The organism is Paenibacillus sp. VMFN-D1 (assembly GCF_003386155.1).
GTDB lineage: Bacteria > Bacillota > Bacilli > Paenibacillales > Paenibacillaceae > Paenibacillus_AQ > Paenibacillus_AQ favisporus.
Genome location: NZ_QRDU01000002.1, coordinates 510,731 through 741,416, shown reverse-complemented (window position 1 = coordinate 741,416; position 230,686 = coordinate 510,731). Strand labels below are relative to the sequence as shown.

General features: G+C 53.8%; 211 protein-coding genes, 1 tRNA gene, 1 riboswitch and 1 other annotated feature (2 of these 214 cut by a window edge). Of the genes, 56 read left to right on the top strand and 156 right to left on the bottom strand.

Annotated elements, in window-relative coordinates; genetic code table 11:
* A protein-coding gene (locus tag C7820_RS18895; RefSeq protein ID WP_397334203.1) for a glycerophosphodiester phosphodiesterase family protein crosses the window boundary here: on the top strand, positions 1-238 show its 3' portion. Its footprint begins 731 nt before the window's first position; 238 of the gene's 969 nt are visible here — the last part of the coding sequence; its start codon lies beyond the left edge, outside the window; it ends in the stop codon at positions 236-238.
* 7 nt (positions 239-245) lie between these two features.
* On the opposite strand, the gene C7820_RS18890 is transcribed toward C7820_RS18895, so the two are convergent.
* Positions 246-1,025, bottom strand: coding sequence for a DeoR/GlpR family DNA-binding transcription regulator (locus C7820_RS18890; RefSeq protein WP_116232333.1), 780 nt, complete (start codon positions 1,023-1,025; stop codon positions 246-248).
* 250 nt (positions 1,026-1,275) lie between these two features.
* Here C7820_RS18890 and C7820_RS18885 point away from each other — a divergent pair, with 250 nt between their 5' ends.
* A complete protein-coding gene (locus C7820_RS18885) occupies positions 1,276-2,238 on the top strand; it encodes a metallophosphoesterase family protein (protein ID WP_116232332.1) in 963 nt (320 codons plus the stop codon).
* 22 nt (positions 2,239-2,260) lie between these two features.
* The gene (locus C7820_RS18880) at positions 2,261-3,121 is read left to right on the top strand and encodes a DMT family transporter (RefSeq protein WP_309545763.1); all 861 of its coding nucleotides are present in this window, start codon (positions 2,261-2,263) and stop codon (positions 3,119-3,121) included.
* Positions 3,122-3,205: 84 nt separating this feature from the next.
* On the opposite strand, the gene C7820_RS18875 is transcribed toward C7820_RS18880, so the two are convergent.
* On the bottom strand, positions 3,206-3,649 hold the full coding sequence (locus C7820_RS18875) for a MerR family transcriptional regulator (protein ID WP_240913246.1): 444 nt from the start codon (positions 3,647-3,649) through the stop codon (positions 3,206-3,208).
* A gap of 94 nt (positions 3,650-3,743) precedes the next feature.
* Between C7820_RS18875 and C7820_RS18870 the strand changes: the two genes are divergently transcribed.
* Positions 3,744-4,604 carry an SDR family oxidoreductase gene (locus C7820_RS18870; RefSeq protein ID WP_116232330.1) on the top strand — a complete coding sequence of 287 codons (861 nt, stop codon included), beginning with the start codon at positions 3,744-3,746 and terminating at the stop codon, positions 4,602-4,604.
* Between the two features lie 156 nt (positions 4,605-4,760).
* On the opposite strand, the gene C7820_RS18865 is transcribed toward C7820_RS18870, so the two are convergent.
* Complete coding sequence (locus C7820_RS18865) at positions 4,761-5,897, bottom strand: NADH-dependent flavin oxidoreductase (RefSeq protein ID WP_116232329.1); 1,137 nt, start codon at positions 5,895-5,897, stop codon at positions 4,761-4,763.
* A gap of 159 nt (positions 5,898-6,056) precedes the next feature.
* On the opposite strand from C7820_RS18865, the gene C7820_RS18860 reads away from it, so the two are divergent.
* A complete protein-coding gene (locus tag C7820_RS18860) occupies positions 6,057-6,530 on the top strand; it encodes a MerR family transcriptional regulator (RefSeq protein ID WP_116232328.1) in 474 nt (157 codons plus the stop codon).
* A gap of 136 nt (positions 6,531-6,666) precedes the next feature.
* Here the strand turns inward: C7820_RS18860 and C7820_RS18855 are convergent, their stop codons facing one another.
* Positions 6,667-7,788: a Gfo/Idh/MocA family protein gene (locus C7820_RS18855; protein ID WP_116232327.1), complete on the bottom strand. Its 1,122-nt coding sequence runs from the start codon at positions 7,786-7,788 to the stop codon at positions 6,667-6,669.
* A gap of 118 nt (positions 7,789-7,906) precedes the next feature.
* On the opposite strand from C7820_RS18855, the gene C7820_RS18850 reads away from it, so the two are divergent.
* Positions 7,907-8,752, top strand: a complete 846-nt coding sequence (locus C7820_RS18850; protein ID WP_116232326.1) for a LysR family transcriptional regulator — start codon at positions 7,907-7,909, stop codon at positions 8,750-8,752.
* Between the two features lie 139 nt (positions 8,753-8,891).
* On the opposite strand, the gene C7820_RS18845 is transcribed toward C7820_RS18850, so the two are convergent.
* The 4 genes from C7820_RS18845 to C7820_RS18830 form a co-directional block, all read right to left on the bottom strand.
* Positions 8,892-9,962, bottom strand: coding sequence for a bifunctional 3-deoxy-7-phosphoheptulonate synthase/chorismate mutase (locus C7820_RS18845; RefSeq protein ID WP_116232325.1), 1,071 nt, complete (start codon positions 9,960-9,962; stop codon positions 8,892-8,894).
* Positions 9,963-10,389: 427 nt separating this feature from the next.
* On the bottom strand, positions 10,390-11,289 hold the full coding sequence (locus C7820_RS18840; RefSeq protein WP_116232324.1) for an NAD-dependent epimerase/dehydratase family protein: 900 nt from the start codon (positions 11,287-11,289) through the stop codon (positions 10,390-10,392).
* A gap of 221 nt (positions 11,290-11,510) precedes the next feature.
* Complete coding sequence (locus C7820_RS18835; RefSeq protein WP_309545762.1) at positions 11,511-12,380, bottom strand: LysR family transcriptional regulator; 870 nt, start codon at positions 12,378-12,380, stop codon at positions 11,511-11,513.
* Between the two features lie 113 nt (positions 12,381-12,493).
* Positions 12,494-13,366: a LysR family transcriptional regulator gene (locus C7820_RS18830; protein WP_116232322.1), complete on the bottom strand. Its 873-nt coding sequence runs from the start codon at positions 13,364-13,366 to the stop codon at positions 12,494-12,496.
* A 143-nt stretch (positions 13,367-13,509) separates the two neighbouring features.
* Between C7820_RS18830 and C7820_RS18825 the strand changes: the two genes are divergently transcribed.
* The gene (locus tag C7820_RS18825) at positions 13,510-14,427 is read left to right on the top strand and encodes an NADP-dependent oxidoreductase (RefSeq protein ID WP_116232321.1); all 918 of its coding nucleotides are present in this window, start codon (positions 13,510-13,512) and stop codon (positions 14,425-14,427) included.
* Positions 14,428-14,539: 112 nt separating this feature from the next.
* Here the strand turns inward: C7820_RS18825 and C7820_RS18820 are convergent, their stop codons facing one another.
* From C7820_RS18820 to C7820_RS18770, 11 genes are all read right to left on the bottom strand, one after another.
* Entirely contained in the window at positions 14,540-15,745 is a 1,206-nt protein-coding gene (locus C7820_RS18820) for an acyltransferase (protein WP_116232320.1), read from the bottom strand.
* A gap of 255 nt (positions 15,746-16,000) precedes the next feature.
* On the bottom strand, positions 16,001-17,491 hold the full coding sequence (locus tag C7820_RS18815; protein WP_116232319.1) for a sodium:solute symporter family protein: 1,491 nt from the start codon (positions 17,489-17,491) through the stop codon (positions 16,001-16,003).
* On the bottom strand, positions 17,491-17,721 hold the full coding sequence (locus C7820_RS18810) for a DUF3311 domain-containing protein (RefSeq protein ID WP_116232318.1): 231 nt from the start codon (positions 17,719-17,721) through the stop codon (positions 17,491-17,493). The genes C7820_RS18815 and C7820_RS18810 overlap by 1 nt, the downstream gene beginning before the upstream one ends.
* A gap of 146 nt (positions 17,722-17,867) precedes the next feature.
* Positions 17,868-18,329: a RidA family protein gene (locus tag C7820_RS18805; protein ID WP_076170412.1), complete on the bottom strand. Its 462-nt coding sequence runs from the start codon at positions 18,327-18,329 to the stop codon at positions 17,868-17,870.
* Positions 18,329-19,540 (bottom strand): M20 family metallopeptidase, encoded by a 1,212-nt coding sequence (locus tag C7820_RS18800; RefSeq protein ID WP_116232317.1) that lies wholly within the window; start codon positions 19,538-19,540, stop codon positions 18,329-18,331. Before C7820_RS18800 ends, C7820_RS18805 begins: the two co-directional genes overlap by 1 nt.
* Positions 19,541-19,566: 26 nt before the next feature.
* The gene (locus tag C7820_RS18795; protein WP_116232316.1) at positions 19,567-20,658 is read right to left on the bottom strand and encodes an alanine racemase; all 1,092 of its coding nucleotides are present in this window, start codon (positions 20,656-20,658) and stop codon (positions 19,567-19,569) included.
* 354 nt (positions 20,659-21,012) lie between these two features.
* Complete coding sequence (locus tag C7820_RS18790; RefSeq protein ID WP_116232315.1) at positions 21,013-21,681, bottom strand: helix-turn-helix transcriptional regulator; 669 nt, start codon at positions 21,679-21,681, stop codon at positions 21,013-21,015.
* A gap of 270 nt (positions 21,682-21,951) precedes the next feature.
* A complete protein-coding gene (locus C7820_RS18785; protein ID WP_116232314.1) occupies positions 21,952-22,425 on the bottom strand; it encodes a YbaK/EbsC family protein in 474 nt (157 codons plus the stop codon).
* Positions 22,426-22,500: 75 nt separating this feature from the next.
* Positions 22,501-24,063: a 2-isopropylmalate synthase gene (locus C7820_RS18780; RefSeq protein WP_076170417.1), complete on the bottom strand. Its 1,563-nt coding sequence runs from the start codon at positions 24,061-24,063 to the stop codon at positions 22,501-22,503.
* Positions 24,064-24,155: 92 nt separating this feature from the next.
* Positions 24,156-24,391: a binding site (T-box leader), on the bottom strand.
* Between the two features lie 82 nt (positions 24,392-24,473).
* Complete coding sequence (locus C7820_RS18775) at positions 24,474-25,001, bottom strand: PadR family transcriptional regulator (protein ID WP_116232313.1); 528 nt, start codon at positions 24,999-25,001, stop codon at positions 24,474-24,476.
* A 69-nt stretch (positions 25,002-25,070) separates the two neighbouring features.
* Entirely contained in the window at positions 25,071-26,228 is a 1,158-nt protein-coding gene (locus C7820_RS18770; protein ID WP_116232312.1) for a YhgE/Pip domain-containing protein, read from the bottom strand.
* A gap of 188 nt (positions 26,229-26,416) precedes the next feature.
* Between C7820_RS18770 and C7820_RS18765 the strand changes: the two genes are divergently transcribed.
* A complete protein-coding gene (locus tag C7820_RS18765; protein ID WP_116232674.1) occupies positions 26,417-26,854 on the top strand; it encodes a GNAT family N-acetyltransferase in 438 nt (145 codons plus the stop codon).
* Between the two features lie 76 nt (positions 26,855-26,930).
* On the opposite strand, the gene C7820_RS18760 is transcribed toward C7820_RS18765, so the two are convergent.
* The gene (locus C7820_RS18760; protein WP_089545849.1) at positions 26,931-27,137 is read right to left on the bottom strand and encodes a zinc ribbon domain-containing protein; all 207 of its coding nucleotides are present in this window, start codon (positions 27,135-27,137) and stop codon (positions 26,931-26,933) included.
* 269 nt (positions 27,138-27,406) lie between these two features.
* Between C7820_RS18760 and C7820_RS18755 the strand changes: the two genes are divergently transcribed.
* The 3 genes from C7820_RS18755 to C7820_RS18745 all read left to right on the top strand — a co-directional run bounded on the left by C7820_RS18755 (position 27,407) and on the right by C7820_RS18745 (position 30,245).
* A complete protein-coding gene (locus C7820_RS18755) occupies positions 27,407-27,982 on the top strand; it encodes a sigma-70 family RNA polymerase sigma factor (protein ID WP_089545848.1) in 576 nt (191 codons plus the stop codon).
* Positions 27,972-29,042, top strand: a complete 1,071-nt coding sequence (locus C7820_RS18750) for a hypothetical protein (protein ID WP_116232311.1) — start codon at positions 27,972-27,974, stop codon at positions 29,040-29,042. The genes C7820_RS18755 and C7820_RS18750 overlap by 11 nt, the downstream gene beginning before the upstream one ends.
* Before the next feature lie 219 nt (positions 29,043-29,261).
* Positions 29,262-30,245 carry a glycoside hydrolase family 43 protein gene (locus C7820_RS18745; protein ID WP_116232310.1) on the top strand — a complete coding sequence of 328 codons (984 nt, stop codon included), beginning with the start codon at positions 29,262-29,264 and terminating at the stop codon, positions 30,243-30,245.
* 517 nt (positions 30,246-30,762) lie between these two features.
* On the opposite strand, the gene C7820_RS18735 is transcribed toward C7820_RS18745, so the two are convergent.
* The 5 genes from C7820_RS18735 to C7820_RS18715 form a co-directional block, all read right to left on the bottom strand.
* The gene (locus tag C7820_RS18735; protein ID WP_076170422.1) at positions 30,763-30,996 is read right to left on the bottom strand and encodes a hypothetical protein; all 234 of its coding nucleotides are present in this window, start codon (positions 30,994-30,996) and stop codon (positions 30,763-30,765) included.
* Between the two features lie 405 nt (positions 30,997-31,401).
* Positions 31,402-31,857, bottom strand: a complete 456-nt coding sequence (locus C7820_RS18730) for an SRPBCC domain-containing protein (protein ID WP_116232308.1) — start codon at positions 31,855-31,857, stop codon at positions 31,402-31,404.
* A 120-nt stretch (positions 31,858-31,977) separates the two neighbouring features.
* Positions 31,978-32,970 carry a quinone oxidoreductase family protein gene (locus C7820_RS18725; RefSeq protein ID WP_116232307.1) on the bottom strand — a complete coding sequence of 331 codons (993 nt, stop codon included), beginning with the start codon at positions 32,968-32,970 and terminating at the stop codon, positions 31,978-31,980.
* A gap of 19 nt (positions 32,971-32,989) precedes the next feature.
* The gene (locus C7820_RS18720) at positions 32,990-34,219 is read right to left on the bottom strand and encodes an MFS transporter (RefSeq protein WP_116232306.1); all 1,230 of its coding nucleotides are present in this window, start codon (positions 34,217-34,219) and stop codon (positions 32,990-32,992) included.
* 133 nt (positions 34,220-34,352) lie between these two features.
* The gene (locus C7820_RS18715; RefSeq protein WP_116232305.1) at positions 34,353-35,204 is read right to left on the bottom strand and encodes a helix-turn-helix transcriptional regulator; all 852 of its coding nucleotides are present in this window, start codon (positions 35,202-35,204) and stop codon (positions 34,353-34,355) included.
* Positions 35,205-35,341: 137 nt separating this feature from the next.
* On the opposite strand from C7820_RS18715, the gene C7820_RS18710 reads away from it, so the two are divergent.
* Positions 35,342-36,253 carry an alpha/beta hydrolase gene (locus tag C7820_RS18710; protein WP_116232304.1) on the top strand — a complete coding sequence of 304 codons (912 nt, stop codon included), beginning with the start codon at positions 35,342-35,344 and terminating at the stop codon, positions 36,251-36,253.
* Between the two features lie 77 nt (positions 36,254-36,330).
* Positions 36,331-38,259, top strand: a complete 1,929-nt coding sequence (shc, locus tag C7820_RS18705) for a squalene--hopene cyclase (protein ID WP_116232303.1) — start codon at positions 36,331-36,333, stop codon at positions 38,257-38,259.
* Between the two features lie 57 nt (positions 38,260-38,316).
* On the opposite strand, the gene C7820_RS18700 is transcribed toward shc, so the two are convergent.
* The 3 genes from C7820_RS18700 to C7820_RS18690 form a co-directional block, all read right to left on the bottom strand.
* On the bottom strand, positions 38,317-38,790 hold the full coding sequence (locus tag C7820_RS18700) for a PAS domain S-box protein (RefSeq protein WP_116232302.1): 474 nt from the start codon (positions 38,788-38,790) through the stop codon (positions 38,317-38,319).
* Position 38,791: 1 nt separating this feature from the next.
* Positions 38,792-39,631 carry an alpha/beta fold hydrolase gene (locus C7820_RS18695; RefSeq protein ID WP_116232301.1) on the bottom strand — a complete coding sequence of 280 codons (840 nt, stop codon included), beginning with the start codon at positions 39,629-39,631 and terminating at the stop codon, positions 38,792-38,794.
* A gap of 160 nt (positions 39,632-39,791) precedes the next feature.
* The gene (locus C7820_RS18690; RefSeq protein WP_116232300.1) at positions 39,792-41,240 is read right to left on the bottom strand and encodes an aminotransferase-like domain-containing protein; all 1,449 of its coding nucleotides are present in this window, start codon (positions 41,238-41,240) and stop codon (positions 39,792-39,794) included.
* A 126-nt stretch (positions 41,241-41,366) separates the two neighbouring features.
* Here C7820_RS18690 and C7820_RS18685 point away from each other — a divergent pair, with 126 nt between their 5' ends.
* Both C7820_RS18685 and C7820_RS18680 read left to right on the top strand, forming a co-directional pair.
* Positions 41,367-41,984, top strand: coding sequence for a LysE/ArgO family amino acid transporter (locus C7820_RS18685; RefSeq protein WP_116232299.1), 618 nt, complete (start codon positions 41,367-41,369; stop codon positions 41,982-41,984).
* A 179-nt stretch (positions 41,985-42,163) separates the two neighbouring features.
* On the top strand, positions 42,164-43,141 hold the full coding sequence (locus C7820_RS18680; RefSeq protein WP_076170434.1) for an aldo/keto reductase: 978 nt from the start codon (positions 42,164-42,166) through the stop codon (positions 43,139-43,141).
* A 154-nt stretch (positions 43,142-43,295) separates the two neighbouring features.
* Here the strand turns inward: C7820_RS18680 and C7820_RS18675 are convergent, their stop codons facing one another.
* On the bottom strand, positions 43,296-44,468 hold the full coding sequence (locus C7820_RS18675; protein ID WP_116232298.1) for an epoxide hydrolase family protein: 1,173 nt from the start codon (positions 44,466-44,468) through the stop codon (positions 43,296-43,298).
* Between the two features lie 266 nt (positions 44,469-44,734).
* A complete protein-coding gene (locus C7820_RS18670; protein WP_116232297.1) occupies positions 44,735-45,352 on the bottom strand; it encodes a TetR family transcriptional regulator in 618 nt (205 codons plus the stop codon).
* A 241-nt stretch (positions 45,353-45,593) separates the two neighbouring features.
* Here C7820_RS18670 and C7820_RS18665 point away from each other — a divergent pair, with 241 nt between their 5' ends.
* The 6 genes from C7820_RS18665 (at position 45,594) to C7820_RS18640 (ending at position 51,335) form a co-directional block, all read left to right on the top strand.
* Entirely contained in the window at positions 45,594-46,850 is a 1,257-nt protein-coding gene (locus C7820_RS18665) for a cytochrome P450 family protein (protein WP_116232296.1), read from the top strand.
* A gap of 205 nt (positions 46,851-47,055) precedes the next feature.
* On the top strand, positions 47,056-47,979 hold the full coding sequence (locus C7820_RS18660) for an ABC transporter ATP-binding protein (protein ID WP_116232295.1): 924 nt from the start codon (positions 47,056-47,058) through the stop codon (positions 47,977-47,979).
* Complete coding sequence (locus C7820_RS18655) at positions 47,976-48,749, top strand: ABC transporter permease (RefSeq protein ID WP_116232294.1); 774 nt, start codon at positions 47,976-47,978, stop codon at positions 48,747-48,749. The genes C7820_RS18660 and C7820_RS18655 overlap by 4 nt, the downstream gene beginning before the upstream one ends.
* Positions 48,750-48,761: 12 nt before the next feature.
* Positions 48,762-49,535 (top strand): ABC transporter permease, encoded by a 774-nt coding sequence (locus C7820_RS18650; RefSeq protein WP_116232293.1) that lies wholly within the window; start codon positions 48,762-48,764, stop codon positions 49,533-49,535.
* A gap of 13 nt (positions 49,536-49,548) precedes the next feature.
* Positions 49,549-50,247, top strand: a complete 699-nt coding sequence (locus C7820_RS18645; RefSeq protein WP_116232292.1) for a response regulator transcription factor — start codon at positions 49,549-49,551, stop codon at positions 50,245-50,247.
* Positions 50,244-51,335 carry a sensor histidine kinase gene (locus C7820_RS18640; protein ID WP_181909112.1) on the top strand — a complete coding sequence of 364 codons (1,092 nt, stop codon included), beginning with the start codon at positions 50,244-50,246 and terminating at the stop codon, positions 51,333-51,335. Before C7820_RS18645 ends, C7820_RS18640 begins: the two co-directional genes overlap by 4 nt.
* A gap of 117 nt (positions 51,336-51,452) precedes the next feature.
* On the opposite strand, the gene gdhA is transcribed toward C7820_RS18640, so the two are convergent.
* The 5 genes from gdhA to C7820_RS18615 all read right to left on the bottom strand — a co-directional run bounded on the left by gdhA (position 51,453) and on the right by C7820_RS18615 (position 56,110).
* Positions 51,453-52,817 carry an NADP-specific glutamate dehydrogenase gene (gene gdhA / locus C7820_RS18635; RefSeq protein WP_397334202.1) on the bottom strand — a complete coding sequence of 455 codons (1,365 nt, stop codon included), beginning with the start codon at positions 52,815-52,817 and terminating at the stop codon, positions 51,453-51,455.
* 150 nt (positions 52,818-52,967) lie between these two features.
* Positions 52,968-53,951, bottom strand: a complete 984-nt coding sequence (locus tag C7820_RS18630; protein ID WP_116232289.1) for a diaminopimelate dehydrogenase — start codon at positions 53,949-53,951, stop codon at positions 52,968-52,970.
* A gap of 132 nt (positions 53,952-54,083) precedes the next feature.
* Positions 54,084-54,797, bottom strand: a complete 714-nt coding sequence (locus C7820_RS18625; protein ID WP_116232288.1) for an SDR family oxidoreductase — start codon at positions 54,795-54,797, stop codon at positions 54,084-54,086.
* Positions 54,798-54,851: 54 nt separating this feature from the next.
* A complete protein-coding gene (locus C7820_RS18620; protein ID WP_116232287.1) occupies positions 54,852-55,406 on the bottom strand; it encodes an NAD(P)H-dependent oxidoreductase in 555 nt (184 codons plus the stop codon).
* Positions 55,407-55,531: 125 nt separating this feature from the next.
* Positions 55,532-56,110, bottom strand: a complete 579-nt coding sequence (locus C7820_RS18615) for a TetR/AcrR family transcriptional regulator (protein ID WP_116232286.1) — start codon at positions 56,108-56,110, stop codon at positions 55,532-55,534.
* Positions 56,111-56,359: 249 nt separating this feature from the next.
* Between C7820_RS18615 and C7820_RS18610 the strand changes: the two genes are divergently transcribed.
* Together C7820_RS18610 and C7820_RS18605 are read left to right on the top strand one after the other, a co-directional pair.
* Positions 56,360-57,502: a family 8 glycosyl hydrolase gene (locus C7820_RS18610; RefSeq protein WP_116232285.1), complete on the top strand. Its 1,143-nt coding sequence runs from the start codon at positions 56,360-56,362 to the stop codon at positions 57,500-57,502.
* Between the two features lie 246 nt (positions 57,503-57,748).
* Complete coding sequence (locus C7820_RS18605; protein WP_116232284.1) at positions 57,749-58,246, top strand: MarR family winged helix-turn-helix transcriptional regulator; 498 nt, start codon at positions 57,749-57,751, stop codon at positions 58,244-58,246.
* An 86-nt stretch (positions 58,247-58,332) separates the two neighbouring features.
* Here C7820_RS18605 and lpdA read toward each other — a convergent pair whose 3' ends face one another.
* Entirely contained in the window at positions 58,333-59,721 is a 1,389-nt protein-coding gene (gene lpdA, locus C7820_RS18600; protein WP_116232283.1) for a dihydrolipoyl dehydrogenase, read from the bottom strand.
* Positions 59,722-59,905: 184 nt separating this feature from the next.
* Between lpdA and C7820_RS18595 the strand changes: the two genes are divergently transcribed.
* Both C7820_RS18595 and C7820_RS18590 read left to right on the top strand, forming a co-directional pair.
* Entirely contained in the window at positions 59,906-60,490 is a 585-nt protein-coding gene (locus tag C7820_RS18595) for a TetR/AcrR family transcriptional regulator (protein ID WP_116232282.1), read from the top strand.
* A gap of 186 nt (positions 60,491-60,676) precedes the next feature.
* Positions 60,677-61,123: a GNAT family N-acetyltransferase gene (locus C7820_RS18590; protein ID WP_116232281.1), complete on the top strand. Its 447-nt coding sequence runs from the start codon at positions 60,677-60,679 to the stop codon at positions 61,121-61,123.
* A gap of 106 nt (positions 61,124-61,229) precedes the next feature.
* Here C7820_RS18590 and C7820_RS18585 read toward each other — a convergent pair whose 3' ends face one another.
* Positions 61,230-62,315 (bottom strand): Gfo/Idh/MocA family protein, encoded by a 1,086-nt coding sequence (locus C7820_RS18585; RefSeq protein WP_116232673.1) that lies wholly within the window; start codon positions 62,313-62,315, stop codon positions 61,230-61,232.
* Positions 62,316-62,363: 48 nt separating this feature from the next.
* Positions 62,364-63,548 (bottom strand): Gfo/Idh/MocA family protein, encoded by a 1,185-nt coding sequence (locus tag C7820_RS18580; protein WP_116232280.1) that lies wholly within the window; start codon positions 63,546-63,548, stop codon positions 62,364-62,366.
* Positions 63,549-63,712: 164 nt separating this feature from the next.
* On the opposite strand from C7820_RS18580, the gene C7820_RS18575 reads away from it, so the two are divergent.
* Entirely contained in the window at positions 63,713-64,591 is an 879-nt protein-coding gene (locus C7820_RS18575) for an AraC family transcriptional regulator (RefSeq protein WP_116232279.1), read from the top strand.
* Between the two features lie 318 nt (positions 64,592-64,909).
* On the opposite strand, the gene C7820_RS18570 is transcribed toward C7820_RS18575, so the two are convergent.
* From C7820_RS18570 to nrdR, 5 genes are all read right to left on the bottom strand, one after another.
* Positions 64,910-65,485 (bottom strand): PadR family transcriptional regulator, encoded by a 576-nt coding sequence (locus tag C7820_RS18570; protein ID WP_116232278.1) that lies wholly within the window; start codon positions 65,483-65,485, stop codon positions 64,910-64,912.
* A 151-nt stretch (positions 65,486-65,636) separates the two neighbouring features.
* Complete coding sequence (locus C7820_RS18565; RefSeq protein WP_116232277.1) at positions 65,637-67,031, bottom strand: MDR family MFS transporter; 1,395 nt, start codon at positions 67,029-67,031, stop codon at positions 65,637-65,639.
* Between the two features lie 42 nt (positions 67,032-67,073).
* On the bottom strand, positions 67,074-67,424 hold the full coding sequence (locus tag C7820_RS18560) for a VOC family protein (RefSeq protein ID WP_116232276.1): 351 nt from the start codon (positions 67,422-67,424) through the stop codon (positions 67,074-67,076).
* A gap of 642 nt (positions 67,425-68,066) precedes the next feature.
* A tRNA-Ala gene (locus C7820_RS18555) sits at positions 68,067-68,139 on the bottom strand.
* A 236-nt stretch (positions 68,140-68,375) separates the two neighbouring features.
* Positions 68,376-68,843 (bottom strand): transcriptional regulator NrdR, encoded by a 468-nt coding sequence (gene nrdR, locus C7820_RS18550; protein WP_076170449.1) that lies wholly within the window; start codon positions 68,841-68,843, stop codon positions 68,376-68,378.
* A 214-nt stretch (positions 68,844-69,057) separates the two neighbouring features.
* Here nrdR and C7820_RS18545 point away from each other — a divergent pair, with 214 nt between their 5' ends.
* The gene (locus tag C7820_RS18545; protein WP_076170450.1) at positions 69,058-69,276 is read left to right on the top strand and encodes an alpha/beta-type small acid-soluble spore protein; all 219 of its coding nucleotides are present in this window, start codon (positions 69,058-69,060) and stop codon (positions 69,274-69,276) included.
* Between the two features lie 91 nt (positions 69,277-69,367).
* On the opposite strand, the gene C7820_RS18540 is transcribed toward C7820_RS18545, so the two are convergent.
* The 10 genes from C7820_RS18540 to pnpS all read right to left on the bottom strand — a co-directional run bounded on the left by C7820_RS18540 (position 69,368) and on the right by pnpS (position 80,916).
* Positions 69,368-69,931, bottom strand: coding sequence for a lytic transglycosylase domain-containing protein (locus tag C7820_RS18540; protein ID WP_076170451.1), 564 nt, complete (start codon positions 69,929-69,931; stop codon positions 69,368-69,370).
* Positions 69,928-70,524, bottom strand: coding sequence for a dephospho-CoA kinase (gene coaE / locus C7820_RS18535; protein WP_116232275.1), 597 nt, complete (start codon positions 70,522-70,524; stop codon positions 69,928-69,930). The genes C7820_RS18540 and coaE overlap by 4 nt, the downstream gene beginning before the upstream one ends.
* Before the next feature lie 14 nt (positions 70,525-70,538).
* Positions 70,539-71,309: a manganese efflux pump gene (locus C7820_RS18530; RefSeq protein WP_116232274.1), complete on the bottom strand. Its 771-nt coding sequence runs from the start codon at positions 71,307-71,309 to the stop codon at positions 70,539-70,541.
* 141 nt (positions 71,310-71,450) lie between these two features.
* Positions 71,451-72,284 (bottom strand): DNA-formamidopyrimidine glycosylase, encoded by an 834-nt coding sequence (gene mutM / locus C7820_RS18525; protein WP_116232273.1) that lies wholly within the window; start codon positions 72,282-72,284, stop codon positions 71,451-71,453.
* Positions 72,285-72,410: 126 nt separating this feature from the next.
* Positions 72,411-75,077, bottom strand: coding sequence for a DNA polymerase I (gene polA, locus C7820_RS18520; RefSeq protein ID WP_116232272.1), 2,667 nt, complete (start codon positions 75,075-75,077; stop codon positions 72,411-72,413).
* A gap of 179 nt (positions 75,078-75,256) precedes the next feature.
* Positions 75,257-75,916 (bottom strand): phosphate signaling complex protein PhoU, encoded by a 660-nt coding sequence (gene phoU / locus C7820_RS18515; protein ID WP_116232271.1) that lies wholly within the window; start codon positions 75,914-75,916, stop codon positions 75,257-75,259.
* A gap of 49 nt (positions 75,917-75,965) precedes the next feature.
* A complete protein-coding gene (gene pstB, locus C7820_RS18510; RefSeq protein ID WP_076170457.1) occupies positions 75,966-76,721 on the bottom strand; it encodes a phosphate ABC transporter ATP-binding protein PstB in 756 nt (251 codons plus the stop codon).
* Between the two features lie 145 nt (positions 76,722-76,866).
* Positions 76,867-78,057 carry a methyl-accepting chemotaxis protein gene (locus C7820_RS18505; RefSeq protein WP_181909111.1) on the bottom strand — a complete coding sequence of 397 codons (1,191 nt, stop codon included), beginning with the start codon at positions 78,055-78,057 and terminating at the stop codon, positions 76,867-76,869.
* A 153-nt stretch (positions 78,058-78,210) separates the two neighbouring features.
* Positions 78,211-78,945 (bottom strand): response regulator transcription factor, encoded by a 735-nt coding sequence (locus C7820_RS18500; RefSeq protein WP_076170458.1) that lies wholly within the window; start codon positions 78,943-78,945, stop codon positions 78,211-78,213.
* Between the two features lie 165 nt (positions 78,946-79,110).
* Positions 79,111-80,916: a two-component system histidine kinase PnpS gene (gene pnpS, locus C7820_RS18495; protein ID WP_116232269.1), complete on the bottom strand. Its 1,806-nt coding sequence runs from the start codon at positions 80,914-80,916 to the stop codon at positions 79,111-79,113.
* 243 nt (positions 80,917-81,159) lie between these two features.
* Here pnpS and yfbR point away from each other — a divergent pair, with 243 nt between their 5' ends.
* On the top strand, positions 81,160-81,819 hold the full coding sequence (gene yfbR / locus C7820_RS18490) for a 5'-deoxynucleotidase (protein WP_116232268.1): 660 nt from the start codon (positions 81,160-81,162) through the stop codon (positions 81,817-81,819).
* A 168-nt stretch (positions 81,820-81,987) separates the two neighbouring features.
* Here yfbR and C7820_RS18485 read toward each other — a convergent pair whose 3' ends face one another.
* The 13 genes from C7820_RS18485 to C7820_RS18425 form a co-directional block, all read right to left on the bottom strand.
* On the bottom strand, positions 81,988-82,863 hold the full coding sequence (locus tag C7820_RS18485) for an SDR family oxidoreductase (RefSeq protein WP_076170461.1): 876 nt from the start codon (positions 82,861-82,863) through the stop codon (positions 81,988-81,990).
* A 235-nt stretch (positions 82,864-83,098) separates the two neighbouring features.
* Positions 83,099-83,524: a hypothetical protein gene (locus tag C7820_RS18480; protein ID WP_076170462.1), complete on the bottom strand. Its 426-nt coding sequence runs from the start codon at positions 83,522-83,524 to the stop codon at positions 83,099-83,101.
* Positions 83,525-83,659: 135 nt separating this feature from the next.
* Positions 83,660-84,601, bottom strand: a complete 942-nt coding sequence (gene mdh, locus C7820_RS18475) for a malate dehydrogenase (RefSeq protein ID WP_116232267.1) — start codon at positions 84,599-84,601, stop codon at positions 83,660-83,662.
* Between the two features lie 15 nt (positions 84,602-84,616).
* A complete protein-coding gene (gene icd / locus C7820_RS18470; protein WP_076170464.1) occupies positions 84,617-85,909 on the bottom strand; it encodes an NADP-dependent isocitrate dehydrogenase in 1,293 nt (430 codons plus the stop codon).
* Between the two features lie 124 nt (positions 85,910-86,033).
* Positions 86,034-87,149, bottom strand: a complete 1,116-nt coding sequence (citZ, locus tag C7820_RS18465) for a citrate synthase (RefSeq protein ID WP_089545820.1) — start codon at positions 87,147-87,149, stop codon at positions 86,034-86,036.
* Between the two features lie 339 nt (positions 87,150-87,488).
* Complete coding sequence (locus C7820_RS18460; protein ID WP_076170466.1) at positions 87,489-87,890, bottom strand: FxsA family protein; 402 nt, start codon at positions 87,888-87,890, stop codon at positions 87,489-87,491.
* Positions 87,887-88,396 (bottom strand): acyl-CoA thioesterase, encoded by a 510-nt coding sequence (locus C7820_RS18455; RefSeq protein ID WP_116232266.1) that lies wholly within the window; start codon positions 88,394-88,396, stop codon positions 87,887-87,889. The genes C7820_RS18460 and C7820_RS18455 overlap by 4 nt, the downstream gene beginning before the upstream one ends.
* 180 nt (positions 88,397-88,576) lie before the next feature.
* Positions 88,577-90,001, bottom strand: coding sequence for a pyruvate kinase (gene pyk, locus C7820_RS18450; RefSeq protein ID WP_116232265.1), 1,425 nt, complete (start codon positions 89,999-90,001; stop codon positions 88,577-88,579).
* 136 nt (positions 90,002-90,137) lie between these two features.
* Positions 90,138-91,121, bottom strand: a complete 984-nt coding sequence (locus tag C7820_RS18445) for an acetyl-CoA carboxylase carboxyltransferase subunit alpha (protein WP_116232264.1) — start codon at positions 91,119-91,121, stop codon at positions 90,138-90,140.
* Positions 91,122-92,012, bottom strand: a complete 891-nt coding sequence (accD, locus tag C7820_RS18440; protein ID WP_116232263.1) for an acetyl-CoA carboxylase, carboxyltransferase subunit beta — start codon at positions 92,010-92,012, stop codon at positions 91,122-91,124.
* Positions 92,013-92,089: 77 nt separating this feature from the next.
* Positions 92,090-92,278, bottom strand: coding sequence for a glutamate decarboxylase (locus C7820_RS18435; protein WP_076170471.1), 189 nt, complete (start codon positions 92,276-92,278; stop codon positions 92,090-92,092).
* Positions 92,279-92,413: 135 nt separating this feature from the next.
* The gene (locus C7820_RS18430; RefSeq protein ID WP_116232262.1) at positions 92,414-92,920 is read right to left on the bottom strand and encodes a phosphatidylglycerophosphatase A family protein; all 507 of its coding nucleotides are present in this window, start codon (positions 92,918-92,920) and stop codon (positions 92,414-92,416) included.
* A 227-nt stretch (positions 92,921-93,147) separates the two neighbouring features.
* The gene (locus tag C7820_RS18425) at positions 93,148-96,816 is read right to left on the bottom strand and encodes a DNA polymerase III subunit alpha (RefSeq protein ID WP_116232261.1); all 3,669 of its coding nucleotides are present in this window, start codon (positions 96,814-96,816) and stop codon (positions 93,148-93,150) included.
* 155 nt (positions 96,817-96,971) lie between these two features.
* On the opposite strand from C7820_RS18425, the gene C7820_RS18420 reads away from it, so the two are divergent.
* Genes C7820_RS18420 through C7820_RS18410 form a run of 3 tightly spaced genes read left to right on the top strand, consistent with a single transcriptional unit; the run spans position 96,972 to position 98,167 of the window.
* Entirely contained in the window at positions 96,972-97,298 is a 327-nt protein-coding gene (locus C7820_RS18420; protein WP_076170474.1) for a YtrH family sporulation protein, read from the top strand.
* Positions 97,299-97,301: 3 nt separating this feature from the next.
* Positions 97,302-97,805: a sporulation membrane protein YtrI gene (locus C7820_RS18415; RefSeq protein ID WP_116232260.1), complete on the top strand. Its 504-nt coding sequence runs from the start codon at positions 97,302-97,304 to the stop codon at positions 97,803-97,805.
* A gap of 14 nt (positions 97,806-97,819) precedes the next feature.
* Positions 97,820-98,167: a YtpI family protein gene (locus tag C7820_RS18410; protein ID WP_306433629.1), complete on the top strand. Its 348-nt coding sequence runs from the start codon at positions 97,820-97,822 to the stop codon at positions 98,165-98,167.
* 188 nt (positions 98,168-98,355) lie between these two features.
* On the opposite strand, the gene C7820_RS18405 is transcribed toward C7820_RS18410, so the two are convergent.
* The 3 genes from C7820_RS18405 to C7820_RS18395 all read right to left on the bottom strand — a co-directional run bounded on the left by C7820_RS18405 (position 98,356) and on the right by C7820_RS18395 (position 100,537).
* Positions 98,356-99,690, bottom strand: coding sequence for a DRTGG domain-containing protein (locus tag C7820_RS18405; protein ID WP_089545815.1), 1,335 nt, complete (start codon positions 99,688-99,690; stop codon positions 98,356-98,358).
* 127 nt (positions 99,691-99,817) lie between these two features.
* The gene (locus tag C7820_RS18400) at positions 99,818-100,105 is read right to left on the bottom strand and encodes a hypothetical protein (RefSeq protein ID WP_076170477.1); all 288 of its coding nucleotides are present in this window, start codon (positions 100,103-100,105) and stop codon (positions 99,818-99,820) included.
* Between the two features lie 84 nt (positions 100,106-100,189).
* The gene (locus tag C7820_RS18395) at positions 100,190-100,537 is read right to left on the bottom strand and encodes a YlbF/YmcA family competence regulator (RefSeq protein WP_089545814.1); all 348 of its coding nucleotides are present in this window, start codon (positions 100,535-100,537) and stop codon (positions 100,190-100,192) included.
* A 290-nt stretch (positions 100,538-100,827) separates the two neighbouring features.
* On the opposite strand from C7820_RS18395, the gene C7820_RS18390 reads away from it, so the two are divergent.
* From C7820_RS18390 to C7820_RS18365, 6 genes are read left to right on the top strand one after another with little or no spacing between them, the layout of a single operon-like run.
* Complete coding sequence (locus C7820_RS18390) at positions 100,828-102,195, top strand: YheC/YheD family endospore coat-associated protein (protein WP_116232259.1); 1,368 nt, start codon at positions 100,828-100,830, stop codon at positions 102,193-102,195.
* A gap of 11 nt (positions 102,196-102,206) precedes the next feature.
* Positions 102,207-103,328: a YheC/YheD family endospore coat-associated protein gene (locus C7820_RS18385; RefSeq protein WP_116232258.1), complete on the top strand. Its 1,122-nt coding sequence runs from the start codon at positions 102,207-102,209 to the stop codon at positions 103,326-103,328.
* Positions 103,328-104,704: a YheC/YheD family endospore coat-associated protein gene (locus C7820_RS18380; protein ID WP_116232257.1), complete on the top strand. Its 1,377-nt coding sequence runs from the start codon at positions 103,328-103,330 to the stop codon at positions 104,702-104,704. Before C7820_RS18385 ends, C7820_RS18380 begins: the two co-directional genes overlap by 1 nt.
* Before the next feature lie 2 nt (positions 104,705-104,706).
* Positions 104,707-105,813, top strand: coding sequence for a YheC/YheD family endospore coat-associated protein (locus C7820_RS18375; RefSeq protein ID WP_116232672.1), 1,107 nt, complete (start codon positions 104,707-104,709; stop codon positions 105,811-105,813).
* 22 nt (positions 105,814-105,835) lie between these two features.
* Positions 105,836-106,357, top strand: coding sequence for a GNAT family N-acetyltransferase (locus C7820_RS18370; protein ID WP_116232256.1), 522 nt, complete (start codon positions 105,836-105,838; stop codon positions 106,355-106,357).
* Complete coding sequence (locus tag C7820_RS18365) at positions 106,339-107,472, top strand: YheC/YheD family endospore coat-associated protein (protein WP_116232255.1); 1,134 nt, start codon at positions 106,339-106,341, stop codon at positions 107,470-107,472. Before C7820_RS18370 ends, C7820_RS18365 begins: the two co-directional genes overlap by 19 nt.
* A 62-nt stretch (positions 107,473-107,534) precedes the next feature.
* Here C7820_RS18365 and C7820_RS18360 read toward each other — a convergent pair whose 3' ends face one another.
* From C7820_RS18360 to C7820_RS18315, 10 genes are all read right to left on the bottom strand, one after another.
* Complete coding sequence (locus tag C7820_RS18360) at positions 107,535-108,221, bottom strand: HAD family hydrolase (RefSeq protein WP_116232254.1); 687 nt, start codon at positions 108,219-108,221, stop codon at positions 107,535-107,537.
* Between the two features lie 122 nt (positions 108,222-108,343).
* Positions 108,344-108,913, bottom strand: coding sequence for a manganese catalase family protein (locus C7820_RS18355; RefSeq protein WP_116232253.1), 570 nt, complete (start codon positions 108,911-108,913; stop codon positions 108,344-108,346).
* 35 nt (positions 108,914-108,948) lie between these two features.
* Entirely contained in the window at positions 108,949-109,224 is a 276-nt protein-coding gene (locus tag C7820_RS18350; RefSeq protein WP_076170486.1) for a spore coat protein CotJB, read from the bottom strand.
* Positions 109,208-109,450: a spore coat associated protein CotJA gene (locus tag C7820_RS18345; protein ID WP_145136083.1), complete on the bottom strand. Its 243-nt coding sequence runs from the start codon at positions 109,448-109,450 to the stop codon at positions 109,208-109,210. Before C7820_RS18345 ends, C7820_RS18350 begins: the two co-directional genes overlap by 17 nt.
* Before the next feature lie 241 nt (positions 109,451-109,691).
* Entirely contained in the window at positions 109,692-110,723 is a 1,032-nt protein-coding gene (gene ytvI, locus C7820_RS18340; RefSeq protein WP_076170488.1) for a sporulation integral membrane protein YtvI, read from the bottom strand.
* A gap of 10 nt (positions 110,724-110,733) precedes the next feature.
* A complete protein-coding gene (locus C7820_RS18335; protein ID WP_373319036.1) occupies positions 110,734-112,077 on the bottom strand; it encodes a hemolysin family protein in 1,344 nt (447 codons plus the stop codon).
* Between the two features lie 34 nt (positions 112,078-112,111).
* Entirely contained in the window at positions 112,112-113,245 is a 1,134-nt protein-coding gene (gene yfkAB, locus C7820_RS18330; protein ID WP_116232251.1) for a radical SAM/CxCxxxxC motif protein YfkAB, read from the bottom strand.
* A 297-nt stretch (positions 113,246-113,542) separates the two neighbouring features.
* A complete protein-coding gene (locus C7820_RS18325) occupies positions 113,543-114,625 on the bottom strand; it encodes an HD-GYP domain-containing protein (RefSeq protein ID WP_251677467.1) in 1,083 nt (360 codons plus the stop codon).
* A gap of 134 nt (positions 114,626-114,759) precedes the next feature.
* Positions 114,760-115,587, bottom strand: a complete 828-nt coding sequence (locus C7820_RS18320) for an undecaprenyl-diphosphate phosphatase (RefSeq protein WP_076170492.1) — start codon at positions 115,585-115,587, stop codon at positions 114,760-114,762.
* Between the two features lie 21 nt (positions 115,588-115,608).
* On the bottom strand, positions 115,609-117,045 hold the full coding sequence (locus tag C7820_RS18315; RefSeq protein WP_397334201.1) for a bifunctional metallophosphatase/5'-nucleotidase: 1,437 nt from the start codon (positions 117,043-117,045) through the stop codon (positions 115,609-115,611).
* Between the two features lie 130 nt (positions 117,046-117,175).
* On the opposite strand from C7820_RS18315, the gene moaD reads away from it, so the two are divergent.
* Together moaD and C7820_RS18305 are read left to right on the top strand one after the other, a co-directional pair.
* The gene (gene moaD / locus C7820_RS18310; protein WP_116232249.1) at positions 117,176-117,904 is read left to right on the top strand and encodes a molybdopterin converting factor subunit 1; all 729 of its coding nucleotides are present in this window, start codon (positions 117,176-117,178) and stop codon (positions 117,902-117,904) included.
* An 89-nt stretch (positions 117,905-117,993) separates the two neighbouring features.
* Positions 117,994-119,043: an HD-GYP domain-containing protein gene (locus C7820_RS18305; RefSeq protein WP_116232248.1), complete on the top strand. Its 1,050-nt coding sequence runs from the start codon at positions 117,994-117,996 to the stop codon at positions 119,041-119,043.
* 229 nt (positions 119,044-119,272) lie between these two features.
* Here C7820_RS18305 and sufB read toward each other — a convergent pair whose 3' ends face one another.
* The 6 genes from sufB to C7820_RS18270 form a co-directional block, all read right to left on the bottom strand.
* Positions 119,273-120,670 (bottom strand): Fe-S cluster assembly protein SufB, encoded by a 1,398-nt coding sequence (sufB, locus tag C7820_RS18300; protein ID WP_076170496.1) that lies wholly within the window; start codon positions 120,668-120,670, stop codon positions 119,273-119,275.
* Between the two features lie 21 nt (positions 120,671-120,691).
* Positions 120,692-121,123 (bottom strand): Fe-S cluster assembly sulfur transfer protein SufU, encoded by a 432-nt coding sequence (gene sufU / locus C7820_RS18295; RefSeq protein ID WP_116232670.1) that lies wholly within the window; start codon positions 121,121-121,123, stop codon positions 120,692-120,694.
* Positions 121,123-122,334 carry a cysteine desulfurase gene (locus C7820_RS18290; RefSeq protein ID WP_076170497.1) on the bottom strand — a complete coding sequence of 404 codons (1,212 nt, stop codon included), beginning with the start codon at positions 122,332-122,334 and terminating at the stop codon, positions 121,123-121,125. Before C7820_RS18290 ends, sufU begins: the two co-directional genes overlap by 1 nt.
* Complete coding sequence (sufD, locus tag C7820_RS18285; protein ID WP_076170498.1) at positions 122,331-123,635, bottom strand: Fe-S cluster assembly protein SufD; 1,305 nt, start codon at positions 123,633-123,635, stop codon at positions 122,331-122,333. Before sufD ends, C7820_RS18290 begins: the two co-directional genes overlap by 4 nt.
* Positions 123,636-123,660: 25 nt before the next feature.
* Positions 123,661-124,443, bottom strand: a complete 783-nt coding sequence (sufC, locus tag C7820_RS18280; RefSeq protein WP_076170499.1) for a Fe-S cluster assembly ATPase SufC — start codon at positions 124,441-124,443, stop codon at positions 123,661-123,663.
* A gap of 616 nt (positions 124,444-125,059) precedes the next feature.
* Entirely contained in the window at positions 125,060-125,521 is a 462-nt protein-coding gene (locus C7820_RS18270; protein ID WP_076170500.1) for a Dps family protein, read from the bottom strand.
* A 321-nt stretch (positions 125,522-125,842) separates the two neighbouring features.
* Between C7820_RS18270 and mtnK the strand changes: the two genes are divergently transcribed.
* Together mtnK and mtnA are read left to right on the top strand one after the other, a co-directional pair.
* The gene (gene mtnK / locus C7820_RS18265; protein ID WP_116232246.1) at positions 125,843-127,066 is read left to right on the top strand and encodes an S-methyl-5-thioribose kinase; all 1,224 of its coding nucleotides are present in this window, start codon (positions 125,843-125,845) and stop codon (positions 127,064-127,066) included.
* A complete protein-coding gene (gene mtnA, locus C7820_RS18260) occupies positions 127,063-128,148 on the top strand; it encodes an S-methyl-5-thioribose-1-phosphate isomerase (RefSeq protein ID WP_116232245.1) in 1,086 nt (361 codons plus the stop codon). The genes mtnK and mtnA overlap by 4 nt, the downstream gene beginning before the upstream one ends.
* Positions 128,149-128,269: 121 nt before the next feature.
* Here the strand turns inward: mtnA and C7820_RS18255 are convergent, their stop codons facing one another.
* Positions 128,270-128,572: a YunC family protein gene (locus tag C7820_RS18255; RefSeq protein WP_076170502.1), complete on the bottom strand. Its 303-nt coding sequence runs from the start codon at positions 128,570-128,572 to the stop codon at positions 128,270-128,272.
* 216 nt (positions 128,573-128,788) lie between these two features.
* Between C7820_RS18255 and C7820_RS18250 the strand changes: the two genes are divergently transcribed.
* Positions 128,789-129,319, top strand: coding sequence for a hypothetical protein (locus tag C7820_RS18250; RefSeq protein ID WP_116232244.1), 531 nt, complete (start codon positions 128,789-128,791; stop codon positions 129,317-129,319).
* A 106-nt stretch (positions 129,320-129,425) separates the two neighbouring features.
* Here C7820_RS18250 and C7820_RS18245 read toward each other — a convergent pair whose 3' ends face one another.
* Positions 129,426-129,806 carry a DUF423 domain-containing protein gene (locus tag C7820_RS18245; protein ID WP_116232243.1) on the bottom strand — a complete coding sequence of 127 codons (381 nt, stop codon included), beginning with the start codon at positions 129,804-129,806 and terminating at the stop codon, positions 129,426-129,428.
* A gap of 176 nt (positions 129,807-129,982) precedes the next feature.
* On the opposite strand from C7820_RS18245, the gene C7820_RS18240 reads away from it, so the two are divergent.
* Positions 129,983-130,420, top strand: coding sequence for a hypothetical protein (locus C7820_RS18240; protein ID WP_116232242.1), 438 nt, complete (start codon positions 129,983-129,985; stop codon positions 130,418-130,420).
* Between the two features lie 49 nt (positions 130,421-130,469).
* Complete coding sequence (locus C7820_RS18235; protein WP_116232241.1) at positions 130,470-131,321, top strand: DegV family protein; 852 nt, start codon at positions 130,470-130,472, stop codon at positions 131,319-131,321.
* A 36-nt stretch (positions 131,322-131,357) separates the two neighbouring features.
* Here the strand turns inward: C7820_RS18235 and C7820_RS18230 are convergent, their stop codons facing one another.
* The 6 genes from C7820_RS18230 to C7820_RS18205 form a co-directional block, all read right to left on the bottom strand.
* Positions 131,358-132,515, bottom strand: coding sequence for a phosphodiester glycosidase family protein (locus C7820_RS18230; RefSeq protein WP_116232240.1), 1,158 nt, complete (start codon positions 132,513-132,515; stop codon positions 131,358-131,360).
* Positions 132,516-132,698: 183 nt separating this feature from the next.
* Positions 132,699-133,475 (bottom strand): delta-lactam-biosynthetic de-N-acetylase, encoded by a 777-nt coding sequence (gene pdaA / locus C7820_RS18225; protein ID WP_076170508.1) that lies wholly within the window; start codon positions 133,473-133,475, stop codon positions 132,699-132,701.
* Between the two features lie 85 nt (positions 133,476-133,560).
* The gene (locus C7820_RS18220) at positions 133,561-133,947 is read right to left on the bottom strand and encodes a response regulator (protein ID WP_181909110.1); all 387 of its coding nucleotides are present in this window, start codon (positions 133,945-133,947) and stop codon (positions 133,561-133,563) included.
* Between the two features lie 114 nt (positions 133,948-134,061).
* Positions 134,062-134,742, bottom strand: a complete 681-nt coding sequence (locus C7820_RS18215; protein ID WP_116232238.1) for a Na-translocating system protein MpsC family protein — start codon at positions 134,740-134,742, stop codon at positions 134,062-134,064.
* Positions 134,743-134,888: 146 nt separating this feature from the next.
* Positions 134,889-136,064: a DUF4349 domain-containing protein gene (locus C7820_RS18210; RefSeq protein WP_116232237.1), complete on the bottom strand. Its 1,176-nt coding sequence runs from the start codon at positions 136,062-136,064 to the stop codon at positions 134,889-134,891.
* A 156-nt stretch (positions 136,065-136,220) separates the two neighbouring features.
* The gene (locus C7820_RS18205; RefSeq protein WP_116232236.1) at positions 136,221-136,973 is read right to left on the bottom strand and encodes an SDR family NAD(P)-dependent oxidoreductase; all 753 of its coding nucleotides are present in this window, start codon (positions 136,971-136,973) and stop codon (positions 136,221-136,223) included.
* Positions 136,974-137,257: 284 nt separating this feature from the next.
* On the opposite strand from C7820_RS18205, the gene C7820_RS18200 reads away from it, so the two are divergent.
* Positions 137,258-137,932, top strand: a complete 675-nt coding sequence (locus C7820_RS18200; RefSeq protein WP_116232235.1) for a TetR/AcrR family transcriptional regulator — start codon at positions 137,258-137,260, stop codon at positions 137,930-137,932.
* 87 nt (positions 137,933-138,019) lie between these two features.
* Here C7820_RS18200 and fba read toward each other — a convergent pair whose 3' ends face one another.
* The 15 genes from fba to C7820_RS18125 form a co-directional block, all read right to left on the bottom strand.
* Positions 138,020-138,883, bottom strand: a complete 864-nt coding sequence (gene fba, locus C7820_RS18195; RefSeq protein ID WP_076170514.1) for a class II fructose-1,6-bisphosphate aldolase — start codon at positions 138,881-138,883, stop codon at positions 138,020-138,022.
* A 22-nt stretch (positions 138,884-138,905) separates the two neighbouring features.
* Complete coding sequence (locus C7820_RS18190; protein ID WP_116232234.1) at positions 138,906-139,910, bottom strand: ROK family protein; 1,005 nt, start codon at positions 139,908-139,910, stop codon at positions 138,906-138,908.
* Between the two features lie 30 nt (positions 139,911-139,940).
* A complete protein-coding gene (locus tag C7820_RS18185; protein WP_105441783.1) occupies positions 139,941-140,726 on the bottom strand; it encodes a DeoR/GlpR family DNA-binding transcription regulator in 786 nt (261 codons plus the stop codon).
* 20 nt (positions 140,727-140,746) lie between these two features.
* Complete coding sequence (locus C7820_RS18180) at positions 140,747-141,808, bottom strand: SIS domain-containing protein (protein ID WP_116232233.1); 1,062 nt, start codon at positions 141,806-141,808, stop codon at positions 140,747-140,749.
* A 397-nt stretch (positions 141,809-142,205) separates the two neighbouring features.
* Positions 142,206-143,162, bottom strand: coding sequence for an ROK family protein (locus tag C7820_RS18175; RefSeq protein ID WP_397334180.1), 957 nt, complete (start codon positions 143,160-143,162; stop codon positions 142,206-142,208).
* A gap of 32 nt (positions 143,163-143,194) precedes the next feature.
* On the bottom strand, positions 143,195-143,899 hold the full coding sequence (locus C7820_RS18170; RefSeq protein ID WP_116232231.1) for a copper homeostasis protein CutC: 705 nt from the start codon (positions 143,897-143,899) through the stop codon (positions 143,195-143,197).
* Positions 143,896-145,353: a leucyl aminopeptidase family protein gene (locus C7820_RS18165; protein ID WP_116232230.1), complete on the bottom strand. Its 1,458-nt coding sequence runs from the start codon at positions 145,351-145,353 to the stop codon at positions 143,896-143,898. Before C7820_RS18165 ends, C7820_RS18170 begins: the two co-directional genes overlap by 4 nt.
* A 42-nt stretch (positions 145,354-145,395) precedes the next feature.
* Positions 145,396-146,829 (bottom strand): dipeptidase PepV, encoded by a 1,434-nt coding sequence (gene pepV, locus C7820_RS18160; RefSeq protein ID WP_116232229.1) that lies wholly within the window; start codon positions 146,827-146,829, stop codon positions 145,396-145,398.
* On the bottom strand, positions 146,826-147,845 hold the full coding sequence (locus tag C7820_RS18155) for an ABC transporter ATP-binding protein (RefSeq protein ID WP_116232228.1): 1,020 nt from the start codon (positions 147,843-147,845) through the stop codon (positions 146,826-146,828). Before C7820_RS18155 ends, pepV begins: the two co-directional genes overlap by 4 nt.
* Positions 147,842-148,852 (bottom strand): ABC transporter ATP-binding protein, encoded by a 1,011-nt coding sequence (locus C7820_RS18150; protein ID WP_116232227.1) that lies wholly within the window; start codon positions 148,850-148,852, stop codon positions 147,842-147,844. Before C7820_RS18150 ends, C7820_RS18155 begins: the two co-directional genes overlap by 4 nt.
* 12 nt (positions 148,853-148,864) lie before the next feature.
* The gene (locus C7820_RS18145) at positions 148,865-149,779 is read right to left on the bottom strand and encodes an ABC transporter permease (protein WP_258875328.1); all 915 of its coding nucleotides are present in this window, start codon (positions 149,777-149,779) and stop codon (positions 148,865-148,867) included.
* A gap of 13 nt (positions 149,780-149,792) precedes the next feature.
* Positions 149,793-150,728, bottom strand: coding sequence for an ABC transporter permease (locus tag C7820_RS18140; protein ID WP_116232225.1), 936 nt, complete (start codon positions 150,726-150,728; stop codon positions 149,793-149,795).
* A 124-nt stretch (positions 150,729-150,852) separates the two neighbouring features.
* Positions 150,853-152,502, bottom strand: a complete 1,650-nt coding sequence (locus C7820_RS18135; protein ID WP_105441793.1) for a peptide ABC transporter substrate-binding protein — start codon at positions 152,500-152,502, stop codon at positions 150,853-150,855.
* Positions 152,503-152,748: 246 nt separating this feature from the next.
* A complete protein-coding gene (locus tag C7820_RS18130; protein WP_116232224.1) occupies positions 152,749-153,756 on the bottom strand; it encodes an asparaginase in 1,008 nt (335 codons plus the stop codon).
* 24 nt (positions 153,757-153,780) lie between these two features.
* Positions 153,781-154,959, bottom strand: a complete 1,179-nt coding sequence (locus tag C7820_RS18125; RefSeq protein WP_116232223.1) for an ROK family transcriptional regulator — start codon at positions 154,957-154,959, stop codon at positions 153,781-153,783.
* 484 nt (positions 154,960-155,443) lie between these two features.
* Here C7820_RS18125 and C7820_RS18120 point away from each other — a divergent pair, with 484 nt between their 5' ends.
* Complete coding sequence (locus C7820_RS18120) at positions 155,444-156,679, top strand: MFS transporter (protein ID WP_116232222.1); 1,236 nt, start codon at positions 155,444-155,446, stop codon at positions 156,677-156,679.
* Positions 156,680-156,834: 155 nt separating this feature from the next.
* Here C7820_RS18120 and xynC read toward each other — a convergent pair whose 3' ends face one another.
* The 8 genes from xynC to C7820_RS18080 form a co-directional block, all read right to left on the bottom strand.
* Complete coding sequence (gene xynC, locus C7820_RS18115) at positions 156,835-158,121, bottom strand: glucuronoarabinoxylan endo-1,4-beta-xylanase XynC (protein WP_116232669.1); 1,287 nt, start codon at positions 158,119-158,121, stop codon at positions 156,835-156,837.
* Between the two features lie 467 nt (positions 158,122-158,588).
* A complete protein-coding gene (locus C7820_RS18110) occupies positions 158,589-159,605 on the bottom strand; it encodes an endo-1,4-beta-xylanase (protein WP_076170530.1) in 1,017 nt (338 codons plus the stop codon).
* 162 nt (positions 159,606-159,767) lie between these two features.
* Positions 159,768-160,727: a carbohydrate ABC transporter permease gene (locus C7820_RS18105; RefSeq protein ID WP_076170816.1), complete on the bottom strand. Its 960-nt coding sequence runs from the start codon at positions 160,725-160,727 to the stop codon at positions 159,768-159,770.
* 2 nt (positions 160,728-160,729) lie between these two features.
* Entirely contained in the window at positions 160,730-161,689 is a 960-nt protein-coding gene (locus C7820_RS18100) for an ABC transporter permease (RefSeq protein WP_076170531.1), read from the bottom strand.
* A gap of 90 nt (positions 161,690-161,779) precedes the next feature.
* On the bottom strand, positions 161,780-163,471 hold the full coding sequence (locus C7820_RS18095) for an ABC transporter substrate-binding protein (protein WP_116232221.1): 1,692 nt from the start codon (positions 163,469-163,471) through the stop codon (positions 161,780-161,782).
* Positions 163,472-163,602: 131 nt separating this feature from the next.
* Positions 163,603-165,147, bottom strand: coding sequence for a response regulator transcription factor (locus C7820_RS18090; protein WP_116232220.1), 1,545 nt, complete (start codon positions 165,145-165,147; stop codon positions 163,603-163,605).
* Positions 165,148-165,173: 26 nt separating this feature from the next.
* Positions 165,174-166,976 carry a sensor histidine kinase gene (locus tag C7820_RS18085; RefSeq protein ID WP_076170818.1) on the bottom strand — a complete coding sequence of 601 codons (1,803 nt, stop codon included), beginning with the start codon at positions 166,974-166,976 and terminating at the stop codon, positions 165,174-165,176.
* A 4-nt stretch (positions 166,977-166,980) separates the two neighbouring features.
* Complete coding sequence (locus C7820_RS18080) at positions 166,981-168,543, bottom strand: response regulator (protein WP_116232219.1); 1,563 nt, start codon at positions 168,541-168,543, stop codon at positions 166,981-166,983.
* Positions 168,544-168,798: 255 nt separating this feature from the next.
* Here C7820_RS18080 and C7820_RS18075 point away from each other — a divergent pair, with 255 nt between their 5' ends.
* From C7820_RS18075 to C7820_RS18055, 5 genes are all read left to right on the top strand, one after another.
* Complete coding sequence (locus C7820_RS18075; protein WP_116232218.1) at positions 168,799-170,574, top strand: sensor histidine kinase; 1,776 nt, start codon at positions 168,799-168,801, stop codon at positions 170,572-170,574.
* A 2-nt stretch (positions 170,575-170,576) separates the two neighbouring features.
* Entirely contained in the window at positions 170,577-171,371 is a 795-nt protein-coding gene (locus C7820_RS18070) for a response regulator transcription factor (protein WP_116232217.1), read from the top strand.
* A 119-nt stretch (positions 171,372-171,490) separates the two neighbouring features.
* Complete coding sequence (locus C7820_RS18065) at positions 171,491-172,828, top strand: extracellular solute-binding protein (protein WP_076170537.1); 1,338 nt, start codon at positions 171,491-171,493, stop codon at positions 172,826-172,828.
* 196 nt (positions 172,829-173,024) lie between these two features.
* Positions 173,025-173,906, top strand: a complete 882-nt coding sequence (locus C7820_RS18060) for a carbohydrate ABC transporter permease (protein WP_116232216.1) — start codon at positions 173,025-173,027, stop codon at positions 173,904-173,906.
* 54 nt (positions 173,907-173,960) lie between these two features.
* A complete protein-coding gene (locus tag C7820_RS18055) occupies positions 173,961-174,806 on the top strand; it encodes a carbohydrate ABC transporter permease (protein WP_258875327.1) in 846 nt (281 codons plus the stop codon).
* 81 nt (positions 174,807-174,887) lie between these two features.
* Here C7820_RS18055 and C7820_RS18050 read toward each other — a convergent pair whose 3' ends face one another.
* From C7820_RS18050 to thiE, 6 genes are all read right to left on the bottom strand, one after another.
* Complete coding sequence (locus tag C7820_RS18050) at positions 174,888-177,617, bottom strand: DUF5704 domain-containing protein (RefSeq protein ID WP_258875299.1); 2,730 nt, start codon at positions 177,615-177,617, stop codon at positions 174,888-174,890.
* A gap of 679 nt (positions 177,618-178,296) precedes the next feature.
* Positions 178,297-179,523, bottom strand: a complete 1,227-nt coding sequence (locus C7820_RS18045; protein WP_116232213.1) for an S-layer homology domain-containing protein — start codon at positions 179,521-179,523, stop codon at positions 178,297-178,299.
* Between the two features lie 538 nt (positions 179,524-180,061).
* Positions 180,062-181,207 carry a glycine oxidase ThiO gene (thiO, locus tag C7820_RS18040; protein WP_116232212.1) on the bottom strand — a complete coding sequence of 382 codons (1,146 nt, stop codon included), beginning with the start codon at positions 181,205-181,207 and terminating at the stop codon, positions 180,062-180,064.
* 26 nt (positions 181,208-181,233) lie between these two features.
* On the bottom strand, positions 181,234-182,013 hold the full coding sequence (locus C7820_RS18035; RefSeq protein ID WP_116232211.1) for a thiazole synthase: 780 nt from the start codon (positions 182,011-182,013) through the stop codon (positions 181,234-181,236).
* Positions 182,014-182,021: 8 nt separating this feature from the next.
* Positions 182,022-182,219, bottom strand: coding sequence for a sulfur carrier protein ThiS (thiS, locus tag C7820_RS18030; protein WP_089545768.1), 198 nt, complete (start codon positions 182,217-182,219; stop codon positions 182,022-182,024).
* The gene (gene thiE, locus C7820_RS18025) at positions 182,203-182,850 is read right to left on the bottom strand and encodes a thiamine phosphate synthase (RefSeq protein ID WP_116232210.1); all 648 of its coding nucleotides are present in this window, start codon (positions 182,848-182,850) and stop codon (positions 182,203-182,205) included. The genes thiS and thiE overlap by 17 nt, the downstream gene beginning before the upstream one ends.
* 144 nt (positions 182,851-182,994) lie before the next feature.
* Positions 182,995-183,104: riboswitch (TPP riboswitch) on the bottom strand.
* 238 nt (positions 183,105-183,342) lie between these two features.
* Here thiE and yhbH point away from each other — a divergent pair.
* The gene (gene yhbH, locus C7820_RS18020) at positions 183,343-184,500 is read left to right on the top strand and encodes a sporulation protein YhbH (protein WP_089545766.1); all 1,158 of its coding nucleotides are present in this window, start codon (positions 183,343-183,345) and stop codon (positions 184,498-184,500) included.
* A 311-nt stretch (positions 184,501-184,811) separates the two neighbouring features.
* On the opposite strand, the gene C7820_RS18015 is transcribed toward yhbH, so the two are convergent.
* The 12 genes from C7820_RS18015 to C7820_RS17960 form a co-directional block, all read right to left on the bottom strand.
* Positions 184,812-185,366, bottom strand: coding sequence for a riboflavin biosynthesis intermediates N-glycosidase (locus C7820_RS18015; RefSeq protein ID WP_181909109.1), 555 nt, complete (start codon positions 185,364-185,366; stop codon positions 184,812-184,814).
* An 85-nt stretch (positions 185,367-185,451) separates the two neighbouring features.
* The gene (locus C7820_RS18010; protein ID WP_181909108.1) at positions 185,452-186,171 is read right to left on the bottom strand and encodes a DUF1266 domain-containing protein; all 720 of its coding nucleotides are present in this window, start codon (positions 186,169-186,171) and stop codon (positions 185,452-185,454) included.
* A gap of 15 nt (positions 186,172-186,186) precedes the next feature.
* Positions 186,187-187,539 carry a tetratricopeptide repeat protein gene (locus tag C7820_RS18005; RefSeq protein ID WP_116232207.1) on the bottom strand — a complete coding sequence of 451 codons (1,353 nt, stop codon included), beginning with the start codon at positions 187,537-187,539 and terminating at the stop codon, positions 186,187-186,189.
* Entirely contained in the window at positions 187,536-189,239 is a 1,704-nt protein-coding gene (locus C7820_RS18000) for a molecular chaperone HscC (RefSeq protein WP_116232206.1), read from the bottom strand. Before C7820_RS18000 ends, C7820_RS18005 begins: the two co-directional genes overlap by 4 nt.
* Positions 189,240-189,370: 131 nt before the next feature.
* On the bottom strand, positions 189,371-190,378 hold the full coding sequence (locus tag C7820_RS17995; RefSeq protein WP_116232205.1) for an AAA family ATPase: 1,008 nt from the start codon (positions 190,376-190,378) through the stop codon (positions 189,371-189,373).
* A complete protein-coding gene (gene pnuC, locus C7820_RS17990; protein ID WP_116232667.1) occupies positions 190,375-191,052 on the bottom strand; it encodes a nicotinamide riboside transporter PnuC in 678 nt (225 codons plus the stop codon). Before pnuC ends, C7820_RS17995 begins: the two co-directional genes overlap by 4 nt.
* A 212-nt stretch (positions 191,053-191,264) precedes the next feature.
* Positions 191,265-192,992 (bottom strand): ABC transporter substrate-binding protein, encoded by a 1,728-nt coding sequence (locus tag C7820_RS17985; protein ID WP_116232204.1) that lies wholly within the window; start codon positions 192,990-192,992, stop codon positions 191,265-191,267.
* Positions 192,993-193,492: 500 nt separating this feature from the next.
* Entirely contained in the window at positions 193,493-195,190 is a 1,698-nt protein-coding gene (locus tag C7820_RS17980; protein WP_116232203.1) for an ABC transporter substrate-binding protein, read from the bottom strand.
* A gap of 108 nt (positions 195,191-195,298) precedes the next feature.
* Positions 195,299-196,198: a carbohydrate ABC transporter permease gene (locus C7820_RS17975; protein ID WP_116232202.1), complete on the bottom strand. Its 900-nt coding sequence runs from the start codon at positions 196,196-196,198 to the stop codon at positions 195,299-195,301.
* 16 nt (positions 196,199-196,214) lie between these two features.
* A complete protein-coding gene (locus C7820_RS17970; protein ID WP_116232201.1) occupies positions 196,215-197,198 on the bottom strand; it encodes an ABC transporter permease in 984 nt (327 codons plus the stop codon).
* Between the two features lie 243 nt (positions 197,199-197,441).
* Complete coding sequence (locus C7820_RS17965; RefSeq protein ID WP_116232200.1) at positions 197,442-198,986, bottom strand: response regulator transcription factor; 1,545 nt, start codon at positions 198,984-198,986, stop codon at positions 197,442-197,444.
* Positions 198,979-200,766 (bottom strand): sensor histidine kinase, encoded by a 1,788-nt coding sequence (locus C7820_RS17960; protein ID WP_116232199.1) that lies wholly within the window; start codon positions 200,764-200,766, stop codon positions 198,979-198,981. Before C7820_RS17960 ends, C7820_RS17965 begins: the two co-directional genes overlap by 8 nt.
* Before the next feature lie 264 nt (positions 200,767-201,030).
* Here C7820_RS17960 and C7820_RS17955 point away from each other — a divergent pair, with 264 nt between their 5' ends.
* Positions 201,031-202,467, top strand: a complete 1,437-nt coding sequence (locus C7820_RS17955) for a SpoVR family protein (protein WP_116232198.1) — start codon at positions 201,031-201,033, stop codon at positions 202,465-202,467.
* Between the two features lie 571 nt (positions 202,468-203,038).
* Here the strand turns inward: C7820_RS17955 and C7820_RS33890 are convergent.
* From C7820_RS33890 to C7820_RS17900, 11 genes are all read right to left on the bottom strand, one after another.
* Positions 203,039-203,164 (bottom strand): hypothetical protein, encoded by a 126-nt coding sequence (locus tag C7820_RS33890; RefSeq protein WP_258875298.1) that lies wholly within the window; start codon positions 203,162-203,164, stop codon positions 203,039-203,041.
* Positions 203,165-203,401: 237 nt separating this feature from the next.
* Positions 203,402-203,836 carry a hypothetical protein gene (locus C7820_RS17945; protein ID WP_181909107.1) on the bottom strand — a complete coding sequence of 145 codons (435 nt, stop codon included), beginning with the start codon at positions 203,834-203,836 and terminating at the stop codon, positions 203,402-203,404.
* Positions 203,820-204,293 carry a MerR family transcriptional regulator gene (locus C7820_RS17940; RefSeq protein WP_116232196.1) on the bottom strand — a complete coding sequence of 158 codons (474 nt, stop codon included), beginning with the start codon at positions 204,291-204,293 and terminating at the stop codon, positions 203,820-203,822. Before C7820_RS17940 ends, C7820_RS17945 begins: the two co-directional genes overlap by 17 nt.
* Positions 204,294-205,179: 886 nt before the next feature.
* Positions 205,180-206,286 (bottom strand): PD40 domain-containing protein, encoded by a 1,107-nt coding sequence (locus C7820_RS17935; RefSeq protein ID WP_181909106.1) that lies wholly within the window; start codon positions 206,284-206,286, stop codon positions 205,180-205,182.
* Positions 206,287-206,438: 152 nt separating this feature from the next.
* Positions 206,439-207,908: a sensor histidine kinase gene (locus C7820_RS17930; protein ID WP_116232194.1), complete on the bottom strand. Its 1,470-nt coding sequence runs from the start codon at positions 207,906-207,908 to the stop codon at positions 206,439-206,441.
* On the bottom strand, positions 207,905-208,603 hold the full coding sequence (locus C7820_RS17925; RefSeq protein ID WP_116232193.1) for a response regulator transcription factor: 699 nt from the start codon (positions 208,601-208,603) through the stop codon (positions 207,905-207,907). Before C7820_RS17925 ends, C7820_RS17930 begins: the two co-directional genes overlap by 4 nt.
* A 198-nt stretch (positions 208,604-208,801) precedes the next feature.
* Positions 208,802-209,824, bottom strand: a complete 1,023-nt coding sequence (locus tag C7820_RS17920; RefSeq protein WP_116232192.1) for a LacI family DNA-binding transcriptional regulator — start codon at positions 209,822-209,824, stop codon at positions 208,802-208,804.
* 148 nt (positions 209,825-209,972) lie between these two features.
* A complete protein-coding gene (locus C7820_RS34050; RefSeq protein WP_089545748.1) occupies positions 209,973-210,980 on the bottom strand; it encodes a globin-coupled sensor protein in 1,008 nt (335 codons plus the stop codon).
* 110 nt (positions 210,981-211,090) lie between these two features.
* A complete protein-coding gene (locus C7820_RS17910; protein ID WP_116232191.1) occupies positions 211,091-211,813 on the bottom strand; it encodes a MerR family transcriptional regulator in 723 nt (240 codons plus the stop codon).
* Between the two features lie 32 nt (positions 211,814-211,845).
* The gene (locus C7820_RS17905; protein WP_116232190.1) at positions 211,846-212,733 is read right to left on the bottom strand and encodes an Hsp33 family molecular chaperone HslO; all 888 of its coding nucleotides are present in this window, start codon (positions 212,731-212,733) and stop codon (positions 211,846-211,848) included.
* Positions 212,734-212,890: 157 nt separating this feature from the next.
* A complete protein-coding gene (locus C7820_RS17900) occupies positions 212,891-214,786 on the bottom strand; it encodes a PrkA family serine protein kinase (protein ID WP_116232189.1) in 1,896 nt (631 codons plus the stop codon).
* Positions 214,787-215,074: 288 nt separating this feature from the next.
* Here C7820_RS17900 and C7820_RS17895 point away from each other — a divergent pair, with 288 nt between their 5' ends.
* A complete protein-coding gene (locus tag C7820_RS17895) occupies positions 215,075-215,851 on the top strand; it encodes a DUF2161 domain-containing phosphodiesterase (RefSeq protein WP_116232188.1) in 777 nt (258 codons plus the stop codon).
* Here C7820_RS17895 and C7820_RS17890 read toward each other — a convergent pair.
* A complete protein-coding gene (locus tag C7820_RS17890; protein WP_116232187.1) occupies positions 215,848-217,071 on the bottom strand; it encodes an aminotransferase-like domain-containing protein in 1,224 nt (407 codons plus the stop codon). The genes C7820_RS17895 and C7820_RS17890 overlap by 4 nt on opposite strands.
* A gap of 97 nt (positions 217,072-217,168) precedes the next feature.
* The gene (locus C7820_RS17885) at positions 217,169-217,825 is read right to left on the bottom strand and encodes a response regulator transcription factor (RefSeq protein ID WP_076170630.1); all 657 of its coding nucleotides are present in this window, start codon (positions 217,823-217,825) and stop codon (positions 217,169-217,171) included.
* 297 nt (positions 217,826-218,122) lie between these two features.
* On the opposite strand from C7820_RS17885, the gene C7820_RS17880 reads away from it, so the two are divergent.
* Together C7820_RS17880 and C7820_RS17875 are read left to right on the top strand one after the other, a co-directional pair.
* Positions 218,123-218,530: a hypothetical protein gene (locus C7820_RS17880; RefSeq protein ID WP_234490003.1), complete on the top strand. Its 408-nt coding sequence runs from the start codon at positions 218,123-218,125 to the stop codon at positions 218,528-218,530.
* The gene (locus C7820_RS17875) at positions 218,527-219,594 is read left to right on the top strand and encodes a phosphodiester glycosidase family protein (RefSeq protein WP_116232186.1); all 1,068 of its coding nucleotides are present in this window, start codon (positions 218,527-218,529) and stop codon (positions 219,592-219,594) included. The genes C7820_RS17880 and C7820_RS17875 overlap by 4 nt, the downstream gene beginning before the upstream one ends.
* A 352-nt stretch (positions 219,595-219,946) precedes the next feature.
* On the opposite strand, the gene C7820_RS17870 is transcribed toward C7820_RS17875, so the two are convergent.
* The 9 genes from C7820_RS17870 to C7820_RS17830 form a co-directional block, all read right to left on the bottom strand.
* The gene (locus C7820_RS17870; RefSeq protein ID WP_076170632.1) at positions 219,947-220,201 is read right to left on the bottom strand and encodes an AbrB/MazE/SpoVT family DNA-binding domain-containing protein; all 255 of its coding nucleotides are present in this window, start codon (positions 220,199-220,201) and stop codon (positions 219,947-219,949) included.
* Between the two features lie 203 nt (positions 220,202-220,404).
* Positions 220,405-220,869: a tRNA (uridine(34)/cytosine(34)/5-carboxymethylaminomethyluridine(34)-2'-O)-methyltransferase TrmL gene (gene trmL, locus C7820_RS17865; RefSeq protein WP_076170633.1), complete on the bottom strand. Its 465-nt coding sequence runs from the start codon at positions 220,867-220,869 to the stop codon at positions 220,405-220,407.
* Between the two features lie 153 nt (positions 220,870-221,022).
* Positions 221,023-222,111: a 3-phosphoserine/phosphohydroxythreonine transaminase gene (gene serC, locus C7820_RS17860; RefSeq protein WP_116232185.1), complete on the bottom strand. Its 1,089-nt coding sequence runs from the start codon at positions 222,109-222,111 to the stop codon at positions 221,023-221,025.
* An 865-nt stretch (positions 222,112-222,976) separates the two neighbouring features.
* Entirely contained in the window at positions 222,977-224,401 is a 1,425-nt protein-coding gene (gene glnA, locus C7820_RS17855) for a type I glutamate--ammonia ligase (RefSeq protein WP_076170635.1), read from the bottom strand.
* Between the two features lie 261 nt (positions 224,402-224,662).
* Positions 224,663-225,721 (bottom strand): 3-deoxy-7-phosphoheptulonate synthase, encoded by a 1,059-nt coding sequence (aroF, locus tag C7820_RS17850; protein ID WP_076170636.1) that lies wholly within the window; start codon positions 225,719-225,721, stop codon positions 224,663-224,665.
* Between the two features lie 270 nt (positions 225,722-225,991).
* A complete protein-coding gene (locus C7820_RS17845; RefSeq protein ID WP_116232184.1) occupies positions 225,992-226,948 on the bottom strand; it encodes a 4-hydroxy-3-methylbut-2-enyl diphosphate reductase in 957 nt (318 codons plus the stop codon).
* Positions 226,949-226,995: 47 nt separating this feature from the next.
* Positions 226,996-228,450 carry a sensor histidine kinase gene (locus tag C7820_RS17840; RefSeq protein WP_116232183.1) on the bottom strand — a complete coding sequence of 485 codons (1,455 nt, stop codon included), beginning with the start codon at positions 228,448-228,450 and terminating at the stop codon, positions 226,996-226,998.
* Positions 228,451-228,453: 3 nt separating this feature from the next.
* Entirely contained in the window at positions 228,454-229,143 is a 690-nt protein-coding gene (locus C7820_RS17835; protein WP_116232182.1) for a response regulator transcription factor, read from the bottom strand.
* Positions 229,144-229,287: 144 nt separating this feature from the next.
* Positions 229,288-230,686 carry the 3' portion of a S1C family serine protease gene (locus C7820_RS17830; RefSeq protein WP_116232181.1) on the bottom strand. It continues 257 nt past the right edge of the window, so only the last 1,399 of its 1,656 coding nucleotides appear in the window; its start codon lies off the right edge, out of view; the stop codon is at positions 229,288-229,290.

The following is a 230,686-nucleotide window of genomic DNA, read 5'->3' as shown; positions in this document are numbered from 1 at the left end:
CGAGAAAATCGCCCCGCTCCTGTGGGGATGGCCAAACCGCTTCCTGAACCGGATGGACAAGGCTGACACGCGGGTGATCGTCGTCGGCGGCGACGGCAGCGATTTCTCATCGGGCTTTGACAGCCCCGAAGACATCAAGCGGCTGCCTGCCCATTACAGCGGCGGCATCTGGACGAACCGCATCGACCGGATCGCCCCTTTGTTTAAAGGCAGTTCCGCGGAGGAACCCGCCACTTAAAGTCCTCTTAGAGCCGGGCCTCTCCCGAAATGATTTCAATATCCAGCTGCTTCAGGGCGTCGATCCATTCCCTGGAGCAGCCCGCATCGGTGACGACCATCGAGATCTGTGTAAGCGGTGCGATCTGGGCGAAGGTGGTGACCCCGAACTTGGAATGGTCCGCGACGAGAATAGCTTCTTCCGTACGCTCGATCATTTTGCGGGACAGCAGCGCTTCTTCCAGATGATAATCGGTGATTCCGTCGGTCAGCGATATGCCCCCTGCCGAAATAAACGCCTTATTCACTTTGAAGCGATCGAGCAGCTCATGACTGATCATCCCCGTAGCCGCCTGATGCTCCGGATTGATCTCGCCGCCAGCGAACACGATTTTCCCCCGGAATCCCTCAAGGGCAAGGTTTAATATCGGCACGGAGTTGGTGATGACCGTGACCTGAGGGCGCTCCATCACATTCCGCATAATTTCCAGTGTTGTGGTGCCGTTGTCCAGCAGCACTGTCTCCCCGTCTTCAATCAGGGACGCCGCCAGTTTGCCGATCTCCTGCTTTTCGCTCCGGTGCATCAGGGAACGGTTCGTAAACGTCGGCTCCGTGAAGCCGGAACGGACCCGGACCGCGCCGCCGTAAACTTTCCGAAGCTTGCCTTCCTTCTCCAGGCGGTCGAGGTCCCTGCGGATCGTCTCTGTCGAAACGCCAAACATCTCCGCCAGTTCGTGCACGCGGACTTTCCCTTCCATCCCCAATTGGCCGAGAATGGTCTCCCGCCGTTCCTCATAGGTTAAGGACATATCGAAACCCTCCTTTATACCAAAAGGCTTAGTATTGGACACATGTGGTTTTCCATCGCTTACATGTGTTTTGTTGTTGTTTCTATTAAGTGTAGTTGGCTATGGAGAGGAATGTCAAACTTCGAAAAAATGAATTGACAGCAGCCTTGGCCAGGATTAAAATCAACTAAAACCACATAAATACACATAATACAACACACATATATGTGGTTTGTTAAATCAACGTAAAATGACTAGGGGGACACGTGAGATGAGCAAGAGCTTGTCTTTTCGAAAGGACGGCACCTTTACGATTGTACAGTTTACCGATTTGCATTGGATGGACGGCAGACCTGAGGACCAGCGCACACGTGAGATCATGGAGCGGGTCATGGATGCAGAGAAACCGGATTTAGTCGTTATCACCGGAGACGTCATTTATACCGGACCCGTGTCCCCGGGAAATAAAGAATGCGAGCATCCCCGGGAAGCCTTCCGGGATGCGGTCGCTGCCATGGAAGAACGCGGCATCCCGTGGGCGGTCGTCTTTGGCAATCATGATACGGAAAACCGGATCAGCCGGGACGAACTGATGCAGACTGTGCTGGAGCACCGGCACGCGTTAACCGAGCCCGGTCCGGGGGACTTGAGCGGGTCGGGCAATTACACGCTGGAGCTGATTGACGCGGAGGGACGTCCGGCCGCCAACCTGTATTTCCTCGATTCCGGGGATTATTCGAACCTCGAGCAGGTTCCCGGGTACAATTGGATCCAGCGGGACCAAATCAACTGGCTCGCCGCCGAATCCGCCAGGCTGAACCCGAGCGGGCAGGCGGAGAAGCTGCCTGCTTTGGCATTCTTCCATATCCCGATTCCCGAATATCAGGAAGTATGGGACACCCAGGTCTGCTATGGACATAAATACGAACGGGTCTGCAGCCCTCCGGTCAACTCCGGACTGTTTGCGGCACTGGTCGAAATGGGCGACGTCATCGGCACGTTCTGCGGACACGATCATATCAACGATTACAGCGGAACGCTGCACGGGATCCGCCTGAGTTACGGGCGGGCCACCGGCTGCAACACATACGGCAAAGAAGGATTTATGCGGGGTGCCCGCGTCATCCGCCTGTCTCTTGGCGAGAAGGACTTCGATACCTGGCTCCGGCTGGAAGACGGGTCCGCCGCTCTGGAACAGCCGATTCATGAACCCGATACCCAAGGAACCAACTAAACAACCAAGGGGCTGACTCATTTTGTTATTACCGATTGTCCTTGTAATTGCTTCCGGCATGGCCCATGCCGTGTGGAGCATGTTCACCAAGCGGAGCCGCAGCAAAAGCGTCTTTCTGTGGTCTATCATGATGGTCGCGACCATTCTGCTGCTGCCGGTGCTGATCACCGAGCTCTGGAAAAATCCGATGAACTCCGCTTCCTACGGCCTGCTGCTGCTGTCGATGCTGCTCCAGGCCGTCTATTCCTGGCTCTTGTCGAAAACTTATGAGCTGGGCGACCTGTCGCAAATCTATCCGATCATGCGGGGCACCAGCACGCTGCTCGTCCCTGTGATCGGCGTCCTTTTTCTGAACGAATCGCTGTCCGTCTTCGGCTGGCTCGGCATCCTCTGCATGCTCGGCGGATTCGCCGTGCTGAGCGGCATCGGCTCCAACAGCCGCAGCGGCGGGCAGCAAAAGGCCCAAGGCTTGAAGCCCGTGCTGATGGCTTTGTGCGTCGGGCTGTGCACCACCTGCTATGTCTTCGTCGACAAGCTGAATCTGGAGCATGTCTCTCCGATCGGGCTGCTGGAGGTGACCAACATCGGATTTGTGCTCGGTCTGACTCCGTCCGTGATCGCCTCCAGAAAAATTGTTGAGGAATGGAAGGCCAACAAAACTACGCTGCTGCTTGGGGCAGTTTTAAACCCGGGCTCTTATCTGCTGTTCCTGTTCGCCATGTCCCAGGCGCCGATGGCCCATATCAGCCCGCTGAGGGAAATCGGCACCATCTTCGCCACTTTCCTCGGCGTCCTGCTTCTGAAGGAGCAGCAGGGAATGCGGCGGATGCTGTGCTCCGTCGTTATTTTTGGCGGCATTGTTCTGATCGGCATGCTGGGCTGACTGTATTACTCTGACATGACTCAGCGTCTCAACAAAATAGCAAGCACCAACATGGTTGCGAATCGGCTGGTCTCCAGATAAACATCAGAAAAGTGCGCCCGGGGCGCGCTTTTTATTTACGGATGAGCCGGTATACCAAGTCCTCTGAATCTCTTGAGCTTTTTGCGGATCGTCCATGAGCAGAGTCTTGTACTCCAGCATCTTGTTAAGGGTGTCCAGCATTTGATCGTATTCTTCCCTCTTGCTTTCGATCTCCTTTTTCTTACCGCGAATCCAATCTATAATCTCCAGATTGGTACTCATATTGGTGTCGCATTCCTGCAAAGCTTCCTTCAGTTCGGCCAGCGAACAGCCGATGGACTGGAACTTCTTGATGAGCCCCAACCGCTCGACAGCCTCTTCAGAATAGTTTCGGTAATTGTTGCTTTCTCTCCGGACATGCCGATCATCCAGCAAGCCTTCCTTTTCATAAAAGCGGATCGTATGGATCGTTAATCCCATCTTGTCCGCCAGTTCCTGAATTCTCATCATCATTTCTCCTTTGGACCGCTTGCCCTAGAGTTCGCTTCATAGTTTATGCTTAACACGATCAAACAGTCAACCTATGAAGGAGGATATCATCATGCATGTTTTTGTTACAGGAGCAACAGGGTTTGTCGGTTCTGCGGTCGTCCGGGAACTGATCGGCGCGGGGCATACCGTAACGGGTCTTTGTTGTTCTGAGGAGAAAGCTGCAGGATTAAAGGCGGCGGGAGCTGAAGCGCTGTACAGCACGCTGGACGATCTCGATACGCTAAGCAGCGCCGCCGCGGCAGCGGACGGTGTGATTCATCTGGCGTTCAGTTCACCCACCAACGATTTTTCCAACTTTGAAGGTGCGCTGGCTCTGGATTTGCGGGCTGTCCAAGCCATTGGAGTGGCGCTCGAAGGCTCCGGGAAGCCGTTCATTACCACAGGTCACCCTCATGAAAATGGACATACCGTGGACGATGCAGTGCTCGCCATGGCAGAGCGGGGTATTCGGGCATCCATCGTCACGCTTGCACCGACCGTGCACGGCGAAGGAGATAGGGCATTCGTGCCGAAGCTGATCAACATCGCCCGGGAGAAGGGGTTCTCAGCCTACATCGGCGATGGAACGAACCGCTGGCCGGCGGTTCACCGCCTGGATGCAGCGGTCCTGTACCGACTGGCGCTGGAATTCGCCCCGGCGGGCTCACAGATGGTTGCAGTCGGCGATGTAGGCATTCCGTTCCGCGAGATCGCCGAGGTCATCGGGCAGCAATTGAACGTACCAACGGTCAGCATTACACCTGAAGAAGCTGCCGCCCATTTCGGCTTTCTTGGCCCCATTGCGGCATTCGACATCGCAGGCGTGTTCAACACTGCGCAGGCGAGTCAAGCAACACGGGAGCTTCTGGACTGGAAACCGGTGCAGCCCGGACTAATCGCCGATCTCGAAAAAGGGCATTATTTTGCATAAAAAAGGAGGGTGTACCCAAAGTTAAGCTTATGAATTGGCTTCTCGGGGTCCCCTATAATGACTTCGACTTCACCGAAATGTTCTGTGGCTGGATGATTAGCGTCATAGCAGAAAAGCGCGCCTTAGGCGCGCTTTTCGCATAACCATACTCCCGTTTTAGCCGGTTACACCCTGGCCTGCGATCGGAAACCATCCTGGCGTATTGACGATTTTGTGCCATAACGGATCGGCAATCCCAAGTTTTTCTTGATCGTCTAACGTGATCTCCGTACGGATTTCGTCTTCCCTGCCTTGCGTTACCTTTTCAACCCAATCCGGGTCGATAATCAGCTCACGTCCCAATGCTATAAGCGGGACTCCGGATTGCAGCGCTCTAAGCGCCTCATCAGGTGTGCGGATCGATCCTACACCGATCACGGGAACTCTTTGCCCGGCGAGCTCATCAATTAACTCCATTCTGGAGCGATTGTCCTCTACTCCACGTCTAGGTTTAGACCAGAAGTCCATTAAAGAAACATGCAAATAATCCAGGTTTTTATTGGCGAGGGCATCCACCAGTTTTAGTGTATCCGCCATCGTAATGCCAGGCGTCATTTCTTCTTCCGGCGAAAACCGGTATCCTACGAGAAACGGCCGTTTAGCATGTTCAGCTACTACTCTGTTCACTTCATCGACCACAGCAAGCGGAAACGCCATACGCTTGTCTAGATCTCCTCCCCAACGATCATCACGCCGGTTGGTGTATGGCGAAAAAAACTGTTGGATCAGAAACCGGTTTGCCCCGTGAATTTCTACCCCGTCGAAACCCGCCTCGATCGCCCTCCGGGTGCTGGCGCCGAACGCGCGGATGATCTCTAAAATTTCCTGCTCTTCAAGCGCCCGGGGGATTACGCTCTGGCCTTCCTTTGCAATCGCACTCGCACTTACGATCTCACCGTTGGGTACCGCCTCTGGCAAACTTTCGCGTCCCCCATGGAAGATTTGCAGAATGGCTTTGGCCCCGCGTTTCTTCATGGCTGCAGCCAGGCGCTGCAAGCTTGGGATCCGATCGTCATGGTCCGCCGCGATCTCTCCTCCGAATACTATGCCGCTCGATGTGACGATCGCGCTTCCCGTGACTGCCATTCCAACACCATTCATACGGCTTTCATAATACGCGATGACATCATCCGATATCGTACCGTCTTGCCGGGAATAAGAAATCGTCATGGGCGCAAGAACGACTCTGTTCTTGACTTCGACGCCATTTTTGAAACGATAAGGCTCCATTATAGGCTGATATTTAGGGTTCATGTGCGTCTCCTCCTTCATATGTCAGGGATAGGTCTCCCTGATAGAGCACATTGTAAAAGTTGGAGTCGAATCGAAGTCAAGGCCCAGCTGACCCCGTTTGACTTGGAGTCGGCTCCAAGATGTATAATGCTTTTAAGTTTCCAATTCAGGAGGTGCAGGATGATGACCGAGCCAACGTTCACGATCAAGCAAACCGCGGAGCTGACTGGACTTTCCGAGGACACGATCCGTTATTATGAAAAAATCAAGCTGCTCCCTCCGCCGGACAGAAAGGACAACGGGCATCGCGTCTACCGCGCGAAGGATATCCATACAATCAAATTAATATCCTGTCTGAAAAAAACAGGGATTTCACTGGAGGCCATGAGGCCTTTCCTGAAGGCATCTGGCAACCCGGATCCAGCCGAATATATTGAGCTGACCCAGACTTTAAAAAACCACCGTGAACAGATCATCGAGCAAATCTCCTCACTTCAGCAGCTCGTTGATTTCATTGACGTTAGACTGGAAGATGGGTACCCGACCGGGGAATATTCGGACCAAAACCCGGAGGACGGTGCAAAGCCCCTCTCCGTCGAGGAGATGAGCTATTTTCCACAGCTGCGAAAACGGGCAAACCGCCGAATCCGATGAGACAAGCAGCGCTGCTTCATAAAGTGCCGCACACACGTTTGGTTCAAAAAAAGGCAGCAGCCCAGGACCTTTTTCCGGTCCTCGCTGCCGCCGTTTTTTCGATCTCTGTCCTGCCACACCGCCATGCTTGTTCCGATTAGTTTACGCTTAGCCGTTTGCCGGTTAAGGCAGACTGCCGGATCGTTTCCAGCAGCCGGTGCAGGCGGGCAGCTTCGTAAAAATCGGGGGCCTGAAACGTCCCTAGACGAATGTCCTCTGCCATGACCTGATGCGCCTTCATCACGTGACTCACGATGACTGAAGGTTCTTCGGTCTCGTCGTACACCTTTTGGAACGGTTCCTGATCTCCGTAACCCTCAATATGTCCTGACGGGTACAACACCTGCTCGACCACCAGTCCACCAAACTGAACATGGCCTTGCGATTGGGGCTGGGAAATGCGGATGACCCCTTTCTCCCCTTGAATCTCCAATTCAAATTTCGGATAGGTTCCGCCTTGAATATGGATTGATGCCGACGCGCCGTTCTCGAGCGTGCCATGAACCATAATCTGGTCGGCTGTATCTTTCGGTACCGTCTCCCCGGTTCCCAGTACCTTGGCCTCCGAATAATTGCTGTGCATGGTTGCGTAGACTTCTTTCAGATCTCCCAACACAAATCCAAACGCGTCGAGCGAGTGTCCTCCGTTAATTGCCAGCAGGGTCGCTCCATACTTCTCCTGAAGCAAATAAATGTTGTTCCGTTCCGTAAACCCTCCCTTGCCCGGCGTAGACACCGACATGCTGGCGGATAATACCCGGCCGATGTCTCCGCGAGTGATGCGGTTTTTCGCATCCAGCAGCGCAGGCGACTGTCTCGCCTGAAGGCCAACGGCATGATGAATCCCCTGTTCCGAAGCAAGCTCCGCCAATTCCTCCGCCTCTTCCGGCGTGACTGTAAGGGGCCATTCGCTGTACACATGTTTCCCCGCGGCGACGGCCTCCTTGATCATTTCGTAATGATGGGGAACCTTGACGCTGACGACCACCAGATCTACATTCCCGGACCGCACTAATTCGCGGTAGTCGTCGAAAGCCTGGGCGACACCCAGCTTGGCCGCGCTTTCCCGGGCGCTAGCCATATTCGAGGTGGCAATGGCTGTAATTTCATGGCTTGCGCTTCGCGTCAAGGCCGGAATGTGTGTTTTGCTGGCCCACTGATTGTTTAACGATCCTCCAATGATCCCGGTGCGTATTTTTTCAGTACCCTTTATCTCCATTTCTCTTCCCTCCTGGCTTTATGATTCTTTACGGTTCCAGTATACTGGGTTTAACACATCATGAATAATGCATGTTATCAATAGAGTCATCATCATTTTTGATACCCGGGAGGTCGACATGGATATCGATAATATGAAAGCCTTTGTCAGCGTTGCCGAGCTTAAAAGCCTGTCGGCCGCAGCCGTCAAGCTGAACCATCTCCAGTCCAGCATGACGGCCAAGATCAAAAAAATCGAAGCCCATTACGGACAGCAGCTTTTCATCCGGAGTGCCAAAGGCATGGAGCTGACGTCGGAGGGGCGGAAGCTCTACCGCCAATATAAAAAAATGCTTGTTTTATGGGAAGAAACCGAGCTGGATATGAGCGATAGGGAGATGAAGCTGCGGATCGGCACCATGCAATCCGTCTTTGGCAAAGAGCTCACGGATGCACTGACCCGTTTATATGAAAATCACGCCGATCTGTCCGTCACGCTAAAGACCGGGACGACGCAGTCGATGGAGCACGAATTGCTCCAAGGAAACATCGATTTGGCCTTTACGATCGGCAGGACCGACTCGCCGCAGCTGAGTTACAAAAAACTGGGTTCGGAGGAGATGGTGCTCATCGGCAAAAAGTTCGCCGGAGGACAGAGCCTGGAATGCGCCCTCCACGGGGAGAACTGGATCATTTTGACCCGGGACTGCCTGTACGCTGCGATTCTGGAGCGGCTTTACGCCGAGCTTGGCCTGGAAAAAGGAGAAAGCACCGAAGTGGGGATTCTGGACACCCTCCTTCAGCTGACCTCTCTTGGGATGGGCATCTCCTTGATTTCCAAAAACATCGTGATACAGCACGGATTTTCGGCGTTTGCCCAGCTGCCCGAGCCGTTCCGCTATGTGGACAAATATTTGGTGACCCGAGCGGGATATGAGATGTCCCCGTTGGAAAAAAGCTTTGTGGAAACGAGCCATTTTTTATAAACAAATGCCTATCGGTCTAAACTCATCGCAGACAGACTGCAATATCTAAAAAACCGGATCCCCTCTCATGCAGCTTTAGAGGAGACCCGGCTTTTATTGTGCCTTGCTAACGTCATTTATTCAGGCAAAGTTCCGGTGCTTACAGCAGTCCCGAACCTTTAACCTGGTTGTAGAATTCCTGGAACTGCGGAATGTTGAACTGCTGGGCTGCGTCGGACAACGCCGTAGCCGGATCCGGATGCACCTCGACCATCACGCCGTCGGCGCCGGCGGCCAGAGCCGCTTTGGCACAAGGAGCCATGATGTCTTTGCGGCCGGTGGAATGGGTCACGTCGACCAGTACCGGCAAATGCGTTTCCTGCTTCAGAATCGGTACGGCCGAGATGTCGAGCGTGTTGCGCGTCGCTTTTTCGTACGTGCGGATGCCCCGCTCAATCAGCATGATCTGCGTGTTGCCCCGGGATAAAATGTACTCGGCCGCGTGTACGAATTCGTCGATGGTCGCTGCCAGCCCGCGCTTGAGCAGTATCGGCGTCCGGACGTCGCCAGCCGCCTTCAGCAGCTCGAAGTTCTGCATGTTTCTCGCCCCGATCTGGATGACGTCGATGTAATCGCACGCCAGCTCGATATGAGCCGGATCCACGATTTCGCTGATCGTCTTCAGCCCGAATTCGCTCGCCACTTCCTTCAGAATTTTCAGGCCTTCGATGCCAAGCCCCTGGAAATCATAAGGCGAGGTTCTCGGCTTGAAGGCGCCGCCGCGCATCACCGTGATGCCCGCTTCCTTCAAAGCGGCTGCCACGGTGCGGACCTGCTCATAGCTCTCAACCGAGCATGGTCCTGCAATCATGACCGGCTTGCCGCCGCCGATCGTCACATCGCCCAGCTGAATGACGGTATCCTCCGCCTTTTTCTTGCGGCTGACGAGCAGGTGCTTCTTATGATCGACCTGCTGCAGTGTCAGCGTCGCTTGAAAAATTTGCTTGAACAGATGCCGAACCGTCTCATGGTCGAACGGTCCTTCGTTGCTGGCCACGAGTTTCTCGAGCATCTCCTTTTCACGGACCGGATCAAATTTCGGCACGCCCTGTTTTTCCTTCTCTACACCAAGCTCCTGTGCGATCCGTGCCCGCTGGGACAGCAGCGACAACAGCTGAAGATTCACCTCATCCAATTGATTGCGCAGTTCCTCCAAGCGCCCTTGACTCATCTCTCATCTCTCCTCACCTAGTGTTAAAAAATATAAAAATCAAACAAAAAAGACCCCTGTCCGCCAAGGGACGAGGAGTCGTGGTACCACCCTTATTAGACATGCACACGTGTAGGCTGCACATCTCACTTGAACCTTTTAACGCAAGGGAAACGGGTATTCCTACGTCCTGCATTCCTCATGCAGGGAATCAAAATACCGGCTCAGGAATGAACTTCGGCGGGCAGTGTCCCTCGGATGCTTCCAGTCTATCGGCATACCGTCCCTGGCAGGAGCTTTCTCCGCTTACTCTTTCCTTCACAGCTTGTGTCCTATGAATTAGCTCGAACTAAAATTTAAAAGCATTGTATTACAATCGGTGGAAGGGATGCAAGATCACAAGGTAACGCGTTAATGGAATGAAATATTAAAAAATCAACGCCTTTCCTCATTTCAAATGATGCCGAATCCAGCTGAGAAGTCCCTCTTCCTTGGGCTGCCAGCCTAACAAATTCCGGGCATGAACCGAACGCACCCGGCTGTTGGAGGCAATAGCGAACCGCGCCCAGTCTCCCAGCTCCGCTATCGCCTCTTCTGCCGGCCAGCTGATTGTTTTGCCGCCGAAACCTAAAGCGTCACTCACCGCCCGGGCAATATCTCCGTAGGATTCCTCCCCGTCTGAAGCGTAGAAATAGGAGGCCGACGGAGCCTTTTCCAGTGCAAGCACATAGAGCTGCACCAAATCTCTGATATGCACATTAGACCAACGGTTCACACCCTTGCCGACATGTACGCCCGCTCCCCATTCCCGGGATTTGCGGATGATTTGCGGCAGCTGATCACTTTCGACCGGGAGCCCAAGCGCATCCCCATAAATCATGGACGGAACGATAACAATGCTTCTTACATCTTCATCTACGCCGGCCCGGCGAACCCGCTTGTTAATGTTCACACGGTCGGCCCGGATGTCCATCGGGACAAAGGGCGTTTCCTCATCGTAAATATGGCTGCTGAGATGATCTCCTCTGGCGTCGTCTCCCACCACGCTGGAACCGGAGGTGTGAATGAACGCCTTGCCGGTGCCACGCAAAGACGCGATCAAAGTTTCAACCGCAAAATGATGGTCCGAGTCGGCCGTATGCACGACCGCATCGCTGGCTTGGGCATAGTCTGTCAGCAGCTGTGCGTCGTCCAGCGTGCCCAGCACCGGTTCAATACCGAGCTGCCGGAGTGGCTCCATCTTGTCCGGATTTCGGACCAAACCGTAGACGGTATGCCCTTGATTTACAAACGTCTTGCTTACGGATCCGCCTATATAACCAGATGCTCCTGTGATAAAAATCTTCATCAACTCTCCCCCATCTCTCTGGATTCTTTTGCGAACCAGATCCTGCGAACGGGTTGAATCCGGGCACGATCACAGTCCTAAATCCCCATGCTATACGGCTGGTCGAGGATTCTTTATTCCATTGTAACCACGGACTTATCCAGAAAACAAATTATGAATTATCTAATACATCATAAATTTATTTATCAATAGAAGAGGGAACATCCACTTGAAAGCGGCGCTCAAACAACCCCTTGCAGAAGGGACAACGTTTCCTGAATGTGAGGCACATGTTTATGCTTTAGCTGGTAAGCCAAGAAAATGTCGTTGCTTACTTTCAATTCTTCCCACAGTATTCGATAGCCCGGTGATTCAGGCTCATGCGTTAGCATATACGTGGGCACCACGCTGATTCCTGCCCCACTCGCGACCGCGCTCAGAATCATATGCAGATTGGGGATGACATGAATGGGTCGGATCAGCGGGCGTTTATGAAAATGCTCCCGCCAGATCCGGCGGATGATCGGCAACTCCAGGCCGTAACTGAGCCAGGGCTGCGCGGAAAGCCACCGTTCGGCTTCTTCCGGATTCCGCACTTCCGGAACGTCCAAGGCCGCTGGCGCAATGATGACAAATTCCTCGACCATGGATTTCGTAAATCCAATGCCTGGGATCGGGTATTTTTTTGGCGTGACAACAATATCCAGCTGTTCATCCTTCAACTCGTCCAACAGGACATCGGCTGTCCCGAAACGGGTGACCGTACAGGTAGGGAAATCTCGAAGTGCGGGAAGTATCTTTTCTTTAAAAAATTCATGGGCTGTCCCGATCTTCGTCACCGCCATCGATGGTAAAGATGCCGATTTAAAATCATGCGTTGTCGATTCCAGCGATTCGATCAAGGGAGCAACCCGGGAATACAACTCTTTCCCCCGCTCCGTCGGCACGATTTTTCTGGACGTTCGAATAAACAATGCTTCGCCCACTTCCGCCTCCAGCGCGGCCAGATGCTGGCTCATCGCCGGCTGTGTCATGATGCGGCTCTTGGCGGCTTCCGACAGCGAAAGATGCTTATAAATCGCACAGAAGCTGCGGTACCATTCAAAATCCACCAAATCCACAAGCCTCCTTTTGCTCCTTATTTGATTTCCGTCCGGCAAAGATTGCAGACATCTCCTGCTTGCTGGCAAGTACAGCGGCTGTAATTACTTTTCCTAGGCCACGCCTACTCAGCAAAATATGCGGCCACGTGGTCCCTAAATTCGCATGCGGCGGCCGACAAATAACGCTGCTCGCTCCATACGAGGTAATATTGGCGCCGGCACGCTTGATCGGACACGGGCACTAGAGTGACACCGGGTATTTCTTTATCTCCTTTTTTGCAGCCGGACAGCGCCACCCCGACGCCTGCACGTACGAGGCTTAGGATCGCAGGCGGTTCATCGACCCGGCAAATGTAGCGGGGAGCCGCTCCGGCCTGCTCAAGGAAGCCGTCATTGATTTGCTGGAAAACAAAGTCCTCCCGGTATCCGATAAACGGCTCCGCCGCCGCTTCTTTCAAAGTAACCTGACCGCGGCCGGCAAGCGGATGCGCCGAGGGCACGGCCAAGTACAATTCCTCGCTCAGCACCGCCTTATAGGCATATCCCGCTTGGTCGAGCGGCAGCGGCGTAAAGCCGAGATCGGCCTCACCCGAGGTAAGAAATTCGCTCATCTGCTCGATGGGAGCCTGGGAAATTTGAAAGTTCACTTCCGGATGTACCGATATAAATTCGGTGATCGGCCCCGTCATCCGCTCCAGCGTCGCCGTGACCAGACGGATGCTCCCGCGCTCCAGCCCGGCAAGATCCGCTACCTCCCGCTTTCCTTCCTCCAGCAGGCGGAGCGCTTCCTCAGCTTTTGTCAGAAACGCCTTCCCATAGGAATTCAACCGAATTCTACCCGCCTGCCTGTCAAACAGCGGAACGCCGATATCCTCTTCCAGCCGGGAAATCGTCTTGCTGAGCGCAGGCTGGGCGATCCGCAGCTCCTGCGACGCCTTCGTCATATGTTCCAGCCTGGCGACCGTCCTGAAATATTGAAGCTGCAGCAGTTCCATAGCTCTCCCTCCTTTTTCTATATACTTGAATATATAGAGTCATAATTAAATATATATTTCCGTTTATCGCAGCCTGATTATAAAATAACCTGAAAAGGAAATCAATGGGATCTACAATTCAGATAAGTCAAGGAGTGAGTTCAATGAAAGCCATAACGTTTAACCGCCTGGGGCCGCCCGATGTGCTGCAGCTGACTGAGCTGCCCGCTCCGTCCGCCGGACCGGGAACCGTCCGGGTACGCGTCAAAACGGCCGGCGTCATGCCAATCGACGCCAAGGTCCGCAGCGGAAGCGTTCCGTACGCGCAGTCCCACCCTTTTCCGATCATCCCCGGCAATGAATTTGCCGGGATCATCGACGAGGTGGGGGACGGCGTCAGCGAATTCGTCCGCGGGGACGAAGTGATCGGCTTTACGCTGTTTGGCGGATATGCCGAATATGTCGTCGTCAGCAGCGACCAGTTGGTCCGCAAACCGGCGGGCATGCCTTGGGAGACCGCCGGAGGTTTTACCGGCAACGGACAGGGCGCCCATATGGCGCTGGAAGCGATCCGGATTCAGCCCGGGGATACCGTGCTGATCCACGGGGCGGCCGGCGGGCTGGGCACCTTTGCCGTGCAGCTCGTGCTGGCCTGGGGCGCCGGCAGGGTGATCGGCACGGCCAGCGAGGCCAATCACGATCATCTCCGGCGTTTGGGCGCCATTCCGCTCGGCTACGGGGATGGGCTCGCCGCCCGCGTACGCGCCATCGCTCCCGCAGGAGTGGACGCCGCCCTGCATGCCGGCGGCGGGGATGACATCGCCCTGCAGGCATCGGTGGACCTGGTCCAGGACACCAGCCGCATTGTAGCGATGGTCCCCAGTGTTCAGGCCCAAACGCTCGGCATCCGGCAGCTGACCGGCACGCGAAGCAAAGAACGCCTTGCCGAGCTTGTCCGCTTATACAACGAAGGGAAAGTCGACATCCATATCCGCAAAGTGCTGCCGCTGGATCAGGCCCGGGAAGCCCACCGGGAGATCGAATCCGGCCATGGCCGCGGAAAGATCGTCCTCTCGGTCTAATTTACCTTCGATATCAAAAAGGGTGCCATCGATCATTGGATTGATGGCACCCTTTTTCGCTGGGAAGCATTATTGGTTTGTTCTAATGGACTTTCATCAAGTCATCAAGGCATCAAGACACCGTCGGCGACTCCTTGCGGAAACCGGTCTCGTCCGGCTTGCCCTGCTTCACGTCACGGCGCTTTGCACCAATGATCCAGCGCGATCCCGGCAGATGCGACAGCGTGTAGCTGATGCCGAGCGAAGCGAGCACGGTCAGGCCAAAGGTCAGGAGCGTAAAGGACACGTGGCTGCCGGCCAGATCCATCGGCCGCGTAAAAAAGGCGATCACGTAAATGATCAGCGCGTGCACAAGATACCCGCCGAACGAATACCGGCCGATCCAGGTCAGCAGCCGCAGGAAAGCCTGGCTCCGCCCCTGCATCATGATGAGCAGCCCGTACAGGAGGAGCATCTGCGCGACGATGATGACAAAGGTCGATGGCCGCAGGTAAGTGGATATATTTAAATTCACGACCTCGCCCGACCCCTGCAGCACGTCATAGCCCAGCTTGATGTACATAGCCAGGAACAGGAGTCCGGTCCAAGGCAGCAGCCGGGTGCACCACTTCCGCCAGTTGGAAACGGATGCCGCGCATACCGCACCGGCCACAAAATAAAAACCGTACATCACAAACGAATAGCTGCGATACTGCAGCAAAACGGACCAGGGTCCGCCAAGCCCTTCGGCCCAGCTCCCCATCCGGTAATAGGAGAGATACAGCAGAGCAGCGTAGATCATAAAAGATCCGCCCAGGATCGCGGACAGCACCCCTGCCCGCTTCTTCGCCTCCATAGGACCGATCACGCGCCGCGCCGCCCGGAACGCCCAGGCAAACAGCGGAAACAGCAGATAGAACTGAAAGATCATCAGAATAAACCACAGCTGGTATCCCGTCTGAGGAACGAACATCTCTTTCAGCAGCGCTCCCCAGTCCTGTCCTCCTTTTTGCCAGAAGGATGGGGTAAATACGTGGACATACAGCCAATAAATCACCGTCCAGCACAGGAAAGGGACATACACATCCCCGAACCGTTTGCGGATAAACGGACCGTACCGAAACCGTTCACCATAGTTGTAGAACAGCAGCACGGCGGACAAAAATACAAAGGTCGGCGTTCCGAAACGGGTCAGGTGGTAGATCATCGTCAGCATGGTGGAATCCGCGGCCACAATGTCGGGCCTGTAGATGTACTCGGCAATGGAATGCTGCATCACGATCGCCAGAAAGGCGAGGCCACGCAGCTGCGTCCATTCTTCGATTCGCGGTTTGCCCATGAGCATGAGGTCCTCCTTCTTCTTGGTCAGGGCCAGTATACCCGGTCAATATTAAATGAACCTTAAAGCAGGCGGAATTAACAGATTTTATCTCATCCAAAAGGTCATTCCTTTTGCCCCGTACAGGTTCATGATTTTCCAGGTTCTAATAACCTCCCAATACATATAAAAAAACCGGGAAGTCCATCTTCTGGACGTTCCCGGCACGAAGCGCCGTGTATAACGAAAAATGCCTATCAAAATTAAGGGACCCCTTCATGCACCTTTGACGGCCGCACGCTCGGCAGCGGCGCTGCCGCGGCTGGCGGACAAGGACCGGGTCGCTGTGCTGACGATCAGGGAAACCACAATGTTGGCGAGCAGCGCCACGATCCCCACGTTCAAATCCTGGAACCAGCTCGGGGCCGCAGGGAAAAAGGTGCCCATGGTGGCGCCGATCAGGTTGATATAAGCGACGATCAGCACGCCGACCGTCACTCCGGCAAACACGCCGTACTTGTTCAACGGATTCCGTTTCATAAAGCTTGTGACCACCGCCGGCGTCAGCTGCGATACAAAACCGTACCCGCTCAGCATCAGCAGCAGGATCGCCGAGCCGCTGTTGAACGTGAAGATGAGCGCGACCGCGGCCACCACCGGCACCAGCCAGCGCGCCAAACTCATGACCGTGCGGTCGTCCGTCCGCGGACGGAGCGCTTTGACGACGTTGTTGACGATCAGCGATGCCGTCGTCATCAGCAGCATCGATCCCGGAACGATCGCCGTCAGCAGCCCGGCTGCGCCAAGGAGACCGACGACCCAGGGGCTGAACGTCTGCTTCACGATGGCAAAAATGGCGATGTCGTTGTTGCTGACGCCATCCACCTGCAGTACCGCCGACGTCCCGATAAACAGGACAAACAGCGTAAACAGCATGTACAGCGGGAGCATAAGCGTATTTTTGCGGATGGAGCGCGCATTTTTGCCGGAATAGGTAGCGATGAAGCCGTGCGGCCACATGTAATATCCGAAGGACAGCAGAATCAGGCTGGATACGTACCAGGACGTGCTGTACCCCTTGTCCTCCAGGCCGAGGAAACCGGGCTTGGCGTTCTCCACCGCCCGGAACATATCCCCGATGCCGCCATAATAGTGAATCGGCAGGTACAAACCGAGGAACACGACGACCACCACGATGAGGATATCCTTGACGACGGCGGTCCACGCCGAGCCGTGAATGCCCGAAATCATCACATAGACCGTGACGGCGATCACGCCGATCCAGATGGCGGCGGTCGGGGAGATGGCGCCGTACGACGCCTCGGAAATGATCAGCCCCAGCCCCTTCAGCTGGATGATCAGATAAGGAATCATTGAAATGAAGCCGACGACCGCCACGAAAATGCCCAGAGCCGGACTGTTGTATTTTTTGATAAAGAAGTCGGATTGGGAGATCAGATTATGCTCCTTCCCATACTTCCAAATCTTCGGCAGCAGCCAGTATCCGATGATGAAATTGAGCATCGTGATGTTATAGAACGCAGCCCCGCCGCGCCCGAAAGCCCAGCCGCTGATGCCCATCAGGGCGTTGACCGTATACAGCTCGCCCGCCATCAGAAGAAAAATTAACGCCGTCCCGAATCCGCGTCCACCGACGGACCATTCTTCGAGGCTCATTTTTTTGCCTTTCGACGCCCGGATGCCGAGATACAGCGCCAGAACTAGAAAAATGCCGATAATCGAGATGGAAATAGCCTGATGTGACATTACTCCGTCGCCTCCTTCTCTTCTTCCAGGTTGTCCGGATTGAGCCTATGAACCAGCAGCATGATGCCAACCCCAAGGAGGATCCACAGCACCATCCAGAACAGCAATAAAGGCATGCCGAGCACGAACACATGGCGTTCCTCGTAAATCCGATTCATCCAGATGACGCCGAGCGGCATCCCCAGGTATGCAATAAGAGACAGCAGATATAATGGAACCTTGCTCTTCATCGTTCGATCCTCCGGTTCGTTGATTTTCAAGCTTCGGTCTGTTACATTAATAATCTGATCATTTTCCGGAGTGGTGGTTCATTGGGTTGAACCCCCTCCTTTTTTTGTATGAAAAATAGCTCTCCCGGCAGTCTGCTCTACCGCCGTTATTCGATCTCTACAATAATCTCCACCTCGACCGGCGTATCAAACGGCAGCTCGTTTGTCCCGATCGCGGAACGCGCATGCTTGCCCTTCTCCCCGAACACCTCGATCAGCAGATCCGAGGCCCCGTTCAGCACGTAAGGCTGATCTTTAAATCCAGGAGCGCTTTGGATGAAGCCGAGCATTTTCACTACTTTCTTCACCCGGTCCAAGCTGCCCAGATGGGCCTGCAGCGACGATAAAATGTTCACAATGCACCGGCGCGCCGCCTCTTGCCCCTGTTCGATCGTCAGCTCTTCTCCAAGCTTGCCTTTTAAAATCAGCTCCCCGTTCTTGCGGCAATCATGACCCGAAGTGTACAGCAGATTTCCTACCTGGTTTACGGGAACGTACGAGAACTTCGGCTCGCCAACCGGCTCCAGCTCGATGTTCAGTTCTTTCAATCTCTCTTGAATGCTCATCATCATTCCTCCTGTAATGGTTGTTGTTGAAGCAGCCGCATGGCGAGCTGCATGTATACCTTGGCTGCGTCCGTGATCTGACGGACAGGAACCCGCTCATCCTTCACATGGGCTTGGTCCAGCGATCCTGGTCCGAATATAACCGTCGGTATGCCCAAGTCAACGGACAGAAACGGCGCCTCGCAGGTCGCTTCGAAAATACCGATGGCAGACGGGTTCCCGAGAACATTACCGGTGACCTCCACCAGCGCCTGCACAAGCTCATGGTCCTGCGGAATGGTCGATGCCGGTATAAACAAGTAGTCGTCCACTTCGTAGGGGACTTCACCAGTTCCGGCATTTAAGCCTGCGCCTGAGCTTGTGCCTGCAGCTGCATTTAGCGCCTCCTTCAGCTGCTCCAGCACCTGCGCCGCCGTCTCGCCGGGGATAACCCGGCGGTCGACCTCGATCTCGCAGTGCTGCGGCACGATGTTCGGCGCCGTCCCGCCCTTGATCTGCGTGACGTTCAGCGTCGCGTATCCGAGGAGCGGATCGGCGCTCGCTTTGAGGCGGCTTCGAAGCGGCTCCAGCGCCGAGATGAGCGCTGCCATCTTCGGAATGGCGTTGTCGGGCTCCAGCACCTTCGCCGCATGGCCGGCAACGCCCGACGTACGGATCCGGTAGCGGCCGACGCCTTTATGGGCGGTGCAGATGCCGAGCCCGGTCGGCTCGCCGATAACGGCGAAATCGGCGTGTATGCCGCTGCGCATAAAGTGGCGCATGCCGACATTCTCCCGCTCTTCATCCACGTTGAAGAGCAGGATCAGCTCCCCGGCGAACGGGCAGCCGCGCCGGTGCAGCAGGATGGCCGCGTACAGCATGGCCGCGACGCCCGACTTCATATCGGCCGCACCCCGGCCGATCAACTCGCCGCCCTGGACAACGGCGGCAAACGGGTCCTCGCTCCAGCCTTCCCCGGCCGGGACAACGTCGAGATGGCCGTTGTACAGGAGCACCGGCCCTTTCGCCGTGCCTTTCAACCGGGCGACCACATTCGGCCGCTGCGGCGCGGCCCACTGCAGCTCTGCTTCGATCCCCTCGTCCCGGAGGAGCTGCAAGACGTACCGGGCGGCCGCCTCTTCGCGCCCCGGCGGATTTTCGCTCGGGATGCGGATCAGTCCGCAGACGATATCCAGCAGCTCCTGCTCGTGAAATGAATCAAGGTCCTTCCCCATCAATCCCAGCCTCCTCTCTGTACCGCTTAGCTGTTCTTGCCCCTCGCGTCGATCCGGATCTTCTCGACCGGCACTCCTCCGCGGAAGCCGACGATTTCATCGCACAGATTCGGAAGGACGCAGGCATGGTTCGGGATAATCGTCAGGTGCTGGCCGATGTGAAGCGATACGGAAGCCGGATCATAGCTGAGGAACCCGTGCTCTTCATTCAGCTTGAAAATTTCGATGTCGGGATGCTCCACGATGTAGCCGAAACCTTTAGAGAACGGCATCGTGTCCGTGGTGAGCGTTTTGGATCCCGCGTCGATGATCGCCCGGCCCGGAGCCGGAACGCTGACGACCGTCGTGATCACCCGAAGCGCGCAATCGTCCACCGTGATCATGCCCATCGACAATTGGCCCACGTCGTGGAATATGTAATTTCCGGCGCGGATCTCGGTTACGCCCTCCAGCTCCCCTGCGAACTTGGACGACAGCGACGAACCGCCGCTGACGACCGGAACGTCGATCCCCGCTTCCCTCAGCAGATCGGCGGTATTCTTCAGGGTAGCCGCCTCCTGGCGTGCCGTGCTGCGGATCTCTTCCCGGCTCTCTTCGCCGTAAATCTGCCCCGCGTAGGAAAGCAGTCCGGTGATTTCGATCCCCGGCAGGCTTTGGATCCGCCGCGCAAATTGCAGCGTGTCCTCCCCCGGCTGGCGGCCGCAGCGCCCGATGCCTCCGTCCACCTCGATGTAAAGCGGTATGCGACGGCCGAGACGCTCGCCCACCTCCGACACGGCCGTGGCGCCTTCCACGCTGTCGGCGACCGTCGTTACTTTCACCTTTTGTGCCAGCTGATACAGCCGCTCTTGCTTGTCTTCGCCAATGATGGGAAAAGCGATCAAAATATCGTCGATCCCCGCTTCAGCCATCACTTCCGCTTCCCCCAGCTTGGCGCAGGTAATGCCGGTGCTTCCGGCCTCCAGCTGCTTGCGGGCAAAATAAACCGACTTGTGCGATTTGATGTGGGGACGATGCCGGATTCCGGCCTTTCTCGCTTCCTCCGCCATATTGCGGATGTTGCGCTCGGCAATGTCCAAATCGACGATGACGACAGGCGTTGATACGGTTTGAACCATCTTGCTCCCTCCTTGAATGACACAGACTGGGTCATGGGTAAGCCCTTGTGATAGGCCTGCTGAGACAATCAAACTTCATAACTACAAAAAAATAATTAGACCAAAAAAATATTTTTTTGATTGTTCACATTATGAATCCCTTCGCTGCGCATTGTCAATATCATTTCTATGATTCATCACAAATCTGAATGCGCTTTCAATTCATGACAAAGTATAGCCCGAAATACAGGCCTACTCTTATGCAGCATCCGTGCCCCACTTATGTTTATGCGATTGCGCGGGCTCCTTCTGCCCTTGTCTGTCACTTGGCTATTCGAAAATCCATACGGCCATGGCCCGGGCAGCCTCTCCTTGCTATACCCTGTTTTTCGGCATGCCTTTGTCCTGGCTCGCCCGAATTTCGTCGAGATAGTTATACAGCGTAAACTTGGAAATATCGAGGAACTGGCATACTTTATCTCCCGCCTTTTTCACGAGAAAAGCGCCGCGCATATCCAGAAACTGCACCGCCTTCACCTTGTCCTCCTTGCTCATATGCGAGACCGGCTTGCCGATTTCCTTCTGGCATTCCTGCAGCAGGTAATCAAGCAGATCGTTCACGTCGTTGACGAATACCTCTTTCACTTCCTGATCGAGGCTGTGCATCGTCAGCGAGCGGATCGTATTCTCCGCAACGAGCAGATCGGAAATATCCAGGTTCATGCAGAGCGCCCCGATCGTCTCACCCTTGCTGTTCTTGAAGTAGGTTGAGGAAGAACGCAATATTTTGCCGTCCTTCGTCTGGGTGATGTAGTTGTAGCGGTTTCCCTCCGTCACGGTTCCGCGCAGCACCTCCAACCCGAGATTGCTGCCGCAGTCCCCGACCTTCCGCCCGGTAATGTGGCCGTTCTCGATCGCCACGATCGTGCTTTCGTACCCTTGCGTCAAATCGTGAAGCACCACTTCGCATTTCTCCCCAAACTGGGCGGCGATGGCCCGGATCACAGGCAGCAGCACATTCAGTTCTTCCTTGATATGTTCCATAGATCCCACTCTCTTTAATCTGTCGTCTAAAAATAATTTTGAATATCAAAAAAACTTTCATATACGACTAGTTTCTTCAAAATCGTTCCTTTTGTCAAGGCATGACGGCAGATCCGCGGCAGGACGATACGAAAAATGATAAGAACAGAAGAAGCAGCGCATCCTGCTGCTTCTTCTGGATTCGTTTACCTTAAATGCGGAGCCCGAACTGATTCCCAATCGCATAAATACGTTCGTCTCCGGCTGTACCCACAACCTCGGCTCCATACCTTATTGAATGGTCATTACCCGTCCGGAAGTCATTGCAATGAGCTCCTCCGGGGTGCAAGAAAATACCGCCTTCGGATGACCGGCCGCCGCCCAAATGGTGCCGAATTTCAACAAGTCTTCATCAATGATTGTCGTGATTCTCTCCAGGTGACCAATCGGCGCTACACCTCCGATAACAAAGCCGGTGTGTTCCCGCACGAAATCTGCGTCAGCCTTCTTCAGCTTGACGTTAAGCGAGGAGGAAACAAGCTTTTCATTGACGCGGTTTACGCCGCTTGCTACAACAAGTACAGGTTCATTGGAACCGCTCAGACGGAAAATAATGGACTTCGCAATTTGTGCCACTTCGCAGCCAATCGCCGCCGCGGCTTCTTCCGCCGTGCGAGTGCTGTCCGGCAGTTCCACTACCCGATGGTCAAAGCCCATATCACGGAGATGGCTCTGCACCCGCTCGGCACTCTCTTTTAACGCCATGATATCCCCCCTTCTATCGGAACGGTTCATTACTATACACGCATTCGGCTGAGTCCAGCTGCCGCCGGTCTTTCCTTACTCGCTTGCGCCCTGCACAGCCGCCTGCGGCTCGCCCGGTGCGTCCAGTACGGCGGCGTTGATGCCGTTAAGGAACGCCAGCGCGCTCGCCTTGATAATGTCGGTATCCATCGCCCGTCCCGAATAAGTTTTGCCCTGGTATTCCAGCCGGATGTTGACGCGGCCAATCGCCTCTTTGCCCCGCGACAGGCTGTTGATTTTATAATCCCTCAGCTGCACGTCAAGTCCGACCAAGGCCTTGATCGCGCTGTACAGTGCATCGATCGGTCCGTCCCCGACCTTGCTGTCCGTATAGCTTTCGCCGCCTTTTTTCAGCTGGACGGTCGCCGTCGGCACGAGGTCGTTGGTCACGACCTGGAAGGATTCCAGCTCATACAGATGGCTGGTTCCCTGATCGATCTTGCGGTGCTCGGTCACCAGGTAGAATACGTCATGGTCGTACACTTCCTTTTTGGCGTCGGCCAGCTGCAGAAACTTCGCAAACAGCTCCTCAAAATCGTTTGGATTGCTCGTGTCAAAGCCGATCTTTTCTACCGCATTTCTGAACGCATGCCGTCCGGAACGCGCGGTCAGGATCAATTCCATGCTCTCAGCCCCGACTTCCTCCGGCGACATGATTTCGTACACGTTTTTATCTTTCAGCAGCCCATCCTGATGAATGCCGGACGAGTGGGCAAAGGCGTTTTCGCCCGTAATCGCCTTGTTGACCTGCACGTCCAGGCCCGTCAAATGCGTCAGCAGCCGGGAGGTGCGCAGTATTTCCTTCAGCTGGATCTGGGTGTGGCAGTTAAAATAATTCTCCCGCACCTTCAGCCCCATCACCACTTCCTCGAGTGAGGTGTTGCCGGCGCGTTCGCCAAGCCCGTTGATGGTGCACTCCACCTTCTCGGCCCCGTTCTTGATGGCGGCCAGCGTGTTTGCCGTGGCCAGCCCCAGGTCGTTATGGCAGTGCACGCTCAGGACGACCTTGTCGTTCAGGTTTTTCAGCCGGTCGTTAATTTTGCGGATCAGCTCGCCGAACTCTTCCGGAACGGCATAGCCTACCGTGTCTGGAACGTTGATGATCGTCGCGCCGGCTTTGACCACCGCTTCGATCGTCTGCCACAGGTACTCGAATTCCGAACGGGACGCATCCTCCGTGGAGTACTGCACCTCCGGCAGCAGCGTCTTCGCAAATTTGACCGCATCCACACCCATCTGCATGACGGCGTCCTTCGAGCGGCTGAACTTTTTCTCCACATGGATGTTGGACGTGCCCAGCACGATATGGATAAACGGATTTTGCGCCAGCTTGATGCTTTCATACACGCTTTCGATGTCGCTCTTCACCGCACGGGCGAGCGCGGTCACAGAGACGCTGTCCCCCACGGTTCTGACGATTTCCTGCACAGCTTGAAAGTCCCCCGCCGACGACGCAGGGAAGCCCGCCTCGATGATATCTACATTGAGGCGCTTCAGCTGCTGCGCGAATTCAACCTTCTGCTGCGTGTTGAGCTTGGCGCCAGGCACCTGCTCTCCGTCGCGTAACGTCGTGTCCAATACGATAATTTTGCGGTTCATCGCTATTCCTCCCAAACGAGTGTAGTTTATATATATTTAAAGGGGTGCCGGCCAAACCCGGAATTTGGCCAACAAAAAAACCCCGTCTCTACGCTAGAGACGAGGTTTAACCCGCGGTACCACTCTAATTCATTTTCAGCAATGCAAAAATGATCTTCTTCGATGGCAATCACCATCTATCCCTGTAACGGTGGAACTCCGGCAGACCCTACATTGTCAGGTGGCGGTTCATAGACGAGTTCGAAATGATCGACCATACCGCTTCGCACCACCCAGCGGCTCTCTGAAAAGTCACTTCACTTCTACTATTTCTAATCGAAACCTTTATGAGGTATGAAATTGTTAATTATATTATGGCATCCATTTGCTTTTGTCAACCCTGGATTTTCCAAAAAGTTGAAGCCGGGAGGTCAAGCAGAACGGAGATGTTCCATCAGCTTCCGGAGCCAGTTGGCGTCATTCGACAGGGATTGGTAAGCATGCTCGCTAATAAAAAGGGCCGGATCCCGGTACCTGTCCGGAACCTCGGAAAAGCCGGGCCGCTCCTCGATCAGCCGGATTTTTTTCTCCAGCCGGGCGATGGATTCCTCGATAATGTAAGCCAGCTTATGCTTGTCCACTTTATCCAGAAACAACAGGGATGAATACAGGCTTGTGATGCTCGTAAAATTTTGGAACACCGCATAAATTTCCTCTTCCAGCGCCCTGCGGCCCTCGTCGGTAATGCCGTAGGTCGTTTTCTCCGGCCGGTTTTCGGATTGGACGACTTTGATTTTGCGGATGTAGCCCTTTTTCAGCAGAACCTCAAAATTGTAATACAGCGTCCCGTCGTTGATTGTGATCGTATTTTCCAGAGGCTTGAACACCTGTTTCTTGATGTCGTACGGATGGTGCTCCCCCTCGCTGAGCAAGCCGAGAATAAAGATCTGAAGCGACATTGCGATCCCCCTCATCATATGAAAAAAGGGCCGACAGGACCTTTTCCTGTCAGCCCATCCGATCTTATTTTACATGAATTGCGGTTCCACTGCAGGCTCCTTTTCCGCCTTGGCCGTTTTGACCGGCTTAAACTGGTGAATGAACAGGTTGATGACGAGCGCACCTGCACCCACCAGGGCCAAACCGAGGACGTATTCCGCCGTTTTCCCGCCTCCAAAGAGCAGATTGTAATCCAGATGAATGGTGTAGAACATCGGCGAAATGTGGCTGAAAGCCTTGAAAAATCCCGGCATCATCTCCGGCGGCAGCACGGCTCCGCCCGCAATCGTCTGCGACAGCAGCAGCGGCAGATTCAGCATCATGCCGGCCTGGCCGAGCAGCAGCACGCAAATGCTGGTGAACTCGATGGCGACGAGCATTTCCAGGGAGTGCACCATCCACATGTTCAGGAACGTCTCCGCCCCGTAATTGTGGAAGCCGAAGTAAATGGCCAAACCGACCAGCGGCGCGATCACGGACAGCACCACATGAACGCCCTGCAGGGACAGGAACGCTTTCCATTTACCTACTTTGCCTTTCAGCTGGTTCAGCGCGCCGGAGCTGATCATCGAATAAATCATCGCACCTACGTAGGACGCCATCGTCAGGAACATCGGTGCCATCTGATTATGCATGCCGGCAGGCGGCGTGTTCGTGGACACGATATTCGGCGTCACCTTCGACATCACGCCTTCGACCATCTGCTTGGATTGTTCCGCGGGCACTTTCATCCCCTGCAGCATGGCTTCAAAGCTCTGTGTCTGAATCTGCGTGCTGATCTTGGAGGATACCTGTGTCGCAATGCTCTGCATCGTGCTGTTGACCGAGGCCGGATTGGATTCGTTGATGAAAAAGTCCAGCTTCACCTGTTCGCCCTGGGCGGCCAGCTTCTGCGTAAAATCCTGCGGGATATGCATGATGAACTGAATATCGCGGTTATCCAGGTCCTTCTGGGCCTGCTCAAGCGATTCGTTCGTGACGACATGCAGCGGCAGCTGCTTCTGCAGCTGCTCTACAAATTGTGCGCCCGACTGCTGGTCTTCATTCACGATCGCCATCGTCAAGCGGTCCACGTTTTTCGGAAGCGCGCTGTAACCGGACATGAAGATCCCGATCATGATCATTTGATAAAAAATCATCATGAAAATGCCGCCGAGGACGGCTTTATTTTTAAAATATGCTTTCAAACTCCACTCCACCTTTTCTCTTTACTTTGTTTTATATACTTTAATTAGAGTAATAAATTTAGAGTTTGATGTCAAATCGAGGCGCAAGTGACTGGAGTTAAGTGGCTAATCGCCTGTTGTCTCCAACCATGAACCACATCGGTATGGTAGAATATGTAATCATATTCCTTGTAGGTCAGGTGAAAAGAATGAATTCGGATATCAAGGTAAGGCTGGCATCAGTAACCGATGCAGAGGAGCTCTCGAGGTTAAACCAAGCGTTTAACGGAGGTGACAAGCGGCCTCCCCATCAAATCAGGGAAAGCCTGAAGATCAACAATGAATTAATTGCTGTAGCGGAAATAAAGGGCAAGGCCGTTGGTTTTGGTTGTGCCCAAAGCTTTTATTCATTTTGTTATGAAGAGCCTCAGGGGGAAATTACGGAATTGTATGTTGAAGAAGCCGCGCGAAGGAGAGGAATTGCGGGTGCTATCATTTCATGTCTGGAAGAAAATCTTCGGAAACGTGGCGTAAAAGACGTAAGAGTGTTGACTGGCAAGAGGAACGACGCTGCCATTAAAACGTATGAACATTGCAATTATGTTAAAGGCCACGAGCTGCTGTTGACCAAAAGGATAGAAGACTGACGATTTATTCAACAAAGACCGCCCTGGAAAAGGCGATCTTTTATCAAAGCCTGTGGAGGATGTGCTCCTCCACGGCTTAACCAAAGAACAGGTCGAGAATATTCGATCCCGTCGACGACTGCTTATTGTAAAATTCGGAATAGCCGCAATTTTCGCAATAGACGACGACAAATTGGTTGTGCTGGATATCAAACATTTTGGACAGGCCTGTGCCGGTCATGGCCACCTCTTTCGTTTTGGCGTTGCGGCTGCCGCATTTCACGCATCCCTGTTGTTCATTCATCTCTCATTACCTCCATATTCGCGTTCGCGTTTTATCCTAATACGGTTCGTGTTAACGCATGGTTGCAAACCGTTACTCTTCCGAGTACCTTCCCCCAGTCCTTCTATTGGTATAATTCCTCCAAGGCAACGTTGTAATTCAGCGCTTTGTAAAAGCGCCACCTCCTATACTGCCCAAATATTTTTTTATAGGATGATATAAAAACCGAACCTTTTTTCCATCGAGCGACAATATAGGGTGTAAGCTGCTTACCCAGGAGGGCCCTCTGAATGCAAAACGAATCCATGTACCACGTGCTCACAAAAATGATCGAAGGAGATCAGCAGGCGTTTCACACCTTGTATGATGCCACCTATCGGGACGTCTACCGGACCGTCTCTTTTCTGGTGGATCATCCGCAGGATCGCGAAGATATCATGAATGAGATTTACATGCAAATGTGGACCTCGCTTCCCAATTATGATCCGGATCGTCCTTTCCACTTCTGGCTGCACGGCTTGGTCATCCGCCAAGTGCAGAGATTCCGGATGAAAAGCTGGAGGAGGTTCCGAATATTCGAACGCGTCCGCGTCTTTTCCCGGGAAGAGCATCACTGGGATCAGCCCGCGGTGACGACGGATGGGACAGACCCCGAGATATCAAAGGCCATGCACAAGCTGACCGATAAACAGCGAACGGTAATCATTCTCCGCTTTTACCACGACTATACGCTGGAGGAGATTGCCACATTACTCGATATTCCGCTGGGAACCGTCAAGTCCAGATATCATGCCGGCCTGCAGTCGCTTCGAAAACACTTGGGAAACCTCCCCCTGGAAAGGATGGAAAAGAACAATGCCTATTGAAAGCCAAATCCGCGAATACCTGACCCGAGAGGCAGAGACCATGGAATGCCCCCCGGCTGTTTCCAAACGAATCGAGCAATCCTATTCTCAATACGTACAACGACAAAGGAGCAAAAAAACGATGAAAAAAAGATGGATCGGCGGCATCGTTGCTGCCGCAATTATGATTCCAACCGCGGCATTCGCGGCCCCTCCCCTGATTGAAATGGCGACGAGAACACCGATGACGGCTGAACAAGTCAAGGTGGATGCGGTTGGCCAGGCAGCGCTTGACAAGCTGTATCGCTCTTACCCGGAAACCAAGTCCTTTGAAATCGTCGACGCCAGCCAGCTTGGAGGAAATCCCGCGAATGCAAGTCAGGGGAAAGCTATCCAAACCAGTATCGTGCTGCAGGAAAAGGGAGATCACGGCAAAAAGATCCGGCTTGATCTGAACGGGATTACGGGTGAAATCGAACATGTAAACCAAGAGAACTGGCAGCCTCAAGACAAGCCGGTCATCTCCTTAACCGATCAAGAAATCAAGTCGAAGGTCGATGATCTCATTAACAAACTGTACGGCAGCACCGGTAAGTACGAATACAGTATGGAGCCGATGCAGAATTCGGACTCAAAAACGTTGTTATTGAACTATACGGAAAAGGGATCGACAACGCCGTTCTATCAGGCATTGGTTCAAGGGAATACGATCAGCGTTTCGCTGATCGGAGGCGGCCCTGCCGCAACCGTGGAAGGCTTTTTCACTACAAACGGCAAGCCTGACTATACTGCGGATGCCTTTTTAAACGATGAAAATCTCTTTGCTTTACTTCACATGAGCCCAGCAGAATTGAAACAAGAATTGGCCAAAGGGGCATCTGTCGCCGAGATCGCAGCATCCAAAAAGATCTCCAAGCAGCAAGTCATCGACGTCATCGCAAGTACTCAGGCTAAAAAACAAATCCAGGCCGATTCGCATGGAGGAGCTTCCGATGACGAGCGTGCGCTGGAACAATTGAAACAAATGGTTGAACCCAAAGTATCGCAAGTGATTGAACATAAAACGGAAACGCCTTGGTAGAAAGAGCAGTACAGGCGCCAGAAATGGCGCCTGTTTTTATTTAGGGTGCCCCCATAGAACTGATCGTCTCAATAAGGGAACCGTCCATTCTCTTAAAAACCTAAAATTTTGAGGAAAAGACCTATAAATCTTGTAGGTTTTTGACCCGGTTTGTTTGTTAAAATGGAAAGGAGCACCTATTGCAGCATCCATCCAACCACTGATTAAGGAGGAAACGAGATGACTCAGCCTGTGACGCAGCGCGAGCCTTTGGTCACCCACATTTATACCGCCGACCCTTCGGCTCACGTGTTTGAAGGCAAATTGTATATTTACCCTTCCCACGACCTGGACCATGAGCACACGTCCAACGATAACGGGGACCAGTACGACATGGAGGACTACCACATCCTGTCCATGGACGATGCGAACTCTCCATGCCAGGACCACGGCGAGGCGCTGCATCTCCGCGATATCCCTTGGGCCAAGCAGCAGCTTTGGGCTCCGGATGCAGCCTATAAGAACAACACTTACTACCTCTTCTTTCCGGCACGGGATCACGACAACATTTTCCGGATCGGCGTAGCCACCAGTTCCTCGCCCGCAGGGCCATTCACTCCGCAGCCGGAATATATTCCGGGCAGCTTCAGCATTGACCCGGCCGTTCTTATGGATGAGGACGGAAGCGCTTTTATGTACTTCGGCGGGTTGTGGGGCGGCCAGCTGGAAAAATGGCAGACGGGCACCTTTGATCCGAACGCAGAAGGCCCGGCGGCCGACGAACCGGCGCTGGGGCCAAGAGTAGCCGAGCTGAGCGACGACCTGCTGACCTTCAAGGAGGCGCCACGCGAAATCTCCATTCTGGATGAGAACGGCCAGCCGATTTTGGCAGGGGACGAGGAACGGAGATATTTTGAAGGACCGTGGGTACATAAGCATAACGGACTGTATTATCTGTCCTACTCGACCGGCACGACCCATAACATCGTATACGCTGTGAGCGAGAACCCGCAGGGGCCTTTTACGTACAAAGGAAAAATCCTGACGCCGGTCATCGGCTGGACGACCCACCACTCGATCGTGCAGTTCCAGGATAAATGGTATTTGTTCTATCACGACAGCTCCCTGTCAGGCGGCGCGGACAACAAACGCTGCGTCAAATTCACCGAGCTGACAATCCACGAGGACGGTACGATCGAAACGATCGATCCGTACGGGAAGTAATTGCATGTGATACGCTCGAGGCATAATGAAAAGGCTTACCTCCACTAAATGGAGATAAGCCTTTTTTGGTTTGCAGCGCCGTACAGGCCAGCTCCACATACGGCGCTCCCAAAAGGTTAACAAAGATCCAAGTAACGTGAAAGCAGACTTTTCAGCCCTTTCAATTCCTCATAGAATGCGGAAGGGCGATGCTTAGGTTTGTGGGCACAAAAAAACCGACTCCCTTGGGAATCGGTCATCATTCTTATTTACGCTTCATTGCACTATGCTTGAATGAAGTAATCACATAACGCTCGCCGTTATCCAGTACTTTGTAAGATACGATATATCGGTCGACGATACAGTAATACGTATTTGGGTATTCACGCGAAGGCATTATAGCTCCCATTTTGACGACTTGTTCTTCCACTCGTCTGATAAGACGTATTGTATATTCCCTTGTTTCTTGCTCGGTGAAATGCTCACTCTTAATTTGCCGTAGCCGATTAGCCGCCGTTTCCGTCCATTGGACAATCAACTACAGCTCACCACGCTTCACCGATTCGATTAATTCTTCTGTGGAGTACAATTTGCCCTCCACCAGATCCGTCTCCGATGCTTCGATCATATGGCGGATTTCAGGATCAGAATCCAGCTCATCTACAGGACTATGGACCTCATATTCCAGGCCATCTATACGAATAAATTCTTTATGATCTTTCAAATACGATTCAATGACCGTACCGTCAGGAGCTTTTAGACTAAAATTCATCCTTCCAACCTCCTTTTGCCTTTCCTGATCTGAAACAACCTTACCCTGAAATTATAACATATCTCCTATCCCTGACTCATTAACAAAAAAATAACCTAAACTTACTTTCTTGGTAGTTTACTAGCAGTAGCTTCTGCTTCTTATTCGAATACAGCAAATAACAGATTATGATGATCGATAAGCTGAACAAAATGGTCATTTAGCCTAGCTTCACTTCTTTAGCAACCATCATTGCCAATCATTATGCGTTTCAATACGCATACTCTTGCCCTTGGCTAACGGTAGGCCCACCATTTCCATTCGAGGACTTACACCCTATATATAACGCCTTTATTTGGCACTCATTGAAAAGGCTTACCTCCACCAATTGGAGATAAGCCTTTTGGTCTGCTGTACCGTCAGGGTCTACTCTGTCCCTTCGGCAAAATTCCGGATCGCGTCCATATAGGACGAGGCCGGATACTCTTGCTTGGCGTGTTCGTATCCCGGATTGCCTTCGGACCACGCACAAGTGAGCTCCAGCTTGGTCTGATCCCCTACCGGCGTCAATTGATAAGTCATATCGCAAAATACGGACTCATGCTGTTCATTGTACGCCGGAGCAGGATGCTGTTCATACGAGAATACGCGGTTCGGCTCGTACTGCTTCACGAATCCGTACACATGAAGTGTCCGGTCCCCATCCGGCCCCGGTCCCCGGAATTCAACACGGGCTCCCGGCTCAAAGGTCGATTCGATGCTGGACCCGAACAACGTGGCGCGTGTACCTTCCGATGTGGCAATGGCCGCCCACACCCGCTCGGGCGGAGCTGCGATCAAGACTTCGTACGTCAAGCTGCTGCTTGATGGATTGACTGCCATTTCATTCACCTTCCATTGCTTGATAGGAACTGGTGTTGCTGGATCGTTTCATCCATTTTTTCACTTTAGCATGCAGGCTCGTTGAAGCCAATCTATATTTTGCTTAAACCAACCGTATGTTCACTCATCCATCTTAAGCAGCAGCTTCCCGCGCGTGGACCCGGTCTCCAGAAGACGAAGCGCTTCATTGGCTTCATGTACCGGGTAAATCCCGGAGATGTCGGCATGGACTTCTCCCTTGGCCAGCATTTGCAATGCTTCATTGGCCCTTTGGCCTGCCCTCTCGGGGTTAGCATCGCTGTATGTACCAAGCTGAAATCCGGCGACGGACAGATTTTTAAACCACAGCTCTTGGGTCGATTGCAGTGTATCCGGCTCCCCACCAGCGTTGCCAAGCACAACGAGCTGACCAAAGGGCTTCATCACTTCAAGACTCGCCCTTCTCATGGCTCCACCTACGGGATCCAGTACGGCATCAACGCCTTGGCCGCCGGTAGCCCTCATCGTCTCTTCGACGAATGCGGAGCGCACAAATAATTCATCGTACCCCATAGAGGAGGCCAGGCTCTTTTTACTTTCCGATCCAACCGTGCCCAACACCAAGCCGGCACCCAGCCGGCGGGCGACCTGGCCAAGGAAACTTCCCAGCCCTTCGGCGGCGGCATGGACCAGCAGGCTTCCGCCTGTCTGCAGGCGGATCACGTCTTTCATCGCGATCAGAGCCGTAGTCAAATTGACGATGGAAGCGGCAGCCACTGCCAGATCCAGGGTGGAATCGAGCTCTGCAAGCCGTACGGTCAGTTCGGGTCTGACCGATACCACCGTAGCAAATCCCCCAATCTCAGACAACGTCATCGCCGCAACCGGCTCGCCTACACGGAAGCCCTTGACACCTTCGCCTATTTCCCGCACATAGCCGGCAACCTCTAAACCGGGGACATAAGGCAGCTGAACGTGGTCAAATTCCCCTCTGGCCAGCATCACATCCACGAAGCCTACGCCGGCATACGCGACGTCGATGGTCAATCTGCCCGGTGCTGCAGACAGAGTCTTTACTTCTTTCAGGCGAAGGGCTTGCGCCTCCCCCGGTTGTTCTACGATTAGAGCTTTCATCAGGTGTACACTCCCCTTCCTAATTTTTAACTGGAATCGCCTGCTGCTTTTTTCGCCTAATCCTTCTGCGCCTCGTTTCCAGCAGGATCATGAAGACGATCAGCGTCAATCCCAATAGCGTAACCCCTCCGGAAAAAAGCGGTACTGCTCGAAGCCCAAACCGGCTGTCGATGACCATTCCTCCCAGCCAGGCCCCCACTGCGTTGCTGATATGCACCGCAGATACGTTCATGGTGGTGGCCAGATTTGGCGCTTCCTTTGCCTTGCTCATTACGAGGACGGTAAGACAGGGAAGAATGCCGAAGCTGAACACCCCCAGAAGAAAAATATCCGCCACGGCAAAAATCTTGCTTTCCAGCGTCACGGTAAGGGCAAAGAGGCATACTGCGAGCCCCGCGGTGATTCCGATCAGCGCAGGTCTCAAACTCCAATCGGCCAACCTCCCTCCCGTTACATTGCCAAGGGTTACGCCAATGCCGAACAAAACCAGAATCCACGAAACGGAGCGGCCGTCAAACATGGCCAGCTGCTCCAGCAGCGGAGCTACGTACGTAAAGGTCAAAAACACGCCGCCAAAACATAAAGCACTCACCAGCAGCGCGAGTAATACTTCCGGTTTGCCCAGAACGCCGATCTCCCGTTTCAGCGGCGCAGGCCGGGTGCTCAGATTTCCGGGAAGCAGCCGGAAGAGTCCCGCCAGCGCCGCAGCCCCGATGACGGCAATCGCTGCAAACGTATAACGCCAGCCAAGGGCATGGCCAACCCACGTACCAAAGGGAACGCCGGCGATGTTCGCTATGGAAGAGCCGCTGACGAGAACGGATATCGCCCAGGCCCTCCTATCGGCGGTCACCATCTCGGCCGCCATGACCGTCGCCACGCCGAAAAACGAGCCGTGCGTCAAGGACATCAAAATCCTCGCTGTCATCAGCACGGAGAAGTCTTGAGCGGATACGGCCAAAGCATTGCTGATGACAAACAGCAGCATAAGGAGGAGAAGCAGCGTTTTCCGGGGCAAACGTCCCGTCAATATCATGATGAGCGGGGCGGTAATGGCAACGCCAAGCGAATAACCTGAAATGAGCAGCCCGGCATCCGATATCGTGACCTGCAGGTTCGAAGCGATGTCGGGCAGTATGCCCATGATGACGAATTCAGCCATGCCGATGGCAAATGCGCACAAGGAAAGCACCAATAGAGGGCGTAACGGTGAAGATAAAGGCCGGGGAACTTCAGGTGATGGTTTCATACAGACGCCTCCTTTCGGTATTTCACATTACGTTAAGGAGGCAGAGGGAACCAGATCAAATTTTTAACTAGTATAAAAACTAACAGGAAGCTTCAGGGCAAAAAGAAACCCGCACTTCGGCGAAAAAATTCGCTTACATGCGGGCAGCGGGGCGAGTCTTCAACCATGCTTCCAGCTTTTCGGGTGTACGTGTCTCCGGCAAGGGCATATAGATGCAGCACATCAGATTTTCCAAATCATTGATTTGGGTAAACGTAATGATTTCAAAGTGCAGATGTCCCATTGCCGGGTGCTTCACTTCGATTCGTAAGCCGTTCTTTTCGGCTACTTCATGAAGAGGCCACCATTCGGCAAATTCTTTGCTGCTAGTGGTCAGTTCCTCAATGAGCCGGGTATACCAAGGCTGACCGGCCGAGCGGTCGTACAGCTTCCTGTAGAAGGAAAGCGCGATTTTGGTCGAGTGCTCCCAATTGATAATTTTGGTCCGAAATGCAGGATGCATAAAAGTAAGGCGGAGCATCTGCATGTCCTCGGGAGGTATCGCTGAAAAATCCGTCAAAATTTCGCAGGCGAGCTCGTTCCAGGCGATAAGGCGATTTTCCGGTCCGATGACGAAAAAGGGATACGGCGTGCTCGTCACCAAATTCATAAAGGCGGGCGACAGCCTGTATGCCGACATATCTCTGGATGGTACCGGATATCTCCCCGCAAGAAGATACAAATATTCACGCTCCGTAGGGCTCAGCTGGAGCGCAGAGGACAGGCGATCCAGTACCTCGGGCGATGCGGATACTTCCCGGCCCTGCTCTAACCACGTGTACCAAGTAATGCTTAAGTCGGCCAGCTGCGCCACTTCCTCCCGGCGGAGTCCTGGCGTTCTGCGGCGCGTATGTCCCTGCGGCAGCCCAAACTGCTCGGGTGTCAGCTGCGCTCGCCGGGCTTTCAGGAAATCTCCGATCGCTTTTCGGTTCAAACCGGCTTCCATCGGTCGAGTCCACTCCTATCCAGGTAGTTTTTATGCTAGTTACGTTTGCTACTTCCTTCAGTATAAACGGCATGTTAATCTCGCTTCAAGCTATGATGTTCCCTAACCAAATATCAGGAAAGAAAGGAACGAATTCTATGACACTGCATGCACAAGCCAAAAAATTTATACAGGATACGGCATCCCTGCCGCCCTCCCACACACTGGATCCTGTGGAGCTGCGCAAAATAGCCGCAGGAACCGTCATTTCAGATACGTTCGAGCTGGCATCGGTTCAAGATAGGAGCATCGAGGGGCCTTACGGTGATCTGCCGCTGCGGATCTACCGGCCAGAGCGGGAAGGCACGCTGCCCGTTATCGTATTTTATCACGGCGGAGGCTTCGTCATCTGCGATGTGCAGAAGTATGACCCGATGTGCCGCATGCTGGCGGCAGTAACCCGTTGTGCCGTCGTATCGGTGGACTACAGGCTAGCTCCCGAACATCCTTTTCCCGTCGCTCCGACAGAGGCTATCTTCGCCGCCAAGTGGGTGGCGGATCATGCCGGGGAGCTCGGATTTGACCCCTCCAGGCTGACCCTAGCGGGGGACAGCGCCGGGGGAAATCTGGCAGCGGTAGTTGCCCAACAGCTGCGCGATTTGGGACAAGTCGACGTTGCTGGGCAAATATTAATTTGCCCCCTCACGGATTATTCGCAAGGCTATGAATCGGAAGATCGATTTGCCGAAGGTTATTTTCTAAACCGGAACGTGCTGGAGTACTTCAGAAAGCATTACTTAAAGGAGGGCACCGACCTTTCGAACCCGCTCGCATCGCCGATGCTGGGCCGGCTTGACGGCCTGCCGCAGACACTAATCATCACGGCCGAGTATGATCCGGTCCGCGACGAAGGAGAAGCGTATGGCAGACAGCTTGCGGAGGCCGGGGTCTTAGTCACATTCAGGCGTTATCCCGGCATGATCCACGGCTTCTACGCCATGACCGACCTGTTCGACGACGGCCGCCTCGTTTACGAGGATATCCGCAGATTTCTGCAAACCCTGGTATAATCAGCGGCTTTCTCATTTCTCCTTCCCCGCCTACATATATTGCTATCAATGGTCAACAAACGGAGGGAAGCGGCAAAATGAGCAATAGGCTAAGCACGGTAGATGAGGAGATCGGGCGTTTGACGGCCTATTTCCTGAAGACGCAGCAGCCTGACGGCTCCTGGCGGTTTTGCTTTGAAAACGGAATCGGCATCGACGCCTTCGTGATCATCCTCTTTCGTATTCTGGAGGCGGATCCGGAAGGTCTTATCCGGCAGCTTCACGACCGGATCTGCAAAGAGCAGCAGCCTGACGGATGCTGGAGGCTGTATCCCGATGAGGAAGAGGGCAGCTTATCGGCTTCGGTGGAGGCTTACTATGCCCTGCTTTGCTCCGGTTACAGCCGGCCGGAGGAGGAGCATATGCAGCGCGCCAAGCGGTATATCCTTTCGCGTGGAGGAATCGGTAAGGTCGACAGCATTTTGACCAAGGCGATCCTGGCAGCGACGGGCCAGCGCCCCTGGCCCCGGTCGATCTCCATGATCCCGCTGGAGGTGCTGCTGTTCCCCTCGTATTTTCCGATCAACTTTTTCGAATTTTCGGGCTATTCCAGGGTCCATCTCACGCCGCTGCTGATCATGGCGGACCGGAAGTTTTCGGTTTCTCCGCCGGACGCTCCCGACCTCTCCGACCTTGCCTTCCCGCGCCTGGATGCCGACGAAGATGATCCGCTGCCGCGGGAGTACGAGAACCTGCAGGCGGAACTCCGCCAGGGGATGAACAGGCTGATCGGCACACCGCGTTTTATCCATGAAGCCGCCGTGGAACGGACCGAACGGTTTATGCTGGATCGGATCGAACCGGACGGCACCCTGTACAGCTACGCAAGCAGCACGATTCTGATGGTTCTCGCGCTGCTTGCCTTGGGCTATGAGCGGGAGCATCCCGTCATTAGCGATGCCGTCAAAGGGCTGACTGCCATGCAGTGTCAGGCGGACGGAACAACTACGATCCAGAATTCGCCCTCCACCGTCTGGGACACCGCCCTGATCGCCGATGCCCTGCAGGAGGCCGGGGTTGCGGAGAATCATCCGGCCATCCGTCAGGCCGCCTCCTATCTGCTGTCCCGGCAGCAGGACAAACCGGCCGATTGGAGTCTTCATAACCCGGATACGGCTCCCGGCGGGTGGGGATTCTCCGAGTCGAACACGATCAACCCGGATGTGGATGACACAACGGCGGCGCTGCGCGCGATATCCCGCCTGACGGAAACAGACCCGCTGTACCGGGAAGCATGGAACCGCGGGCTGAATTGGGTGCTGTCGATGCAGAACCGGGACGGAGGCTGGCCGGCGTTCGAAAAGGATACCGACAAGCACATCCTGACCTGGCTCGCAATCGAAGGGGCCAAGTCCGCGGCCATCGATCCCTCCGAGGCGGATCTGACGGGCCGGACGCTGGAGTATCTCGGCCATTTTGCGGGTTTGACGCAGCGGCATGAGTTCATCCGGCGGGGCGCAAACTGGCTGATCCGGCACCAGGAAAAGGACGGCTCGTGGTACGGGCGCTGGGGAGTATGCTACATCTACGGCACCTGGGCGGCATTAACAGGATTGGCGGCTGCCGGTGTACCGGCCAGTCATGATGCGGTTCAACAAGGCGTCCGTTGGCTTGAGCAGATCCAAAACCCGGACGGCGGATGGGGCGAATCCTGCCGGAGCGACCGGATCATGCGCTATGTCCCCCTCGGAGCGAGCACGCCGTCGCAAACGGCCTGGGCTTTGGACGCGCTCATCGCCGTGCAGGAGCAGCCGTCGCCTTCCGTGGACCGGGGCGTCCAAAGGCTGGCTTCATTGCTGCAGCAGGACGGCGGCATGGCGGCCTATCCGACGGGGGCCGGCCTTCCCGGCACCTTCTACTCCCGGTACCACAGCTACCGGTACATTTGGCCGCTACTGGCGCTGAGCCATTACAAGAGCAAATACGGCCATGCCGCCCCGGAAACACCAAAGCCGCCGGATCTCTGACAAGAGTCCGGCGGCTTTTTTATCAAACCACTTTTTTTGAAATATGAAGTATTGTTCTTATTCCATTGAAGACGTTCCCTGTATTCGCTCCAGCTCATCGCGTTTCTGCCGGAGAAGGTTCTCGATCCGCTCAAGCTCTTCCCGCGCCCGGTTTGAAGCGCTCTCGGCTTGCTGGATCTGCTGTTCATATTCCATCCGCCGGCGCATGGGCATCAGCATGCAATCGTAGACCCATTCGCCATCCCGTTCCACTGCCGAAGCGTTTAGAAGCACGGGGAGGGCTTCGCCGCTGCTCGTTTTAAACGTCAAATACATTTCCTCAACGCCCCGGTTCAGCTTTATGAGCGGAAGAAAATAGATTTGAAAAAAAGTCCGGCTGGAACGGGTCAACAGCGATTCGAAGCTGCTCCCGCACATTCCCCGTTTCTCATATCCCAGCATGCGGCACAGCGTGGCGTTGACGTCCTGAATAATGCGATTATCGGCCATGGACACATATCCGCAAGGCGCCTGATCCAATCGTTCGTCCATACTACCGTGTGGACTCCCTTGTCTGACCGGCTTTGGCCGAAGTCAAGTAGGCTTGAATCAGCTGAATCGTTTCATCGAGATGGCTCATGTGCGGACAATGGCCGGTGGCATCCATGAGCTGAAATTCGCTACCCGGCATGTGGGTATGGATATAAGCCCCTGCTTCCAGAGGCGCGATCACGTCCTCGGCGCATTGGAGAATCAAGGAAGGCACGGTTACCTTTCCAAGCGCATCCCGGTAATCCGAGAGAAACGTCGCTTCGGCAAACCGCCTGGCCACCTTCGGATCGGTTGCGCAGAAGCTCTGCTCGAGCTCGCCGGACAACTCGGGACGACCCGGATTGCCCATGATGACAGGTGCCAGATAACTTGCCCAACCCTGATAGTTTTTGTCCATCATATCCATTAGAGCGAGCAAATCCTCGCGTTCAAAGCCTCCGATATAATCGGGAAGGTCGTTTAAATACCGTGCGGAAGGGCCTATCAGAATCAGCCGTTCAAAATATTCGGGTCTGCGGATGGAAGCGAGAATGCCGATCATGGCACCTACGGAATGACCTACGAAAATCGCATCCCTTGCCCCCAGTGCCTCGCATATATCCAGCACATCCTGGGCATAGCCGTCCAGATCGCTGTAGCGGACCGGATTATACGCCCGAATGTCTGACCTGCCGGATCCGACAAAATCAAACAAGACCACTTTGTAATGATCTTCGAAAGCAGGTGCGACAAAACGCCACATGTTTTGGTCGCAGCCGAACCCATGGGCAAAAATCAAATACTGCGTGCCGGTCCCGGTGACCTGAACGTTGTTACGGACGAGAATCTGTTGCTGGTCCATGTTGCTTCCTCCCGTATACACAGAGTTATTTTCATTAAATTTGAAAGGCGATCGTTCGACACTAAACTTCATTATACTACTAAACTCCTCCCTCGGAACAAGAGATTAACCATTCTTTTTGAAAGATGGAATCAAAATCCAGGACCAAAAGGGTGAACCTTCACCTATACGCTCGAATCATTCCGGCCAGTCGAATCAATCCCCGCTCCAGGTCGTGAAGGGACGCATACGCATACGATAAGCGCAGATGCTGCCGGTCATGCCGGTCATAAATTTGCCCCGGGTTTAAGAGGATCCCCTCTTTCAGGGCCTGCTCGAACAGCTGGTGAACCGGGATGGGAACGTGCAGCCGCAACCAAATGTAAAACCCGCCTCCGGGTACCTCCCACGTTGCCATATCATGAAAATATTGCTGAAGGATCGAGAGGGCAAAATCTCTGCGCAGCTTCAGCTTCTGCCGGATATCGGCAAGATGCGGCTCGTACCGGCCTGTGCTCAGCCACTCCGCTACGGCATATTGGGACAGCGAGCTGGCGCCGTAGTCAGTTTGCATTTTGATGTCGGCCAGCCGGTCGATGACCGGTTCCGGCCCGGCCACCCAGCCGATCCGCAGTCCCGGGCCAAGCGTTTTGGACATGCTGCCCATATAGAGGACAAGGCCCTGCGGATCAGCCGACTTGAGCGGCGGGGGCGGCGGCGCGTCCAGCCACAAATCTCCGTATACGTCATCCTCGATGACCGGCAGCCGCTCCAAGGCCGCAGCCTTCATCAGCTCTTCCCGGCGCTTCCTTGACATAACCCGTCCGGTTGGGTTATGGAAGCTCGGGATCGTATACAGCAGCCCTGCCTGATGCTGACGTTTGGCCGGTCCCACCGCATCCGGACGAATCCCTTCCAGGTCCATCGGAACGCCGGCGAGCCGGATCCCTGCCGACTGAAATACGTGGATCGAGTTCAGATAGGACGGAGTTTCCGTCAGAACCGTCGAACCGGGCTGGAGCAGACCGACCGATATCAACTGCAATCCTTGCAGCGCACCCGACACGATCAGAATCGACGACGGGGAAGCGGAGATTCCCTTGGACCGTAAATATTCGCTGAGCGTCTCCCGGAGGAACCGGCTTCCTTTCGGCTCGGAATACCCCAGCGACAAATGCCCGCCGGTCCCCTTCCCGATGACTTCCTGCATATGGGCCGCAGGGAGCAGCTCAGGCGACAGCTCCCCCGTTCCAAGCCGGATGATGTCCGCCCTGGCCTCGGCCTGGTTAATTCGCTGAATCAGCTGGATGTTAGGCGGATAAGCCCCTGCCCGGACGTAGCGGTTCCAATCGGGAGCCGGACCAGCCGCAAGCAGATTCCACGTATTGTTGACCACCACGGTTCCTTGTCCAACCTTGGATTCGATGAGCCCATTGGCCGCAAGCTCTCCGAGCGCATAGACCACTGTGCTGCGGTTCACTTGAAACCGGGCAGCCAGTTCCCGCTGTGGAGGGATTCTCGTGCCGACAGGCCATTCCCCGTTCATGATTTTCCCCTGCATATATTCGTAAATCTGCCGGTGAAGCGGCACCGGAGACGACTTGTCCAAATGCCATTCCTCGTAACGCATAGACCCTCTTCCTATCATGATTGATTTCGTTTATTCTAACAGATTGGTTGGTTCTTTAACCAACCAATTGGATGGAGACCTGCAGGGGCGCCTTCGATAAAATAGGGACATTACAGGAGGAATGATATGATACATGCCCTATTTCACGGATTTATATTGGCCCTTGGGCTGATTTTGCCGCTCGGCGTTCAAAACCTGTTTGTGTTCGGTCAAGGCGCCGCCCACACCCGCTTGAGCCGGGCACTGCCGGCTGTCATTGCCGCCTCCCTTTGCGATACGCTGCTGATCTCCCTGGCGATCATGGGCATTTCCGTTGTCGTGCTCGAATATGCCTGGATCAGAACGGTCCTTTTGGGGCTAGGGATTCCTTTCCTGCTGTACATGGGCTACGTCACGTTAACCAGCAAACCGACCGTCCATAACGGGGAGGACACCCGGTCTTTATCGACTCGAAAGCAAATCGCTTTTGCCGTATCGGTATCCCTGCTCAATCCCCATGCGATTCTGGACACCGTCGGCGTGGTAGGCACAAGCTCCTTAAACTATACCGGCTGGGAAAAGCTGGCGTTCGGCGCGGCATGCGTCATCGTCTCCTGGGTATGGTTCGCCGGACTCGCCGCAGCGGGACGGGCCGCCAGAAAACTCGATTCGACAGGCAGGCTCAGATCGTGGCTGAACCTCCTGTCCGCCGTCATTATGTGGGTTACGGCCGCTTATTTGGCTTACAGCCTGTTTAGGGGATGATGACGAAGAGTGAAGATCCGGAGGGTCCAATGAGGCCAACGCAGGTTCGTTCAAAGCAGGTCCATACAGGCTCAAGTAACACGAGATTCACTTAGTATACTTTTTTTCAGTGCTTACCAGAAACCGAAAGAAGAATTATAATGTTACCGAATCCACCAGGAAAAGGAGGAAATTGAAACGTGAAGTATACCTATTTGGGAAAAACAGGATTAAAGGTCAGTCGTCTCTGCCTCGGTACGATGAATTTTGGTCCAAGCACCGAGGAGAAGGAAGCCTTCAAGATTATGGATGCAGCCCTCGACGCAGGTGTCAATTTCTTCGATACGGCCAACGTCTACGGCGGTAATGAGCACCGCGGATGGACCGAGGAAATCATCGGCCGCTGGTTCGCCCAAGGCGGCGGAAGACGGGAAAAAGTCGTGCTCGCCACGAAAGTATACGGCAACATGGAACATCCTATCGTGGATCCCAATGAGCAAGGGGGACTTTCCGCGTACAAGATCCGCCGCCACCTGGAAGGCTCACTCCGCAGGCTGCAGACGGACCATATCGAGCTCTATCAAATGCACCATGTGGACCGGAACGTGTCCTGGGATGAGCTCTGGAACGCTTTCCAAACTCATCAGAACCAGGGAAAAATCGGATACGTCGGCGCCAGCAACTTTGCCGGCCGCGACCTGGTGAAGGCGCAGTACGAAGCGGAGAAGCGCGGACTGCTCGGCCTGGTGTCCGAGCAGCACAAATACAGCCTGCTCTGCCGGCTGCCGGAGCTTGAAGTGCTCCCTGCTGCGGAAGAGCATGGCATCGGCGTCATCGCCTGGAGCCCGCTGGACGGCGGCGTGCTTGGCGGCAACCTGAACCCGAAGGAAGGATCGCGGACAGCGCGCCAGACCGAGCGGCTTGAGAAGCTGCGCCCGCAGCTGGAGCAGTTCTCGAAGCTGTGCAAGGAGCTGGGCGAATCCGAAGCGACGGTAGCGCTCGCCTGGACGCTCGTGCATCCGGCGATGACGGCCCCGATCATCGGACCGCGGACGCTGGAGCAGTTCGAGCAAACGCTCCGGGTTGTTGAGGTCGAGCTGAGCGAAGATGTGCTGGCGCGCCTGGACGAAATTTTCCCGGGTCCCGGCGGAGAAGCCCCTCGGGCTTACGCTTGGTAACCCGCAGTAAAAGAAAGCAAGCCTGATCGAACTCATCCTGTTCAGATGAGCTGATGGCCTTCCGGACATGTTCCGAGTGCTAAAAATCACGCCAGTCTGACAAGAAAAATCCTATATGCTCTTATGCCTTCAATAGAGAACACACCTTGAGGCTTCAAGGTGTGTTCTTGCTGTTTATTGATTCGTCTCTGAACTGCCGGAAGAAGGAGCGCAGATCTTCGGCAAGCCGATCCGGTACCTCCATGGCGGCGAAATGGCCGCCTCGGTCGAACTCCGACCAATGCACGACGGTGTACTGGCGCTCGGCAATCCGGCGGACCGGCTGAATCAGATCGTACGGGAGCACTGCGACGCCTATGGAAGCCGGGCAAGGAATCGGCTGGCCTTTAAGCTGCGCGTTTTCATAGTACAGCCGCGCGGCGGAACCTGCGGTGCCCGTCAGCCAGTACACCATCACATTGGTCAGCAGCTGGTCGGCCGTGACCGGGTACCGGGGATCTGTCCAATCGGCAAATTTATCCGCAATCCAGGCCAATTGGCCGATCGGTGAGTCGTTCAGGGCGTAGGCCAGCGTCATCGGCCGCGAACCCTGGATGCCCATATGCCCCGCCGGCTGGGCCAGGTAGGCTTTCATTTTGGAGATTCTGCGCGCCTCCTCTTCGGTAGGAGCATCCGGCTCTTCCTTCGGCATCCAGGGCAAATAGTTGAGATGCACGGCGCAGGCATGCTCCGGATCCACGGCTGCCAGCGTCCGGGAAATATTCGATCCCCAATCGCCGCCCTGAGCTCCGTACCGCTCGTAACCAAGCCGCTTCATCAATTCCGCCCAGGCACGCGCGATCCGCGGGACGTTCCAGCCGGTTTCCGTCGTCGGTCCGGAAAATCCGTATCCCGGCATGGACGGTATAACCACATGAAAGGCGTCCTCCGGATTTCCACCGTAAGCCTTGGGATCGGTTAGCGGGCCGATGATGTCCAGAAATTCGACGAAGGAGCCGGGCCAGCCATGCGTAAGAATGAGCGGAAACGCGTCCGGTTCGGAAGAGCGGACATGCAGAAAATGAACAGAGGCTCCGTCAATGGTCGTCATGTACTGCGGATAGCGGTTAATCCGCTCCTCATGAGCACGCCAATCATAGCTATTTTGCCAATAATCCGTTAGTTCCCGGATGCCATTCAGTCCTGCACCGTATTTCCCTGCCGTCCCCGGGATTTCATCCGGCCAGCGGGTGCGGCTCAAACGCTCCTGCAGGTCATCGAGCGCTGTTTGAGGAACATCAATCCTGAACGGTCTTACCGAAGTGTCGAGCGTCAAATCCAGATTCATAGCGATCTCCTCCTCTAAAATGGGGGTATGCCAGCACATATTGTTGAGTTATCAACTTAATTCCGATCATAAACGATTAACGTTGATTAGTCAACAATATACTTAGAGGCCACTGACTGAATCCCGAATTGTTGCTTCAGTTCCTGTTTATTTCCTATTTTCCCGGTAAGCCACTCGTACGGAAGACAGTTGGCCCCACTTTTCGGTTATATCAACAAAAAGATTCCGCAGGAGCCGCGGAATCTTTTCGCTTTAACTGTATGACCTCAATCCGGCATAGAAGAAAGCCGGTCCATATGTCGATGCAGCACATTCACCAGATCCGCATCGTCCCCCTGCTTCAGCCATTCCTCGATGGAGACGCGCAGAGCCGCCATATAGACGGCCACCAGAAACCGGACTTCATCACGGTCCGCCCCGGTTTCGAGCCTCGAGCACAGCGCATCGCAGAGAGCCGGCTCCGCCTCCATCAGCGTATACAAAAATAAAGACGCGATAGAGGGCGTCTGCCCGGCAATCCGGTACCGGAGCACAAGACCCGGGCGCTGCTTCTCGTATTGGCTGGCCAGGTAACCAAAGACCGACTGCAGGGCGGCATGGGCTGATGCCGGAGGCTCCGCTTCCAGCATGTATCGGATCCCATCCAGCTGCGTGCTGCGGATCGGTCCCGACAGCACTTCCTCCTTGGACGCATAATACCGGAAGAACGTGCGCGACGACATCGTGACCGCATCGGCAATGTCCTGAATCGAGGTCTGCTCATAGCCCTTCTGCTGAAAAAGCCGCAGCGCCGCTTCCTCAATCGCCGCCTGGGCCAGACGCTTCTTTCGCTCCCTTAGACCTGCCGGCGCTTCTATGGGATGTATGTTTTCTTTAGGATTCATCTCAAATTCTTCCTTCATTGACTTTTGTCACTCAGTGACATTATATTGGATTTAAGCGCAATCCACAATGCAAAATACGAACACGGCAGCGCGAACACGAATGGCCAAGCCTTTCGGGACGGGCCATTTCATGATTCCACCTGTTATCACAGCTTATTTCTATCATTCGATCATCCCTACACAAGCTCCGTCCTGCTAAGGCAAGGCCAAAATACTCTGCTTATGAAAGGATGGTTTGCTGATGAATCCGTCAGATCCCATTGCACCGGAAGCGCTGAATCTGTTCAGCGGTGCCAGCGGGGACAATCCGTTCCCTGTATTCGCCCAGATGAGAGAAATGAACGCCGTCATTCCGATCCCGTTTCCGATGGGCGGGCCGGATCGTCAAGCGTGGATGGTCACCCGGATGGAGGAAGCGATACAGGTGCTCAAGGACCATGCCCATTTCACGGTGGACCCCGCTTCGATCGACGGGAATGAAGATTTCAGAAAGAGATTGGCCGGCGGTTCGGATCCGTCCGCACCTCCTACCTTTTTCACCGGACACTCCATGCTCACGGTCGATGACCCGGACCACCGGCGGCTGCGGAGCCTCGTATCCAAAGCGTTCTCACCACGATACATGGAGAGCCTTCGTCCCCGCGTGCAGGAAATCGCCGACGAACTGCTGGACCAAGTCGAGGCGCAAGGCGAGATGGACCTCGTCAAGGACTACGCCTATCCGCTCCCGATCAACGTCATTTCCGAAATGCTGGGCGTTCCCCAGGAAGACCGGGAGCAGATACATACCTGGTCGGCCGCTCTCGCCCACGGGCTGGGGCTGGGAAGACGCGAGCCGGGCGTTGAAGAGAATATGCGCGCCTTCGGTGAGTACACCGCCCGGCTGGTGGCTTCCAAACGGCGGCAGCCTGCGGACGACCTCATCAGCCAGCTGATCGCGATCGAAGAGGAAGGAGACCGGCTCTCGGAAACCGAGCTTGTGTCGATGATCACCCTGCTCATCTTTGCCGGCCACGAAACGACCTCGAACCTGATCGCCACCGGCAGCCTGATGCTGCTGGATCATCCGGAGCAGCTGGAGAAGCTCAAGGCCGAGCCGAGCCTGGTGCCTTCCGCCGTTGAGGAGCTGCTGCGCTTCAACGGGCCGGCCACCATTGCCGGACCGCGCTTTGCCACGGAGGACATCGTGCTCGCCGGGCAGTCCATCCAGAAAGGCGATGCCGTGATCCCCGTGCTGAAATCGGCCAATCGGGACGAGCGCCAGTTCGACCAGTCCGAAGAGCTGGACATTACGCGCCAGATCAACCGGCATCTCGCCTTTGGCCACGGCATCCATATGTGCCTGGGAGCGCCGCTGGCCCGCATCGAAGGGGACATCGCCTTTACTACACTGCTGAAGCGCATGCCGAACCTGCGGCTGAGCATTCCCCGGGATGAGGTCCCTTGGAACTTTACGCTCAGCTCCCAAGGGCTGGCTGCCCTGCCTGTGGCCTTTTAAATCCATATTCATGTGAAGCCCTTGGGACCCAAGGGCTTTTTTATTCGGTACCACCCCGACGCGGCCAGGTGTCCTGGCTATCATCGACTTTATGAAATTTTAATCATTTCCCTATCCTTCTTTTAGGTTTCGAAAGTGGGCGCTTTATTTCCAGCCAGTATGATCAGAAGAGAACGTGAACTACTGAATATGGGAGGGAATGGACATGGGAAATGATGTACTGCTGGAAGCGAGGGGTTTGACGAAAACGTTCGGGTCCAGGACCGTGGTGGACCGTCTGGATCTCCGGATCGAAAAGGGAGACATCTATGGCTTCCTGGGCACGAACGGATCCGGAAAAACGACAACAATCCGCATGCTGACGGGACTGGTCCATCCCGATGCCGGTGAAGTCCGGATCGGCGGGTATCAACTGAAGACGCATTTTAAAGAAGCGATCGCCCATGTTGGGGCCATCGTCGAGAATCCGGCTTTCTACACCTATCTTTCCGCATATGACAATCTATTGCTGACGGCTAACCTTTTACCGGGAGTCACCCGGACAAAAGTGAACGAAGTCCTTGAAGTCGCCGGATTGTTCGACCGGGCCAAAGACAAGGTCAGTTCGTATTCGCTGGGCATGAAGCAGCGTTTGGGTATTGCGAGCGCGCTTCTGAACCAGCCGCAGCTGATCATTCTCGACGAACCGACCAACGGGCTGGATCCGCAAGGAATGAAGAAAATCAAAGAGCTGATCGCGCAGCTTGCAGCAGAGCAGGGAATCTCCTTTCTCATTTCAAGCCATCTGCTTCATGAGGTCGAACAAATTTGCAGCAAGGCGGGTGTCATCCGGCAAGGGAAGCTGATCGCGGAGGTCGAGGTCGGAAGGCTCCTCGCTGCGGGCACAGTAACCGTTGAGATCACTACTACGGAACCGGACAAGGCCAAACAGCTTCTGATCCGCGTCCCTGAGGTCATTTCCGTCACCCGATCGCAGGGCAAACTGATCGTCCAAACGGACAGCGATTGCTCGTACAAGCTAAACCAGCTGCTCATGGCAGGCGGCGTGTACATTCGATCCATTAACTGCCGGCCCCGGACGCTTGAGCAATTCTTTTTCGATATTACGGAAGGAGATGGCGGGCAATGATCAGGCTGGTGCAAAATGAGCTGTACAAAACGTTCCGATTAAAGAAACTTTATATGTTCATGGCGATTCTGGCCATCCATGCCTGGTTAACCGTCCATTTCTATAGTGCCGGCGGAGAATGGAAATCGGTCATTGTCATGCCTAACGGCCAGTCCCTTCCCCTGACGCTGATCAACAGCATGGCCCAATGGATGACAATATTTATTCCCATTTATGTAGCCGATCTGATCACAGGCGAGGTAAAGACCGGCACGCTTAAATTGTCGTTACTGCGCCCCGTAAGGCGAATCGAATGGCTTCATGCGAAGATTGCTTCTTTGTTCGTATTTATTGCGGTACTGCTCGCTTTCTCCGTTGTATCAGAATATGCAATCGGAACGATTGCATTCGGCTGGGGCGAACGAACACTATACGCCGGAACACTGTATGCACAGGCGGAAGGCATATGGCTTACGCTTCGCTTGACCTTCGCCATGCTGCTTCCGTACATGGCCTGCGGACTGATTGTCGTCTTTATCGCCGTATCCGCCGCAAACATCAGCACAACGATCGGGCTGTCCATCGGAATCCTGACCGCAGTGCAATATTTGAGTGCTTTTGAAAGGATCAAGCCTTATTCCATCGTGAACCAAATGTATTTTTTTCATGAATATGTTCATCAGGCACACTGGGGGGCCGTGCTTCAAAACATAGCGGTGGTTGCAGCATACATTGCCGTTTTCTACGCCGTTAGCGCGGTCATCATGAAGAAAAAAGATTTTATCCTTTAAGGGGGACTTTCCTTGATCCAACTCATCCGATGCGAACTATTCAAAGTACTCCGGCAGAAAAAGCTGTATATGTTCTTGTTTATCCTCACGGCTTTGGAAATCTCGGCCGTGTTTCAGTTTCACCGGGAGGCAGCGGGTATCAGCGGCATAGAGCCGAACGGCCAATCGTTCCCGCTTCTCGTGCTGAACAGCAGTTCGCTGTTGATCCCCGTATTCATCGCGATTTTGGCGGCTGATTCCATTGCGGAAGAATACCGGACCGGCACGCTGAAAAGGGCTCTTCTCTGCCCCATTCGCAGGACCGACCTGCTGCATGCCAAAATCGCATCGATGCTCATCATTGCGGCCCTGCTGCTTCTCTTTCTGATCTTCTCTTCCTATGTGACAGGTACGCTTGCTTATGGCTGGGGAAACCGAACGTTTGTGGAAGGAACCGTATATACGTCCATGGGAGGAATGAGGCTTGTCAGCCAAACCTTTCTGCTGTCTTTGCTCCCCAATTTGGCCCTCGGATTAATTGTGATGTTTGCTGCCTTGCTGACGGCGAATACGGGTGCTTCCATCGGAACGGCTCTAGCGTTTATAGCGGTTACCCCGCTAATGGAGGGAATCCCTGAAATCAGGGAGCTGTGGATCGGCTACCAATTGCGAATCTTTCCTCTGCACTCCTTGCATCACACGGCTGCGGTGGAGGTATGGACAGGTACGGCCATCCTTCTCGTCTATATCTTTGTCTTATACGCAGGCAGTGTTATGATACTGAGGAAGAAAGATATTTTAATATAAATGGGGTGAACCCGTGCCGTTTGACAAGATCTTGATCGTGGAAGATGAGAAGGAAATCGCCGAACTGCTGCAAGACTATCTCGAAGAAGAGCAATTCGAGGTGATCGTCGCGAGCGACGGACAAGAGGCCGTTCGGCTGTTCAGGGAATATCGGCCCCAGTTGATGATTTTGGATATTATGCTGCCGCAGCTGAATGGCATGGAAGTGTGTCGAACGATCCGCTCGGAGTCGCCGATACCGATCATCATGCTGAGCGCGAAAAGTAGCGATGTCGATAAAATCCTTGGACTGGGGCTGGGTGCAGACGATTATGTGGTCAAGCCCTTCAGCCCCGGTGAGGTGATCGCGAGGGTCAAAGCCCAGCTTAGGAGGGCCAATCAGCTCTCCCCTTCTACGGAGACGGCCGATATTATCCGTTATAAAGATTTGGAGCTTCATCTCAAAGCTTACGAAGTGAAGGTCCGGAACCAAGCGGTTCACTGCTCGGCCAAGGAGTTTGAGGTACTTCGCTTCTTCGCCCTTCATCCGAACCAGGTATTGACCCGTGAACAAATTTTTCAGCATGTTTGGGGATTTGGCGAACGTGGAGATTTAAATACCGTCACGGTTCATATTCAAAAAATCCGGGAAAAAATCGAGGTCTCCCCCGCCAATCCGGCCTTTATCAAAACGGTATGGGGAGTCGGATACAAGTTCGACGGTGGTTTATGATGAAGCCGGGAATCCGTTTCAAGCTAATCGCCTCGTTAACCGGGATCGTCATCGTTCCGGTCGTTTTAATGGTCATATCCGGCGTTCGTGTAAAGTATACCGTTCTTATCGATGGGGCTAACCGTGTGAACTTCATGTTCGTGCTCGGTTTTCTGGGGTTGGCGTTTGTTTTATGCGCGCTGATATTGGCCCGGGTCATCGCAAGACGTATTCTCCTGCCCCTGAAGGAACTGAATGCCGCAGCGGAGCAAATTATGAACGGCAATCTGGATTTTGAAGTCCAAAACCGGAGCCATGACGAGATGGGACGCTTTAGCTCCGCCTTCGATGCGATGCGCATCCGGTTAAAAGAGTCCCTGGATCAACAAGCCGCCAACGAACGTTCCCGAAATGAGCTGATCGCGAGTATCTCCCACGATTTGCGGACGCCGATTACATCCATCCGTGGATACGTTGAAGGACTGCAGGATGGCATCGCCCGCGATGAGAAAAGGATGGACAAGTATCTTGCCGTCATCCGTAACAAAACAGACCAGCTTGACCGTATGATTGAAGACCTGTTTCAATTCGCACAGCTGGAATCGGGACATCTGGCCATGGATCTCCGGGAAATGGACAGCCGCGAGCTCCTTGAAACGAGCGTGGCGCCTTTCGAGGTCGAGTTACAGAACGGATCCGTGCTGTTCACCGTGGTTCGGCCCTTCCCATCCGCGCCTGTTGCCGTCGATGCCGGACGTATGATGCAGGTGTTTGAAAATATGATCGAAAATGCAAAGCATTACGCGGGGAATGGCACTGAAATTACGATTTCAGCCACCGATGAAGGCGAGCGGATCCGGATTGCCGTCAAGGACAACGGTATGGGCATCTCCCCGGAGGACATCCCTTATTTGTTCGAACGGTTTTACCGCGGAGAAAAGTCGCGTTCCCGGACGTACGGAGGCGCTGGATTGGGGCTCGCGATCTGCAAACAAATCGTAGAAGCGCATGGCGGTCATATAGGGGTACTGAGCAGCCCGGGAACGGGTACCGAGTTTTATTTTACCTTGCCGGTGATCGAAGCCAGGGGAGGTGCAGCAGACACGTGAAAATCCCCGATGTAAAAAAGAAAACCACAGATAAAGGATGGGCATCCCATCCTTTATCTGTGGTTTTTATCGTGATATGAGTTCATTTCGATTGGTATATCAAGCTGCGGGGAGGACTTAGACGATCCCCTGAGCGATCATAGCGTCCGCTACTTTCCGGAATCCGGCAGCATTGGCGCCTACGACGAGATTGCCATGATATCCGTATTCATCGGCTGCCTGAACGCAGCTCGCATAAATATTTTTCATGATATCATTCAGCTTTGCGTCAACTTCCTCAAAGCTCCAGGACATTCTCATGCTGTTTTGGGCCATTTCCAGCGCGGATACGGCAACGCCGCCTGCATTCGCTGCTTTGGCCGGAGCAAACAGGACACCGTTCTTCTGGAAAATTTCGATCGCCTGAAGGGTGGACGGCATGTTCGCACCCTCACCGATCGCCTTCACGCCATTCTTAACGAGCAGAGCGGCCGATTCCTCGTCGATTTCGTTTTGCGTGGCGCAAGGCAGCGCAATATCGCATGGAACGGTCCAAATGTCACGGCAGCCCTCGACATAAACGGCATCCGGATGTTCATTGACGTACTCTTTAATCCGTTTCCGCTCTACTTCTTTCAGGCGCTGAACCGTATCGATGTCCAGTCCCTTTTCGTCATAGATATAGCCGTTGGAATCGCTGCACGCGACGACTGTAGCGCCGAGCTCTTTCGCTTTGCGCATAGCATAAATGGATACGTTTCCGGAACCGGATACGACGACTTTGCTTCCGTCAAAGGACAGATCGTTGTCTTTCAGCATTTCATCCACGAAATACACGCATCCGTAGCCGGTCGCTTCCGTACGCGCCAGACTTCCGCCGTATCCGATGCCCTTGCCTGTAAGCACGCCGGCTTCGTTGCCGCCCCGGATCCGCTTATACTGCCCGAACATGTACCCGATCTCCCGTGCTCCTACGCCGATGTCGCCGGCAGGGACGTCCGCATCGGGTCCGATATACTTATACAGCTCCGTCATGAAGCTTTGGGTAAACCGCATGATTTCACGGTCCGACTTGCCCTTTGGATCAAAATCGGAGCCGCCCTTGCCTCCGCCGATCGGCTGGCCGGTCAATGCGTTTTTCAAAATTTGCTCAAAACCCAAAAACTTGATGATGCTTGCATTGACGGAAGGATGGAACCGGAGTCCTCCCTTATATGGACCGAGTGCACTGTTGAATTGTACCCGAAATCCCCGGTTGACCTGAATCTTGTTGTTATCGTCCACCCAAGGTACGCGGAATGTGATGAGACGCTCGGGTTCGACCATGCGTTCTAAAATGCCTTCTTCCATGTACTCCGGATGTTTTGCAAGAACAGGTACCAGCGAGTCAAAAATTTCCTTAACGGCCTGGTGGAACTCATCCTCGGAAGGATTCCGGGAAACGACTAAATTGTACACATCGTTAACATACTTTTCGGCTGTATTTAAACCCTTCGTATCCATTACACTATTCATAACCCAACCCCTTTTGCACAATTCGCACATTTTTTTGCACTATAACGCTTTGCTTCACTAAATTCTAATGCAGGTTTAGGGGTTTTTTCCAATAAAAAATATTTTTTTAGTCGATTAAATGCATTTATCGGTGCAAAATTACAGCAATTGCTGGCGCAGCTCCGCATCGCTTTTCGCGGATAGATAACCGAGCGGGATATCAAATACCGTTTTGGCGCCAACGGCCCCTTCTTTGGCCAACCGGACGGCCGCTCTGGCATAAGCGGTCAATACGCTTGCGGTGAATTCCGGGTTGCTCTCCAGTTTCAGGCTGAATTCGACGATTTGCTTCGTTCCTTGGCCGGTCACTCCGCTCCGGATCACAAATCCGCCGTGCGGCATGCCGCTGTGCTCGGATTTCAGCTCTTCTTCCGTAATGAAATGGACCGTTGTGTCATAGTCTGCAAAATAGTTAGGCATGTTCACGATCGTCTTTTCAATCTCGGCACGGTCCGCACCCTCTTCAGCAACGACATAGCAAATCCGTTCGTGCTTTTCGCGGGTTGCCAGTTCTGGCGTTTCGCCGCTGCGGATTTGTTCGATGACGCTTTCTACCGGGACGGTATACTGCACTCCTGCTTTGACGCCCGGAACGCGGCGGATGGCATCCGAGTGGCCCTGGCTGACGCCTTTACCCCAGAATGTGTATTCCTTGCCCTGCGGTAGAATCGACTCAGCGAGCAGTCTGTTCATGGAGAACAAGCCCGGATCCCAGCCGGTCGAAATGACGCTGACGGTTTGTCCGTTTTTAGCCGCTGCATCCACGCTTGCAAAAAACTCAGGAATCTTGGCATGCGTATCAAAGCTGTCCACCGTGTTAAACAGGGCGGCAATGGCCGGTGTTTGCTCGGGAAGATCGGTTGCGGAACCTCCGCACAGAATCATGACATCGATCGATCCTTTATATTGTTCCACCGTCGATACATGCTCAAATTTGACGCCCGCTTCAGCAGGCATCTGCGACGGATCACGCCGTGTGAATACCGCCACTAATTCCATATCTTCGTTCTGCGCGATGGATGCCTGGACGCCTCGTCCAAGGTTACCATAGCCTACAATTCCAATTCTGATTTTCGATGCCATTTTATGTCCCTCCACTTATTCTGATTATCCTTTTGATTATATGACATGAGATGTCATATGCAAAGCAAAAATACGAAAGAACGAGAAAAAGCCCTTGATCTCTCAAGGGCTTTCGCTAATACTTGGCAGCATTTACCACGGGAGCTTGTCATTCATGTAGAAAAATCCGCCGGTCGGGCCGTCCTCAGGTATCGTTGCCAGCCGAACAGCCGTCACCGCGCCTTCTTCGGCCGTCAGTTCGGCCTTGTCACCGCCCATGCGGGTCTTAACCAACCCCGGATGCACCGCGTTTACTTTCAGGTTCGTCCCGCTGGTCTTTTGCGCCCAATAGGCCGTCAGCATATTCAGCGCAGCTTTCGAGGCCGAATAGGCCGGAGTCGCAATACGCTGCGCCAGCTCGTTCGTCAGGATGAATTGAATCGAGCCGAGCGCGCTGCTTTGGTTCACGATCCGCCCCGCCTCACTCTTCAGCAGCAATGGCAGCAGTGCCTCCGTAATAAAATAAGGCGCAAACGTGTTCACTTCAAACGTATCTCTGAAAGAGTCCCCTTCATATCCGGGCTTTTCCAACGAAACGCCTGCATTGTTGACCAGGATATCGAGCCGGCCGTATTCCGTTTCAATCCACTTCGTCAGTTCCGCGATATGGGCTTCATTCGTCACTTCCAGCTGAACGCCGACCGCTTCGATCCCCTGCTGGCGCAGCTCCGACGCCGCCTGATCCGCCGCTTCTTTCGTCCGTGCTGCTGTTAATACCGTAATCCCCTGCTGCCCCAATTGTTTGGCCACCTCAAATCCGATTCCTTTGCCGGCTCCCGTCACAAGTGCAATTTTGCTGTTATTCATCTTTATTTCCTCCCTGTTATTGTTTTGATGAGTTTGGTCTTTGTTATGAAATGGTTAATGGATTTCAAGTGCTTCGTATCGTACGGGCTGCGCCTCAACCAAGTGCTTGACATACGCGGCCTGGCTGTCGGCGATCTGCTCATCCGTCACATGATGCGCGTTATGCAGTGCAAAGGGGGGGAGATAGCGCGCGCTAACATAGTTAGCCAGCGCTTCCACCGGCTTCGCGATATCCCTGATTGTAAACAGGTTGTATCCTCCCGGTTGATACGAAGCCGCGGTACCCGAGGTCGAGATGGCAATACCGATCTCTTTCCCTTTCAAGCGGTCCCCTCCAGGACCGAAAGCCCAGCCGTATGTGAGAACCTCATCAAACCACTGTTTGAGGAGCGGTGGCGTGCTGTACCAGTACAGCGGGTATTGAAAAATAATGCGGTCATGGTTCTCCAGCAGAGTTTGCTCCCGTGCGACGTCGATCTTTTTGTCCGGATAGGCTTCATACAGCAGGTGTACGGTCGTCTCTGCTTGCTTTTGTGCCGCTTCGGTCCAGGCTCGGTTGATCCGGGAGGCCTGTAAATCGGGATGTGCAGCAATAATTAACGTCTTCATTATGATCGTCTCCTTTTTTGGGAATGATTGTTCTATTAACAATGCGTCATGCTATGCTCATTAAAAAGTTTTAGCACGGTCATTTTGAGAACGATCATTCTATAATGATTAAAAAAAATATGTTTTTATTTTTTGACGAAGCGTATCGATACGTCTGCGATCCGTTCCAGTTTTTCTTGGGGAATGGACGTCCGTTTCATCACTCGAATTCCCACCAGAGCGTTATGAAGGTACTCCGCCAATTCTTCCGCTTCGTATTCCCTTGTAAACTCTCCGTTCTGCTGCCCCCAAAACACGATTTCCCTCACCAGCTGCTCGGCTTTGGCAAATGCCTCCGTCGCCTTTGCGTCCACCTCTTCATCACGGATCCCCAGTTCCACGGCCGAGTTCACGACCATGCAGCCTGGCGGTACGTCTTCATCCCCATGGATCATGTATTGGAAAACAAACTTCAGCGCTTGTTCGGCCGTTTCCGACTGCTTAACCCCTGCGGACATTCTGGCGTTGAACCGTTCCCCAAAGCGGTCGATCGCTTTCAGGAACAACGTATGCTTATCGGTGAACGTATCATACAGGCTTCTGCGGTGAATGCCCATATGCTCGACAAGGTCGTTCATGGATGTCTTCTCGTAGCCCTGTTCCCAGAACAGCTTCATCGCTTTCTCGAGAACGGCGCTTTCCTCAAATTCTTTGCTTCTGGCCACCCCGTACACCTCCTTCCGTTATATTATTATTTCGGGAAACAGTATTGCCTATTTTGAGAATGCACATTCTACTACGAACGCTGTGAACCGTCTTCTTTACGAAATCAGCATAACATATCGGGAACGATCGGTAAAGTATTATTTTTATGCATCGGAACACGAACATCTATAATTTGAAGGGTAAACGCTTTAATTTTTAGAGTGCCCCTTATGGTACGATAGACTTAAACTAACAGCTGGAGGTTGATTATGGCTCTAACGATGCAAGGAGCGTTTTATACCGGCCAATATCGGAATGTATTCCTGGAAGCGGGTTATTCGCCAGAGGAGATCGACGCCAGGCTTGAACAGGCGTGGAACGACCTGTTTGACGGTGCACCTGAGGTTCGAATCTACTTTCCTCTTGGCGAGGATAAAGGTTATGTTCTGGATACAGGCAACTCGGACGTCCGCACCGAAGGCATGTCATACGGCATGATGATGGCCGTTCAGATGGATAAGAAAGACATCTTCGACCGGCTCTGGAATTTTTCCAAATCGTATATGCAGCATACGGAAGGACGCTACAAGGATTATTTCGCCTGGCACTGCAAGCCGGACGGCACCCGCCTATCTCCTGGGCCCGCTCCTGACGGGGAGGAATACTTCGCAATGGCCCTGTTCTTTGCTTCAAGCCGGTGGGGCGACGGACTGCCGCCGTACGATTACTCCGAGCAGGCGAAGACGATTCTTCGCGCTTGCGTCCATAAAGGCCGGGACCAGGAAGGAGATCCGATGTGGGACCCTACAACCAAGCTGATCAAGTTCATCCCGGAGTCTCCCTTCAGCGATCCATCCTATCACCTTCCCCATTTCTATGAGCTGTTCGCCGAGCGTGCCGACGAACGGGATCGGACTTTTTGGAAAGAAGCTGCCGTCGCCAGCCGGGCTTATCTGCATCTGGCCTGCCACCCCGAAACAGGACTGTCTCCGGAGTATGCGAATTATGACGGCACGCCGGCTGAACCGCAGCCCCATGGCGATTACCGCCATTTCTTCAGCGATGCGTACCGGGTGGCGGCCAACATTGCCCTCGACTGGGAATGGTTCCGCCAGGATCCATGGCAGGTCGGGCAGTCCAACCGGATTCAGCGGTTTTTCCGGGAGATCGAGCCTTCCGAATACCGAAGATACCGCATCGACGGGAGCCCTTTCGAAGAGCCGGCCTTACATCCCATCGGGCTGTTGGCCACCAACGCGATGGCATCGCTGGCCGCCGACGGTGAAGATGCGCTCCCCTTTGTTCACAAGTTCTGGAGCACACCGCTTAGAACCGGCATTCGCCGCTATTACGACAACTGCCTTTATTTCTTTAGCCTCCTGGCGCTAAGCGGAAAATATCGCATCTATTAAACGTGCATAGAAGAAAACCAGAAAACCCTTGATTAACAAGGGTTTTCTTTCTGCTTAATTGCAGTTCCTCGCTGCTGATCTTTAATCTTCCTTCACATGGCGTAAAACCGTCCTTTTCGTGGATTGGGTCGAAATAGACGCCATAATGTGACTATGTAGAGTAATAAGTCTTGATCGGCAAATCATCTTAATGTATTGTTTATCTTAACGAGAAAAGACATAAGTCGCATACGCGGAGGAATCAAAATGTCAAAAGAAAAGGACCGCGTGTCACCCGAACTCGCTTCCTTACAGCAGGAAATGGTGCACGAGCTGCGCCAGAACAGTACCCGTGCCGTGATGTTCCATCAGCTCATTTCGGAACGATTGGGTTTGAACGCCACCGACCACAAATGCCTGGATTACTTGAATCAAGCCGGACCTGTCACGGCCGGCCAGCTGGCCCAGTTAACCGGGCTTACAACCGGTGCTGTGACCAGTGTCATCGACCGGCTCGAACAAGCGGGTTATGTCATCCGGGATAAGGATCCGAACGATCGCAGACGTGTCGTCGTTAAACCGGTGCCGGAAGGCTCGGCATCCATCTCTCCCATGTTCCAATCGATTATGCAGTCGACGCTCGAGATCATCTCGCAGTATACGGAGCAGGAACTGCAGCTGATTTTGAACTTCATCCGGCAGTGCAATGAGATGACTTTAACCGAGATGAACAAGATGAAGAACGAGAAAGACAGGATGAGCTGATTATGAATCACCGTCATGAAAGCCGTTTGCTCAAGCAAATGGCTTTTCTTTTTGGGCAAAAGGCCGCATTTATGTTGCAATTCACATTATTTAGCAATTCTCATTTTTCTCACCGCGTTCTCGGCCGCCTCCATGATGACTTCCCCTAACGTAGGGTGGGGATGAATCGTCATCGCCAGATCCTCTACGGTCGCTCCCATCTCGATCGCCAAGGCCAGCTCTGATATGAGGGTTGACGCCTCTATGCCTACGATTTGCGCTCCTTTGACGATCCCCGACGCTTGATCCGCAATGATCTTCACAAATCCTGGCTCTTCTTTCAGCGCCAAAGCTCTGCCATTAATACTAAAGGAGGACTTGCCCACGATAACCGGGATGCCTTGCTCCTTGCATGCTGTCTCTGTCAGACCAACGCTGGCCAATTCAGGTTCGGAAAACACAACAAGCGGAATGGCTCTGTAATCCACGATAGAAGGTTTGCCGGCGATAGCTTCTGTCGCGACTTTAGCTTCGTAGGAAGCTTTATGGGCCAGAGCCGGACCTTCCGTAATATCACCGATCGCAAATATATGCGGAACTGCCGTTCTGCACTGAGCGTCCGTTTCGATCAGCCCCCTGCCTGTTGTCTGCAAGCCGACGTTCTCGAGCCCTAATCCGCTGTCCGTATTCGGTCTTCTTCCGACAGTCACCAGCGCATATTCTGCTCTAACAGTACGCTGCTCATCTTGACATACATAGCGGAGTGTCAGCCCGCCCGCATCCTGTTCTGCATGGACGGCTATAGCGTCTGTAATGATAGTTACACCGTCTTCGTTTAACTGCCGTACAACCGGAGCCACAAGGTCCGCCTCAAATCCGGGCAGCACCTGTCCTCCTCCCTCCAGAATCGTAACTTTGGTTCCGAATTTGGCATACATTTGCCCCAGTTCAACGCCGATATAACCGCCGCCGATCACGACCAGACTCGATGGAATTTGGGAAAGGGACAACGCTTCCGTGGATGACATAATACGTCCGCCGTAGGGCAAAGCCGCAAGCTCAATTGGACGAGAACCGGTTGCTAAGATGGCGTGTTTAAAAGAAATCCTAAGTTCGGCTCCCGCTTGTTGAATGGAAGCGGTGTGCTCGTCGATCAAGCGGGCCTCTCCTTCAAGAACCGATACTCCGGCCGTCTTTAACAAATATTGAACTCCACCGGCTTGCTTGTTCACGACGGCTTGTTTAAAGCCCTGAGCATCCTCAAAGGAAGCAGCAGCAGCAACAGCCTGATTCCATTGCTTACGCTGCTTGAAGCGATGCGCTTCCCCAATCAACGCTTTGGAAGGAATGCAGCCTATATTGGTGCATACTCCACCGATCCGGTTGCGCTCAACGACAGCCGTTGTCATTCCAAGCTGTGCTGACCGAAGCGCCGCCACATAACCTCCTGGACCCGATCCTATCACCAGGGTGTCTACCGATTTAAGGTCGATCATAACTTTGCACCTCCGAAATAAAATATGATGAATGTAATATATTATAGTCATCATATTTTAGAACAGTCAATATCATCTGCTCATTTGCCGCAAAACCTAACGATTGGACCGAGTGAAATTGACAGGTTTTATTATGATGCCTATAATATTTTAAAATGCGTTTTTGCCACTAGGAGTGATTGCTTTGCCTTATCCGGAAGGTCACAAATTAAAGGTTCGCGGCCGTATTATTGAAAGTGCAGCCAAAGCCATTCGAGCCAGCGGAGTACAGGGCATCAGCGTTCCCTTTATTATGAAAGGTGCCGGTCTGACGCACGGAGGGTTCTATTCACATTTTGACAATAAAGAGCATTTGGTCGCTGAAACTTGCCGCTTTGCGATCAGCGAGACCATTGCCCTGCTGCAGAAGGCGGCGGACCAGGAAAAGGAAGCACCCAAGATCCACGCGGTCATTCATTATTATTTGAGTCCGCAGCATCGCGACCAAACCGAGGTGGGCTGCATTCTTCCCGCCCTTTCCGCTGAAGTATCCCGAATGTCCGAAGAGGTGCGCCAAGTCTTTACCGAGGAGCTGCAGCGCATGATTGATTTTATCTCCGACCTGGCAGAAGTCGATCCATTGACTGGCCAAGCTTTGCTGAGCCTTATGGTCGGCACGGTTGTACTGGCGCGTTCCGTTAGAGATGCCGAGCTGAGTGACAGTCTATTATCGACAGGAAGGCAGCATGCCAAAGATCTTATCAAGACAAGCGCACAGAGCCAAATTTGAGATTGAGATGGTCACAGGCTTTTTTTCATGAGACCAATATGATTTTCAAGCCCCGTTATTCGGGGCTTTTTTGCTTCTCGTTGGTGTTTTCAACCGCAGAGTCTTATTTTTATTGCATTTACAACATAATTCATCCTATAATTTAAATAACGATCATTGAATACATCATGAAAGGGGCGAAAACGATTGAAAACTCAAAGAATTAATCTGCCTGAAGAGTTAGAGGCTGCATTTTCTATCCGGAGGAACGTATTTGTTGAGGAACAGGGCGTGCCGCTGAATGATGAATTTGACGAGTTTGATACTTTGGGTGGACCATGTGAGCACATCATCGCCTATTATGAGGATCAGCCCGTAGGAACGGGGCGGGTACGCATTCACGAAGGATCCGGAAAGCTGGAGCGGATTTGCATCCTGCAGCCTTACCGCAAATTCGGAATCGGAAGAAGGATCATTGCATCGTTAGAAGAAATCGCTAAAGACAAAGGGGTACAGCAGGTTAAATTGCACGGGCAAAGTCAGGCGGAAGGGTTCTATAAGAAACTTGGGTATCGAACTTCTTCGGAGGAATTTATGGAAGATGGCATACCTCATATCCTCATGGTCAAACAACTGACAAATCAACCTAAATAACGAATAAGGGAGGGATGTATGATAACATACGCGGCCCTCCCCAGCTTATTTTTAACAGATGCATGTTAAGCAGCTGCTCCATGACCTTCATGGCATACTGATGCAGTCAGCTGCCGCTTCGGGTCACGTCCAGCGCCATTTCCTGCGCTTTCAAGCACAGCTCAGCCGCCATAAAGGCATGCTCCTGCGTCATGGCATTCTCGGTCCGGTTCAGACAGTCAAGAATGAGTTCTCCAAAGAACGGATATCCGACCTGTCCGTCAACATGAAAATGGTATTCCCCTTCCTGATTGACCAGGTAGACATGATTGCCGGTCCGGTCGCGGGCGATATCGATATATTTTCTCAGCTCAATATAACCTTCGGTTCCCAATATCAGGGTGCGTCCGTCTCCCCATGAACCTAAGCCGTCCGGCGTAAACCAGTCCACCCGGAAATATTGCGTGGCCCCGTTGTCCCCTAGCAGGGTGGCATCGCCAAAATCCTCAAGCTCCGGATACTCAGGGTTGTTGTAGTTTGCCACTTTACTGTGCAGCACCTCCGCTTGTTTACAACCCGCATAAAAAAGAAACTGCTCGACCTGGTGGCTGCCAATATCGCAAAGGATTCCTCCGTATTGCTTCTTTTGAAAAAACCACTCCGGCCGGGACGAAGCATTTAACCGATGCGGTCCGAATCCCGTCACCTGCAGCACCCGCCCAATCGCGCCCTGCTCAATGAGCTGCCCGGTATAAACCGCCGATTCGACATGCAGCCTTTCGCTGTAATAAACCATATACTTTCTTCCGGTTTCACGCACTTTGGCGCGGGCCGACTCCAGCTGCTCAAGTGTGGTAAAGGGAGCTTTATCCGTAAAATAATCTTTGCCTGCGTCCATCACCCGAAGCCCCAGCGCACAGCGTTCCGAAGTGACGGCTGCTCCTGCAACAAGCTGAACCTGCGGATCTGCCCAAATCTCTTCCTCGGAGGCTGCAATCGTTACTTGGGGATAGGTTCGTGCGAATGCTTCCGCTTTGGCCCGGTCGCGGTCATAAACCCACTTTAAGGTAGCGCCTGCCTCGATCAGTCCGTTGACCATTCCATAGATGTGCCCATGATCGAGCGCCACAGCGGCAATCACAAATTCACCCGGCCCGACTACTGGATTCGGTTTTCCTTTCGGGGCATAATTCATTCCGTCGTTCTTCTGCATCTCCTTCATCCCTTTCGCGTTTACGTTCTCCATCCCGATGATCGGGATTTACTGTTCGCCTGACGTTTGTCCGTTCGTTACGCCGCCGTAACGGCTTCCTGTCGTTATTTTCAGATCTGCAAAATTTTCAACGCTGCTGCCCTTTTCGTAAAAATGAGGTGCATTCTTCATCAGACCCTCCCGCGTATAAAAAGGATCGTCCTGCTGCAGGGGAAGTTTGACCTTTTCTCCGGTGCTTGCGGATTTGTAAATACTCATAATGAGTTCCAGCGTATTCCGTCCGCTGACTCCGTCAATCAGTACCGGCGCGCCCGTCTCGATCGCATTCAGCACATTATCGATCTGTGCCGTATGGCCTTCGTATGGCAGATCCGGCAGCTCGCTGTAGTATTGCTGGATTTTCTCCTCGAGAGAGGGCTCCCGCTCCGGGAAGCCGTTAGGCAATGACTTCGAAGCCGTGACCCGCCACGGCGCCGAGATCCGGGCATGCTCACCCTGGAAAATAAACTGCTGTTCTTCCCCATGATGAACGACGGAGCTTGTAATTTGCCCTAAGCTGCCGTTCGGATATTTCAAAATCGCGATGGACAAATCCTCCACTTCCGCATTGTCATGCGCGACGTTGCTCATATAAGCCTGAAGCTCGCTGGGCTGACCCAGCATCCAGAGCAGGGCGTCGATATGATGAACCGCATGATTCAGCGTCGGACCGCCTCCCTCCTTCTCCCACGTGCCGCGCCACCATAAATCGTAATAGCAATGGCCCCGCCACCAGAACGAATCCACCTGGGCATGAAGAATTTTGCCGGCCAATCCGCTGTCCACAACGTGCTTCAGCTTCATAATCGGATTTCTGAAGCGATTTTGGGCAATGACGGACAATACTTTCCCGTTTTGTTCCGCAGCTTTGGTCATGGCATCGCATTCCTCAAGAGAAGAGGCCATGGGCTTTTCCACGATCACATGACTGCCTGCATTCAGAAAATCAATGGTGACCGGCGCATGTTCGAACGGAGGCATACAAATGGAAACCAGATCGATCTCCTGATCAAGCAGTTCCTTATAATCCTTGACGATGACAGCGTCCAAACCGTATTGCTCCCGCTTGGCTTCGGCCTTCTCGGGATAAAGATCGCATAACGCAACAATTTGGCAGCGATCCTTCAGCCGCAGATAACCTTCGATATGAGCGGACGAAATCGCCCCGGTCCCTATAATCGCAACCTTGATCATCCATTTAACCTCCCATGAGCTTCATTCATTGACATATAAGGATATTAACTGAAGCTGCGAGAACATTGTGCTTCGCTGTGGGGGGAAAAATAACACTGGGTTGCGGTTCTGCGATAGAATAGATTCGAAAGCAAGTACATACGGGGAAGAAGGAGGCAGCAGCCATGTCTTTTGTAGCGGGTAACTATAGCGAGGTGCCCCTGCATTTTGCCTATAAACGAAAAAGCGTCAACTATGAGCATAAAGAAACCTTCCATTCCCACCTTGGGGTGGAAATATTGTTGATCCATCAAGGGAAAGGGACGATGATCGTCAATAACAACCGCTACGATATCAAACCGGGCATGCTCTGCATTTTTCAGCCTTATCAGCTTCATCATCTCAAGCTCGAATACGACGAAGGCCAATGCTTCGAACGTTCCCTTGTGACCTTTGAACCGACGATGTTTGAGTCTTATTTTGAAAAGTGGCCTTCCCTGCACTCCTTTTACAAATTCATGTATTTAGGGGAACTTCCTGTTCCGTGCTTGTATGATACCGGGGATGAGCTTCACATCCTGGACGCTGTCTACAAAAGCTTGGATGATCAATTACCCGCGCTTTCAGAGGCAGAAAGATATGAGGAATTTTCTTTATTTCTCGTCATGCTGTATCGTTCGATCCAACACGTATGGAATCAGCGAACCGAAGCCGGGCTGCCGAAACCGGTCCTTCGCCAAAATCATCAGGTGGAGCACATATTGACATGGATCGAGGCCAACTATACATTACCGTTTCGATTGGACGACATGGCCAAGTCGCTGCATTTATCTCCCTATCATGTTTCGCATCTCTTCAAAGAGGCGACAGGCATCAGCATCTCGGAATACATCATGGCCCGCCGGGTCCATCAATCCGTTCTGCTGTTAACGACCACCAAAAAACCAATCTCGCTCATTGCTGAGGAGATTGGTTTGGCGAACAGCTCTTATTTTTGTAAATTGTTCAAACAGCGCATGGGCACTACGCCGCACCAGTATCGGAAGAAGTGGGCCAGGGCTTAATATTAAAAAACAAAAAACCTTGATTTGGTCATAACCCTGTCAAGTAGACAAGAATAAAAAGACACCATTATGCAGCGACCGTTTCTCGGTACTCCACCGGGGAAGGGTCGTTTAATTTCTTCTGAAAACGCTCATGGAAACGTTGTTGAATAGATGCTGAACTTCTAATTTTAGATCACTATGTTATTGGATGACTTTCAACTAAATTTTCCGAAGAACCGGAAAATAAAAGTGCGTGAGAAATAAACAAAGGGACCAAGCCTATTTAGCTCGCCCCCTATCTTGTCAATGATCTGCTTCGTTTAAGCCTTTCCATTTTCACTCCCACTCAAGACCTTGACCATCCACGCGATGGCTCTCGATTAACTGCATAACCCACGTTTCATCAAATCGAAGTTTTTCCAGCCGATGCCGGAAAAAGATTTGAATATATTTCTGTTCCCCGCCGGGAATCCGTTCGTCTTTGCTCGCATATTCCAACCGTTCTTCCTCGTGGCGGATCTCATAACGCAAGTAATCTTTGTATTGATGCAAAATTAAAAACTGCAATTCCTTGCTGATCAATTCAAAATTTTTCAGTTTCGTATAAAAATGCAGCTCGTAATCCGGCGAATATGGAATCGGTTCTTCCATCAACCGAAAAAAACGTATTCTGCCTTCGTCCGTAAGTTTATAGGTCTTTATTTTTTTTCCTCTTCCTTGTTTGGCACCCTCCGGTTGCTCATCAGGAACCTGTTCGATCAGACCGTCCGCAAGCATGCCGTGGATCAGCGGATAAATCGCCCCCCAGCTGACTTTTCGCGTAGGACCAACGATCCCGTTCAAAATCTGATGCAGCAAATAGCCGTGCATCGGGTTATTCATCAATTCGCCTAGTATGAATAATTCGTACAAACGAAAGGCCCCCTTGTAGGTTTTACTGCTTTTATGCAAACAACAGTATAACATACGGAAGCCTGTAAAAACAGAAAAGCCGCAGGTCGCGGCTTTTCCTGGCCTCATCCGTTTGCGGCCGGTTCCGGTATTTCGCTTTGTCATCCTGCCGTTACGCCGAATGCTGCTGCGCCATCACTTGACGGTGCTTCGGCAGGAATGATACGGCGAGCAGGTTCGAAATCGCGATCCCCAACATGAGCAGAAAAACGGCATGCATTCCGGCAGTCAACTCCGTTTTGGAGCCGATTATGGTTACATACTGGTTGTAAATCGTGCCGAATACCGCGATGCCGACCGTTTGGCCCAGCGCACGGGCCAGCATGCTGGAAGCGTTGGCGACGCCGCGTTTTTCCCAGCCGACGACCGATTGCACGACAACGGTGGAGGGCGTCGCAACAAACCCCATTCCCAGTCCGATTAGCACGAGGATACCGATCCAAAATACGTAGGGCGAATTTATCTGAAGCGCAATTAGCCAGAGGGAGCCTGCCATGACGAGCGAAGAGCCGAATACGATCGATGCCTTTACCCCAACCCGGTACATGAGCCGGCCGGCGATGTTGGAGGCGAGCGGCCATGCCAGCGACATCGGCATAACGATCAGTCCCGAGCTTGTCGCGGAATTGCCGAGCACGGATTGAATCCAGATCGGCGAGTACACCGTCAACCCCGTCATAATGCTGAACGTCAGAAAACCGCTTATATTGGTGACGTTCAATACGCGGATACGGAAAATCGATAACGGGATCATCGGTTCCTCCGCCCGTTTTTCAATCCAGAGGAACAACATAAAACATACGGCCGATGCCGCGAACAGCCCCACGATCACCGGGGAATCCCAGGAATGCCGGGACCCGCCGCTCAGCAGCGCATACAACAGCGCGGAGAAAGTAATAGTAAACATAATCGCGCCGAGGTAATCGATTTTTTTCGCCTGACGTTCGATCGGCTGGTGCAAAAATACGACGACCAGCAGCAGGGCGATGATGCCGATCGGCACGTTGATGTAGAAAATCCATCGCCAGGAAACTTGATCGACGAAGTAACCTCCGATGAGCGGACCGAGAAGGCCAGCCACGGACCAAACGGACGAAAAGATACCCATCATTTTGCCGCGCTGCTTGCCCGAGAACAAATCGCCGATGACGGTAAAGCACACGGGCGCAAGCGCCCCGGCACCAAATCCTTGCAAAGCCCTGAACCAAATGAGCCCCGTCATCGATTGCGCGGCTCCGCACAAGATGGAACCGAGCATGAATAAACTGATGCCCGCGAAGAACACGGGTTTGCGCCCGAATAAATCGGCGAGCTTGCCGAAAATGGGGGTCGCCACGCAGGTGGTCAACGTATAAACCGCAAACACCCAACTGAACAGCGTCTCGCCGTGCAAATCCTTGATCATATGCGGGGTAGCGGTGGCGACGACGGTCGCATCCAACGCGCCAATAAACATCGCTGCCAGCAGACCGGCGACAACCATATTGACCTTGGTTTTCGAGGCCATGCGAAATCGCCTCCTTACATTTTCTTTATGCGGCCCTTTGATTTAACGATTGCAAACCAAGTAAAGGGTATTGCCTTCAGGATCATTGAAATGCACGACATTAGCCGCCTTGCCTTCCACGGAATCGTGGAATTGAACGCCGCGGAATTTCAGCGTTTCGATGGCTGACTCCATGTCTTCCACCTCAAACCCTATGGTCATGCTGCCCGTTTTTTCCGGAAGGGAACCTTGTTCACCCGCAAGATGCAGGAGACCGATCGTTAATCCAGGTGCCACGATTTGCGCAAAATGCCCGTCACCGTGCTGCAGTTCCAACCCCAAGGTTTCCGCGTAAAATTTTACTGCCTTTTTCATATCCGCTACCATTACAGTCACATTGCCGCTTTTGAACATCTTATATTTCCTCCTTATTCGTTTGATCGATTTCATTATATCAAAATAATATAATATGTAAATATATTTAATTGATATATTTCTCTCAATAATCGGCGATTGGAAGTCTTCTAATTTATTAAGCTTCTAGCCTGCCGGTTCCCACCTGAAGGCCCTGGCAAAATATAATTTCATCAAAACTAAATTTTACGTAATAATATTTATGATGCTGCAAACCTCAAAGTCCATTACCTTAGAGTTTTCATCGAACTACGTCCATCAACAAAAAACAATCCATTTCTCACTAAACTGTCCCGAGGTGTAAGGGATGTTCACAGTGCTAAGTATTTTATATATTTTTATAGTACTGCATATAAAGCAAAGAGCCCCATTTGGGGCCCCTGACTTATTAACACAACTTACGCCATACATCTGCAAGGTTACTTATTAATCAAGGAATCCAAAACAATTTCAAGCAGGTTCGGACATGCAGATATCAGAACAACTAAGTAAGCGCTTAGTTCGAGCGCTTTTATATTAAGGGGAATTAAAGAGGTAATAATAAACATTTGTCCCCCATTCGTCCCTAGATTCAAATTTTATTAAGCCAAACTGAAAATAAAAAAACAAAAAAACCCTTGATTCCCAAGGGTTTTTCTTCTATGGAGCCTAGGGGGATCGAACCCCTGACCTCATCGCTGCCAGCGATGCGCTCTCCCAGCTGAGCTAAGGCCCCTTAATATTTTCTACTGATTTATTATGTATCAGCGACTCTTATAATTTATCAAAGATTTATGCATGTGTCAACAAAAAAATTCAAAAAAAGATTTTGGAACTCACGCAAGTGTTCAGCCTTATGCTCTCATGCCATGGCCACCACCAAAAGCAAAAGAGGCCCTGAAAGGCCCTTTTGCTCTTTAAGATGGTTGCATCCTCAGTAACGGACCGGCGAAGCAGCATGCTTCCTTACGGTTAGTCCTCCACCGTATTTTTGGATAGCAGTCCCTTCAGCTCTTTCATGAACATGTTGATATCTTTAAATTGGCGGTAAACCGACGCAAAGCGGACATAAGCCACCTCGTCCACGGGATACAGCTGCTCCATCACCAGTTCGCCGATCTGGCGGCTCTCCACCTCCGCCACGGCGGTGTTGCGCAGCGATTTCTCCACCTCGGAGACGATCATGTCGAGCTGCTCCACGGATACCGGGCGCTTCTCGCAGGCGCGAATCAGGCCGCGGAGGATTTTATCCCGGCTGAACTCTTCCCGGCTTCCGTCCTTCTTGATGACCATCAGCGGCGTTTCCTCCACCATCTCAAACGTGGTAAAGCGCCGGCTGCACTTCTCGCACTCACGCCTGCGGCGAATCGATTTATTTTCGTTGGCGGGCCGTGAGTCCAGCACTTTCGTGCCGGCATAATCACAGTACGGACATTTCATGGTAAACTCCCTTCCTTTGCAAATCACGGTGTATATAGAACAAAATCACGAACATTCACAGGGTCCGAATATCGCGAACCCTTATCCCATCAGGGATCAACTTGCCGCCTCACCGAAATGTATTAAATTTCCAACAAAAACTTTTCAAAAAGAGTAATGAACTTCTGAGCTTCGAGACATAATACATTTACAAACAGCGAGGAGGTGAACAACAATGGCTTCCAACAACAACAGCTCCAACAACCTGGTAGTACCTAAAGCTACCGCAGCCCTGAACCAATTGAAATATGAAGTCGCTCAAGAACTGGGTATCAGCATCCCACAAGACGGATACCAAGGCAACATGACTGCATATGAGAACGGTTCGATCGGGGGACTTATCACTAAACGTTTGGTGACCCTGGCTGAACAACAACTGGCTGGTCAATTCTAATTCGGTTTGATACCCGAAGAAGTGTTGGAGACGCTAACCTAGCTTCTCCAATGCTTCTTTTGTTATGTTTAGCGACAGAACAGTACTCCCTTTAGAACTCGCTGTATATCCGCGTGTACTGATTGTAGTAATAAATGACCCGCTGAACGTAGTGCCGGGTTTCCCCGATGGGAATATTTTTGACCGAGTCGTAGGTCCCGTCCCATACGCCCCTTTTCAGCCAACCGTCCACTTTACCAGGCCCCGCGTTGTATGCGGCTATGACGGCAATCCGGTTTCCTTTAAACTGCTCCGACAGCGTTTTGAGATACCAGGTGCCGATTTCGATGCTGGCCTCCGGCTCATGCTTAATATGGTCCAGCGTCACCTCTGGAAGCTTGGCCTTTTCCATCGCCCAATTGGCCGTATCCGGCATCAGCTGCATCAACCCGAGAGCCCCCTTCTTTGACTCCTTGCCCAGCTTGTAATTGGATTCCACCCGGATAATCGAAGCCACCAGAAACGGGTCGACGTCATAACGCTCAGCCTGCTCACGAATATTCTCTTTATAATGAATCGGGTAAAACCACGACATCCAGTTCGTATTAAAAAACAGGATGACGACAAATCCTAAAAACAACAGAAGAAGCACTCTTTTTTTGCGTAAAAACTTCATAGCAGGCCCTTCCGGTTCCAAAATTCATCCACTTGGCGCTCCGTCTCGGAAGGTTGTCCACTGTTGTCGATCACAACGTCGGCCCGCTTCTTCTTCTCTTCGATATCCATTTGGGAACGAATCCGCGCGACCGCTTCATCCTTCGTCAGCCGGTTTCTCTCCATCAGGCGTTCCACCTGAACCTCAAACGGGGCATAGACCAGCAGAACCTGCTCAAACATCGCTTCCAGATCCGATTCAAACAGGAGCGGGATGTCCACCACCACCAGGCGGTCCGGGTGCTCCCTTTCAAAGGTCTGCATCTGCTCCCGGATCTCCTGACGGATCGCAGGATGCGTAATATCGTTCAGAGCTTTGCGCTCGCCCGGATCGTGAAACACGATATCCCCCAGGCGTCTGCGGTCCAGCGTTCCGTCCGGAAGGAGGATGGCTTGTCCAAAATGCTCGACGGCCGCCGCCAAAACCGGATGACCCGGGAGCATGACTTCCCGGGCGATGATGTCGGCGTCAACAAGCAGCGCCCCCTTGCTGACTAAGAGGGCGGATACGGTACTTTTTCCTGTCGCTATTCCTCCGGTTAACCCGATGTTCATATCCTTAACTCACCTCATAACAGCTTCATTATTCCCATTACAATTAATAATATTGCCGGCAGCACCGTAAACCGGCGCATCCACGTTCGGGATGCAAAGCGCAGTCCCGTCTTCATTCCGACGACTAAAAAGGTGCCGCTGAAGAGAGCGATCACGACGGCGGTCAGCAGCGGCGAAAATCCGAGCAATGCCGCGCCTAGACCCGCGCCGAACGCATCCAGGGATAAGGCGATACCAAGCCACATGGCCTCCCATCCGGAGATGCTGCCCGACTTATCCATATCAGCGGAAGACGGCGTCCGCAAAATGCGGATCACGACGCCCAGCTTCCGGATTTCCAGTGAAAACACCGTCTGTTCAGGTGCTTCATGCTGGGCAGGGTCCAGTGTACCTTCTCCGCCGGAGCTTTGCAAGCCATGCCCCCCTATCCCGCTGGTTTGGGCGTCTTTAGCCTGCTTGGCGACCTCTGCGTCTTTGGCTTCCAAAACTTCTTTGCCTTCCCCGCTCTTCTCCTTCTGGATCCACATCTGTACCAGCGACCACGAGCCCATAATGATCAGGATGACCGCTCCAATGATGGAGGCAATCGAAGGGGATACGAATTGGGCCAGCAGCACGCCCACCTGCATGGACACATAGATGATGACCCCGGAGCATAAAGAAATAATCGCTATCGATAACGGCGAAATCCTCATTTGACGAAGGCCGTATGTAATGCCGACACCAAAACTGTCCAAACTTAATGCTAACGCAAGCAGCAGCAGTGCAAGAACATGACTGAGCACCCCGTTCCCTCCCTGTGACAGAAGCGGTGCCCCGAAAAAGCCTGCAGCATGGATCAGGCATTCGGAAGCCCCGCTTCATAAGATATCTCTTCCTCAGTATATGGAGGGTACAAAAAAGGGGTGCACGCCCAGTTCGAATTGTTACGATTTCAAGGTTTGGCAGGACGGGCAGAAATGGGTTCCGCGCCCGCCAACGACCGTTTTCTCCACGGCGGTGCCGCAATTTACGCACGGCTGGTTCTGCCGGCCGTAAATTTTCAGCTGGTGCTGGAACATGCCCATCTCACCTTGTCCATTGACATAAGACTTGATGGACGATCCCCCCACCTCAACCGACTCGGCGAGCGTGGCCACGATCGCCTGATGGAGCGCTTCGAGCTGCCCATCCGTCAGCGTATCGGCCGGCTGCTCGGGGTGAATGTCCGCCCGAAACAGCGACTCATCCACATAAATATTCCCGATGCCGACGATATATGCCTGGTTGAGCAGGACAGCCTTGATTTTGGTCTTCTTCCCCTTCAGCGTTTCTTTGAAACGCTCCAGCGTAAACGCCGGATCCAGCGGCTCCAATCCCAGCTTGGAGAGCGGGGGAAGCTGGAATTCCTCTCCGGGCTGGAACAAATGCATCGTTCCGAACTGCCGCACATCCTTGTACCGCAGCTCGGTGCCGTCGGTAAAGTGGAAAATGACATGCGTATGCTTTTCCACCGGATCACTGCTCTGGTATACCCCGTACCGTCCCTCCATCCGCAAATGGGAGACGAGCACGAGCCCGTCCAGCAGGATCCGCAAAAATTTGCCGCGCCGCTCCACGCCTTCAATGGTGTGTCCGGCCAGCATCCACGCAAACTGATCTATATCATCGGGGCGCTGAATGATCCGCGCCAAATTCACACTAACGCGGTCAATCATCTTGCCCTTCACGAGCTGATTGAGTGTTCTTTTGACTGTTTCGACTTCCGGTAATTCCGGCATGATGACTTCACCTCAACCTCTATTATAGCGCAAGACAACCCCACAAAGCGGCGCTTTTTCTTCGAACCTGCTCAAGTACTTCGCGGGGATCCCGTAAAATCTGAATACGTGCGCTTACAGAGCCCTTTATTTCGCCTCGTACCAATTGACTCCGTAGCTCACTTCCGCTTTGAGCGGTACGGACAGGGCCAGCGCATGCTCCATCGTCTCCGGCACCAATTTTTTCATGAGCTCCAGCTCTTCCTCAGGGACTTCGAATACCAATTCGTCATGCACCTGTAGCAGCATGCGGCTCTTCAGCTTCTCTTTGGCCAGTGCCGCATCCATCTGAACCATAGCCAGCTTGATGATATCGGCGGCAGTGCCCTGGATCGGTGTGTTCATCGCCGTCCGCTCAGCGAAAGAACGCAGATTGAAGTTGCTAGCATTGATTTCCGGCAAATACCGTCTGCGCTCCAGCAGCGTGGTAACATAACCGTCGCGCTTGGCGTCTCTGACGATATCGTCCATATATTTGCGAACACCCTGGAAGGCGTCGAAGTATTGATCGATAAATTGGGCTGCTTCCTTCCGGGTAATGTTCAGGTTCTGGGACAGACCATAGTCGCTGATGCCGTACACGATACCGAAGTTAACCGCTTTGGCGGACCGGCGCATATTGGCATCAACGTCTTCGGCTTTGACGCCGAACACGTCCATGGCCGTCTTCGTATGGATGTCCATATCGTGCAGGAAGGCTTCCTTCAGTCCTTCATCCCCCGAGATATGGGCCAGCACCCGCAGCTCGATCTGCGAGTAGTCGGCGGCCAGAATGTACCAGCCCGGTTCGGATGGCACGAACACCTTGCGGATTTTCCGTCCTTCTTCCAGACGGATCGGAATGTTCTGCAGGTTCGGGAACTGGCTGCTGAGGCGTCCTGTAGCCGCAATTGTCTGACGGTAATACGTGTGCACCTTGCCCGTTTCCTCCGAAATTTCCTTCAGCAGTCCTTCCACATACGTCGACTGAAGCTTGGCGATGGTCCGGTACTGCAAAATCAGGCGTACGACATCGTGATACGGTGCCAGTTTTTCCAGCACTTCGGCGTCAGTGGAATAGCCGGTCTTGGTCTTTTTCACGACGGGCAAACCCAGCTTGACGAACAGGATTTCTCCCAGCTGCTTCGGCGAGTTCAGGTTGAACTCGGTGCCCGCAATTTCATAAATCTGCTCAACCAGCGACTTGATCTGGGACTCGAATTCCGTTCCGAGCGCCTTCAGATCGTCCTTGTTGACCGCGATGCCCTGCTTCTCCATGTCCGCCAAAATCCGCGACAGCGGCATCTCCAGGTCATGGAACAGCGAGCTCATCTCATTGTCCGCAAGCTCCTTCTCCTGAAGCGGAATGATCTCCAGCAGCGCGGCGCTCTTCCGGGCCAAATGCCCGCTAAGCACGTCCATCTCCGGCACCTTGTATTTTGCGCCCTTGCCGAATACGTCCTCATCCGCCGCCAGCATCGGCAGCCCATACTTGGAAGCAAGCGCGTTGACATTCTGGTTGGCTTCCGTCGGGTCGAGCAAATACGCGGCCAGCTGCACGTCAAACGACGCCCCGGCAAACGCGATTCCCTTCCAGTGAAGCGCCAGATCCGTACGGTGCAGGTCATATCCCCGTTTCGGAACATCCGGGTTCCCCAGCCACGTCCGCAGCGGCTCCGCCCAAGACTCGTTCATTCGCTCGAACGGAACGTAGTAATGCTTCGGCTCGGTGGAGAACATGACCCCGATCACATCGGCGTGATGCGGATTCTCTCCGCTGGTCTCGACATGAATAAGCTGCACGGCGTCCAATGCAGCGATCAGCTCGTCCGCATTTTCGCCGTCAACGACGGTGACCTCGATCTCCCGTTCGGCAGCCTTGGCCTGCTCCTCATCCGAGTGCGTGTTACCGTCCGCATGGAAGGACAACCGCTCCAGCAGCGATTTGAATTCCAGCTTGGCGAGGGCAGGCCCTGCCGTTTCTTCCTTCAAGCCCGGGAATACCATCTCGTTAAACGACTTGTCCAGCGGCACCTCGCGGTAAATGGTCGCCAGCTTCTTGCTGAGGACCGCGTCATCGGAATGGGTTTCGATCTTTTCCTTCATCTTCCCCTTCAGCTCGGCCGTATTGGCCAGCACTTCCTCAACCGATCCAAATTGGTGCAGCAGCTTGAGCGCTGTCTTCTCGCCGACACCCGGAATTCCCGGAATGTTATCCGACGGGTCCCCCATGAGGCCCTTCAGGTCAATGATTTGAAGCGGGGTCAGTCCGTACCGCTCCTTGATTTGCTCAGGTGCGTAGGTTTCGATTTCCGTTACCCCTTTGCGTGTCAGGCCCACCTGAACATGGTCCGAAGCCAGCTGCAGCATATCCTTGTCCCCGGTCACGACGAGAATTTGCTGCCCTTCCTCCTCGGCGATGCGGGAGACGGTCCCGATGATATCGTCCGCCTCGTAACCGCTCAGCTCATATTGGGCGATGCCGAAGCTTTGCAGCAGCTCCTTGAGCAGCGGGAACTGTTCCGACAGCTCCGGCGGCGTCTTTTCCCTTCCGCCCTTGTATTCCTGGTAGCCTTCGTGGCGGAACGTCGTTTTTCCGGCGTCAAACGCAACCATCATGTGCGTCGGCTTATGGTCTTCGATCAAACGCAGAAGCATATTCGTAAATCCGTACACAGCATTCGTATGCAGACCCTTGGTGTTCGTCAGCGGGGGCATTGCGAAAAATGCGCGGTAAATAATACTGTTTCCATCTATCAAAATCAGCTTGTTCATTGGGCACCTTCCCTTTATCAAACGTCCTTCATTTATGATACCATACACGCCCCTTTTCGAGAAAAAATTAGGCCGTTTTGCCGCAAATCTCCTAAGCGTAATTTCTGTCAATTCCTTCACGGCAAAAAAGGAGCTTCCCGCCTGTGCGGGTCAGCTCCTTGATCTCATATATGATGATGTTATTGATTCAAATCAGGACGCCGGCCGGTGACGAGATACACCGTGCTCTCCCCGATATTCGTGGCGTGATCGGCGATCCGCTCGATGTACCGGGCAACCAGCGTGAGCAGCATCGCTTGCGACAGCGTTTCGGGATTCGAGGCGATATAGCCGTACAATTCCGTGATGATCCGGCTGTAGAATTGGTCCACCTGATCGTCGTCCTTGGCCATTTTATAAGCAAGGTCGGTATTTTCGTCCAAATAAGACGTAATGGACTCCTCGATCATTACTTGCACCAGATCAGCCATTTGCGGAATGTCGATCAGCGGCTTGATCAGCTCCTGCCCCTGCAGCCGCAGCGTCACCTTGGCAACGTCAAGGGCTAGGTCTCCCATGCGCTCCAGGTCGCTCGAAATTTTAAAGGCTACGAGAATTCTCCGCAAATCCTTGGCTACCGGCTGCTGGGTGACGATCAGGCGAGAGCCGATGTCCATGATTTCCTCTTCCATCGCGTTCAGCTTGGCGTCATCCTTGACGATTTGCTGTGCCTTCACGGCATCCAGCGTTTTCAGGCTGATAACCGCCTCTTCCAAAGCATGAACCACATGCGCGCCCATCTGGCGAAGCAACGTGCGCAGTACCTCTAAATCCTGATCCAACTCTTTTCTCCGAATCATCGCTGCCCTGTTCCCCCTAGGATATATTTAATGCTCATCTTGCTGCCGGTTACCCGAAACGCCCGGAAATATAATCTTCGGTACGGGAGTCCCGCGGGTTGGTGAACAACTCCTTGGTATCGTCGGCTTCGACGACTTCCCCGTTCAGGAAAAATACCGTTCGGCCGGAAATCCGGGCAGCTTGATGCATATTGTGAGTAACCATGACGATGGTATAGGTCTCCTTGAGCTCCTGTACCAATTCCTCAATCTTTAGTGTCGAAATCGGATCGAGCGCAGAGGTCGCCTCATCCATCAAAAGAATGTCCGGCTGAACCGCCAAAGCTCTGGCAATGCACAAACGCTGCTGCTGTCCGCCCGAGAGGCTGAGGGCCGAACGCTTCAAGTAATCCTTGACCTCTTCCCACAGCGCGGCCTGGCGCAGGCTCTGCTCCACAATTTCGTCGAGCACCTTCTTATCGCGCGTTCCGTGCAGACGGGGGCCGTAGGCAATATTGTCGTAAATCGATTTGGGGAACGGATTCGGCTGCTGGAACACCATGCCCACCTGCTTGCGCAGAGCTTCCACGTGCACGTCATTGCCGTAAATATCTTTGCCGCCGATCTTGACGGAGCCTTCGATATGGGTGCCTGTGATCATGTCATTCATCCGGTTCAGCGTCCGCAGCAGGGTCGACTTGCCGCATCCGGAAGGGCCGATAAAGGCAGTGATCGTTTTCTCGGGAATGTCCAGGTCTATATTTTTAAGCGCATGAAACTGCTCGTAGTACAAGTTCAACTGCTCAATATCGATAATATCTTCCATTTACAATCGCTTCTCCTTTTTTCAAAAAGGGTCTATGAAGTTCAGTTCATCTATATGGCACCTATCTATAGTAATGCCGTTATGTAAATGCTGTGTCCCACAATTGTAAACGCAGTGTAAAATGTGTAAATTAGCAGATCCAATATTAAGCAAAAGAACTTCCCTTTTCCAGTTCCTGTCTGATGACGGCGGCCCGCATGGCCGTATCTCCCGCCAACCGATTCACGGTTTCACCGGTCCCCTCTACATGCTCGACCGCTTTTTCCAGTTCACCAAACATCCGACTTCCTTCGCCTAGCAGCTCCGCGCTGGCCGTGATCTCGCCCACTCCGGCCGTGGTTAAAGCTCCCGTTTCCTTCGCCAGCCGGCCGATGCTTCCGAGCAGTCCGGAAATATCCGTCGCCAGCTGCCGCGTCTGTCCTGCGAGCGACCTGACTTCAGCAGCGACGACCTGAAAGCCGCGTCCGTGCTCACCGGCATGCGCCGCCTCGATCGATGCGTTCATGGCCAGCAGATTGCTTTTATCCGCCAGCTCCGAAATGGTCCGGGTTAATGCCGAGATCGTGTCGACATCCTGGATCAGCCGGGTCACCTGCTGCTGATTCTCGTTCATCCTCTCTACCACATTGGAATAGGACTGGCTGACCTCATCCAGCTTGCTGCGTCCGTTCAGCGACCATTCCTTCATCCGGCGGCATTCCATCAGCGTGGCGTTCGCCGCCTCCGCTACCTGCTGCAGCGATTCCTCCATACCGGTGACATGCCTGAAGCTCTCCGCTACCGTCTGCCTGCGCCGCTGCTCAGCCCCCGTCTGAAGCAGGCCCGACATGATCATCAAATCCAGGACCGTCAACACGCCTGCCAGCTGCCCGTGATCCGTCAAAATAACACAGTCATAAAATTGGGATTCGGGGCGGTCCAGCGCCTGCTGGATCAGCAGTCCGGGATCGGCTCCAATGTCGGCGATCAGGGGCTGCATATCCGCAAATTTCTCTACCGGACGGCCAAAATACAGATCGGCGCCGAACCGGCCGGTCAGCTTCCGGTAAAAGGTGTCCCGCATGACCAGCCCAAACGGCTCACCCTCTTTCCCTCCGATGACCACGCAGGGAAGATCCGGCTGTTCCTTGATCAGCTCCAGAACTTCTCGGCAGCTCGTCTGGGCGTCCAGCAGCGGAACCATCCGGCAATATTCCGCCGGCGTGGGGCGATCCCCGGATTCTCCTCCCCCTTGCACGCTTGCTTCAGTATGGCCTTGTGCGGAGGCGTTACCTTCTTGAGCTGGGTTTCCATTTGCACGAATGCTTTGTTCCAGATCGGCGTACAGTGTGGACAATATGGCCCTCCCCCTCTTCGGCTCTCTAGTCTTTAGCCGCATCATACCTCCCGAGCGTTAAGAGAATATGCGGACAATGTAAATTGTATGTAAACCTATGATCAAAGAACTAGTTCCTTAGGTCTAAGGCATGCAAAAAAAGAAGCTCTCTCCTTATTCCACAGGATGAGAGCTTCTTTTTTTATTGACGACCAGCTTATAGCCGACGCCGCGGATGGAATCAATATGAACGGATTCGGGATCAAGCTCCAGCTTCTTGCGCAGGGAGCTGACATGCACATCCACCGTCCGCTGACCCCCGATGTAATCAAAGCCCCACACCGCGTTCATCAAATCATCCCGGGTCAGGACAACGCCTGGTTTGCGGGCGAGGTACAGCAGCACTTCAAATTCCTTAGGCCGCAGATTAATGCTGGTACTGCCCAGCATGACCTCGTATTTCTCCGGATAAATCTCCAGCTGTCCGAGCGTGATGGCCGAGGTTGGCGATTCCGGAACGGCCGCCGCTTCCTCTCCGGGACCGGAAACTCTGCGAAGCACGGTGCTTACACGGGCCAGCAGCTCCGAGACCCCGAACGGTTTCGTAATGTAGTCGTCGGCGCCCAGCTTAAGGCCCTGCACGACCTCTTCCTCCGCGTTTTTGGCCGTCAAAATAATCACCGGCGTCTCCATTCCCTTGCTGCGGAGTTTGCTCAAAATGTCAAATCCATTCATTCCCGGCAGCATCAAATCCAAAATAATGAGGTCGTAAGGCTCATGGGCGGCCCGCTCGTACCCGGACGTGCCGTGGTCTTCAATCGTGACATCGTAGCCTTCCTGCGTCAAGTTGTACGAAAGCAATCTGGCGAGCGTCGGCTCATCCTCGATTACCAACAATCGTTGAGTCATATTCACCGGTCCCCCTGTTTCTTGTATCAAATGAATGAATGCTGACAAGCAACATCTTATCATCTGATTGTTAACGCTGTGTAAAAGAATACATGATGTTTACCATTTTCGAAAAGATAAGCCTATTGTCTCTAACGAAAAGGGGGGATATTCCATTTCCCCTGTTTACACACCGTCCTGCTCCTGAAGCATCGGAAGCTTAACGGTAAACGTGGTGCCGATGCCGAGCTCGCTTTCCACGGAAATCGCTCCGTGATGGAGTTCAACGAGATGCTTCACGATCGAAAGCCCCAGCCCGGTTCCTCCCGAGCTCCTCGATCTTGCCTTATCCACCCGGTAAAAACGTTCGAAGATCCGCGGCAGGTCCTTCTTCGGAATGCCGATGCCGGTATCGGAAACGGCGAATACGACTTGTTCGTTCCCGTCGGCGTCCTGCTGATCGCGCACGGACAGCTCGACTCTGCCGCCATCCTGGGTATAGCTGATCGCGTTCGAGAGCAGATTGATAAAAATCTGCCGCAGCTTGTCCTCATCCGCTTCGATAAACAATTCATCCGGAATGTCCGTCTGCAGCGTGATCCGTTTTTTCCTGGCGACCGTGCCGAGCGTCTCCATCATCGTCCCAAAGAACGTGGACACGTCGACGGGAGCGTAATCCATCGGCGACTGCTTGGATTCGATTTTGGACAAATCCAATATATCGCTGATCAGACGGTTCAACCGCTCGCTTTCATCGAAAATGATCTGTAAAAACGACTTGGCCGTTTTCTCGTCATGGACGCCGCCGTTCAGCAGGGTTTCGGCAAAGCCCTTGACCGCCGCCACCGGCGTCTTGAGCTCATGGGATACATTGGCCACAAACTCGCTGCGCATATTCTCCAGCCTGCGGATCGCCGTAACGTCCTGCAGCAGAAACAGCATGCCGCTGAACTCTTTGCCGCTCTGCTCCCGGAACATCGGGACCCCGTCCATGCGGAGGATCGTTTCCTGCGGAATGTAGACCTTCCGCTCCTCGTGGATTTCGATGCGCTCGGAGATCCCTTCCTTGATCAGCTTCGTCAGTTCGTAGTACTGCTTCAGCTCATCATAAGAGCGGCCGGTAATGTGTTCGGCACTCACGCTCAGCATGTTCTCGGCGGCCGGATTCACCAGCGCGATCTTCCCTTCGGCATCCACAAGCAGAATGCCTCCGGTCATATTGTCGAGCACGCTCTGCAACAGATCCTCATTGTCCTGGATCGTTTTCAGCTGTGTCTGCAGGCTGTCGGCCATCCCGTTGATCGCGTTGCCCAGAAGGCCGATTTCGTCCTTTCTGCGCAGATCCACGCGGGCGTCGTAATCCTGCTGCGAAATACGTCTGGCCACCCGGGTGATCTTCTCCAGCGGCGACGTCATCCCGGATGCGATGCGATAGCTGATCAAGGCAGCCGCGGCAAACAGGATCACAAGGCCGATAGCCATGACCATCCAGCCGTTCCGGACGCCCTCATCGACGGATTTCAGGCTGACCGACAGCCGGATGAAGCCGTCGAAATTCGCGCCGGAAGTCACCGGCACCGCCACATACAGCATATTCTGACGAAGCGTCTCACTGTAACGGATGGCGTGTCCCACGCCTTCTTTCGAAGCCGTCACAACCTCCTCCCGTTTGCTGTGGTTGTCCATTTCCAGTGGATTGCTCTCCGAATCGCCGACCACGGTGCCATCCCTTTTAATAAAGGTCACCCGCGCTTCCGTCAGCTTGCCGAGCTTCCCGGCTTCGCCGGTATAATAGCTAACCGCATCCGCCCCCTGCATCGGTATGAAGTCAAACGTGGTGCTGAGCAGCTTTATTTCGCGGACCATATTCTCTTCAAGTCCCGTAATATGCGATTTCTTGAACACCTGGGCCATCGTGATGCCTGCCCCGAGCATAGATACGCCGATCATCACCATAAGAATCAGCGTCAATCTGATCCGAAAAGGTTTCATGGGTCCCTTCCTTTATCCTCAAGTTTCCTCTTTTTCTATTCCTAATCCTAACGTGAATCCCGCCCTTTGACCAGTGGAAAATGGACAGCCCTGTTCCGGGGCGCCTCTTCCCGGATATAATATATCTATCCAGATAGATTGAACTAAAGAAATGAAGTTAAAGTCCTCTGTTGGGCCGTTAACAGGAATTTCAATGCTTAACTTTAGGTTCAATCTATCCAGCTTCGAAAGGAGAACCGAACGTTGAACTATCATTTTTCCGCATACATGTACCGTCTGCAGTATATCCAGCGCTGGAGCCTGATGCGCAGCACCTCGCCGGAAAACGTGGCGGAGCACTCCTATCACGTCGCTCTGCTCACACATATGCTCTGCCATATCGGCAACGTCTTCTTCGGGCGCCAGCTCAACGCGGACCGTGCCGCGTCCCTCGCCTTGTTTCACGACGCGGCGGAGGTGTTCACCGGCGACATCGCCACGCCGGTGAAGCATAACAACCCGCGGCTCCTCGGAAGCTTCCGCGAGATGGAACAGATCGCCGCGGAGCGCCTCGCCGGCATGGTGCCTCCGGAGCTGCAGGCGGTTTACGGCCCCCTCCTTCATCCGGATACGGTGGATGAACAGGAGTCCGAGCTGCTGCTCTATGTCAAAGCCGCCGACCGGCTGGACGCTTACCTGAAGTGCACGCGCGAGGTTGCCGCAGGCAACCGGGAATTCGCCGCCGCCAAGGAGCAGACACTGGCGAAGATCCGCCAGATGAAGCTCGCCGAAGCGGATTATTTCCTGGAAAATATGGCGCCGAGCTTCGAAATGTCGCTGGATGAGCTGTCCGCCGACGATGAAGGCGGCCGTAATCCAGCCGACACTGCCGACGATGGAAATCACCGCGGCAGTTTGGAATGAAGCGGCCCCCTGACGCCACCACCAAAAAAGGTTGCACCCGGGTTCCTTCTTCCGGGTACAACCTTTTATTCAAGGGATGCTAGAAGTCCATCCCTATGGATACAAATTTGGGCTGCGGCTGCCAGACGTTTCAAGGCATCGCAGCCCTTTTTTAACGTTCCGCTCAGCTTAGCCGTTTACGACTTCGCCGCCGTTCACGTGGATCACCTGTCCGCTGACATAGGACGAGTCATCCGACGCCAGATAGACATAAGCCGGCGCCAGCTCTTCCGGCTGACCCGGACGCTTCATCGGCTGCGACGCGCCAAACTGGCTTACCTGCTGGGCGTCGAATGTGGACGGAATGAGCGGAGTCCAGATCGGGCCTGGAGCGACCGCGTTCACGCGGATGCCTTTCTCCACCACGTTCATGGACAGCGCGCGCGTGAAGCTGACGATTGCCCCCTTCGTCGAGGAGTAATCGATCAGCGTCGGATTGCCTTTATAGGCCGTAATGGAGGCCGTGTTGACGATCGCGCTGCCATTCTTCAGATACGGCATCGCCATCTTGGTCATAAAGAACATGCCGAAAATGTTCGTACGGAACGTCTTTTCGAGCTGCTCCTTCGTAATGTCCTCAATTTTCTGCTGCGGATGCTGCTCCGCCGCGTTGTTGATCAGGATATCCAGTCCGCCCAGCTCCTGTACCGACTGGTTGACGGCGTTTTTGCAAAAGGACTCGTCTCCGATATCGCCCGGGATCAGCAGGCATTTGCGTCCTTCCTGCTCGATCTGGCGCTTCGTTTCTTCGGCGTCCCCGTGTTCATTCAGGTATACGATCGCGATATCGGCTCCTTCTTTGGCGAAAGCTACGGCCACCGCACGGCCGATCCCGCTGTCGCCGCCGGTGATGATCGCCTTTTTGCCCTGTAGCTTACCCGCGGCTTTGTAATCCTTGGGCTCGTATTTCGGTAGAGGGTTCATTTCCGATTCCGTCCCCGGCTGATGATTCTGATGCTGAGGAGGCAAAGTCTGTTTAGATTGCGATTGCGAATTTCCTGACATCATTCATTCTCCTTTCACGGATGGGTTTCATCGGTGCACATGCCATCACATTCCGTATTAGGATGGCATATGACGGATGGATTATTCTCTACCGTTGATACTTACCACATCGCTCCCGGAGTTAAACAGTAGAACACCGCTCTCCCTTCAAGAAAAAGCAGTCCATGGATCATTTTTGTCCAAAAAAAGATGACCCCGCAAAGCGGAGTCATCTGCAAACGTTAGAACCTATTACTTAAATAATGTGGTTGTAGACCATGAAGAAAGTCATGATCAACAGGCAGATCGCCAGCAGGGCGCTGAGCGTACGGATTTTCCCCATTTCTACGGAAATATCCCTTTTTTCCTGAATGCCCTTGATCGCCAGACGGAGCGGCTTGCCCATGATTCCGCTGATTGCGCCAAGCGCCAGCAGCAGGATGACAATAATGATCATCCACGGCACGGAATAGTCGCCTTGGCTCATCAGATAGCCGCCTGTCAGCAGCTGGATTACAAGGCCTACCTGAGCAAACGTATTGAGGCTGCGGATGGCTGCCGCGCTGCCTTCCTGAGCAGGGAGTGACAAACCGGCCACTTTACCTACAACGAATGGCAGAACCAGATAGAATCCGAGAGCCAACGCTCCCAAAATATGTACAAAAAACATCACAGTGGTCATTCCATTTCCTCCCCGCGTGCTTGTGTTTCCATAACATTCATTATACTTATAAACCTTTGAAAAGAAAAGAAAACCTCCATGGTTGTCACACATTAGAGGTTTTCTTGTTCAAAGTTTGGACACGAATGGTCCCGCTTATACGTTCACTACAGCGATGACATTGCGGACCGAATCGGCCGATTGATCCAGCGCCGCTTTTTCTTCGGCCGTCAGCTCCAGCTCGAAAATTCTCTCGATGCCGCTGCCGCCTAGAATTGTCGGTACGCCTAGGAAAATGTCATGGTAGCCGTATTCGCCGTCAAGGCGCGCGATGACCGGTATAATCCGTTTCTTGTCCTTGATGATGGCTTCCGCCATTTGCACCAATGAGGCCGCCGGGGCGTAATACGCACTGCCGTTGCCGAGCAGGTTGACGATTTCGCCGCCGCCGACGCGGGTGCGCTGCACAATCTCCTGAATGCGCTCCGGCGATATCAGCGTGTCGATCGGAATACCGCCGACGCTGGAATACCGCACGAGAGGCACCATGTCGTCGCCATGGCCGCCAAGCACAAAACCGCGTACATCCTCGACGGAGACGTTCAGCTCCTGCGCGATGAACGTGCAGTAGCGGGCCGTATCAAGGACGCCGGATTGGCCGATCACGCGGTTTTTAGGGAAACCGAGTGTCTTGTAAGCGACATGCGTCATGGCGTCCACCGGATTGCTCAGGATAATCACGATCGATTCCGGCGCTACGCGTTTTACGTTGTCGCAGACCGATTTCACGATGCCTGCATTGGTGTTTACGAGGTCGTCACGGCTCATGCCCGGTTTGCGGGCAACGCCGGCCGTAATGATCACGATGTCGGAGCCAGCCGCATCATCGTAATTCGAGGTACCGATGATCTGACTGTCAAAGCCTTGAACAGGACTCGCTTCCAGCATGTCCAGCGCCTTGCCCTTGGTTGGGTTCTCCAGTTGAGGAATATCCAGCAGCACCACGTTGCCAAGTTCCTTTTGCGCGAGCATCAGCGCCGTCGTGGCACCGGTAAAACCGGCACCCACAACGGTAATCTTTTTACGAGTCAAGGCCATGATCGGATCTCTCCCCTACATGTTTTTGATAACTTCGTCAGCGAACTCGGAGCATTTAACTTCCGTCGCGCCTTCCATCAGACGGGCGAAATCGTAAGTTACCGTCTTATTGTTAATCGACGTTTCCATGCCTTTGTAGATCAGATCAGCCGCTTCCTGCCATCCCAGGTGCTCAAGCAGCATAACGCCGGACAGGATAACCGAACCCGGGTTCACGACGTCTTTGTCCGCGTATTTCGGAGCCGTTCCGTGCGTTGCTTCAAAGATTGCGTGTCCTGTCACGTAGTTGATGTTCGCTCCCGGCGCGATACCGATACCGCCGATTTGGGCAGCAAGGGCGTCGGACAGATAGTCACCGTTCAGGTTCAGGGTTGCAATCACGTCGAAGTCCGTCGGACGAGTCAGCACCTGCTGGAGAGCGATGTCGGCAATCGCATCCTTGATGATGATCTTGCCTTCGGCTTCAGCGGCTTTTTGAGCGGCATTCGCAGCGTCTACGCCATCTTTTTCCTTGATGATGTCATATTGTGCCCAAGTGAACACTTTATCGCCAAACTCCTGTTCAGCCACTTCGTAACCCCAGTTTTTGAAGGCGCCTTCGGTGAATTTCATGATGTTGCCTTTGTGAACGAGCGTCACGCTCTTACGGCCGTGCTTGATGGCGTATTCTACTGCAGCGCGAACGAGGCGCTTGGAGCCTTCGGAAGATACCGGCTTGATTCCGATACCGGAAGTTTCAGGGAAACGGATTTTGTTAACGCCCATTTCTTCCTGGAGGAATTTGATGACCTTCTTCACTTCCTCCGAGCCTTCCTTGTACTCGATACCTGCATAGATGTCTTCCGTATTCTCGCGGAAGATGACCATGTCGACCAGTTCAGGATGCTTAACCGGAGAAGGCACGCCGTTGAAGTAGCGCACAGGACGCAGGCAGACGTACAGATCGAGCTCTTGGCGCAGAGCCACGTTCAGGGAGCGGATACCGCCGCCGATCGGAGTAGTCAAAGGTCCTTTGATGGCTACAATGTACTCGCGGATAGCTTCGAGCGTATCGTTCGGCAGCCACTCCCCGTATGTATTGTAGGCTTTTTCACCGGCAAATACTTCATACCAGGCGATTTTTTTCTCGCCGTTGTAAGCCTTCTCTACAGCTGCATCCAGAACGCGCTTGGAAGCTCTCCAAATGTCGCGGCCGGTGCCGTCGCCTTCGATGAACGGAATAACTGGATTGTTCGGAACCTGCAGCTTGCCGTTCGTTATTTCAATCTTTTCACCTTCGGTAGGGAGTGCAAATTTCTCGAGTTTCATGAATAAATTCCTCCTTATAGTTTTCGTCGGGCATCAGATTTCTGCCGGGACAAGCACAAAGCCAGAGGGAACCGCCCGTGCCCGGGTTGATCGTTCACGGTGTTCCCCCTTTTTCTATTATACCTTAAGAACGCTGCTCAATCGGAACATATTTTTGATCCGTTTGGCCGACATATTCGGCACGCGGACGGATGATGCGGTTGTTTTCATATTGTTCCAGAATGTGCGCCGTCCATCCCGACACGCGGCTGATCGCAAAGATCGGCGTGAAGAGCTCCTGCTCGATGCCAAGCTGAGTATATACGGAAGCGGAGTAGAAGTCCACATTCGGCTTCAGCCCCTTCTGGCCAGTCACGATGTCCTCCACTTTGACGGACATTTCGTACAGGCTTGTATCCCCTTTCATTTCACCCAGCTCGCGGGACATCTTCTGCAGATGCTTGGCACGGGGATCCCCGTTTTTGTAAACGCGATGGCCGAAGCCCATAATTTTGTCTTTATTGTCGAGCTTCTCTTGAATGTAAGGCTCAACTTTGTCGATGCTTCCGATTTCGTTCAGCATCTTCATGACCGCTTCGTTGGCACCGCCGTGCAGTGGGCCTTTCAGTGCGCCGATCGCCGATGTAACGCCAGAGTAGATGTCCGAAAGCGTCGCCACCGTTACGCGCGCAGCAAACGTCGAAGCGTTCAGCTCATGGTCGGCATGCAGCACGAGCGCCTGGTCGAGAGCCTTCACCGAAGTCTCCTCAGGCGTTTCGCCTCTGAGCATATACAGGAAGTTTTCGGCAACCGACAAGCCTGCTTTCGGTGCGACAGGCTCCTGGCCTTTGCGGAGGCGGGCCATGGCCGCAATAATCGTAGGGAGCTGCGCCTGCAGACGGATCGCCTTGCGCTCATTGGCTTCACGGCTCATATCGTCGGCTTCCGCATCGTACAGCGCCAGGGCCGATACGGCGGAACGGAGAGCTGCCATCGTGCTCATATCTTTAGGGTACAATTTCATTTGTTCGATCAAAGCATCCGGAATTGCGGCATAGTCGCTGAGGTCCTGCTGAAGACGACTCAATTCGTCCTGATTCGGCAGTTTTCCGAACCAGAGCAGGAAAGCCACTTCTTCGAAGCTCGCGTTCGCTGCCAGGTCATCAATGTTATAACCGCGGTATGTGAGCACACCGTCGACAATCGAGCTGATGGAAGAAGCTGCGGCAACAATTCCTTCCAGACCTTTGGTAGCTGTCATCGTACATCTCTCCTTCGTATAACGGAATTTTAACAACATGCATGAACCGTGAAAACAGTTACATTTTACTGAAAAGAAAAACGTCCATCGACGCAATCCACAGCAGACAGGCCGTGCCATAATGCCGTTAACGCGGAACCGGGCGGGCTGTACTCTCCTGTTCGGATCCCGCAAAACCGTTGTCCGCTACTCTACCTGACACCAATCGCCAAGTAATGGAACCATATATTATCATAAAGTATTTTGACGTCTATGTGAACAATTACAAGGTGACAGAAAACATCAAATTGTTTTATCAGCCAAATAAACAATTTTTTATCAGGTATGCTCTTCCTTCCGCTAACGGCGGTAAATCTTAATGTTTCCGTCTTTCATCTTCCGCTCGATCCACTTCAAAATGACATAGCGGTACAAGGGCCGAGTCAGCGGAAATACCATCGTAAACCCGATCAGGTCCGTTACAAAGCCAGGAAGGACAAGCAGCATCCCTCCGATAAACACGCATAAGCCATCCACCATGCTCCGGCCGGGAACCTGGCCCGAATTCATTTTGGCCCGCGAATCCTCCAGCACCTTGCGCCCCTCAAAGCGCATCATCAGCATGCCGATTCCTGATGTGACGATGGTCAGCAGCAATGTATTGGCCGCTCCTACCCGGGTAGCCACCCATTCGAAGCCGAATATTTCGACCACCGGAACGATAATGATCAGGGCCAGCAGCCATTTTCTGAACGCGGTCATGCTTCTCCTCCTGTAATCGACTTGGACAGGGCCTTATACAGCGCAGGCGAGTGCTTGTCGAGCCTTACGGGCTGCCAGTCCCGGTTCAGCCACACATGCTGCGTCGAACCCGTGACGAGCACTTCTCCGGGCAGTTCTTCGCCGATCTGATACCCGCTGCTGGCAAACGTCGCCTGCTCCTGTTCGGATAGTCTTCGGATTTCATAGATATAGTCAATCCGCAGTTTGGTGAACCGCGTCATTCTCGTAAAAATCGTAATCATGTCGTCATAGCGCGCCGGCTGCACAAACTTCATGTCAAGCTCCGTAACGGGCAGAAACAAGCCCTCATCCTCCATACTGCGGTAAGTAATGCCCAATTCGCGGATCATTTCGGTCCGGCCGATTTCAAACCAGTTCAAATAATTCGCATGATAGACGACAGCCATCTTGTCGCTTTCCTGATAGCGTACCCGGAGTGACGTCGTAAACCAGCGGCTGAGCTGAATGCCGTTATCTTTTCCCATCCTCCACTGTTCCCTTTCTTGCTGTAATTAATGTCCTTCAATTCAGTATAACATAAGGGATGCCTGCTTCTGAAATTTGCCCGGTATCAGCAAAAAAGCCTGCCAGGAGTGAATCCTGACAGGCTTTTCTATGAAATATGATCTATCGGTAGGCTAGCGGCGGTTTGCGCCGCAGTCCTCTTATGCGTTTGGAATTTGGCTGACTTTCACCAGGTTCGTCGAACCGGATTGTCCCAGCGGAACCCCTGCAGTAATAACAACCAGATCGCCCGGTTTTACGAGACCGGACTCCAGGCCGCCCTTCAAGGAGTTCTCGAACATTTCATCCGTCGATGTAGCCGTCTTGCCTGGGACCGGCGTAACGCCCCAAGTCAGAGCCAGGCGGCGCAGCGTGCGCTCCTGCGTAGTCACTGCGATGATCGGTGCTTCCGGACGGTACTTGGATACCATGCGTGCCGTATGGCCGGATTCCGTCGAAGAAATGATCGCCTTGGCGTTCAGATCGAGTGCGGAAATCGCCACCGATTGGCTGATCGCTTCGGTAATTGTCGTTTCCTGGGCAATCCGCTGCTTCAGGAAAATTTCGCGGTAGTTCAGCGCGGATTCAGCCTTCTCGGCGATGCGGGACATCGTCAGAACGGATTCCACCGGATATTTACCGGCAGCCGTTTCCCCGGACAGCATGATTGCATCCGTGCCGTCGAAGATTGCGTTCGCTACGTCACTCGCTTCGGCGCGTGTCGGACGCGGGTTACGCTGCATGGAATCCAGCATTTGCGTCGCCGTAATGACCGGTTTGCCGGCAACATTACATTTTTCGATCATGCGCTTTTGTACCAGCGGTACTTCTTCGGCTGGAATTTCCACGCCGAGGTCACCGCGGGCAACCATCAGACCGTCGGACGCTTCCAAAATTTCATCGAGGTTGTCCACGCCTTGCTGGTTCTCGATCTTGGAAATGATCTGGATGTGCTCTGCGTTGTGCTTGGCGAGCAGCTCGCGGATTTCTTGAACGTCACTTGCTTTGCGTACGAAGGAAGCTGCGATAAAATCGATGCCCTGTTCGATCCCGAATACGATATCGTTCGCGTCTTTCTCTGTGATGCCCGGCAGAGAAATCGCCACACCCGGTACGTTCACGCCTTTTTTGCTCTTGATCGTACCGCCATTGACAATACGGCATTTAATTTCAGTGCCCTGAACTTCCACAACCGTCAGGCCGATCAATCCGTCGTCGATCAGGATCGTCGAACCCGGCTGCACATCACTAGGAAGGTCTTTGTACGTGATCGAAATCCGGTCTTTGTCGCCCAGAATTTCTTCGGTCGTCAACGTGATGTACTCATCCTGCACCAGCTCGATCGGCTCCACGGCAAGCTTGCCTGTGCGGATTTCCGGTCCTTTGGTGTCAAGCAGGATGGCAACGGTTTTGCCAAGCTCGCGGCTGGCTTCGCGGATGTTCTTGATCCGGCGGCCATGCTCCTCGAAATCGCCGTGCGAGAAGTTCAAACGGGCAACGTTCATGCCGGCCATAATCAATTTTTTGGTGTTTTCCAACGATTCACTGGAAGGACCGATGGTACATACGATTTTTGTTTTACGCATTTGGGTTTCCTCCGTTTTATTCTTTTAAGTCTCTCTACCCTACATATCTTTATCCAAAGATTAAATTTACTACAAAACGAAAGTTTTGTATAGGAAGTTTGAAAGTTTGTCATAATACATCATTGCCCAGATCGAACTAATCTATCACACCGACATGCGAAGATTGTTCATAGGCAAACTTGCCGATCTTGCGGAACTTCTGATACCGGTCTTCCTTCAACGCATTGCTGTCCAGTCCCGACAGTTCGCCCAGATGGCGTACCAGGCTGTCCTTAATGGCAGCAGCCGTCGCTTCGTAGTCCCGGTGCGCTCCGCCTTTCGGTTCCGGCACGATCTCTTCGATCACTTCGAATTCAAGCAGGTCTTTGGCCGTAATCTTCATGGCCTCGGCCGCCTGATCCGCTTTGGACGCATCCTTCCAGAGGATCGAAGCCGCTCCGTTCGGCGAAATCGCCGAATAGATCGCATGCTCCAGCATCAGCACACGGTTGCCGACGGCCATCGCAAGAGCACCGCCGCTTCCACCTTCGCCGATGACCACACAAATAACAGGAACACCCAGCGCGGCCATCTCCCGTAAATTGCGGGCGATTGCCTCGGATTGTCCCCTCTCTTCTGCTGTATTACCCGGATACGCACCTTTTGTATCAATAAAAGTGATAATCGGGCGTTTAAATTTGTCCGCTTGATGCATCAGCCGCAGCGCTTTGCGGAAGCCTTCCGGATGCGCGCTGCCGAAGAAACGGGCAATGTTGTCCTTCGTATCCTTCCCGCGCTGTTGGCCGATCACAGTGACCGGACTCCCGTTCAGCTTGGCCAGCCCGCCAATGACCGCGAGGTCATCACCAAATAGACGGTCCCCGTGCAGCTCGATGAAATCGCTGAAAATCAGCTGGATCAAATCGAGCGAAGTGGGACGCTGATGATGCCGGGCCAAATGCATTTTCTGGGCGGCCGTAATATTTGAATACACCTCTTCTTCCAACTGGGCGTATCTTTCTTCCAATCTCGCAATCTCGTCGCTAAAATCAATACCCTTGTCCGCTCCGAACTGCTTCAGCTCATTGATCTTCTGCCGCATTTCCACAAGGGGCTTTTCAAAAGGCAATTCTCCTGCCACTTAATATCCCCCTTTCACGGTATGCATCTCGATCAGCTTGTACAGCATTTGGCGCAGCTCTTTCCGGTGGACGACCAAATCCAGCTGTCCGTGCGCCAAATTGAACTCCGCCGTCTGGAAATCATCCGGGAGCTTCTGGCGGATGGTCTGCTCGATAACGATCCGTCCGGCAAAGCCGAACACAGCCCCCGGCTCCGCGATGTTAATGTCGCCGAGCGTGGCAAAGCTGGCCGAAACCCCGCCTGTCGTCGGATCGGTAATGACCGAAATGTAAAGGCCGCCTTTTTCGTTAAAACGAGACAAAGCAGCGCTTGTCTTCGCCATTTGCATCAAACTCAGAATACTTTCCTGCATACGCGCTCCGCCGGAGGTCGAGAAAATAATGAGCGGGAGATCCCTTTCGGTCGCAATTTCGATCGCCCGGGTAATTTTCTCGCCGACGACCGAACCCATGCTTCCCGTAAAGAAATCGAAGCTCATGACGGCGACGACAACCGGAAGTCCTTCAATGGTGCCTTGTCCGGTAATAACCGCTTCGCGCAGACCCGACTTGAGCGCCTGCTGCTCCAGCTTGTTGGCATATCCCGGAAATTGGAGCGGATCGACCGATACCATACCGCTGTCGAACTCTTCAAATCCTGCATCATCCAGCGTCATTTGGATCCGTTCCAACGCATTCAGACGCATGTGGTGTCCGCAGTTGGGACAAACCTTCAGATTTTTCTCCAGCTCTTTGCTGTATTGAATGCTGCCGCATTTCGGACATTTATTCATCAAGCCTTCGGGAATTTCCCGGCGCGGTCTTTCTTCACCCGGCTCGCTGCCTCTTCCTACACGTTCTGAAGGAATGGTCGCGTATTTTCTTTTTTTCTGGAACAAGTCTTTAAACACAACTACACCTCTCAGCCGTTAATTTGCCCAGCCGCTCTTCACTCTGCCTCTATAAACGTCACTTTGTTTCCTTAAAATTAAGGATGCAAAATGGAATTAAGCACTTCCTGGACTTCCTCCAGCTCACCAGAGGGAACCAAAATCTCGAACTGCTGCTTGGATAAATTGATCGGACGGCTTTTAACCAAAAATCCCTCTTCCGTTAATTTGGTCGTGATCATTTCCGCTACCTTGGCGGTAGGTGCGATATAGATGACCGTCCACATTCCTTGCAGAACCCCCTAATCTCATGTTCTGAGCACGTATAATAGAGTAATGATAACATAACTCCGTTTTTTCCCGCAACAAAGTGATGGGACGCGGGCAGGCCGATCAGAGGGTTCGTTCAAGGCCTTCGGGCGTTACAACCCGGAATTTCCGGAAGCGGACGGATACTGCTTGGCTCCCTTGTACCGGTGGGCGATCCTCGCGGATGCCGCGGCGGCGAGCCCGGCGACCAGATCATCGAGAAAAACGTGGATCTCGTCCTTTTTATTGTTCAGGGTATCGATAATACCGATTTTTTCTTTATCCAAAAAACCAAAACTTGTCAGTCCGATCATGCCGTATACGCTCGTAATGCCGAGCGCTAACGTCTCGTCCACTCCGTACAGCGGTTCGTCCGCCTCCATGATCGCCTGCAACGGCTCGGGAAGAAGCTTTTTCTCCGCCAGCTCGTCAAGCGCCATCCCGGTCATCAACGTGTACTGCACTTCCCTTTTGCCGAGGACGGCGTTCACGCTCTCCATGCATTCGTCGATCTCCAGTTCCGGATGGTACGGGATTTGCAGTTTATACACGATATCGGCAATGTCCCCGACTTTGACTCCCCTGCGGCTCAGCATGGCAATCGCTGCATCATATGACATGTTCATTCCTCCCGCACGGCACGCCCGCCCCCGGGTCCTTCGAAAAGATGCGTCTGCCCAAGGCAGCCGGGCGGCACATGATAATGTTGTCCCTAGGTGTTCCTAAGTGTATGCGGGAGGCTCGGGAAACGTTCGTAAAATCTGTGTCATTTCCGCAGAAGCCCGAAGGGTCATGAACTATTGCACTGTTGCCGGCGGCTCTGCCAGCCGCCATTTGATCCGTGCTTCTATTTAATCCGGACCGTCCCTTTGCCGAGCATGTTTTCGATCATTTCGAAAAATTCCGGCGACGGTTTGATCCGATAGTTGTCGCTGAGCGCAAGGAGCTTTTGGCTTTGCTCGTAAAAGAGCACCGTAGCCACCGGACCCGGATGCTCCTGAAGCAGCTGCTTCAGCCTGGCAAGCAGGTCCGGGTTCTCCGCTTCCGGCGTAATCTTAACGAAGACGCGCTGCTCCGCCGTTGTGGGGCGGCGCGCTTGTTCCTTCGCCGGGGCGGGTGCACCGCCGCCCTGCTCCTTGCGCGCCGGTGCGTCGGCCGGCGCGGCAGCATCGCCGGCGGCTGCCTGCGGAGCGGGGCGGCCCGCAGGCGCGCCCTGCCGCCGCGATGGCCCCGGCCCCGCGGCGAAGGATCTGCCGCCGGCTGGCGCCTGGTTCCGCTTGACCATCTGGGCAAGCGGGGCCCCGGCCAGCGGCAGCACTTCCTCGGCGAGGAGCTTGAAGCCCTCGTCCTGCTGCTGCACCTTGGCGCGCAGTGCCAGCAGCTCGCCCTTGCCGACGTAGCTCGAGCTGCGCTTCCAAACTTCAGGGAACAGCACCACTTCGCAGCGTTCGATCTGGTCTTCCAGCTCCATGAAGGCCATCGCTTTGCCCTGCTTGGTCGTGATCGACTTGACCGACACGACCATGCCCGCGACGACCACCTTCGCTTCATCCGCCGCCTCGGCCAGGTTCATCAGCCGCTCCACGCCCGGTTCGTCCAATACTTCATCAAAGTCGTCCAGGGGGTGGCCGGACAGATACAGACCGAGCAGCTCGCGCTCGTGCTCCAGCTGCTGAGAAACGGAAAACGGCGGAATGTCGGGATATTCGATCTCCCAATTCGGCGTTTCGACAAAATCAAACAGCTGGATCTGCAGATCCTCACGTTCCTTGCGCCATTTGACGGCGGCATCGACGGTCTCGTCCAGCATGGCAAGCAGCTGCGCGCGGTGACCCGGCAGCGAATCGAAGGCGCCCGCCTGGATCAGCGACTCGATCACCCGTTTGTTGCAGACGCGCAGATCGATCCGGCGGCAGAAGTCGAGCAGGCTTTCGAACGGCTTCTCTTCCCGGACGCGCATCATGTTTTCCACGGCCTGGGTACCCACGTTCTTGATGGCCCCCAGCCCGAACCGGATATGCCCCGGCCCTTCGGCCGGCTGCCCGTCCTCCGTGCTTACCGCCACCGGTGTAAACAGCACGCCGCTCTCGTTGACGTCGGGCGGCAGCACCTTGATGTTCATCCGGCGGCACTCCACCACATATTCCGCGACCTTCCGGTGGCTGCCCATGACGGCCGTCAGCATCGAGGCCATGAACTGCACCGGATAGTGCGCCTTGAGGTAAGCGGTCTGGAATGCCAGTACAGCATACGCTGCCGCGTGGGCTCTCGGAAAACCGTAATCGGCAAAGCGCACGATCATGTCGTATACCTTGTTCGCATCCTCTTCGGTATATCCCTGCTTCAGGCTGCCCTCCACGAAGTGGCTGCGCTCACGGTCGAGCACTTCCCGCTTCTTCTTGGATACGGCGCGCCGCAGCAGATCGGCTTCCCCGAGTGAGAAGCCCGCCATCAGCGAAGCGATCTTCATGATCTGTTCCTGGTACACAATGATACCGTAGGTGTCGGCCAGGATCGGCTTCAAATCGTCATGCGGGTAATCGACCTGGATGGTACCATGCTTCGCCTGAATGAAATTCGGGATAAACTCCATCGGACCCGGGCGGTACAGCGCCACGACCGAGATGACATCCTCGAATACGCTTGGCTTCAGCTCTTTGAGCACCCGCCGCATGCCTGCGGACTCCAGCTGGAACACGCCGGTCGTATCTCCGCTCCCCAGCATCTCATAGGTCAGCGGGTCATCATCCGGAACCTGCGCGAAGTCCGGCGCGCTGCCGGTCATTTCCCCGATCCAGCGCATGGACCGCTCGATGATCGACAGGGTGCGCAGACCGAGAAAGTCCATTTTGAGCAGGCCGATGCTTTCCAGCTGCTCCATCGGATATTGGGTCAGCGCGGTTCGCTCGCTGCCTTCCTGCAGTGGGACCGCATCGGTCAGCGGGTCACGCGATATGACCACGCCCGCGGCGTGGGTCGACGCGTGCCGCGGCATGCCTTCGACCTTCATAGCCATGTCAAGCATCTCGCGGGTTTTGGGGCTCTGCTCGTACAGCTTCTTCAGCTCGTCGCTGATTTCCATCGCCCGGCGGATGTTGATGCCATGCGCGTTCGGAATGAGCTTGGCCGCCTTGTCCACCTCGCCGTACGATACGTTCAAGGCGCGTCCCACGTCGCGCACCGCCGCGCGGGCAGCCATCGTTCCGAAGGTGATGATCTGTGCGACGTGTTCACTGCCGTATTTATCCGCCACATACTCGATTACTTCGTCACGGCGCTCATCGCTGAAGTCGATATCGATATCCGGCATAGTCACCCGTTCCGGGTTCAGGAAGCGTTCGAACAGCAGGTTGTACTTGATCGGATCGACGTTCGTGATGCGGAGCACGTATGCGACGAGACTGCCCGCGGACGAGCCCCGTCCGGGACCGGTCACGATTCCCCGCCGGTGTGCATAGGCGATAAAATCCCAAACGATGAGGAAGTAATCGCTGAACCCCATGCTCCCGATCACGCCGAGCTCGTAGTCGAGGCGCTGGAGAAGCTCTCTTTTTCCTTCTTCGGTGTCCCACAGGCCGGTCGTGCTGTAGCGGCTTTCCAGTCCTTCCAGGCACAGGGTCCGCAAGTATTCAGCAGCTGTCTGCCCCTCGGGAAGCGGACGGTATTCCGGCAGAATGGACCGGCCGAATTCCAGCTCCAGGCTGCATTTGTCCGCAATGAGGAGCGTATTGTCCAGAGCTTCCCGGACATGCGGGAACAAGCGGGCCATTTCGTCGCCGCTCTTCAGGTACAGCTGGTCCGTCTGAATCTGCAGCCGGTCCTCGTCCTCTACCGTTTTTCCTGTACCGATACAGATCAGCACGTCCTGCATGGAGGCATCCTCACGGACAAGATAGTGGACGTCGTTGGTCGCCACGAGCGGAACGTCCAGCTCCCGGGCGAGCTCGATCAGCTGCGGATTGACCCGCTTCTGTTCGGGCAATCCATGGTCCTGCAGCTCCAGGTAAAAATCTTCGCCGAAAATGTCCCGGTACCGCAGCGCCGCCCGGCGCGCCTCCTCGGTCCGGCCGTGCAGCAGATGCTGGGGCACTTCCCCGCCGAGGCAGGCGCTCAGGCAGATGATGCCCTCATGATGTTTCGCGAGCGCATCCATATCGATGCGCGGTTTATAGTGAAAACCTTCCAAATGCCCGATGGAGCACAGCTTCATCAGATTGCGGTAACCCGTCTCGTTCTTGGCCAGCAGGATCAGGTGATAGATCGGCTGATCCTTGCGGCTGCCTCGCTCTTTGCGGGAGCCAGCCGTCAGGTAGGCCTCGCAGCCGATAATCGGCTTGATGCCTTCCGCCACACAGGCTTTATAAAATGGTACCGCGCCGTACATGACTCCGTGGTCAGTCAGCGCCAGCGCCTTCATTCCGTTCTCCGCGGCTCGCCGGACAAGGTCCGAGATCCGTGCCGCTCCATCCAGAAGGCTGTATTCGCTATGCACGTGAAGATGCACAAATGAACTCATGTCTCGTCTCCTTTTCGCCGCAGTGATCACTGGTTTTTAACGTTTCATGCACTATTTATTATTTTATCATAATCCGCCTAGAACCGCCCATAGAATGGAATAAGGAAACCGCTGGACAAGGCGTTTCCGACCTCCTCGGGAAAGGACTGGGAATCATGAGCGTGTTTTTATCCAAAGCCATACTGGATTTCTTTATCGCTTTCGGCATCGTGCTGGGCGGTGCGATGGTCGGCGGGATCGGTGCGGTCATTTCGCTGCAATCACCGACACACACCATGCTCGAGGTGGCCGATCGGATTAAAATATGGGCGATGGCGGCGGCGATCGGCGGCACGATCGATCCGATGCGGGTCATCGAGAGCAATTTTATGGGAGGCAATCTTTCCCCCGCCATCAAGCAGGTTCTGTTTCTCCTCTTCGCCTTTCTCGGCGCTCACATGGGCAGCGAGCTGGTCAAATGGGTTTGCGGCGGCAGGGAGTAGCCGATGCGGATTCCTCCGTTCAGCCGATACCGCCATTTCTCCCAGCTGACCGCCGTCTTCGTCTTGGGCGCCGTTATCGGAAGCGTCGTGTATAATTCGGTGTTCCACTCCAGCTTTGACATGCTTTGGGCGTCCAATCAGGACCTGGAGCTTCGGATCCAGCAGTACGAGGACGACATCAAAACGCTGAAAAAGTACAACAACCAGCAGACCGTGATCAAGGAAATCAAAATCCGTGCGGAGCAGCGGGACCCGCCTCTCGATCCGGTCATCGTCAAGGAAGTGATCCGCAAGCTCGGCGAGGATCTGGAGGTGCTGCGGGGACGGAACATTTTCGATATCGACGAGGACAGCAAAATCGCCCGGAACCTCCTCAATCGCAAAATTTACAGGGTGCGCGATAAGGAATATTCCATCGAAATCAAGACGATGCTGGTGGCGGAGGGCGTGCTCCAGATCTGGATCGACATCGAGCCTCAAAGTGTCGCTTCGGTCGGCAAATCGTGATACAATGAGGAATATTGAAGTTATTGACAGTAAAGGAGCTGCAGCATTCGATGATTTCCGTCATCCGCTATTGCCTATTTGCGCTGCTGGTGATTACCTGTTTATGTTCCGCTTACTACAGCTACCGCGCGCGGCGTTCCGCCGATGTCCGTGACCGGGGCTTGTACGGCTCGAATATGAATATCTGCCTTGGAATAATGCTGATCGTGCTTGCGCTGATCTGCATGTTTATTTTCCATGGATCGACCGCCGCGGTCGTTATCGAGGGGCTGTTCCTCGTCCTCGGGGCGTTCAATATTTTCGCGGGCATCCGCAATCGGGGCCATTTCAGCCGTATGAAATCCTCCGATACGAAAGCTTGAACCTGTGGCTGCATTTGCGCAAAGTAACCTGAATCTTTTAAGCGTGGACAAGACCCAAACTTTAACGTGCGGGAGATAAGCAGGGCCACACACAACAAATAACCGGCCGTATCTTTGATCAAAGATGCTGGCCGGTTATATTTATGTCTGGCTATGACCATGGCCAATCCTGCCATGCCCGATATCTCTTATCCATGCTCGATAGAATGAAGCGTCAGCACGGCTTTGGCCACCAGGCTGTCGTCATGCAGCATTTCGATTTCGATCTTGCACGTCCGCCGGCTCGCCTCCAGCAGCCGCGGCATGACGGTCACCGGATCCTCGATCTGCACCGGGCGGACGAAGTACGTTGACATGTTATCCAGGACAAAGTCGTTCCCCGTCATATCCTTCGCCGCCCGCAGCGCCGCCTGCGTCATCACCGTGGTCAGGATGCCTTCCGAAATCGTACCGAGATCCGTCGCCATCTGCGGCGTAATAAAGCCGTGGAAAAAGAGCCGCCCCTCCTCATCCCGCTCATCCGCAAATCCGTTCCAGATCAAATGGTCGAACGTCTCGCCGAGCTGCGGCTGCTTGCGGGCGTCGCGCATGGCCTGAAGCACTTCCTTCCGCGACACGGTCGCCACCAGCTTGCGGTTGCGGTCGACGATCGGCAGAAAGTCCACGCCTTCCCACATCATGAGCTGCGCTGCGGACGCGAGCGAGGTTTGCAGTCCGGCCGTGACCGGATTGCGGACCAGCAGCTTCTCGATGCTCTGCCCATCGGGCAGGTCCTTCATATCGCTCCGGTTCACGATACCGAGCACCCGGTTCCACTCATCGATGACCGGCAGCCGCAGCTGTCCGGTCTGATCCGCAAGCGCTTTGCAATCCGCCACGGTGCTCGACAGCTTGAGGGCGTGGATTTTGGCCCGGGTGTTGACGATGTCCTCGACGATCATAATTTTCTTCTTGATCAGGCGGTCGAAAATGGCCCGGTTGATCAGCGACGCCACCGTAAACGTGTCGTGGCGCGATGAAAAAATCGGCAGGTCGAGCGTGTCGGCCAGCTCCTTGACCTCCCGGCTCGTTCCGAATCCGCCGGTGATGAGCACGCCAGCTCCCTGCTCCAGCGCCAGCGAATGCGCGTCGGCGCGGTTGCCCACGATGAGCAGGCTGCCCGCGTCGATGTAACGGGCCATGGCGTCCACTTCCATGGCGCCGATGACGTATTTATGCAGATGTTTATTCAGTCCATCGGCTCCGCCGATCATGTGGCCTTCCACGATCTCGACCACGTCGGCGAAGGTGAGCTGCTCGGAAATATTCCGCGGCTTCTTCTCGACCCGGACGGTGCCGATCCTTTCCTTGGTCACGACGATGCCCAGGTTTTCGGCGTCCTTTACCGCCCGGTAAGCGGTCCCTTCGCTAACGGACATTTCCTTCGCCAGCTTGCGGACCGAAATCTTGGTGCCAATTTTCAGCCCTTCGATATGCTGCAGCAGCTGCTCATGTTTCGTAATCGTTTCATCGCGGCCCTCCAACTGTTACACCCCCACGTTTCTATCTGTACCATACTGTACTATTATATCATGGTTGTGGCCGGAAAATAACAACGCAAAAAAGCCGCCTCCACGCAATAACATTGCGCAAGACAGCTTTTGATCGCATTTATACATTTTCCTGACGCTGCTGTGTTTCCTCCGGCCATTTCAGCTGCCACTGCTGCAGCTTGGCCTTGCGGATGCGCTCCAGCGCTCTTTGCTTCTCTTCGTCCACCCCAAGCAAATAATGCAGGTGCGAGCCGATTATCAGGAAGGCAAACACGGCCCAGGCCGCTCCGAACCCGGAAGCCCAAGTCCATCCGCCGCTGAAGTTGATCCGGGGCAGAGCGTACACCAGCATCGCCAGAGCGAGAAGTAGGTAAATAGAATGCTTCAGTTTGCTTCTTTTTTTCATCTCATCGCAGCTCCTTCATTTGGTAACTCTATATTTCTACTCTATGAAGGGGTCTGCGAAAATATGAGAAAAGTTTTGTCCAACCTACAGGCTTTGTCCCCCGTACAGATGCTGGAGGCTGTCCGAGATGATTTTGTTCACGTCCTCGATGATCGTGCTGAGGCGGCGCTCCGCTTCAAACAACCGGCGGATGTTCAGGTTCAGGCTGAGCACGTCGAAGAGCTTCTCCATCTTCTCCATCTCCTCCTGGGATGGCATATCCCCGGACATCATCCGCTGCTGAATTTCCATCTGCCGCTGGCGGAAATCCTCAAGCATTTGTTTGCTCTCCGGATCCGCTTCAATCAGACTCATCGCCGAGCTGATTTCCTGGACCTCCGAGCTTTCTTTTAGGGCTTTGGCCAAATCGTGCGCTTTGTCATAAATGTTCATAGGTTGTCATTTCCTCCTTAAATTTGGGCAGTTACCAATCGGCGTGTTTTATGGGAGACGGACCGCTGACTCCCGCGGAAGTGAATCCTCCGATAATCGCAAGCTTTGCTTTGCTCACAGCTTATCAATCCGACCGTCTCCGGAAAAATGAAGGGCTGAAATCCCGGTTTTTATAAAAGTGGGTCAATCACCAAGGGATATATGTCCTCATATGATGCATTACATGCAATATTGCAGATGCTCCTTATCTGCCCTGTAGACATCAAGTTGTTGTTGGAAGGAGATCCACGATGTCCAAAAAAAAGCTACCGGTCCAAACGTTCAGCCCGGGCATTGTGAAAGAAAACACCGTCATGCTCGGCGAGAGACTGATCAAACAGTGGAAGATTCCCACCGACCGGCCTCTGCAGCTGTCCTTTGGTTCCTTTAGACAAGAGATCACCGTTATTTCCGCAGCAAAATATTCCGGCCTGCGCATCAGCGAGCCACTGGCCCGCAAAATGGGCTTAGCGTCCCGTCCCGTGCTCCGAGTGGCATACAGCTCATCCAGCAAAACGCTCAGGCTGGGTCCGCTCATCAGCGTCCTGATCAGCCGGGATTATCCTGACACACCGGAAAAGCCGTTCGGTTCCATTTCCATGTTCTGCAGGGAACTCGTCAACGCCTGCCGCAAGCAGGGTGCATACGTATACTTCTTCACTCCGAATCACATCACCGAGAGTGCAAGCAGCATACAGGGCTGGATCTATGACGGCGGATGGCGCCAGACAACGATGCCTATCGCAGATGTCATCAATAACCGCCTGACGACACGCAAAATGGAGAATAAACCTAGCGTACAGCATTTTATGAAAGAAGTAAAATCCCGCTACGGGAGCCACATATTCAACGAAAAGTTTTTGGACAAAAATGAAGTGTTCGACACGCTGAAGCAGGACTCCTCCTTATCCCGGCTGATGCCGGAATCGCACCTGCTGACCGGCTATTCCATCCTGAAGAAGATGTGCAGCCAGTATCCGGTCGTGTTTCTGAAACCGGTGCGGGGGAGCCTCGGCAAAGGGATCATCCGGATCTCCAGGCAGTCTGACGGCACCTACCAAACTTTGGCGACATCGGTAGGCGGCCCCAAAAAACAAAGCTATCCCAACCTTAACAAACTGTTTACCAATGTCTCCGGAAAAATGAAAAGCACCCGCTACCAAATTCAGCAGGGCTTGACGCTCATCGACCACAGCAAACGTCCCATCGATTTCCGTGCGCTCGTCCAAAAGAACGGGCTCGGTAAATGGAGCGTGACCTCGGTCGTAGCCCGGATCGCGGGCGGAAACCATTTTGTATCGAACCTCGCCAGAGGCGGAACCCTCAGCACCGTAAAGGAAGCTGTGAACCGCTGCGCCCTCCCGCCGGCCGTGAAAAGCACCGCACACGCCAAGCTGCAGCGGGCTTCGCTGGACATCGCCAAAGGCCTGGATGCGCTGCTGCCCGCCCATTTCGGCGAACTCGGCATCGACCTGGCCATGGATACCTCCGGTAAAATATGGCTGCTCGAGGTCAATTCCAAGCCTTCCAAAAACGACAATACGCCGCTCCATGAACAGAAAATAAGGCCTTCCGTCAAACGCCTGCTGGAATACTGCGCCTTCTTGTCAGGGTTTTAGGAGGTGCCGCGATGAGTACAACCACAATCGGAACTATTGGGATCCTAAGTTCCTCCACACCGGGCTCCCCTCCCTTCTCGGGAGAAGGATACGCCCGCCGATTAGCTGTAGCCGGCAGGAAATACGGTATTCAGGTCGTCGTTTTTTGCCCTGACGGCGTGTCGGAGGGACAGGAGATCATCCACGGATATATCTTCAACAATGGGGCGTGGCACGCTGTCACGATCCCCTTTCCGGATATCGTCTACGACCGCTGTTTTCCGCAGCGAGGCAGCGAATACCGGGCAGCGGCGAGGCTGTTGGCGGACGCCCCTACAGGGAAGAGATGGATCCTGTGGTCCCGCGGACTTCCCGGGAAAGGGCAGGTGGACCAAGTGCTCCGGAAGGAGCCCGGCCTGCTGCCGTATCTTCCTCCGACTGCCGTCTATCGCGGGAGCAGCCAATTGCTGCGCTCCTTGGAGAAATATGACGGCGAGCTGTTCATGAAGCCGATGAGCGGATCCCAGGGAAAAAATACGCTTCGCGTCACACGTCATGCTGCAGACGGATCTCTGACGATCCGGGGAAGAAGCGCAGGCAACCTGCCTTTTGTGAAGCATTTCGACGATACGCGCTGCGGCCTGGCATGGATCCGAAGGTTTACCGGGGAGCGTTCGTTCCTGATTCAGCCCTTCCTGCATTTGTACAGCGCAGACGGCGCCCCTTTTGACGTTAGAGTGCTGATGCAAAAAAATGAAACGGGTTCGTGGATGCATACCGGCATGGCGCTGCGCCTGGGCAACCCGGACAGCATTACCTCAAACCTTCACGGCGGAGGAAAACCTCTGTCTGTCCTGCCTTTTCTGACCGAACAATTCGGGGCTGACCGGGCAGAACACATAAGGGATCGTCTTCATAATCTGTCGGAGAAGATTCCGCCGATTCTGGAAAGCCGTTATGGCCGGCTCGGAGAACTGGGTATCGATTTTGGCATTGATACGAAAGGGAGAATCTGGCTGCTTGAAGTCAATTCCAAACCGGGGCGCACCTCCTTCCGGCACATTGGGGAACCAGGCAGCGATGTTCTCGCTACGGAAAATCCGCTCCGTTATGCCCGCTATTTATTGCTTCGACAACTTAGGAGGGTAAATTGATGAGTTTGACATTTTGTAATGTTCATTTTTCGCAGCAGCCCGAGAAAGTCGTCTACATTTCGAATTCGCTGATGAAAAGCCTCAAGCTGTCCGGCAAAAAGAATATACAGCTCCGTCTGGGAAAAGACATGGTTAACGCAACCGTTAAGCCCATTAAAAAGACGGGTAAGCACCTCTTCCTCAGCTCAGGTGTCCGAAGCGGCATCCACGTTCCAAACGCCGGCGGGGTCATGCTGAGAAACCTTCAGGAGGACGAAGTTCAGCTCGGTCCTCTGATCGGCGTGCTCTCGGATGGCCCCAGCACATCGCCATCGCAGCCGTTTGCTTCCCGGACGAATTTCATCAAGCAGCTTCTCCGCGAGGGGAAAAGGAAATCGTATATTTTTGCCTTTACGCCCAAGGACATCAACTGGCAGCAGGAGACGGTCCGGGGCTATTTTCTGAACGACAACGGCACCTTTTACCGCAAAACCGTTCCGCTGCCCGATGTCGTCTACAACCGCCTCCCGAGCCGGAAAGCGGAAACCTCCTCTTCCATCAATCAGCTCAGAGAGCGGCTGACCCGCAAGAGAATTCCGTTTTTTAACTGGAGCTTCTTCAACAAATCCGACATCTACCGCCTGCTTGAAGACGACAACACGGTGAACCGGTACGTGCCCGAATCCCATATCAACCCTTCCCCGGAACGGATCAAGGATATGCTTGAAAGGCATCAATTTCTGTACTATAAGCCGTCCGCAGGAAGCTTGGGAAAAGGCATCTATCGTCTGACTTACCTCCCGAGAAGGGGATATTTCGCCCGTTACCGGAAGGGAGGCGGCAACGTCCTGCTTCGTTTCAGCAACTTCAACAGCTTGATGCGGATGCTTAAATCCAGACATGGCCGCACCCTGGAAACGTATGTCATTCAGCAGGGAATCCGGCTGGTCGAAATCGATAACTGCCCGATCGACTTCCGCTTCCATATGCATAAGAACGGCAACAACAAATGGGTTGTTGTCGGTGTCGGCGCCAAAAAGGCCGGCCGCGGCAGTGTAACGACCCACCTGAAGAATGGTGGCTCCCTCCTTACTCCTGAACAGGCATTGAGCCGGACCTTTGGCGACAGATCCGACGAGGTGCTGCAAAACGCCAAAAAAGTCGCGATTACCCTGGCCGAAGCGATTGAGTTCCATCACCAGCACCTCCTTGGAGAAATCGGTTTTGATCTGGGTATCGACCAAGACGAGAAAGTGTGGATGTTTGAAGCGAACGCAAAGCCGGGCCGTTCCATTTTCAGCCATCCTTCCCTCAAGGCGGAAGGCAAGGCATCCGTGGAGCATATTCTTGAACACTGCCTGTATTTGAGCAAGTTCCGCAGGAGGGATGTGGAGTGAACATCCGGAGTCATACCGACAACAAACCCGTAGTGGCCATCCTGACCATGTCGGATTCCCACGGTTATTTCCGGGGAAATCAACAGAATTTTGAAGATATTGTCAAGACAGGACAGAAAATGGGATTTCCTGTCTATGTAGTCACAGCTAAAGATCTGAAGCTGACGGAGGATCGGATCAAGGGATTTACGCTAAATGAGGAGGAGACCTGGGAACAGCAGTATTTTCCGCTGCCCCAGGTCATCTATAACCGGATTCCGCAGCGTGAAGACGAACTCCGGCCCGCTGTGCGCCAGAAAATCAAGGAATGCATGAAACATCCATCCATTTCGCTGTTCAATCCGCACTTTTTTAACAAATGGCATCTGTTCGAGTGGCTCAGAAGCTCCAAAGCGACGGAGCATCTGGTACCGAAAACCAAACGCTTCACAAGCGTGACCACGCTGCAGAAAATGCTTGAGCGTTATCCCTGCCTCTACCTCAAGCCCGAAAGCGGAAAAGCCGGAAAAGGCATTATGATGCTGAGATACCAGAGGGACAAACTGCTTCCCTACCGGCTCAAAGTTCAGCACCACCGATCCAGCACCACGTACAAAACACGGAATCTGTACCGCCTCTGGGCACGGATCAAAAGCGAAACCGGCAGCGCACGCTACATTATTCAGCAGGGCATCGAGCTCGCATCCGTCAACAACCGGCACTTTGACCTAAGGGCGCTGCTGCAAAAAAACAACAAAGGCTTATGGGGCGTTACCGGTGTGGGAGCCAGAATGGCGGGTTCTAAGAGCATTACGACCCATGTGCCGAGAGGCGGTACGATCGAGGATCCCAGCAAGCTCCTGTCCGATGTATTCGGATCCGAGATGTCGGCCGTGATTCTGAACCGCGTCCGAACGACGGCGATCATCATCGCCCGCCAGATTGAGAAGGCTTCCGGCTACGAACATGGAGAGATGTCGATGGACCTTGGAATTGACGAGTTAGGAAATATCTGGTTCTTTGAGGCAAACGCCAAGCCGATGAAATTCGATGAACCGCATATCCGGAAGCGGTCTCTCAAGCGAATTTTCCAATACAGCGAATATCTCTCCAATCAACCTAAAATGTAATTGCAAGGGAAGTGATTGACAGGTGCAGATCTTAACGATAACCCCGACCCGTGAAGATTGGCTACGCCAGCACGCCAAAATTCTCAAATTTGTGTTTGAACACGGTGGAAATCAGGCGGCGCGCGCGGAGTTCATTCTTCTTGCCCGATTGACGGCGGAGCAGCTCACTGCGCAGGGAACCTCGCTTATGGCCGCAACCGTCCGGTGCGAAGACGGGGAACGTCTGGCCGGTGTCAGCTTTGTATCGGGCTACGGGACCGAGGGGTGTCTCGTCGTCGTCCATCCGCTGTACCGCGGAAGAGGGATCGGCACCTCCCTTTTAGCCTCGCAGCTGCGGCAGTTAGGCTCCATGCGATGCGAGGCTCTTCTGAGCCGGCTTCCTTTTGTTAAAATGTGCTTTCGCGCCGGACTTCACGCCGTTGCCATCAACCAGGGGGCTGCCGGAGAGCCTGCCCTGGTCATGGAGGGGCCGTGTGGAGATCCGGATGGTGCATCCATTACTCTGACCCAAGAAGGTGATCCCCTGTGCCGCTACCCGTGTTAGGCATCTTGACGCTGTATCTGAACGAGCATAAGCATTTGGAGGAAAAACCGATCTATCAGAAAATGATCGTTGAAGGCGGCAAGCTGGGACTTGACGTATTTGTGTTTACCCCGATGGACGTCAGCGACAGCAAGAAAAAAATCTTTGCCATGGAATACGACGCAAAGCAAAAGAAGTGGACCCGGCGATGGAGAAACTTCCCGGATATGATTTACGACCGGTGCCGCATCCAGAAGAGCCCCCGCTTTGCCCAGCTTCTGCAGTTCCGGAGCCGGTACAGCAAAATGCTGTTTCTGAACAAACCGCTCCGCAACAAATGGACCATTCACGAGGTGCTGTCCAAAAAGGCGGAATTCCGGAAGTTTCTGCCGGAAACGCGCCTGTATCACGGACTGACAGACGTCCACCAAATGCTGAAGAACAGGTCTGTCGTGTTTTTAAAACCGATCAACGGTACCGGCGGGCGGGGTATTTTACGGATTGAAAAATTAAAGGCTGCTTCCCAGTACTACATTCAAGGACGGAATCAGCAGCGGAAAATCATCTCTCCGCAAAAAATCCACGCTTCCCGGCTCGGCGCCATCCTGAGCGGCTGGAATATGAAGGACCGGTATTTGATCCAGGAAGGCATCGCCGTGGAGCTTCCCGACGGCCGGGTTCATGACTACCGCATGTTGGTGCAGAAAAACAAGGAGGGGCATTGGCAGCTGACCGGCATTGCCGGCCGGGTGGGGGCGCCGCGAAGCGTCACCTCTAACCTGCACGGCGGCGGAAGAGCCGTGCCCGCTCATCAAATGCTGTCTTCTTGGATCACGGATGAGGAGCAGCGGCAGGAAGTGATCTCAACGGCAGGCAAGATGGGCGTGGACATCGCCGCCTATCTGGAGCACCAGTACGGACCGCTGTGCGAGCTGGCGCTCGATCTCGCCATCAACCGGAAAGGCCGGATTTACCTGCTCGAAGTCAATCCCAAGCCCGCTAGGGAAGTCTTCTCCCAGATCGGCGAGCCCGAACTGTACCGCACGGCCATCACCAGACCGTTGGAATACGCCCTGTGGGTTTACAAGCAGAAGACGGAAACCGCCGACACTAAAGAAAACAAACCGCAGCTCTAGCGCGGTTTGTTTTTCTTTATATGCAGCTATGATTATTCCTTCTTAGGCGGCTCATCGCCGATTTACACCGATGTGGCATACAGCCCCAGAAGTTCGTCAAACGAGCTGATGAGGACGTCGGACCCTGCCAGTTCATCAGGGTTTCCAAACCCGGCGTATTGGCATCCGATGACGGCGAGGCCGTTCTTCCGGCCGGCTTCCACATCCGAAGAACGGTCGCCCACCATCCAGGCCGTGCTTACGCCTTCGCGCTGAAGCAGTAATTCCACCAGATGCACCTTTGATTTGGTTCCGTGCTCCCCGGCACTGTACAGGCCGTCAAAAAGGTTCAGAATACCGTGCGCGTCCGCGATCCCCTTTACGTAATGCTCCAGCCCGTTGCTTGCGACATACAGGCGCACGCCCTGCTCCTTCAAACGTGCCAGCGTTTCCTTCACGCCGGGATAGAGCTCGGTGTTCCCTGCCTTGAGCCCCTCCAATTCCAGCTGGAGAAGGAGCTCGTTAGCTCGCGCATGGGCACGTTCGCTGCCGTCCGGCATGACCACTTTCCAAATGTCCTCCAGCAGCATCCCGAGACTGCCCATCATCCGTTCCGCCGGGGGCGTCGGTGCCGTATACAGCCCCTCCTCCCGCAGCTTGTCGAACAACCGCTGATGGGCCGGCAGCAGCAGCGATTCGGTTTTGAACAGCGTGCCGTCCATGTCGAACAATATCGCCTGCGGCTTGTTCAATGTCTTCTCTTTGTCCATCGGTTATCTTCCCTTTCATTGCCTGCTTTAATGCGCAATACTCAGTATCACCCAATTACAAGCCTATGATAAGGGAAGTGCCAAGCCTTGTAAACTTCGGTCGTTCATAAAAAAGGTTACCTTTAGAAGAAGCGTTTTTTACCCCGGTCATCTTTAATGATCTCCACGGCCTCCCGGAACCGGGTCGAATGGACGATTTCCCGCTCCCGAAGGAACTTCAATCCGTCCTGCAGGTCCACGTCATCCGTCATGTCAATCAGCCACTGGTATGTAGCCCTGGCCTTTTCTTCTGCGGCGATGTCCTCATACAAATCGGCGAGCGGATCGCCTTTGGCCTGAATGTACGCCGCCGTCCATGGGACCCCGGCTGCATTTTGGTAGAACAAAGCTTTGTCATGATTGACATAGTGATCTGCGAGTCCGGCCGCCTTCAGCTGATCCGGCGTCGCGTCTTTTGTCAATTTATAAACCATGGTGGCAATCATTTCCAGATGGGCAAATTCCTCCGTGCCGATGTCGTTGAGAATGCCGATGACCTTATCCGGGATGGTGTACCGTTGATTCAAATATCTCAAGGCAGCGGCCAATTCCCCGTCGGCACCGCCGTACTGTTCCAGCAGCAACCGGGCCATATATGGATCACACTTGCCGACCCTGACCGGATACTGCAGCTTTTTTTCATATATCCACATGCGGGACATTCGCCTCCTTTAGATTCTTTTGCCGGTTACACCTGCCATGGCCACGGGGCCTGCGGCCATTCAAACGGGAACTTCGAATAGGCATGGCCGAAATGCATCAACGGTCCATAGGATTCCTGAAACTCCCGGACGATCGGGATCCGCTCCTGGGCGAGCCGGTTGTACTGCTCGATGCTTTTTAAATCGTCCGGATGGGTGTCCAGAAACAGATTCAGCTCGACCAAGGCAAAGTCGATCATCTGCAGCTTTTCAAGCAGCTCGTAGTAGCGCTGATCCACCGCCGGTTTAGACTGGTTCTCCATCACTCCCCACCTCCTCCACTCTTTTGCTTTTAGATTCATAAGGGCTGTAAAGGTTCGGCCAAAGCGTTCCCAGCTTCAGCGCCTCGGCGAGGCTGAATTGCGGCCAGTCCAGAGGTTGGAACACGATATACTGGTTGGGCGGGACGACGTACGTCCTGTAAGGCAGCGGCGGGCACGGATCAAACGGGCCAATGAAAGGCTTATACACTCGTACCTGTGAGTTCACCACTTGCTCCTCCTTTTTGTTGTCCATACTAAAGTCGCTGATTTCCCTTGAGAAGACGAAAAATCAGACACTCTTCGTAATTAAACATATGACCCATCCGCGGAATCTGAACAAAAAAGTTCATGGGACAACAAAAAGACCCCTGATTTGCGGTCGATTTACCGCCAAGGGGTCAGTGCAAAGGACTCTAGCAGCTCCTGTCGAAGCACTGGATGAAGCGCGAGCCTTCAATGATGAACTTTTAAAATCTGATCTTGATCTGGAACAGTCCCGCTTTCCGGACCGCCGAATAAATAATGACCACCAGCGGGCCGATAAATACGCCGATCACGCCGACGAGCTTGAAGCCGATATACATGCTCACCAGAGCCGACAGGGCGCCGATGCCGACCGAATCGCCGATGATTTTGGGCTCGACCACCCGGCGGGCAATCGTAATGACCCCAAACAGGAGCATCAGCCCAAAGCCGGTATAAGAGTCGCCCACGATAAACAGGTATACCGCCCAGGGAATCAGCACCGAGCCGACCCCCAGAATCGGCAAAATATCGACGACCATGATCAGCAGGGCGATCGCCAGCGGGTAATGAATGTCGAGGATAAGCAGCCCCGTGAGCGTCAATACATAGGTAAAAGCGCTCAGGATCATCTGGGCCTGAATAAAGCCGAAGATGGACCGCTTCAGGCTGTGCAGCACCTCGTTGATCTGGTCTTGGGTCTCCTCCTCGAACAGGGATAGAATCCCTGCCTTGATCGTCTCCAGTCCAAAGCTGAACAGATAGACAGCGACAAAGAAAACCACCAAAAACACAAACGTGCCCGGGATGCCCTTGGCAAAAGATAAAAAGGTTGACGACAACGAGTTGATGAGCGACTCGGCGTATGACGTCAGATTGGTCAGCATTTCCCTCAGGCTCTCGGCCAGCTCCGGCTGAAACCGGTCAAACAGCCCTCTCGCCTGGATCAGTGTCGTCTGCACGAAATCGTCGGCCGACGCAAAGTATGCCGGCGCATTCTTCCAGTATTCCAGCAGCTGGGCGAAAACCTGAAAACCCAGCATGTACACCAAAAGAAGAATCATGAGCATAAACAACGTACATGTAAGCGAAGCGGCAGCGACACGATTCCATTTCAGCCTCCCGATCAGCATCCGGTTGATCGGCTCCAGCGAAACGGCCACGAGCGCAGCCAGTACAAATGGGGCGCCTGCCGTAAACAGCAAATACAGCAGGAGCAGTCCCACACCGACGAACACCAGCTGTTTGCCAGTCATGCTTCACTCCTTAATCCCCGTTATCCGTCCCTTCCTGTTCCTCCTCGTCGATGACTTCCGTATCGGCAACGCGGTGAATGTTAACCCGGGTAATCCGGAGCTTGGTCGATTCCTCGACCTCAAACACGAAATTGCTCACCTGGACCTTTTTGCCTTTTACCGGATTGCCTTCCAGCTCCTTGAACAGCCAGCCGCCGATCGAATCAACCTCGTCATCCTCAATGATGACGCCAGTCAGATCGTTGACATCCTCGATCAGCATCCGCCCGTCAACCGAGATGACATCCTCCTGGATTTCGACATCGGGACGCTCGTCCTCAAATTCGTCATAGAGCTCCCCGACGATTTCTTCGAGGATCTCTTCGGCCGTCAGCATGCCGGCCGTGCCGCCGTATTCGTCGACCACCAGCGTCAGCTGGGCATGCTTCTTCTGCATGAGGCGCAGCACATGGCTGATTTCCATCGACTCCGGCACGTTCAGAATCGGACGGACCAGCGAGGTCAGCTCCTTCTGATGCTCGGCGTCGGCCAGGAGAAAATCGGTAATATGCACAAATCCGATAATCTGGTCCTTGTCCTCCACGGCGACAGGATAACGGGAATGCTTCGTATCACTGATGATCTGCAGGTTCTCTTCCAGCGTATTCGTCGTGTACAGGCAGTCCATATCCGTCCGTGGGAGCATAATTTCGCGCGCCAGCAGGTCGGAGAACTCGAAGATGTTGTCCATCAGTTTCATCTCGTCCTTATCGATGACCCCGCTTTTGGCGCTCTGATTCATTAATATGCGGATTTCCTCTTCAGAATGCGCAGCTTCTGCTTCGCTGGCCGGATGAACGCCGAACAAGCGAAGCAATCCGTTGGCGGAAGCGTTGAGCAGCCAAATGAAAGGGAAAAATATTTTATAAAAGGCCATCAGCGGGGCGGACAGCAGCAGGGCGGCCCCTTCCGTCTTCTGAATGGCAAGCGACTTGGGAGCCAGTTCCCCAAGCACGATATGTAAGAAAGTAATGACACAGAACCCGAGCACCACGGATACGGTGGCGATGAGCGTTCTGTCGGTAACCCCCATTTTATACATCAAGGGCTCTACCAGTAGTTCCGAAATGGCCGGCTCCCCGATCCAGCCGAGACCGAGAGATGCCAGCGTAATGCCGAATTGGGTAGCGGACAAATAAGCGTCCAGTTTGTTGTTCACCCGGAGCGCATAGCCGGCCAGCCGGTTGCCTTCGCTGACCAGCTGCGTCAGCCGGGACTGCCTCATTTTTACAAGCGAAAATTCAGCGGCCACAAACACGCCGTTAAAAAATACCAGCAGCAGAACAAAAAAGAGGTTTAAAAGCAATTTGCCTATTTCTAACTCCCCGTCCAATGACAACGCCCCATTTCTATAATAAGTTCGCTTTTTTCACGGTAAAATCGGTATCTTTATAATACATGTCCTTCACGAGCAGATTCGGACCGCAGCAGCCCACAGCGTCGCAATGGCAGTTCACCGTCTTGTTCAGCGGATGCCCGGTCTGCCACGCATTAAAGATGTCGTCTAGGCGGCCGGTTTGAATATTACCGAACGCCGGGATATCGGAAAAGTCGGTGACGTAGACGTCGCCCGAGAACAAATTGACGTTGACGCGGTTGCGGCCGTCAGGATCGTTGCGCACGGTGACGTTCGGCGCATCCGCAAGCCTCCGGATCAGCTTCAAATCCTCGTGAATATCGCTGCACGCGAAGAACGGCAGCGTTCCGAACAGCATCCACATCTGCGAATCGCGAACATCCAGCAAGCTGTGGATCGCTCTGCGCGTCTCTTCCAAAGAAAGCACCGGAAGCTCCGTGGCAAAATTGGAGGCATACATCGGATGCACTTCATGGCGGCGGCAGCCCATCTCCCCGATTAGTTTGTGAATTCCTGCAAGCTTTGTATGCGTCCGGTAATTAATCATGGATTCTGCCGAAATGAACATGCCCGCTTCGCTCAGCTTCAGGGCGTTCTCCATCATTTTGTCATACATGCGGTAGGCGGTTTCCTTCGGAACCGGATGGTTGCTGTTGGCGAAGCCCACCTCATGGAAATCGTCTCCGTTCAAATAGTTGAACGAAATATGCATCACGTCAAGGTACGGCAGCATCGCTTCATATCTGCTGATATCCAGCGTCAAATTGGAGTTGATCTGCGTGCGGACTCCCCGGTCCTGAGCATATTTGAGCAGAGGGACGATGACCTCTTTCACCGTCTTCTCCCGGAAGGAGGGCTCGCCTCCGGTCAGGCTGATCGTCTGCAGATGCTCTACCTCGTCCAGACGCCGCAGCATCAAATCCAGCGGAAGAAATTCTGCCTCTTTCATAACGAGCATATCGCCGACCGCACAGTGCTCGCAGCGCATATTGCACAAATGCGTCACTGTCATTTCGACACTGGTCAGCACATGCCGGCCATATGTACGAAGGGATTCAATCGGATCCCATGGGTCGTTGCTCGGAGATAAGGGGGCAAGTGCTCCCCGGGTATTTACAGTATTCATTATTTACTCACCTTATTTCTTTATTTAACCCAAAACACGGTTTTTGTGTAACCATTATTTTCCAGACCGAGAGCAGTCCGGTTGTCTCAGGAGAATATGTCATTCCTTCTATCATACCATGAAGCGCGAAAAATCTCTCTGTCTGAATAGGTATGCCGGGACAAGAAGAAAAAAGACCCCTAAACCGGCGGCTCCTGCGGGCAGCAGGGAAATCGAATTTCCACTGCATCCATTACCGCCCTATACCGCTCGCTTTATGGGTCTTCCGGTCATGACAAATCCTAATTTCTGCTCTCCCTAATCCCCGAGAACGCCGTCAATAATAACGGAGAGCGACTGGGACAGATCCACCTCGTAAGGTGCCTGCAGCGGCACCCCTTCCGGATCCTGCAAGATGCGGACCACGGGACGATGGGGCATATGGGCGTGAATTTTCGACACCACTCCCGTCTCCCCGGTACTCAGCTTGACCGACAAGCCGGGCGGATAGATCGCCACCTTATCCCGGAACAGCTCCAGCTTCTTTTGGTCGTACAAGGTACCTGCCCCGCCGTACAGCACTTCAGCGGCCTGATGCGGAAGCATCGCAGGCCGGTACACCCTGTGCGAGGTCATCGCATCGTAGGAGTCAGCGAGCGCCACCCACTGGGCATATTCGTGAATATCATCACCCTTGATGCCGCGCGGATAACCTGACCCGTTAATCCGTTCATGATGCTGAAAGGCGCAGTGCGCGGCCAGGAGCGGAATATTCGGCTCGTCCTTCAGGATTTTAAAGCCGATTTGGGCATGCGCCTGCATGAGTCTGAATTCCTCATCATCCAGCTTTTGCGGCTTGAACAGCACTTTTTGGGGAATTTGGGTTTTTCCGATGTCATGCAGCAGCGAACCCAGCCCCAGCACCATCAGCTGGTCCTGCGTATAACCGCTCGCAATCCCCAGCACAAGTGAATATACGCACACATTTAAGGAATGCTTATATAAGTAATGATCTGCGGTGTTCATGTCCATCAGCATGATCATGCAGTCCTCCTGGGAACTGACATCCTCAAGAATGGACTCCATCACCTTGGAGAACTGCTTTCCCAGATGGTGATACCCTCCAGTAATCGGAGAGGCTTCGGATAACCGCTGAAAATTGACGCGAATCTTCTGAAGAGCCTGACGCCTCGTTTCCTCCCGGAGCATTTCGGGGATATCGATGCCTTCCGTCAGATGATCTTCCACATAAATATAACCGATGTCCAGCTTTTGCAGGCGGCTGATCAGCAAGGAGGTGAGCTCCACGCCTTCCGCGAGAAGCACAACACCCTCGTCGCTGTATATCTTTTTGCCGATTTTCATTCCCTGCTGCAGCATCGGAACGGGTACCAAACGCAACACGATCCACTCCTGCCTAAAATCACGGCCGCCCGGTTATTGCTTCCCAGGTCCGTTTACCTAGTTTCCCCCTGCCATCCTATGTAGCCCATCCACGCTATGCTGAATTAGTCGATCACATTACTGTCCTTGAATCAGCGCATAACGAACAGCCAAAACACGGCGGCAAGCACAAACCGGTAAATGGCGAAATGGGTCAGACGAATTTTTTGAATCAATTTCATAAAAGCAAGCACAACGACATAGGCCACCACAAAAGCTACGATAAATCCGATGACGAACATGCCAATCGTATCCTTGGTCATATACTTGTACGAATCCAGCATCTCATAGCCGGAAGCGGCGCACATGATCGGAATGGCAATCAGAAACGAGAAATCGGCCGACGCCTTGTAGCTTGCCCCGCTCAGCATCCCTCCGGAAATCGTGGATCCCGAACGCGAAAATCCCGGCCATACGACAGATAAAATTTGATAAAGCCCGATCAACAGCACCTGCTTGTACGACAGGTCATCCATCGTTTCGGCGGTGATTCTGGCTTTGGACTTGTTAAACCACTCGGCAAAAATCATGAAGATCCCGCCCACGATCAGCGCCCAGATGACCGTATTTGCGCTGAACAGGCTCTTGATAAAGTCCCTGGCAAAAAAAGCCACAATGAGTGCAGGGGCGATCCCGATAATAACATGCAGCAGATTCAGTTTCTTCCCGGACCGCAGGCTTCCGGATTCGGGCATGGTCCGCTTGATGCCCAGCAGATCCAGAATCCGTCTCCAATAGACGAGGGCGATCGCCAGAATGGCCCCCAGCTGAATAACGATTTCAAAGGTTTTCATAATGGGGTCCTGCTCATCATAGCCCAAGAGCTTGGACGTCAATATCATGTGCCCCGTTGAAGAGACCGGAATAAATTCCGTAACCCCCTCCACAATCCCCAAGATAATTGCAGTAATGGTATCCATTTCTTCCTCCTCTGGTCCTTCTTAAACAACCTCGATCCAACGGTGCTTGCCGCAGGTATCCAGACTTCCGGGACGCTGGAGCTCAAGTCTCAGCAGGTCCCGCAAAAACTCGGGAAGCAAGTATTTCGGATCTTCCCCCCGAGATATCTGCTCATATCCCGTCCCGAACGTAAACATGTCCAACGTCCCAACAGTGTACATCCGGTCGTCCCGCAGCGGCTCCCCCTGAAGCGAAATTTGAACAATCCTATCATAAGGGATGCGGCTTGGATCGTACAAGACTTCAATTCCGTCCACCGCGATATTGCCGAGGACATTGCCGCGGAACCCGAATCCCCGGATTTCCTTGCTCCAATATTCCGGCAGGAGGCTCTCCTCCAGGCTTCGCCGGATATGCTCCCCTTTGAGGCTGATCACGCAGGGGTTAATCGGAGATGGGCAGAGCTCGTGAAGCAGTCCCGCTGTAATTTCCCCTTCCGGCAGATCGCCAAGCAGCTGCCCCGTGTTGACAAGCGACAGCTCCGCGCCGGTGAACTGACGGACCGACTGCGCCAGCAAATTGCCGAACGGCGACTCTCCTGTATGCGTCAGGGACAGCGGCCGGTCCGTAACCGCCACAGGCTCTTTCAGGGCTTCTTCAGCCCGCTCGCGATGAATACCAAGGGCACGGGACACCGTTTCATCCAAAAGGCCGGTATCGACCGGCTGGCATCCTCCCTCGATGACACGGAAACGGCCGTCATCCTGTTGAGTCATGACGACCTTACCGACGTATTGACCGTACTTTCCCGCTCCGCACAGCACCGTATCACCGATCCGCAGCGGCTCTTCCAGCAGATGGTGGGTGTGACCGCCGAGAATCAGGTCGATACCCGGAATTCGTTCTGCCATCAGCCGGTCGGTAGACAGCCCGAGGTGGGATAAAATGATCACGATGTCGGCCTCCGGACGCAGCGCCTCCACCTGCTCCTGCAACGCTTGCAGCGGCTCCAGGGCATCCCAGCCGAGCAGCTTGTAGAAGTCGGAGAACGGGGCCGTAGCTCCTGTCAGCCCGATCCGGATTCCGTCCTTGTCCAGAATGACGCGTTTCTTCATCCATGCGGGTGGCGCTGAGCTGAGCTGCTCATGGATGTTGCAGCAAATAACCGGGGACTGCAGGCCCGCATATAGGCGTTCCAGCACGTCCGGGGTAAATGTCAGCCCCTCATTGTTCCCGATCGTAACCGCCTCATATCCCGTTAAATTCAATATGTCGATGTTCGTCTGGCCCATCGTCCCCTCGGTTTCGACGGCCGTCCGGTCCATATGATCTCCTATATCCACCAGTAAAAGAGGACTCTCCGCCGCCTGAGCGCGTTCGGCGGCAGCCAGGGCTGCAATGGAACTAACCGTTTCAAAGTGGCTGTGTATATCATTCGTATGCAGGATTGTAATCGATTTTGCCTGGTTCTGCAGCATCATTGGGTAACCTCCCCTTTCACTGTTCTCGCCTTGTTAGGCCCAAATGCTCCTAGGGATAAGCATAACATTTTCAAGGTGGATATGGTATATTGAAGACATGAACTACCACGCCCGAGGAGAGAAAGAAATGCAGCTTGATATTCGATTGTTTGCCGGTCTTGCAGAACGGCTCCAAACCTCTGTTTTATCTCTGTCCGTCGAAGGGGAATCCATCACAGCCGACGGCTTGAAACAAAAGCTGACCGAATTGTACCCGGAGGCTGCCGCGCAGATCTCCGTTTCTTTTGTTGCCGTTAATCAGAATTATGCGCCGGGTGACTCGCTTATTACGGCAGGTGACGAAGTCGCCTTGATTCCACCCGTATCGGGCGGAGACGGAAGTAGCTCAGTACAGGAAGCATCAGCAGACGGCTTATACTGTATTACCGATCAGCCGCTGTCCGTTGATGAGGTGACGTCCAAGGTGCTGGACGACAACCATGGCGCCACGCTGTCTTTTGTCGGGACAACCCGGGAAATGACGGGTGAGCAGCGCACCGTTCACTTGGAGTACGATGCGTATATCCCGATGGCACTGGCGCAGCTTGAATTGATCGGCCGTGAAATCGCCGAACGTTGGCCGGGCACGCGCTGTGCGATTTCGCACCGTATCGGTACAGTCGATGTGAAAGAGATCAGCGTCATCATCGCGGTATCGACCGGGCACCGGGAGGCTTGTTATGAAGCGAGCCGGTATGCAATTGAGAAGCTCAAGCAGTCCGTGCCCATTTGGAAGAAGGAAATTTGGGAGGACGGGTCGGAATGGAAGGGACATCAAAAGGGGCCATGGGACCCGACGCTCCCTCCCTCCGTCTAAGAAGAGTTCGTTGATAATCCATATTTTTCTTGCTAATATAGATTTCAAAACAATAGGTTCCAATCTGAACAATGAGGTGACGATCAGTTTTGAGAGTTCATGTCACGGAATTACGGCCCGGTGATCGGCTTCAAGCCGATACGTTTAACGATATCGGGCTTCATGTGCTCCACAAAGGGAAGGAACTGAAGCTTGAAGAGATCAGCAAGCTGATTCAACATGGCATCGCTTATGTGGAGGTTGACCCCTCCCGGCCGGATGAGCCGACCGCTTCATCACCGTTCCTTTCCGGTCAACCTGCTTCCAAGGTGGAAGAACAGGTTGGACAAGCGGTGGAAGGGTTTGAGTCGCTGTATCTGGAAGCCCTTTCGACAGGCCGGATCAACACGACCGTCGTCAATGACATTATGGAGCCTCTGGTGGACCGGCTCAGCACCCATACCGACGTGGTCTCCCTCCTCTTGTCCATCAATCCGGAAGACGAATATACATACCAACATTCCGTTCAGGTCGGCATTCTTTCCTACTACATATCTACCTGGCTCGGGTATGCCCCCGAGGAGGCCTACGCAGCCGGAAAAGCGGGTTTTTTGCATGACATCGGCAAATGCCTCGTCCCCGCCGAGCTGTTGTACAAACCCGGCAAGCTTACACCGGAAGAATTTGAAGAAATGAAGCGTCATACCGTCTACGGTTACGATATCATCCGAAGCTCCACCAACGATGAAATTCCCGCGCTGGTCGCGCTGCAGCATCACGAACGTGACGACGGGAGCGGCTATCCCCACCAGTGCGGCGAGCTTGAAGTCCATCCTTTTTCTCGGATTACCGCGGTGGCTGACGTGTTTAGTGCGATGACAACGAACCGTGTGTATCAGACGAAGCAGGAACTGCTGACCGTGCTCCGCGAGCTGTACAGCCTCAGCTTCGGTAAGCTGAGCCCCCGGGCAACCCAGGCGTTTATCAGCCATATGCTCCCGAACTTTATCGGCAAACGGGTCACCCTGACTTCCGGGGAAACCGGCACCATTATCATGACCAATCCGGCGGATTTCTTCCGTCCGCTTGTAAAGACCGAGAACCGGTTCATCGATCTGTCCTCTGACCGGAATATTGCCATCGATCAAATTTATATGTAACCCGTTCAATGCAAAAGAAGCCCTCAGTTGAGGGCTTCTTTTTGATTGTGACGAAAAAAAATACCTATCGGCGGACTTTTATAAAAGACATGCCCCGTTTATCCGAAGCTTTCTTGCGTTATAAAGGATGCCGTAGTCTCAGAAGCTTATACTTTCTCCTTATATCTAAAAAGCGCGCCCCGCGAAGCCGCCGTAACGGCTGCGCAGAACACGCTTTGTCTGCTTACGATTAACCGATGGAGCCTTCCATCTCGAACTTGATCAGGCGGTTCATTTCGACCGCGTATTCCATTGGGAGCTCCTTCGTGAACGGCTCGATGAAGCCCATAACGATCATTTGCGTCGCCTCGGCTTCAGTGAGTCCGCGGCTCATCAAGTAGAAGAGCTGATCTTCCGATACCTTGGATACCGTTGCTTCGTGCTCCAGAACGATGTTGTCGTTCTTGATCTCGTTGTACGGAATCGTATCCGAAGTGGACTCGTTATCCAGGATCAGCGTATCGCACTTGATGTTGGCTTTCGCGCCTTCCGCGTTGCGGCCGAAGGAAGCGAGACCGCGGTAGGTGACCTTGCCGCCGTGCTTACTGATCGACTTCGATACGATCGTGGATGTCGTATCCGGAGCCAAGTGGATCATCTTGGCGCCTGCATCCTGATGCTGACCTTTGCCTGCAACCGCAATGGACAGCACCATGCCTTTCGCGCCGCGTCCTTTCAGCAGCACTGCCGGATATTTCATCGTCAGCTTGGAGCCGATGTTGCCGTCTACCCATTCCATCGTGGCGTTCTCTTCAGCTACCGCCCGTTTGGTAACGAGGTTGTAGATGTTCGGCGCCCAGTTTTGGATCGTCGTGTAACGCACGCGTGCGTTTTTCTTACAGATGATCTCAACAACCGCACTGTGCAGCGAGTTCGTGCTGTAGATTGGAGCAGTACAGCCTTCGACATAATGCACGAAGCTGTCTTCGTCCGCAATGATCAGCGTACGTTCGAATTGGCCCATGTTCTCCGAATTGATCCGGAAGTAAGCCTGCAGCGGGATTTCACATTTAACGCCTTTTGGAACGTAAATGAAGCTTCCGCCGGACCATACCGCACTGTTCAGTGCAGCAAATTTGTTATCGGTAGGAGGAACGACAGTCGCAAAGTGCTCTCTGAAAATTTCAGGATGCTCTTTCAGCGCCGTGTCGGTATCCATGAAGATTACCCCTTGGTCTTCCAGGTCTTTCTGCATGTTGTGATACACAACTTCGGATTCATACTGGGCGGATACACCGGCCAGGAATTTCTGCTCGGCTTCCGGAATACCCAGCTTGTCAAAGGTTTCTTTGATCTCAGCCGGTACTTCTTCCCACGTCTTTCCTTGCTTCTCGGAAGGTCTTACGTAGTACTGGATATCGTTGAAGTCCAGTTCATCCAGGTCGCCGCCCCAGCGAGGCATTGGCATTTTCTCGAACTGCTCCAATGATTTCAGACGGAATTCAAGCATCCATTCCGGCTCGTTTTTGATTTTGGAAATTTCGGTAACAATCTCACGGGTAAGTCCTTTACCGGTTTGGAATACCGCTTTATGCTCGTCGCGGAATCCGTATTTATACTCTTCTATTTCAGGCGCTTTTTTGGCCATGAGTATTCAGCCTCCCTATCGTTAGTGGTTAATGCGTTCCTCGTCAATACCTTTCCGCAGTGCATTCCAAGCGAGCGTTGCGCATTTAATGCGGGCCGGGAACTTGTTAACTCCGGACAGGGCTTCGATATCTTCGTAATCGTCAAAATGAACGTCCTCACCCTGCATCAGCGACGAAAAGCGCGAAGCCATTTCCTTCGCTTCCTCGAGCGTCTTGCCTTTGACCGCTTCGGTCATCATCGAGGCGGAGGACATACTGATGGAGCAGCCCTCGCCTGTGTATCTGGCATCTTTGACCATGCCGTTATCGACAATAAGTTGAAGCGAAATTTTGTCGCCGCAGGTCGGGTTATTCAGATCCACCGTCACGGCTTCATTTTCAAATTTGCCCCGGTTGCGGGGGTTTTTATAATGATCCATTATGACACGCCGGTACAAGTCGTCAAGTTCCATCATCCAAAATACTCCTTTGTCTGGATTAAGGCGCTGATCAGACGATCTACATCTTGTTCGGTATTGTATAGATAAAAGCTTGCACGGGCGGTGGCACTGGCTTCAAGCCAACGCATGAGCGGCTGGCAGCAGTGATGGCCTGCGCGGATCGCAACCCCGCTGGCATCCAGAACCGTAGCCACATCATGCGGATGCACATCTCCCAAATTGAAGGTGACCAAGCCCACTTTACGTACACGCGGACCATAAAGCTTCAGGCCTTCAATTTCCGATAACCGCTCGATCGCATACTTCGCGAGCTTCTGCTCATGCTCCTCGATTTGATCCATGCCGATTTCCTCGAGAAAATCGATGGCTGCAGCAAGCCCAACCGCTCCGGCGATAATCGGGGTGCCCCCTTCAAACTTCCAGGGCAGCTCCTTCCAGGATGAATCGTATAGTCCGACATCGTCAATCATTTCACCGCCGAATTCCACCGGTTCCATGGATTCGAGCAGCGCCTTTTTGCCGTACAGTACACCGATGCCGGTAGGACCGCACATTTTGTGGCCGGAGAAGGCGTAGAAGTCGCAATCCAGATCCTGAACATCGATCTTCATGTGAGGCGTGCTCTGGGCGCCGTCCACAACCATATACGCGCCGTGGCGGTGTGCCAGCTCGGCAACTTCCTTCACCGGGTTAACCACGCCCATGACGTTGGACACATAGCCCATCGCAATGATCTTGGTTTTCTCGGTGACGACTTTCTCGACTTCGGCCAAGGTGACTGAACCGTCTTCTTGTAGTTTAACATATTTCAACGTGGCGCCGGTGGCTTTTGCCACCTGCTGCCAAGGAATTAGATTACTGTGGTGTTCCAGCGGGGTCAGGACGATTTCATCGCCTTCCTGGCAAATCGAGCGCCCGAACGAGGAAGCCACCAGGTTCAGGGCTGTCGTCGTTCCCCGCGTAAAAATAATTTCCTTCGTGCTCTTCGCATTAATGAACTTAGCTACCTTCTCGCGCGCGCCTTCATAAGCATCCGTTGCACGGCTTCCAAGCGTATGCACCCCGCGGTGCACGTTGGCGTTGTCATGCTCGTAATAGCGTTTGACAGCCTCGATCACAGCCAGCGGTTTCTGGGAAGTCGCCGCATTATCAAGATATACCAACGGATGGCCGTTTATTTCCTGATTCAGGATGGGAAACTGCTCGAGAATGTCGCGGTTCATTGTCCCAACTTCCCTTCGATGACCGATTGAAGCTGCGTGCGCAGGCCTTCAAGCGGAATCTGAGATACGACCGGCGCCAGGAATCCATAGATGATCAGGGATTCGGCAACTTCGCGGGAAATCCCGCGGGACATCAGGTAGTAAATTTGTTCAGGGTTGACCTGGCCGACGGATGCAGCATGACCTGCCTTAACGTCGTCCTCGTCGATCAGCAGGATCGGGTTGGCGTCACCGCGTGCTTTCGGACTCAGCATCAGCACTTTCTCCGTTTGCTGTCCGTCGGATTTGGTCGCGCCCTTCTCGATCTTGGTGATGCCGTTGATGATGGCCTGTGCTTCTTCACGCATGACCGCACGGGTAATCATTTGGCTCTCGGAGCTCTTGCCGAAGTGGTTCGCACGAGTCGTGTAGTTCAGCTTCTGAGAACCGGATCCGACGGCGATGATCTTGGAATCGGACGTCGATCCGTTTCCTTTCAGAATCGAGTAAGTATCGCTGGCGGTATCGCCGCTGTTCATTTCGCCGACGATCCATTCCATGGACGCGTCGTTCTCGATGACGGCACGGCGGTAGCTGATGTCTGTCACGTTCGTGCCCATTTGATGAATGGTCGCAAACCGGACTTTCGCTCCCGATTTGGCGAATACCTCAACGGCGCCGTTATGAGTGACCGGTTTACCGGATGTACCGGATACATAGTTATCTACATAGGTTACAGAACTGTTCGTATCGGCAATGACCAGAATATGAGGGGCAAAGGTCGCTTCCTCGTCGTCTGTCAGCAGAACGGCCTGCAGCGGTACGGATACCTCCACATTTTTTGGAACATACAGGAACACCCCGCCGTTCCACAATGCGGCATGCAGTGCGGCTACGGAGCTCTCATCCGCGGTAACAGCCGTGTGCAGGTGAGCCTTAACGAGATCCTCGTGCTCCTTTACGGCCGTCGCCAGATCGGTGAAAATGACGCCTTGAGCAGCCAGCTCAGGGGACAGCTTCGTATACACGGTTCCGGAATTGCGCTGGATAATCAGGTTGCCCGCTTCCTGGTCCTTGATCAGTTCCCGAATCGATTCAGGAGCTTCAGCCAGGGATGCAATCGGGCTTACCGATTTGAAGCTTCCGTAGTTTTGAATGTCCCAGCGTTCGATTCTCGTTTTTTCGAGTTTCGGCAGCTCGAGGGTTGCCGCGAGTTCCAATGCTTTCAGACGATTTTCCGTGAGCCAGGCCGGCTCGTTGCTGCCCTTCGACAGCGCGCTCAGGCCTTCAGCGTTAACCGGAAGAATGGTTTGTGTTGTCATCTTCGTTCTCCTCCTTCCGTTATCTTTACGCTTCTTGACCTACAGTTTCGTCTTCGATGCCGAGCTCTTCCTTCACCCAATCGTAACCTTCCGCTTCCAGGCGCTCCGCCAGTTCAGGACCACCGGATTTCACGATGCGGCCCTGCATCATAACATGTACAAAATCAGGCTTCACGTAGTTAAGCAGGCGCTGATAGTGGGTAATAATCAAGAAACCGCGGTCGTCGCTGCGCATCGCGTTTACACCGCTGGCAACAATTTTCAAAGCGTCGATATCCAGACCGGAGTCGATTTCGTCCAGGATGACGATGCTTGGTTCGATCATCATCATTTGCAAAATTTCGTTCCGCTTCTTCTCACCGCCGGAGAAGCCTTCGTTCAAATAACGATGCGCAAACTCAGGGTTCATATCCAGTTCTTTCATCTTCGCTTCCATTTGACGGATGAAACGAATCAGCGAAATTTCATTGCCCTCTTCACGGCGTGCATTGATGGCACTGCGAAGGAAGTCGGAATTGGTCACGCCCGTAATTTCGCTCGGGTACTGCATAGCCAGGAACAGGCCGGCCCGCGCACGCTCGTCAACGCCCATTTCCAGAACGTCTTCGCCGTTCAGGGTTACGCTGCCGTCCGTTACTTCGTATTTAGGATGTCCCATCAAAGCGGAAGCAAGTGTACTTTTACCGGTACCGTTAGGTCCCATGATGGCGTGGATTTCTCCGCCCTTCATTTCCAGGTTGATGCCTTTCAGGATTTCCTTGCCCTCGATTGTCGCTTTAAGTCCTTCAATGGTGAAATTAGTAGCCATATTCGTTTTTCCCTCCGTTAAATGTTTTGCCGAAATCAGAAAGTCTATTTCAACAGGGACGCGCTCCCCGATTTCAATCAATCATTATTATCAATTTGTAATGAGTCTAAATTGATTCTCAATGATTATCACAATTTTATAATAAATGGCGAATCATATCAACCGCCCGTCGGAGTAAACCTGGTGTTTCATTACAGAAACAGGCTTCGCCGCGGTTGCAGCCAAGCCTGTTTCCTTACCATATCAAATTTTTCCATGGATGCTGTTCATGACGAACGGTTTCGCGGAAGTTCTGCAGCATCCGGCAACGGAGCTACCGTTCTCATCACCGGCTGGCATTTCGTGAACATTCTGCGATATGTTATGGATTGCATTTCCACATCCAAGGAACAGCAGCATGGAGGATCCTGACAACCGCGCAGACGCTCGGATTCATGACCGGGAACAGCCGCCAGAGACCGGATCCCATTTCTCAATTTCCCGTACATCCGATTCATGTCTGATTCATCAAAAAGGCAACGCGGTCTTATACGTTATGCCGTCAAAGGTTGATCCGGGACACAAAAAGTGCGCTGGCGGCCAGCGCACTTCCGGGCTTTCGCGAAAGAAGCATCCGTTATCCCAGGTAAGAACGGAGCATCCACATATGCTTCTCGAGATCGCTCTTGATCTTGATAAACATATCGGCCGTCGGATGGTCGCCGGCTTCCTCCGCCAGGCTGATTCCTTCGCTCATTTCCTCGGCAACGGTGGCAAAGTCCTCGATCAGGGTCTGCACCATTTTGCGCTGGTCTTCATTGCCGGAAGCTTCCTGAATGGTTGCGATGTCCAGATACTCCTTCATCGTCGCAGCAGGGCTTCCTTTAATCGTAAGCAGCCGTTCAGCCACTTCGTCCATTTTCAGCGTAATATCGTCGTACAGCTCTTCAAATTTTACGTGGAGGGTAAAGAAATGCTCACCCTTTACATACCAATGGTAGTTATGGATTTTGACATACAGGACGTTCAGGTTCGCAACTTGTTGGTTTAGGATTTGCTCCAAAGTGGATGTTTTCGATTTGGATGACGTTTTTGCCATGAATATCCCTTCCTTTTTTAAGTATATGGCCTTCCCTCTCCATTGCCGAATACAACGGCAGCTTCGGAGTCCGGCTGGAGTTTTCATATAAGTATAGGGAGGCTCTTCCGAGAGTAATCTGGGCTGCGTGCCTCCCTGCCCTTATCTTACCCTTCAACCCGCTGCACGAAACAACTGCCCATAAATGGCAGGGTCTTTCGTTTTCAAACGCTCTCACTGAAAAAAAGATTCAAAAGAGGTCGGCAATCCGATATACTGTTTTATAACCAAGTGAACAAGTTGGCTTTATTCGCGTTTCCTTATTATACGGAGGTGACTTCCATGTCCACATATCACCCGCTCACCGTCCAAGACGCCATTTCTCTCGTCCGAGGCATTCCGGGGCATTTCACACCCGATGCGCAGCTGGAATGCAAAGAAATCGGTGACGGCAACCTGAACTTAGTGTTCCATATTACGGATCGGAACAGCGATAAAAGTATCATTGTCAAACAAGCCCTTCCTTATGCGAAGGTGGTCGGGGAATCCTGGCCGTTGTCCCTGGACCGGGCACGCATTGAACGCGAGGCCCTTCAGGTGCAGTACCGCCTGTGTCCCGGACTGGCACCGCAGGTGTTCTCCTACGACGATGACCTGGCGATAACCGTCATGGAAGACCTGAGCGACCATACGATTATGCGCAAAGGGCTGATCGAAGGACAAGCCTATCCGTTGTTTGCCCGCCATATCGGCGAATTTACGGCCAGAACGCTGTTCTATACCTCGGATCTGTTCCTGAGCCCGCAGGAAAAGAAAGAACAGGTACGTAAATTTATCAATCCGGATCTGTGCAAAATTACCGAGGATTTGATCTTTGACGATCCATACCGGTTTTCCGATAACAACAACTACCCGGACTATCTGGAGGATGAGGCGAAGGAGCTGCGGGAGAACGGCCATCTCCATCTGGAAGTCGCCCTGCTCCGGGAGGCCTTCCTGACCCGGACCGAAGCGCTGGTTCACGGCGATCTGCATACCGGCAGCATTTTCGTCACACCGGAATCGACCAAGGTGATCGATCCCGAGTTTGCCTACTACGGGCCGATGGGCTTCGACCTCGGCGCCGTCATCGGCAACCTGCTGCTGAACTACGCTTCCCGGCCAGGCTGGGATGCCGCAGAGTCGGAGGTTCTCGGCAATCAAGAGCGTCTTCTGCGCATGGTTTCGGACGTATGGTCCGAATTTGAAATCCGCTTCCGCCAGCTGTGGGATGAGGATGCCAGGGACCCGCTCGCGAAAGCGCCCGGCTACCAGGACGCCTACGTGGCCAAAGTACTGCGGGATGCCTGCGGATTCGCCGGCTGCAAAATGATCCGGCGCATCGTCGGCTTGTCCCATGTGGCCGACATCGATACGATCGCGGACGTAAAGCTGCGGGAGAAGGCGCAGCGCACGGCGCTGGCTATCGGCAAACAGCTCGTTCTATTCAACCGGACCATCCAATCCGGCGAAGACATCGTCCGGCTGGTGAAGGAAGCCGAGCCGCTTAAAGGAGCCGTAAAATGAGTAATGACAACCAAGAACAAACACAACGACGCAGCGAACCGCTAACTTCCGTCCAATGGGACGGCGACAAGCTGATCCTGCTGGATCAGCGCCTGCTTCCGGACGCCATCGTCTATCTGGATTTATACACGCCGGAAGAAGTGTGGGAATCCATCCATGCGATGAAAGTCCGGGGCGCACCGGCCATCGGCATCGCCGCCGCTTACGGTGTGGTGCTCGGGGCGCGCCAGTATGGAGGCGTCGATCCCGCCGCCTGGGACGACTATGTCGTCAAGGTCAGCGCCTATCTGGCCACCTCGCGGCCGACGGCGGTCAATCTGTTCTGGGCGCTGGACCGGATGAAAGGGAAAGCGCATGAGCTGGCCGGCCGGGGAGGCAGCGTTGCCGACTTGAACGAGGCCCTGCTCGCCGAGGCCAACGCGATTCAAGCGGAGGACGAGGAAGTGTGCCGCCGCATCGGGGAGAATGCACTGCCCCTGTTCCGGGACGGCATGGGCGTGCTCACCCACTGCAATGCGGGCGGGCTGGCTACGGCCAAATACGGAACGGCGACCGCGCCGATGTATTTGGCCCAGGAACAGGGCATACAGCTGAAAGTGTATGCCGATGAGACGCGCCCTGTGCTGCAGGGCGCGCGGCTGACGGCCTTCGAGCTGCAGCAGGCCGGAATCGACGTGACGCTGCTCTGCGATAACATGGCAGGCATGGTCATGTCCAAGGGATGGGTGCAGGCGGTGATCGTCGGCACCGACCGGGTGGCCGCCAACGGCGACGTCGCCAACAAGATCGGCACCTACAGCCTGGCCGTGCTGGCCAAGGCCCATGGCATTCCGTTCTACGTCGCCTGCCCGTTATCGACGATCGATCTGAATACCCCTACAGGGGACAACATCCCGATTGAAGAGCGGCCGGCTGAGGAGGTCACCGAGGGCTTCGGGAAGAGAACCGCTCCCGAAGGCATCAAGGTCTACAATCCGGCGTTTGATGTCACGCCTCACGAATATGTAACAGCCATCATCACGGAGAAGGGGATCGTCAAAGCGCCGTTCGCCGAGAACCTCGCCTCCCTTTTCCAAGCTTAAGAAACATTGCCGATGTGGTTGCGTTCCGGGCTAGCGTCTGCAAGCCCCGAAATGCCACCGGCTCAGCCAGCCCTGCCCGGGCTGGCTTTTTATTGCTTCCCAGTCGGCGGCCGTGAGGCCATTACACCATTTTTAACAGAGCTTCATGCCCTGGCATGCCCGGAACGATTCCGAGCGCCTCGGCCTCGGTCGTCACCGACTCCAGCGGCGCTTCAAGCAGCTCCTGCAGCGTTTTGACGCCGACGGCACGGCCCGCAATGATTTTTCGCTCCGCCAGTCTCGTGTTAAGCAGGCCTACGTCCAGTGCCCCGCACATAATGTACCCTTTCGGCGAGTTGATCGTGAGCAGCGTCGTCTTGGGCAGCTTGACCTCTACCCCGACAAAGCTGTGGCCCCCGACGGTAATCGGCACCATAGTCACCATTCAGCTGTACACCTCCCCAGGCGTGATATCCATCCAGCATCATTGTATTCGCCCTGGGGAAGGGGTGACTGTGCGGACGTCCATAACCAAAATGCGCCGAAATAAATAGGAAGAAAGTTGCTATCCACTCCGACATTAGGACTATGATTCTATTCACATTCATGATATTATTTAGTCACTTTCATATTTAATTTGAACGTATAGTTTGGGGGATCCATGGACAACAATCAATCCAATGACGAATCGGGTTTTTTATTCAACGTCGACATCTTAGTGAAAAGTCCCTCTAATGCCCTGGCGCTTCAAGAACTCCTCGGCATGCTGAACGGCAACGGGCATATTGCGGATTTTCGCATCAAATCGGGAATTGAACTGGGGCGGATGATTGAATCGATGCTTCAGGACAAGCGCAAATCTCTCCTTTCCAAAGAAGAGCCTTCCCAACCGTCCGTTCCCCCTGCTCCGATCAAGGAAGCGGAACTGCGTACAGCGGCCGTGGGGAAAAATGCAAAAAGCCAGCCGCCCCGAAACCCGGTGCATGGCGGTTCGGACATTTATGATTGGATTCAGGTATACATCCGTGACAACCGGCTGATCCGGCTGACGGCCAACCGGAGCGGGCAGCACATTCATATGCCGTGCCGGATCCTGAATTATGATGAGGAACACCAGATGCTGAACGTATATCACGTGGATGAGAAACAGGTTTATACCTTTAAGCTGAACGAAGTGGACGAGGTCATCTAGTAGGATAAGAATGACGTTTCTCCGAAGCTTATAACACTAAAACAAGCCCGTCCCGGCTCACTAAGCCGAAGACGGGCTTTCTTCTGTTCCCCTCCGATATGGAGGGTCAGGCTCGTCTGCGCGATGCGGCTTCCGCAATCAGGCAGATCCAGCCGATGATGAAGGCAACGCCTCCAAGCGGCGTAATAGCGCCAAGCACTTTGATCCCCGAGATGGCGAGAACATACAGACTTCCGGAAAACAGAATGATCCCGGCCAGCAGCAGCCATCCCGCCCAGGCCAGCTTGCGCGAATCTCCCCACAGTCCCGCAACGACCCCGATCAGTATGATCCCCAAGGCGTGCGCCATATGATATTGAACCCCGGTTTCATAAACCTTCATCGCCGACTCTCCGACGATAGGTTCCAGCATGTGGGCTCCGAATGCTCCGATCACCACGGACAGCATCGCCATCAAGGCGCCGGTCAATATAAATTTGCGCTGCACATCGACAACTCCTTTGGATGTTCCTAATCTACTAACAAACTGTTAACTATTTTAACCGATCAGACGCCGCCTTTTCCACCACCATGGCTCAAGACTGCCCAAATCAGCTTGATTTTTACGGGATCTTATGGAAAAGTAAGAAGCATATCTATCGATTCGAAGGAGAGAGTGATTTCATGGATTCAAACCAGCCTCCGCACCAGCCGGACGGATTCCAGCAGAACCCGGGACCCCATTCGCCCCATGCTCAGTTCGTTCCCCCTGCTGCGCTGAAGCATTCCGGGCCCGGCATCGCATCCTTTGTCATGGGCCTGGTCAGTTTGCTGGGTTATATCATCAGTGCCGCGGCAGCAGGCGCCATTATGGCTCCTTATCTTGAAGAAGGCATGCTGGACGGTCCGAATTCCAATGCGGTCCTTGGCCTCGGTGTTGTCGGTCTGCTGATGATCGCACTGGTTGTCATCAACGTGGTCGGAACGATTCTGGGCATTGTGGGGACGGCCATCAAGAACCGTAAAAAGATCTTTGCCATCATCGGGCTAATTTTGAATGCCGTCATTGTGCTCAGTATCGGCTTGTTCTTTATATACTTCATGGCTTCTGCCGCAGGCTAGCGGTCTTTACCCGCAGTTCAGCAGTCTATTAGAAGAAAAAGGTGATCTTATGTCTCAAGTCAAAATATTTGCCGACAGCACATGCGACCTTCCTCACGATTGGATCAAAGCCCATGACATCGGCATTATTCCACTGTACGTTACGTTCGGGGACCAGAATTACAGGGACGGCGTCGACTTAACGACACCCGAATTGTATGCCAAGGTGGAGCAGACGGGCAGCCTTCCCAAGACGGCCGCTCCGTCTCCGTCCGATTTTATCGCGGCGTTCACCCCGTTTGTGGAAGAAGGACGGGATATCGTTTATATCAGCCTGTCGTCCGAGCTATCCTCGACTTATCAGAACGCGCTGATCGCTGGTGAGGAGTTTCCGGAGGGACGAATCACGGTCGTGGATTCACGGAATCTGACCACCGGCATCGGCCTGCTGGTCATGAAAGCGGTGGCCGCGGCAGAACAGGGGAAAAGCACCCGTGAAATCGCCGGCATCGTGGAGACCGTTAAGCCGCTCGTAGAGACCGAATTCGTCATTGATTCGCTGGAATACCTGTACAAGGGCGGACGCTGCTCAGGCATGCAGAACCTCATGAGCAGCCTGCTCAAGATCCGGCCGGTCATCAAAGTGATCGACGGCAAGATGACTCCGGCTTACAAGGTCCGCGGTAAGCGGGAAAAGGCGCTGGAGCAGATGGTCAACAATGCGCTGGACAAGAAGGACGAGATGGACAACGATCTCATCTTCGTCACTCATTCCATGGCGGCTGAGGACGCGGAAGCGATCAAAAGGCTGCTGGAACAAAAAACCGGCGCCCGCGAGGTTGCCCTCTCGGATGCCGGCTGTGTCATTAGCTCCCACTGCGGTGCCAAAACGATCGGAATCATTTATTCCAAAAAAGCCTGATTTTCAGGCTTTTTTTCTTTTACATATAAACGATTCTTACTTCTTCGAAGGGTCGATGTCCCTCGGATTGAGGCCCGCCCATATATTCGGGATGTCCGCCTGCTCGGGGTGTTCAAACACCAGAAACGCGGTAGGCAAATACCGTTCCCCGTATTCCGATGACGGTTTGTTCACAATTTCATTATCTTTGACAAGGACGGTGGAGGATCCTCCGTCCAGATTGGCAGCGATCACCGCCCCGTGCTTCAGCATGATCTGCTGAACATCGTATAAATTGGCTCCGACGCTGTACGTCGGCTGTCTTCCGTCAATGACGACAAACAGGATGGCCCCGTCCTCACGCTGGCCCATGGCGGTCCGCGGCGCGATGCCCCAGCCTTCGGCGGCATTCTTTATGAGCCCTTTGCCGTTAACGATGATCCGCGGCTGAAACGTCACCGCTTCCTGAACCCCCATCCGGTCCAATTCCTTCAGCGAATAGTTGCCGGCGATCATTTTGCCGTCCCGGTCAATGCCTACCACCTGGGTGGTCGCATTTTTTCCCAATCCGTTGTAATACAGCTTCCCCTGCGATATGACGATGCCGATCGGCTTAAAGCCGTTCCCTTTCCAGTTCGGGTCGGCGAATCCGCCTCCGTTCACGCCGGCGATCGCGCCGTAGCGCTTGACCATGCTGGAGACCTTCTCGCCTTTGCCGCGCTTTGCGGGAACGCCCAGACGGATTTTTTTCGGATCGTGAACGGTCATTACATACCCGTGATACCCTTTACCCGAAACTTCCTCAATCTCCACAAGGGGCGGCTTCTCCGTCTCCTTGCCGGCTTCGGCGGAAGCTGTCTGGGTTTGCACCGGCAGCTTGATTTGGTGCGTATCTTTTTCGACGCCCATGGCTTCAAACCGCTTGTTGTATTCACCTACGCGCTTGTTCAGCTCGTCCTGTCCAATAATATATTTCGCCAAATAGCGATGCTGTGTCGTTATGAGCGTATCCGCTATCAGGTAACGAAAATGATTGCCGGATACCGTCAGGAACAACCATACGGCTGCCGCGGCACCGACCAGAACCAGGCTCCAGAACAAGCGTATGCTGAATCGCAGGAAACCTCCCTTTTTCTTTTTCCTTTTCTTTGTCCCTTTTGGAGCGGACCGTTGGTTTCTTACGCTTGAACGTTTGGGCAGCGATGCTTGCTCCATGGTTACTTCCCCCATCTCATGAACTCGGGTCCTAATTCCCACGTAGAATAGACGCGAAATCAGGGAGGAAAGTTTCATATATTCGGGCATTATCAACAATTTCATACAAATATTTTCCATTATGGCTGCCGTAAAGCACAAAAAAACGCCAAGCCCCATTGGCCTGGCGTCATCCTATTCCGATTAGTAAGTTGGCCGCTTCAGTTGGTCCAAGCTTTTGAACTCATAGCCCTGCTTACGGGCATCGTCGATGATCCGGGCCAGCGCCTCCGTGTTATCCTTCGAAATGGAGTGCAGCAGAATGACCGCCCCCGGATGCAGCTGCGCCATCACTTGACGGTAGGCATAGTCAGCCCCCTTCTGATCGTTCACGTCCCAGTCCTTGTACGCTACGGACCAGAATACCGTCGTATAGCCTTCAGCGCGTGATGCCGCAAGCGTGCGGTCGCTGAAAATCCCCCGGGGAGGACGCACGTATGCCATCTCCTTCTGGCGGGTCGTCCCGGTTACGCTCTGCTTGACCTTATCCAGCTCTTCCTTGAGCTGCGCGTTGGAAATCTGGGTCATATCCGGATGCGTCCAGGAATGATTGCCCACCAGATGGCCCTCGGTGACCATCCGGGTTACGAGCTCCGGCTTGTCCTTTACATAATGTCCCGTCAGGAAAAAGATCGCCGGCACTTTCTTTTCTTTCAAAACATCCAGTATTCTAGGCGTGAACCCGTTTTCATACCCGTTGTCAAACGTCAAATACAGCTCCTTCTGGGTTGTATCCCCCAGGAAAATCGCGCCGTTCTTCTGCAGAATGTCTTTAAAGCCTTCTTCGTTGATGGAAGGAAGCTGACCGTTCCTGCTTTTCTTAAAGCCAAAATGATAAGGGCTGTCCGCAGCCGCTGTCTCCTGGAAAAATCCGCAGCACAGTAACAGTGCGGCAACCGCAGCAAACGCAAAACGCTTCATCTTGAAATTTCCCCCTGCATTGGATTATAGGCACTAAAAGCTATAACGTAATATGCCACATCCGATGCAAAGTTATGTGATATTTTCAAAATGGCAGCCGCCGGAGAATGGAATCAATCACCTGAATAAAGTGCTTAATATAGAATGGCTTCGTAATGTATTCGATAAAACCTGCCTGTCTCCCCTTGGCGATATCCGACGCCATCGCATAAGAGCTTACGGCCACCACCGGGATTGCCTTTGTCTTCTCATTGGCCTGGAGGCGAGCTAGAGCATCGTATCCGCTCATTCCGGGCAGCTGGATGTCCATGATGATCAGATCGGGGCATCTGGCCGTGGCGATCTCTACCGCTTCCTCCCCTGTACAGGCCTCCCACATGGTGGCGTTAGGAATTTTTTTGAAAATATGCCGCATGAGAGACATATTAATTCCGTCGTCCTCCACACATAAAATGTCATAATTGCTCTTCATCTTTAAACCTCCTACCATGAAAAAAAGCCAAAGAAAGAGCGCTCCAGCTCCTTCTTTGGCTTATGTTCAGCTCATGTTCCAATCATGTCTGACCCATTACCGCCTGGTGACCGCCTAATCCTGGAATGTGCAGGCAATCACGCTTTTATCCCTATCAAAATCCCAGTCCACGTAAAAATCGGCCAGGGTCCGGCCCAAAATTCCCCCCAGTTGGGTTTCTTCCTCAAAATACCGCTTCTCAAGCTTTCTCTTGGTTGTCCGCAGTACTTCATCAAAACCGGTACTGATTAATTCCTTCTCGATCAGAATCAGAATTCCTTCCCGGACGACAATTAAAGTTTTGGGGTTCATCCACCAGGAGTACACCTTCCTGGGAACCTTCTGGACGATACCGGTGATCCGGTTAACTTCGTTATGTAGCGCTTCACGACCCGCATAATCCTCGGCTTCGATGGTCTGGTCTGCCTTAAGTCCGACAATGATCCCCGAAGCGTTATGTAATCCCCAGTCGTAGTATACCTCTTCCAAACGGATGTCCATTTCCTTCTCCAAATACGCCTTCAATTCAGGAAGCAAAGATTCCATCAGCAGCTCGCGGGTATATCGGAAAGCTTTCTCCTCTTCCTGGTTTAACAGGAACTTCTCGACCGGTCCGATGAAATTGCGGATATGGAGTGCGATCGCATAGTTCCCCACGGAGACGTGCACCGATTCCGGCCCTTTGCCGAACCTGTCCCTTAACAGTTTGCCGGTAAAAGCCGCGATTTGGTTGGTGTGATTGGCTGTATACAACATGACAGCTCTCTCCTTCTCATCATAGTGCAACGCTTACGTTAATTCAATTGATTTCATCTTGCGTCATTATTAAGAGGTATATACCCAAAAAGATACCGGGCGCAATCAGGTGCGTCCGGCTCATTCTTTCCATCCATAGGATAGCCTTATTTATGCGGGTCGGAATCGGGGTCAGAGTCGGGATCGGGTTGCTTGAGAGCTTGCTCGCTTCGTTCCGCCCGTGTAAGATCCGATTCTTCCTGCTGCTGTTCTATAGGACCGTCTATAGGACCGGCAGGTCTATGGCGCTCCTCTTTCCATGTCTTCCTCCGCTCGGCGGCTTCAGCCCGCTGCTGCTTCCGGCCTTTGCGGACCATCCAGACGATCAGAAGCACGATCGCAGCAAGAATCAGAACAGGAACGGCTCCCGACAGGATGACGATGATCCACTGGACAATCTGCGTCAGCACGTCCATGCTTCCCTGCAGAGCATCTCCCGCACGCTTGCCAAGGGGAGCCTGCTGGCGATCGGGCTCGGCTTTGGGCAGCGTCTTCTCCGGCTGGTAAATGCGCAGCTCCACCGTGGAATAAGCCACATTCTGATCGATATAGCGCATGCGGCCCTTGATCTGCTCGATTTCTTCCTGAACCCTCTCCAGCTCTTTGGCAAACGCCACGAGGTCGCTGGTCTTTGTCGCCTTTTTCATAAAAGCGATATACTGCTCCTCCATCACCTGCTTAGCCTTCAATCTCGCCTGCAGATCCACGTATTCCTCGGACACATCCTGGCCCTCAATGCTGCGCTGAAGCGAATCATGCTTGATCTGCTCGAGCCGATTCAAAAAGGACGAGAAGCCCGATGCAGGAACCTTGAGGATAAAGGTGCCGCCACGCTCGCTGGCTGAATCCGTTTCGGAAAAATTAACGATATAACCGCCCGACAGCGTCACCATATTTCTCACTTCGGTCTGCGCCTTGGCATAGTCCTGAATCTCCATTACCAGATGCGCCTTATAGATGAGCTTCTTGTTTAACCCGCCGGCCAAGTCTTGAGCGGTGAACCCGGCTTCAGGCGCAGTGTCTGCCTCGGAAGCCTTAACGGCACCGGACTGCTGCGCCGACTCCGCCGCCTGCGATGACTTCTCATCAGCCGTTGATGCCGTAGATGTAGATGCTTGCTGGTCCTGATCCGCTGCGGTGTTCGCCGCATGGTCTGATACGGCGGAGCTTTCCACGGTCCCGCCGGCGCTGCTGGCGCTGTCCTTTGAACTCCCGGACGAGCAGCCGGTTACCAACAGAATGACAAACATGAATGCGGCAAGCCATGACCCCCAAGTGCGCATACTTCATTCCTCCTCAGAAATGGAAAATATTTTATATTTTCCTATCTAACGTCAGGAGGCCTCCGAAGGTTGCGGGCCAAATAAGAAAAAAAGCCCTCGGGTGTAACCCGGAAGGCTTTTATGCTTCCCATGCCTATGGATTCGCCGAATCAAAAATCAGGTCGCGGATACGCCGCCGTCGATGGCCAGCTCGGCTCCGGTAATAAAAGAGGATTCGTCGGATGCCAGGAACAGCACGCCGGCCGCAATGTTCTCCGGTTTGCCCAAGCGAGGCAGCGGCGTTTTGGAGCGGAACCAGCCCGTCATCTGGTCGTTGGCAAACAATCCTTCGGTCATCGGTGTTTCAATGTAACCCGGATGGATCGAATTACAGCGGATATTGTCCTTGCCGTAATCCACAGCCACCGCCTTCGTCAGCATCCGGACAGCGCCCTTGCTTGCGGTGTAAGGTCCTGCTCCGTTGCTTCCCGTGAGCCCGGCAATCGAAGAAATGTTGATGATGGAGCCTCCGCCCCCGCGCTGCATCACCGGTACCACGTATTTCAAACCGAGAAAGCTGCCTGTCAGGTTGATGGACATGACCTTGTCCCAATCCTGCATGGACGTCTCCACGAGCGATTTGGCCAGCGAGATGCCGGCGTTATTGACGAGAACGTCGATCGTGCCGAACGCTTTGACCGTTTCGTCCACGATATGCTGCCACTCCTCCTCGGAGGTAACGTTATGACGGAAGCCAATAGCCTCTCCGCCCTGCTGTTTGATCTCTTCCACGACAGCCTGGATTTTGTCCTCCTGAATGTCGGTGACGACCACCTTGGCGCCTTCCTGCGCCAACAGAACGGCGTCCGCCTTGCCCATGCCTCCGGCTGCGCCGGTGACGATCGCTACTTTCCCCTGTACTCTGCCCATATTATTAAGACTCCCTTCCCCTATTTGCTCCAAGATGATTACGAATGAGGCAGCATCCAGCCCATGTTGGGCGGGCATGACCTTGTAAAATCAGAGGTCGTGATAGTTACGCTATCATGACAAAACCAATTATATCACCGTTTGTTTTTCCATTCAATCTTTCCCACGGTCATCCCATGGATTCCCGGACTCTGCACCTGGACAGCGTTGACTTCTACGGGTGGTTTTGATAGCATTTTTTACGATTTTATCTTTACACCCGGAAGGCGAGTTGACGCACAATTATGGATCCGAAGACTAGATGGGAACAGGAACGGCTGGAAGGTAAAAAAGCGAGAGAGAGCAGCATTATCGAGGCAGCGGAGCGGGTTTTTAACCGCAAAGGGATCGACAAGGCGACGATGCGGGATATCGCCGCGGAAGATAATGTGGGCATTGCTACGGTGTTCCGGTATTTCCCCAAAAAAGACAAGCTGATCGTGGCGGTCGCCACGCATTTGATCAGCCTGGAGGAAGAGGCGTTCCGGGCAATTGCCGCTACACCGGTGACAGGCATCGAGAAGCTTGAAGCGCTGCTGGATCATTTCCTGAATCTCCAACTGCCGGAATTGAGCAGCAGGAGCCGGTTCCTTGAGGCGTTTGAGAGCTATGCCGCCCAGCAGGCCGAGCCGCTGGAGGATATCCAGCAGTACAACGACGTCCACCGCAAGGTATCCGATGCGTTCGCCGAAATCATTGACAGCTGCACCCGGGACGGTTCAGTCCGCTCCGATCTCCCCATAGAGGAAACCCTGTCGACCGTGGTTAATGCGTTCGGCATTTTTTCGAAAAAGCTGTCGCTGCAGCGCAGCATCGTGATGTTCGAGTCCATCGTCAGCGCGGACGTCCAGCTGGACCTGCTGAAACGGATGTTTCTCGACTATTTGCGGAACCCGGAATCCAACGTTTCAGATTTATAACATCCCATGAATTTAAAAAGCCTGCTTCCCCGGTTCCCCGGGCTCTAAGCAGGCTTGTTTCATTTATTTTGTGAATGGCTTTGGCGTTTAAAAGTCCCCCGCGCGTCCGGCGCAGCCGCACAGCTGCATTTTCTCAATGACGGCCGCTTTCAGCGCCTTCTTGGCAGGAACCATGTATTTCCGCGGGTCGTTCTCATCCGGGTTCTCGGCAAAGACATGCTTGATGGCGTCGGAGAACAGGATGCGCAGTTCGGTAGCCACGTTCATCTTGGCCATGCCGAGACTGACCGCCCGCTTCACCTGCTCCTCCGGAATGCCGGAGCCTCCATGCAGGACGAGCGGAACATCAACGGCTTCGGCAATGCGTCCGATCCGGTCGAAATCGATATTCGGCGTCCCCTTGTAGATGCCGTGGGCGGTGCCGATTGCAGGGGCGAGCGTATGCACGCCGGTGCGCTCCACGAATTCGGCGCATTCTTTCGGATCAGCGAGCAAGGCGTCGCGCTCATCGACGACGATGTCGTCCTCGACGCCGCCGACCTTGCCGAGCTCCGCCTCCACGTTGATGCCAACAGCGTTGGCGGCTTCGACCACCTTCTGGGTCATGGCCACATTTTCCTCAAATGGGGAATGGGACGCATCGATCATGACGGACGTATAGCCCGCCCGGATACAGCTGATAATGACGGAAAATTCGTTGCAATGATCCAAATGAAGTGCGATGGGCACGCTGGCGCGGTCCGCCGCCACCCGTGCGGCAGCAGCGATATAATCGGCCCCCAGATGCTTGACGGTCCCGACCGTAGATTGGATAATGAGCGGCGACTGTGCTTCTTCGGCCGCCTCGACCACAGCCTGCAGCATTTCCAGTGTGTGCACGTTAAAGGCCCCAATGGCGTAATGTTTGGCCCTTGCTTCTTGCAGTAAAGACGTAGACGAAACGAGTGACATGGTGTTTTCCCCTTCCCGTTTGTTATGCCTTGCTGTCCTGTATCAATCCGCTCAATGCGGTATATTTATGCTTTGCGTACATAGCGCTCCCGGTCACGCCCGCATCGTCGTTATGCATGGCGGGAACGATCTTGAGCCGATCGCGGTAATCAGGCAGAATCCGGCTCATCAGCTCCCGCTCCAGCGGCTTCAAAATACGGTCTCCCGCCAGCGCCCCGCCGCCACCGATAATGATCATCTCCGGGCTGTTCAGCGAAACGGCGTAGGACAGCGCCTGGCCGAGCAACGAACCCGCCCGCTCCAGAATGGAAACGGCCAGCGCATCACCCTGATCGTACGCCCGCGACAAATCCGCCGCCGTCAGCTCCGCGAGGCGTTCACCCGGAAACCAGCTGCGGAGCACCGTCGGCTCACCGGACTCTATCGCTTTCCGGGCCTGCCGCACCATACCGGAGGCGGAGGCGTAAGTCTCCAGGCAGCCCGTCAAGCCGCATGGACACGGATCGCTGAGCCCCTCCATAACGATATGCCCCAGCTCACCGGACATATGGCGGAAGCCGTAGAACAGGCTCCCCTCATTCACCATGGCCGAGGCAATGCCCGTCCCGATCGTCACGCCGATGACGTGGCCTGTGCCTGCACCGGCTCCATACAGCGCCTCGCCAAACACATACGTTCTGACATCGTTATCAATAAATACCGGCAGCTGCAGCCTGGCCTTCAGGCGGCTGGCGGCCGGAAGGTCGCGCCAGCCGAGGTTGCCTGCGAACTTGGCAATGCCTTCCTCGGGATCGACCAGCCCGGGCAGTCCGATCCCCGCTGCCGCGAGCGTTACAGGCTGTCCGTCTTCCCCGCGGTACGAGGCAACCGCTTCCTCGATCATTGCGGCGATTCGCTCCAGTACCGCATCCGGACCGCGTCCGGCTTCCGTCGGCCGCTTCAGCTTATGAACCACTTGTCCGGCGGAAGTTACCAGACCGCATACGATATTCGTTCCGCCGACATCGACTCCCGCAAACACTTCCATGCTGAGCACCTGCCCTTATTTCACAGAATGTTATTGCGCGACATGCACCTGCACCCCGGCTTCTTTCAACCGGCTGCGGAGCTCCTCTCCGGGATCCTCATCCGTAATGATTCCGTGCAGGGCCGCCACGGGCGCCACCTGGAACAGGGAATTGCGGCCGTTCTTCGTATGGTCAAATACGGCGATGGTGCGGTTGGTGCGCTTCATCATGATCATCGCCGTATTCGCTTCAAGCTCGGAATAAGTGCTGGCCCCCTGTTCCGCCGAAAAACCGTCGATCCCCATAAACATTGTGTGAATGTTGATCGCCTCCAGCGTCCGCTCGGCAAGCGGTCCGCACAGCTCGAAGTTTTTGCTGCGCAGCATGCCGCCGGTCAGCACGACCTGAAGGTCTTCGTTCTCCGACAGCTCCATCGCAATATTGACGGCATTGGTCACCACCGTAATATTGCGGCGGTTCTTGAGTGCCCTCGCAATGAGATACGTCGTGGTCCCGCCCGTCAGGCCGACCACGTCCCCCTCTTGCACGAGGGAAGCCGCCATAGCGGCGATTTTTTCCTTTTCCTGGTACAGCTTGTTCTGCTTCTCGTGAAATGGAATTTCCCTTCCGGCGGTGATTCCCGCGGATTTGGCACCTCCGCCCATCGTGCGGATGACCCGTCCCGATTTCTCAAGCGCTTCCAGATCCCGGCGTGCCGTAGCCTCAGAGCATTTGAAGCGGGCCGTCACCTCCTGAAGGGAAATAGAGCCGTGCTGCAGGATGTAGTCCAATATCTGTTCCCGGCGTTCTTCTTTCGATCCATTTCGTTCACTCAAAGCGATTCTCTCCTTATGGTTTAAATTTTGACCACCTGGGTCAAATTCCGCGGGCTGTCCGGATTTCTCCCCTCCCGCAGTGCGGTGTAATACCCGATATATTGAACCAGCGGCATGTACAGCACCGCTCTCGCCTCATCGGACAGTGCCCGGCCTCCGGTCTCGAACACGAGATCGGCAAAGCCGGTGTCTCCGCCCTTGTCCGCGGTAATGATGACAACATACGCGCCGTATTCTTTCATCTCCTGCGCTACCTTGATTTCATAGTCCCTTGCCGTTTCCGACAGCAGCAGGCAGACCATCGTTCCCGGCTCGACGACCGATTTCGGTCCGTGCCGGAATTCCATCGTGCCGAAGCTTTCCGTCCATACGCAGGACATTTCCTTGATCTTCAGGCAGGCTTCCTGCGCCAGCCCGTAATAGGATCCCATGCCCAAATATATGAATTTGTTCAGCTCCGGATGGCCGGAAATCAGTTCCTTGGCGGTTTCGTCCGCCTTGGATACCACGCCTGCGCTGAGTTCCACGGCTTCCTGAAGTTCCTTGAGCTGCTCCGTCTTGCCGGCAGCGCGAGCCATCGCCGCTTGGAGCATAAAAGTCATGCTGCTAAAAGATTTCGTCATGACGGTGCTTTTCTCCTTGCCGAGCGGTGACAGTAAGTATGGAGCGAGCTTCGCCATGGTGCTTTCCTCATCACAGGTGATGCTGCAGATCGTCCAATCCGGCAAATCCTTCACCGATTCCAGTGCGAGAATAACCTCCGTCGACTCTCCCGAACGGGAAATCCCGACGAGCAGCACACGTTTTCCGGGCGGAACCGCCTGCTCCCGGAACAAGAAGATTTCGGATGACGGATAGGCCGCACCGCTGCGCCCCGTCCATTTGCGGAACGTGGATGCGGCGGTCTGCGCCAAATAATAGGAAGTCCCCGACCCGATAAAAATCACTTCATCAAACGAAGAATTGCCGATAAACTGGGAGATCCATTCCTGCTGCGCCTCTAGCTGCTTCCAGGCAGCCGCCAGCGCGTCGGATTGTCCGCCGATCTCTGGATACGTCAGTACGCCTTGAGTCTGTGCCAATGAATATCCACCCCGATCTCATCATATTGGTATTGGTAGTATTGCGGTTGTTTCTATTGGCATTATATTGCAATACATTGAAACATTCAATCATTAAATTGATGTAAAATTGCAAAACTAACTTCCAATTAGGTTCGACGCACCCTCTTCAAAACTCAGCAGCTACATAAGAAAAACGTCTATCGACGTACCTTCAAAGAAGCCAGACCGCGTCTAAAGGAAGTTTTTCTTGCGAAATCAGGAAGCGAAGCTCTGAAACTTATACTTTCTGACTCTCTTCAAAAAAAGGGCAAATCCATAACATGTATGGATTTGCCCTTCCCTTTTAATTCATATCCATGCTGCCTCTTTAAAATGCACGCATAATCCATAAGATAGCGGCTAATTTTTGAGCCGTCTATTCCACGAACAGCGCTGCAGCCCCGATAATGCCCACATCGTCTTTGAGCTCAGCGGGCTTGATGGCATAAGTGCCCCGATAAGGCTCCATGACCAGCTCACCGGTCTTCCCGTGGAGCGGCTCGAAGAAGGCAGCCCCGGCGCGGCTGACGCCGCCGCCAATGACGATGCAATCCGGATTGAAGCTGTGAATGATATTCATCAGTCCAAGGCCCGTGTAATGTATAACCTGCTCCAGCGTCTCTTGGGCCAGCTTGTCGTTCATCGCCGCGGCTTGAAACACATGCTTGGCGCTCAGCGGCACACCTTCCGCTTCAGCCAGCGCGGTCATCTGCGTCATGCCTTCCGCCGCCGCTGCAGCCGCCTCGGATGCCTGGCGGGCGATGGCCGTCCCCGAAGCATAGGTCTCCCAGCAGCCCCGCTGACCGCAGCCGCACAACGCCCCGTTCGGGTCGACCACCGTATGGCCGAGCTCGCCAGCGAAGGAGCTTGTCCCCAGGTACAGCTTCCCGTCAAGAACCAGGCCCGAGCCGATGCCGGTGCTCAGGGTGACGTAAACCATGCTCTGTGCCCCGCGTCCTGCACCGTACACGTATTCTCCCCATGCCGCCGCGTTCGCGTCATTGATCAGCTTGGCCGGCACCTGCAGCCGCTTCTCCAGCTCCGCCTGCAGCGAAATGCCGTTCCATCCGGGCAGGTTCACCCCGTTGCGGATGATTCCCCGGCGGGTGTCGACCGCCCCTGGTGAGGCCAAGCCGACACCGGCGATTTCGTATTCTCCACTCACTTCCGTTATCGTATCTACGATCGACTGAATGACCTCTTCCGAGCTTTTCAGCCCTGCGGTCGCCTTCTGGCTCCGGGCCAGCATCCGTCCGCTGGCGTCCAAAAGCCCTGTTGCGATTTTCGTTCCGCCGAGATCAACCCCGACGATCATCTTAGGTTGTTTGTCCAATGATTTCACCACAGTAATCGAGTATTTTGTTGTTACCCTGCTGACTTTGCGATGGATTTCACCGTCTGCGCCGCCGCCTTCACCCGTTCGGAATCGAGCGGCAGCAGGTAATTCCCTTCCGCTCTCAGCGCCGAGCCGAAATGGACCTCAGGCACGCCCGTCTTTTGGACGAACTCCGATAGCCCAGGTACGGTCAAACCGTATCCAGCCAAGATACGGATGCCGGTTCCGGCCGATGCCTCGACCAGTGCTTGGATGCGGTCCGTCGACTCCGGCGCGGGCCGCGGCCCTCCGGAAGTCAGAATCCGGTTAATCTGTGGATATGCCGACAACGTCCGGAGCGCGCCGAGCTGATCGTCGATTTCGTCGAAGGCCCGGTGGAACGTTACGTTCAGACCGTCGGCCTCCTTCAGCAGCATTTCCAGCGCTTCGGTATCCACCGTGCGGTCCGGTTTCAGCGTTCCAAGCACGATTCCCGCCGCCCCGCACTCTTTGATAAAGGCGATATCCTCACGCATCGTCAGCAGGTCGTATTGGTCGTAGACGAACGACTGGCTGTGCGGCCGGACCATGACATGGACCGGAATGCTCATCAAGCCGACGACCTTGCGGATCATGCCCGGCCCCGGCGTCAATCCGCCTTCCATAATGCCCGTCACCAGCTCCAGGCGGTCCGCTCCCGCATTCTCGGCGATGAGCGCGTCGTACAAATTGGTTGCGATCACTTCCAGCTTCACTCCGCAGTGCCTCCATTTCCAGAATTGGCCTGTTCCGTCACAAAATCGGCCAGCAGCCGGACTCCGTAACCGGTAGCCCCGGCAGCTTTATATCCCCGGTCCGCCGGGACCTGGGACGTATTGGCCATGTCGATATGGCACCAGCGCGCCTTAGAAGGCACAAACCGCCGCAGGAACAAGGCCGCCATGTTAGCTCCCCCGTAAGGGCTCGATGCCAGGTTGGCCAGGTCGGCGTACGGGCTGCCCAGGAGCTCCTCGTCCTCATCGACGAGCGGCAGGCGCCAGATCGGGTCGCCGTTCTTGCTGCCGATCCGCATCAGCTGCTCGGCAAACCCGGCGTCGCCCCAGATGCCGGCCACCCGCAGCCCCAATGCGTGTCCCACCGCACCGGTCAGCGTCGCAATGTCGATGATCCGCTCGGCTCCGTTCCGGGCGGCGTGCAGGATGGCGTCGGCCAGGATCAGCCTTCCTTCGGCGTCCGTGTTGACCACCTGCACGGACAATCCGTTGGGATAGCGGATCACATGCGACGGCAGGATGGCGTCCCCATCCGGCACGTTTTCCGCGATCGGAATGAGCGCCGTGATTCTCGCCTTCACTTCCAGCCGGGTGAGCAGATCCATCGCGCCGATGACGGCCGCAGCCCCGCCCATGTCGAAGCGGGCTTCGCTCAGATCCCGGGCGACCTTCAGGTTCATGCCGCCCATGTCAAACGTGATCCCCTTGCCGATCAGCGCAAGATGCGGGGCGTTTGAATCGCCGAAGTATTCGATCTCCACCATGGCTGGCGGATGCTTGCTTCCGCTGCCGACGGCCAGCAGGCCGTTCATCTGCCTCTGCTTCAGCTCCTCGCCCTGGTACACGTGAAGATTCACGTTCCGGCCGGCGAAGATCGTCTTGATCCGCTGCACGAAGCTGGCCGGATGAAGATCATTCGGCGCCTCGTTGCACAGGTCCCGGGCCAAGGCGACCGCTTCGGCCCGCGCGCGTCCAAGCCAGGCCGCTTCCGCATAGCTCCGCTCGGCGGCGGACTCGATCCGAATCCAATCCACCTGCCCCTTCTTGTGGCGCGATGTATATTTATCAAACACATATGTGCCCAGAAGCCATCCTTCGACCCAGGCGACGGCCGCCTGTTCGGGCCATTCGCCTTCCCCGAAAATGACACGGAGAGCCGTACCGTCGATCGACGCGGTTCTCAAGGACGCCTTGCGGATTTCGCGGCCCGCTCCGCCGGCGGCTTCCCGCAGCGCCTCCATGCCGAATTTGTCCCGGCTGCCCAGACCGACGACGAGAATATCCTGCTCCCCGTGCCGTCCGTAAAACCAATGGACGGCGCCGCGGCCGCCCATCCCATCGCGAAGGGTGAGCCCGGCGGGTTGGCCTTCGCTGTCCTCAAACACCGGATAGATCGTTACATCCGCCGGTTGCCCTGTTCCTGATATCAATTCCATCAGCTGTACATTCCTTTACAAGAATTTTGGTTAAGCCGCAGATTATAGGTTCAGATTGGCCAGCTCATGCATCGCCCGGGCATAGATTGCCGTCGAGCGAATCAGTGCATCGATGTCGATATGTTCGTTCCTTTGATGTGCCGAATTGGCCATGCCCGGAAATACCGGGCCAAAAGCGACGCCGTTTGCGATATACGCCGCATAAGTTCCGCCGCCGGTGGACAGCAGCTCGGCCGGCTGCCCCGTCTCCGCCTCGTAGACCCGCTGCAGCGCTTCGATCATCGGATGATCGTCCGGCACGCAGTGCGGATGCTTCAAGCTCGGCGGTTCGATCTCAAGGCCGCAGGCCGAGGCCCGGACCCCGATGTTCTCCAGAATATCCGCTTGATTTCCGCAAACCGGATATCTCAGGTTGATGTGAAAATACGATTCTCCTTCCGGATCATACTGCAGCAGCCCTGTGTTGACCGTCAGCGGTCCGGTGATCTGGTCTTCCATTGCAATGCCGAAGGCACGCCCGTGAATATCGCCGTACATCAGCGCATCGACCGTATGGAGATAATGCTCCGCACCCGAAGGAAACGAGAACTCCTTCAGAAAATGGATCAGCTTGAGGCCCGCATTAATGCCGAGCTGCGGCTCCATGCCATGGGCCGTCTTACCGGTTAGCGACAGGCTCGCCGTCTGCCCGTCCGCATCGATCTCAAAGCTTCCCTTCAGCCCTTCCGACGCGCAGTAGTCCTCATAAGCCTTCTGCATCGCACTTAGGCTGCCTGCATCTCCCGCTACCTCGGCGCGCGCCCCTTCTGGCACGCTGTTGGCCACCTCGCCGGCCGTGAACAACCGCAGCCGGTACTCGTAGCCGGACGAATCGCTCTCCTCGATCGGCTTAAAGAGCAGCCGGGTATTGATCTGCCCCTTCTCGGCCCGAACGATCGGAAAATCAGCATCCGGCGTAAAACCGCAAATCGGTGCCGGCTCCAGCTCGTTATATTTCTGCATGCACTTCCCTGTCCGCTCCTCGTCCGTTCCAAAAATAAGGCGGATCCGGTGCTTCAGCGGAAGCCCCATGTCTTTGACAATTTTGAGTCCGTAAAACGCAGCCATCGCCGGGCCTTTATCGTCCTCGGCGCCGCGCGCAAAAATTTTGCCGCCCCGGACGGACGGCTCAAACGGAGGGGTCGTCCACTTCCCGGATGCCGGAACGACGTCCAGATGGCTCAGAACGGCCACATAGCTCTCGGCCGATTCCGGGCCGAATTCGGCGTATCCAACGTATCCGTCCAAATTCCGAACCCGGAAGCCTTCGGCCGCGCACAGGTCCAGCATATATTGCAGTGCCTCCGCAACACCTTGGCCCATCGGCTGCCCGGGGCCGCTGGTGTCCGGATCATAGACACTGTCGATTCTCAGAAGTCCGGACAGATCTTCAATCAAGGCCTCTTCCCGCTCTTCGGCCATTTCATACCAGCTCATGCGCCGGCTCCCTCCTTATTTACAGTCATATTTTTACTTGGATCATATATATGGCAGGCTACCCAGTGCCCTTTTTCCGCTTCCTGCCATACCGGCGTTTCCGCAGCGCACAGCTCCGTGGCAAACGGGCAGCGCGTCCGGAATCGGCATCCGCTCGGCGGGTTGATTGGGCTTGGCAGGTCTCCCTGCAGCACCATGCGTTCCCGGCCGCGCTCCAGCTTCGGATCGGGGATCGGGATCGCCGAAAGCAGCGTTTTGGTGTATGGATGCAGCGGATTCTCAAACAGCTCGTCGCTGCTCGTAAGCTCCACCATGCCCCCGAGGTACATCACCCCGATGCGGTCGCTGATATGCTTCACCATCGACAGGTCATGAGCGATGAACAAATACGTTAATCCCAGCTCCTGCTGCAGCTTCTTCATCAGGTTCACAACCTGTGCCTGGATCGATACGTCCAGCGCCGAAATCGGCTCATCGGCGATCACGAACCGCGGATGAACCGCAAGCGCCCGGGCGATGCCGATTCGCTGGCGCTGGCCGCCGGAGAATTCGTGCGGGAACCGCTCAGCGTGGCTGCGGTTTAGTCCGACCGTCTCCAGCAGGTCGTAGACCATCTGCTGGCGCTCCTTGCGGTTCTTGGCGATGCCGTGAGCGTCAATGCCTTCGGCGATGATGTCGGTCACCGTCATCCGCTGGTTCAGCGACGCATACGGATCCTGGAAGATCATCTGAATGCTCCGACTCAGCTTCTTCCGCTCGGCATTGGATTTACGGCCGTGCACCGCCTCGCCGTCAAAGCTGACCGTCCCCTCCGTCGCTTCATAGAGACGGATCAGCGTGCGGCCCAGCGTCGACTTGCCGCAGCCCGACTCGCCGACAAGACCGAAAGTCTCCCCCGGATAAATGTCGAACGAGACGTCGTCCACCGCTTTCAGAATCTGTCCGCGGCCCACGTCAAAATGCTTCTTCAAATGCTTGACCTCGACCAGCGGTTTTGTCCCCTTCTCGTGCTTCATGGCCGATCACCTCCCGCAAGCGGACTCTGCACTTTCGGCGCCCGGCTGTCCTGCAGCCAGCAGGCCGCGCGGTGCGTCTCCGAGTGCTCTGTATATTCTGGCATATATTCGTGGCAAATTTCCATGGCGTACGGACAGCGTGCCGCAAACGGGCATCCCTTGGGCGGGTCGCTGAGGTCCGGCGGCGTGCCGGGAATAGCCGTCAGTTCCTCCGATTTCTCATGCAGCTTCGGCATGGAAGCAAGCAGACCCCAGGTATACGGATGCTTGCCTTCGTAAAAGATTTCGTCTACCGTACCGGTTTCCACGATTTTACCGGCGTACATGACCGCTACGCGCGACGCCATATTCGCGACTACGCCCAGATCATGCGTGATCAGCACGATGGACGTATCCAGCTCCTGCTGCAGCTTCTTCATCAGCTCCAGAATTTGCGCCTGGATCGTCACGTCGAGCGCGGTCGTCGGCTCGTCGGCGATCAGCACCTTCGGGTTGCACGCCAGTGCAATCGCGATGACCACGCGCTGGCGCATGCCTCCGGACAGCTGATGCGGGTACTGCTTCAGCCGCTTGTCCGGATTCGGGATGCCGACCTGGTCCAGCAGTTCCACCGCCCGCCGGTTGGCTTCCGCGCCGCCGAGCTTGCGGTGCTTCTTCAGCACCTCGGTAATCTGCTTGCCGATCGTCATCGTCGGGTTCAGCGACGTCATCGGGTCCTGAAAAATCATCGAGATGTCCCGGCCCCGGATATCCTGCATCTGCTTTTCAGGCAGCAACGCGATATCCTTGCCTTCAAAACGGATCGAGCCGTGTTTAATTTTTGCGGACTTCGCCAGCAGCCTCATGATGCTTTTGGAAGTCACCGATTTGCCGGAGCCGGATTCCCCCACAATCGCCAGCGTCTCGCCCCGGCCCAGGGAAAAGCCGACGCCGCGCACGGCCTGCACTTCGCCCGCATATGTGAAAAAGCTGACCTGCAAATCCTGCACTTCGAGCAAATTGTCCATTCTCTCTTCCCCCTATTTCCGCATTCTCGGATCCAGCGCATCCCGCAGCCCGTCACCCAGAATATTGAACGTTACCATGATGAGGACGATGACAATCGAAGGGTACAGCAGCAGGTATGCCTGCGTATTCAAGGATGCGAAGCCGTCGTTGATCAGCACCCCGAGCGAAGACATCGGCGACTGAAGTCCAAGGCCGATAAAGCTCAGGAACGCTTCGGTAAAGATCGCCGACGGAATCGTGAACATCGTGTTGATGACGATGATGCCGATCGTGTTCGGAATCAAATGCTTAGTAATAATGCGCCCGGTGGACGTGCCCAGCGTGCGGGCCGCCAGGACGAATTCCTGCGACTTCAGCTTCATAATGTGTGCCCGGACCAGCCGGGCCATGTTGACCCAGCCCGTAATGGACATCGCGACCATGATGGTCACAATCCCCGGCTTCATCACCATCATCAGCAGGATGATAATGATCAGGCTCGGAATCCCGGTCAAAATTTCGACGATCCGCTGCATCACGTTATCGACTCTTCCGCCGAACAGGGCGGAAATGGCGCCGTAGGCAACCCCGATGACGAGGTCGAGTGCGGCGGCGAGCACGGCGATCAGGAGCGACACGCGCGTTCCCTGCCATACGCGGGCCCATTGGTCCCGGCCGAATTTATCGGTGCCGAACCAATGATCGGCGTTCGGTTTTTGATAGACGGCATTATAATCGGTAGAGTAATAGTCGTGATGTCCGATCCACGGACCAACGATCGCCAGCAGCAGCATGATGACCAGGATGACCAAGCTGACGATCGCTGCTTTATTTTGACGAAGCCGCCTCCAGCTGTCCTGAAAAGCCGTCAAGGATTTGCCCGAAATCTTCTCCCGTTCGTCCGGCTTTGCGGCGGCCGGCTTAAACAGCGCATCCACGTTATCCATTTGCGTCATATCCTCACTCCTTTCCCGATGCCAGACGGATCCGCGGATCCACCAGGCCGTACAGCAGATCCACGATCAGCATGACGAACACATAGAAGGCGCTGTAAAAAATCGTGATCCCCATAATCGTGGAATAATCGTTCATTTTGATCGAGTCGACGAACAGGCTCCCGATGCCCGGAATCCCAAAAATATTCTCAATGACGAGCGAACCTGTCAGCAAATTGACCACGATCGGACCAAGAATCGTAATGACCGAAATGAGCGAGTTGCGGATCACATGCTGGAACATGATGCGCGCGAACCCGAGCCCTTTTGCTTTAGCCGTCGTGACATAATCCTGCTCAAGCACCTCCAGCATCTCTGTCCGTACAAACCGGGCGATCAAGGCGATGACGCCGACGCAGAGCGCAATGGACGGCAGGATGGAGCTGGGATAGCTCTCCCAGAATGCGACCGGCAGAAGCCCCCATTTGAGCCCGACAAAATACTGCAGCAGCGCCGCAAGCACGAAATTCGGCACCGACACGCCGAGAACGGCGATAATCATGGTGGCGTAGTCCCAGCCGGAGTTATGGCGGTAAGCGGCGATGATCCCCAGGATCATGCCGATGGCCAGTCCCAGCAGAACCGCTTGCAGACCGATCAAGGCCGAAGGTCCGATCCGGCTCATGATGATGTCCTTTACAGGTTGACCGGTGTAGAAAAACGACGTTCCCAAATCGCCTTTGACAATATTTTTTAAATAGTTCACGTACTGCACGCCATCCGGCTTGTCCAAGCCGTAGCTGGCATAAATCATCTGTCTTTGTTCCTGCGGCAGCTGCTGAAGCTTCTCTTCATCGAACGGAGTGCCAGGCAGTGCTTTCATCAGGAAAAAGGTGGCGGTCGTAATAATAAACAACGTCAGCAGTAAGTATACGATCCGGATGCCGATATACCGTTTCAATGTTGCACCTCCCAATACGCGGGGCCTTCAAAATTTTCATTACGTCCCGGAGCTTGATCCAGGAAAGGGAAAGAGAGAAGCCGCGCTTCTCTCCTCTCCCGATACATGCCCATGTGAAGCGGCATTACTTGATGCTTGCATATTTAAAGTCAACCGGGTTGCCGTATGGATGGTAGTCCAGTCCTTCGACTTTATCGCTCAGCAGGTAGGAGTATCCGCCGAAGTAGATTGGAACGACCACGACGTCTTCTGCCGTCAGAATTTTTTCGGCAGCCAGCAGCATGTCGATCCGTCTTGCTTCGTCCGTTTCTTTCTTGGCGTCAGTGATCAGCTTGTCGTACTTCGGATTTTCATAGTTACCGCGGTACGGCGTGTGGTTTGCCCACAGATCCAGATACGTCATGGCATCATCATAATCGGCGCCCCATGCGGTAATCGCCATCTGATACTGGCTGTTATCCATCAGCTGTCCGCGGGCTTTCGCCGTTTTGGTGTCGATGGCCACGTCGATGCCGAGGTTTTTCTTGAACTCGCTCTGCATAAAGGTAGCGACGTCCTTCGTTTCGGAGGTGTCCGCTACGAGCATCGTAATTTTAGGCGCTTTACCCAGCTCTTTAACCCCTTGCTCCCAATAGGATTTGGCTTTGGCCGCATCCGGCGTGATCAGGTCGCCCTGCATTTCGCGGAAGCTTTTGCCTCCCGTTGCGCTCATTTGGTCCGGAATCAGTCCTGTAGCGGCTTTGGAACCGTTGTTCAGCACCTGGTCCGCCAGCAGCTTGGAGTCGAAGCCGTATTCCAGCGCTTTGCGGATGTTGATGTTGCTCACGCCGTCCGCCTTCAGGTTGAACTGCAGGTACGTCGTTCTGAAGTTGATGCCTGTTCCGAATCCAGGGTCGGACTTGGATGCATTGACATCGGAAGACTGCAGCAGCACGCGGTCAAGCTGTCCGGCTTTGTAAGCGTTCAGCGCCGTGCTCTTTTCCTTGATGACTTTCAGGTCCACTTTGTCCACCTTGACGTTCGCAGCGTCCCAGTAGCCGGCATTCTTCTCGAGCACTGCACCGCTGGCGGCATCAACCGAAGTCAGCGTGTAAGGACCGTTGAACAGCATGTTTTGCGGGCTCAGCGCGTAGCTTTCACCCTGGGACTTCACGAATTCCTCTTTCATCGGGAAGTACGGAGCCAGCGAAGTCAGTCTCAGGAAGTAAGGCGTCGGCTGCTTCAAATGAACGACCAGCGTCTTGTCATCCTTCGCTTCGATGCCGACTTTGTCCGCCGAACCGCCTTCTGCGTACTCGGCTGCACCCACGATGTAGTCCGTCATAATAAAGGAATAGCCGTTGGTTCCGGTTTTCGGATCCATTTCACGCAGCCAAGCGAACTTGAAATCGGCTGCCGTTACCGGCGATCCGTCGCTCCATTTGGCGTCAGCGCGCAGCTTGAATGTATACGTCAGCTTGTCTTCGGACAGCTCCGAGCTCTCTGCCATGGCCGGCTGGGGTTCGTTCTTCGGATCGAGGCGGTACAGCCCTTCTCCGATATTGTTCAGCACCGTAAACGATACATCGTCGGATGCCGCCCATTGATTCAGGTCTTTAATTTCGCTTTCTACGGACAGTCTCAGCTCTTTGGACGCCGTCTGTGCGGCATTGCCCGTGTCCCCCGTCGTGCCCGAGCTCGCGCCTTTACTGTCGCCGCCTGTGAACGAGCATCCTGTGAAAATGGCCGATACGACGAGCAGCGTCGCCAGCAAGCTTACCTTTTTCCTTTTCATTGCATGTCCCACTCCTTTATGTCCCCTTTGTGAATGTATGATTGCACCGCCGTTTCCGAAGGAAGCCGCGGGTGAATCCGAATCTCTTGTGCTCATTCATGCTGAAGAACTTCCAGTACTGCGTGTCAATGGCAATCAGGTGCATGGTCTCTCCTGCTTCCTCTATTCGTTACTGCCGAAATGCTAGTTTCGTAGATCGAAGCATTTTTCAAAAAAGGAGAGTATTACTTTATTAGAAGCTTGCGTTTACTTACCTGCCAGGGTAAAAGCGGCTCTGCGCTCGCCGACTACAATGTGGTTGTCGTTCTTGATTTCCTTTGGAACGACCGTATACAGACGGTCAATCGTGGCCTGGTTGCTGTATCCGATTTGCTCGAGGATCGAAGCAACGGCGATCGGCCACGGTGTCTCCGAGCCGTCGATCACTTTCAGCGCAAAAGCGACGCGTTCCCGAATTAAAGAGAAGCAGTAGACACCTTTGGCTCCTCCCTTGGCGACGATGTTGTCGTCCCGCAGCAGCTCCGAGCAGATAAACTGATGGCTCGCGATACTGTCCGGCGCCGCGTGCATATAGCGGACCATGCGCTGCACGGCTTCCCGCGTTCCGGCATCACGGATCAGCTCTGGGCAGGCCAGCTTCAGGTATGCCGTGGCGATCGATTTCAGCGGCAGCGCAAAGATCGGAAATCCGCAGCCGTCAACGCCTACTTTAATCTGATCGACCGGATATTCGGCCATGTCCGCGAGTGTGTGAAGGATGTCCTGCTGCAGCGGATGCGATGGCTGCCAGTAAGTCTCGGTCGGCAAGCCCATCTCCCTCGCCGCGGCCAGAATGCCGAGATGCTTGCCGGAGCAGTTATGATACAGCTTGCGCGGCGGTTTATTTTCCCGCATGAGGGCGAACTTCGGCTCATCGTTCAGCGGATAGGTCGGGCAGCACAGCAGTTGCTCTTCTTTGAGGCCGGTTTTGGCCATAATGGATTCCAATGCTTCGATATGATACGTTTCGCCCCGGTGGGAGGCGGCGAACATGGCGGCTTCCGCAGCCGTCAGCCCGTACTTTTCGGCGATGTTCTGCTTCATGACCGGGATCGCCTGGAACGGCTTGGCCGCCGAACGCAGGAAGGTCATATGCTCCGCATTGCCCACTTCATAGATGACTTCTCCTTGATCCGATACGCCGCACAGCACGCCGAGATGCACGTTCTCCAGCACGCCGCCGCGGTATTCCTCCACCAACGGTTCCAATTTCATACGTCAACACCCGCTTCGTTAAATTTAGTCTGCCTGCTCCATCTGTCTGTCGATGTCCAGGAACAGGTTTTGGGCCAGTATGCCCGATCCGATCACCACGCCGTCGCTCTCCAGAGACGAGTAGACGATCTGGAAGGTTCCGCGCAGCGGCTCCCACACAAATTGATCCATGCATTTGTCCGAAATGAAGTCCCGGACATCAGGGAAGCTTTCCACCAGCTTGCCCGTCAGAATCACCGTATCCGGGTTATATACGCATGCGATATTGCTGACCGTGACCGCTACGAAGGTCATGGCCCGGTCCACAATGCTCGCCGCCCAATACTCTCCGTCCTTCCTCACCTGGAACAATTCCTCCAGCGATCCGATCGGTTTGATTTTGTTGGCCTGCTCGACAAGCGACGCTTCGGCGATATAGGTCTGCAGGCAGCCGACCTTGCCGCACTCGCACAGAAGGCCTCCCGGGTCTACTACCGTATGCCCGATTTCCCCGGCACTGTTCGTCTCCCCGCGATAGATTTCCCCATCGATGATCAGGGAGGAGCCGACCCCGCTGCCGAAGCCGATCAGCACCGAGCGGCTCGATCCTCTCGCCGAGCCATATTGGTGTTCGGCCAGCGCACGGACTTTCAGCTCGTTGTCCACGGCGACCTCAAACCCGGTCAGCCGCCGGAGCTCCCCGGCGATGTCGGTCTGCTTCCAGCCGAGCTGTGCGGACAGTACCACGCTGCCCCCGGCGTAGTCGACAATGCCCGGCAGTCCGACGCCGACGCCGACCACCTTGCGGCGGTCGATGTCCTCCGCCTGGATCAGCTCCTCTATGGCCGAGGCGATACGCTCCAGCGTTGCTTCCGGCGTTTCGCGGGAATCGCGCGTCACCTGCGTACTGTGGACCACCTTGCCATCCAGGTCCACAATGCCGATCCGGATGCCGCTGCGGTCGATTTCAACGCCCACGGAGAGCACCGAGCCGGGATTCACGTGCAGCATCACAGCTTTCCGTCCGACGCCGGTCGTTGTCTGCTCGATCTCATGCATAAAGTCCTGCTGGTACAGCTCGGAAACGATCCGGCTGACTGTCGTGGGACTCATTCCTGTCAGTCTGGCGATCTCGGCACGGGACAGGGGCGAGTGTTTACGGATCAGTTCAAACACCGTACTTCTGTTTTTCCTCCGGATATAATCCTGATCGTGCTTCTGCATCGGAGACGGTCCTCCATTTTAATTAATTTCACCTATGGAGAAAATCTTGGTAGGAAAATGGAACACAGTGGATTCAAACTCGGCATTTAGGGATAATTACCCGAATTATCATCCGACTTTGGTCTTATAATTTCTCCAGTGATGTTATTAATTGAACTTTAATAGAATTGAGATTTCGTGTCAATATATATGTCATGTTTTTGTCGAAATTCGTCTGAATTTCCGTTTTTGAGGAAATCCCATCGAATGAAATGCAAATTTTCAGAATTGGGTTTTCAATGAAAATACCAATTAAACCGCTTACTATAACACTTCGTGTCAACTTTTTCTTTCAAAGATTAGTACGTTTCGGCCCTTTACAAGCCCCCTGTCTAACCAGTAACCTTGAAACTTTTTCTGAAAATCCCCTGTTTTCCTGTTACTATGGAGGAAGAACATTTTCCGGACGGCGACCGTCTGGTTTCAGAAAGGTTGAAGCTGCAGCATGAATTCTACTTCTACTCCAGATTTGCATCCCCGTACGGCGGCAAAGGGCAAGGAACCCTTCCCTGTCTCCCTTCTGTCGCTGACGGTGGGCGCCTTTGCGATCGGCATGACCGAATTCGTGATCATGGGCATTCTGCCAAATGTAGCCGATGATCTGAACGTAAGCATCTCCACAGCCGGGCAGCTGATCACCAGCTACGCGCTGGGCGTGGCGGTCGGCGCCCCGATCCTGACCATCTTAACTCACCGGCTTCCGCAGAAGCTGCTGCTCTGCCTGTTGATGGCGTTGTTCATTCTCGGCAACGGCATTGCCGTCATCGCACCGAACTATACCGTGCTGATGGCAGCCCGCCTCATAACGGCGCTGTGCCACGGCACCTTCTTCGGCGTCGGCGCCGTTATCGCTTCCGGCCTCGTCAAGCCGCATAAGCGGGCCGGCGCAGTATCCATCATGATGGCGGGCCTGACAATCGCTAACATTATCGGCGTGCCGGTGGGCACCTTTGTCGGCCAGCACCTGGGCTGGCGCGCCTCCTTCGGCGCGATCATGGTGATGGGGATCGTGGCCCTGATCGGCATCGTCCTGTTCATCCCGAGGATCCGCCGCGATGAGTCGGCCAGCCTGGGCAAGCAGTTCAGGGCGGTAGCCCAGCCCAAGCTGCTGATCATCCTTCTGGCCTGCGCCGTCGGCAACTCAAGCTTGTTCGCCGTCTTTACGTATATCGCCCCGCTGCTGGAGCAGGTGACCGGATTCCATGAAAGCAGCGTCACCTGGATTCTCGTCCTGTTCGGCATCGGGGTCACGGTCGGCAACATGCTTGGCGGCAAGCTCGCCGACTGGAAGCTGATGCCCGCGATCCTGGGCATCTTCCTCTCCATCTGTGTGCTGCTGACGATTTTCACTTTTACCGTCAAAAGCCCCGTTGGCGCAGTCGTCACGATCTTCCTGTGGGGAGCCGCTTCGTTTGCGGTCATGCCGGGCATTCAGGTGAAAATCATGAACCTGGCGCAGGAGGCGCCCGCGCTCGCCTCGACCTCCAACCACTCGGCCGGCAACCTCGGCAACGCGTTCGGCGCCTTCTTCGGCGGATGGGTCATCGACGAGATGGGGCTCACCTCCCTGCCTTGGATCGGCGCCCTGCTCGTCGGGCTCGCCTTCCTGATCGTGCTGGCCGTCTATATGCAGGAGCGCAGACGGCAGACGGTTCCGGTGGCGGGGACGGTTAGCAAGTAAGACCGGACTTTGAGCATATACCGGAGATTACAGTGACAAGCCAAAAAACACCTCCCTTGGAAGGGAGGTGTTCTCTTTTTTGTTACATATCGTTCCCATTAAACGAGCCGGCAGGCCGAAATCATCATCCTGTCCCACCGTTTAGTTTGCACCGTTTAATGCGCCAATTCGCCTACGAAGGTTGTCACGCTTTGGGCAGGAAGCTGGGCCGTAAAAGAACCGCCCTTTACTTTAATCGAAGATCCGGCGGTCATATTTCTGCTGGCGTCCGTTACCCATGGGGTGACCTTCGACGCCTTGCCGTTTTGCAAGGTGAAAGTTTGGCTTACCGCTGAAGTGCCTTTGTTAATGGCCACAATCACGACCTTGTTGTTGCCTTTATATGCAGAAGTGTAGACGTTGGTATCAGGGTTCTTCGTTGCATCGACCCTGACATAACCGGGGCGGACAAATTTGGAGAAATGAGCCATATTATACCCGCGCTTGCTTATCGTACCGTCCTCTTTCATAGGACCATACTGCCTGCGGATATACCACCATACGTAAGCCTCGAAATCTCCCTCTACCATCGCATTATGAATATGATAGGACACGTCAAGCGCCTCGGGCCACCGATCTGCAGAGTTAGCATCGCTGTTCGGATAGTATACTTCCGTCATCCACAGTTCTTTGCCCGCTCCCTTTTGCTTAAAGAGAGGATACGCGAAATCGCTGATCTGGGTTCCGTACAGGTGGGTACCCAAAATGTCCATATTGGCCAGGGCCTGCGGATCGTTCAGAATAGGGTCGGACATGTTTTTCAGGTATTGGAACGATTCCGGTGCGATAACCCGGCAGTTAATGGAGCCTGCATTTTCCTTCATAAAGCGAAGCATCTCTTCAGGAGTCCACCACGTCCAGGTATGGGCATAGTCAGGCTCGTTCTGGACGGATATCGCATATAGATCCACACCGTTGTTCTTCATGAAAGTAACGAAATCGTTAAGATACTGGGCGTAGTCAGCATACTTGTCGTATCTGAGCCGTTTGGCCGACGTATCTCCGTTCCGGTTGAACGTCTCTGTCATATCGCTCGGCGGATTCCAAGGGGATGCAAACACAATGGCTCCGTGTGCAATCGCACTCTTGGCCGTTTCGACTTCCTTGCTCCAATTGTTCCGATCTTCATCCACATGAATTCTGAGGATGGAAAAGCCCAGCTGGTTGTCCCCATTGCCGAAGGCCGTTTCTCTTTGGGCTTCCGTCAAATCCCCAATCCAGACGGGGTGGTTGATTCCCCCAAAACCGCGAATCACCTGTTTTTCCGCCGATAAGTTGATAGTGGCGTTACTTGAAGCTGACACCTGAGCCGGCCCCGGCACGGCCAGTACGATCGAAAGGGCCGTTACACCGGCTAACAATCCGCAAACCGATTTTTTCAGACGTGACCACGTTGCGTGCATTTCCATTAATACCTCCATTATCTCGATAGAATCATTTCGCTATATAGATTGAACAAAAGTGTTGCTCTAAAACTTCCTGTTATAACGGCCCAATACGGCCTATAACATTCTTTTTTTGTTCATTCTATATTGCCGGAATAAAATTCAGTTTCCTCTCACCCCCCTGTTTAAGTCTCGATTTCCCCTTCATTTCAGACCCGGATAACCATCGATGGGCGAGACCCCAATCCCTCGCTCAGCCAGCCGCTCTTTGATATTCAACGCTGCCCTGTAGGTAAGATTTATGACGTTTCTGCCCGAACCCCATCGAAGTTTCAATGCAACGAATGTATTCCGATTTAGAACATCCAATTGGTAAAGGAATGAGCCGTCCCCCGTAGATCATAGGGGAACGGCATCATCGAATACCAGGCGCTTGCTTGCTGCAAGCTGCAAGATTCCGCTTCTTCACTATTTTGCGTTTCCGCCTACTCCGCAAACAACGCGGCGATCCGGTCATAAGCCGGCTTCGGACGGTGCTGCGCATCGAACAGCATTGGCCAGTTTTTGCGGCCGCGCACCGGAAAATCATCCAGCCACGTATAGTCGTCGGCCGCCCCCCAGAACGTCACCCCGCTGATGACGTCGCGGTATTCCTTCAGCAGACCGAACACGCCCTCGTACAGCTCCGCCTGACGCTCGAGCATGCCTGGCTCCGGCGAAGTCAGATCGGCCCGCCTGTCATCGAAGCGGAAGACCGACACGTCCAGCTCGGTGAGCTGCAGCTGCAAGCCGAGCGAAGCATACTTCTCGATCGCCGCACGGATATCATCCAGGGACGGATCGAAGAGGTTCCAATGGGCTTGCAGGCCGATGCCGTGGATCGGCGCGCCTTGTTCCAGCAAGGACTTCACCAGCGCGTAAATTTTATCCCGCTTGGCGGGATGCGATTCGTTGTAGTCGTTGTAGAAGAGCAGGGCGTCCGGATCGGCATCATGGGCGTATTCGAACGCCCTGGCGATAAACTCCGGCCCGGCGATGTCCAGCCACTTCGACGGACGCAGCAGTGCGTCGCCTTCGTCGGCGATAACCTCGTTGACCACATCCCAGGCATAAAGGCGGCCCTTGTACCGCCCCACCACCGTATCGATATGCGAGCGGAGCCGCTCGAGCAATAAGGCCTTGCCGGCCGGCTGTCCCTGGCTGTCCTCGAACAGCCAGTCCGGGGTCTGATTATGCCAGACAAGCGTGTGCCCGCGCATCGCCATTTGGTGCCTGCCGGCGAAATCGGCCAGCAGATCAGCATCCTCAAACGTATACACGCCTTCCTCCGGATGAACGCTGACGAACTTCATTTCGTTTTCCGCGGTAATGCTGTTAAAATGGTGTGCCAGCAGCTGCTCTTGCGACCGGATCGTCCGCGGATTGACCGCCGCTCCGATCCGGAAATGCTGCGCGAAAAGATCCTTCAGCGCCTGCTCGGTATGCGTACCCGTTGAATTCATGACAGACAGACTCCCTCCCGCCTATGGGTGTGAATTTGGACTTTAGTGAAATCCGGCGACCGCCACGCTGACCTCTTGGGAGGCCACTAAAAGGCGGCCCTATGCGGTTCCCTTAGGGTTGAAAAATCGCCATCCACGGCGCTTTTTCGTTCTTTGACTCGGTTACTCTTTCACGCTGCCGACATTGAGCCCGACCACAAAATACTTTTGCAGGAACGGATAGACCACCAGAATCGGAACGGAGGCTACAATCGTTATGGCTGCGCGGATCGAGAGCGGCGTCACCATCGATACCGCGGTTTCCTGGTTCACGCCGACGCCTGCCGCTACGTTCGGATTGCTGTTGGAGTTCATACTCGACGAGAGCAGCTTCATCAGCTCATACTGCAGCGTACTGAGCTCCTGTCTGGAGGAGGTGTACAGGAATGCGTCAAACCAGGAGTTCCATGCGCCTACGGCCACAAACAGTGCGATGGTGGCAAGCACCGGTGTACACAGCGGGAAAATGATCCGCAGGAAAATTTTGAAATCCCCGGCGCCGTCGATCTTGGCCGATTCGACCAGGCTGTCCGGAATCGTTCCGATATAGGTGCGGATGACGATCATGTTGAACGCGCTGATCATGGACGGGAAAATGTACACCCAGAAGCTGTTCAGCAGGTGCAGGTCCTTAATCAGGAAGTATCCCGGAATCAAGCCGGCGCTGAAGTACATCGTCAGCACGAAAATGACGGTGATCGGCTTGCGGAAGACGTATTCCTTCCGGCTCAGCGTATACGACAGCATCGTTGTCAGGAAGATGTTCAGCACTGTGGACAGCACGGTCCGAGCCACGGAGATCCAAAACGCGTCATAAATCGTGCCCGATGCGAACACCGCCTTGTAGTTCTGCAGCGTCCATTGCCGTGGCCATAAATAAATGCCTCCGCGGATCGTATCGTTGCCTGCATTCAGCGACACGGCGATCGTGTTCAAAAACGGATACAGCGTGACAACCACCAAAAAGATCATAAAAATCGCATTAATCGTATTGAACAGCACCGGCTCAACTTTGCTCGAGCGCATGCTTTTTCTTATCGTAACACCAGCCGCTCCCTGCGGGCTGATTTGATGATTTTCCATACTCATAACAGCCTCTCTTCCCCAAGCCGCTTTGCGGTCCAGTTGGCCACCAGTAACAGGGCGACGCTCACGACCGTTTTAAAGATCCCGCCGGCTGTGGCAAGTGAATAGTTTCCTTGAGCAATCCCGTATTTCAAGACAAAGATATCGATCGTTTCGGCCCAGTCCACGACAAGCCCGTTGCCGAGCAGGTACTGAACCTCAAAGCCAGCGTCCAAAATATGACCGATGGACATGATCAGCAAAATGACAATCGTGGATTTGATCCCCGGCAGAGTTACATGAAGCATCTTCCGGTAGCGGTTGGCTCCGTCCATCTCCGCTGCTTCGTACAGCGCGGGATCGATCGACGCCATGGCGGCCAGATAGATGATCGTGTTCCAGCCGACTTCTTTCCACACATGGGAAGCACCGACGATGCCCCAGAAATACTTTCCTTCGCTAAGCCATAAAATCGGTTCCTTGATCAAATGCAGCTTCATCAAAATATCGTTGACAATGCCGTCGGAAGCCAGCGAAGTGGCTACGATCCCGGTCACGATAACCCAGGACAAAAAGTGCGGAAGGTAAGAAATCGTTTGTACCGTCCTTTTCCAAATGACCTTTCGAATTTCGTTGAGCAGCAGCGCGAGCACGATTGCCGTTACGAAACCAAGCACGAGATTGATAATGCTCATCCCGAGCGTATTGCGCAGCACCCGCATAAAATCGTCATCGGTAAACAAAAATTTAAACTGCTTGAATCCGACCCAGTCCTGTTGGCTGAAGGAACGCGCCGGTTTGTAGTTCTGAAATGCCATCGTCCAGCCCCAGACCGGAACGTAGGCAAATAAAATGATATACAGCGTCAAGGGCACGGACATCCAGATCAACTGCTGCTGGCTCTTCAGCACAGCCCAGGTCAGCTTCCGTTTCTTCTCTGGTTTCCGGACAGCTTTCTTATTGGTTACAGTCACAGCCATACGTTTGCTCTCCTCACCATATTCAAATTCCGGAGCGGGTATCTATAAAGCGGAAGGCGCTCATTCGCGCCTCCCACTTTCTGTGAACCCTTATTTACTCCAATTATCGATTCTCCACTTGATTTGCTCGTTGATCTTGTCTTCGTACGCCTTGACATCGACCTTGTGAATTTGTGACGTGTACTCATTCCATACCGAATCAAAATCGGACGGGTTCGCCAAAACGGCTTTCGGCAAATACTTGGTGGACAGATCGTTCAGCTTCGTGTTCGCTACTTTGGCTGGCGATCCTTCGACCAGATCGATGGACCAGGCCGGGTAGTAAATCGGATTCTCCGGCGGCTCGCTGAAGAAATCGACGTAGCTGTCATAGCCGTAGGCTTCCAGGAATTTTTTGTCGTAATCGTTCAGGCCCGCTTTGTATTCTTCCGGCTGTGCAGCGGCGTCGGTGGAGTTGCCGTCGCTGAAGCTTCCCTCGATTTTCGGCAGGTTTCCGAAAAGGGCGTCAGCTTTGTTCGCCAGCTTCCATGTTCCGTCCGACTGCTTATCGCGTTGCTCCTGGGTCCGCATAAACCGGCCCTGGTCGTTGACGATGTAGTCCTCACCTTCAATGCCCCATGAGAACACTTTTTGCCAATCTTCCGTGATCAAGGTGTCGAGCAGCTTGATGATCTTCACAGGATCCTTTGCATTGACGCTGATTCCGAAGCCGTTGTTCAGGTTAAGCACAGCCCGGTCGCGATAATAGTCCTTTGTGCTTGTGTCATATACGAGCGGAAGTCCCACATACGTCCGGTTAAACTTCTTCTGGGTAATCAGAGAGTTCTCGGCATTCTGGAAGTTCCAGTGCTGGTCGAACATGCCGAGCACCGTGCCGCTGGACAGTTTGGCCAGGTACTGGTCAAAGTTCTGCACGAACGTCTCTTTGTCGATCAGCCCCTGCTCGTTCATTTGATTCAGCTTCTGGTAATATTTCTTGGCATAATCCTTATCGGCAAAAATTTCGGCTACGCCGTCGTTCACAACAACGCCGCCGTCGTTCGGATGACCAATCAGATGCTGAGGCGGGTTAAAGAGACCCCAGTTTTTCCAGTCATAGTTCAAAATCTCAAAACCGATCGTCGGGCTGCCGTCGATGGTCGGATGCTTCGCCTTATACTTGGCGATCAGGTCGAAGTACTCGTCCAGCGTCTTCACCTTCGGATAGCCAGCCTCAGCCAGCACGTCCTTCTGAACCCAGAATGCCGGCCCGGAATACCAGGTGCTGTTCAGCTTGCCGTTGTATACTCCATAGTTCGGCAGAATATAAATGTGCCCGTCGTTCGGGTCCTTCATCATGTTCCAGTATTTTTCATAATGCTTCTTCAAATTTGGCGCGTACTTCTCGATCAAATCCTCGAGCGGAATATAGGCTCCAGCCGCTGTCAGCTTCGTGTTGCCGGTCATCAGATCCGGGTAGTCGGAGCCGGCAATCATGACGCCCAGCTTCTGGTTAATGTCGCCTGCCAAAAACTCGAAATTAAACGTGGCTCCCGTCTCATCCTTGATTTTTTTGTAAATCTTGTTGTCCGGAGTGGGCTGCTGCCCGGCTTCCCCGATGAAAACGCTCACGTTGAACGGCTCCACCTTTCCGTCGCTGCTGCCCGTCGCTGTCTGCCCTGTAGAGCTGCTGCCATTGTCTGCGCTGTTGTCTTTGCTGCCGCCGCAGCCGGACAGGACTACGCTGAACGTCATCGCCATGAGTATGCCAAGACGAACCAGCGGTTTAAATCTTCCCCCCATGTAAAGCACCTCCGTCAAATTTTAGCCACACCAAGCTTTTTATTGTAAGCCTTTTCATGTAACTGCCTTTATTGTAAAAGCGCTGCCATAGCCGAAACTATATCGGAATTAAAGGAGTCACCTTCAAAACTTTAGAACTTCCTTTTTTTGTATTCATTGGGGGACATCGCATGCCTCGCTTCGAACTGCTTGAGGAATTGGCCGTAATGGCCGTATCCGACGCGCTCCGCAATTTCGCTGTTCTTCAAACTGCTGTTTTCCAGCAGGCGTACAGCCTCTTCAATCCGCAGATTATGCAGCATTTCGTTAAAGCCGATGCCGTTCTTCTTCAGCAGCAGCTGGCCAAGATAAACGGGATGCAGGTAGAAGACCTCGGCCAGCTTGCGGATCGTCAGCGGCTCCCGGTAGTGCTCGCGGACGTAGTCGATAATTTCCTGGGCAATGCCCTGGGACTGCCGCTGCTGTTCCCGCATAAAAAAGTCGATGCAGCCCTCGGCGCAGGACAGCAGATCGCCCATCACGTCGCCAAGCGTCATCACAGTGCCGGATATCCGGGGAATGTCGTACTTTTCGATCCAGGGCTCCGCTGCCTGGCCGGCTGCTTCGCGCATATGGCTCATGATTTGATACATGACATGGATGGCGAGTTTTTTGACGATGTCCGGATTCGGCATGGACTCCCGCAGACTGGAATCCGCTAACTGTACCGCCTTTCGCAAAGCCGGCTTGTCCAGCAGCGATACGGCCTGGAGCATTTCTTCAAACAGATCAAACCGCTCGAAATGATCCTCAAACTGGAGATGTTCCACCTGCTCGTAGAGGATCAAGCCCGGAGCATGATCAAGGTAAAAAGCATATTGTATGGCCTTCTTCGCCGCCTTGCAGCAGCAGCCGATCCGAAGCAGGCTGTTCTCAGCCTGCCCTGACGCCATAAACACCCGCTGTCCGTCCGCGCTTTCCGCCAGCAACTCCTCCGCCATCGTGTAAGCTGCCTTATCGTTATCCTCTGCCGAGCTCCAACCGTACACGATCCCGAACCTGCTCGGCTCCAGATCGACCAGATATATGTATTCGCCCGCCTCTGCCATTGCAGCAGCCTTCGCCCGCAGCCTGGCAAGAGCATCCGGCGCCGCCTGCACCAGACACATATTCCATGCCGGCATGGCATCTGACAGGCGGGTGACCTCCTTCTCCCTGCCGTCCAAGGCGTTCGCACCGCCATTCAGCAGATCTTTAATCATTGAAACCGCCTCTTCGTAAGAAGCCATCCTCGTCAGGCTCTGTTCCTCCCGCTCCCGCACGAGCTCCCTCCGAATGTCCCGGATCTGCTCAGCCGCCTCCTCCGGAATGACCGGTTTAAGCAGGTACGCATTGACGCCGTATCGCAGCGCCTTCTGGGCGTATTTAAATTCGCCATATCCGCTGACAATGGCGAATTTGACCGGTTCTGTCCCCTCCCGGCTCCACGCCTCGATCATTTCCAGCCCGTCCATCAGCGGCATCCGCACGTCGGTGATGACCAGGTCCGGCGCCAGCTCCCGGATGAAATGCAGCCCTTCCTTTCCGTTGCTTGCGCGGCCGCACACCTCAAAGCCCAGCTCCTCCCAGTCGATCCACAGCTCCAGCCCCTCCAGGGCAGCGGGTTCGTCATCGATCAACAACACTTTAAATGTCATGGTTCCCCTCCTGTATTACGGATCGATCAGCCTGCCATACCGCTTAGAAACTTGATCGGAATTTCAAAAAATACGGTCGTGCCCTGCTGCGGGCTGCTTACGATATCAAACCGCACCTGATCGTGATAGTACAGCTCTAGTCTCCGGTACACGTTGCGGATGCCGATATTGGCGCCGGACTCGTATTCGGTCTGTACCGCCTTTTTAATTTCCTTTAGCCGCTCCAGCTCCATGCCTTTGCCATTATCCGCAATAACGATGCGCAGACGCTCTTCGGTAACGTACGCGCTGACCGTTACGATGCCCTGTCCGTCGATCGCCTGAAGCCCGTGTTTGCAGGCATTTTCCACGAGCGGCTGAATGCTCATTTTCGGGATTTTGTACTGCAGCGCGTCCGGATCGATATCGAAGCGGTATTCGAATTTGTCACGGAACCGGAACTTCTCGATTTTGAGATACATGTCGATAAACATCATTTCTTCCTCCAGCGTCACGATGTCTTCCTTCCAGCTGAGGAGCCGCCGCAGCAGCTTGGACAGGCTTTTGATGATATCGGTTACGTCCGTGTAGTGGTTTTTCGTACAGACGACGAGGATCGCATTCAGCGTATTGAACAGAAAATGGGGATTCATCTGGCTCTGCAAAAAGTTCAGTTCGGCCCGCACCCGCTCCATCTCCAGGTTTTTCTGCTGGATTTCCAGCTTGTACACGTTGTTGATCAGGAACTTGATCCGGCCGGTCATCTTGTTGAAATTGCGGATGAGTCCGCCGATTTCATCCCGCCCCTCGTCGATCTGGATCAGGTCGAACTTCTCATTAGTCACCTTCTGCATATGCCGTGCCAGCCGCTTCACGCGGTAATTGTAGGATCTCAGCATAATGAAAATAAATCCCGTCGTGAACAGGGTAATCCCCGCTGCGACGATACCGACATACAGTCTCATTTCGTTCATTGCCTTAGTGATGCGCACACCCTTGGTGATCCCGATCAGCCGCCATCCCTTGACGTATTTAGCGGTGCCGATGTTGACCGAATGAACGTCCTGTTCCTTGTCCTCAGCAGACAGTTTGAACACCGGGTACGCGTCCGTCGTGCCGGTCTGGTATCCGCTCTGGGCCGACATAATGATTTGGTTCCGCTCATTGACCAGGTAAAGATCCAGGTAATCTTTTTCCCGGACAATCACGTCATAAATTTTGTTCAGGTCGATGTCGATTCGCAGCAGCTTCTGATAGTGGTCGTAGTTATCAAAATAATCCATCCGCTCGATCACGCTCAAATAAGGAGCCGTAAACACGCTGCTGTTGGCTTGGTTGGCCCGGTACGCCGCGACGAACACCGGATTCTGCGAGTCCTTCCACAATTTATACCAGTCGCTCGCCCGGACCTCGTCATCGATGACGTGGTAGTTCCCTCCGTCGACGATCGTCGGATTATCCGTGAAAATGCTGATGCGCTCGATCTGGTTGTTCACCGGAATGTAGCTGGTCACCCGGTTGCGCAGCTGTTCGTCAAAGGCGTCATAAAAATCGATCTGGCTCGCATATTTCCGGTCGAGTATTTCATACAGCGTCTTATCGCTGCTTAAGGCATGGCTGACCGCTACCCCGCCGTCGATGAAATCGTGAATATCCTTTCTCGCCCGCTCGATCGAGATATCAAGGTTCTGCTCCTCCCGCGCTTTGATCAAGTCCGACAGGCGGTCCGTCACCACCAGGTTGATGACGATCACCGGGAGCAGCACGCCGACGATAAAGATGAGCAGAAATTTATAATTCAGCGGAATATCGTTGACGATCTTCCGGAGCTTGAATTTGCGCGTGGACATCATTTCATCGCTCCCCCATCGGTCCATCCGGCGAATTTCCGGCATCCTGCTTGTAGGCCGAAGGCAGCATGCCGGTTTTCAGCTTGAATTTGTTAATAAAATAGTCCGTGTTCGGGTAGCCCACCTGAAGCGCCACGTCGGAGATTTTTAGCGGGGAGCGCTTGAGCAGTCTTTTCGCCTCTTCGATCCGCTTGTCGTTGAGGTATTCGTTAAACGGCTTCCCCGTCGTTTTCTTGAACAGCTGGCCCAAGTAAGTCGCGTTCATATGAAAATGCCTGGCCAAATCCTGCAGCTGCAGCCTTCCGCGGAATTCGCGGTCGACGTATTGCACGACCTGGTAAATGGTGTTGCTCTCGCTGCTCAGCTTCAGCTCGGACAGAAGGGTCCCCGCCTGAAGGCAAAAACGCTCCACATAGGCCTGAAGCGCCCGGTAATCCCTGATTTCACCAAGCGTGCCAAGCTGCCTTTCCTGCGCCTTCATCAAAGCGGCCGGGTCGCCGTTCAGGTCCTTGATCAGGCCGCAGACGGACCATTCCATATCCGCCACATGGGTCTTCACCCATTCCATCTCCACGGGACCCGCGGCAATCCACGCGAAAGATTCCTTGACACAAGCGGTGATGCCTTCCGGATCCCCTTCCTGCACCGTTTCCAGAAGCGTTTTGAATGTTTGCAGGAGCCGCTCCCGGTTTACCGGACGGATGCACTCCTGATAGAAAAACACTCCGCTTTTCCCCAGACAGCGCTTCCGCTCCACGACCTCCACCGTTTGGGCATACAACTCCCGGATCGAGCGCAGACTGCGTTTCGGCTCGCTGACGGCGATAATGACCGGCTCGTCCAGCCGTTCAGTCAGCTCCCGGTGAATCTGGATCGCGGCGTCCTGAAGACGGCCCGAAACTGAGGCGCCGGACTGCACGACAAATCCCATTCTTCCGCATCCGTCCTGAAAAAGACAGCCTGTTTCTCCCTCAAATCCTCGAGTCAGCAGCGGACTTACCTCAGCGGGATCGAATACGTTTTCTATCCATACCAGCAAGCACTGCAACTCTGAATTGCCCTCCAGCTTCAGGGAGCGCTTGATTTGCTCCTCCATGGCTTCGCCGTACTCTCCCTGTATCAGCCTGTTCATCATATGGCTGACGGCCAACAGCTCCTTTTTCGCCTGATGATGCTCTGCTTCAATTTCATCGCCGATCTTCCGGCTGAGCTTGACGAGCAGTTCGCCGATCTCCTCGTCATCCACCGGTTTAAGCAGATATTCAGCCACCCGCTGCCGCATTGCCGCCTGGGCGTACGAAAAGTCGTCATAGCCGCTCAGCACAACGAATTTGGGTGGTTTGGCCAGCAGCTGATTCGACTGCTCGATCAATTCGATGCCGCTCAACACCGGCATGTTGATGTCGGTGACCACCAGCTCCGGACGATGCTCCTGAATGAACCGCAGCGCATCCGGTCCGCTCTGTGCCTCCCCGCAAACCTGAAAACCGTATTTGTTCCAGTCGATCATCGTCCGGAGGCCCTCAAGAACCCACGGCTCATCGTCCACCAAAAGTACGTTTAACATGATCCTCGCTCCTTACTCATTGACCCACCCGTTGTAAGCGCATTCACAAAGGTGTGTATGGCAGGTTTCCCTCTATTACCTTCTAAGTTAGCCTGATTTTAGCAAAAGAGTTGTAAAAAAGAAACCGTTCTCTTTCTGCATCTTTACGCCATACCCGCCTGAAAAAGGATAATGACAGAAACCGCTGACTTAGGTTACATTTCAACTATGTCATTCCTCTTCCATACCACTTTCCGTTCAGAAAGGTTGACCCTGATGCGAACGAAACTGAACCGGTTCAACACGCTCCGGAACCAAATGCTCTTCGGCTTTCTGTTTGTGATGCTCATTATTTTGTCGGTCGTGGGGATCGTGAACTTCGATACAGTCTCCAGGCTGCTGAAAAACAACGCGGAGAAGCACATTCAACAAACGGCCATTCAGGCGAGCGGAAGGCTTGAGGCCGTTCTGAACCAAATCGATTCCCTGACCACTCAGGTCGCCACCAATACCTACGTTCAGCAGGTGCTGCTGAACGAGTCGGCAGGCAGGCACGCGACGTTCTCGGAACGCCAGTCCTTGCTGAACAGCATCAAAATCGTTCAGACCTATGCCGACGGCGTCAACTCGGTCGAGCTGTACAGCGGCAGCAAACGCAGGCTGTTCCCGCTGGATGAAGGCCATCTGAACAGCAGAATCAGCCAGAAATGGATCGATAACGCCCGCGAGGAAAAAGGGCGCATCGTCTGGATCGGGATCGATCCGCTGGATCCGAATTCCGTGCTGGCGATCCGCAGCGTCAGTCTGATGGACCAATGGTTCAGGCCGGGAGGGTATCTCCTCATCCGGATGAACCGTGAGATTTTTCAAATCAACGAGGCGCTGAACGAGGATGGCGGCCGCGAAACGATGCTGCTTGCCGACCGGAACTACAGCCTCATCGCCGTGAACGACGACCAGGTCACGCCCTGGCGCATCAAGTCCCTGGTGGATACGAACGACGCAGTCGTCGCCATCGACGGACAAAAGTACATGCTCGTCAAGCAGCAGTCCGCCTTGACCGGATGGACACTGCTGATCCTGACGCCAATCAGCGCGATCACAAGCGGCATTTCCGTACTGCGCACCGCGATCCTGGTCTCCGCGGGCATCGGCAGCATCCTGTTCATTCTGCTGTCCTTCCTGCTGTCGACCCTGATCACGCGGCCGGTCTTCCGCCTGATCAAGACGATGCGCAGCGCCCGGCTCAGCGGCCTCAAGCCGACGGTGCAAATTTCGTCCACCATCGAAATCAACGAGCTGAATCACTCCTACAACCAAATGGTTGAGCATATGAACGAGCTGATCGGGCTCGTTTACGAGAAGGAGATTTTGCAGAGCCGCACGGAATTGAAAGCGCTGCAGGCCCAAATCCATCCCCATTTTCTGTTTAACACGCTTGAAGCGCTGTACTGGTCTCTCATGGAAAAAGACGAAGACGAGCTGGCCGAATATGTCGTGGCGATGGCCGATCTGTTCCGCTATACGATCACCGGGCCGGGCAAGGAGGAATGGGTCCGGCTTGAGGATGAGCTTGAGCATATCGAGCGCTACCTGCTTATCATGAAAATGCGGCTCGGCGACCGGCTGTCCTGGTCGATCTCGTCGCCGCCGGCCTTGGCATCGGTGCCGATGCCAAAGCTCCTGATCCAGCCCTTGGTGGAGAACGCCATCCTGCACGGCATTGAGGGCCGGATCGGCCCCGGCAAGGTGTCGGTCGGCGTCTCCCTGTCCGCGGATCAGATGCATCTGGTCGTCACGGTGACCGACGACGGAAAAGGCATCGACGAGGACAGCCTCCGCCGGATCGTCACGGCGCTCCAGACCGGAAGGACGCCGCCCTTCAAAGGCTCCGGCATGGGGATTTTTAACGTCCAGCAGCGGATCAAGCTCTACTACGGCGGGGACCGGCCGGATGAATCTGGGCTGGCGATCGACAGCCAAATCCACCGTGGCACCCGGGTAAGCTTAACCATTCCGATCCAGACAGGGATCCAGACAGGAGAGATGTAATGATGGTTAAATCGAAAACGATTTTAGTCGTAGATGACGAACCCCGAACGAGACAAGGATTGACCCGCATGCTGGAAACCTGGGGGAACGGCGCATGCAGCGTCATTTCGGCGGACAACGGCCGCGACGCCCTGGACCTGCTGGAGCGCGAGGCGGTCGATCTGCTTATTACCGATATCCGCATGCCGGAGATCAGCGGACTGAATCTGGTGCAGCAGCTGGAATCCGGATCACCGGCCGCCCAGCCGGCCATTATTCTGATTTCCGGCTACGCCGAATTCGAGTATGCGCAGCAGGCGATCCAGCTGGGCGTCGTCAATTATTTGCTCAAGCCGATCCGCAAGGACAAGCTGTTCGATGCTGTAGAGAAGGCGCTCCAGGTTCAGGAGGAACGCTCGCGGATGAGCAAAATCCAGCGCATGGTCGACAGCAAGCTCCTTGACGCCACCGGGGACGTGAATACGCTGGCAGAGCCGGTCCAAGAAGCGCTTCAATACGTGTCGCAGCATTTGGATCAAGGCTTCGGTCTGCGGGAAGTGGCCGATCACGTCCATTTAAACCCCAGCTATTTCAGCGTCCTTTTTAAGGAGCAGATGGATATGACCTTTATCGAATACGTCACCAGGCTCCGAGTCCAGAAGGCCAAGGAGCTTCTCCTGCAGACCAAGCTGCCGGTCTCGGAAATCGCCGAACGTGTCGGCTATCAGACAACCAAGTATTTTAACAAGGTCTTCAAGGACTACGAAGGCGCAAGCCCTGGCGCCTACCGCAAAGGCGGTCAGGCAGCACCCAAATAAAGTGGAACTATACCCAAACGCTGTGCCCTTATGTCCTCCTAATACGGGATGCTACACTTGGCTTCAGAGGGAAAGCGCATACATCTCTCGCGATGATACGAAGGGGGAAACGGGCATTTATGAAAAAGAAATGGTTATCCGCATCCATGCTGCTGCTGGCATTGACACTCGTGCTGTCGGCCTGCGGCGGAAGTAAAAACAGTTCGGACGACGGCAAGACGGCCGCCGGCGGCGGGAGTTCATCCGGTGGGTCCGGTGATAAAGTCACGATCAAAATGATGCACCTGTGGCCGGACGGCAGCAATTCCGCCCAGAACAAGCTGGCGAAGCAAATCATCAGCGAATACGAGCAGGCCAACCCGAACGTCAAAGTCGAAACGGAAGTGCTTGAGAACGAGCAGTATAAAAATAAACTGAAGGTCCTCTCCGCCTCCAACAGCCTGCCGGACGTTGGCTTTACATGGGCTGCCGGATTTTTGGAGCCGTACGTTAAAGGCAACATGTTTGCTCCGCTGGACGACCTGCTTCAAGGTGACCTGAAAGACAAATTTGTAGCGGGAACGACCGAAGCCTACGCCGTGGACGGTAAAACATACGCGCTGCCCGTCGAGCTGAACATCGTGCCTGTTTATTACAACAAAGAGATTTTTGCCAAATACAATCTGCAGCCGCCGAAAACCTATGAAGAATTCAAAAATATCATCAAAACGCTGAACGACAACAAAGTCACCCCGATCGCGCTAGGATCGAAAGACGCCTGGACCGGCTCCTTCTGGTACATGTACCTGGCTGAGCGGCTCGGTGGTCCAGACGTGCAGGATCAGGCAGTAGCCAGCAGCACATTCAGCGATCCAAGCCTGATCCAGGCCGCCAAGGAGGCCCAGGATTTGGTGAAAAGCAATGCCTTTGTAAAAGGCTTTAACGGGCTTTCCAACGACGAGGCCAAATCCGAATTCATGAACGAGAAAGCGGCCATGTACGCTATGGGAACGTGGGAAGTGCCAAACTATACGACCAATCCGGACATCCCGCAGGAATTCAAGGACAAGATCGGCTTCTTCAAATTCCCGACGATCGAAGGCGGCAAGGGGAACATTAATGACTGGGTCGGCGGCGTCGGCGTCGGTATGTTCGTCTCCGAAAACTCCAAGGTCAAAGAGGATGCCAAAAAGTTCGTCAACTACTTCGTCAAAAGATGGGGTGAGCTGTCCGTGGTTGACGCTGGCATTATCCCGGGAACAAAGGTCGACACCTCCAGTGTCAAGCTGCCGCAAATGTTCATTGACGTCTTGAACGAACTGAATAACGCCAGCAAAGTCATTCTCTATCTGGACGTACAAATGAAACCGGGTGCCGCAGAAGAACATTACAACCTGATCCAGGCACTGCTCGGCAATGCCATCACACCGGAGGAATTCGCCAAAAAGCAGGAAGAGGCACTAAAGACCGGCAAGTAGCCGTCATGGTAGGGGATGAAAGGACGAACCGGCGAGCTCCGACGGGGCGTCCTTTTCTCTAAGATATAAGAAAGGATAAAATCGGGCTTCCTTATATCGCAAGAAAAACTTCCTCTAAATCGCGGTCTGTCTACTGTGAATGTACGTCGGTAGGCGTTTTTTTCTCCGACTAGCATCGTAAGGAGGCTTCTTAGTTATGGACAAAATGATGTCGAACAAAAAAATCATCGCCCTATACGTGCTGCCGTCCCTGCTTCTGATTATGGCCATCATTTATATTCCCATCGTTCTTACCGGATACTACGGCCTGATGAAATGGGATGGCGTCAGCAGCATGAGTTTTATCGGGATGGAGAACTACGCCAACCTGATGAAGGACAGCGCATTTTGGAACAGCGTGTACCATTCATTATTATTCGCAGTCCTATCGACGGTGAGCCTTGCCGTTTATATGATCGTTGCACTGATCCTGGCTGGGAACATTAAAGGGGCAGGACTTCTCCGGAAAATCTATTTGATTCCAATGCTGCTCTCTTCGGTAGCCATTGCCCAGCTGTGGCTGAAAATCTACCATCCGACAAACGGCATCCTCAATACGTTTCTCGTATCGCTGGGCGTGGAGGATCCCCCAGCGTGGCTGTCGGATCCGAAGCTCGTGCTGTACGCCCTGTTCATTCCGATTCTATGGCAGTACGCCGGTTTCTACATCCTGATCTACTACGCCGCCCTGAAAAACATTCCGGCATCGCTCATTGAAGCAGCCCGGATCGACGGAGCCAATCCGTGGCAGATTGCCCTCCGAATCAAGCTGCCACTGGTTTCCGAGGTCGTCAAAGTCACGATTGTGCTGGCCGTCGTCGGCTCGTTGAAATACTTCGATTTGATCTACGTCATGACAGACGGCGGGCCGAACGGGGCCAGCGAAGTGATGGCGTCCTATATGTATCAAAAGGCGTTCCGCGGATTCGATTTCGGCTACGGCAGTGCGATCGGCTTCTTCCTGCTGATCATCTGCATGGTCGCCACCTGGGCGATCCGCAAGGCAACCGCCTCCAAAGACACGATTCAATATTCCTGATAAGAGGAGGTGCTTATGATGAGAACCGCAAGTCCGGCCGTATCCGTTTCCGTGATGCGGTCTTCCCGGCCTGTCGGCGCCAGAATCGGCACCGGCCTGCTCTATGTCGTGCTGATTGCGGGAGCGGTCCTGCAAATTTTGCCGCTGGTATGGCTGCTTTTGTTTTCCTTGAAGAATAACCAGGAGGTATTCAATCTTCCTCCTTTCGCCCTCCCCAGCCATCCCAAATGGGAGAACTATGAAAACGTATGGCAGCAGGGAAATATCGGCCGTTATTTTATTAACAGCGTCCTGATCACCGTCATCGCCGTCGTGCTGACGATTCTGCTCGCCAGCTTCGTGACCTTTGCGATCACCCGGATGCGCTGGAAGCTCAGCTCCCTCGTCCTCGGCCTGTTCATGGTGGGCATGATGATCCCGGTGCATTCGACCCTGATTCCTTTGTTCATCCTGTTTCAAAAAGTGGGGCTGACGGACAACCAGCTCAGCATCATCCTGTCCTACACCGCCTTTAACCTGCCGATTACGATCATGATCCTGCTCGGCTTCTATTACGCGCTGCCGCGGGAAGTGGAAGAGGCCGCCATTATGGATGGCTGCTCCGTGAACCGCATGTTCTTCCGGATCGTCATGCCGATGACGTTCTCCGTTATTGCCACGGCTGCGATCATCAACATGATTTATAACTGGAACGAGTTTATTTTCGTCAACACCTTCATCAGCTCGGACAACCTGAAGACCTTGACGGTCGGCGTCCAGAACTTCGTCGGACAGTACACGACCGACTGGGGCGCCATCGGGGCGACGCTGATGATCAGCATCCTGCCAATCCTCGTCATCTTCCTGGTGCTCAGCAATCGGATCGTGGAGGGCATTGCCGCCGGATCGGTCAAAGGCTGATACATTTAGCGCACAAAAAAAAGGGCTGTCCCCAAAGGTCACAAACGGACCTAAGGGCAGCCCTTTTATACTGATTTCCCGTTAATGTGGCACCTGGCTGCTGAAGTCATCCCTGCTGGATTGATCGGTCTGGTAAAAGACGACGTCGCCGTCTTTTAGCGCAAACCGGTTCCCGTAGGCATCCTGGATGTTCCGGTTAAAGCCTTCCATCTGCCACTGATTCATCAGCGGGGCGTAAATGTACTGCAAATGCGGATTTTTCAAGTCGCCCGCCTGAATGGACTCGATATTGAAGTTCACGACGATGTAGCCGTTCTTTAGAAAAATCGGGGACTTGTCGTCCAGCCCGCCGTGCGTGCGCCCGTATTCCGCCACATTCGTGCCCGCTTCGACCACATAAGGATCGGCCGGCAGGCTGTACTCGCCGTACCATTTCTGGATCGATACGTCCGCCCGTTCGCGGTTCACCGATTCAGGTACGGGGTCCTTCAGGCTGAGAAACGTCCGCAGCTGCTCAGGCAGAATCAGCAGGCTGTAGCTTCCGACCGGCGTCTTTTGCTTCGTATACTTGTTTACATAGCTGTTGATATATTCGTTCCGGTTCATCCCCCCGGCTGCGCCGCCATGATTAAACTTGTAGCCTGCCGTATCCCGCAGCTCCTGCGCGGGCACGTTCCGGAGCCGGTCATTTAAGATGACGTAACGCTGGACCTGATCCGCGGACGAGCCGATTTTCACAAAATGCTTCGAGCTGGTGCTGTAGTACAGATCCACCGGAATCCGCGTATCCCCGCGGCCGTTGACGGCCTTCCCGTCTTTTCTGACATAATAGAAGGTTGGCGTGATGCGGATGCCATCCAGCGGGCCGAACATATTCCCTTTCGTTTTAAAATCAAACTTGAAGTGGTACCCGGTCTTGACGGACACGTTCTTGAAACCCTGCAGCGGGCTGCTTCCCGGACGGATCGGCAGCGTAAAGACGGCTGCATTGCCCCGCGGATCGCCATCGATCCCTTTCTGACCAACCCAATAGGAGACGCCCGTCTGGAACGCGCTGCCCTTCTGGGACCGGAACACGGTCTCCCAATTGTAATCGGCAATATCCGTCACATGAAAATCGTACAGCCGTCCAATGACATCAACCGCCACCTCATCGTATGCGGCATGATGCACCAGGCTTGTATTGGCGTCATTTTGCTGCGTATAATCGGCCGGGGCATTTTCGGCAATATTGCGAAACGCGATCTGGTATGGACCTTCGTCCACCCATACCGGCAAATAAAAGGTCGTGTCCAGCTGGCCGACCGGAATGTCCACCCATGTATTTTTCGGAATAAAGGTTGTCCGGTTCCCATCATACACGTCAAAAGGGAACTTGACCTGCTTGGTGCGGAAATACTTGGCGTAATCCCGGTTGCCGTAACCTGGATAGCTGACATGCTGCCCGCTCGTCGGAATCCGGACCGTGAACGGGCGTTCCAGAATCAGGGCGGACCGGCCGGCGTCCGGATTCGTTTTCTGGTTGTGGGCCGCGTCGTCCGACACGGAGGAATAGTTGACCACCGGCGTATGGACCGTCACGGTGTTGATGCCGTAGATCGGAAACTCCTGGTTTTGCCCGCCGTTTATATTTCCCGGCATCAGGTCATATTCGATTTTGCCCGCGCTCGGCGTATCCTTTTTATTGGTTTTGCTGCGATCGATCAGATTTCCCGGGCTGTACAGCACGTTATCGCCAATCTGGGGTGGCTCGGGAATCTGCGACGGTGTCGGGCCGGATTCCTCAACCTTCTGGTTGTTCATTATCGTCTGTCCGTTAAAGACCAGCGAGTCATTCGTCACCTGGATTTTGCCGACGGCTTTCTCCGCTTCCCCTTTTAGGGCGCCTTCGTCATTCGGCACCGACGGCTTGGACTTGCCCCCGGTCAGCGTCTGTCCGGCAGCCGTAAGCTCTCCGGGCGGAGCTGGCGGATCGTAATTCCCAGTCGTCGCAGCGGCATAATACGGTGGACTGTACCCACTCGGCTGGATCGCAATCCGGCCGCCCGGCAGGGCGTAATTGTCGAGAATCGCCTCGCGGATTTGGTAGACTTCCAGGTTATCGATTTTCCAGAAAGCATACCGCCGCTCAATTTGGTAGGTATACGTTTTGCTTTCGGTCTCGCTCTGCGGATCCGGCTCGATATGCGTTCCTTTGCCATCGGCGTTCGGCACTTCCTTGCCCGGATCCCACTTCAGCGTGTACTCCTTGGTTACGTTAACCGTATATGTGCACGTCCCGGTCATCTGTACGAACTTGTCCTGGTACAGGTGATTCCGGGCGAGCACATTGCCGTATAGGCTCTCGGAGGTCGGAATGCCCTGAAGCACGTCAAAGCGCTCGCTGCCGCGGGCATCAGCTTTGATTTTGGCTGTCACGACGGGGTCCATGTATTTGCCGGTCATCGATTGACCCGGCGCCGGCTCGGTGCAGCTTACCGCGGGATCCGGGGGATCGACCGGCGGCGGTCCATCTCCGCCTCCATCGCCGACAGTCACGGTGGCTGTGCCGTACAGGTAGTAGAGGCCGCTTTTCCATACGGCCGTGATTTTGGCCGTGCCTTTGCCTACGGCGGTCACGTTCCCACTGCTGTCCACCGTCGCCACCGCGCTTTTGTCGGAGCTCCACACCGTTTCGGTTCGGGTGGTCACATCAACGAAGTCGCCAAAGCTTGTATCGCCCTTCACGCTGAAAGGCTTCGTGCGCACCTCGGCTTTAAAGTTCTTCTTCTCCCCGGGTTTCATCGATGCACTCGCGGGAGTCACCCGCATTTCCTTGATTTCTTTAGCGGTGCCTTCCCATTTAAGATTTAAGTAAATGTCATACCGAACCTGGAACTTTGGATAGCCATTTGGTCGTTCTTCAATGTCAAGTTTTGTTCGATTGGTGAACGTTGGTCCCCCTGTAAAGATATACATCATGATGCTTACATTATCATCCAATATCGCTAAGTTAGGATTATGACTCCCAGGATGAAAATATAGTTCTTCCCCAAACGATGTTTCTTCTTTTATCAGTTTCATATTTTCTATTGCTACCTTTGGAATTTGCTGACCCGCTGCATCCTGAAAATTACCAGGTTGGTAATCTAAAGTGTTTATTTTTGCTGCTGTCTCCGTTACAACAGGATAAGGGGCATCATTAGTCCCAGCCATTACAGCAGTATCTGAAATATTTCCATCATTGCGGTCAGCTCTAAATGACCCATCGTTGAGTTGGTACCAATATACTCCTGGATTCGCACTTGCTGTAGCAGTCACATTCTTAATCACAGCTTGCCGAGACTGAGGTCCAGGGGGTGTAATTTTACTATCAGGTGGGTAACTTTCTGACCTAGCTATACCTGAATTTATCCAAAGACTGCTTATTATGAACGTTAAAACAAGGATTTTACTGATACATTCTCTACAATTTATTTGGAATCTCACCTATTCGCCACCCCTTAATAGGTTACTTCCACATTAATATTGATCCGTAAGTACCGTCGTCAGCAAAAACACTTTGAATTTCTGATTCTCCATACTTTACAAACCTCTTAATAGATGATCTAGACCAAAATCTAGTTTGTTCTCCTTTTTTGAAAAAGTCCACCCCACCTTCAGACGGTAAGGTAATATAGCCAAATATTTTTGGTGAGGATCCAAACACCCTACTTCCTCCATGCAAAGAGTATTTTAAACCAGTAGTGTATGTAGAGTCCTTAAATCCATCTTTTCCTGGAAGTACAGAGGAATCAATAAATACCTGGTAGGTTTCTGCAAAAAAGGGTGTCTCCTCATCCACAAACATCCGCCCATAAATACTTCCCGTTTGGTCCGCGCTCAGCCCACTCATGAAAATATAATGATATATTTTAACTTTTCCAGTATTGTTTCGAAGGCTGACGTCTTTACCCAGGATCGTTTTAAGTTCATGACCCTCAGCGTACTGATACGCCGGAATCACCGTCCGGAGATTCGTCCCCGTCGTCCCCACTTCCCGCAGCTCGTTCAATCCCTTGAACGCTTTTGGCTCCTTCGTCTGCGTCGTCTCGTAACGCTGAATGATCACCGCCACCTCCGCGCGCGTGGTCGTTTTGCCGCCGCCGAAGCTGTCATCCGGGTACCCGGACATCAGTCCCGTTCCCAGCATAACTGACACATACGGATAGTCGGCCTTGTTCAAGCCACCTTTGTAATACTCCGTCACCGGAACGATGGTGTCCTTCGTGTCCTCAAACGCCTGCTTGTACTCTCCGTCGCGGGCCGCCAGTCCCGAGGCCATCCACTTCGCCATTTCCACCCGCGTCAGTGGAATGCCCGGCTTAAAGCCGTTTGTGTAATCGGCCGGACTGAAAAAGCCTTTCCCCGCCGCCTCGCTCACTTCCTTTTCGCTCCAGTGCCCGGCCAAATCGGAAAATGCCGCAGCTCCGCCAGCGTTTTCGTTCGTCGACACCCTGGCCAAAATCGCAGCAAATTCAGCCCGTGTAACCGGGTCGTTTGGTCTGAATTTTCCGCTGCCGTCTCCTTTGAGATAACCTTTGGATACCGCATCGTTAATGGCCTGATACGCCCAATGGGACACAGACACGTCCTTAAAAGCCGCCGCCGCGGCGGCCGGCATGGGCTGCTCGATTGCTCCTGCCGTTCCAAGAATCATCGCCCCGGCAAAAATGGTCATCAACATCGCTTTGAACATACTTCTTCCGCTCCAATCTTTTAAAATATGCAGCTTCTTGAATTTCCTGTTTCCTCATAAATTCACTGATCCTCTAGCTTCCTTATCCTCCTGACATTCTGGTACAATCTAACTTTCTACTTCTTCCCGGACCTTCTGTGCTGCTGTTCCCTTTGTAGCTCTAAGCCTAAACTCTCTTGCTAAAAATATGTTTTCTTAACCGACGGGACTGCTTGCCCACGCGTGGCCCTAAGCAGCCGCACCTCCTTATGTATTCCTGTGAAACTTCTTTCCTATTAAGCATAGGACTACTTGTAGTATACTACAGGATTTTCGCAAAATTTGTCATTAATTGTCACTATACATCATCACTTCAATTATATGGGTTTAATGGATATATAAGATGCGTGTTCTTCAAGTAGTTTTACGTCGCCCGACACAAAAAAAACAAAGCAGGAATGCATTCCTGCTTTGCCATGTGCCTCATGCCAAACGAATAACTTTATATTGTCCGTACTTTTATCAGCTAGAACAAGTAATGTTTAACGTCGTCAATCCTTTATTTCCACGAAAAAGCGCCCGCCTGCACCTCACCGAACCGGTTCGGCCGGAACGCTCCACACCACTCCGGCAGCGGCTTGCCCTCCACGCTATCGGCGATCAGCGCGGCCGTGACCGGGCTGAGCAGGATGCCGTTGCGGTAATGACCCGCGGCCACAAAAATATGGCCGGCATCGTTCAGCCGCCCGATCAGCGGCCGGCCGTCCAGCACCGCCGGGCGCAGTCCCGCCCAGCGGTGAAACGGCTGCACCTCACCAAGAACAGGCAGCACTTGCTTGTTCCACTCCGTCAGCCGCCGGATCCCTTTGTCCGTAACGGACGTATCGAACCCGGCGATATCCTCCGAGGCGCCGCACACGAGGGTTCCGTTCTCTTTTTGTACCAGGTACCCCTGGCTGGTGAACACCAGATGCCGAAGCCGCTCGCGCTCCTCGCTCCAGGCGTAGGCGCAAATTTGCCCCCGGATCGGGTACACGGGAATCCGGATGCCAAGCGTCTCCGACATCTCCTGTACCCACGCACCGGTGCTGATCAGCAGCCGGTCCGCTTCAAACCGCTCGCCATTTTGCGCCCACAGCGCAACCCGCTCCCGCCATTCAGCCAGTTCGATCCGGCCAAGATGCTCATGAATCTGCACGCCGGAGGCCAGGCAGGCCCGTTTGACCGCTTCCGTCAAATCCGGGGCATACACATGGCTCTCCACCGGAGTCCACAGGGCGGCTACTGCTTCGCGGGTCAGTCCCGGCTCGGCATCGAACAGCGCGCTTCCCGTTAATATTTCGCCACCGGAGCCCCAGCTCCGCTGCCATTCCAGCCGGCTCTCCAGCGCCAGCAAATCCGCCTCATGCCTCACGACGTACAGGCTGCCGGTTTCGGCATACTCGAAGTCAACGCCGGAGATGTCCTTCACCGCCTGCTGCCACTGCGGATACAGCGACAAGCTCTCACGGCACAACCGAAAGAATTCGTCCGGGGACTCCACGTTCTCCGAATACGGAGCGAGCATCCCTGCCGCCGCGCCGGAGGCCTGCCCGCCGCAGGGTCCCTTTTCAAGCAGCGTGACGTTCAGGCCGCGGCGGCGCAGCTCCAGCGCGCAGGATAATCCGATAATGCCGCCCCCCATGACAATGATGTCTCCGCTCATTGTTACAGCCCCCTGTCCATCCTTTTTTATTCGATGACGAGCGATTCCAGGCCGCTGCTGGCCGAAGCATATTTCTTCTTCGGAATCCGCCCGGACAAGTAGGCCAAACGCCCCGCCTCAACCGCCAGCCTCATCGACCGGGCCATCATCACGGGGTCTTTGGCTTTGGCCACCGGGGTATTCATCAGAATGCCGGAGACTCCCAGCTCCATCGCGAGCGCCACGTCGCTGGCTGTCCCCAGACCCGCATCTACGATGACAGGGACCGACAGCTCCTCCACGATCAATCCGAGATGGTACGGATTCAGAATGCCGAGGCCGGTCCCGATGGGCGCTGCGCCGGGCATAACCGCGGCTGCCCCGGCCTCCTCCAGCTTTTTGCAGATCACCGGATCGTCGGAGATATACGGCAGTACCGTAAAACCTTCCTTGACCAATATTTCCGTCGCTTTTAACGTTTCAATCGGATCGGGCAGGAGCGTGCGCTTATTGGCGCTAATCTCCACCTTGATCCAGTCGCTGAGTCCCGAAGCCCGCGCCAGCCGGGCAATCCGGACCGCCTCTTCGGCGGTTGTCGACCCGGACGTGTTGGGAAGGTAGATGTATTTCTGGGGCTCCACATGCTGCAGAATTGAGTCATCCTCCACCGAATCGAGATGGATCCGGCGGATAGCGAACGTCAGCACCTCGGTTCCCGAAGCTTTGATCGCCTCCATCTGCACATAAGGATCGGGGAACAGCCCGGTCCCCAAAAACAACCGCGACGACAGTTCCTGTCCGCCAACCTGCCAATTATCTCTGCTCATTTTCCCCCTCAACCTCCCGCTACGAAATGGACCAGCTCCAGCTTCATTCCAGGTACGACCGGAGTCGTCTCCCACTGCTCGATCTTCAGCACCTGTCCGTCCGCTTCCACCATGACCGGCCTGCCGGACAGCCCCAGCAGGCGGAGAACATCGGCTACCGTCTCGGCCGCCAGCTCCCGCTTTGTTCCGTTAATGACCAGTTCCATCCGCCGCTCCTCCTCTACCTTCAAGCTTGTGAATGAACGCCCGGCATACCGCTTCCGGGTCAGGGCTGCCGACGATTTCGCTCACCGCGCAGACGCGGCTCGCACCGGCCCGGATCACTTCGTCCACGTTGCCCAGCTTGATGCCGCCAATCGCCACAAACGGGATCTTGATGACCTCGGCGACTTCCCGAATGTACGAAAGACCGACCGGATCCACCACATCCGCTTTCGTGGCCGTCGCATAGATCGGCCCGACGCCGATATAATCCGCCCCTTCCGCTTCGGCGAGCTGCGCTTCCGAAATCGCATGGGTGGATATGCCGATGATCTTGGAACCGACAAGCTTTCTGGCTTCCGCGATCGGCATATCGCCCTGACCGAGGTGAATCCCGTCCGCATCCACCTCCATCGCGATATCAACGTGATCGTTCACGATAAAAGGGATACCGTAGCGGCGGGTCAGCTCCCGCAGCTCCGCCGCCTTGCGCAGCAGCTCTTCCCTGCCGCTTGTTTTGTCGCGGAATTGAACGATGTCCGCGCCTCCCCGAATAGCTTGCTCCATCACGTCCACCAGCCGGCGTCCCGGATGGAACGTCTCGCCAGTAATCGCATACAGACGAAAATCGACCATGACTGCTTCTCCTCTCTTCCCTTTTGCCATTCCCTCCATTTCATGCCGGCTTCTATCATCGCGAAGGGTAAGCCCTCGTCTTGCGAAAGCGCCCTCTTACCCGGTTAACACAAAAAAACCATTCGAGAAATACACGAATGGCACCGCAATTCGAATGATATTCTCTACGCCAGCATTACCTGGATCAGATTAACGGTCCGCAGCATAAGGCTGCCATCTCAGCCGGACTTCATCCAGCACCCGCATTCCTATTTAATTTCACAACCACTATAGCCCAAACTGCTGACTTTTGGCAATAGCCAGCGTGAGATCACCGGCATCGGAACGCCTATCTCATCCATAGGAGCGATTCTCGCAAAATTTCATATATTTGGGTGCGGCAAACTTCTTATTTTATCTCTTGCGTCATCACATATCGTCCCCGCCCGTGAATATAAATGTTTAACAAGCCAAAGTTTGTGCTGAGTATGGGAACATGGGAGGTGCCTGAACATGCCATCAGACGATCATTCGCTGTTTGTGGTGTCCAAGGAGGACTGGTCACTGCACCGGAAAGGGTACCAGGATCAGGTCCGCCATCAGGAGAAGGTTAAGGAAATTATCAAGCAGAACCTGCCCGACCTGATCACAGAAGAAAACATCGTGATGTCGGACGGTAAGCAAATCATCAAGGTGCCCATCCGGAGCCTCGATGAATACCGTTTCATTTATAACTACCAGAAGCAAAAGCATGTCGGCCAGGGAGACGGCGACAGCCAGGTGGGAGACGTGCTGGGCAGGGATCCGGTGCAAAAGCCGGGTCAAGGGGAAAAAGCCGGCGACCAGCCCGGCCAGGACATTATGGAAGCCGAGATCAGCCTCGAAGACTTGGAGAACATGCTGTTCGATCAGCTGGAGCTGCCGAATATGAAGCCGAAAGAGCAGCAGGAAGTCGAAACCGAATCGATCACGTTCAACGATATCCGCAAAAAAGGCATGCAGTCCAACATCGACAAGAAGCGGACGATCCTGGAAAATCTGCGGCGCAACGCCACCAGCGGCAAGCCGGGAATTCACCATATCAGCCCCGACGATCTGCGTTACAAAACGTGGGAGGACGTCGTCGTTCCCCATTCCAGCGCGGTCATCATTGCGATGATGGATACGTCCGGGTCGATGGGCACGTTTGAAAAATACTGTGCGCGCAGCTTCTTCTTCTGGATGACCCGCTTCCTGCGCCGCCAATACGAAAAGGTCGACATCGTCTTTGTGGCCCATCATACGGAGGCCAAAGAAGTCACCGAAGAAGATTTCTTTACCCGGGGCGAAAGCGGGGGCACGATCTGCTCGTCCGCCTACCAGAAAGCGCTGGAAATCATCGACCGGCGCTACCCGCCCGCCAAGTACAATATTTATCCGTTCCATTTCTCGGACGGCGACAACCTGACTTCCGATAACGAACGCTGCGTGCGGCTGATTGGCGAGCTGCTTAAAGTCAGCAACATGTTCGGTTACGGAGAGGTCAACCAGTACAACCGGAGCAGCACGCTGATGTCCGCGTACCGGAATATCAAACTCGATCAGTTCATGTATTACGTCATCAAGGAAAAGGGCGAAGTCTATCAGGCGCTGCGTACGTTCTTTAAAAAGCAGGAAGGCGCCCTGACTTAAGCCGAAGGACCGTCTCATCAAACGCAAAGTTATGGCATATAAAAAGGTCGTTGTCCCGTTACGCTGAGTAACCGACAACGACCTTTTTGCATATGACCTTCGATTTGCAGCCCTTTTCCACAATCTAGCATGACCCTCGATTTGCAGCCCTTTTCCTACGATCGACTGATCCTGACTTCCTGCCAAGCTCCTCACCGACGGCATGCTCATCATTGCCAATGTGCTCCTCATTGCCAGCGTGTTCCTTACGGCTGCCAAGTTCTTCACTCCCGCTAGGCCCCGCACGCACGACACGCATGTTTCGTATGCAGCTAGGCTTCTTTCGCCTGCAGCCGGTCCCGAACCTCCATCAAGGCAAGGCCAAGCAGGTTCTTCCCTTTCCACAGCAGCGGGTTCAGGACCGCCTCGTCGTCAGCGGCCAACCCAACGCCCCAGATCGAATCCACGGGACTTGCCTCTACCAGCACCCGCTGCCCGGTACCCAGCAGAAATTGCTTCAAATCGTCGTTTTGGGAAAACTTCGCTTCGTTTCCCTGGACCACAATGGAGTACCCTTCCCGGTCCCATACGGCCGGATCGAATCCTCTCACCTTCCGCCCCAGATCTTTGGCATGTTTCGGATGCTTGGCTGCGAGAATCTGTTCTCGGATCTCTTCGTCACCGAACAGCCTGGCTTTCTCGGCCATCATATAATGCTCGGCACTCGCATACTCCACACCGTCCACGGTAAACTTTGCTTCCCACCACTGGCTGAAGCAGCTCTTCGAAATAGAACCGTCCGCCGCGGGCTGGTGCCCCCAGAAAAATACATACTTTAGCTTGGTCCCTTTCCGGAATGCCTTCCGGAGTTCTTCCAAGGTATACATCCAAATCCCCCCTTTAAGAGCATCCAGCGTACTTAAGCCCCACAATCTAAAGGCCCTGTGACCCGCATGCCCATTGATCACCGCCTCAGGCATCCAGGCTGGCCGATTCCTTGCGGTACGCTGCTCGTTCACCTCCCGGCTCAAGCGGAATATCCCATGGCGCCTTCCGGGAAGCGAAGGTACCCATCCCCAGCAGCGTCTGTCCGCGGGTCATGATATAGACTACATTTGCAAACTGCTCCTCCGGTTTCCAAAAGCGGCTGCCGGCCATAAATGCGATCAAATACTCTTCCCAGCTGCGGTAATGCTGCTGCACATACCCGGCCGCTTCCAATTTAATGGCCCAGGCCTCTTCCTTCGTCAAATATCCGTAAGCGAGTCCGATCCGGCTCAAGAAAATCGCCCAGCCGCCCCCGAAGGCGGCTATTTCTCCGGCGGGCAGCTGCAGCAAAAACGTCTGAACCACGCTCATCCGGGCATATTTCGGATAGTCCTTGGATGCCTCCATCCAGTTTTGCCGTGCCTGTTCCGGCAGCGCCGACAGTTCGGCGTGCAGGGCCTTATAATCGTCACGGTTCCCGTCCTCCAGCAGCCAGCGAATCCGGGTCTTTAAAGACTCGGCATCCTTGATGTCCCAGAGCCGCAGCCCCTTTTTCAAAACCCGGTTCCCGAGGTAACGCTCAAATTTCAAAAACTCGTACGGCACATAATAATAAGCCAGCACGCTGTCGATGCATACGCTGGAGAGACTGCGGAAGTACAGCTCCAGCTGTTTAATTTGCTTCTTCTTGTAATCGCTGCGCATGTCGTCCTCCATTATCTAGGTTGATAGCACCCGGTGTGCTCTTAACGTTCTGTATAAATACCACAGCAGAATGGCCACGAACACCCCCGTGACGATAACGGGCACGTCAAAAAACAACTGCAGCACGATATACACAAAAATATAAAGCCAAGTTAACCGAAGAAATAAAAAACCGTCGAATATAATATTGTTTTTGACCACTTTGCGGTGCTCGGCCGGGTCGATCTTCCCCTGATCATAGTGATGCTTATTTGCAGTAGACGACCAGTACATCAGGGTGCTCATATGCTGATTGTTTATGTCAAAAGAACGCTTCATCCGTTCCTTGGCCTCCGATATCCGTCCCATCGCGGTGAGGCACCGTCCCGCTAAACAGAGCGCATCCTGATCGTCCGGATGGGCAGCCAAAATGCGCTCGCAATCCGAAAGCGCCTCTTCATACCGCTGATCATCGTATCGAAGCTGTGCCGCGTACCGGTAAGCCTCCAGATCATCCGGCTGCAGCAGGATCGCATGGCCGAAACATTTCAGCGCTTCCTGCCGGTCGCCCGCGGCCAGGTTATATTTTCCCCAAAGCAGCTGCAGATCCAGATCGTCCGCAAACCACGCCGAAGCTTCGGACAAGCATGCTTCCGCTTCTTCCAGCTCGCCTTCCATCAGCATATCCAGCGCAGACTCCCGCAGATCCAAAAATCTCTCAATGTCCGCGGCATCCCCTACGGGAGCGTTAGCGAGCGAGTCATAACGCAGCTCCCGTGATCCGTCCAGCTGCTGCAGGATGTATTCGGCAAAATACGTCGGATACCGTTCCCGCAGTTCTTCGGGATCGTCCGTAAAGTAAAACGTGCCGTCCAGCAGCTGCCAAACGTCTCGCGGGAGATGCCTGCAGGACATCAGAAAGGACACGAACGCATGCTGCAGTTCCGGCCCGCGTTCGACGTCCCATACGATATCCTCGTTCAGCAGCCGCTCCCACGACTCCACCCGAATCCGTGCCGGAAAGTCGTCGTACAGTTCCTCGGCCTGATGAATCCACAGGCTGACCGGATCAACGCTTGCCTTGGCTTGGAATATTCCATTTGAGTATGTGGTTTGTGCATTAGGCGCACCAGGTTGATCAACTTCGCCTTTGGTATCCTCCGGCGGGTAGATCGGCATGGAAAGCTCATCCTCAGCCTCAGCCGGCTCACGTACCGTTGTATTGGCCTCCTTGGCGAACTTGGATGCAGCCTCATAAGCTTCCCTAAGCTGCTGATAGCCCTCGGGATCGTCCTCGGGATGATGCTGCTTCAGCTTGGCGGCATAAGCCTTCTTGATGATGCGCAGCTCCGTGGTCCGCTCGATCCCCAACCTTTCCCAGATGTTCATGTGAAGCTCATCCACCTTTCCAGCTCTTCCAGTCGATCCTTGAAGACCTCCGCAGCTTTTTTGATTTCGCGGTCGTCCTGGGTGTGCAGTGCCTTTTCGAACTGTCCGATATAGGCAGCGATCACTTCCCGACTCTCGCCCAGCGCCTCTTCGTACAGCCGCTCGCCCCTGGCCAACAGCAGCCGGTTTTCCGCCCGGTCTCTCGGGTGAATTTTGATATCCTGAAGCTCCAGCAGACGCGCCTCGATCTCTTCCTTCGTCATGCTGCCGGCGTTCTTCTCGATGACGGCGCGCTTCTTCTCGCCGGTTGCAACGCTGGTCACCTCGACCTCCAAAATCCCGTTAATGTCATAGGTATAACGGACGTCAATCTTCTGTTCGCCGGCAGGGGCCGGCGGCACCTTAATGTGGATCTCGCCGAGCTTGATGTTGTTCTCGACGCGCCGGCTCTCGCCCTGATAAATATCAACGGTTAACCGCCGCTGGTTGTCAGATACCGTGCAGAGCCGTTCAATCCGGCTGACCGGTATCGGCGTGTTGCGCTCGATGATCGGGAAGAAATGCCCCGATGAGAATCCCCCTTTGCCCAGTTCCTGCACAATGCTGGTACCCAGGGTATACGGGCATACATCGGTAAGGATCATCTCGTTCAGCGCCTCATTCCGCTCCTTCAGCGCCGACTGGATGGCCGCGCCGACGGCAACCGTCTCATCCGGATTGATGTCGCTGTACGGCATGCGGCCAAACATGCGGCCGATGACGCTTTTAATAAGCGTCATTCGGGTGGCTCCCCCGATCAGGATCACCGCATCCAGATCGGATGGGGACAAGGACGCGTCTCGCAGCGCCCGCTCGATCGGCTGGCGCAGCCTCAGGAGCAGCGGATGGGCCAGCTTTTCAAATTCGTTACGGTCAAGCCGCACTTCATACCGGGTTCCATCGATCGCCAAAGCCATTTCAGCCGACGCCTCCCGTCCCAAGGCAAGCTTGCAGCTCTCCGCCTGTTTATGTATAGCCGATCTTGTTTTCGGGTCCAGCGCCTCCCACTCCATTTGGTGCGTCTCCAGAAAATGCGTCACAAGCAGCTCCGTAAAGTCTTCACCGCCAAGGAAATTGTCCCCCGCGATAGACTTCACCTCCATGACTCCCTCGAACAGCTCCAGGATGGAGACGTCAAAGGTTCCTCCGCCCAGGTCGAATACGAGAAACTGGGTTTCCGGCTGCTCCTGGTGCAGGCCGTAAGCCACCGCCGCCGCGGTCGGCTCGCTGATCAGCCGCTCGACACGCAGACCGGCGATTTCGGCGGCGTGCTTCGTCGCTTTGCGCTGGGCATCGTTGAAGTATGCCGGGACGCTGATCACCGCCTCCGTCACAGGTTCGCCCAGGTAGCTCTCGGCGTCCTCTTTCAAGGCCTTCAATACAAAGGACGACAGTTCCTCCGGTGTAAAGGAGTGAGGTCCAAGCTCGTACTTTTTCTCTGTTCCCATAAATCGTTTAAAAGTGGCAGCCGTCCGCTCCGGATGGGTAATTAAGCGCTCCTGGGCAATCCGGCCGACCACAATTTCGCCGTTTTCGTCCACGCTGACGATGGACGGTGTCAAATGTTCTCCAAGCACGTTGGGAATGACCACCGCACGGTCCTGGGCCCAGCAGGCCACCAGGCTGTTGGTCGTTCCCAGATCGATTCCGATCACAGCCAATGAAATCCCCCTCTTTCCTGTTGAATGTTCCCTATTCATTAGCCGGCCCGAGCCTTAGGCTCCAGGCCAATCTAGCAATCCGTTCTCTATTCTACCAGCAGCCCCCTCTTTAATCCAATAATTGGACCGACTTAAACAAGGCTTCCAAAATAGTTGCTGTACGGAACAAACGCCTTCAGTACCTCCTCGACTTGCTTGATCCGCTCCTCCAGCGATCCCCTTAATGGGATGTAAGGAATCCGGCGCTCCTTCAAATCAGCGATAATCTGCTTGTGGAATACATGCCGCTTCTGGTCCCCACTGCGGTCCCACGTATCGTCATATGGAATATCGTCCTCGCACAGGAAAAAGAGATCGTATCTGCCGGCGTTCTCCAGCGCCAGCCGGGTCAGCAGCTCCGGAGCCCGGCCGTGATAATCCAGCGCGAACATATACGTCGTGATGGCGTTCGTGTCCACGAACAGATACCGGTTCGCCTCCAGCAGCGCCTTCTCTTCGCGCTCGATATGCCCCGCCGCAATCTCATCAAAAGCCTCGAAGCTGATCCGCCGGTCCACCTGATGCTTTGTCCAATAATCCCGGCCGTATTCGCTGGCATAAGTTGTGTTGTATTTGCCGGCCAGCGCCTCCGTCAGCGTTGACTTGCCCGTCGACATTGCTCCGACGAAGACCACCTTCGTTATAAGATCACGGTATACGATGTCACTTACAAATTGCCGGTGCTTATACGGGTCCTCCCGGATCATCGTCGCCGAAATCGGCACCACGCCCCTCGCCTCATCGACGCGGCGGTCCACGGCGCCAAGCGCCTTGCTCATGTGCTCGCCGTAAAACTCGCTCGAATAGAAATGCGTAACCTGCTCGCCGTCAAGCAGCCCCAAAATATACTGCTCCTCCCGGATTTCATGCTCCCGGTCATTCGAATAACCGTCCGGACCGTCCCACGCTTCGATCACCCTGACGCCCGGATACAGCTTCCGGATCCAGCCTGCGCGGATATGCAGCGGAATGGTCGTGACCGTCGTATCGTAAATGACCACGATCAGTTCATCCACTTCCTTCAACGCCGTCTCCACCATGTATTGATGCCCTTTATGAAAAGGGGCGAATTTCCCCAACGTCAGTCCCAGCTTTTTCATCGGTAAGCCTCCTTTGCCCCTTTGGTCCAAGTGTAATAACCGTATGCCGCATTGATGAGATACGCGCTCCACATGACGATCATGAGCAGCCCGTCAGGACTGCCGTCCAGGGTACGCAGCACCCACAGCAGCACGGTAAAAGCATTCAGTACGATATACACCAGCCATTGTTCCTTATAACGCCATACCATCAGGAAGGTTGCGACAACCGACAGCACGTTGGTGATCGCATCGATGTACGGCGAGTTCTGCGTCGGTATCAGCGACAGGAAAAAACCAATTATCACGCTGCCCAGCACGCAGGCCGCTCCGGTCCACAGAATCCCTCGAAGGTTCATGCGACGCATCTCAAGCTTGCCGCCGTCCTGATGCTTCCGCCACAGGAAAAAGCCGACCACGTTCATCGGAACGAAGAACAGCAGATTCAGCAGCATCTCCCCGTAAATCCCGTTCGTATAAGCCAGGTACGCATACCCGAACGTGTTGTACATCCCGAATACATAACTCATCAGGTTGCCCTTCGCCGCCAGCACCACGCACAGCACGCCGGTCAGAAACACGGTAAACCCGAACAGGCTATCCTTCATGATCACCGTAAGTCCCACCGCAATTCCGCAAAATACGCCGAGCCATACCAGCTCGTAGGTGCTCCATCCTTTAAACCATTTTCCCATGTCCGTTCCCTCCAGCTGCTCCATTACGCCTTCACAGATCACCGTGACCGATGAGGGTAATGATGAGATATCAATAATATCAATTTGATATTATCAATTTGTTGTTTACATCTTAGCAGGATGTTCTCCCGGAAGCAATGGTTTTTTGAAAAAAAACAAAAAAAGGGCCCCGGGATACATCCCGGGACCCTCGTTCCTCTGATCAGGCCGGCTTATTGAGCGCTTCCGCTCCAGAGCTCGACTCTTTCCTTGATCAGTTCCGTATATTGTTTTTCGATTTCTTTAGCACCTGCAGCATCCAGCTCTTTCAGCATATTGTCATAAATGCTGTCGAACTGTTCCGGCTTCGCCAAGATGGCTTCCGGAATCCGCTTGCGGATAATATCCTGCGTTTTTTGGTAGATAACATTATAATTGCCGTCCTGAGGAGTAGCCATATTGTAGGCTGCGCCCCAAGGTTTGACAGGGAAGTCCTTTTCAGACGGGAACAGGTCTTTCCAGGTTGTTGCGCCATACGCTTTCAAGGTATCTTTCTCCGGCTGCGTATAGGAAGCTACGATTTGATCCGGGAAGTTCGTCGTGTAGTAGTTGCCGGATGGATCTTTCACGCCGTCGCCGTAGTGAGCGGAGAAGGTGGTGTACAGACCGATGCCGGACGTTTTCGTAAAGTTGGCGTTATCGTTGACTTTCTTGTCCTGCACGTCATCAGGAATAACGCGCTTGCCGTCCACCATGTTGTAGTGCTTGCCTTCGATACCCCAGTTGCGCAGCACTTGGCCTTCGTCGGATGCAAGAAAGTCCAGGAACTTGATCAAGCGGACCGGATCCTTACATGCCGTAGTAATGCCTACGCCCCAACCAGCTACAAATCCGGTATCCTGGAAGGAATGGTCTTTGTATTCATCCGACAGCGTTACAGGGAAATGAGCATAAGTGCGCTCCGCTTTGCCGGCGGTCTTGAGCGCATTCTCGGCGTCGGAATAGCCCCACTCTTGGTCAATCAGACCCAGGACGCGGCCGCTGGCGATCTTGGATTTATATTGGTCACTCTTTTGCACGAACGTATCCTTATCCAGCAGACCCACATTGTACATATGATTCAGCCAGCGGAAGTATTCTTTCTCTTCCGGACGCTTGTAGTGCAGCTGAGCTTCGTTGGTTTCAGGGTTAATGAAGTATTCTCCGTCATCCGGAGCGCCTGTCGTCAAGAAGGCCGGGTTCGTTACGGTGATCATGATTCTCCAGTCATCCGCGTCCAGTGTCAGCGGAATCGTCGGCTTGCCGTCGATCGTCGGATGTTTGTCTTTATATTGCTGGAGAACGTTTTCAAAATCCTTAACGGTTTTTACTTCCGGATAGCCAAGCTCTTTCAGAACGGCATTCTGGATTTCAAATCCGCCGCCGGCGTCAAAGTACTGCTGATCCACCGCCCCGTTCGTCGGAAGCACATAGATGGCTTTATCATCGTTGCTGTACGGCAGACGGTTCATGTACTTGCCGTATACCTTCTTGAGGTTCGGGCCGTACTTGTCGATCAAATCGGTCAGGTCGATCATCGCGCCGGCTTCCACCAGCTTGTCGACATCGCCTTTGGCAAAGATAAAATCAGGATATTCTCCGCTCGCAGCCATCAGGGATATTTTATCGGTGCCTGCGCCGGATACGGCATACTCCGCATTGATGGTCACGCCAGTTCTCTTCGTAATTTCTTTACCGATCTCATCCTGCATCTTGTTCCAGTTCGGGCTGGCGTCAGCGCCAAAGAACGAGAACGTGATCGGGCTCGTATCGTCAGCCTTCGCATCCTGCGCCGCATTGGAAGACGAGCTGCCGGAACCGGCGGATTTGCTGTCGCCCCCTGAGCTGCTGCAGCCTGCGGAAACGAGCAGCACACTGGCGAGGAGCAGCATTCCAAACTTCTTCTTTGTGTTTCCCTTCATGTGAATCATATCCCCCTTCATTACTAATGGAATTACTTCGTGCTGCATTCAAGAGCCGGCATTGCATCAACGTCGTACGGACGCTGGGCACTGCCGCATGTTGTGCCGAAACCCAGATGAATTGAATACGTTTACAAAACTCAAATAACTAAACTTCCTCACTTCACATCTCTGGTTTCTTGTTCGACTCCACCTCTTTGTTTAAAACGTTTTCGAAAACAGCCTGCAGGGAAAATGTGTAATGAAAGTGCTTTCATATCTGAATCATAAAAGATTTAAAAACGACTGTCAAGTCATTTTAATACATATTTCATAAATTAATTTTTGACCCATTAACGATCACCAAAAACCGCAATATTGCTGACAATACAGTTAATTTAGGCATTATATTATATAAGGTACAAAAAGATAATAAGTCACAAAAATCCATCACAAATAGGACCTACTGCTATGAGCAGGCCCTACCTGATGAACTTATTGCCACTTTTTAAAAATTCGGATTACTTCGCTTCGGTCGTTCCGCCCCACAACTCGACACGGTCCTTCACCAGCTCGGTGTATTGCTGTTCCATTTTTTCCGCACCGGCGGCATTCAGTTCCTTGATCATGTTGTCATAGACTGCGTCGAATTTGTCCGGTGTCGTCAGGATGGCTTCCGGAATACGCTTGCGGATAATGTCCTGCGTTTTCTGGTACGTTACCGTGTAATCGGAGCCTTCTTCAACCGAAATGTTGTATGCTGCTCCCCAAGGCTTAACAGGGAAATCCTTTTCCGAAGGGAACAGGTCTTTCCAGGTCTTAGCGCCGTAAGCTTTCAGCGTTTCTTTCTCGGCTGGTGTGTAGCTGGCTACGATTTGATCCGGGAAGTTCGTCGTATAGTAGTTGCCGGATGGATCTTTCACACCGTCACCATAGTGGGCGGAGAAGATCGTGTACAGGCCGATGCCCGATGTTTTCGTAAAGTTGGAAGCGTCGTTGATTTTCTTTTCCTGAATTTCTTGAGGAATGACGCGCTTGCCGTCCTCGACATTGTAGTGCTTGCCTTCGATGCCCCAGTTGATCAATACTTGCCCTTCGTCGGAAGCGAGCCAATCCATGAATTTAATCGCCCGGACCGGATCTTTACAGTTGTTCGTGATGCCGATGCCCCAACCGGATGTAAAGCCTGTATCCTGGAAGGAGTGATCCTTATATTCTTCCGACAAGGTTACCGGCAGGTGAGCGTAAGTTCTCTCGTCCTTACCTGCAGCTTTCAGCGCGTTCTCCGCGTCAGAATAACCCCACTCCTGGTCGATCAGGCCAAGCACGCGTCCGCTCGAGATTTTGGACTTGTACTGGTCGCTCTTCTGTACAAACGTTTCCTTATCCAGCAGGCCTTCGTTGTACATATGGTTCAGCCAGCGGAAGTACTCTTTTTCCTCCGGACGCTTGTAGTGCAGCTGAGCCTCATAGGTTTGCGGATTGATAAAATATTCGCCGTCGTCCGGTGCCCCTGTTGCGAGGAACGCCGGGTTGGTAACGGTGATCATGATTCTCCAGTCATCCGCATCCAGCGTCAACGGAATGGTTGGCTGGCCGTCAATCGTCGGATGCTTCTCTTTATAAGCCTTCAGTACGTTCTCAAAATCCTTGACGGTTTTTACTTCCGGATAGCCCAGCTCTTTCAGCACGGCATTCTGGATTTCAAATCCGCCGCCGGCGTCAAAATACTGCTGGTTCACCGCCGCATTGGTCGGCAGCACATAGATGGCTTGGTCATCGTTGCTGTACTTCAGACGGTCCATGTAGTCGCCATATATCTTCTTCAGGTTCGGCGCGTACTTGTCAATCAGATCGGTCAGGTCGAGCATTGCGCCGGCATCCACCAGCTTGTTAACGTCACCTTTAGCGAAAATAAGGTCCGGATAGTCGCCGCTTGCGGCCATCAGGGAAATCTTATCCTGCCCTCCGCCGGATACAGCGAACTCCGCATTGATCGTAACGCCTGTCTTCGCAGTGATTTCCTTGCCGACTTCATCCTGCATTTTGTTCCAGTTTGGACTCGCATCCGCACCGAAAAAACTGAAGGTGATCGGCGATGTCGTATCGCCTGTATCTTTGGCAGCGGTATCCTCCTTGCCTCCGCCGCAGCCCGCAACCGCTAGCATTGATGCGATGATCAGAGAAATCGCGGTTACCTTGAACGCTTTCTTTGGCATTGCGTAAACCCTCCCCATGATGTCTAATCTTTTTCTTTATCTATTTTGTATAACAGGCTAGCCTGCTGATACCTCTATATAAGAATGTAACTTCTGAAAAAGCGTTGTTTACGATTTGACCGCGCCCAGCGTCATGCCGCTCACAAAATATTTCTGCAGGAACGGATAGACGATCAGGATCGGCACGGTCACGACGATGGTAATGGCCATCTTGATCGATTCCGGCGAAATCTGGGCCATTTGTTTGGCCATGTCGTTGGCGTTGATCGCTCCGCCGCCCTGCTGGGTGCTCTGCAGCACCTTCATCAGCTCGTACTGCAGGGTAGTCCAGGTGGCGTTGCTGCCGTTATACAGGTACGTATCGAACCAGGAGTTCCACTGACCTACGGCAAGGAACAGCGCGATCGTCGCAAGAACCGGTTTACAGAGCGGCAGGATAATGCGCCAGTATACCGTAAAATCGTTGGCTCCGTCCAGCTTGGCCGATTCCTGAAGGGCATAAGGCAAGCCGTCGATAAAGGAACGGACGATAAATACGTTGAATGCACTGACGAGACCCGGCAGAACATATACCCAGAACGTGCCGATCAGGTTCAGGTCGCGCATTAGGATGTATCCCGGGATCAGGCCGCCGGAGAAGTACATCGTCATCGCCAGGAATGTCGATACGAACTTCCGGGCCTGAAAATCAGGCCGGCTGAGCGTATACGCCAGCATTGATGCGCTGAGCAGCCCCAGAACGGCACCGACGATCGTACGCAAAATGGAAATTTTCAAGCCTTGAAGCAAAGTGTCATAAGCAAATATCGTCTTATAGTTTTCAAATGTGAACGCACGCGGCCAGATGGTGATGCCTCCGCGCACCGTATCGATGGAATCGTTCAGCGATATGGCGAGCACGTTCAGAAACGGATACAGCGTAACGATCAGCACGATCGTCATGAAGATGATGTTGCATATATCGAAGATCTTATCGGATCGGGTCGCATTAAACGCTTTGTTTGGCATCTCGATTTCTCGCCTCCTACATAATGCTTTCTTTCGTAACCTTTTTGAAAATGCCGTTAGCCGTAAACAACAGGATGATGCTGACTACGGAGTTGAATATGCCGATGGCGGTACCGTATGAGAACCTGCCCATATTCAGACCGTAATTCAGTGCGTACAGATCGAGAACCTCCGAGTAATCCGTCACCAGGTTGTTGCCGAGCAGGAATTGTTTCTCGAAGCCGATGCTGATCAAGTGGCCAATCGACATAATCAGGAGTACCGAGATCGTCGAGCGGATGCCCGGCAGCGTAATGTGCCACATCTGTCTCCAGCGGCTCGCACCGTCGACGCGGGATGCTTCGTACAGCTCCGGGTCAATCCCTGTGATTGCTGCCAAATAGATGATCGTATTCCAGCCTGTTTCCTTCCAGACATCGGAACCGGTTACAATGTACCAGAACCAGTTGCCCTTCGCCATGAACTGTATAGGTTCGTCCGTGAGGTGGAGCGCCATCAAAATCTGGTTGACCGCACCGCCGTCGATTGAAAGCATTTTCGTAATAATGCCTGCCACAACGACCCAGGATACAAAGTGCGGCAGGTAAGAAACCGTCTGCACGAACCGCTTGAAGAACATGCCCCGCAGCTCATTAAGGAGAATAGCGAAGAAGATCGGAACCACGAATCCCAGAATGAGGCCCATGAAGCTCATCGCCAGCGTGTTCCGCAGCACCAGATAAAACCGGTCGTCTTGGAAAAGCTCGTGGAAATATTTAAATCCTACCCATTTCTGCTCGGAGAATGACCTTGCCGGTTTGTAGTTTTGAAAGGCCATCGTCCAGCCCCAAAGCGGCAGGTAACTGAACACGAACACCCAAATGACAAAAGGGAGCGACATTAAATATAAATATTTTTGCTGGAGCACCGTACTCCAGAAGCCACCCTTTCGTTTACGCTTTGGTGCTTTAGCAGTATCTTGACCGCTGCGGGGAATGGTGTTAGGTGTGAGCGCTTCCATTCAATAACCCCTCCTCTAATTGATAACTCAATCTTACTAAATGAAGCGCTTATAAAAATACCCATCGGATTTCACCTAAAATCATATAAAAATTAGATATAACGCTTTCATAGTCGAAATTTGACATGACTTTACACAAAAATCCCCCCAAAAATCTAATTTTCAGGGGGAAATTCGCCTCGAAAACGTTTTTGAAAGACGGTATAGCCAAAATCATCCCGCAGGATCATGAAAGTCAAGAGACTACTCGGAAGGCTCCTTTTTCCGGAATGACGACGGGGATGCCCCGACGTATTTCTTGAATTTGCTGTGAAAATAGTCCACGTTTGCATACCCGACACAGGCCGCCACTTGATGCACCTTAAGTCCCTGGGATAACAGCTCCTTCGCGTGCTCAATCCGCACGTTGTCCAGGAACGCGTTGAAGTTCTCACCCGTATAGTTTTTGAACATTTTCCCCAGGTAAGCGCTGTTGTAATTAAACACCTGGGCCAGAAGCTCCAGCTTCAGGTTCTCCTTGTAGTTCCGGTGAATAAAATCGATCATCTGCTTCAGCACCGCATCCTTGCTCCCGCCGCCGATCCTCTCGATAAGACTGCTCAAATGGGCGGCCGCTACTGCTTTCAGCTGCTCCCATGTCGGCTGGCGGAACGCTTCCGTAATGAACAGCGGCGCATCCTGCAGCAGCGGATACAATGCCTGGTTCTGTCCCGACAGCTTGTTGATGGCCATGGTCAAAATATGGGTCACCGCCGACTTCACGGCCTGCTCGGCCTGCCCGAAACCGACAACCCGCTCCTCCAGCTCGTCAAAAAAGCGGCCGACCGCTTCCATGCTCCGGATGTCCAGCGCATAATACAGCATATCCGACAGTTCGATTTCTCCCGTTGGATCGAGCGGCGCCTTCTCCGGGTATGACTCTGCCATTAAGGTCAAATCCCCGGGCAGCATCAAACGTTCTTCATGGAACAGAAAACGATGGTGCAGCAGCTCGGCGGCCTCCGCATACGATTGTCCAATGAGCGAAATATCGGTGACCGCTCCCCCAGCGGCGGCAAACCATCCCTTGTTATCCGGCAGCAGCGCACCCCATTCCGCGTAACAGCGGGCAGCATCGTCTTCCCGGGACATCCCCCGGTCCCACAGCACAGCCGCATACGGCCCCGCCGAAAACACAATGACACGCTCCGCTCCGTCAAAATGGCCCGACAGCTTTCTTCTTAAGGAGGCTAAAGGTGCATCGTCCGCCGATCCATGAATTTCGAGCAGGACGATCTGATATCTCGGCCAGTCCAGCCCCAGCTGCATGACCGTCGCCGGATCCCGAAGCGCTTCTTCCTGCAGCAGGAAGGATTCAAGCAGGTGCTCGCGGAAGACATGGTCCTCTTCCGCGGAACGATGCGATTGTTTCTCCCGGGTCAGAATCGCGCCGATCCGCTGCAGCTCCTCCCCGAGCTCCTCCTCATCCAGCGGCTTCAGCAGGTATCCGTTTACGCCGTAACCGATCGCCCGCTTGGCATAATCAAAATCGGCATATCCGCTCAAAATTAGAAAATGCGTCGAGATCAGGGCGGCCCGGGCCTCTTCAATGACGTCGAGACCGGTCATGCCCGGCATGCGGATATCGATGATGGTCAGATCGGGCTTCAGCTCTTTGATTTTATCCAGCCCATCCCGGCCGTTGGCCGCCGTATCCACCACCGTAAACCCGAAGCTCTCCCAGTCGATAATCGTCTTGAGACCTTCGCGGATCATCGGTTCGTCATCCACAATCAAAACGTTAAACATGCATTTCTCCCCCTGTTGGTATCATGAATTCCATCTTGGTTCCCTGTCCCGGGATACTCGTAATATGCAGTCCGAAGTCGTCTCCATACGTCAGCTTAATTCGCTGATGGATGTTCCGCAAGCCGATGCGGTTGCCTTCCCCTTCTTCCGCATCCAGCGTCGCTAGAACAAATTGCCTGCGTTCCTCCGACATGCCGGCCCCGTTATCGATAACCTCAACATGCAGCATGTCTTCCTTCATCGAGCAGCGGACGCGCAGCATCCCGTCCACTTCCTTGCCTTCCAGGCCATGGATAATCGCATTCTCCACCAGCGGCTGAATAATCAGCGGCGGTAGCAGCACCCGTTCGGTCTCTGGCTCGACGATCAGCTCGTAGTTCAAGCGGTCCTCATAGCGGAATTTCTGGATTTCCAAATACGCGCGGACAATTTCCATTTCCTCTTTCAGCGTTTTTTTCACACTGCCGATTTCGAGATTTTTGCGCATCAGCTTGCCCAGCAGCCGCACGATGTTGGCGATCTCCTTCTCCCCGTTCAAATGAGCCTTCATCCGGATCGATTCCAGCGCATTGAACAAAAAGTGCGGATTGATCTGGCTGGCCATCATTTTGAGCTTGATTTCTTTTTGCGCAACCTCAAGCTTGGTGTTCTTCTCATTGCTCTCATACACCTGGTTCAGCAGATCGTTGATGCTTCGGACCATATAGTTGAACTGGCGGGAGAGCTGCCCGATTTCGTCGTTGCCGTCCAGGAAGGAAATCGTATCGAAGTTCCCCCGGGCCACCTTGTTCAGCTGTCTGCTCAAATGCAGAAGCCGGTTGGTCGTCAGCTTGGATACGACGAATATCAGCGTAAGTGCCAGGATCAGCACACCGATCACCAGCGCCATGCCGATCCATCCGACCTTTTTGGCGTCCTGGACAATGCCCTGGGTCGAAAAGACCGATACGACGCTGAGGCCGTTCAAGCTCGTCTGCGGCGTCAGCTTGTCCACGATAATATTGGAGGACACCCCGTTGACGCGCCGGCTGATCGTCTGTTCCTGTCCTTGATGCATATCGATGTTCAAATCCAGCTGTTTCAGCGTTTTGCCGACGTTCTGCGGATTTTTGGCGGCCACAATGTATCCGCTGTCATCCGCAATAAGCGTATTGAACGTTTCCTTGCTCAGGATCGAATTAAGCATGCTCTGGTTGAGCGTAATGACCAGCACTCCCGGGGTCCGGTAATCCTTGAACTTGATCCGGCGCACCAGGCTCAGCTTTTTTTCGGTGCCGATGTCGCTGCCTTCCATAAAGAACCAGCCGATCCGCGGGTTGTTCATGGCCGTTTGGAACCATTCTTCTCCCTCAATTTTGGCGGTAACGTTAATAAACTGGGTGTTGTTGATCATCGTCCTGTTGTAATGGTAGAAGCGGACGTTGCTGATTTCGTTATAGAGCCGCGGAAGCTCTTCAAAATCGTTGTATTTCGAATAGGCCTGCACCATTTGCAGAATAGTCGTGTAATCTGTATTGACCAGGTCCTTCAGGTTATCGTCCAAGTACAGCTTATTGGAAATCGAGATCGGCACGGACAGCATGGTGGACAGCTGGCTTTTGATTTTATCCACATCGTTGGCTGTCTGCTCTATCGCATTGTCTAGTGCATCCTGTCTGAAATAGGCGGTAATGATGCCCCCCACGATCAGCACGGGGATCATGACGACGAACAGGTAGGAAAAGATCAATTTGCTCCGGATCCTCATGTTGTTGGTAGCTTGCACAAAGTACTTCCACATGGTAACGCAGTCACCGCCCGCAAAAATATAAAACGCTTTCGTAAATAGGAAACCTTAGAGTCATGCTCTTATATTCTAACATAAATCGACATGAAGACTGCATTAATTTCCGGGCTGCTGGGATTTGCCAACAACATGATCCGGGACCGAATCCGGACTTTCGGCCGGCCATGTCAGTTCATACTTGAGGTGCTGCTGAATATATTGAAATATAGTCCCGATATCATATTTTATTCTTCCGCAGAAGGAAGGAGCAATGAACGAATGAGCGACGAGATCAAACAGCTGGAATATGCCATTAGTGAAATTATGGAGATCGCTGACGGCTTCGGCCTGGATTATTATCCGATGCGCTACGAAATTTGTCCGGCGGACATTATTTACACCTTCGGTGCTTACGGGATGCCTACCCGTTTTTCACACTGGAGCTTCGGCAAGACGTTCAACAAAATGAAAATGCAATACGATTTCGGCCTGAGCAAAATCTATGAGCTTGTCATCAACTCCAATCCGTGCTACGCCTTTCTGCTCGACGGCAACTCCCTGATCCAGAACAAGCTCATCGTGGCCCACGTCTTGGCGCACTGCGACTTTTTCAAAAACAACTACCGCTTCTCCGCCACCAACCGCAACATGGTCGAGAGCATGTCGGCCACCGCGGAGCGGATCAGCCAATACGAGCTCGAGCACGGCACCGAAGTTGTGGAGCGTTTCATCGATGCCGTACTGGCCGTCCAGGAGCATGTTGATCCGCAGCTGATCAAGCCACAGCACCTGGATAAGCAGCGCTACATGGAAATGAAGCTGAAGGCGCAGAAGGAGTCCGGCAAAATCCAGACCCAGCCCGGCGAATACGACGACTTGTGGAGCCTCGATCACAAGCCGGAGCCGGAGGCCCAGGAAAGCGCGGCCAACCGCAAATTCCCGCCTGAACCGGAAAAGGACATCGTCTGGTTCATCCAGGAATTTTCCGAAGTGCTGGAGGACTGGCAGCGCGACATTATGACCATGCTCCGCGACGAAATGCTCTATTTCTGGCCGCAGATGGAGACCAAAATCATGAACGAAGGCTGGGCTTCGTACTGGCATCAGCGGATCATCCGCGAGCTGGACCTGACGAGCGACGAGACGATCGAATTCGCCAAGCTCAACTCTTCGGTCGTGCAGCCGTCCCGGCACAGCCTGAATCCATACTATTTAGGGCTGAAAATTTTCGAGGACATCGAGCGCCGCTGGGACCATCCGACCAAGGAGGAAATCGAATTCGGCGGCCGCAAACCCGGGCAGGGCCGTGAGAAAATCTTCGAGGTGCGCGAATTCGATTCGGACATTTCCTTTATCCGCAACTATATGACGAAGCAGCTGACCGAGGATCTGGACCTGTACGTCTTCGAGAAAAAGGGCCCCGAGTGGAAAATTACCGACAAAAGCTGGGAGAACATCCGCGACCAGCTCGTCTTCGCCCGAGTCAACGGCGGCAGCCCTTACCTCGTCGTCGAGGACGGCGATTACCTGCGGACCGGAGAGATGGTGATCAAGCATATGTACGAGGGCATCGAGCTCGACCTGAAGTACATGGAGCGCACGCTGCCTTATGTGTATCAGCTGTGGGGCCGCACCGTGCATCTCGAGACCATCGTCGAGGACAAAAAGGTAATGTTCTCCTACGACGGCAAGAAGCTGCATCGGCGGTTCGTGTGAGGGAGATTCTAAGCCGATCATTGGAGCAGATCATGTAAATGTTGAGCTTCGATGACCGCTCCGATGCCGGATCGTTCTTCCGATCGCTGTTGCCCCCAGATTTCCTGATCGGTAACATGCCAAGGTGGAAATCCGGGGACAAAGGCGAACGCTGACCGCTTCTCCAGAACGATTCCGTCCTCTCCGCTGAACACTGCCTTTAGCTGCTCTTAAGAGCAGATCTTTTAAAGGCATACGTTGAGCCTTGAAGCCGCTCATTGGAGCAGACCATGTAAATGTTGAGCTTCGATGACCGCTCCGATGCCGGATCGTTCTTCCGATCGCTGTTGCCCCCAGATTTCCCGATCGGTAACATGCCAAGGTGGAAATCCGGGGACAAAGGCGACCGCTGACCGCTTCTCCAGAACGATTCCGTCCTCTCCGCTGACCACTGTACCTCTAAGCCGCTCTTAGGAGCAGATCTTGTAAATGCATACGTTGAGCCTTGAAGCTGCTCATTGGGCAGACCATGTAAATGTTGAGCTTCGATGACCGCTCCGATGCCGGATCGTTCTTCCGATCGCTGTTGCCCCTAGATTTCCCGATCGGTAACATGCCAAGGTGGAAATCCGGGGACAAAGGCGACCGCTGATCGCTTCTCCAGAACGATTCCGTCCTCTCCGCTGATGCTTGCAAATCCGATACGTGTAATTAACATCAAATACCTCTGGACCAAAAGAAATCTTTACGCAAAAACCTCCCGAGCTGCATGGTTAACCCTAATGCATGCTTGAGAGGTTTTTGGGTTGGTAAGGAAAAGCCCGAACAACCGACACTCAATCAGAGTGTCATCCGCTACATAAAATCCATGCTTCCTGATGAGCTATGCAACATGCAGACGCCTAGCTCTCTGCCACCAAGTATAACTCCCACTGATGACCTTAAATACTCCCTATCAAAATGTAGCTTCTGACCTCCCTGCTTTTTTAGGCTTCATCCTTATACCCAAAATGATAAAGGCCACATAAATGACGATGGCAACCGAGTCAATTAACGTATCCGTAAGGGACGAAGCGTCTTGAAATGCAGTTACACCAAGAATGACCACCAGCCGTACGATCAGAAGCGACACGATCATCCAAGCGGCAAACCGGACCTTCGATCGACCGCTTTGGAATGACATCCAAATAAACATGACCCCGAAAACCAGATTTTCCGCCGTTATGATGTGCCAAACATACATAAATACCGTCCGTGTCCCTATGGTGAGCGCACCTACCTCGAGCTCCGGAAGAACAGCGGATTGCCCGTTCCATGCGTGCGTAGCGGCAAACAGTACTGCAAAAATGCCTGCGATCAGGTAATAAAAATTGCTAACTTTGATGCCCATCACATCCCTCCCCGAAAATTTGAGTTTCCTTCTTACGGATACCCTGATAAATTTCGCGCACGATCTCCGCCAGCCGCTGGTCTTTTTCTGGATTGAAGTCTCTTAACGTATCGGCGGCAACGTCGAGCAGCTGACTGACCTTCTGAAGATGCGCAATCTTTTTGCGTGTCTCGGCATTCTTGGCAACGAGGAACGCAGCAACCTCCTGGCAGTAAGCAGGGTCTACCTTCTCCATCCTGTGAAACCCAAACTTCCCCTTGATTTCGTCAAGAGAAAAGTCCGCATACTGCATAATTTGAATGTTCATCAAATCGATGAGGTCGTTCTTCGAGTACCTGCGGTACCGATTGTTTTCCCGGGTCGGCGAGACAATTCCGAGACGGTCATAATAGCGGAGCGTATCTTTCGGGATCCCTAGCATCCGTGAAGCTTCTTGTATAGAATAAAGTTTTTCCATGAGTTCACAATAACATTGGAGCAGACTCCAAGGTCAAGTCGGTTTTTACATTTTTTTCTTGTGAAAATATCAAGAATCGCCCTCTACCTCCATTCGTTGAAGTTCTCCAGACGGACTGAACTCCGGGGCTCGCTAACTATACAAAAAAGCCACCACATTGAGTGGTGACTTATTTTCTAAATATGACCGCCATCGCCTCGAGCATAAAGCCTGATCGGCACGTTCCAAGTTTCACCTGCTAACATGCCCTCTACAAAGCACTACTCGTACCCATTCCCGTCCTTGCCGTGCCGCACAGCCACCGCAAGGACCTTACTCCCCCACTCGCCGCTGGCAGCAGCGGAGCGGGCGGAATCATGCCGGAGAAGCGGCAGCGGTCGCCTTTGTCCCCGAATTTTTACCTTCTATTTCATTCCCGAAAAATTCGGGGGCAACAGCGATCGGAGGCATGATCCGCACGCGCAGCGGGCTTCCCCGCACACATGCGCTTATCCGTCGAACGCTCTACGCGCAACCTACAGCGCCAACGCTCTGCATCGAAGCACAGCCCGCACCCATTCCCGTCCTTGCGGTGCCGCATAGCCACCGCAAGGACCCTGCTCCCCCACTCGCCGCAGGCAGCAGCGGAGCGGGCGGAATCAGGCCGGAGAAGCGGCAGCGGTCGCCTTTGTCCCCGAATTTTTACCTTCGATTCCATTCCCGAAAAATTCGGGGGCAACAGCGATCGGAGGCATGATCCGCACGCGCAGCGGGCTTCCCCGCACGCATACGCTCATCCGTCGAACAGCGCGCAACCTGCAGCGCCAACGCTCTGCATCGAAGCACAGCCCGCACGAAGCCTGCCTTGCAGCACGCACAGCACACGCTCCGCCGCTGACCGCGGCGATCACTTCAGGTGGACCACATACGTCACATTGTTCGACTTCTCGCCTTCGTACACGGTCTGGTACACCATCAGCGACTTGCCGTCCGGGCTCCAGACGGCCGGAGAGTCATAGGCCTGGATCTCCGTGGACAGCGGCGTCGTTTTGCCGCTCGCCTTGTCGAACACGTACATGCCTTTCATCCCCTGCTCGCCCTCGGTGTACACCGAGAAGGCGATTTTGCTGCCGTCCGGCGACCAGCTCGGCCGGCCGAGAAGCGTTCCTTTGGCCACGGTTCCCAGCTTCTTGCCGCTGGCATCGATGAGCTGAAGCTCGGCATCCTTGGTCGTGTTCCACTCGCGTTTCTCCAGGGCGATCGCGCTGCCGTCCGGCGACAGGCTGAACGTCACAACGCCTTCCTGGATCGTCTTGGCCTCAGGCGCCGATGCCGTAAATGACTTCAGCACGGTGTAGCCTTCGTGAACGCCCAAATAGTAATAACGGTCGCCCGCTTTGCTCGCCATGCGCGGCACGTTGTCGGACAGCTCCGGATCGGAGAATTTAACCGCAGTCCGTTTGCCCTGAAGGTCGATCAGCTGAAGCTTGCTGTCATCCGTGCTGACGAGGACATGCTGCGGATCGGCCCAGAACATATCGGACAGCATGGAGAATGCGCCCGTTTTCGTTACGGTTCCGGAAGCCGCATCCAGGAGATAACCCCCGATATCATACTTGTCTTTCGGGTTGCCCCCCGTAAAAAAGACATGCTCCCCGTCCGGCGACGCGGCGGCCAGATATTGACCGGCCGTGGCCGGATTTTCCGTCAACTTGCGTTCGATATTGGAGGCAAAGTCATGGATCATCAGCACATGATTTCGTTCCACGATAGCTTCGTGGTCCGACAGCCAGGTCCGGCCGTACACGTCTTTAAGCTTTTCGATTTGCTCCACCTGGATTTCTCCGGTATTTTTCCGGCCCTCGGCAGCCGTATCTATAACAGTGATCTGCTTGCCCGGCTTGTCGATGACCTCCCGGCTTGCATTGCTCTGCGGCGAACCGCAGCCGGCCAAAAGCGCACCTGCCATCATCACGCCGATCACTGGAGGAAGTAGTTTATGTCGTTTCATCATGAGCTTCATCCCTTCCTGATTTCTTACCCCCATCCTACACGCCAATGATATCCGGCATACGTCGAAATGTTTCCAAGTTGTAAACTTTTATTAAAAAAGCATCAGCTGAAGCTCAGTTTATTCCCTGTGTGAGAAACATCGGCTATGTTCTCCTAGTTCCCCCGACTGGATTGCCGCGGAAACGAAACGGTGAATTCGGTCTCCTCCGCATCCGAACGGACGAGTTCAAGCCGGCCCCCCTGCTTCTCCGCGAGCTGGAACGCCAGCGGCAGGCCCAGGCCGGTTCCGCCGGTGGAGCGGGCGCGGTCTTGGTGCAGGGTGGAGAACGGCTCGAACAAATGCGCCCACCATTCCCGAGGAATGATCCGTCCCGTGTTGCGGACCGATACGCTCACTTCGTCTTCCGAAGCCCTGCTTTGTATGACAATCCGGCCGCCGGGCCGGTTGTATTTGATCGCATTATCCAGCAGATTCATAAAAATATGAATGAAATGGTCCCGGTCTCCCCATACCCGGACAGGCACGAAGTCAGTCTGTATCGTTAAATCGTATTTGGTGGCCTTGGCGCTGATCCGGGATACGACATCCTGCAGCAGATCCGCAAGCTCCACCTCTTCCGCCTGGGATTCAAAATCGTACTTTTCCAGCAGCGACAGGCGCAGCACGTCCTCGACCAATTGATACAACCGCTCGGACTCTTTGGCAATCGCACTGCGCGCTTCCTCGATTAGCTGCGGATCGTCGCCGTACATGCCCAGCAAATCCGTATAAGCCTGGATCGACGTCAGCGGCGTTTTAAACTCGTGACTCACGTTATTGATAAACTGCTTCTGCTGCTGCTCGAGCGCCTGCAGCTTCTCCACGGCCAATTGCAGATGGTGCTTTTCCTCCTGGAGCGCAGCCATATGCCCTTTGATGTCACGGCTCATATGCAGAATGCCGGTTCCGAGCTGCCCGAGCTCGTCTTTCCGCCGCAGCGGGGACCGCTCCGGGTACTCCCCGCGGGAGATCCGGTCCGCCTCCGCCTTCAGCTTCACAATATCCCTGACCTGACGGTATACATAAATAAATCCCAGAATAAAGCTGAGCAGCAATACAATGCCGCCTGTCCAAACCAGCCGGTACGCCATCCGGTTATAAAATTCATGCTGTGCCTTCAGCGACGTATGGAGCTGGACCACCCCCAGCATACCGTCAGGCCCCTGCATCGGCGCAAGATAGATCAGGGAATCCGCTTCGGTAATGTAGGCGATTTTACCTTTCAGCGCATAAGACAGGGCGTCTCCGACATCCGGTTTTTCCGCCAGCGGCAAGGAATTACCCACCTCTTGGCCCTTCGCGTCATACAGGATCACCCGCATGTTGGTGGAAATGCCAAGGTCCACGGCCAGCTCCTGCCCCTGTTTTCCCATAAAGTCCACCGGTTTCAGCCGTTCGCCCGTCAAATAATCCTGCTTGACCCTCATTTCGGCTACGTCGGCCTGCCGCTGCAGGCTCTCTTCCATCTGCTCGCGCTGATTGGTCTTGATCCCGCTGAGTACAAGCCAGCTGAGCACGCCGGTCGTAAACACCAGCAGCACCGCCAGGAACAGCGGAAACTTCCATTTCAGGCCGAGGCTCATGTGCCCTCCTCCAGCGCCTTATAGCCGATCCCGTATACCGTCTGCAGCATATAGTGGGCATCCCCCAGCTTTTTCCGCAGCCGCTGAATATGAATGTCCACCGTTCGGGTGCCTCCCGCATACTCCATGCCCCATACGAGATCCAGCAGATCCTCACGGGTGTACACTCGCCCGGGGTGAAACACGAGCAGCGACAGCAGATCGAATTCCTTCGGCGTCAGCTCCAGCAGCCTACCGCTGAGTTCTGCTGTGCGTTTGGCGGAATGAACGGTCAGCTGTCCAAGCACGGCCTTTTTCCCGTCCGGCGCAGGCGCGGGATCTTCCACTTTATCCAGCCGGCGGACGATCGATTTCACCCGTGCGACCAGCTCACGGATATCGAACGGTTTGGTCATAAAATCGTCGGCCCCAAGCTCCAGTCCCAGAACCTTGTCGACGATATCGTTTTTAACGGTCAGCATCAATATGCCGAGTCCTTTGCGGTTTTCCAGCCTGCGCAGCACCTCATAGCCGTTTGCCTTGGGCATCATGACGTCCAGGACCAGCATATCCGGGCGGAAGGCATCCGCCTGCTGCAGCGCCTCCTCACCGTCCGCGGCCGTTTCGACGACGAACCCCTCCCGTTTGAGCGCATAGGAAATCGCGCTGCGGATGCTCGGCTCATCGTCGGCCACCAGAACTCTTTTTTCCTCCATCGACTATCACGTCACTTTCATCCGTTGATTATAAGCGGTGCCTGATTTTCTATCATTATAAGATATTGTGCACCATTCACAACATTTCTTGACCTAAGCACCTGTCCTTTGTAACACGCGGAAATTAAACGCAATCATAAATGACCAGACAGGACGCAAAAAGGGACATGCCTGCCCGGCACATCCCTTCCCCCTATTTTAACGCGATTGATCTTCAGAAACCTTTACTTTGCCGGTCGACTGGCGGATAACCAGGCTGGCCGGCTCCATAATTTCCGGCGGCGAGTATTCCGGATTTTCGATCATGGAGATCAGATGCTCAATCGACCTTGCGCCGATATTGTGTATGTTCTGGTTCACGGTCGTCAGGCTTGGCTTAAACACCTTGGCCTCAAAAATGTTGTCAAAGCCGACAACCGAAACATCCCCGGGAACGGAAAATCCCCATGCTTCAATTTCATGAATCGCCCCCATCGCAGCCATATCCGAAGTACACACGACAGCCGTCGGGGGAGACTGAAGATGAAGGAGCTTCCTCATGGCGACCATGCCGCCTTCAAAAGAATAATCACACACTTCCAGATACTTGTCCCTGTATTCGATGGAACAGTCCGCAAGGCCCTGCTTGTATCCCTGAAGCCGCCGTTCGGCTACCGTATGGCCGAGGGTACCGGCGATATAGGCGATATCCCGGTGACCCAGCCCGTACAGATGGGAGACGGCCATATGAACGCCGTTCACGTTATCTGATGTAATATTTCCGACCCGGTTTCCCATGACGTCCGTATCCACAAACATGGTAGGAATATCGGAGCGGATCAATTCGCCGATAATCCGGTGGTCCCGTTCCACGCCGAAGATGACGACCCCATCCAGATTCCTGCTCTCGCAGTGGTCGATAAAAGAATAACTTTCGTCGTTAAGCCGGGCCGAGAGGCGCATGAGATCATAGCCGCTGTTCTCCAGCGCCGTTTTGATGCCTTCCAGCAGCTCGGCCACATAAGGGTTCGTAAAGGGAATGTTGATCAGCACCCCCACGGTCCACGATCTCCCGGTGACGAGTCCGCGCGCAATGGCATTGGGCCGGTAACGAAGAAGCTCAATCGCCGATTTTACTTTTTTCCTTGTTTTATCGCTGACGTCCGGATAATGGTTAATGACTTTGGAAACGGTTGCGACAGATACTCCAGCCTCTTTCGCCACATCATGAATGGAAGCCACTATACAATCACCTCAAATACAAATCAGTTGCCGATCAATTCAAACATTTACGATTTCAAATATTCATGATGACGAATCTATTATACCTGAATGGCGAATGATGAGGTACTGGAACAAATGAAGCTTCCTTGACGCTCCTCGTCGGCGTTTACTGGTGATTCTGAATCTCCGCCAGATCCAGCGTCAGCTTCTCGATTGTCTTCACGAAAGCCGCCAGCTCCTGGGAGCTCTCCGCCTGTGCCCGGGCATGGACCGATGTCTGCCGGGTTTCCTGCTGCACGCTCTCCAGCCGGACCATGATGCCCGACACTTTATCCTGGATCGTCTCCAGCGCTTCCCGCGAATGGGCTGCGAGCTTGCGCACCTCGCCGGCCACGACGGCAAAGCCTCTGCCGGAATCCCCGGCATGCGCCGCCTCGATCGCCGCGTTCAGTCCGAGAAGATGCGTCTGGTCGGCGATGCCCTTGATCAAGCCGCCCATGTTCTCGATCTGGGTGACATCCTCCTGCAGCTCGTCCATCAGCGAATGGGCCAGGTCCTGGGAAGCCGCGGTCACTTTCGCCGTCTCGGCGATTTGGCCGGCACTCTCGTTCAGCTCGGCAATCATGCCGGTCAGCTGCTGAACGACTTCGGTTACCGCCCGGAGCACCTGCTCCCGCTCGTCGGCAAGCTCTTGGATCTTTTCCTTTTCCTTCATATCATAAGCTTCCAGAACCAATTGCGAATCGAGGTTGAACATCTTGGTCAGGGGATGGATCACCTCGATCCAGCGGTCCGGAATGGCCTTCTTGAACAGCTCAACAGCGATGTCCAAATAAACCATGTAGCTGCCGAGATAATAATCCGTATTTAAGCCAACGCGCGAATGTACCAGTCCGATGGCGATTCTTTTCTCCAGAAACGGCTCGTCAATGACACCTTCAGCCAGCGACATCCAGTATTCCCGCTGGGTCGTCTTCAGTCTGTCGATCGTCGTTTTCCGTTCAATGATGCGCATGAGCTCCGGCTCCGAAGTGATATGCCGGTAAAAATGGTCCACGACTTCATCGACCACCTTGCTGAATACGGGCTGGTGCGTCCGCAGAATCTCCAAATCCTTTTCCGTCAGTCCAATAAATTTCAGCTGCTTATGCCGCGCTTCCGATACTTGAATCATGTAAAATGGCTCCTTTAGAATTTCCCTGATTATACCAATTTTAAACAATCTAACTTTGTCTATTATAGTCTATATCGACGACTAAACAACTAAAATATAGTGCATCCGACTTATATTTTTAGTACGGCTTTACGAATGAATTGGTATAGCTCACGGTCCATTCCAAAATGAAGGGCCTGATCGGAGTGATCCCGGTAATAACTTTCCGCCGACCGGATTAACACGTCATAATCACCCGCTGCATCCTGAAAGCAGCTCTTCCATTGTTTTGCAAGGTCCGAAACGGCAGGATCGTGTTCCGGCGTTCCCTTCTCCATTTCCGAGCGGAACCCGGAAACCAGCCTCCGGAGTTCCTCGTCCTTCTCCTTCTTCTGTTCTGAATTCATAGAAGTATAATTCCGCTGGATGTTTCTTGCCATCTCCCGGCTGAAATGCTTGCTCCGGCTCATATGGATCATTTGCACGACTTCCATGAACCGGGTGGAGTCAACCGGCTGTCCGGTCTGCATCAAACTGTAAATATCGTTTAGGCGATCCCTTACGTCCAGCTGCATTTGAATATGTTCATTGATGCGCGCAAGCTGGTGCTCCAGCAAATGTAACGGATTAAATTCCGGATCGGAGACCGACCGCTTCACTTCTTCCAGCGAAATTCCCAATTGTTTAAGTAAAATGATATGGTGAAGCCGCTGCAGATCGTCCTCTACGTACAAGCGGTGCCCTTTTTCCGATGTGAGTGTTGGATGCAATAAGCCGATCTCGTCATAATGATGGAGCGTCCTGACAGTTAGGCCGGTTAATTTGGCGATTTCTCCAACTTTCCAGGTTTTCATCGTTCTGTTCCTTTCTGTAGGCTTGATAAGGGTTATGGGATCGTTCTTCTCCCTTGCAATATATCGAGCAAGCTCTGAATCTCAATGGGACTAAATCTGTATTTCTCCCCGCAGTGGCTGCAGACCACTTCTGCCGGCTCCGCCTGCAGGACGAGGCTGGCCAGCTCCTCCCGGTCAAGGCTCAACAGCATGCCGCTAAGCATTTCCTTTGAACATTCACAGTACCACTGCAGCGGCTTGGTTTCCAGAATCGCCCCTCCTCCCGGCGGGCTCAGAAGCAGCTCATGATGCGCCTTATCTTGTTGATAACGGCTCAGCATAAAATCGCTCCCATTCACCATTTCCTTTACTTGCTGCATCAAACCCGGATTTCCGCCGGGGAGCAATTGCGCCAATATTCCTCTGGATGAAGATACCCGCTGCTTCTGATGATCGATGCATAGGTTTATGGTAACCCACGTCAATGTTTGTTCGCTTTGGCCATAATAATGGGAAATATCATCCGTGATATTGGCGTAAGGCATATCCGTAATTCCTGTAAACATCCGCTTCATTCCTGTTTCCTGCACCACCTGCATGGTTCCCCTGCTCCCAATAATCTGCTCAAGCGATAATCCATCCGAAGGCAGTTGGAACCACTCTTCACTGAGATATCCCCGAACGTTACCGGAAACGTCTGCATCCGCAAATATGTTTGCGCCGGGGCTGCTTGTCTTGATTTTCAGGCTCATCTGCTGCGGCTCTTTTAAAAGGCCCGCAATCAGCCCTGCCGCCGATACGGTTCTGCCTAATGCCTCTTTCATCACCGGGCTCATTGTTCTTCGATTAAAGAGTTGTTGGAGCAAATGGGTATTATCCATAAAAATGATACGGACTTTTCCGTCAAACGCAATCGATTTTGCAATCCAGCTGCTCTGCATTTTCTACATTCCTTTCCGTGATTCCAGTATCCCCACATCTTACTTCCTAACGTTACGTGAGGTTCAAGACCCGAAAAAGAAAAAAACATAAAAAAATGGCCCCCGATATGAATCAGGAGCCATTTTGACGCTGGAATAAATATAGAGTTTCTGCTGATTACCGGTTCAGCAAGCTTCCCACATAGCGCAGCAGCTCGTTCGCGCATACCGGGCAGTAGCCGTGCTCGTCGATCAGCCGTTTGCTTACCTCGTTAATCCGCTTAAGCTGGGCGGCATCCGGCGTTTTGGTCGACGTCGTTATTTTTACGATATCCTTGAGGTCTGTAAACAGCTTCTTCTCGATCGCTTCGCGCAGACGGTCATGATTATGGTATTCGAACTTTTTGCCTTTGCGGGAATAAGACGAAATCCGGATGAGGATTTCTTCACGGAACGCTTTTTTGGCATTTTCGGAAACGCCGATCTGCTCCTCGATGGAACGCATCAGCCTTTCGTCCGGATTCATCTCTTCGTCGGTGAGCGGATCGCGGATTTTCGTCCAGTTGCAGAACGCTTCGATGTTGTCGAGGTAATTTTCGAACAGCGTTTTGGCCGACTCCTCAAAGGAATAGACAAAGGCTTTCTGTACTTCTTTTTTCGCCAGCTCGTCGTATTCTTTCCGGGCCACTGCAATGAAGTTCAGATAACGCTCCCGTTCGTCCTTCGTGATGGAGGCGTGCTGGTCAAGCCCGTCTTTGATGGCCCGCAGCACATCCAGCGCGTTAATGCATTGAAGGTCCTGCTTAATCAAAGCACTGGAAATCCGGTTGATGACATACCGCGGATCGACGCCGGACATGCCTTCTTCCAAATATTCAGACTGCATTTCCTTCAAATCGGCTTCTTTATAGCCTTCGATCTCCTCGCCATCGTACATTCTCATCTTTTTGACGAGGTCCATTCCCTGCTTCTTCGTCTCCTTGAGACGGGTCAGAATGGAGAAAATCGCGGCGGAACGCAGCGCATGCGGCGCAATATGGATATGCTTCATGTCGCTTTGCGAAATGAGCTTGCCGTAAATCTTTTCTTCATCCGATACCTTCAGGTTATAAGGAATCGGCATGACGATCATCCGGGACTGCAGCGCTTCGTTTTTCTTGTTGGCGATAAAGGCCTTGTACTCGGACTCGTTCGTGTGCGCAACGATGAGCTCGTCGGCGGAAATGAGCGCGAACCGGCCTGCCTTGAAATTGCCTTCCTGTGTGAGCGAGAGCAGGTTCCACAGAAACTTCTCGTCGCATTTGAGCATTTCCTGAAATTCCATCAGGCCGCGGTTGGCCTTGTTCAGCTCTCCATCGAAACGGTAGGCGCGGGGGTCGGATTCCGAGCCGTATTCCGTAATGGTAGAAAAGTCGATGCTGCCGGTCAGGTCGGCGATGTCCTGGGACTTCGGATCCGAAGGGCTGAACGTACCGATACCGACACGGCTGTCTTCCGAGATCAGCACCCGGGTGACGGGCATTTTCTCGATATCGCCGTCGTATTCGGTTCTCAGGCGCATCTGGCAGGAAGGGCATAAATTGCCCTCGATCCGTACGCCCAGTTCTTTTTCCACTTCTGGCCTCAGGTCCAGCGGGATGAGATGAAGCGGCTCCTCATGCATCGGGCAGCCGTCAATGGCATATACAGCGCCTTGCGGCGTTCTCGAAAATTTCTCAAGCCCCCGCTTCAGCAGGGTCACAATCGTCGATTTCCCGCCGCTGACCGGCCCCATCAGCAGCAGAATCCGTTTACGGACGTCGAGCCTGCGGGCCGAGGAGTGGAAATACTCCTCCACCAGCTTTTCAATGGCACGATCCAGTCCGAAAATTTCCTGCTCAAAAAATTTATAACGTTTATGGCCGTTGACCTCTTCCACGCCGTATGATTTGATCATGTCATAGACGCGGGCATGCGCCGTCATCGCCGGTGATGGGTCCTGACGAAGAAGGTCGATGTATTCTTTAAAGGTGCCATTCCATGCCAGTTGATCGCTCTCTGCCCGATATGCCGCTACGCGTTCGAAAATATCCATGCAAGTACCTCCTATGACTCGGTTATGAAATCGCAAGCTACTCCTACAAAATGCGTCAAGGGTCAACTGCTCCCATCGATTCTTAAAAAGTGTATTACATACCTATGCGGGACCGTGGGATTAGTTGACCTCTTTTTTCGCCCATGTCAGATTGTCTTTTTCTATAAAAGCAAGGGTGCTGCGACTTTCCCGGCGGGATATCTGCCCTTAGGATTCGGGTTCTTCATTTGAAATGATATAATGAACAAAGAATTCAGAAGCGGATCACCGCAGAAGGAGAGCCTGAACATGTCCGTCCAGCATGAAACCGAACTTTACGAGCCATTGAAGGCTTTTTTTGAGCGGCAGGGCTACGAGGTCAAAGGCGAAGTTCGCCACTGCGACCTGGTGGGCCTGCATCCGGACGAGGAAGAGCCGCTGATCGTGGAAATGAAAAAGACGTTCAACCTCTCCCTGCTGCTGCAGGGAGTCGAACGTCTCAAGCTGAGCCCTCATGTATATTTGGCGGTGGAGCGCAACCGCAGCAAGCGGGGTGCCGTGAACCAGCGCTGGGATGACATCACCGGTTTATGCCGCAGGCTGGGCGTCGGTCTGATCACCGTCACCTTCTATAAAACCAAGAAGCCGCTGGTGGAAGTGCTCTGCGAGCCGGGAACGCCTTACGTGCCGACCCGCAGGATGAAAGTCCGCAAGTCCCGGCTGCTCTACGAATTCCGCGAACGCAGCGGCGATTATAACGTCGGCGGCACCACCCGGGCGAAGCTGATGACGGCTTACCGGGAAAAAGCGCTTCGCGTCGCCGGCGCCCTCGCAGGCGCACCGGAAGGCGGCCTGTCGCCCGCGCATTTACGGGAGAAAAGCGGCGTGCCGAATGCGGCGGCCATCCTGCAGAACAACTATTACGGCTGGTTCCAGCGGGTCTCCCGCGGCCGCTACCTCCTGACGCCGGCAGGCACCGCCGATCTGGAGCGCTATGCCGGCATCCTGGAAACGGGGGCATCCAGTTCGCCCGCTCTTGTGGAAACGGCCACGCCGGCGCGCGCCTCACGCCGCAAAAAGACTTAGCTGCGCGCCGTAAATTCGCCGATCGCTTCGCCGATCAGATTCATCCCCAGCAGCAGCTCGTCACGGCCGGGATGGGTGAAATTCAGCCGAATCCAGCCGCTTCCCCGCCCGTCCGGGTAGCACAGCGTGCCGGGGAGAAAAGCGGCACCCTTACCCAATGCGCATTTCAAGAGGGCCAGACTGTCCAGCCCATCCGGCAGCTGGAGCCAGATAAACATCCCCCCCTTAGGGATGACGTAGCTGGCATCCTGCCAAGCCGGCCGCTGCAGCAGCCCGTTCATCAGCTTCAGGCGGGTGTCGTATTCGCGGTTCAGCATTTTGATATGCTCATGAATATCGAATGCGGAGGATTCCAGCATGTTGTGCAGGAAGCGCTGGTTAAGCGTGCTGGACTGCCAATCGGCCAGCTGCTTGGCGGCGGCCAGCATATCGATCAGCGGCCGGCTTCCGGCGGCCCAGCCCGTACGCAGCGCCGGGGCGATCGTTTTGCTGAACGAACCGATGTAGAGCACCCCCTGTCCGCTGCCCGAGCCGTCCAGCGCAAACAGGGAAGGATATAGACTGGTGAATTCCCGCTGCGATAACTTTTCAAAATGCAAATCCCCGTATGAATTGTCTTCTATAATGAGAATACTGTGCTCCCTGCACAGGTCAAGCACTTCCTTGCGCCGTTCTAAGCTCCAAAGGACCCCCGTCGGATTGGAGAAATTCGGTGAGGCTACCAGCAGCTTCGGCTGCGTCCGCTCAATCTGTTCCAGCAGGCGTTCCGGAATCAGGCCATTCTGGTCGCTGTCCACCGGAATGACGACAGCCCCCTGCATCTTGAACACCTGCAAGTATCCCGGCGAAGCCGGACTTTCCACAAGGACGCGGTCCCCCGGCTCCACATAGACGCGGGCGAGCAGATCCATCGCCTGCTGCACGCCGGTCGTCAGCAGAATTTGATCCGGACCCACATCAATGCGCTTGGTGCGCTTCCAGTCCTCCGACAACCATTCGCGCAACGGCAAAAAGCCCTGCGGCTCCCCATACTGAAGTGCCGTAGGACTATTCGAAATCACTGCTGCCGCTGCTGCCTCCAGGGAAGATACGGGAAATAACTCTTCGGCCGGAAGCTCCTCTGCAAAAGAAATGAAGGATTCCCGATTTGCCAAGGACCGGATGAGATGAAGCGGTGACGACAGCATGACCTCCGTACGGGCTGCAAAGGAATACTGCATGGTCTCTCCTCCCATTTATCTCTTATTGGGTTCGGTCTCTCTATATAATTTACAACCCTAAAGTATGTATTCAGAGACGCATGGAATTATGCCGTATTCAAATGTACATCGCTCGCTTCTGGCGTGAATGAAGCGCAAATTTTTCGATGGCCTGGGCCCGTGTGGACACCCCTAGCTTGACGTAAATTTTGCGCAGGTAGTTATCGATGGATCTTCGGCTGACGGTTATTTCCGTTGCGATCTTATCGTAGGTAATCCCCTGTACGATCCGTTCCATAATAAAAATCTCCGTCTCGGTCAGATCAAACATCCCTTCCGCCGATGGAGCCGCCTGCATCTGCCAGATCCCCTGCTTCAGCCATTCAATCGGCAGGGCGGCAAAACCTTCGCGCAGCCCGTCGATCATCAGCATGAGCTGGGAGGCCGAAGCCTGTTTCGACAAAATCCCGCTTCCCCCGTGATGAATGATCGGATGCAGCAGCTTCAAACCGTCATGATCCGTCAAGATGAGGACATGGCTCTCCGGAGAACTGCTCTTCAGCTTCTCCAGCAGCGGTTCCGCCGTTCCCTCGGGCATCTGGTAGTCCAACAGAACCAGATCGGGCTGGTGCTCGATCACCAGCACCAATCCTTCGTCCCAGGTTGAGGCCATCCCCGTTACCTTCAGATTCTCCCGTTCCTCCAGTATCAACTTGGTGCCCAGCATACTTGTGGGGTGGCTATCGATAATCACAACCCGCCAAACTCTCGTCATTTCAATGGTAACCTCCTGGTACTGATCGTATTGAATATAAAGTACAGCAGCGTTTCTCCTCCGCTCACAAGCGCGTTAAACGCTTGTTTTAAGACGTTTCTATTTTCATATCAAGGCTCGCTAAACGGTTATGTATAATATAAATCTATCAGTCTTAAACAGATTGTATCGCACCCCTATTATTTCGTGCAATCTATTTTTAGGTATTTTTATGACTTGTATTCATTTTTGCGAAAATAATAGGGTAATGATAGAATGGGGACTGGAAAAAATTCTACGAAAACCGAGGTGATGACATTGCAAACTTCGACAGGGCCTTCCGCACCATTCGGAAACCAGCCCAAGAGGGAGAAGCAGCCCTCCGTCAAGTTCGTGCTCCTGATATGGATACTGCTGATTGTACTGGGCATCGGCGCTGCCTATTTATATAGCAATCACGTGAAACAGGAAATGATAAAGCAGCTTCAGGCAAGTACGGAAAACCAGATGAACGATTTGAAAAAGAGTTACGAGGCTCAGTTTAACGAACTGGCGGGGCAAGTTAAGGAGCTGGAGAGCAAGGTGCAGTCCTTTAACGAACTGCTGACGTTCACCAAGGATAACGCCACGAGCAAAACCGATAACAGCAACAAGCTGTACACCCAGCTGAACGAAGTGAAGAAACAGCTGGACACGCTGCAGAAAAAGATGGATCTGCTCAAATGAATGTAAGCATCAAACAGATCAACCGCTTTTTTCTGCTCGTGACCGCTCCGTTCGTTGGATTGTTCATCTATTTGCTGTTCAGCCTAGGTTCCCTACATATCCAGGTCGATACCGCAGCGTACGTTCCGGCAGATACGCTCAAGCCGCATACCGACTCGCTGCTGAAGGAGCTGGACAAGGCCGACAAAACCGTGAAAGTAACCATTTCGTCCATCAGCAAAACGTCCAGGCTGTACAAGCAGACGACTTCAGCGATGAATGCGATCGAAGCGACGGCCAAGACACAAGCCGGACGTCCCGAGTTCATCTACAATAAACGGATTACGTCCAAGCTCGGCGTCCCTATTGAACGCGTCGATAGCGACCGAATCCGGATCGAGCTCTACAAGGTCAACCCGGGTGTGTATAATGGATATGCCATGAAGGTGAAGCTCAAGGATCCCTCTGCCATGGGCATGAGCCTTGCCAAGGACAAGCTGGGAAGCTCCGAAACGACGCTGCAGGCCGTAAGCCGGCATGGCGCCGTGGCCGGGATCAATGCCGGAGGATTTGCCGACACCAGCGGCAAGCGTTATCCGCTCAGCACCACCGTCATGAATGGAGAGTATCTTACGGGATTCCAGTCCAGCTTCAAGGATCTCTTCTTCGTGGGGCTGAACAAATCCGGCAAGCTTATCGGCGGCAAGTTCAAGAATCAATCCGAATTGGACCGCCTGCAGCCCAAATTCGGGGCGACCTTCGTGCCGATGCTGTTAAAAAACGGCCAGCCCGTTGAAATCCCGCTCAAATGGAAGCAGTCTCCCAACCGTGCGCCGCGGACCGTGATCGGCAAATACAAAGACGACCAGCTGCTGATCATCGTCGTGGACGGGCGCAACGAAAACGGCAGCTCGGGAGCCACCCTCCAAGAGCTGCAGAGTAAAATGTTCCATCTCGGCGTCATCGATGCCTATAATCTGGATGGCGGGGGCTCTTCGACCCTGGTGCTGAACGGCAGGGTGGTCAACCACCCGTCGGACGGCAGCATGCGCCCGGTCCCGACCAACTTTTTATTTTATAAATAATGTATCCTTAAGCTGCAAAAAAATTATGAACAAAATGACGAATTCATTTATTTTTCCAGCAAGTGTGGGTATAATAGGCTTATTGAGCAATGGTAGTTCAGCGGGAGGTGGCCTTAAATGTCGTTCTCATTAACTTTTTGGATTTGTATGGTGGTGCTGCTAATGTTCCTGGTCGGCATCCTAACCGCAGCTTATAACGATGATAAAACTAAAGGACTGTAAGGCCGAAGAGGCTTCCTATTATAGGAAGCCTTTTTTCATGGAAACCTGATCCATAAAAGTGAACCAGGTTATAAGCAGACCTGCTATAAAAGAAAAACACCACGAAAACTCGTGATGCCCAAATGAAATGTTATGCATGCTTTTGCAATTGCAGCATGTCGGATTGACACTGGCCGCAAATATACCGCTCTTTGAATTCCGTCACTTCGTCCATCGAACCGCAAAACACGCATTTCGGACGGTAACGTTCCAGAATGATGTGGTCCCCCTGCACCAGAATCTCGACAGGATCTCCTTCGTTCATCTGATAACGTTTTCTAAGCGACTTCGGCAGGACGATTCTTCCGAGCTGATCTACCTTGCGTACAACACCGGCAGGTTTCATGTTCAACACCTCTCCCTATGACTAATCGAATGTAAAGTGATTAGAAAGTACCCCCTGTGATCATTATTCATACTTTCCAATCCAGAAATATGGGTCTTTTCTAATAGTTCGATGTGACGATGTCGAATCCTGCTCCGGATTAAAATTTTATTACTTTATTTTAGAAGCTGAATTTTTCCGTGTATGATATCCAAATACAGTCCTTATTCCATCCCCGGATAATCGAGCTGCCGCAGCGCTTCGTACACGATGATCGCCGCCGAATTGGACAGGTTCAACGACCGGACCTTATCCGTCATCGGCATACGCATACACGTATCAGGGTTGGCGGCAAGCAGTTCCTCCGGAAGTCCCTTCGTTTCCTTGCCGAACACGAGAAAATCCTCGTCCTGGAACTGAAAATCCGTATATCGTTTGTCGGCTTTTGTCGTTGCATAGAAGAAACGCCGGCCGGCGTACATCTCCTGCACCTCTGCAAAAGATTCATGGTATTCAATATGAACCGCATACCAGTAATCCAGGCCCGCGCGCTTCAACGTCGCGTCATCGGTTCGAAAACCAAGCGGCTTCACGAGATGCAGGTGAGCTCCCGTCGCTGCGCAGGTTCTGGCGATATTGCCGGTATTAGCGGGAATTTCAGGTTCAACAAGTACGATGTGCAATGCCATAGATCGTTTTCCACTCCATTCATTTTCTATACAACTAAAGGCTAATCATGCTTCACCTTTTTTAGTTCAAATGATATTGCTAAAGTTTAAAAAGCCTCTCGCCGAAAAACGGCGAAAGGCGCTCACTCATGGATGTTCTGGCTTCAGGCTTCATTACCCATGATTCTTTTGAAAATGGTTCATAAAATCAGCCAGTGCTTTAACATTCTCGTAAGGAACGGCGTTGTAAATCGAAGCGCGCAGACCGCCGACGCTGCGGTGTCCTTTCAGACCTACAAAACCTTCCTGTTCCGATTCCTTAATAAACTGCTTCTCCAGCTCTTCGGAAGGAAGACGGAATGTAATATTCATAATCGAGCGGCTGCCCGCCTCTACCGGTCCGCGGTAGAAGCCTTCGCTGCTGTCTATTGTATCATAAATCAAGCCGGCTTTCTCCCGGTTGATCTTCTCCACTCCGGCTAGAGAGCCTTGTTCTTCGATCCACTTCAGCACTTCGTTGACCATGTATACCGAAAAGGATGGTGGGGTGTTGTAAAGAGAGTTGTTCGCCGCATGCGTGCTGTAGCGCAGCATCGTCGGAATATGCTTCGGCGACTCAGCCAGCAGCTCTTCCCGGGCGATGACGACCGTTACGCCGGATGGTCCCAGGTTCTTTTGCGCTCCTGCATAGATAAAGTCGAACTGATTGACGTCGAACTCGCGGCACAGGATGTCGCTGGACATGTCCGCAATCAGCGGTACGCTGCCTGTATCCGGATACTGCTGGTACTGGCTGCCTTCGATCGTTTCGTTGGACGTTACGTGCAGGTATGCGGCATTTTCCGGAATTTCGATGCTGCTCAGATCCGGAATCGACATAAACTTATTGTTCTCCGAAGAAGCGGCAATATGCGTCTCCCCGATCAAGCGCGCTTCCTTCTCCGCTTTGCTGGCCCAGCTTCCTGTCAGGACATAGCTTCCGGTCTTGCCGGCTGTCAGAAAGTTCATCGGTACCATCGCAAACTGGGTGCTGGCACCCCCCTGCAGAAACAGCACCTTGTATCCCGAAGGATTGCCCAGGAGGGACAACAGACGGCTTTGCGCTTCGTTATGGACTTCCTCGTAGACCTTGCCGCGGTGCGACATCTCCATGATGGACATCCCTGTCCCCCGGAAATCCACGAATTCAGCTTGTGCGCGTTCCAGCACTTCCAGCGGCAATGCAGCAGGGCCGGCGTTAAAATTGTATGCTCTCTTTGTCAAAACAACTCCCCATCCTCTCTCTTATCGCGAATGATAATATGGCAATGATAGCAGTATTCCCAAGGGCCATCAAGTACAAAAAAGCACATAGTATGACGCCTTGCGGACGTTTGTTTTTATCTATTACTTTAACACAGTTTATTTAACGGAGTAAAGCGCTGCAGGAAATGGCAAATCAAAAGTCGACAGCATTCGGCAGAACCAGCCAGGAGGCCTCGTTAGCCAGGCATGGCATATGCAGCCGCAGGCAGGCTTGGCTCTCCTTGGCAGACAAATCACCCTCATCGTGAAGGCTGCTGGCGTGTTGTCTCCCTGAGCACCAGCACAACTACTTCCCTGAGCCGCCCACACTTACTCCCCTGCTAAGCGGAGCGGACACCGCAATTCCGGAGCAGCGCAGCGGTCGCCTTTGTTTTCCCGTTTCTACCGCGGACAGCGGCTAAATTCAGGAAACGGGAAAACAACACGCGAGTGAAGAAATGCGGTGGCTGCGGAGCGCCCCCAACACGCTAGTGGAGGAATGCGGTGGCTGCGGAGCGTCACTCGCAGAATGCGGTGGCTGTGGAGCACTGCTGACAGCGTTGCTTCCTGAGCTACCTGCAGCCCTGCCTCCCTGAACAACCCAGTCGCTTCCCCGAACTACCCACACTTACTCCTCCGCCCAGCGGAGCGGACACCGCAATTCCGGAACAGCAGAGCGGTCGCCTTTGTTTTCCCGTTTCTACCGCGGACAGCGGCTAGTTCAAGAAACGGGAAAACAACAGCGAGTGAAGGAATGCGGAGTACGCGCAGCGTCCCCCCCAAACAAAGAGGCTGCCCCTCCAGTCATCCCTGACCGGAGAGGGCAGCCATTTCTTGATACGAATTAGCAGTCGAAGTACAGACCGTACTCGTGCGGATGCACGCGGATCGAAACGGCTTTCGCTTCAGCACGCTTCAGGCTAACGAAGTTGTCAATGAATTCTTTGGTGAATACGCCGCCTTCCAGAAGGAAGTCGTAATCAGCTTCCAGAGCGTCCAATGCTTCGTCCAGGGTACCCGGTACGCTGCGGATTTCCGCTTTTTGATCGTCGGAGAGCTCATAGATGTTTTTATCCATCGGTCCGTATCCGAGCTCAACCGGATTGATTTTGCGCTTGATACCGTCCAGACCGGCCATCAGCATAGCCGAGAAGGCCAGGTAAGGGTTCGCCGTGGAATCCGGCGTACGGAACTCGATGCGGCAGCCTTTAGGCGTTACAGCGGCGACTGGAATACGGATCGCTGCCGAACGGTTACCTTTCGAGAACACGAGGTTAACCGGTGCTTCGTAGCCAGGAACCAGACGCTTGAAGGAGTTTGTCGACGGGTTCGTGATGGCAATCAAGGCCGGAGCATGGTACAGAATACCACCGATGTAGTTCAACGCCATTTCGCTCAGGTTCGCATAAGCGCCTTTTTCATAGAACAAAGGCTCGTCGCCGTTGAAGATGGACTGGTGAACGTGCATGCCGCTTCCGTTGTCGCCAAAGATCGGTTTTGGCATGAAAGTAGCCACTTTACCGTATTGACGGGCTGTGTTATGAACGATGTATTTGTACAGCAAGAGGTTATCCGCTGTTTTCTTCAGGGTATCGAAACGGAAATTGATTTCCGCTTGGCCTGCAGTGGCCACTTCATGGTGATGACGCTCGATGCGGAGGCCGGCTTCTTCCAGCAAACGACACATTTCGCTGCGGATGTCTTGTTGAGTGTCGACCGGTGCAACTGGAACGTATCCGCCTTTTACGCGTACTTTGAAGCCAAGGTTGCCGCCTTCTTCTTTACGGTTCGTGTTCCACGAAGCTTCTTCGGAATCCACGAAATAAGAAGAACTGTTCATGCCGCTTTCGTAACGGACGTCGTCAAAAATAAAGAATTCGGATTCAGGTGCAAAGAAGGCTGCCGTACCAACGCCGCACTGCTGCAGATACTCTTCGGCTTTGGCTGCAATGCTGCGCGGATCGCGCTCATAGCGCTCGCCGTCCGGCGTATTGATGTTACACATGATGTTCAGTGTCGGATGAGCGGTAAATGGATCGACAAAAATCGACTCCGGATCTGGCATCATAACCATATCCGATTCTTCAATTCCCCGGAAACCGGCGATGGAAGAGCCGTCGAACGCAACCCCGTTCACGAACGTTTCTTCATCCACTTCAGAGGCAGGCAAAGAAATGTGATGCGCACGGCCAGCCAAATCTACGAAACGGAAATCCACCCACTCAATTGCTTTCTCCTGAATTGTTTTTAATACGTTTTCAACCGACATGCTCTCTTCCTCCCAATTTCCGAACATTTCCCCGCATTTAAAACGTAAACGTTCAGTATCTAATGATTTATGTCGTCATTATAAAACTTCAAACCTGACACCGTCAATATGTATGTAAGGTATTTTTAAAAATGGTGTGAGGTATCCTTACACTTTTCAACACTTTATTTGCACTAATTGCAAATAGCCTGCACGGACTGATTTTCTGGGAGAAAATCAGCCGGCAGGCTTAGATGTCTATACGGTATTACCGGGGAAATATTATACCCCTACTTTAAAGGCTTCAGCAGGTGCCTTGGACGTACTGAACGTGCGCCCGACGAGCGGAGCCAGCTTCTCCAGGTCTTTAAGAAGCGCGGCGAACTGGTCCGGGAACAGAGACTGCACGCCGTCTCCAGTCATCGAATTGTCCGGGTCTGTATGCATCTCGATAATCAGTCCGTTAGCCCCAGCTGCAACCGAGGCTTTGGACATAGGCTCAACCAGCTCTCTGCGGCCCGTGCCATGGCTCGGATCGGAAATGACCGGCAGATGGCTCAGCTGCTGCAGAACAGGAATAGCCGACAGATCCAGCGTATTGCGGGTATAGCTTTCAAATGTACGGATTCCACGCTCACAGAGCATGACGTCCGGGTTGCCGCCAGCAAGGATGTATTCAGCCGCATTCAGCAGCTCATCGTAGGTGGCGCTGAAACCGCGCTTGAGCAGTACCGGCTTACCGCACGTTCCCAGCTTGCGCAGCAGGTCAAAATTCTGCATATTCCGCGTGCCCACCTGCAAAATATCAGCATATTCGGCGCAGATATCCACGTATTCCGGTGTCATGACTTCCGTAATAGTCAGCAGGCCGTGCTTTTGTCCGGCTTCAGCCATCATAATAAGACCTTCGACACCGATCCCCTGGAAGCTGTATGGTCCTGTCCGTGGCTTGAAGGCCCCGCCTCTCAGCACCTGTCCGCCGGCAGCCTTCACCAGGCCCGCAATTTCATCGATCTGCTCGGGGGATTCAACCGCACAGGGTCCTCCCATGACGACGAGCTCATCGCCGCCGATTTCCACGCCTTTTATCTTGATCACCGTGTTTTCCGGATGAAAATCACGGCTTGCCAATTTGTATGATTTGGTAATCTTCACTACATTCTCTACTCCCTTCATTTGACGCAGGTGCTCAGCAAGCTGCGGGTTGACCTGACCGATCAGCCCAATGACCGTCCGGTCTGCGCCTTTGGAAACAGAAGCCTGCAGTCCTTCCTTCTCAATCACACGCACAATATCCGCAATTTGTTCTTCCGGAGTCGTATTGGATGTAATTACGATCATGGCTATCATTCCTCCTGTGAAGCGCCCCGCTTCAGCGTACGCTTCTCGTATATTTTCAAATGATTCGGTATCTTTATCTGGTCTACCGTTCTCGCCTCTCACTTCACTAATACACTTAAACGCGTTTTCGCTTTTAAGCTTTTATCCGCTAAAGCAACTATATCGGAAATCCACCTATCCGTCAACCCTAAATCTAAAATGGGCATCATCCCCAAACAAAAAAAGAAGCAGGCTTCCATTAAAGGAAGCCCTGCTTCATCTCATTCGTTATTACGCCTTGGTGCTACCTGCCGCTTTTACAGGCGGAAGCAGTTTCTTCATATTGACCGTGCGCTTGATTTCCCACGTATCCGGATTCTCCGGATCGTATTGTTCCAAATATGCGATCACTTCCTTGGTGATCGGGGTCGGCGTAGAAGCGCCGGAAGTGACAGCCACTTTGGATATGCCTTCAAGCCATTCGCGTTTCAGCTCGGTAATGTCGGCAATCCGGTAAGCCTTAACGTTGGCAATTTCTTCGGAGACCTGAGCCAGCCGGTTGGAGTTGTTGCTCCGCGGGTCGCCGACAACGATCACCAGATCCGCTTGTCCAGCCTGCTCCGCGACCGCTTCCTGCCGCACCTGAGTGGCCAGGCAGATCTCATTGTGAACCTCGGCGGACGGATACAGCTCCAGCAGCTTTTTCATAATGGCCTTAATGTCCCATTGGCTCATCGTCGTCTGGTTCGTAATAATGATGCGGGAGGCGGATATGCGCAGATTGGCAATCTCGTCTTCCTTCTCGATCAGATGAACGTGATCCGGCGCAATGCCGATGGCGCCTTCGGGTTCGGGATGGCCCTTCTTGCCGATATAAATCACCTCATACCCTTCCGCCACCTTCTCGCGGATCAGGTCATGAGTCTTGGTGACGTCCGGACAAGTCGCGTCAACGGTCGTAAGACCTTTGTCCCGGGCCAGCTTCCGGACTTCCGGCGAAACGCCATGGGCGGTAAAGATGACCGTGCCGCTCTCCACCTGGTTCAGAATCTCCATCCGGTTCGGTCCGTCGAGCGTGATGATCCCTTCGTCTTCAAAAGAATTCGTAACATGACTGTTGTGCACGATCATGCCCAATATATAAATCGGCCGGGGGAGGTCCAGGTTCTGGGCCGCCTGGCGCGCCAGCACCATGGCATCGACCACGCCGTAGCAGTACCCCCGGGGCGAAATTTTAATCACTTCCATGACTTTCACCTGCTTTCTCTGGCATGCCTTAACCTAACCATTATACCCTATTCCAAAGGGACGGGAAAGACGACCGGCAGCCAGATAATGAAGGTCGTACCTTCTCCTTGACGAGTAACGACCTCGACCGAGCCGTTCAGCTCGTCGATAATCCATTTGGCGATGGACAGGCCCAGCCCGATGCCCTCCGTCATGCCGCGGGACTGGTCCGCACGGTAGAACCGGTCAAAGATATACGGCACCTCGTCCTTGTCCATGCCGATGCCCGTATCGGCAATCCGGATGCCCACCTGATCTTCATACAGCAATGCGTCAAACGTCACTTGGCCTTCAGGTGTATATTTAAATGCGTTTTCAATAAAAATGAACAGCATCTGCTGCATATAGTCCTTATTGCCGTTGACATAGACGCCGTTCAGGATCGAAAAGTCACCGGTGATCCAATCGGCCTGCCGCGGCAGGAATTGGGCCCTTCTGGCCACTTCCTCCACGAGAATTTCGAGCGGAATCGGCTGCTTGTCAAACGTCCGTCCCGTGTCGGCTCGGGCCAGAGAGAGCATGTCTCCGACGAGCCGGCTCATCCGCTTGGATTCGTCAGCAATGTCGCTGATGGCCTCCCGGGTCATCTGCTTCAGCGTCGCTTCATCCAGCTTCGGACGGTCCCCTTCCTCGTCTGACCACATTTTCTCCAGAAGATCCACGTTGCCGCGGATTGTCGTCAGCGGTGTTCGCAGCTCGTGCGAAGCGTCGGATACGAACCGGCGCTGCGTCGCGTAAGATTCCTCGAGGTTTTTATAAAAGCCCTCCATCCGCCCCAGCATGCTGTTGACCGTGTCGATCAACTGCCCAACTTCATCCTGGGGCCCGTCGTAATCGATGCGGACGCTGAGGTCCTGGCCGTTCTGGATCTGGCTCGCCGCTTCGATGACGTTGCCAATCGGGCTCATCGATTTACGGGCAAGGAACAAGCCGAGCGAGGAGGCCACGATGATCATGATCGTTGCGCTGATGACCAGAATATTGCGCAGCAGGGTCAGCAGTTCCACTTCATGTCCCGTATAAATGGCTACTTGGAGCAATGCAATCACCTGGCCGGTACTGCTTTCCGTAATGGTGCGCTGATATAAGTAAAAAGGATTTCCCTGAATATACACGGATTTAAAACCCTGCTGTTTCACCGCATGGTCGTAATCGGGATAAGGAAATTTGATGTTTAAAGCCCCAAGGTTTTCGGACACCGATAATTTATTATGATCGTAATCAATCATCTGCACGTAAGTCTGAGAGGCCAAATCGGAAGGCGCCGAAAAACTTAAATAATTTCCTTTGTTCCAGTTCAAAACCACGGCCGGCTTGATTTTATCAAATTGCTGAGCCAGCCGGTCTCTCACGGAATTATACGTATTAAAATGGACGACACCGTATACCGCCGAACCGAACACGATCAGCGTTACGGCCAGGATGGCGGTGTACCAGGCGGTCAAGCGCAATCTTATGGACATTTCTTATGAATCCCCTCTCAGGATATAACCTGCGCCGCGGATCGTTTGAATGACACGCTTCCCTCCGTGTTCTTCCGTCTTCTGACGGAGCATCGCAATGTACACTTCCAGCACGTTGGACTCACCGCTGTAATCGTAACCCCAGATTTTATCCATAATTAAGTCACGGGACAGCACCCGTTTCGGATTTTGCATAAACAAATGAAGGAGCTCAAATTCCTTGGCCGTCAGCTCGAGGCGCTTGCCGCCGCGCAGCACTTCCCGGGAGTCGACGTCCAGCACGATGTCCTCATAGGTCAGCCGGTGGTCGCCGGCTTCCTCCTGCCCCGGCTTCCGACGCAGCAGCGCGCGCACTCTGGCCAGCAGCTCTTCCAGCGCAAACGGCTTGACGAGATAATCGTCCGCCCCAAGGTCAAGCCCCTTGACCCGGTGCTCGATTTCATCCTTGGCGGTGAGCATCAGGATCGGCACCTGACTTCCGCCCTCCCGAATCCTGCGGCACACTTCAAATCCGTCCACCTGCGGCATCATGACGTCCAGCACGACGATATCGGGCTCCCCGTTCAAAATGACCTTCAGTCCCTCTGCCCCATTGTTAGCGGTAATAACGTCGTACCCTTCAAATGCCAGCCCCCTGCGCAGCATGGAAATGATCTTTTCATCATCGTCAATAATCAAAATTTTCGATCGCATCAACGGACTACTCCTTTATCTCTTTATCTTGTATCATGGCACAAGCCTCTGCTTCTTATTGTAACAGTGAACATTTTCCTTTGCACCATGGTACGACAACAGCGGAAGGGAGTTCCCTTCCGCTGTCATCTCGAAGCGTATGGTTTACTGGCCGCTGACCGCGCTGTTGTCCGTGAATTTATTTTTGTCGCCGATGGTGACCTGCAGGTCCATCTTCTTGTTGTTGCGGACGATGTTCAGCGTCACTTTCGTGCCGACCTTTTGTTTCTGGATAAACGCGGTCAGATCGGAATTGGTTTTATAAGCCGTACCGTTCACGCCGGTAATAATGTCGTAAGGGCGAAGGTCCGCTTCGTATGCCGGGGATTTGTAAACGACCTCAGCGACGACGGAGCCCTCTTTTACATCAGTGTCCATTTGTTTAGCCACTTCACTCGTTAATGTCATCAAATAAGCTCCTAGATAAGGAACCGGATCCTTCGGAATTTCCTGGTTTTTCTCCAGCTTGTCGACGACATTCTTGATCGTGCTTGTCGGAATCGCAAAGCCGATGCCTTGGGAATCGGCGCTGACGGCCACGTTCATGCCGATGACTTGGCCGCTCAGGTTGAGCAGCGGTCCGCCGGAGTTACCCGGGTTGATCGAAGCGTCGGTTTGCAGCAGATGCTGATATTTGCGGGTGCCGCTGCCCGATTCCTCGCTGATATCGATGGAACGTTCACGGGCGCTCAGTACGCCTGTCGTTACCGTATGGTCAAAGCCCTGCGGGTTACCGATCGCTACAACCGGCTCACCGACTTTCAGGCTCGAAGAATCGCCGAGCGGTACTGTCGGGAAGTTGTTATTGCCTTCGATTTTCAGAACGGCAAGGTCGAGATCTTTGCTGCTGCCCAGAAGCTTCGCTTCGTAGATCTTATCGTCGTTCTCGATGGTGACCTGAATGACGTCGGCGTTCTCGACCACGTGCTGATTGGTCAGGATATAACCTTCCTTGTTGTAGATAAAGCCGGAACCGATGCCGTAAGGAACAAGCTGCGAAGAATTCGAACCCGAACCCGAGCCTTGGGACTGGGAACCCGATCCCGATCCGCCGTAACCCGAATCGCCGCCGAACTGGTCTCCGAAGAAATAGGAGAACGGATCGTTCAGATAAGGATTACTTTGGGAATTGCTGCGGCTGCCTTGCTTAACGAGCGTTTCAATTTTAACGACCGCCGGACCCGCTTCCTGCACTACCCCGGATACATCTGTGGGCTTCGAAAGCGGCAGCGAAGTCGTATTCGCCTTGCCGGTAGTCTCGCTGTTGTCGGCTGCAGCCGATACTGTCGTGGCTGCTTCTGATGTGAGCGACGTATTAGGCGTAAAAAGATTCATGCGATCCGCCGTAAACATCAGCCCGGTGATGACAACCATGCCGGCGAGGAAGGAAATCAGCACCGTTTTCACCGAGGTTCTCGGACGCTGGTTAAACTGCCAGTTACCGCCATTGTTACCGCCACTGCCACCCGAACCTCCGCTGCGTCCGGGGCTGCCGGGCTCGCCG

Bases quoted from the DNA above. Each gene is read 5' to 3' on its own strand.
- C7820_RS17940 (WP_116232196.1), bottom strand. From the start codon at position 204,293: ATGGAAAAACTTTATTCTATACAAGAAGCTTCACGGATGCTAGGGATC.
- C7820_RS18205 (WP_116232236.1), bottom strand. From the start codon at position 136,973: ATGGGCAGAGTACAGGGGAAAGTAGCGATCGTCACCGGCGCAGCCGGA.
- C7820_RS18145 (WP_258875328.1), bottom strand. From the start codon at position 149,779: ATGGATAACGTGGATGCGCTGTTTAAGCCGGCCGCCGCAAAGCCGGAC.
- C7820_RS18870 (WP_116232330.1), top strand. From the start codon at position 3,744: ATGCATGTTTTTGTTACAGGAGCAACAGGGTTTGTCGGTTCTGCGGTC.
- C7820_RS18415 (WP_116232260.1), top strand. From the start codon at position 97,302: ATGCGGATTCCTCCGTTCAGCCGATACCGCCATTTCTCCCAGCTGACC.
- C7820_RS18845 (WP_116232325.1), bottom strand. From the start codon at position 9,962: ATGAGTCAAGGGCGCTTGGAGGAACTGCGCAATCAATTGGATGAGGTG.
- C7820_RS18255 (WP_076170502.1), bottom strand. From the start codon at position 128,572: ATGGTGACTATGGTGCCGATTACCGTCGGGGGCCACAGCTTTGTCGGG.
- C7820_RS18230 (WP_116232240.1), bottom strand. From the start codon at position 132,515: ATGGAGCAAGCATCGCTGCCCAAACGTTCAAGCGTAAGAAACCAACGG.
- C7820_RS18190 (WP_116232234.1), bottom strand. From the start codon at position 139,910: ATGGAAGTGTTTGCGGGAGTCGATGTCGGCGGAACGAATATCGTATGC.
- pyk (WP_116232265.1), bottom strand. From the start codon at position 90,001: ATGCGTAAAACAAAAATCGTATGTACCATCGGTCCTTCCAGTGAATCG.
- C7820_RS18825 (WP_116232321.1), top strand. From the start codon at position 13,510: ATGAAAGCCATAACGTTTAACCGCCTGGGGCCGCCCGATGTGCTGCAG.
- C7820_RS18235 (WP_116232241.1), top strand. From the start codon at position 130,470: ATGTCTCAAGTCAAAATATTTGCCGACAGCACATGCGACCTTCCTCAC.
- C7820_RS18125 (WP_116232223.1), bottom strand. From the start codon at position 154,959: ATGCAGAAGCACGATCAGGATTATATCCGGAGGAAAAACAGAAGTACG.
- C7820_RS18840 (WP_116232324.1), bottom strand. From the start codon at position 11,289: ATGAAGATTTTTATCACAGGAGCATCTGGTTATATAGGCGGATCCGTA.
- C7820_RS18745 (WP_116232310.1), top strand. From the start codon at position 29,262: ATGACTCAGCCTGTGACGCAGCGCGAGCCTTTGGTCACCCACATTTAT.
- C7820_RS18065 (WP_076170537.1), top strand. From the start codon at position 171,491: ATGAAAAAGAAATGGTTATCCGCATCCATGCTGCTGCTGGCATTGACA.
- C7820_RS18080 (WP_116232219.1), bottom strand. From the start codon at position 168,543: ATGTTAAACGTACTTTTGGTGGACGATGAGCCGTGGGTTCTTGAGGGC.
- pepV (WP_116232229.1), bottom strand. From the start codon at position 146,829: ATGAGCTGGTATGAAATGGCCGAAGAGCGGGAAGAGGCCTTGATTGAA.
- thiE (WP_116232210.1), bottom strand. From the start codon at position 182,850: ATGGTCGATTTTCGTCTGTATGCGATTACTGGCGAGACGTTCCATCCG.
- C7820_RS18430 (WP_116232262.1), bottom strand. From the start codon at position 92,920: ATGTCATATGATGCAGCGATTGCCATGCTGAGCCGCAGGGGAGTCAAA.
- C7820_RS18130 (WP_116232224.1), bottom strand. From the start codon at position 153,756: ATGAAATTGGAACCGTTGGTGGAGGAATACCGCGGCGGCGTGCTGGAG.
- C7820_RS18830 (WP_116232322.1), bottom strand. From the start codon at position 13,366: ATGGAACTGCTGCAGCTTCAATATTTCAGGACGGTCGCCAGGCTGGAA.
- C7820_RS18460 (WP_076170466.1), bottom strand. From the start codon at position 87,890: ATGACCGCGTTCAGAAAATGGCTGCTGGCCCTGATCATTATCGTTCCG.
- C7820_RS18100 (WP_076170531.1), bottom strand. From the start codon at position 161,689: ATGGCTGTGACTGTAACCAATAAGAAAGCTGTCCGGAAACCAGAGAAG.
- C7820_RS18355 (WP_116232253.1), bottom strand. From the start codon at position 108,913: ATGTGGATATATGAAAAAAAGCTGCAGTATCCGGTCAGGGTCGGCAAG.
- C7820_RS18805 (WP_076170412.1), bottom strand. From the start codon at position 18,329: ATGATGAGCATTCAAGAGAGATTGAAAGAACTGAACATCGAGCTGGAG.
- C7820_RS18755 (WP_089545848.1), top strand. From the start codon at position 27,407: ATGCAAAACGAATCCATGTACCACGTGCTCACAAAAATGATCGAAGGA.
- thiS (WP_089545768.1), bottom strand. From the start codon at position 182,219: ATGGAACTGGTCATTAACGGAACAAAGCGGGAGCTGGCGGCCGAGACG.
- C7820_RS17980 (WP_116232203.1), bottom strand. From the start codon at position 195,190: ATGCCAAAGAAAGCGTTCAAGGTAACCGCGATTTCTCTGATCATCGCA.
- pnpS (WP_116232269.1), bottom strand. From the start codon at position 80,916: ATGAAACCTTTTCGGATCAGATTGACGCTGATTCTTATGGTGATGATC.
- C7820_RS18565 (WP_116232277.1), bottom strand. From the start codon at position 67,031: ATGGCCTCGAAAACCAAGGTCAATATGGTTGTCGCCGGTCTGCTGGCA.
- C7820_RS18005 (WP_116232207.1), bottom strand. From the start codon at position 187,539: ATGAACATCTGGGAAAGGTTGGGGATCGAGCGGACCACGGAGCTGCGC.
- C7820_RS18610 (WP_116232285.1), top strand. From the start codon at position 56,360: ATGGCTCTAACGATGCAAGGAGCGTTTTATACCGGCCAATATCGGAAT.
- C7820_RS18775 (WP_116232313.1), bottom strand. From the start codon at position 25,001: ATGTCGCTTCAGATCTTTATTCTCGGCTTGCTCAGCGAGGGGGAGCAC.
- C7820_RS18165 (WP_116232230.1), bottom strand. From the start codon at position 145,353: ATGGAATTGATATCAGGAACAGGGCAACCGGCGGATGTAACGATCTAT.
- C7820_RS18580 (WP_116232280.1), bottom strand. From the start codon at position 63,548: ATGATCAAGGTTGCGATTATAGGGACCGGGGCGATTTCGTCCGCTCAT.
- C7820_RS17925 (WP_116232193.1), bottom strand. From the start codon at position 208,603: ATGGAGGAAAAAAGAGTTCTGGTGGCCGACGATGAGCCGAGCATCCGC.
- C7820_RS18795 (WP_116232316.1), bottom strand. From the start codon at position 20,658: ATGGTTCAAACCGTATCAACGCCTGTCGTCATCGTCGATTTGGACATT.
- C7820_RS18210 (WP_116232237.1), bottom strand. From the start codon at position 136,064: ATGCGCACTTGGGGGTCATGGCTTGCCGCATTCATGTTTGTCATTCTG.
- C7820_RS18695 (WP_116232301.1), bottom strand. From the start codon at position 39,631: ATGGACCAGCAACAGATTCTCGTCCGTAACAACGTTCAGGTCACCGGG.
- C7820_RS18395 (WP_089545814.1), bottom strand. From the start codon at position 100,537: ATGAACATTTATGACAAAGCGCACGATTTGGCCAAAGCCCTAAAAGAA.
- C7820_RS18120 (WP_116232222.1), top strand. From the start codon at position 155,444: ATGAATTCTACTTCTACTCCAGATTTGCATCCCCGTACGGCGGCAAAG.
- C7820_RS18200 (WP_116232235.1), top strand. From the start codon at position 137,258: ATGGATCCGAAGACTAGATGGGAACAGGAACGGCTGGAAGGTAAAAAA.
- C7820_RS18640 (WP_181909112.1), top strand. From the start codon at position 50,244: ATGATGAAGCCGGGAATCCGTTTCAAGCTAATCGCCTCGTTAACCGGG.
- C7820_RS18730 (WP_116232308.1), bottom strand. From the start codon at position 31,857: ATGGCAGTCAATCCATCAAGCAGCAGCTTGACGTACGAAGTCTTGATC.
- C7820_RS18380 (WP_116232257.1), top strand. From the start codon at position 103,328: ATGAGTTTGACATTTTGTAATGTTCATTTTTCGCAGCAGCCCGAGAAA.
- C7820_RS18760 (WP_089545849.1), bottom strand. From the start codon at position 27,137: ATGAATGAACAACAGGGATGCGTGAAATGCGGCAGCCGCAACGCCAAA.
- C7820_RS18390 (WP_116232259.1), top strand. From the start codon at position 100,828: ATGTCCAAAAAAAAGCTACCGGTCCAAACGTTCAGCCCGGGCATTGTG.
- C7820_RS17885 (WP_076170630.1), bottom strand. From the start codon at position 217,825: ATGACGAGAGTTTGGCGGGTTGTGATTATCGATAGCCACCCCACAAGT.
- C7820_RS18150 (WP_116232227.1), bottom strand. From the start codon at position 148,852: ATGGACAATTTGCTCGAAGTGCAGGATTTGCAGGTCAGCTTTTTCACA.
- C7820_RS18035 (WP_116232211.1), bottom strand. From the start codon at position 182,013: ATGAGCAGAGATAATTGGCAGGTTGGCGGACAGGAACTGTCGTCGCGG.
- C7820_RS18545 (WP_076170450.1), top strand. From the start codon at position 69,058: ATGGCTTCCAACAACAACAGCTCCAACAACCTGGTAGTACCTAAAGCT.
- C7820_RS18855 (WP_116232327.1), bottom strand. From the start codon at position 7,788: ATGGAGATAAAGGGTACTGAAAAAATACGCACCGGGATCATTGGAGGA.
- C7820_RS18850 (WP_116232326.1), top strand. From the start codon at position 7,907: ATGGATATCGATAATATGAAAGCCTTTGTCAGCGTTGCCGAGCTTAAA.
- xynC (WP_116232669.1), bottom strand. From the start codon at position 158,121: ATGCACGCAACGTGGTCACGTCTGAAAAAATCGGTTTGCGGATTGTTA.
- C7820_RS18685 (WP_116232299.1), top strand. From the start codon at position 41,367: ATGATACATGCCCTATTTCACGGATTTATATTGGCCCTTGGGCTGATT.
- C7820_RS18585 (WP_116232673.1), bottom strand. From the start codon at position 62,315: ATGCAGAAGAACGACGGAATGAATTATGCCCCGAAAGGAAAACCGAAT.
- C7820_RS18435 (WP_076170471.1), bottom strand. From the start codon at position 92,278: ATGTGGACGGTCATCTATATCGCACCTACCGCCAAGGTAGCGGAAATG.
- yhbH (WP_089545766.1), top strand. From the start codon at position 183,343: ATGCCATCAGACGATCATTCGCTGTTTGTGGTGTCCAAGGAGGACTGG.
- C7820_RS18155 (WP_116232228.1), bottom strand. From the start codon at position 147,845: ATGAAGCACGAGAAGGGGACAAAACCGCTGGTCGAGGTCAAGCATTTG.
- C7820_RS18480 (WP_076170462.1), bottom strand. From the start codon at position 83,524: ATGACCACTGTGATGTTTTTTGTACATATTTTGGGAGCGTTGGCTCTC.
- C7820_RS17905 (WP_116232190.1), bottom strand. From the start codon at position 212,733: ATGCAGAGCAGCTGGATTGCAAAATCGATTGCGTTTGACGGAAAAGTC.
- C7820_RS18605 (WP_116232284.1), top strand. From the start codon at position 57,749: ATGTCAAAAGAAAAGGACCGCGTGTCACCCGAACTCGCTTCCTTACAG.
- C7820_RS18785 (WP_116232314.1), bottom strand. From the start codon at position 22,425: ATGGCGTTAAAAGAGAGTGCCGAGCGGGTGCAGAGCCATCTCCGTGAT.
- shc (WP_116232303.1), top strand. From the start codon at position 36,331: ATGAGCAATAGGCTAAGCACGGTAGATGAGGAGATCGGGCGTTTGACG.
- C7820_RS18425 (WP_116232261.1), bottom strand. From the start codon at position 96,816: ATGAGTTCATTTGTGCATCTTCACGTGCATAGCGAATACAGCCTTCTG.
- C7820_RS18675 (WP_116232298.1), bottom strand. From the start codon at position 44,468: ATGAATCTGGATTTGACGCTCGACACTTCGGTAAGACCGTTCAGGATT.
- mdh (WP_116232267.1), bottom strand. From the start codon at position 84,601: ATGGCCTTGACTCGTAAAAAGATTACCGTTGTGGGTGCCGGTTTTACC.
- sufC (WP_076170499.1), bottom strand. From the start codon at position 124,443: ATGGCTACTAATTTCACCATTGAAGGACTTAAAGCGACAATCGAGGGC.
- C7820_RS17835 (WP_116232182.1), bottom strand. From the start codon at position 229,143: ATGCGATCGAAAATTTTGATTATTGACGATGATGAAAAGATCATTTCC.
- citZ (WP_089545820.1), bottom strand. From the start codon at position 87,149: ATGACAGCTACCAAAGGTCTGGAAGGAATTGTTGCCGCAGCTTCTTCC.
- C7820_RS18735 (WP_076170422.1), bottom strand. From the start codon at position 30,996: ATGAATTTTAGTCTAAAAGCTCCTGACGGTACGGTCATTGAATCGTAT.
- C7820_RS17970 (WP_116232201.1), bottom strand. From the start codon at position 197,198: ATGGAAGCGCTCACACCTAACACCATTCCCCGCAGCGGTCAAGATACT.
- C7820_RS17910 (WP_116232191.1), bottom strand. From the start codon at position 211,813: ATGAAAACCTGGAAAGTTGGAGAAATCGCCAAATTAACCGGCCTAACT.
- C7820_RS17890 (WP_116232187.1), bottom strand. From the start codon at position 217,071: ATGCAGTATTCCTTTGCAGCCCGTACGGAGGTCATGCTGTCGTCACCG.
- C7820_RS18575 (WP_116232279.1), top strand. From the start codon at position 63,713: ATGTCTTTTGTAGCGGGTAACTATAGCGAGGTGCCCCTGCATTTTGCC.
- C7820_RS18670 (WP_116232297.1), bottom strand. From the start codon at position 45,352: ATGAATCCTAAAGAAAACATACATCCCATAGAAGCGCCGGCAGGTCTA.
- C7820_RS18860 (WP_116232328.1), top strand. From the start codon at position 6,057: ATGATGACCGAGCCAACGTTCACGATCAAGCAAACCGCGGAGCTGACT.
- C7820_RS18885 (WP_116232332.1), top strand. From the start codon at position 1,276: ATGAGCAAGAGCTTGTCTTTTCGAAAGGACGGCACCTTTACGATTGTA.
- thiO (WP_116232212.1), bottom strand. From the start codon at position 181,207: ATGAGCGGAGACATCATTGTCATGGGGGGCGGCATTATCGGATTATCC.
- C7820_RS33890 (WP_258875298.1), bottom strand. From the start codon at position 203,164: ATGTTAATTACACGTATCGGATTTGCAAGCATCAGCGGAGAGGACGGA.
- C7820_RS18725 (WP_116232307.1), bottom strand. From the start codon at position 32,970: ATGAAAGCTCTAATCGTAGAACAACCGGGGGAGGCGCAAGCCCTTCGC.
- C7820_RS18540 (WP_076170451.1), bottom strand. From the start codon at position 69,931: ATGAAGTTTTTACGCAAAAAAAGAGTGCTTCTTCTGTTGTTTTTAGGA.
- C7820_RS18240 (WP_116232242.1), top strand. From the start codon at position 129,983: ATGGATTCAAACCAGCCTCCGCACCAGCCGGACGGATTCCAGCAGAAC.
- C7820_RS18455 (WP_116232266.1), bottom strand. From the start codon at position 88,396: ATGGGAAAAGATAACGGCATTCAGCTCAGCCGCTGGTTTACGACGTCA.
- nrdR (WP_076170449.1), bottom strand. From the start codon at position 68,843: ATGAAATGTCCGTACTGTGATTATGCCGGCACGAAAGTGCTGGACTCA.
- mutM (WP_116232273.1), bottom strand. From the start codon at position 72,284: ATGCCGGAATTACCGGAAGTCGAAACAGTCAAAAGAACACTCAATCAG.
- C7820_RS18090 (WP_116232220.1), bottom strand. From the start codon at position 165,147: ATGACATTTAAAGTGTTGTTGATCGATGACGAACCCGCTGCCCTGGAG.
- aroF (WP_076170636.1), bottom strand. From the start codon at position 225,721: ATGATCGTAATTACATCCAATACGACTCCGGAAGAACAAATTGCGGAT.
- C7820_RS17945 (WP_181909107.1), bottom strand. From the start codon at position 203,836: ATGGGCATCAAAGTTAGCAATTTTTATTACCTGATCGCAGGCATTTTT.
- C7820_RS18890 (WP_116232333.1), bottom strand. From the start codon at position 1,025: ATGTCCTTAACCTATGAGGAACGGCGGGAGACCATTCTCGGCCAATTG.
- C7820_RS18055 (WP_258875327.1), top strand. From the start codon at position 173,961: ATGCGGTCTTCCCGGCCTGTCGGCGCCAGAATCGGCACCGGCCTGCTC.
- lpdA (WP_116232283.1), bottom strand. From the start codon at position 59,721: ATGATCGACCTTAAATCGGTAGACACCCTGGTGATAGGATCGGGTCCA.
- C7820_RS18315 (WP_397334201.1), bottom strand. From the start codon at position 117,045: ATGCTGCAGAACCAGGCAAAATCGATTACAATCCTGCATACGAATGAT.
- mtnA (WP_116232245.1), top strand. From the start codon at position 127,063: ATGAGTAATGACAACCAAGAACAAACACAACGACGCAGCGAACCGCTA.
- C7820_RS18750 (WP_116232311.1), top strand. From the start codon at position 27,972: ATGCCTATTGAAAGCCAAATCCGCGAATACCTGACCCGAGAGGCAGAG.
- C7820_RS18720 (WP_116232306.1), bottom strand. From the start codon at position 34,219: ATGAAACCATCACCTGAAGTTCCCCGGCCTTTATCTTCACCGTTACGC.
- C7820_RS18095 (WP_116232221.1), bottom strand. From the start codon at position 163,471: ATGGGGGGAAGATTTAAACCGCTGGTTCGTCTTGGCATACTCATGGCG.
- glnA (WP_076170635.1), bottom strand. From the start codon at position 224,401: ATGTCGGTTGAAAACGTATTAAAAACAATTCAGGAGAAAGCAATTGAG.
- gdhA (WP_397334202.1), bottom strand. From the start codon at position 52,817: ATGGATACGAAGGGTTTAAATACAGCCGAAAAGTATGTTAACGATGTG.
- coaE (WP_116232275.1), bottom strand. From the start codon at position 70,524: ATGAACATCGGGTTAACCGGAGGAATAGCGACAGGAAAAAGTACCGTA.
- C7820_RS18320 (WP_076170492.1), bottom strand. From the start codon at position 115,587: ATGGATACCATTACTGCAATTATCTTGGGGATTGTGGAGGGGGTTACG.
- C7820_RS18660 (WP_116232295.1), top strand. From the start codon at position 47,056: ATGGGAAATGATGTACTGCTGGAAGCGAGGGGTTTGACGAAAACGTTC.
- C7820_RS18710 (WP_116232304.1), top strand. From the start codon at position 35,342: ATGACACTGCATGCACAAGCCAAAAAATTTATACAGGATACGGCATCC.
- C7820_RS18715 (WP_116232305.1), bottom strand. From the start codon at position 35,204: ATGGAAGCCGGTTTGAACCGAAAAGCGATCGGAGATTTCCTGAAAGCC.
- moaD (WP_116232249.1), top strand. From the start codon at position 117,176: ATGCAGCTTGATATTCGATTGTTTGCCGGTCTTGCAGAACGGCTCCAA.
- C7820_RS17960 (WP_116232199.1), bottom strand. From the start codon at position 200,766: ATGTGGAAGTACTTTGTGCAAGCTACCAACAACATGAGGATCCGGAGC.
- C7820_RS18360 (WP_116232254.1), bottom strand. From the start codon at position 108,221: ATGGACAAAGAGAAGACATTGAACAAGCCGCAGGCGATATTGTTCGAC.
- C7820_RS17840 (WP_116232183.1), bottom strand. From the start codon at position 228,450: ATGTCCATAAGATTGCGCTTGACCGCCTGGTACACCGCCATCCTGGCC.
- C7820_RS17930 (WP_116232194.1), bottom strand. From the start codon at position 207,908: ATGAGCCTCGGCCTGAAATGGAAGTTTCCGCTGTTCCTGGCGGTGCTG.
- C7820_RS18270 (WP_076170500.1), bottom strand. From the start codon at position 125,521: ATGGCAAAAACGTCATCCAAATCGAAAACATCCACTTTGGAGCAAATC.
- C7820_RS18385 (WP_116232258.1), top strand. From the start codon at position 102,207: ATGAGTACAACCACAATCGGAACTATTGGGATCCTAAGTTCCTCCACA.
- C7820_RS17985 (WP_116232204.1), bottom strand. From the start codon at position 192,992: ATGAAGGGAAACACAAAGAAGAAGTTTGGAATGCTGCTCCTCGCCAGT.
- C7820_RS18075 (WP_116232218.1), top strand. From the start codon at position 168,799: ATGCGAACGAAACTGAACCGGTTCAACACGCTCCGGAACCAAATGCTC.
- yfkAB (WP_116232251.1), bottom strand. From the start codon at position 113,245: ATGAATACTGTAAATACCCGGGGAGCACTTGCCCCCTTATCTCCGAGC.
- C7820_RS18865 (WP_116232329.1), bottom strand. From the start codon at position 5,897: ATGAACCCTAAATATCAGCCTATAATGGAGCCTTATCGTTTCAAAAAT.
- C7820_RS17975 (WP_116232202.1), bottom strand. From the start codon at position 196,198: ATGCCAAACAAAGCGTTTAATGCGACCCGATCCGATAAGATCTTCGAT.
- C7820_RS17955 (WP_116232198.1), top strand. From the start codon at position 201,031: ATGAGCGACGAGATCAAACAGCTGGAATATGCCATTAGTGAAATTATG.
- C7820_RS18820 (WP_116232320.1), bottom strand. From the start codon at position 15,745: ATGGGCAAACCGCGAATCGAAGAATGGACGCAGCTGCGTGGCCTCGCC.
- C7820_RS18350 (WP_076170486.1), bottom strand. From the start codon at position 109,224: ATGGAGAACCAGTCTAAACCGGCGGTGGATCAGCGCTACTACGAGCTG.
- C7820_RS18050 (WP_258875299.1), bottom strand. From the start codon at position 177,617: ATGCGGGTGACTCCCGCGAGTGCATCGATGAAACCCGGGGAGAAGAAG.
- C7820_RS18290 (WP_076170497.1), bottom strand. From the start codon at position 122,334: ATGAACCGCGACATTCTCGAGCAGTTTCCCATCCTGAATCAGGAAATA.
- C7820_RS17900 (WP_116232189.1), bottom strand. From the start codon at position 214,786: ATGGATATTTTCGAACGCGTAGCGGCATATCGGGCAGAGAGCGATCAA.
- C7820_RS18110 (WP_076170530.1), bottom strand. From the start codon at position 159,605: ATGAATTCAACGGGTACGCATACCGAGCAGGCGCTGAAGGATCTTTTC.
- sufB (WP_076170496.1), bottom strand. From the start codon at position 120,670: ATGGCCAAAAAAGCGCCTGAAATAGAAGAGTATAAATACGGATTCCGC.
- C7820_RS18560 (WP_116232276.1), bottom strand. From the start codon at position 67,424: ATGTTCAAAAGCGGCAATGTGACTGTAATGGTAGCGGATATGAAAAAG.
- C7820_RS17935 (WP_181909106.1), bottom strand. From the start codon at position 206,286: ATGATGAAACGACATAAACTACTTCCTCCAGTGATCGGCGTGATGATG.
- C7820_RS34050 (WP_089545748.1), bottom strand. From the start codon at position 210,980: ATGATTCAAGTATCGGAAGCGCGGCATAAGCAGCTGAAATTTATTGGA.
- C7820_RS18780 (WP_076170417.1), bottom strand. From the start codon at position 24,063: ATGAACCGCAAAATTATCGTATTGGACACGACGTTACGCGACGGAGAG.
- C7820_RS18625 (WP_116232288.1), bottom strand. From the start codon at position 54,797: ATGAATAACAGCAAAATTGCACTTGTGACGGGAGCCGGCAAAGGAATC.
- C7820_RS18070 (WP_116232217.1), top strand. From the start codon at position 170,577: ATGGTTAAATCGAAAACGATTTTAGTCGTAGATGACGAACCCCGAACG.
- C7820_RS18060 (WP_116232216.1), top strand. From the start codon at position 173,025: ATGGACAAAATGATGTCGAACAAAAAAATCATCGCCCTATACGTGCTG.
- C7820_RS18790 (WP_116232315.1), bottom strand. From the start codon at position 21,681: ATGGAACATATCAAGGAAGAACTGAATGTGCTGCTGCCTGTGATCCGG.
- mtnK (WP_116232246.1), top strand. From the start codon at position 125,843: ATGTCCACATATCACCCGCTCACCGTCCAAGACGCCATTTCTCTCGTC.
- C7820_RS18665 (WP_116232296.1), top strand. From the start codon at position 45,594: ATGAATCCGTCAGATCCCATTGCACCGGAAGCGCTGAATCTGTTCAGC.
- C7820_RS18215 (WP_116232238.1), bottom strand. From the start codon at position 134,742: ATGTTGTATACAGCCAATCACACCAACCAAATCGCGGCTTTTACCGGC.
- C7820_RS18400 (WP_076170477.1), bottom strand. From the start codon at position 100,105: ATGAAAAAAAGAAGCAAACTGAAGCATTCTATTTACCTACTTCTCGCT.
- C7820_RS18815 (WP_116232319.1), bottom strand. From the start codon at position 17,491: ATGTCACATCAGGCTATTTCCATCTCGATTATCGGCATTTTTCTAGTT.
- fba (WP_076170514.1), bottom strand. From the start codon at position 138,883: ATGTCACTCGTTTCGTCTACGTCTTTACTGCAAGAAGCAAGGGCCAAA.
- C7820_RS18800 (WP_116232317.1), bottom strand. From the start codon at position 19,540: ATGGGGAAGGACCTTGATTCATTTCACGAGCAGGAGCTGCTGGATATC.
- sufU (WP_116232670.1), bottom strand. From the start codon at position 121,123: ATGGAACTTGACGACTTGTACCGGCGTGTCATAATGGATCATTATAAA.
- C7820_RS18500 (WP_076170458.1), bottom strand. From the start codon at position 78,945: ATGACTCAACGATTGTTGGTAATCGAGGATGAGCCGACGCTCGCCAGA.
- C7820_RS17845 (WP_116232184.1), bottom strand. From the start codon at position 226,948: ATGGAAGTGATTAAAATTTCGCCCCGGGGGTACTGCTACGGCGTGGTC.
- C7820_RS18015 (WP_181909109.1), bottom strand. From the start codon at position 185,366: ATGTATACCTTGGAAGAACTCCGGAAGGCATTCCGGAAAGGGACCAAG.
- C7820_RS18420 (WP_076170474.1), top strand. From the start codon at position 96,972: ATGAGCGTGTTTTTATCCAAAGCCATACTGGATTTCTTTATCGCTTTC.
- C7820_RS17875 (WP_116232186.1), top strand. From the start codon at position 218,527: ATGAATGTAAGCATCAAACAGATCAACCGCTTTTTTCTGCTCGTGACC.
- C7820_RS17995 (WP_116232205.1), bottom strand. From the start codon at position 190,378: ATGAAAAAGCTGGGACTGACGTTGGGGAAATTCGCCCCTTTTCATAAA.
- C7820_RS18630 (WP_116232289.1), bottom strand. From the start codon at position 53,951: ATGGCATCGAAAATCAGAATTGGAATTGTAGGCTATGGTAACCTTGGA.
- C7820_RS18250 (WP_116232244.1), top strand. From the start codon at position 128,789: ATGGACAACAATCAATCCAATGACGAATCGGGTTTTTTATTCAACGTC.
- phoU (WP_116232271.1), bottom strand. From the start codon at position 75,916: ATGATTCGGAGAAAAGAGTTGGATCAGGATTTAGAGGTACTGCGCACG.
- C7820_RS18045 (WP_116232213.1), bottom strand. From the start codon at position 179,523: ATGTTCAAAGCGATGTTGATGACCATTTTTGCCGGGGCGATGATTCTT.
- C7820_RS18690 (WP_116232300.1), bottom strand. From the start codon at position 41,240: ATGCGTTACGAGGAATGGCATTTGGACAAGTCGTCTCCGGTGCCGCTT.
- sufD (WP_076170498.1), bottom strand. From the start codon at position 123,635: ATGACAACACAAACCATTCTTCCGGTTAACGCTGAAGGCCTGAGCGCG.
- pstB (WP_076170457.1), bottom strand. From the start codon at position 76,721: ATGGAAGATATTATCGATATTGAGCAGTTGAACTTGTACTACGAGCAG.
- C7820_RS18010 (WP_181909108.1), bottom strand. From the start codon at position 186,171: ATGCGCAGCGATTACAAGAAGAAGCAAATTAAACAGCTGGAGCTGTAC.
- C7820_RS18135 (WP_105441793.1), bottom strand. From the start codon at position 152,502: ATGAAAAGGAAAAAGGTAAGCTTGCTGGCGACGCTGCTCGTCGTATCG.
- C7820_RS17895 (WP_116232188.1), top strand. From the start codon at position 215,075: ATGTCCGTCCAGCATGAAACCGAACTTTACGAGCCATTGAAGGCTTTT.
- C7820_RS18655 (WP_116232294.1), top strand. From the start codon at position 47,976: ATGATCAGGCTGGTGCAAAATGAGCTGTACAAAACGTTCCGATTAAAG.
- pnuC (WP_116232667.1), bottom strand. From the start codon at position 191,052: ATGGGAAAATGGTTTAAAGGATGGAGCACCTACGAGCTGGTATGGCTC.
- icd (WP_076170464.1), bottom strand. From the start codon at position 85,909: ATGAAACTCGAGAAATTTGCACTCCCTACCGAAGGTGAAAAGATTGAA.
- C7820_RS18105 (WP_076170816.1), bottom strand. From the start codon at position 160,727: ATGGAAAATCATCAAATCAGCCCGCAGGGAGCGGCTGGTGTTACGATA.
- C7820_RS18220 (WP_181909110.1), bottom strand. From the start codon at position 133,947: ATGAAGAGCAATTATGACATTTTATGTGTGGAGGACGACGGAATTAAT.
- C7820_RS17965 (WP_116232200.1), bottom strand. From the start codon at position 198,986: ATGTTTAACGTTTTGATTGTGGATGACGAACCGATGATCCGCGAAGGT.
- C7820_RS18765 (WP_116232674.1), top strand. From the start codon at position 26,417: ATGAATTCGGATATCAAGGTAAGGCTGGCATCAGTAACCGATGCAGAG.
- trmL (WP_076170633.1), bottom strand. From the start codon at position 220,869: ATGGCATTGCACATCGTACTTGTTGAACCTGAAATTCCCGCTAATACC.
- pdaA (WP_076170508.1), bottom strand. From the start codon at position 133,475: ATGAAGCGTTTTGCGTTTGCTGCGGTTGCCGCACTGTTACTGTGCTGC.
- C7820_RS17870 (WP_076170632.1), bottom strand. From the start codon at position 220,201: ATGAAACCTGCCGGTGTTGTACGCAAGGTAGATCAGCTCGGAAGAATC.
- ytvI (WP_076170488.1), bottom strand. From the start codon at position 110,723: ATGACTGGCAAACAGCTGGTGTTCGTCGGTGTGGGACTGCTCCTGCTG.
- C7820_RS18620 (WP_116232287.1), bottom strand. From the start codon at position 55,406: ATGAAGACGTTAATTATTGCTGCACATCCCGATTTACAGGCCTCCCGG.
- polA (WP_116232272.1), bottom strand. From the start codon at position 75,077: ATGAACAAGCTGATTTTGATAGATGGAAACAGTATTATTTACCGCGCA.
- C7820_RS18085 (WP_076170818.1), bottom strand. From the start codon at position 166,976: ATGTCCACGCGCAAATTCAAGCTCCGGAAGATCGTCAACGATATTCCG.
- C7820_RS18810 (WP_116232318.1), bottom strand. From the start codon at position 17,721: ATGAAGAGCAAGGTTCCATTATATCTGCTGTCTCTTATTGCATACCTG.
- C7820_RS18875 (WP_240913246.1), bottom strand. From the start codon at position 3,649: ATGAGAATTCAGGAACTGGCGGACAAGATGGGATTAACGATCCATACG.
- C7820_RS18485 (WP_076170461.1), bottom strand. From the start codon at position 82,863: ATGTCAGGAAATTCGCAATCGCAATCTAAACAGACTTTGCCTCCTCAG.
- C7820_RS18700 (WP_116232302.1), bottom strand. From the start codon at position 38,790: ATGGACGAACGATTGGATCAGGCGCCTTGCGGATATGTGTCCATGGCC.